Origin of the sequence: Microbacterium sp. LWH3-1.2 (assembly GCF_040675855.1) — a bacterium.
Lineage (GTDB): Bacteria > Actinomycetota > Actinomycetes > Actinomycetales > Microbacteriaceae > Microbacterium.
The window spans coordinates 3,504,884-3,728,190 of record NZ_JBEGIK010000001.1 but is presented as its reverse complement, the minus strand read 5'-3'; the positions used below and the strand labels follow the sequence as shown (position 1 = coordinate 3,728,190).

General features: G+C 70.6%; 213 protein-coding genes, 4 tRNA genes, 1 other RNA gene, 3 pseudogenes and 1 riboswitch (2 of these 222 running past the window's edge). Of the genes and pseudogenes, 131 read left to right on the top strand and 90 right to left on the bottom strand.

From position 1 onward, the window contains the following. The 3 genes in view from MRBLWH3_RS17445 to MRBLWH3_RS17435 are tightly spaced (at most 28 nt apart) and all read left to right on the top strand, a layout consistent with a single transcriptional unit that may run on beyond the window. A protein-coding gene (locus tag MRBLWH3_RS17445) for an FdhF/YdeP family oxidoreductase (protein ID WP_363434694.1) crosses the window boundary here: on the top strand, window positions 1-1,619 show its 3' portion. It extends 826 nt beyond the left edge of the window; only the last 1,619 of its 2,445 coding nucleotides appear in the window; the start codon falls outside the window, past its left edge; its stop codon occupies window positions 1,617-1,619. A gap of 28 nt (window positions 1,620-1,647) precedes the next feature. Next, on the top strand, window positions 1,648-2,127 hold the full coding sequence (locus MRBLWH3_RS17440; protein WP_363434691.1) for a MogA/MoaB family molybdenum cofactor biosynthesis protein: 480 nt from the start codon (window positions 1,648-1,650) through the stop codon (window positions 2,125-2,127). Then, window positions 2,127-2,567: a molybdenum cofactor biosynthesis protein MoaE gene (locus MRBLWH3_RS17435; RefSeq protein WP_363434689.1), complete on the top strand. Its 441-nt coding sequence runs from the start codon at window positions 2,127-2,129 to the stop codon at window positions 2,565-2,567. The genes MRBLWH3_RS17440 and MRBLWH3_RS17435 overlap by 1 nt, the downstream gene beginning before the upstream one ends. Before the next feature lie 114 nt (window positions 2,568-2,681). On the opposite strand, the gene MRBLWH3_RS17430 is transcribed toward MRBLWH3_RS17435, so the two are convergent. The 6 genes from MRBLWH3_RS17430 to MRBLWH3_RS17405 are packed head-to-tail and all read right to left on the bottom strand — an operon-like array spanning window position 2,682 to window position 6,675. Continuing rightward, a complete protein-coding gene (locus MRBLWH3_RS17430) occupies window positions 2,682-2,915 on the bottom strand; it encodes a MoaD/ThiS family protein (protein WP_341997460.1) in 234 nt (77 codons plus the stop codon). After that, window positions 2,915-3,184, bottom strand: a complete 270-nt coding sequence (locus MRBLWH3_RS17425) for a DUF6457 domain-containing protein (RefSeq protein WP_341997462.1) — start codon at window positions 3,182-3,184, stop codon at window positions 2,915-2,917. Before MRBLWH3_RS17425 ends, MRBLWH3_RS17430 begins: the two co-directional genes overlap by 1 nt. Further along, window positions 3,181-3,807, bottom strand: coding sequence for a molybdenum cofactor guanylyltransferase (mobA, locus tag MRBLWH3_RS17420; protein ID WP_363434686.1), 627 nt, complete (start codon window positions 3,805-3,807; stop codon window positions 3,181-3,183). Before mobA ends, MRBLWH3_RS17425 begins: the two co-directional genes overlap by 4 nt. Next, entirely contained in the window at window positions 3,804-4,295 is a 492-nt protein-coding gene (gene moaC, locus MRBLWH3_RS17415) for a cyclic pyranopterin monophosphate synthase MoaC (protein WP_363434683.1), read from the bottom strand. Before moaC ends, mobA begins: the two co-directional genes overlap by 4 nt. Further along, window positions 4,292-5,566 carry a gephyrin-like molybdotransferase Glp gene (gene glp / locus MRBLWH3_RS17410; RefSeq protein WP_363434680.1) on the bottom strand — a complete coding sequence of 425 codons (1,275 nt, stop codon included), beginning with the start codon at window positions 5,564-5,566 and terminating at the stop codon, window positions 4,292-4,294. The genes moaC and glp overlap by 4 nt, the downstream gene beginning before the upstream one ends. Then, window positions 5,533-6,675, bottom strand: a complete 1,143-nt coding sequence (locus tag MRBLWH3_RS17405; protein WP_363434677.1) for a ThiF family adenylyltransferase — start codon at window positions 6,673-6,675, stop codon at window positions 5,533-5,535. Before MRBLWH3_RS17405 ends, glp begins: the two co-directional genes overlap by 34 nt. A 321-nt stretch (window positions 6,676-6,996) precedes the next feature. Between MRBLWH3_RS17405 and MRBLWH3_RS17400 the strand changes: the two genes are divergently transcribed. From MRBLWH3_RS17400 to MRBLWH3_RS17375, 6 genes are all read left to right on the top strand, one after another. Then, complete coding sequence (locus tag MRBLWH3_RS17400; protein WP_363434675.1) at window positions 6,997-7,389, top strand: TOBE domain-containing protein; 393 nt, start codon at window positions 6,997-6,999, stop codon at window positions 7,387-7,389. A gap of 1 nt (window position 7,390) precedes the next feature. Next, the gene (modA, locus tag MRBLWH3_RS17395; protein ID WP_363434672.1) at window positions 7,391-8,194 is read left to right on the top strand and encodes a molybdate ABC transporter substrate-binding protein; all 804 of its coding nucleotides are present in this window, start codon (window positions 7,391-7,393) and stop codon (window positions 8,192-8,194) included. Next, window positions 8,194-9,021: an ABC transporter permease gene (locus tag MRBLWH3_RS17390; RefSeq protein WP_363434669.1), complete on the top strand. Its 828-nt coding sequence runs from the start codon at window positions 8,194-8,196 to the stop codon at window positions 9,019-9,021. The genes modA and MRBLWH3_RS17390 overlap by 1 nt, the downstream gene beginning before the upstream one ends. Next, on the top strand, window positions 9,018-10,106 hold the full coding sequence (locus MRBLWH3_RS17385; protein ID WP_363434666.1) for a sulfate/molybdate ABC transporter ATP-binding protein: 1,089 nt from the start codon (window positions 9,018-9,020) through the stop codon (window positions 10,104-10,106). Before MRBLWH3_RS17390 ends, MRBLWH3_RS17385 begins: the two co-directional genes overlap by 4 nt. Window positions 10,107-10,232: 126 nt before the next feature. Continuing rightward, window positions 10,233-10,841, top strand: a complete 609-nt coding sequence (locus MRBLWH3_RS17380) for a GNAT family N-acetyltransferase (RefSeq protein ID WP_414685413.1) — start codon at window positions 10,233-10,235, stop codon at window positions 10,839-10,841. 66 nt (window positions 10,842-10,907) lie between these two features. Further along, entirely contained in the window at window positions 10,908-12,461 is a 1,554-nt protein-coding gene (locus tag MRBLWH3_RS17375; protein WP_363434661.1) for an SDR family oxidoreductase, read from the top strand. Window positions 12,462-12,547: 86 nt separating this feature from the next. Here MRBLWH3_RS17375 and cydC read toward each other — a convergent pair whose 3' ends face one another. Both cydC and cydD read right to left on the bottom strand, forming a co-directional pair. Continuing rightward, the gene (gene cydC / locus MRBLWH3_RS17370; RefSeq protein WP_363434657.1) at window positions 12,548-14,296 is read right to left on the bottom strand and encodes a thiol reductant ABC exporter subunit CydC; all 1,749 of its coding nucleotides are present in this window, start codon (window positions 14,294-14,296) and stop codon (window positions 12,548-12,550) included. Beyond that, window positions 14,293-15,990, bottom strand: a complete 1,698-nt coding sequence (gene cydD / locus MRBLWH3_RS17365; protein WP_363434654.1) for a thiol reductant ABC exporter subunit CydD — start codon at window positions 15,988-15,990, stop codon at window positions 14,293-14,295. Before cydD ends, cydC begins: the two co-directional genes overlap by 4 nt. 159 nt (window positions 15,991-16,149) lie before the next feature. On the opposite strand from cydD, the gene MRBLWH3_RS17360 reads away from it, so the two are divergent. Beyond that, the gene (locus tag MRBLWH3_RS17360; RefSeq protein WP_363434651.1) at window positions 16,150-16,353 is read left to right on the top strand and encodes a hypothetical protein; all 204 of its coding nucleotides are present in this window, start codon (window positions 16,150-16,152) and stop codon (window positions 16,351-16,353) included. A gap of 42 nt (window positions 16,354-16,395) precedes the next feature. Here the strand turns inward: MRBLWH3_RS17360 and cydB are convergent, their stop codons facing one another. Both cydB and MRBLWH3_RS17350 read right to left on the bottom strand, forming a co-directional pair. Then, window positions 16,396-17,430, bottom strand: coding sequence for a cytochrome d ubiquinol oxidase subunit II (gene cydB, locus MRBLWH3_RS17355; protein ID WP_363434648.1), 1,035 nt, complete (start codon window positions 17,428-17,430; stop codon window positions 16,396-16,398). Between the two features lie 18 nt (window positions 17,431-17,448). Then, on the bottom strand, window positions 17,449-18,894 hold the full coding sequence (locus MRBLWH3_RS17350; RefSeq protein ID WP_363434645.1) for a cytochrome ubiquinol oxidase subunit I: 1,446 nt from the start codon (window positions 18,892-18,894) through the stop codon (window positions 17,449-17,451). Window positions 18,895-19,138: 244 nt separating this feature from the next. Between MRBLWH3_RS17350 and moaA the strand changes: the two genes are divergently transcribed. Then, window positions 19,139-20,221: a GTP 3',8-cyclase MoaA gene (gene moaA, locus MRBLWH3_RS17345; protein ID WP_414685412.1), complete on the top strand. Its 1,083-nt coding sequence runs from the start codon at window positions 19,139-19,141 to the stop codon at window positions 20,219-20,221. A 1-nt stretch (window position 20,222) separates the two neighbouring features. Continuing rightward, complete coding sequence (fdhD, locus tag MRBLWH3_RS17340; protein WP_363434639.1) at window positions 20,223-21,149, top strand: formate dehydrogenase accessory sulfurtransferase FdhD; 927 nt, start codon at window positions 20,223-20,225, stop codon at window positions 21,147-21,149. A 13-nt stretch (window positions 21,150-21,162) separates the two neighbouring features. Here fdhD and MRBLWH3_RS17335 read toward each other — a convergent pair whose 3' ends face one another. Both MRBLWH3_RS17335 and MRBLWH3_RS17330 read right to left on the bottom strand, forming a co-directional pair. Further along, a complete protein-coding gene (locus tag MRBLWH3_RS17335) occupies window positions 21,163-21,771 on the bottom strand; it encodes an ArsR family transcriptional regulator (RefSeq protein WP_363434636.1) in 609 nt (202 codons plus the stop codon). A gap of 59 nt (window positions 21,772-21,830) precedes the next feature. Then, window positions 21,831-22,202 (bottom strand): hypothetical protein, encoded by a 372-nt coding sequence (locus tag MRBLWH3_RS17330; protein WP_363434633.1) that lies wholly within the window; start codon window positions 22,200-22,202, stop codon window positions 21,831-21,833. Window positions 22,203-22,529: 327 nt separating this feature from the next. On the opposite strand from MRBLWH3_RS17330, the gene MRBLWH3_RS17325 reads away from it, so the two are divergent. The 3 genes from MRBLWH3_RS17325 to MRBLWH3_RS17315 all read left to right on the top strand — a co-directional run bounded on the left by MRBLWH3_RS17325 (window position 22,530) and on the right by MRBLWH3_RS17315 (window position 25,705). After that, window positions 22,530-23,945, top strand: coding sequence for an amidase (locus MRBLWH3_RS17325; RefSeq protein ID WP_363434630.1), 1,416 nt, complete (start codon window positions 22,530-22,532; stop codon window positions 23,943-23,945). A gap of 618 nt (window positions 23,946-24,563) precedes the next feature. Further along, window positions 24,564-25,307, top strand: a complete 744-nt coding sequence (locus tag MRBLWH3_RS17320) for a sulfurtransferase (RefSeq protein WP_363434627.1) — start codon at window positions 24,564-24,566, stop codon at window positions 25,305-25,307. Beyond that, window positions 25,304-25,705 carry a DUF3054 domain-containing protein gene (locus MRBLWH3_RS17315; RefSeq protein WP_363434624.1) on the top strand — a complete coding sequence of 134 codons (402 nt, stop codon included), beginning with the start codon at window positions 25,304-25,306 and terminating at the stop codon, window positions 25,703-25,705. Before MRBLWH3_RS17320 ends, MRBLWH3_RS17315 begins: the two co-directional genes overlap by 4 nt. 13 nt (window positions 25,706-25,718) lie before the next feature. Here the strand turns inward: MRBLWH3_RS17315 and MRBLWH3_RS17310 are convergent, their stop codons facing one another. The 6 genes from MRBLWH3_RS17310 to MRBLWH3_RS17285 form a co-directional block, all read right to left on the bottom strand. Continuing rightward, entirely contained in the window at window positions 25,719-26,018 is a 300-nt protein-coding gene (locus MRBLWH3_RS17310) for a hypothetical protein (protein ID WP_363434621.1), read from the bottom strand. Between the two features lie 50 nt (window positions 26,019-26,068). Continuing rightward, on the bottom strand, window positions 26,069-26,320 hold the full coding sequence (locus tag MRBLWH3_RS17305) for a hypothetical protein (RefSeq protein WP_363434619.1): 252 nt from the start codon (window positions 26,318-26,320) through the stop codon (window positions 26,069-26,071). 153 nt (window positions 26,321-26,473) lie between these two features. Next, entirely contained in the window at window positions 26,474-27,379 is a 906-nt protein-coding gene (locus MRBLWH3_RS17300) for an ABC transporter substrate-binding protein (protein WP_363434616.1), read from the bottom strand. 30 nt (window positions 27,380-27,409) lie between these two features. Continuing rightward, window positions 27,410-28,135, bottom strand: a complete 726-nt coding sequence (locus MRBLWH3_RS17295; RefSeq protein WP_363434613.1) for an ABC transporter permease — start codon at window positions 28,133-28,135, stop codon at window positions 27,410-27,412. Further along, complete coding sequence (locus MRBLWH3_RS17290) at window positions 28,132-28,806, bottom strand: ABC transporter permease (RefSeq protein ID WP_363434610.1); 675 nt, start codon at window positions 28,804-28,806, stop codon at window positions 28,132-28,134. Before MRBLWH3_RS17290 ends, MRBLWH3_RS17295 begins: the two co-directional genes overlap by 4 nt. Continuing rightward, a complete protein-coding gene (locus tag MRBLWH3_RS17285) occupies window positions 28,803-29,627 on the bottom strand; it encodes an ABC transporter ATP-binding protein (RefSeq protein WP_363434608.1) in 825 nt (274 codons plus the stop codon). The genes MRBLWH3_RS17290 and MRBLWH3_RS17285 overlap by 4 nt, the downstream gene beginning before the upstream one ends. A gap of 152 nt (window positions 29,628-29,779) precedes the next feature. On the opposite strand from MRBLWH3_RS17285, the gene MRBLWH3_RS17280 reads away from it, so the two are divergent. The 6 genes from MRBLWH3_RS17280 (at window position 29,780) to MRBLWH3_RS17255 (ending at window position 36,459) form a co-directional block, all read left to right on the top strand. Further along, on the top strand, window positions 29,780-31,198 hold the full coding sequence (locus tag MRBLWH3_RS17280) for a dihydrolipoyl dehydrogenase family protein (RefSeq protein WP_363434605.1): 1,419 nt from the start codon (window positions 29,780-29,782) through the stop codon (window positions 31,196-31,198). A gap of 293 nt (window positions 31,199-31,491) precedes the next feature. After that, window positions 31,492-32,052 (top strand): PadR family transcriptional regulator, encoded by a 561-nt coding sequence (locus MRBLWH3_RS17275; protein ID WP_363434602.1) that lies wholly within the window; start codon window positions 31,492-31,494, stop codon window positions 32,050-32,052. Between the two features lie 125 nt (window positions 32,053-32,177). Beyond that, the gene (locus tag MRBLWH3_RS17270; protein ID WP_363434599.1) at window positions 32,178-33,878 is read left to right on the top strand and encodes an ABC1 kinase family protein; all 1,701 of its coding nucleotides are present in this window, start codon (window positions 32,178-32,180) and stop codon (window positions 33,876-33,878) included. 119 nt (window positions 33,879-33,997) lie between these two features. After that, window positions 33,998-34,693: a DUF1345 domain-containing protein gene (locus MRBLWH3_RS17265; protein ID WP_363434596.1), complete on the top strand. Its 696-nt coding sequence runs from the start codon at window positions 33,998-34,000 to the stop codon at window positions 34,691-34,693. A gap of 57 nt (window positions 34,694-34,750) precedes the next feature. After that, entirely contained in the window at window positions 34,751-35,842 is a 1,092-nt protein-coding gene (gene gnd / locus MRBLWH3_RS17260; protein ID WP_363434594.1) for a phosphogluconate dehydrogenase (NAD(+)-dependent, decarboxylating), read from the top strand. Next, window positions 35,839-36,459, top strand: a complete 621-nt coding sequence (locus tag MRBLWH3_RS17255) for a GyrI-like domain-containing protein (RefSeq protein ID WP_363434591.1) — start codon at window positions 35,839-35,841, stop codon at window positions 36,457-36,459. The genes gnd and MRBLWH3_RS17255 overlap by 4 nt, the downstream gene beginning before the upstream one ends. A 72-nt stretch (window positions 36,460-36,531) precedes the next feature. On the opposite strand, the gene msrA is transcribed toward MRBLWH3_RS17255, so the two are convergent. From msrA to MRBLWH3_RS17240, 3 genes are all read right to left on the bottom strand, one after another. Next, window positions 36,532-37,086 (bottom strand): peptide-methionine (S)-S-oxide reductase MsrA, encoded by a 555-nt coding sequence (gene msrA, locus MRBLWH3_RS17250; protein WP_363434588.1) that lies wholly within the window; start codon window positions 37,084-37,086, stop codon window positions 36,532-36,534. Continuing rightward, window positions 37,083-37,550 carry a peptide-methionine (R)-S-oxide reductase MsrB gene (msrB, locus tag MRBLWH3_RS17245; protein WP_363434585.1) on the bottom strand — a complete coding sequence of 156 codons (468 nt, stop codon included), beginning with the start codon at window positions 37,548-37,550 and terminating at the stop codon, window positions 37,083-37,085. The genes msrA and msrB (MRBLWH3_RS17245) overlap by 4 nt, the downstream gene beginning before the upstream one ends. 235 nt (window positions 37,551-37,785) lie before the next feature. Then, window positions 37,786-39,288, bottom strand: a complete 1,503-nt coding sequence (locus MRBLWH3_RS17240; RefSeq protein ID WP_363434582.1) for a SulP family inorganic anion transporter — start codon at window positions 39,286-39,288, stop codon at window positions 37,786-37,788. A gap of 227 nt (window positions 39,289-39,515) precedes the next feature. On the opposite strand from MRBLWH3_RS17240, the gene MRBLWH3_RS17235 reads away from it, so the two are divergent. The 4 genes from MRBLWH3_RS17235 (at window position 39,516) to MRBLWH3_RS17220 (ending at window position 45,091) form a co-directional block, all read left to right on the top strand. Beyond that, a complete protein-coding gene (locus MRBLWH3_RS17235; RefSeq protein WP_363434579.1) occupies window positions 39,516-41,177 on the top strand; it encodes an alpha-amylase family protein in 1,662 nt (553 codons plus the stop codon). Between the two features lie 237 nt (window positions 41,178-41,414). Then, the gene (locus MRBLWH3_RS17230; RefSeq protein ID WP_363434576.1) at window positions 41,415-43,433 is read left to right on the top strand and encodes an acyltransferase family protein; all 2,019 of its coding nucleotides are present in this window, start codon (window positions 41,415-41,417) and stop codon (window positions 43,431-43,433) included. Window positions 43,434-43,501: 68 nt separating this feature from the next. Then, window positions 43,502-44,461, top strand: a complete 960-nt coding sequence (locus tag MRBLWH3_RS17225) for an NAD(P)-dependent alcohol dehydrogenase (protein ID WP_363434573.1) — start codon at window positions 43,502-43,504, stop codon at window positions 44,459-44,461. 285 nt (window positions 44,462-44,746) lie between these two features. Continuing rightward, window positions 44,747-45,091 (top strand): DUF2200 domain-containing protein, encoded by a 345-nt coding sequence (locus MRBLWH3_RS17220; RefSeq protein ID WP_363434570.1) that lies wholly within the window; start codon window positions 44,747-44,749, stop codon window positions 45,089-45,091. A 122-nt stretch (window positions 45,092-45,213) separates the two neighbouring features. Here MRBLWH3_RS17220 and MRBLWH3_RS17215 read toward each other — a convergent pair whose 3' ends face one another. Beyond that, window positions 45,214-46,191 carry a lytic transglycosylase domain-containing protein gene (locus MRBLWH3_RS17215; protein ID WP_363434567.1) on the bottom strand — a complete coding sequence of 326 codons (978 nt, stop codon included), beginning with the start codon at window positions 46,189-46,191 and terminating at the stop codon, window positions 45,214-45,216. Between the two features lie 248 nt (window positions 46,192-46,439). Between MRBLWH3_RS17215 and MRBLWH3_RS17210 the strand changes: the two genes are divergently transcribed. Both MRBLWH3_RS17210 and MRBLWH3_RS17205 read left to right on the top strand, forming a co-directional pair. After that, window positions 46,440-47,741, top strand: a complete 1,302-nt coding sequence (locus tag MRBLWH3_RS17210) for a M18 family aminopeptidase (protein ID WP_363434564.1) — start codon at window positions 46,440-46,442, stop codon at window positions 47,739-47,741. A gap of 109 nt (window positions 47,742-47,850) precedes the next feature. Beyond that, window positions 47,851-48,588 (top strand): NUDIX hydrolase, encoded by a 738-nt coding sequence (locus MRBLWH3_RS17205; protein WP_363434558.1) that lies wholly within the window; start codon window positions 47,851-47,853, stop codon window positions 48,586-48,588. Window positions 48,589-48,599: 11 nt separating this feature from the next. Here MRBLWH3_RS17205 and MRBLWH3_RS17200 read toward each other — a convergent pair whose 3' ends face one another. Beyond that, window positions 48,600-49,175 (bottom strand): DUF2510 domain-containing protein, encoded by a 576-nt coding sequence (locus tag MRBLWH3_RS17200; RefSeq protein WP_363434555.1) that lies wholly within the window; start codon window positions 49,173-49,175, stop codon window positions 48,600-48,602. A 73-nt stretch (window positions 49,176-49,248) separates the two neighbouring features. On the opposite strand from MRBLWH3_RS17200, the gene MRBLWH3_RS17195 reads away from it, so the two are divergent. Continuing rightward, window positions 49,249-49,650: a PPOX class F420-dependent oxidoreductase gene (locus MRBLWH3_RS17195; protein WP_363434552.1), complete on the top strand. Its 402-nt coding sequence runs from the start codon at window positions 49,249-49,251 to the stop codon at window positions 49,648-49,650. 68 nt (window positions 49,651-49,718) lie between these two features. Here MRBLWH3_RS17195 and MRBLWH3_RS17190 read toward each other — a convergent pair whose 3' ends face one another. Beyond that, complete coding sequence (locus MRBLWH3_RS17190) at window positions 49,719-50,594, bottom strand: SDR family oxidoreductase (protein ID WP_363434549.1); 876 nt, start codon at window positions 50,592-50,594, stop codon at window positions 49,719-49,721. 114 nt (window positions 50,595-50,708) lie between these two features. On the opposite strand from MRBLWH3_RS17190, the gene MRBLWH3_RS17185 reads away from it, so the two are divergent. The 4 genes from MRBLWH3_RS17185 (at window position 50,709) to MRBLWH3_RS17170 (ending at window position 53,335) form a co-directional block, all read left to right on the top strand. Further along, a complete protein-coding gene (locus tag MRBLWH3_RS17185) occupies window positions 50,709-51,068 on the top strand; it encodes a winged helix-turn-helix transcriptional regulator (protein ID WP_414685411.1) in 360 nt (119 codons plus the stop codon). A gap of 24 nt (window positions 51,069-51,092) precedes the next feature. Continuing rightward, window positions 51,093-51,464, top strand: a complete 372-nt coding sequence (locus MRBLWH3_RS17180; RefSeq protein ID WP_363434544.1) for a glycosyltransferase — start codon at window positions 51,093-51,095, stop codon at window positions 51,462-51,464. Between the two features lie 162 nt (window positions 51,465-51,626). Beyond that, complete coding sequence (locus MRBLWH3_RS17175; RefSeq protein WP_363434541.1) at window positions 51,627-52,250, top strand: dihydrofolate reductase family protein; 624 nt, start codon at window positions 51,627-51,629, stop codon at window positions 52,248-52,250. Continuing rightward, complete coding sequence (locus MRBLWH3_RS17170) at window positions 52,247-53,335, top strand: DNA glycosylase AlkZ-like family protein (protein WP_363434538.1); 1,089 nt, start codon at window positions 52,247-52,249, stop codon at window positions 53,333-53,335. Before MRBLWH3_RS17175 ends, MRBLWH3_RS17170 begins: the two co-directional genes overlap by 4 nt. 40 nt (window positions 53,336-53,375) lie before the next feature. Here MRBLWH3_RS17170 and MRBLWH3_RS17165 read toward each other — a convergent pair whose 3' ends face one another. Beyond that, the gene (locus tag MRBLWH3_RS17165; protein WP_363434536.1) at window positions 53,376-53,711 is read right to left on the bottom strand and encodes a cupin domain-containing protein; all 336 of its coding nucleotides are present in this window, start codon (window positions 53,709-53,711) and stop codon (window positions 53,376-53,378) included. Window positions 53,712-53,806: 95 nt separating this feature from the next. Next, complete coding sequence (locus tag MRBLWH3_RS17160; protein ID WP_363434533.1) at window positions 53,807-54,049, bottom strand: hypothetical protein; 243 nt, start codon at window positions 54,047-54,049, stop codon at window positions 53,807-53,809. A 118-nt stretch (window positions 54,050-54,167) separates the two neighbouring features. On the opposite strand from MRBLWH3_RS17160, the gene MRBLWH3_RS17155 reads away from it, so the two are divergent. Then, on the top strand, window positions 54,168-55,859 hold the full coding sequence (locus MRBLWH3_RS17155) for a Na+/H+ antiporter (RefSeq protein ID WP_363434530.1): 1,692 nt from the start codon (window positions 54,168-54,170) through the stop codon (window positions 55,857-55,859). Between the two features lie 15 nt (window positions 55,860-55,874). Here the strand turns inward: MRBLWH3_RS17155 and MRBLWH3_RS17150 are convergent, their stop codons facing one another. The 3 genes from MRBLWH3_RS17150 to MRBLWH3_RS17140 all read right to left on the bottom strand — a co-directional run bounded on the left by MRBLWH3_RS17150 (window position 55,875) and on the right by MRBLWH3_RS17140 (window position 58,024). Next, complete coding sequence (locus MRBLWH3_RS17150; protein ID WP_363434527.1) at window positions 55,875-56,486, bottom strand: TetR/AcrR family transcriptional regulator; 612 nt, start codon at window positions 56,484-56,486, stop codon at window positions 55,875-55,877. A 64-nt stretch (window positions 56,487-56,550) separates the two neighbouring features. Next, entirely contained in the window at window positions 56,551-56,907 is a 357-nt protein-coding gene (locus MRBLWH3_RS17145) for an SPW repeat domain-containing protein (RefSeq protein ID WP_363434524.1), read from the bottom strand. An 85-nt stretch (window positions 56,908-56,992) separates the two neighbouring features. Continuing rightward, entirely contained in the window at window positions 56,993-58,024 is a 1,032-nt protein-coding gene (locus tag MRBLWH3_RS17140) for an LLM class flavin-dependent oxidoreductase (RefSeq protein WP_363434521.1), read from the bottom strand. Window positions 58,025-58,188: 164 nt separating this feature from the next. Here MRBLWH3_RS17140 and MRBLWH3_RS17135 point away from each other — a divergent pair, with 164 nt between their 5' ends. Further along, window positions 58,189-58,680 carry a bifunctional nuclease family protein gene (locus tag MRBLWH3_RS17135; RefSeq protein WP_363434518.1) on the top strand — a complete coding sequence of 164 codons (492 nt, stop codon included), beginning with the start codon at window positions 58,189-58,191 and terminating at the stop codon, window positions 58,678-58,680. Window positions 58,681-58,814: 134 nt separating this feature from the next. Beyond that, window positions 58,815-60,209, top strand: coding sequence for an FAD-dependent oxidoreductase (locus MRBLWH3_RS17130; protein WP_363434515.1), 1,395 nt, complete (start codon window positions 58,815-58,817; stop codon window positions 60,207-60,209). A 28-nt stretch (window positions 60,210-60,237) separates the two neighbouring features. Here MRBLWH3_RS17130 and MRBLWH3_RS17125 read toward each other — a convergent pair whose 3' ends face one another. Further along, window positions 60,238-60,951 (bottom strand): MBL fold metallo-hydrolase, encoded by a 714-nt coding sequence (locus tag MRBLWH3_RS17125; protein WP_363434512.1) that lies wholly within the window; start codon window positions 60,949-60,951, stop codon window positions 60,238-60,240. A 99-nt stretch (window positions 60,952-61,050) separates the two neighbouring features. On the opposite strand from MRBLWH3_RS17125, the gene MRBLWH3_RS17120 reads away from it, so the two are divergent. From MRBLWH3_RS17120 to MRBLWH3_RS17110, 3 genes are all read left to right on the top strand, one after another. Further along, window positions 61,051-61,575: a TetR/AcrR family transcriptional regulator gene (locus tag MRBLWH3_RS17120; protein WP_363434509.1), complete on the top strand. Its 525-nt coding sequence runs from the start codon at window positions 61,051-61,053 to the stop codon at window positions 61,573-61,575. A 64-nt stretch (window positions 61,576-61,639) separates the two neighbouring features. Next, window positions 61,640-61,978, top strand: coding sequence for an ArsR/SmtB family transcription factor (locus tag MRBLWH3_RS17115; protein WP_363434506.1), 339 nt, complete (start codon window positions 61,640-61,642; stop codon window positions 61,976-61,978). Further along, a complete protein-coding gene (locus MRBLWH3_RS17110) occupies window positions 61,975-62,646 on the top strand; it encodes a cation diffusion facilitator family transporter (RefSeq protein WP_363434503.1) in 672 nt (223 codons plus the stop codon). The genes MRBLWH3_RS17115 and MRBLWH3_RS17110 overlap by 4 nt, the downstream gene beginning before the upstream one ends. A 56-nt stretch (window positions 62,647-62,702) precedes the next feature. Here MRBLWH3_RS17110 and MRBLWH3_RS17105 read toward each other — a convergent pair whose 3' ends face one another. Then, window positions 62,703-64,250: an HNH endonuclease signature motif containing protein gene (locus MRBLWH3_RS17105; protein WP_363434500.1), complete on the bottom strand. Its 1,548-nt coding sequence runs from the start codon at window positions 64,248-64,250 to the stop codon at window positions 62,703-62,705. A 335-nt stretch (window positions 64,251-64,585) separates the two neighbouring features. On the opposite strand from MRBLWH3_RS17105, the gene MRBLWH3_RS17100 reads away from it, so the two are divergent. Then, a complete protein-coding gene (locus tag MRBLWH3_RS17100) occupies window positions 64,586-65,161 on the top strand; it encodes a Dps family protein (RefSeq protein WP_363434497.1) in 576 nt (191 codons plus the stop codon). 89 nt (window positions 65,162-65,250) lie between these two features. Here MRBLWH3_RS17100 and MRBLWH3_RS17095 read toward each other — a convergent pair whose 3' ends face one another. Then, window positions 65,251-65,610, bottom strand: coding sequence for a PRC-barrel domain-containing protein (locus tag MRBLWH3_RS17095; RefSeq protein ID WP_363434494.1), 360 nt, complete (start codon window positions 65,608-65,610; stop codon window positions 65,251-65,253). A gap of 200 nt (window positions 65,611-65,810) precedes the next feature. Here MRBLWH3_RS17095 and dinB point away from each other — a divergent pair, with 200 nt between their 5' ends. Further along, a complete protein-coding gene (gene dinB, locus MRBLWH3_RS17090; protein WP_363434491.1) occupies window positions 65,811-67,007 on the top strand; it encodes a DNA polymerase IV in 1,197 nt (398 codons plus the stop codon). 34 nt (window positions 67,008-67,041) lie between these two features. Here dinB and MRBLWH3_RS17085 read toward each other — a convergent pair whose 3' ends face one another. From MRBLWH3_RS17085 to MRBLWH3_RS17075, 3 genes are read right to left on the bottom strand one after another with little or no spacing between them, the layout of a single operon-like run. Beyond that, window positions 67,042-67,815, bottom strand: coding sequence for a glycosyltransferase (locus tag MRBLWH3_RS17085; protein WP_363434489.1), 774 nt, complete (start codon window positions 67,813-67,815; stop codon window positions 67,042-67,044). Next, entirely contained in the window at window positions 67,812-69,164 is a 1,353-nt protein-coding gene (locus MRBLWH3_RS17080; protein ID WP_363434486.1) for a PIG-L family deacetylase, read from the bottom strand. The genes MRBLWH3_RS17085 and MRBLWH3_RS17080 overlap by 4 nt, the downstream gene beginning before the upstream one ends. Beyond that, window positions 69,161-70,210 carry an acyl-CoA dehydrogenase family protein gene (locus tag MRBLWH3_RS17075; protein WP_363434483.1) on the bottom strand — a complete coding sequence of 350 codons (1,050 nt, stop codon included), beginning with the start codon at window positions 70,208-70,210 and terminating at the stop codon, window positions 69,161-69,163. Before MRBLWH3_RS17075 ends, MRBLWH3_RS17080 begins: the two co-directional genes overlap by 4 nt. Before the next feature lie 223 nt (window positions 70,211-70,433). On the opposite strand from MRBLWH3_RS17075, the gene MRBLWH3_RS17070 reads away from it, so the two are divergent. The 3 genes from MRBLWH3_RS17070 to MRBLWH3_RS17060 are packed head-to-tail and all read left to right on the top strand — an operon-like array spanning window position 70,434 to window position 73,758. Continuing rightward, window positions 70,434-71,813, top strand: coding sequence for an ABC transporter substrate-binding protein (locus tag MRBLWH3_RS17070; protein WP_363434480.1), 1,380 nt, complete (start codon window positions 70,434-70,436; stop codon window positions 71,811-71,813). Further along, on the top strand, window positions 71,813-72,778 hold the full coding sequence (locus MRBLWH3_RS17065) for a carbohydrate ABC transporter permease (RefSeq protein ID WP_363434477.1): 966 nt from the start codon (window positions 71,813-71,815) through the stop codon (window positions 72,776-72,778). Before MRBLWH3_RS17070 ends, MRBLWH3_RS17065 begins: the two co-directional genes overlap by 1 nt. Continuing rightward, window positions 72,775-73,758 carry a carbohydrate ABC transporter permease gene (locus tag MRBLWH3_RS17060; RefSeq protein WP_363434474.1) on the top strand — a complete coding sequence of 328 codons (984 nt, stop codon included), beginning with the start codon at window positions 72,775-72,777 and terminating at the stop codon, window positions 73,756-73,758. The genes MRBLWH3_RS17065 and MRBLWH3_RS17060 overlap by 4 nt, the downstream gene beginning before the upstream one ends. Before the next feature lie 15 nt (window positions 73,759-73,773). Here the strand turns inward: MRBLWH3_RS17060 and MRBLWH3_RS17055 are convergent, their stop codons facing one another. From MRBLWH3_RS17055 to MRBLWH3_RS17030, 6 genes and pseudogenes are all read right to left on the bottom strand, one after another. Continuing rightward, window positions 73,774-74,118 carry an ATP-dependent DNA ligase gene (locus MRBLWH3_RS17055; RefSeq protein ID WP_363434471.1) on the bottom strand — a complete coding sequence of 115 codons (345 nt, stop codon included), beginning with the start codon at window positions 74,116-74,118 and terminating at the stop codon, window positions 73,774-73,776. A gap of 61 nt (window positions 74,119-74,179) precedes the next feature. Then, complete coding sequence (locus tag MRBLWH3_RS17050; protein WP_363434468.1) at window positions 74,180-75,064, bottom strand: ABC transporter permease subunit; 885 nt, start codon at window positions 75,062-75,064, stop codon at window positions 74,180-74,182. After that, window positions 75,061-75,714, bottom strand: a complete 654-nt coding sequence (locus tag MRBLWH3_RS17045; protein ID WP_363434465.1) for an ABC transporter ATP-binding protein — start codon at window positions 75,712-75,714, stop codon at window positions 75,061-75,063. The genes MRBLWH3_RS17050 and MRBLWH3_RS17045 overlap by 4 nt, the downstream gene beginning before the upstream one ends. A gap of 151 nt (window positions 75,715-75,865) precedes the next feature. Continuing rightward, window positions 75,866-76,744: pseudogene (locus MRBLWH3_RS17040) on the bottom strand (MFS transporter); the annotation flags it as partial. Between the two features lie 4 nt (window positions 76,745-76,748). Then, window positions 76,749-77,438: an aquaporin gene (locus MRBLWH3_RS17035; protein ID WP_363434463.1), complete on the bottom strand. Its 690-nt coding sequence runs from the start codon at window positions 77,436-77,438 to the stop codon at window positions 76,749-76,751. Beyond that, window positions 77,435-77,785: a metalloregulator ArsR/SmtB family transcription factor gene (locus MRBLWH3_RS17030; RefSeq protein WP_363434460.1), complete on the bottom strand. Its 351-nt coding sequence runs from the start codon at window positions 77,783-77,785 to the stop codon at window positions 77,435-77,437. The genes MRBLWH3_RS17035 and MRBLWH3_RS17030 overlap by 4 nt, the downstream gene beginning before the upstream one ends. Window positions 77,786-77,902: 117 nt before the next feature. Between MRBLWH3_RS17030 and MRBLWH3_RS17025 the strand changes: the two genes are divergently transcribed. The 4 genes and pseudogenes from MRBLWH3_RS17025 to MRBLWH3_RS17010 all read left to right on the top strand — a co-directional run. Beyond that, window positions 77,903-79,192, top strand: a complete 1,290-nt coding sequence (locus tag MRBLWH3_RS17025) for an FAD-dependent oxidoreductase (protein WP_363434457.1) — start codon at window positions 77,903-77,905, stop codon at window positions 79,190-79,192. A gap of 14 nt (window positions 79,193-79,206) precedes the next feature. Continuing rightward, complete coding sequence (locus MRBLWH3_RS17020; RefSeq protein WP_363435609.1) at window positions 79,207-79,701, top strand: GNAT family N-acetyltransferase; 495 nt, start codon at window positions 79,207-79,209, stop codon at window positions 79,699-79,701. A gap of 89 nt (window positions 79,702-79,790) precedes the next feature. After that, window positions 79,791-80,684, top strand: coding sequence for a metalloregulator ArsR/SmtB family transcription factor (locus MRBLWH3_RS17015; RefSeq protein WP_363434454.1), 894 nt, complete (start codon window positions 79,791-79,793; stop codon window positions 80,682-80,684). 45 nt (window positions 80,685-80,729) lie between these two features. Beyond that, window positions 80,730-81,134 (top strand): annotated as a pseudogene (locus tag MRBLWH3_RS17010) (arsenate reductase ArsC); the annotation flags it as partial. 400 nt (window positions 81,135-81,534) lie between these two features. Here the strand turns inward: MRBLWH3_RS17010 and MRBLWH3_RS17005 are convergent. The 7 genes from MRBLWH3_RS17005 to MRBLWH3_RS16975 form a co-directional block, all read right to left on the bottom strand. Next, window positions 81,535-81,619, bottom strand: a tRNA-Ser gene (locus MRBLWH3_RS17005). Window positions 81,620-81,660: 41 nt separating this feature from the next. After that, on the bottom strand, window positions 81,661-83,940 hold the full coding sequence (locus tag MRBLWH3_RS17000) for a transglutaminase TgpA family protein (protein ID WP_363434451.1): 2,280 nt from the start codon (window positions 83,938-83,940) through the stop codon (window positions 81,661-81,663). Continuing rightward, entirely contained in the window at window positions 83,927-85,186 is a 1,260-nt protein-coding gene (locus MRBLWH3_RS16995; RefSeq protein ID WP_363434448.1) for a DUF58 domain-containing protein, read from the bottom strand. Before MRBLWH3_RS16995 ends, MRBLWH3_RS17000 begins: the two co-directional genes overlap by 14 nt. A 7-nt stretch (window positions 85,187-85,193) precedes the next feature. After that, window positions 85,194-86,219, bottom strand: a complete 1,026-nt coding sequence (locus MRBLWH3_RS16990) for an AAA family ATPase (protein WP_414685385.1) — start codon at window positions 86,217-86,219, stop codon at window positions 85,194-85,196. Window positions 86,220-86,366: 147 nt separating this feature from the next. Beyond that, window positions 86,367-86,900 (bottom strand): hypothetical protein, encoded by a 534-nt coding sequence (locus MRBLWH3_RS16985; RefSeq protein ID WP_363434446.1) that lies wholly within the window; start codon window positions 86,898-86,900, stop codon window positions 86,367-86,369. A 3-nt stretch (window positions 86,901-86,903) separates the two neighbouring features. After that, window positions 86,904-88,991, bottom strand: coding sequence for a primary-amine oxidase (locus MRBLWH3_RS16980; RefSeq protein ID WP_363434444.1), 2,088 nt, complete (start codon window positions 88,989-88,991; stop codon window positions 86,904-86,906). 43 nt (window positions 88,992-89,034) lie between these two features. Beyond that, complete coding sequence (locus MRBLWH3_RS16975; RefSeq protein ID WP_363434441.1) at window positions 89,035-90,510, bottom strand: APC family permease; 1,476 nt, start codon at window positions 90,508-90,510, stop codon at window positions 89,035-89,037. A 210-nt stretch (window positions 90,511-90,720) separates the two neighbouring features. On the opposite strand from MRBLWH3_RS16975, the gene MRBLWH3_RS16970 reads away from it, so the two are divergent. The 3 genes from MRBLWH3_RS16970 (at window position 90,721) to ffs (ending at window position 93,040) form a co-directional block, all read left to right on the top strand. Beyond that, window positions 90,721-92,220: an APC family permease gene (locus MRBLWH3_RS16970; RefSeq protein WP_363434438.1), complete on the top strand. Its 1,500-nt coding sequence runs from the start codon at window positions 90,721-90,723 to the stop codon at window positions 92,218-92,220. Beyond that, a complete protein-coding gene (locus tag MRBLWH3_RS16965) occupies window positions 92,213-92,911 on the top strand; it encodes a helix-turn-helix domain-containing protein (RefSeq protein ID WP_363434435.1) in 699 nt (232 codons plus the stop codon). The genes MRBLWH3_RS16970 and MRBLWH3_RS16965 overlap by 8 nt, the downstream gene beginning before the upstream one ends. 32 nt (window positions 92,912-92,943) lie before the next feature. Then, window positions 92,944-93,040, top strand: an RNA gene (ffs, locus tag MRBLWH3_RS16960) — signal recognition particle sRNA small type. Here the strand turns inward: ffs and MRBLWH3_RS16955 are convergent. Next, complete coding sequence (locus MRBLWH3_RS16955) at window positions 93,035-93,706, bottom strand: NUDIX domain-containing protein (protein ID WP_363434432.1); 672 nt, start codon at window positions 93,704-93,706, stop codon at window positions 93,035-93,037. The two genes, ffs and MRBLWH3_RS16955, sit on opposite strands and share 6 nt — an antisense overlap. Before the next feature lie 110 nt (window positions 93,707-93,816). Between MRBLWH3_RS16955 and pta the strand changes: the two genes are divergently transcribed. From pta to MRBLWH3_RS16935, 4 genes are all read left to right on the top strand, one after another. Then, window positions 93,817-95,964: a phosphate acetyltransferase gene (gene pta / locus MRBLWH3_RS16950; protein WP_363434429.1), complete on the top strand. Its 2,148-nt coding sequence runs from the start codon at window positions 93,817-93,819 to the stop codon at window positions 95,962-95,964. A 31-nt stretch (window positions 95,965-95,995) separates the two neighbouring features. Further along, complete coding sequence (locus MRBLWH3_RS16945) at window positions 95,996-97,222, top strand: acetate/propionate family kinase (RefSeq protein WP_363434426.1); 1,227 nt, start codon at window positions 95,996-95,998, stop codon at window positions 97,220-97,222. Between the two features lie 95 nt (window positions 97,223-97,317). Continuing rightward, window positions 97,318-98,049 carry an HAD family hydrolase gene (locus MRBLWH3_RS16940; protein WP_363434423.1) on the top strand — a complete coding sequence of 244 codons (732 nt, stop codon included), beginning with the start codon at window positions 97,318-97,320 and terminating at the stop codon, window positions 98,047-98,049. After that, window positions 98,046-100,571 (top strand): glycoside hydrolase family 65 protein, encoded by a 2,526-nt coding sequence (locus MRBLWH3_RS16935; RefSeq protein ID WP_363434420.1) that lies wholly within the window; start codon window positions 98,046-98,048, stop codon window positions 100,569-100,571. The genes MRBLWH3_RS16940 and MRBLWH3_RS16935 overlap by 4 nt, the downstream gene beginning before the upstream one ends. Before the next feature lie 97 nt (window positions 100,572-100,668). Here the strand turns inward: MRBLWH3_RS16935 and thiD are convergent, their stop codons facing one another. The 3 genes from thiD to thiM form a co-directional block, all read right to left on the bottom strand. After that, window positions 100,669-102,117: a bifunctional hydroxymethylpyrimidine kinase/phosphomethylpyrimidine kinase gene (gene thiD / locus MRBLWH3_RS16930; RefSeq protein ID WP_363434417.1), complete on the bottom strand. Its 1,449-nt coding sequence runs from the start codon at window positions 102,115-102,117 to the stop codon at window positions 100,669-100,671. Further along, complete coding sequence (gene thiE / locus MRBLWH3_RS16925) at window positions 102,114-102,848, bottom strand: thiamine phosphate synthase (RefSeq protein WP_363434414.1); 735 nt, start codon at window positions 102,846-102,848, stop codon at window positions 102,114-102,116. Before thiE ends, thiD begins: the two co-directional genes overlap by 4 nt. Continuing rightward, complete coding sequence (gene thiM, locus MRBLWH3_RS16920) at window positions 102,845-103,663, bottom strand: hydroxyethylthiazole kinase (RefSeq protein ID WP_363434411.1); 819 nt, start codon at window positions 103,661-103,663, stop codon at window positions 102,845-102,847. The genes thiE and thiM overlap by 4 nt, the downstream gene beginning before the upstream one ends. Beyond that, window positions 103,654-103,748, bottom strand: a riboswitch (TPP riboswitch). Its footprint overlaps the gene before it by 10 nt. A gap of 132 nt (window positions 103,749-103,880) precedes the next feature. Between thiM and MRBLWH3_RS16915 the strand changes: the two genes are divergently transcribed. The 3 genes from MRBLWH3_RS16915 (at window position 103,881) to MRBLWH3_RS16905 (ending at window position 107,755) form a co-directional block, all read left to right on the top strand. Then, window positions 103,881-106,055: a DNA polymerase III subunit gamma and tau gene (locus MRBLWH3_RS16915; RefSeq protein ID WP_363434408.1), complete on the top strand. Its 2,175-nt coding sequence runs from the start codon at window positions 103,881-103,883 to the stop codon at window positions 106,053-106,055. A 3-nt stretch (window positions 106,056-106,058) separates the two neighbouring features. Beyond that, window positions 106,059-106,652: a recombination mediator RecR gene (gene recR / locus MRBLWH3_RS16910; protein WP_045300115.1), complete on the top strand. Its 594-nt coding sequence runs from the start codon at window positions 106,059-106,061 to the stop codon at window positions 106,650-106,652. A gap of 170 nt (window positions 106,653-106,822) precedes the next feature. Then, entirely contained in the window at window positions 106,823-107,755 is a 933-nt protein-coding gene (locus MRBLWH3_RS16905) for a DMT family transporter (protein ID WP_363434405.1), read from the top strand. A gap of 3 nt (window positions 107,756-107,758) precedes the next feature. Here the strand turns inward: MRBLWH3_RS16905 and MRBLWH3_RS16900 are convergent, their stop codons facing one another. Continuing rightward, window positions 107,759-108,247: a hypothetical protein gene (locus MRBLWH3_RS16900; protein WP_363434402.1), complete on the bottom strand. Its 489-nt coding sequence runs from the start codon at window positions 108,245-108,247 to the stop codon at window positions 107,759-107,761. Window positions 108,248-108,502: 255 nt separating this feature from the next. Here MRBLWH3_RS16900 and MRBLWH3_RS16895 point away from each other — a divergent pair, with 255 nt between their 5' ends. The 5 genes from MRBLWH3_RS16895 to MRBLWH3_RS16875 all read left to right on the top strand — a co-directional run bounded on the left by MRBLWH3_RS16895 (window position 108,503) and on the right by MRBLWH3_RS16875 (window position 115,498). Beyond that, the gene (locus tag MRBLWH3_RS16895; protein ID WP_363435603.1) at window positions 108,503-109,789 is read left to right on the top strand and encodes an aspartate kinase; all 1,287 of its coding nucleotides are present in this window, start codon (window positions 108,503-108,505) and stop codon (window positions 109,787-109,789) included. 178 nt (window positions 109,790-109,967) lie between these two features. Continuing rightward, on the top strand, window positions 109,968-111,038 hold the full coding sequence (locus tag MRBLWH3_RS16890) for an aspartate-semialdehyde dehydrogenase (protein WP_363434399.1): 1,071 nt from the start codon (window positions 109,968-109,970) through the stop codon (window positions 111,036-111,038). Window positions 111,039-111,201: 163 nt separating this feature from the next. Beyond that, entirely contained in the window at window positions 111,202-112,704 is a 1,503-nt protein-coding gene (locus MRBLWH3_RS16885) for a malate:quinone oxidoreductase (protein ID WP_363435600.1), read from the top strand. Between the two features lie 93 nt (window positions 112,705-112,797). After that, the gene (locus MRBLWH3_RS16880; protein WP_363434396.1) at window positions 112,798-114,825 is read left to right on the top strand and encodes a DUF2207 family protein; all 2,028 of its coding nucleotides are present in this window, start codon (window positions 112,798-112,800) and stop codon (window positions 114,823-114,825) included. A 25-nt stretch (window positions 114,826-114,850) separates the two neighbouring features. After that, window positions 114,851-115,498 (top strand): thymidine kinase, encoded by a 648-nt coding sequence (locus MRBLWH3_RS16875; protein ID WP_363434393.1) that lies wholly within the window; start codon window positions 114,851-114,853, stop codon window positions 115,496-115,498. Window positions 115,499-115,523: 25 nt separating this feature from the next. Here MRBLWH3_RS16875 and MRBLWH3_RS16870 read toward each other — a convergent pair whose 3' ends face one another. Beyond that, complete coding sequence (locus MRBLWH3_RS16870) at window positions 115,524-116,354, bottom strand: DUF1295 domain-containing protein (protein ID WP_363434390.1); 831 nt, start codon at window positions 116,352-116,354, stop codon at window positions 115,524-115,526. A 129-nt stretch (window positions 116,355-116,483) separates the two neighbouring features. Here MRBLWH3_RS16870 and MRBLWH3_RS16865 point away from each other — a divergent pair, with 129 nt between their 5' ends. Both MRBLWH3_RS16865 and MRBLWH3_RS16860 read left to right on the top strand, forming a co-directional pair. Further along, on the top strand, window positions 116,484-117,233 hold the full coding sequence (locus tag MRBLWH3_RS16865; RefSeq protein ID WP_363434387.1) for a FadR/GntR family transcriptional regulator: 750 nt from the start codon (window positions 116,484-116,486) through the stop codon (window positions 117,231-117,233). Window positions 117,234-117,251: 18 nt separating this feature from the next. Further along, window positions 117,252-118,637 (top strand): alpha-hydroxy acid oxidase, encoded by a 1,386-nt coding sequence (locus MRBLWH3_RS16860; protein WP_363434384.1) that lies wholly within the window; start codon window positions 117,252-117,254, stop codon window positions 118,635-118,637. A gap of 274 nt (window positions 118,638-118,911) precedes the next feature. Here the strand turns inward: MRBLWH3_RS16860 and MRBLWH3_RS16855 are convergent, their stop codons facing one another. From MRBLWH3_RS16855 to MRBLWH3_RS16830, 6 genes are all read right to left on the bottom strand, one after another. Beyond that, entirely contained in the window at window positions 118,912-119,691 is a 780-nt protein-coding gene (locus MRBLWH3_RS16855) for an HAD-IIB family hydrolase (RefSeq protein WP_363434381.1), read from the bottom strand. Window positions 119,692-119,745: 54 nt separating this feature from the next. Further along, a tRNA-Pro gene (locus MRBLWH3_RS16850) sits at window positions 119,746-119,819 on the bottom strand. Between the two features lie 18 nt (window positions 119,820-119,837). Next, window positions 119,838-121,415, bottom strand: a complete 1,578-nt coding sequence (locus MRBLWH3_RS16845; protein WP_363434378.1) for a hypothetical protein — start codon at window positions 121,413-121,415, stop codon at window positions 119,838-119,840. Then, on the bottom strand, window positions 121,412-121,666 hold the full coding sequence (locus MRBLWH3_RS16840) for a hypothetical protein (protein WP_363434375.1): 255 nt from the start codon (window positions 121,664-121,666) through the stop codon (window positions 121,412-121,414). Before MRBLWH3_RS16840 ends, MRBLWH3_RS16845 begins: the two co-directional genes overlap by 4 nt. 104 nt (window positions 121,667-121,770) lie before the next feature. Then, window positions 121,771-122,703, bottom strand: coding sequence for a metallophosphoesterase (locus MRBLWH3_RS16835; protein WP_363434373.1), 933 nt, complete (start codon window positions 122,701-122,703; stop codon window positions 121,771-121,773). Then, window positions 122,703-125,531: a transglycosylase domain-containing protein gene (locus MRBLWH3_RS16830; protein WP_363434370.1), complete on the bottom strand. Its 2,829-nt coding sequence runs from the start codon at window positions 125,529-125,531 to the stop codon at window positions 122,703-122,705. The genes MRBLWH3_RS16835 and MRBLWH3_RS16830 overlap by 1 nt, the downstream gene beginning before the upstream one ends. 109 nt (window positions 125,532-125,640) lie before the next feature. Between MRBLWH3_RS16830 and MRBLWH3_RS16825 the strand changes: the two genes are divergently transcribed. Next, the gene (locus MRBLWH3_RS16825) at window positions 125,641-125,856 is read left to right on the top strand and encodes a hypothetical protein (protein WP_341997691.1); all 216 of its coding nucleotides are present in this window, start codon (window positions 125,641-125,643) and stop codon (window positions 125,854-125,856) included. Between the two features lie 2 nt (window positions 125,857-125,858). Beyond that, window positions 125,859-126,326, top strand: coding sequence for a RidA family protein (locus MRBLWH3_RS16820; protein ID WP_363434367.1), 468 nt, complete (start codon window positions 125,859-125,861; stop codon window positions 126,324-126,326). A 122-nt stretch (window positions 126,327-126,448) separates the two neighbouring features. Here MRBLWH3_RS16820 and acs read toward each other — a convergent pair whose 3' ends face one another. Next, window positions 126,449-128,440 carry an acetate--CoA ligase gene (acs, locus tag MRBLWH3_RS16815; RefSeq protein WP_363434364.1) on the bottom strand — a complete coding sequence of 664 codons (1,992 nt, stop codon included), beginning with the start codon at window positions 128,438-128,440 and terminating at the stop codon, window positions 126,449-126,451. Window positions 128,441-128,855: 415 nt separating this feature from the next. Here acs and MRBLWH3_RS16810 point away from each other — a divergent pair, with 415 nt between their 5' ends. From MRBLWH3_RS16810 to MRBLWH3_RS16760, 11 genes are all read left to right on the top strand, one after another. After that, entirely contained in the window at window positions 128,856-130,082 is a 1,227-nt protein-coding gene (locus MRBLWH3_RS16810) for a TadA family conjugal transfer-associated ATPase (RefSeq protein ID WP_414685384.1), read from the top strand. A 128-nt stretch (window positions 130,083-130,210) separates the two neighbouring features. After that, a complete protein-coding gene (locus tag MRBLWH3_RS16805) occupies window positions 130,211-131,131 on the top strand; it encodes a type II secretion system F family protein (RefSeq protein ID WP_363434361.1) in 921 nt (306 codons plus the stop codon). Between the two features lie 88 nt (window positions 131,132-131,219). Further along, window positions 131,220-131,462 carry a DUF4244 domain-containing protein gene (locus MRBLWH3_RS16800; RefSeq protein WP_363434358.1) on the top strand — a complete coding sequence of 81 codons (243 nt, stop codon included), beginning with the start codon at window positions 131,220-131,222 and terminating at the stop codon, window positions 131,460-131,462. Further along, on the top strand, window positions 131,462-131,794 hold the full coding sequence (locus tag MRBLWH3_RS16795; protein ID WP_363434355.1) for a TadE family type IV pilus minor pilin: 333 nt from the start codon (window positions 131,462-131,464) through the stop codon (window positions 131,792-131,794). Before MRBLWH3_RS16800 ends, MRBLWH3_RS16795 begins: the two co-directional genes overlap by 1 nt. After that, complete coding sequence (locus MRBLWH3_RS16790) at window positions 131,784-132,155, top strand: helicase (RefSeq protein WP_363434352.1); 372 nt, start codon at window positions 131,784-131,786, stop codon at window positions 132,153-132,155. Before MRBLWH3_RS16795 ends, MRBLWH3_RS16790 begins: the two co-directional genes overlap by 11 nt. 67 nt (window positions 132,156-132,222) lie before the next feature. Next, the gene (gene topA / locus MRBLWH3_RS16785; RefSeq protein ID WP_363434349.1) at window positions 132,223-134,940 is read left to right on the top strand and encodes a type I DNA topoisomerase; all 2,718 of its coding nucleotides are present in this window, start codon (window positions 132,223-132,225) and stop codon (window positions 134,938-134,940) included. Further along, window positions 134,937-135,578 (top strand): dTMP kinase, encoded by a 642-nt coding sequence (gene tmk, locus MRBLWH3_RS16780; protein WP_363434346.1) that lies wholly within the window; start codon window positions 134,937-134,939, stop codon window positions 135,576-135,578. The genes topA and tmk overlap by 4 nt, the downstream gene beginning before the upstream one ends. A gap of 57 nt (window positions 135,579-135,635) precedes the next feature. After that, window positions 135,636-136,820, top strand: a complete 1,185-nt coding sequence (locus MRBLWH3_RS16775) for a DNA polymerase III subunit delta' (protein ID WP_363434343.1) — start codon at window positions 135,636-135,638, stop codon at window positions 136,818-136,820. Beyond that, the gene (locus MRBLWH3_RS16770) at window positions 136,817-138,376 is read left to right on the top strand and encodes an alpha/beta hydrolase (protein ID WP_363434340.1); all 1,560 of its coding nucleotides are present in this window, start codon (window positions 136,817-136,819) and stop codon (window positions 138,374-138,376) included. Before MRBLWH3_RS16775 ends, MRBLWH3_RS16770 begins: the two co-directional genes overlap by 4 nt. 295 nt (window positions 138,377-138,671) lie before the next feature. Then, window positions 138,672-138,744, top strand: a tRNA-Thr gene (locus MRBLWH3_RS16765). A gap of 58 nt (window positions 138,745-138,802) precedes the next feature. Continuing rightward, a complete protein-coding gene (locus MRBLWH3_RS16760; RefSeq protein WP_363434337.1) occupies window positions 138,803-139,198 on the top strand; it encodes a hypothetical protein in 396 nt (131 codons plus the stop codon). A gap of 30 nt (window positions 139,199-139,228) precedes the next feature. Here the strand turns inward: MRBLWH3_RS16760 and MRBLWH3_RS16755 are convergent, their stop codons facing one another. Then, window positions 139,229-140,185, bottom strand: coding sequence for an EamA family transporter (locus MRBLWH3_RS16755; RefSeq protein WP_363434334.1), 957 nt, complete (start codon window positions 140,183-140,185; stop codon window positions 139,229-139,231). A 94-nt stretch (window positions 140,186-140,279) separates the two neighbouring features. Here MRBLWH3_RS16755 and MRBLWH3_RS16750 point away from each other — a divergent pair, with 94 nt between their 5' ends. From MRBLWH3_RS16750 to MRBLWH3_RS16735, 4 genes are read left to right on the top strand one after another with little or no spacing between them, the layout of a single operon-like run. Next, a complete protein-coding gene (locus MRBLWH3_RS16750; protein ID WP_363434331.1) occupies window positions 140,280-142,652 on the top strand; it encodes an MMPL family transporter in 2,373 nt (790 codons plus the stop codon). Next, entirely contained in the window at window positions 142,649-143,239 is a 591-nt protein-coding gene (locus tag MRBLWH3_RS16745) for an isochorismatase family protein (RefSeq protein ID WP_363434328.1), read from the top strand. Before MRBLWH3_RS16750 ends, MRBLWH3_RS16745 begins: the two co-directional genes overlap by 4 nt. After that, a complete protein-coding gene (locus tag MRBLWH3_RS16740; RefSeq protein ID WP_363434325.1) occupies window positions 143,232-143,579 on the top strand; it encodes a DNA alkylation repair protein in 348 nt (115 codons plus the stop codon). Before MRBLWH3_RS16745 ends, MRBLWH3_RS16740 begins: the two co-directional genes overlap by 8 nt. After that, window positions 143,576-144,025 carry a GNAT family N-acetyltransferase gene (locus tag MRBLWH3_RS16735; RefSeq protein WP_363434322.1) on the top strand — a complete coding sequence of 150 codons (450 nt, stop codon included), beginning with the start codon at window positions 143,576-143,578 and terminating at the stop codon, window positions 144,023-144,025. Before MRBLWH3_RS16740 ends, MRBLWH3_RS16735 begins: the two co-directional genes overlap by 4 nt. An 816-nt stretch (window positions 144,026-144,841) precedes the next feature. Here the strand turns inward: MRBLWH3_RS16735 and MRBLWH3_RS16730 are convergent. Together MRBLWH3_RS16730 and MRBLWH3_RS16725 are read right to left on the bottom strand one after the other, a co-directional pair. Then, window positions 144,842-146,281 carry a protein kinase domain-containing protein gene (locus MRBLWH3_RS16730; RefSeq protein ID WP_363434319.1) on the bottom strand — a complete coding sequence of 480 codons (1,440 nt, stop codon included), beginning with the start codon at window positions 146,279-146,281 and terminating at the stop codon, window positions 144,842-144,844. 196 nt (window positions 146,282-146,477) lie between these two features. Further along, window positions 146,478-147,128: a fasciclin domain-containing protein gene (locus MRBLWH3_RS16725; RefSeq protein WP_363434316.1), complete on the bottom strand. Its 651-nt coding sequence runs from the start codon at window positions 147,126-147,128 to the stop codon at window positions 146,478-146,480. A 209-nt stretch (window positions 147,129-147,337) separates the two neighbouring features. Here MRBLWH3_RS16725 and MRBLWH3_RS16720 point away from each other — a divergent pair, with 209 nt between their 5' ends. The 7 genes from MRBLWH3_RS16720 (at window position 147,338) to MRBLWH3_RS16690 (ending at window position 153,420) form a co-directional block, all read left to right on the top strand. Continuing rightward, a complete protein-coding gene (locus tag MRBLWH3_RS16720) occupies window positions 147,338-149,059 on the top strand; it encodes a cytochrome c biogenesis protein CcdA (protein ID WP_363434313.1) in 1,722 nt (573 codons plus the stop codon). A gap of 33 nt (window positions 149,060-149,092) precedes the next feature. Beyond that, window positions 149,093-149,695: an ECF RNA polymerase sigma factor SigK gene (sigK, locus tag MRBLWH3_RS16715; protein ID WP_363434310.1), complete on the top strand. Its 603-nt coding sequence runs from the start codon at window positions 149,093-149,095 to the stop codon at window positions 149,693-149,695. Next, window positions 149,695-150,531 (top strand): anti-sigma factor, encoded by an 837-nt coding sequence (locus MRBLWH3_RS16710; RefSeq protein WP_363435594.1) that lies wholly within the window; start codon window positions 149,695-149,697, stop codon window positions 150,529-150,531. Before sigK ends, MRBLWH3_RS16710 begins: the two co-directional genes overlap by 1 nt. A gap of 116 nt (window positions 150,532-150,647) precedes the next feature. Continuing rightward, a complete protein-coding gene (locus tag MRBLWH3_RS16705; protein WP_045298308.1) occupies window positions 150,648-150,995 on the top strand; it encodes a helix-turn-helix transcriptional regulator in 348 nt (115 codons plus the stop codon). A 59-nt stretch (window positions 150,996-151,054) separates the two neighbouring features. Further along, complete coding sequence (locus MRBLWH3_RS16700) at window positions 151,055-151,462, top strand: VOC family protein (protein ID WP_341997744.1); 408 nt, start codon at window positions 151,055-151,057, stop codon at window positions 151,460-151,462. Between the two features lie 82 nt (window positions 151,463-151,544). After that, the gene (locus MRBLWH3_RS16695) at window positions 151,545-152,183 is read left to right on the top strand and encodes a DNA-directed RNA polymerase subunit beta (protein WP_363434307.1); all 639 of its coding nucleotides are present in this window, start codon (window positions 151,545-151,547) and stop codon (window positions 152,181-152,183) included. A 349-nt stretch (window positions 152,184-152,532) separates the two neighbouring features. Beyond that, window positions 152,533-153,420, top strand: a complete 888-nt coding sequence (locus tag MRBLWH3_RS16690; RefSeq protein WP_363434305.1) for an aminodeoxychorismate lyase — start codon at window positions 152,533-152,535, stop codon at window positions 153,418-153,420. Between the two features lie 65 nt (window positions 153,421-153,485). Here MRBLWH3_RS16690 and pstB read toward each other — a convergent pair whose 3' ends face one another. The 4 genes from pstB to pstS form a co-directional block, all read right to left on the bottom strand. Then, window positions 153,486-154,265: a phosphate ABC transporter ATP-binding protein PstB gene (gene pstB / locus MRBLWH3_RS16685; protein ID WP_363434302.1), complete on the bottom strand. Its 780-nt coding sequence runs from the start codon at window positions 154,263-154,265 to the stop codon at window positions 153,486-153,488. 31 nt (window positions 154,266-154,296) lie between these two features. After that, entirely contained in the window at window positions 154,297-155,406 is a 1,110-nt protein-coding gene (pstA, locus tag MRBLWH3_RS16680) for a phosphate ABC transporter permease PstA (protein WP_363434300.1), read from the bottom strand. A 1-nt stretch (window position 155,407) separates the two neighbouring features. Beyond that, window positions 155,408-156,352, bottom strand: a complete 945-nt coding sequence (gene pstC / locus MRBLWH3_RS16675) for a phosphate ABC transporter permease subunit PstC (protein ID WP_363434297.1) — start codon at window positions 156,350-156,352, stop codon at window positions 155,408-155,410. Window positions 156,353-156,425: 73 nt separating this feature from the next. Then, entirely contained in the window at window positions 156,426-157,535 is a 1,110-nt protein-coding gene (pstS, locus tag MRBLWH3_RS16670) for a phosphate ABC transporter substrate-binding protein PstS (protein WP_363434294.1), read from the bottom strand. A gap of 239 nt (window positions 157,536-157,774) precedes the next feature. On the opposite strand from pstS, the gene MRBLWH3_RS16665 reads away from it, so the two are divergent. From MRBLWH3_RS16665 to MRBLWH3_RS16655, 3 genes are read left to right on the top strand one after another with little or no spacing between them, the layout of a single operon-like run. After that, the gene (locus MRBLWH3_RS16665) at window positions 157,775-158,569 is read left to right on the top strand and encodes a hypothetical protein (protein ID WP_363434291.1); all 795 of its coding nucleotides are present in this window, start codon (window positions 157,775-157,777) and stop codon (window positions 158,567-158,569) included. Window positions 158,570-158,597: 28 nt separating this feature from the next. Beyond that, window positions 158,598-162,518: a Pls/PosA family non-ribosomal peptide synthetase gene (locus MRBLWH3_RS16660; protein WP_363434289.1), complete on the top strand. Its 3,921-nt coding sequence runs from the start codon at window positions 158,598-158,600 to the stop codon at window positions 162,516-162,518. Then, a complete protein-coding gene (locus MRBLWH3_RS16655; RefSeq protein WP_363434286.1) occupies window positions 162,515-163,849 on the top strand; it encodes a M1 family metallopeptidase in 1,335 nt (444 codons plus the stop codon). The genes MRBLWH3_RS16660 and MRBLWH3_RS16655 overlap by 4 nt, the downstream gene beginning before the upstream one ends. On the opposite strand, the gene MRBLWH3_RS16650 is transcribed toward MRBLWH3_RS16655, so the two are convergent. From MRBLWH3_RS16650 to MRBLWH3_RS16635, 4 genes are all read right to left on the bottom strand, one after another. Beyond that, on the bottom strand, window positions 163,824-164,366 hold the full coding sequence (locus tag MRBLWH3_RS16650; RefSeq protein ID WP_363434283.1) for a chemotaxis protein CheY: 543 nt from the start codon (window positions 164,364-164,366) through the stop codon (window positions 163,824-163,826). The genes MRBLWH3_RS16655 and MRBLWH3_RS16650 overlap by 26 nt on opposite strands. Then, window positions 164,366-165,304, bottom strand: coding sequence for an NUDIX hydrolase (locus tag MRBLWH3_RS16645; protein ID WP_363434280.1), 939 nt, complete (start codon window positions 165,302-165,304; stop codon window positions 164,366-164,368). Before MRBLWH3_RS16645 ends, MRBLWH3_RS16650 begins: the two co-directional genes overlap by 1 nt. Then, window positions 165,301-167,466: an RNA degradosome polyphosphate kinase gene (locus MRBLWH3_RS16640; protein WP_363434277.1), complete on the bottom strand. Its 2,166-nt coding sequence runs from the start codon at window positions 167,464-167,466 to the stop codon at window positions 165,301-165,303. Before MRBLWH3_RS16640 ends, MRBLWH3_RS16645 begins: the two co-directional genes overlap by 4 nt. 77 nt (window positions 167,467-167,543) lie before the next feature. Then, window positions 167,544-168,242, bottom strand: a complete 699-nt coding sequence (locus MRBLWH3_RS16635) for a response regulator transcription factor (protein WP_341997767.1) — start codon at window positions 168,240-168,242, stop codon at window positions 167,544-167,546. 142 nt (window positions 168,243-168,384) lie between these two features. On the opposite strand from MRBLWH3_RS16635, the gene MRBLWH3_RS16630 reads away from it, so the two are divergent. The 4 genes from MRBLWH3_RS16630 (at window position 168,385) to MRBLWH3_RS16615 (ending at window position 171,652) form a co-directional block, all read left to right on the top strand. Beyond that, complete coding sequence (locus MRBLWH3_RS16630; protein WP_414685410.1) at window positions 168,385-168,684, top strand: hypothetical protein; 300 nt, start codon at window positions 168,385-168,387, stop codon at window positions 168,682-168,684. A gap of 135 nt (window positions 168,685-168,819) precedes the next feature. Further along, window positions 168,820-169,422 carry an FABP family protein gene (locus MRBLWH3_RS16625; RefSeq protein ID WP_363434272.1) on the top strand — a complete coding sequence of 201 codons (603 nt, stop codon included), beginning with the start codon at window positions 168,820-168,822 and terminating at the stop codon, window positions 169,420-169,422. Beyond that, window positions 169,422-170,528, top strand: a complete 1,107-nt coding sequence (locus MRBLWH3_RS16620; RefSeq protein WP_363435591.1) for a YgfZ/GcvT domain-containing protein — start codon at window positions 169,422-169,424, stop codon at window positions 170,526-170,528. Before MRBLWH3_RS16625 ends, MRBLWH3_RS16620 begins: the two co-directional genes overlap by 1 nt. An 11-nt stretch (window positions 170,529-170,539) precedes the next feature. Then, window positions 170,540-171,652 (top strand): FUSC family protein, encoded by a 1,113-nt coding sequence (locus MRBLWH3_RS16615; RefSeq protein WP_363434269.1) that lies wholly within the window; start codon window positions 170,540-170,542, stop codon window positions 171,650-171,652. Between the two features lie 19 nt (window positions 171,653-171,671). On the opposite strand, the gene MRBLWH3_RS16610 is transcribed toward MRBLWH3_RS16615, so the two are convergent. Beyond that, on the bottom strand, window positions 171,672-172,490 hold the full coding sequence (locus MRBLWH3_RS16610) for a class I SAM-dependent methyltransferase (protein WP_363434266.1): 819 nt from the start codon (window positions 172,488-172,490) through the stop codon (window positions 171,672-171,674). 70 nt (window positions 172,491-172,560) lie between these two features. Between MRBLWH3_RS16610 and MRBLWH3_RS16605 the strand changes: the two genes are divergently transcribed. Further along, entirely contained in the window at window positions 172,561-173,310 is a 750-nt protein-coding gene (locus MRBLWH3_RS16605; RefSeq protein ID WP_363434263.1) for a phosphoglyceromutase, read from the top strand. A gap of 103 nt (window positions 173,311-173,413) precedes the next feature. On the opposite strand, the gene phoU is transcribed toward MRBLWH3_RS16605, so the two are convergent. Further along, entirely contained in the window at window positions 173,414-174,091 is a 678-nt protein-coding gene (gene phoU, locus MRBLWH3_RS16600; RefSeq protein ID WP_341997778.1) for a phosphate signaling complex protein PhoU, read from the bottom strand. A 164-nt stretch (window positions 174,092-174,255) separates the two neighbouring features. Between phoU and MRBLWH3_RS16595 the strand changes: the two genes are divergently transcribed. Beyond that, window positions 174,256-175,695, top strand: a complete 1,440-nt coding sequence (locus MRBLWH3_RS16595) for a sensor histidine kinase (RefSeq protein WP_363434260.1) — start codon at window positions 174,256-174,258, stop codon at window positions 175,693-175,695. After that, window positions 175,692-176,375, top strand: a complete 684-nt coding sequence (locus MRBLWH3_RS16590) for a response regulator transcription factor (RefSeq protein WP_363434257.1) — start codon at window positions 175,692-175,694, stop codon at window positions 176,373-176,375. The genes MRBLWH3_RS16595 and MRBLWH3_RS16590 overlap by 4 nt, the downstream gene beginning before the upstream one ends. Before the next feature lie 66 nt (window positions 176,376-176,441). Here MRBLWH3_RS16590 and MRBLWH3_RS16585 read toward each other — a convergent pair whose 3' ends face one another. After that, window positions 176,442-176,909 carry a DNA modification methylase gene (locus tag MRBLWH3_RS16585; protein WP_363434254.1) on the bottom strand — a complete coding sequence of 156 codons (468 nt, stop codon included), beginning with the start codon at window positions 176,907-176,909 and terminating at the stop codon, window positions 176,442-176,444. Between the two features lie 144 nt (window positions 176,910-177,053). Here MRBLWH3_RS16585 and MRBLWH3_RS16580 point away from each other — a divergent pair, with 144 nt between their 5' ends. Further along, entirely contained in the window at window positions 177,054-177,536 is a 483-nt protein-coding gene (locus MRBLWH3_RS16580; RefSeq protein WP_045298114.1) for a CarD family transcriptional regulator, read from the top strand. A 110-nt stretch (window positions 177,537-177,646) separates the two neighbouring features. Further along, window positions 177,647-178,849: a 2-C-methyl-D-erythritol 4-phosphate cytidylyltransferase gene (ispD, locus tag MRBLWH3_RS16575; protein WP_363434251.1), complete on the top strand. Its 1,203-nt coding sequence runs from the start codon at window positions 177,647-177,649 to the stop codon at window positions 178,847-178,849. 21 nt (window positions 178,850-178,870) lie between these two features. Here ispD and MRBLWH3_RS16570 read toward each other — a convergent pair whose 3' ends face one another. Next, window positions 178,871-179,338 carry a GNAT family N-acetyltransferase gene (locus tag MRBLWH3_RS16570; protein WP_363434248.1) on the bottom strand — a complete coding sequence of 156 codons (468 nt, stop codon included), beginning with the start codon at window positions 179,336-179,338 and terminating at the stop codon, window positions 178,871-178,873. Between the two features lie 59 nt (window positions 179,339-179,397). Continuing rightward, entirely contained in the window at window positions 179,398-180,327 is a 930-nt protein-coding gene (locus MRBLWH3_RS16565) for a DMT family transporter (protein WP_363434245.1), read from the bottom strand. 88 nt (window positions 180,328-180,415) lie between these two features. Between MRBLWH3_RS16565 and cysS the strand changes: the two genes are divergently transcribed. The 3 genes from cysS (at window position 180,416) to MRBLWH3_RS16550 (ending at window position 183,628) form a co-directional block, all read left to right on the top strand. Further along, entirely contained in the window at window positions 180,416-181,891 is a 1,476-nt protein-coding gene (gene cysS / locus MRBLWH3_RS16560) for a cysteine--tRNA ligase (protein WP_363434242.1), read from the top strand. Next, entirely contained in the window at window positions 181,891-182,883 is a 993-nt protein-coding gene (gene rlmB, locus MRBLWH3_RS16555) for a 23S rRNA (guanosine(2251)-2'-O)-methyltransferase RlmB (RefSeq protein ID WP_363434239.1), read from the top strand. Before cysS ends, rlmB begins: the two co-directional genes overlap by 1 nt. A 103-nt stretch (window positions 182,884-182,986) precedes the next feature. After that, a complete protein-coding gene (locus MRBLWH3_RS16550) occupies window positions 182,987-183,628 on the top strand; it encodes an NAD(P)-dependent oxidoreductase (protein WP_363434237.1) in 642 nt (213 codons plus the stop codon). A gap of 9 nt (window positions 183,629-183,637) precedes the next feature. On the opposite strand, the gene MRBLWH3_RS16545 is transcribed toward MRBLWH3_RS16550, so the two are convergent. Together MRBLWH3_RS16545 and MRBLWH3_RS16540 are read right to left on the bottom strand one after the other, a co-directional pair. After that, window positions 183,638-184,948 (bottom strand): DUF4032 domain-containing protein, encoded by a 1,311-nt coding sequence (locus MRBLWH3_RS16545; RefSeq protein WP_363434234.1) that lies wholly within the window; start codon window positions 184,946-184,948, stop codon window positions 183,638-183,640. Between the two features lie 76 nt (window positions 184,949-185,024). Then, entirely contained in the window at window positions 185,025-186,128 is a 1,104-nt protein-coding gene (locus MRBLWH3_RS16540; RefSeq protein WP_363434232.1) for an ABC transporter ATP-binding protein, read from the bottom strand. 224 nt (window positions 186,129-186,352) lie between these two features. Between MRBLWH3_RS16540 and MRBLWH3_RS16535 the strand changes: the two genes are divergently transcribed. The 10 genes and pseudogenes from MRBLWH3_RS16535 (at window position 186,353) to pucL (ending at window position 194,056) form a co-directional block, all read left to right on the top strand. Beyond that, window positions 186,353-187,294, top strand: coding sequence for a DsbA family protein (locus tag MRBLWH3_RS16535; protein ID WP_363434229.1), 942 nt, complete (start codon window positions 186,353-186,355; stop codon window positions 187,292-187,294). A gap of 38 nt (window positions 187,295-187,332) precedes the next feature. Beyond that, window positions 187,333-187,408: transfer RNA gene (locus tag MRBLWH3_RS16530), tRNA-Thr, on the top strand. 74 nt (window positions 187,409-187,482) lie between these two features. Continuing rightward, window positions 187,483-188,430, top strand: coding sequence for a DMT family transporter (locus MRBLWH3_RS16525; RefSeq protein WP_363434226.1), 948 nt, complete (start codon window positions 187,483-187,485; stop codon window positions 188,428-188,430). A gap of 132 nt (window positions 188,431-188,562) precedes the next feature. Then, window positions 188,563-189,843 (top strand): DUF6986 family protein, encoded by a 1,281-nt coding sequence (locus tag MRBLWH3_RS16520; protein ID WP_363435588.1) that lies wholly within the window; start codon window positions 188,563-188,565, stop codon window positions 189,841-189,843. Next, window positions 189,840-190,652: a bifunctional allantoicase/(S)-ureidoglycine aminohydrolase gene (locus MRBLWH3_RS16515; RefSeq protein ID WP_363434223.1), complete on the top strand. Its 813-nt coding sequence runs from the start codon at window positions 189,840-189,842 to the stop codon at window positions 190,650-190,652. The genes MRBLWH3_RS16520 and MRBLWH3_RS16515 overlap by 4 nt, the downstream gene beginning before the upstream one ends. A 112-nt stretch (window positions 190,653-190,764) precedes the next feature. Further along, window positions 190,765-191,205 (top strand): annotated as a pseudogene (locus tag MRBLWH3_RS16510) (amidohydrolase family protein); the annotation flags it as partial. 56 nt (window positions 191,206-191,261) lie between these two features. Then, complete coding sequence (locus MRBLWH3_RS16505; protein WP_363434220.1) at window positions 191,262-192,176, top strand: HpcH/HpaI aldolase/citrate lyase family protein; 915 nt, start codon at window positions 191,262-191,264, stop codon at window positions 192,174-192,176. Window positions 192,177-192,214: 38 nt separating this feature from the next. Then, entirely contained in the window at window positions 192,215-192,688 is a 474-nt protein-coding gene (gene bcp, locus MRBLWH3_RS16500) for a thioredoxin-dependent thiol peroxidase (protein WP_363434217.1), read from the top strand. A 140-nt stretch (window positions 192,689-192,828) separates the two neighbouring features. Next, window positions 192,829-193,155, top strand: a complete 327-nt coding sequence (uraH, locus tag MRBLWH3_RS16495) for a hydroxyisourate hydrolase (protein WP_363434214.1) — start codon at window positions 192,829-192,831, stop codon at window positions 193,153-193,155. Between the two features lies 1 nt (window position 193,156). Next, complete coding sequence (gene pucL / locus MRBLWH3_RS16490; protein ID WP_363434211.1) at window positions 193,157-194,056, top strand: factor-independent urate hydroxylase; 900 nt, start codon at window positions 193,157-193,159, stop codon at window positions 194,054-194,056. A gap of 21 nt (window positions 194,057-194,077) precedes the next feature. Here the strand turns inward: pucL and MRBLWH3_RS16485 are convergent, their stop codons facing one another. Together MRBLWH3_RS16485 and msrB (MRBLWH3_RS16480) are read right to left on the bottom strand one after the other, a co-directional pair. After that, a complete protein-coding gene (locus MRBLWH3_RS16485; protein WP_363434208.1) occupies window positions 194,078-194,620 on the bottom strand; it encodes a nitroreductase family protein in 543 nt (180 codons plus the stop codon). Continuing rightward, complete coding sequence (msrB, locus tag MRBLWH3_RS16480; RefSeq protein WP_363434205.1) at window positions 194,620-195,036, bottom strand: peptide-methionine (R)-S-oxide reductase MsrB; 417 nt, start codon at window positions 195,034-195,036, stop codon at window positions 194,620-194,622. Before msrB (MRBLWH3_RS16480) ends, MRBLWH3_RS16485 begins: the two co-directional genes overlap by 1 nt. A 90-nt stretch (window positions 195,037-195,126) precedes the next feature. On the opposite strand from msrB (MRBLWH3_RS16480), the gene MRBLWH3_RS16475 reads away from it, so the two are divergent. The 5 genes from MRBLWH3_RS16475 to groL all read left to right on the top strand — a co-directional run bounded on the left by MRBLWH3_RS16475 (window position 195,127) and on the right by groL (window position 199,185). Then, entirely contained in the window at window positions 195,127-196,149 is a 1,023-nt protein-coding gene (locus MRBLWH3_RS16475) for a DUF2332 domain-containing protein (RefSeq protein WP_363434202.1), read from the top strand. A 9-nt stretch (window positions 196,150-196,158) separates the two neighbouring features. Further along, the gene (locus MRBLWH3_RS16470) at window positions 196,159-196,407 is read left to right on the top strand and encodes a DUF3263 domain-containing protein (protein WP_363434199.1); all 249 of its coding nucleotides are present in this window, start codon (window positions 196,159-196,161) and stop codon (window positions 196,405-196,407) included. Between the two features lie 155 nt (window positions 196,408-196,562). Next, a complete protein-coding gene (locus tag MRBLWH3_RS16465; RefSeq protein WP_363434197.1) occupies window positions 196,563-197,045 on the top strand; it encodes a LytR C-terminal domain-containing protein in 483 nt (160 codons plus the stop codon). 130 nt (window positions 197,046-197,175) lie between these two features. Then, window positions 197,176-197,376: a cold-shock protein gene (locus MRBLWH3_RS16460; RefSeq protein ID WP_045298154.1), complete on the top strand. Its 201-nt coding sequence runs from the start codon at window positions 197,176-197,178 to the stop codon at window positions 197,374-197,376. A 189-nt stretch (window positions 197,377-197,565) separates the two neighbouring features. Beyond that, on the top strand, window positions 197,566-199,185 hold the full coding sequence (gene groL, locus MRBLWH3_RS16455) for a chaperonin GroEL (protein ID WP_363434194.1): 1,620 nt from the start codon (window positions 197,566-197,568) through the stop codon (window positions 199,183-199,185). 80 nt (window positions 199,186-199,265) lie between these two features. Here the strand turns inward: groL and MRBLWH3_RS16450 are convergent, their stop codons facing one another. From MRBLWH3_RS16450 to MRBLWH3_RS16435, 4 genes are all read right to left on the bottom strand, one after another. After that, window positions 199,266-199,553, bottom strand: a complete 288-nt coding sequence (locus tag MRBLWH3_RS16450; RefSeq protein WP_363434191.1) for a WXG100 family type VII secretion target — start codon at window positions 199,551-199,553, stop codon at window positions 199,266-199,268. Window positions 199,554-199,694: 141 nt separating this feature from the next. Then, on the bottom strand, window positions 199,695-201,326 hold the full coding sequence (locus MRBLWH3_RS16445) for a sensor histidine kinase (RefSeq protein WP_363435585.1): 1,632 nt from the start codon (window positions 201,324-201,326) through the stop codon (window positions 199,695-199,697). Window positions 201,327-201,474: 148 nt separating this feature from the next. Then, a complete protein-coding gene (locus tag MRBLWH3_RS16440) occupies window positions 201,475-202,167 on the bottom strand; it encodes a response regulator (protein ID WP_116196168.1) in 693 nt (230 codons plus the stop codon). 63 nt (window positions 202,168-202,230) lie between these two features. Further along, complete coding sequence (locus MRBLWH3_RS16435; protein WP_363434187.1) at window positions 202,231-202,920, bottom strand: helix-turn-helix transcriptional regulator; 690 nt, start codon at window positions 202,918-202,920, stop codon at window positions 202,231-202,233. Window positions 202,921-203,133: 213 nt separating this feature from the next. Here MRBLWH3_RS16435 and MRBLWH3_RS16430 point away from each other — a divergent pair, with 213 nt between their 5' ends. Genes MRBLWH3_RS16430 through MRBLWH3_RS16420 form a run of 3 tightly spaced genes read left to right on the top strand, consistent with a single transcriptional unit; the run spans window position 203,134 to window position 205,966 of the window. Further along, on the top strand, window positions 203,134-204,354 hold the full coding sequence (locus tag MRBLWH3_RS16430) for an NAD(P)/FAD-dependent oxidoreductase (RefSeq protein WP_363434184.1): 1,221 nt from the start codon (window positions 203,134-203,136) through the stop codon (window positions 204,352-204,354). After that, on the top strand, window positions 204,351-205,259 hold the full coding sequence (folP, locus tag MRBLWH3_RS16425) for a dihydropteroate synthase (RefSeq protein WP_414685383.1): 909 nt from the start codon (window positions 204,351-204,353) through the stop codon (window positions 205,257-205,259). The genes MRBLWH3_RS16430 and folP overlap by 4 nt, the downstream gene beginning before the upstream one ends. Continuing rightward, a complete protein-coding gene (locus MRBLWH3_RS16420) occupies window positions 205,259-205,966 on the top strand; it encodes a pyrimidine reductase family protein (RefSeq protein ID WP_363434181.1) in 708 nt (235 codons plus the stop codon). Before folP ends, MRBLWH3_RS16420 begins: the two co-directional genes overlap by 1 nt. 19 nt (window positions 205,967-205,985) lie before the next feature. Here MRBLWH3_RS16420 and MRBLWH3_RS16415 read toward each other — a convergent pair whose 3' ends face one another. Next, window positions 205,986-206,534 carry a TetR/AcrR family transcriptional regulator gene (locus MRBLWH3_RS16415; RefSeq protein WP_363434178.1) on the bottom strand — a complete coding sequence of 183 codons (549 nt, stop codon included), beginning with the start codon at window positions 206,532-206,534 and terminating at the stop codon, window positions 205,986-205,988. A 202-nt stretch (window positions 206,535-206,736) separates the two neighbouring features. Here MRBLWH3_RS16415 and MRBLWH3_RS16410 point away from each other — a divergent pair, with 202 nt between their 5' ends. Continuing rightward, the gene (locus tag MRBLWH3_RS16410; RefSeq protein WP_363434175.1) at window positions 206,737-208,524 is read left to right on the top strand and encodes a bifunctional metallophosphatase/5'-nucleotidase; all 1,788 of its coding nucleotides are present in this window, start codon (window positions 206,737-206,739) and stop codon (window positions 208,522-208,524) included. 54 nt (window positions 208,525-208,578) lie between these two features. Here the strand turns inward: MRBLWH3_RS16410 and MRBLWH3_RS16405 are convergent, their stop codons facing one another. The 3 genes from MRBLWH3_RS16405 to MRBLWH3_RS16395 are packed head-to-tail and all read right to left on the bottom strand — an operon-like array spanning window position 208,579 to window position 212,261. Continuing rightward, on the bottom strand, window positions 208,579-210,219 hold the full coding sequence (locus MRBLWH3_RS16405) for a DNA repair helicase XPB (protein ID WP_363434172.1): 1,641 nt from the start codon (window positions 210,217-210,219) through the stop codon (window positions 208,579-208,581). A 45-nt stretch (window positions 210,220-210,264) separates the two neighbouring features. After that, window positions 210,265-211,992: a helicase-associated domain-containing protein gene (locus tag MRBLWH3_RS16400; protein WP_363434169.1), complete on the bottom strand. Its 1,728-nt coding sequence runs from the start codon at window positions 211,990-211,992 to the stop codon at window positions 210,265-210,267. Window positions 211,993-211,997: 5 nt separating this feature from the next. Further along, a complete protein-coding gene (locus MRBLWH3_RS16395) occupies window positions 211,998-212,261 on the bottom strand; it encodes a multidrug ABC transporter ATPase (protein WP_363434167.1) in 264 nt (87 codons plus the stop codon). Window positions 212,262-212,455: 194 nt separating this feature from the next. Here MRBLWH3_RS16395 and MRBLWH3_RS16390 point away from each other — a divergent pair, with 194 nt between their 5' ends. Genes MRBLWH3_RS16390 through MRBLWH3_RS16380 form a run of 3 tightly spaced genes read left to right on the top strand, consistent with a single transcriptional unit; the run spans window position 212,456 to window position 213,923 of the window. Then, window positions 212,456-212,839, top strand: a complete 384-nt coding sequence (locus tag MRBLWH3_RS16390) for a cold-shock protein (protein ID WP_341997857.1) — start codon at window positions 212,456-212,458, stop codon at window positions 212,837-212,839. Continuing rightward, complete coding sequence (locus MRBLWH3_RS16385; protein ID WP_363434164.1) at window positions 212,823-213,605, top strand: DUF3027 domain-containing protein; 783 nt, start codon at window positions 212,823-212,825, stop codon at window positions 213,603-213,605. Before MRBLWH3_RS16390 ends, MRBLWH3_RS16385 begins: the two co-directional genes overlap by 17 nt. 12 nt (window positions 213,606-213,617) lie before the next feature. Further along, the gene (locus tag MRBLWH3_RS16380) at window positions 213,618-213,923 is read left to right on the top strand and encodes a hypothetical protein (protein ID WP_363434162.1); all 306 of its coding nucleotides are present in this window, start codon (window positions 213,618-213,620) and stop codon (window positions 213,921-213,923) included. On the opposite strand, the gene serC is transcribed toward MRBLWH3_RS16380, so the two are convergent. Continuing rightward, window positions 213,899-215,014, bottom strand: a complete 1,116-nt coding sequence (gene serC, locus MRBLWH3_RS16375) for a phosphoserine transaminase (RefSeq protein ID WP_363434159.1) — start codon at window positions 215,012-215,014, stop codon at window positions 213,899-213,901. The two genes, MRBLWH3_RS16380 and serC, sit on opposite strands and share 25 nt — an antisense overlap. Window positions 215,015-215,159: 145 nt before the next feature. Here serC and MRBLWH3_RS16370 point away from each other — a divergent pair, with 145 nt between their 5' ends. The 6 genes from MRBLWH3_RS16370 to MRBLWH3_RS16345 form a co-directional block, all read left to right on the top strand. After that, entirely contained in the window at window positions 215,160-215,861 is a 702-nt protein-coding gene (locus MRBLWH3_RS16370) for a metal-dependent transcriptional regulator (RefSeq protein WP_363434156.1), read from the top strand. Between the two features lie 312 nt (window positions 215,862-216,173). Further along, window positions 216,174-217,097, top strand: coding sequence for a M23 family metallopeptidase (locus MRBLWH3_RS16365; protein WP_363434153.1), 924 nt, complete (start codon window positions 216,174-216,176; stop codon window positions 217,095-217,097). Between the two features lie 363 nt (window positions 217,098-217,460). Next, window positions 217,461-217,958, top strand: coding sequence for an HNH endonuclease (locus MRBLWH3_RS16360; protein WP_220289569.1), 498 nt, complete (start codon window positions 217,461-217,463; stop codon window positions 217,956-217,958). Window positions 217,959-218,261: 303 nt separating this feature from the next. Next, window positions 218,262-219,095 (top strand): hypothetical protein, encoded by an 834-nt coding sequence (locus tag MRBLWH3_RS16355; protein WP_363434150.1) that lies wholly within the window; start codon window positions 218,262-218,264, stop codon window positions 219,093-219,095. Window position 219,096: 1 nt separating this feature from the next. Then, window positions 219,097-220,797, top strand: a complete 1,701-nt coding sequence (locus tag MRBLWH3_RS16350; protein ID WP_363434148.1) for a DNA polymerase Y family protein — start codon at window positions 219,097-219,099, stop codon at window positions 220,795-220,797. Window positions 220,798-220,809: 12 nt separating this feature from the next. Further along, a protein-coding gene (locus MRBLWH3_RS16345) for an error-prone DNA polymerase (RefSeq protein ID WP_363434145.1) crosses the window boundary here: on the top strand, window positions 220,810-223,307 show its 5' portion. The gene runs 919 nt beyond the window's last position; 2,498 of the gene's 3,417 nt are visible here — the first part of the coding sequence; the start codon lies at window positions 220,810-220,812; its stop codon lies beyond the right edge, outside the window.

Genomic DNA, 223,307 nt, shown 5'->3' with positions numbered 1-223,307 from the left:
CGTTCGGCGGCACGAAGCTCGCCGACGAGTTCGTGCAGATCCGACTCGGCGGCGACCAGGCGCTGTTCCAGGCGATCGGCAAGCACCTGCTCGAGGCCGAGGCGTCCGACGGCGGTGTGCTCGATCACGCCTTCATCGCGGAGCACACGAGCGGCTTCGATGCCTACCGTCAGGCGATGACGGATGCTGCGTGGCGCGACCTCGTCGCGGCCACGGGGTTGCCCGAGAAGGCGCTTCGCCGAGTGGGCGAGGCCGTGCGCACGTCGAAGGCCACCATCGTCTGCTGGGCGATGGGGCTGACTCAGCACAAGCACTCGGTGCCGACGCTGCGCGAGATCGTCAACGTGCTGCTGCTGCAGGGCAATATCGGTCGCGCGGGCGCGGGCGTGTGCCCGGTGCGCGGTCACTCGAACGTGCAGGGCGACCGCACCGTCGGGATCTACGAGAAGCCGTCGACGGCGTTCCTCGACGCGCTCGACGCGGAGTTCGGGTTCGCCGCGCCACGTGAGCACGGCTACGACACGGTGCAGGCCATCCGCGCCATGCGGGACGGCCAGGTGCGCTTCTTCATGAGCATGGGCGGCAACTTCGTGTCGGCCACGCCCGACACCGCTGTCGTCGAGACCGGGATGGCGCGGGTCGGGCTCACCGTCCACGTGTCCACGAAGCTCAACCGCTCCCACGTCGTCACCGGCCGCCGCGCGCTCATCCTGCCGACGCTCGGCCGCACCGACCGAGACCGGCGAGGCGGACGCGAGCAGCGCGTCACGGTCGAGGACTCGATGGGTGCCGTCCACTCCTCGCGTGGGCGCCTGGCCCCACCGTCCGAAGAACTGCTCAGCGAGGTCGCCATCGTCGCACGGTTGAGCGCGCTCGTGTTCGGAGCGGGAGGCGACTCGCCGGCGGATGCCCCCGCCAAGCACGCGGGCGACCACGAACTCGGCTACCCAGAGCGGACGCCCGCCGAAGAGGCCGACGGCGCGGATGCCCCGGGCATCACCCTCCGGGACTCTGTGGGAAAGGCGACCAACGTCCCCCAGGCGGACTGGGCGGCTCTCGAGGCCGACTACGCGCTCATCCGTTCGCACATCGAGCGGGTGGTGCCGGGCTTCGACGACTACGAGGAACGCATCGACAAGGGGCGCACGCTGCACCTGCCGAACGGCCCGCGCGATGCGCGCCGGTTCGCCACCGCCGACGGCAAGGCGCGGTTCACCGTGAACGCGCTCGAGTACCCGGTGATCCCGCGCGGTCGGCTGCTGCTGCAGACCTTGCGCTCCCACGACCAGTACAACACCACGATCTACGGCAAGGACGACCGGTACCGCGGCATCCACGGCGGCCGGCGCGTGGTGCTCGTGAACGCGAAGGACATCGTGTCGCTCGCCTTCGCGGAGAACGACGTCGTCGACCTCGTGTCGGAGTGGACGCGGCCAGACGGCACGATCGAGGAGCGCCGCGCAGAGGAGTTCCGCATCGTCGCGTACCGCACCCCGCGAGGCAACGCCGCCGCTTACTATCCCGAGACGAACGTGCTCGTGCCGCTCGACTCCGTGGCGGACGTCTCGGGCACCCCGACGTCGAAGTCGGTGATCGTGCGGCTCGAGCGCCGCGCGTGAGGGGGGCGTGCGCGCCTAGGCTGGACGCATGACCCGAGCCGCCGTCGTCACCGTGTCAGACCGCTCGGCCGGAGGTTCGCGGACGGACCAGAGCGGACCCATCGCCGTCGCCGCGCTCCGGGAGGCCGGCTTCGACTGCGCGGACGCGGTCGTCGTCCCCGACGGCGCCGACAGCGTGGAGCGCGCCCTCACCGCCGAGGTCGTCGCGGGGGTGAAGCTCATCGTCACGACCGGCGGGACGGGCGTCTCGCCGCGCGATCAGACCCCAGAAGGCACGGTGCGTGTCGTGACGCGCCAGATTCCCGGCATCTCCGAAGAGCTCCGCCGCCGCGGTGCCGCCGAGAAGCCGGCGGGCATGCTCACGCGTGGCGTCGCCGGCGTCGTCGACCCGCACGGGGTGCTCGTCGTGAATCTTCCGGGATCGCCCGGTGGCGTGGCGTCCGGCATGCCGGTGGTGGTGTCGGTCGCCCGCCACCTGCTCGACCAGCTCGGCGGGAGCGACCACTGATGGCCGTCTCGACCGACGCTGTGCGGGTCGCGGCGATCAGCGCGGAACCGCTCGATCTCGACGCGCATCTTCGTGCCGTGGACGACTCCCGCATGGGCGCGGTCACCACGTTCGTGGGGCGCGTGCGCGATCATGATCCGGATGCCGCGACCGCGGTCGTCGCCCTCGAGTACTCCGCCCACCCCGACGCCGAGGCGACCCTCGCGCGGCTCGCGGCGGCCGCCATCGGGTCGACGCGCGCCCTGGTCGCGGTCTCGCACCGCGTCGGCACGCTGCACGTCGGTGACGCGGCCGTCGTGATCGCGGTCGCCTCCGCGCACCGGGCGGAGGCCTTCGAGGTCTGCCGCACCCTCATCGAGACGATCAAGACCGACCTGCCCGTGTGGAAGCGTCAAGTCGAATCCGACGGCACCGCCACCTGGCTCGGGCTCGGCGGCTGAGCCACCGCAGGCACTCGAGGCGCACAACCGGGGGTCTGTCGCGGCACGCCGGGTCGCGGCATCCGTTCCCGATGTGTGGCCGAGGATCTCCGATCCTGTGCGCGGTCCGGGGGATCAGCCGCCCGCGAAAGGCGGCAGCACGTCGACGAGGTCTTCGGAGCCGAGCGGGGTGTCGTCGGCGACGCGCGAGCCGCCGACGAGCACCGCGCAGCGGGGGAGGATGCCGCCGAGCCCGGGGTAGGCGGCCGACACGGCCTCGCGCAGCGCGCCGAGCGTGGCTTCGGACCGGCGCTCGGTATCGAGGCCGGTGGCCTCCTGGGCGGCGGCGAAGTAGCGGACGACGGCCACTAGACGTCCCACTCTTTCGCCATCGCGGTGATGATGGCCGCCGCGGCGGCGGTGTCTTCGGGCGAGCCGCCGGCCCGCCCGGCGACGAGGCCGGCCGCGAACGCGCTGAACGGCGCGGCCGGGCGTGCGACCCCGAGCGCGACGTCGCGCGCGAGGTCGAGGATCAGCGCCACCGGAAGCTCTTCGGGCGCGAGGCCGAACCGCTCGCGCAGCGCGTCGGCCCACGCGTCCAGGGCCTCGGGCGGAAGGGTGCGGGACTGCTCGCTCATGACGGCTCCTCCGGTGCGTGCTCGGCCCTTCGTCGGGCCTCTTCCAGATCCTCCCACGTGTCGACGTCGCGGGTCAGGTCGTCGGGTGCGGTGACGACGGCGATCGCCAGATCGTCGAGCAGCGCACGGACGGGCGCGTCGCGACCGTCATCGGGAAGAGCGGATGCCGCGGCCCGCAGCGCATGCGTGCGATACGCGCCGATCAGCCACTGCGGCCGGCTCGACGCGTCGGCCAGGCAGACGCCGTCGGTATCGGAGGGCAGGAGCCGGATGTCGTCGACGAGCCGCTGTACGGCGGCGCCCACGCCGGGGAGGTCGCACGCGAGCAGAAGCGTCCACGTCGGGTCCTCCTCCTCCGCCCAGGAGGCGAGGGCGGCGACGACCGCCGCGGCCGGGCCCGTGAACGGCGGGTCTTCGCGCACCCACGCGACCGGCAGCGTCTCGTCGAGGACGGGTGCCACCACGGTGATCGGCCGGGCGGCAGCATCCGCCGCCGCCGACACCGCCGCCGTCAACAGCGTGCGTCCGCCGACGTCGAACAAGGGCTTCGCCGCGCCGTCGACGCGGGAGGCGCGGCCGCCGGCCAGCAGGATGGCGCCGAGGTCGCCCGGAGCCGGCGTCATGCCTCGCCCGGGCGGTGCCAGTCGCCGCTCTTGCCGCCCGTCTTCGTCACGATGCGCACGTTCTCGATCGAGGTGCCCTTGTCGAGGCCCTTCACCATGTCGACGACCGCGAGGGCGGCGACGGAGACCGCGGTGAGCGCCTCCATCTCGACGCCGGTGCGATCGGCGGTGCGCACGGTCGCCTCGATGCGCACGCCGTCGTCGTCGATCGCGAAGTCCACCGTGGCGCCGTGCACGCCGATGACGTGAGCGAGCGGCAGCAGGTCGGGCGTCCGCTTGGCGGCCTGAATGCCCGAGATACGGGCGACCGCGAGCACGTCCCCCTTCGGCACCGAGCCGTCGCGGAGCGCTGCGACGACGTCCGTCGCGCAGCGCACGAAGCCTCGCGCGGTGGCCGAGCGCACCGTCGGCTGCTTGAGGGTCACGTCGACCATGCGGGCATTGCCCGCCTCGTCGAGGTGCGTGAACGTGGGCTGGTCGGTGCTCATGAGATCAGCATGACATCGACGAGGTCGCCGGCTGAGACGGCGTCGGCCTCCGCCGGCACCACCGCGTACGCCTCGGCGCGGCCCAGGCCGCCGGCGAGGTGTGAGCCGCCGGAGGTCGCGGGGATCACCCGCCATGCTCGCGGGTCGGTGCGATCGATGGTGACGGGGAGGTACTGCCGCCGGCCGGGCGGAGTGCGCCAGCCGTCGCCCGCGGGCAGGGCGAGGACGGGGCGATCCAGCACGCGGCGACCCTGCATGCGCAGGAGCGCCGAGCGGACGAACACCTCGAACGACACCGCGGCGCTGACGGGGTTTCCGGGGAGGCCGAACAGCAGCGCGCCCGAGGGAAGGCGGCCGAAGCCCTGCGGCTTGCCCGGCTGCATCGCGATCTTCGAGAACGTCATCGTGCTCGCGAGGGTCGTCTTGACGACCTCGTACGCGCCCGCGCTGACCCCGCCGGAGAAGACGACGACGTCGGCGCACTGCGGCGATCGCGGGTCCGTGACCTCCGCCAGCACCGCGTCGAGGTCGCCGGGCTCGTCTGGAACGCTCGCGCGGCGCACGACCTCGGCGCCGGCGTCCGCGGCGAGGGCGGCGAGCAGCACACTGTTCGATTCGGGGATCTGGCCGCGGCGCAGCGGCGCCCCGGCCTCGACCAGTTCGCTGCCGGTCGAGATGACGGCCACCCGTGGCCGCCGCGAGACCACGACCTCGGCGACTCCGGATGCCGCCACCGCCGCAACCTGCAGGGCACCGAGCACGACGCCTGCGGGAAGCACCTCTGCGCCGGCATGCGCGTCCTCGCCGGCGCGGCGGATGTGCGCACCTGCGGCGCGCGGCGCGCGCAGGACCGAGATCGATCCGAGCGAGTCCGCGAGTCCGCCGGCCGTGTCCTCGAACGGCACGATGGCGTCCGCGTCGGACGGGACCGGCGACCCCGTCATGATGCGGGCGGCCTCACCGGGCGCGAGGGCCGGGTCGTCGGCGGTGCCGGCGGGCAGATCGGAAACGACCCGGAGGGTCACCGGGGCGTCGGCGGCCGCATCCGTGACATCCGCGAAGCGCACGGCGAAGCCGTCCATCGCGGAGTTGTCGAAGACCGGGATGTCCTCGGCTGCGCGCACGGGTTCGTTGAGAGTGCGGCCGTGCGCGTCGCTGAGCGGGACGCGCTCGCCGGGTAGGGGCACGGCGGCGGCGAGCACGTCGGCGAGGTGATCCTCGACGGTGCGCAGCCCGTTCACGCGTGGACCGCCGCGATGTCGCGGTTCCACGCGTCGATGCCTCCGGCGAGGACGGATGCCTCGACCCCGGCACCGCGCAGCGCCACGGCCGCGCGCTGCGCGCGCATGCCCACCTGGCACACGACGATCACCGCCGTCGCGCCGACGCCCGACGGGTCGGCGAGCACGTCGCCGAGCGGCAGGAGCACCGATCCGGGGATGACGCCCCGCTCGGTCTCGAAGGGCTCGCGCACGTCGAGCAGCGTCGTCCCGGCGTGCTGCGCGGCGAGAGCTTCGGCGGGGGAGAGCTGCGGGATCGCGGGCGCCGCTCGAAGCCGCGGTGCCGTGGGCGCCTCCGCGGACGCGGGAGTCGCCGCATCCGTCGCTCGATCCGTTGCCGGCCGCAGCGGCACCTCGTCGGTCCGTCCGCGGAGTGCATCGATCACCAGCACGCGTCCGAACAGCGGCTCGCCCACCCCGGTGACGAGCTTCACGGTCTCGGTCGCGAGAATCGACCCGACCTGCAGGCACAGCGCGCCGAGCACGCCCACCTGGGCGCACGACGGGGCTTCGCGTCCCGCGTCCGGCGGGTACAGATCCCCGAGCCGCACGGGCATCGCGCCCGCGGGGGGAGCCGACCAGAAGACGGTGGCCTGCGCGTGGAACTCCTGCACGACGCCCCACACCAATGGCACGCCGAGCCGCTCGCATGCGGACGCGACGGCCTCGCGGGTCTCGAACGTGTCGGTGCCGTCGACCACGACGTGTGCGCCGGAGAGGAGCTCCACTGCGTTGTCGAGTGTGAGCAGTGCCTGCACCGGCCGCACCACGGTCGTGGGAGAGAGGTCGGTGGCGATGCGCACGGCCGAGTCGACCTTCGCCGCGCCCACGTCGCTCACACGGTGCATGACCTGCCGCTGGAGATTGGATGCCTCGACCAGGTCGTCGTCGACCACCGTGATGGTGCCGACGCCCGCGGCGGCGAGCGCCAGCACGACGGGAGAACCGATGCCGCCCGCCCCGACGACGGCGACGTGGGCAGCGGCGAGCCGGCGCTGGGCGATCTCACCGAAGCCAGCGAGCACCCGGTGACGGGCGGTGCGCGTGCGTTCGGCGTCGGTCAGCTCCGCGACCGGCTCGACGAGCGGGGGAAATGCCATGCTTTCAGGCTAGCCGCGCGGGTCGGAGCCCGGGCCGCTCGTTCGGCAGCTCCGATCGATGCATCGGCGGGGAGCCGCCGTTCCCGTCGCCACGTTGTCAAGGCCCATGCCACGTCAAGGCCCATGCCTCGCCGTCTTCGGGAGGCCTATCGTTCCCGAAACGCGGGGAGCAGCACATGAGCGATCACCGCGCCGAGCCGACCCGCAACGACGAGCGCACGGCGCCAGCCGACGATGCAGGCGGAGTGATTCCCTGCCGCAACCCGCAATTGCGGTGAAATCGCTTGAGTGACGCCGCAGATGCGGTGATAGCGTGAGCCTATGGCCAGCTACAAGATCGCGGAAGCCGCGCGCCTGCTCGGCGTGAGCGACGACACCGTCAGGCGGTGGGTCGACGCCGGGACGCTGCCCACGACCGGGGCGTCGCCGATCGAGATCCCCGGCGACGCGCTCGCGGCGCACGCCGTCGAACTGGCGGCATCGCCGAATGATCCCGCCGACGCGCTCTCGAGCGCTCGCAACCGCTTCGTCGGGCTGGTCACCCGCGTGCAGGCCGACGGAGTGATGGCGCAGGTCGACATCCAGTCCGGCCCGCATCGCGTGGTCTCACTCATGTCGAGCGAGGCGGTGCGCGAGCTGGGTCTCCAGCCCGGGTCCCTCGCGGTCGCCGTGGTGAAGGCCACGAACGTCATCGTCGACACACCGAAGAGCTGACATGGCGCGCTCCGCGCTCCTGCGCGCCTCCGTCGTGCTGGCCGCCCTGGCGCTGCTGCTCACCGGCTGCGCGACCGGCACCGACCAGGATCCGCTCGCGACGTCGGCATCGACGCCGGCAGAGCCCGAGCTCACCGGCGACCTCACGGTCTACGCGGCGGCGTCGCTGAAGGCGGCCTTCGATGAGCTGGCGACGGAGTTCGAGGCGCGGCATCCGTCCGTCGATGTGCAGCCGATCACCTACGACGGCTCGTCGACCCTCGCGACGCAGATCATCGAGGGCGCCCCGGTCGACGTGTTCGCATCGGCCGACGAGAAGAACATGCAGAAGGTCGTGGACGAAGGGCTCGCCGCCGACCCTCAGGTGTTCGCCGGCAACACGCTCGTGCTGGTGGTGCCCGCCGGCAACCCGGGGGACGTCGAGAGTCTCGACGACCTCGCCACCGCCGACCTGACCGTCGTGCTGTGCGCCGCCGAGGTGCCGTGCGGCGCGGCGTCGGCGACGCTGCTGTCGAACGCCGGCGTGACGGCGAGCGTCGACAGCTACGAGCAGAACGTCACCGCGGTGCTCACGAAGGTGGCGGCCGGCGAGGCGGACGCGGGACTCGTGTACGTGACGGATGCGAAGACCACGGACGCCGTCGACGCGATCGAGATAGGGGGTGCCGAGGACGTCGTCAACCGCTACCCGATCGTGGCGCTCTCCGCCGCCGCGAGCCCCGGCGTCGCCGGCGCGTTCGTCGCGTTCGTGCTCGGCGGCGAAGGCCGGCACGTGCTCACCGACCTCGGCTTCGGGGCGCCATAATGCTCGCTGCGGCACACGCACCCGCGCGCGAGGAGCGCGCGGGGTTCGTGCCGCGCGTGCTCGCCGTGCCGGCGGTGATCGGGCTCGCCCTGCTGGTGCTGCCGCTCGGCGCCCTCGTGCTGCGGGTCGAATGGGCGACGCTGTGGAGCGATGTCACGTCGTCCGTGGCGCTGTCGGCCCTCGGGCTCTCGCTCGCGACCGGCGCGGTGGCGACCGTCGTGTGCGTCGTGCTCGGGGTGCCGCTGGCGCTTCTCATCGCGCGGAGCACCGTCCGCACGGCCGCCGTTCTCCGGGCCCTCGTGACGGTGCCGCTGGTGCTGCCGCCCATGGTCGGCGGCGTCGCCATGCTGTTCCTCTTCGGCCGCACCAGCTGGCTCGGCGGCATTCTCGCGGAGTGGGGCATCCGCATCCCGTTCACGACGACCGCAGTCGTGATGGCGCAGACCTTCGTCGCGCTGCCGTTCCTCGTGCTCGCGCTCGAGGGAGCGCTGCGGTCGACCGGATGGGGGTATGAGCAGGCGGCGGCGGGCTTGGGTGCGGGGCGCTGGACGATCCTCGCCCGCGTGACGCTCCCGCTCGCCGCCCCGGGACTGGTCGCCGGCATCGTGCTGTGCTTCGCCCGGGCGATCGGGGAGTTCGGGGCGACCGCGCTGTTCGCGGGCAACGCTCCGGGCGTGACGCAGACCATGCCGCTCGCGATCTACACCGCGTTCAACGGCGCCGGTGTGTCGCAGGGAACGGCGGTGGCACTGTCGCTGCTGCTCCTCGTGACCGCCGTCGGGGTGCTGCTCCTCGTGCGCGCCTGGCGGGCAGAGGCTCCGCGGTGAGCGCGGTCGCGCCGCACGCCGGGACGAACGCCGCGTCCCACGCGGCGGCCGGATTGGACGCCCGGGTGGTGGTGCGTCGCGGCGGGTTCGCTCTCGACGTCGCACTCCAGGCGGCGTCGGGAGCCGTCGTCGCTCTGATGGGGCCGAGCGGGGCCGGCAAGTCGACGCTGCTCGGGGTGCTCGCGGGGCTCACCGGGTTCGACGAAGGACATGTGCACCTCGGGGGTCGCGCGATCGACGCGTCTCCGGCGCGCCGCACGCCGCCCGCGTCGCGCGGCGTGGTGCTGCTCGGGCAGGACCCGCGGCTGTTCCCACATCTCAGCGCGATCGACAACGTCGCGTTCGGGCTCCGCGTCCACGGGGCGACGAAGGCCGCCGCCGCGGACGGCGCCGGTGACTGGCTTCGGCGCGTCGGCCTCGAAGGTCTCGGCGGGCGTCGTCCCGCACAGCTGTCGGGCGGCCAGCAGCAGCGCGTGGCGCTCGCGCGTGCCCTCGCGACGGCGCCCGCCGCCCTCCTCCTCGACGAGCCGCTCACGTCCCTCGACACCGAGACCGCCGGCGACGTGCGCGCGCTCCTGCATCAGCAGCTCGCGGCCACCGGCACGACCGCGGTCGTCGCGACCCACGACGCGGTCGACGCCGTCGCCCTCGCGAGCCGCTTGGTGGTGCTCGAGGGCGGCCGCGTCACGCAGTCCGGCCCTGTCCGTGAAGTGCTCGCCTCTCCGGCGACCCGCTTCGCCGCGGCGGTTGCGGGTCTCAACCGGGTGGAAGGGAGGACGGATGCTGCCGCCTGGCGTGCCGGGAACCTCGTGCTGCCCCGCCCGGCGGGGACGCGGCATCCGTCTTCCGCGGCCGTGTTCCGCCCGAGCGACGTCCGGGTCGCCGAGGGGCCGCCCCGCGGTGCGGGGGAGTGGATCGCGCGCATCGTGCGGCTCGAGCAGACCCCCGCGGGCGTGCGCGTGCGCACCGCCGACCCCGACGTCGCCGTGGACGTGGCCGCCGATCGCGCGGCGGGCCTCGGGCCCGGGGACCCGATCACGCTGCGCGTGGACCCGGCCGACGTGCGCTTCGTCGACGTGCCGTGAGCCTGCGCCGGGTGAGGCGCGTTTCGACCCCGCGCGCCAGAGCGCGCCCCGCTCGATGACAGGTGTGTCGGTTTCGCTCGGTGAGCGAGCGAGCCTTGACGGACACGGCCGTAGACTCGGCCGGTGATGCGAATCCGCCCCTTCCGGCCGGGTGACGAGCCCGCCCTCGCCGAGATCTGCCTCAAGACCGCGGATGCCGGCGCCGACGCCACCGGGTTGCTCGACGACGACGACCTCTGGGCCGAGATCTTCGTGCTCCCGTATGCGGCGCACCACCCCGAGTTCGCGTTCGTCGTCGAGGCCGACGACGAACGCGTCGTGGGCTACGTCGTCGGCGCGCCGGATTCCGCCGCGTTCGAGGACTGGTTCGCCACCGGGTGGTGGCCGCGGTTCTCCGAGCGCTGGCCCGAGCCGCAGGGCGACCCGCTGCCGGTGAGCGTCTCGCGCCAGGACGGCATCGTGCGCTACGCCTACGCGCGCCGAGGGGGTGCCCAGCCGTTCGGCGACGAATACCCCGCGCATCTGCACATCGACCTGCTGCCCGAGACCCAGGGTCAAGGGCTCGGCCGCCGTCTCATCGAGACCTTCGAGAACGCGCTGCGCGAGGCGGGCGTGCCGGGCCTGCACCTCGTCGCGTCGTCCGACAACACGGGAGCGATCGCGTTCTACCCGCGCGTCGGGTTCGAGCCGCTGCCGTCGCCGGAGGGCACGCAGGTCTTCGCCACGCGCCTGTGACGTACGCCTTCGGGCACGCGGCGTCAAGCCGTTGGGGCGGCCGGAGGTCTCCCGTAGTCTGCGGGCGTGGACGATGTCTCTGCGCCGACCGGCCGTGAGCCGGCGCTCATCGCCCGGCCGCGCGACGACGGCTCCGCGCGCCGGGCACTGGTCCTCGGGGCAACGGGCTACATCGGCGGTCGCCTGGTTCCCCGGCTCCTGAACGCCGGGTACGAAGTGCGCGTCCTGGCACGCGACGCGGCCCGGGCGGTCGCGTTCCCCTGGAGCGACAGCGTCGAGATCGTCCGCGGCGACGCCACGGATGCCGCATCCGTCGGCGAAGCGGCGCGTGATGTCGACGTCGTCTACTACCTCGTCCACTCGATGTCGGGCGGCACGTCGTTCGCCGACGCCGACCGTCGCGCGGCCCAGACGGTCGCGCGGGCGGCGGTGGAGGCATCCGTCGGTCGGATCGTGTACCTCGGGGGCCTGCACCCCGAGGGGGTGGCGCTGTCGCCGCATCTGCGCTCGCGCGTCGAGGTCGGCGAGACGTTCCTCGCGAGCGGGGTGCCCACCATCGTGCTGCAGGCGGGCGTCGTGATCGGATCCGGGTCCGCGTCGTTCGAGATGGTGCGTCACCTCACCGAGGTGCTGCCTTACATGCCGGCGCCGAAGTGGGTGCGCAACCGCATCCAGCCGATCGCCGTGCGCGACGTGCTGCACTACCTGCTGGGTGCCGCGCGGCTGCCCGCCGACGTGAACCGGGCTGTCGACATCGGCGGACCCGATGTGCTGCGGTACGGGCAGATGATGAATGGCTACGCCGTCGAAGCAGGCCTGAGGCAGCGACCCATCGCGGCGCTGCCGGTGCTCACGCCGCGGCTCGCCTCTCACTGGGTGAACCTCGTCACGCCGATTCCCCGCTCCATCGCCCGCCCGCTCGTCGAGTCGCTGCAGAACGAGTGCATCGTCAAGGACCTCGCGATCGACGACCTGATCCCGCCGCCCGACGGAGGCTTGACGCCCTACCGGACGGCGGTACGAATGGCGCTCGGTCGCGTCGAGGCAGACGCGATCGAGACGAGCTGGCAGGATGCCGAGGTGCTCGGCGCGCCGAGCGACCCGCTGCCCAACGATCCCGACTGGGCAGGTCGTGTCGTCTTCACCGACGTGCGCACGACCCACACCCCCGCCTCGCCATCGGCGCTGTGGGGTGTGATCGTGGGGATCGGCGGTGAGAACGGCTGGTACTCGTCGCCTCTGCTGTGGGCTGTGCGCGGCTGGATGGACCGCCTCGTCGGCGGCATCGGGCTGGCCCGCGGGCGGCGCAGCAAAGAACGGCTCGCCGTCGGCGACGCCCTCGACTTCTGGCGCGTCGAAGCTCTCGAACCGGGACGGATGCTGCGCCTCCGGGCCGAGATGAAGGTGCCGGGTCTCGCGTGGCTCGAGCTGCAGGCCTCGCCCGACGGCGATGGCGGCGGCTCACGCTACGATCAGCGCGCCGTGTTCTTCCCACGAGGGCTCGCGGGGCGCCTGTACTGGGTCGCGGTGGTGCCGTTCCACGGATTCATCTTCGCGGGGATGGCGCGCCGCATCACCGCGGCCGCCGAGGCCGTCGTGGCGGAGCCCGCGCCGGCGTGAGTACGGCGGGTCGGTCACCGAGGAGCGGCTCGCCCGAGACCAGCCGCTCGAGCACCGAACCCGGCGGGTGGTTGCGCGGGCGGTGATCATCGGGCCAGGCGGCCGTCTTCGATGCGCACGATGCGGTCGACGAGCCTGTCGGGCACGGCGACGTGCGAGATGAGCACCACGGCCTGGTCGTCGCGGACGGCGCCCAGCAGGTCGGCGAGGAGGCGATCGGATGCCTCGGGGTCGACGCCCGCGGTGGGCTCGTCGAGCACGAGCACCGGGAAGCCCCGCAGCAGCGCCCGCGCGAGCGCGATCCGCTGCGCCTGTCCGCCCGACACCAGGGCGCCGCGCTCGCCGACGCGCGCGCCGAGTCCGCCGCGCTCGCCCAGCCACGCGCCGAGGCCGACGCGGTCGAGGGCGGCCTCGAGCTCGGCATCCGTCGCGGTGTCGCGCGCGAAGAGCAGGTTCTGGCGGATGTCCTCGTCGAAGAGCATCGGATGCTGCTCGCACAAGCCCACCGTGAGCCGCACGTCGTCGGGGGAGAGGTCGTGCACCGAGCGGGGGCCGACGTCGTAGCCTCCCTCGGTCTCGAGGAACCGCACGAGCGCGTGCGCGAGGGTGCTCTTGCCCGCGCCGCTCGAGCCCATGACGAGCACCCGTTCGCCCGGCCGGATCGCGAGGTCGATGTCGCGCAGCGCGGGCTCGGCGGCGCCCGGCCACCGTACGCTCGCCCCCTGCAACCGGATGCCGCCGCCGAGAGCGGGAGCGTCACCCGTGGCCTCGACGGTCTCGGGGGCGAGTTCAGCGGGCGCGGTGGCGGGCAGCGAATCCGCGATGCGCTCCGCCGACGCCCGCACCAGGCGCCACGCCGACGCGGCCATCGGCACCGACGCGAACACCTCGAACACCGCCATCGGCACAAGCACGGCGACCGCGAGGGACGGACCGCTGAGCGAGCCGGATGCCGCGCCCGGCGCGGAGACCAGCACGGCGGCGATCGACGCGGCGCCGGCGAGGAGCGACACGAGGGCGGCGGTGCCGGCCTGCGCTCCGGACCGGCGGACGACGGCGCGCCGCAGGTCGGCGTCGGCGCCGGCGATGCGCTCCCGGCTCTGCGCCTCCGCGCCGAACGCGGTCAGCACGTCGAGGCTGCCGATGTGGTCGAGCACCGCGTCGGCGAGGCGGGCGCGCAGCGGGGCGATGGCCCGTTCTGCCCGGGCGCCCGACATCCATCCCCACAGCGTGGCGATCGCCGCCGCGACGATGAGGCACGCGAGCAGGGTCAGGGCAGCCGGCCACCACACGACCGCGAGCAGCACGACCGCGCCGAGGGCGACCAGTGCCGACGAGACCAGCGGCTGCACGACACGCAGCGGAAGATTCTGCAGTTCGTCGACGTCGTCGACGAGCGCCCCCAGCACTGAGCCCCGGCGCGTGCGCGCCAGGCCGTCGGGGGCCAGGGGGACGAGCCGGCGCACGAGGTCGGCGCGCGTCGATGCGAGCTGCCGCAAGGCGGCGTCGTGGCCGGTGAGCCGCTCGAGGTAGCGGAACGAAGCGCGCGAGATGGCGAAGAATCGCACGCCGACGACCGCGGCCGACAGGTACAGCACCGGCGGCTGCTCGCTCGCGCGCACGATGAGCCACGCGCTGACGGCGAGCAGCGCGACAGCCGAGGCTTCCGAGGCGAACCCGGCCGCGAGCGCCCACCAGAACCGCCGCGCCGGCGGCATCGCGCCGCGCAGCACCGCTCCCAACGTGGAGGGTTGCTCGCCTGTCAGGACGTGCTGCTCCGGGCGGCCGTTTGCGACAGGTGAGCGGGGGTGTTCGGGCTGGCTCGGGGCGGTCATGCGAGCACCTCGCTCGGCTCGAGGCGCACGACCTGGTCGGCGATGGCGCGCGCCGACGTACGGTGCGAGATCAGCAGCACCGTCGCGCCCTCGTCGGCGAGGAGACGGATGTTGCGCCATAGCCGGCCCTCTGTCCGGGGGTCGAGCGCCGAGCTGGGTTCGTCGAGCGCGATCACCGCGGCGTCCCCGCACAGGTGCCGGTAGAACGCGCGGGCGACCGCGACGCGCTGAGCCTGGCCGCCGGAGAGGCCGGCGCCCTGCACGCCGAGCTCCTGCGCAGGGTCGAGCCCATCGGCGCAGGCGAGCTCGAGCGCGCGCCGCACCGTCGCCGGATCGGGTGTCGGATCGCCGAGGGCGACGTTGTCGGCGATGCTGCCGGTGAGGAGCCCGGGGCGCTGGCCCGCCCACGCGAGCCACTCCGACGGTGCGAGGGCGCGCAGGTCGGCGCCGTCCCACGATGCCTCCCCGCCGAAGGCGGCTGCTCCCCGCAGAGCGGCGATGAGGCTGGATTTGCCGGCCCCGCTCGGCCCCTCGACGAGGGTGACCGTGCCCGGGCCCGCCGTCAGATCGACGGCTGGCAGCATCCGTTCTCCGCGGCGCACGCGGACGCGATCGAGGACGAGCACGGCGTGTGCGCCGGGTGCAGGCGTTCCGCCTTGCTCGCTCCTCGCTCGCTCGACGACCGGTTCCTCCGCCCGCGGGCTGGTCCGCGCGGCGTCGAGCACGTCGAACACGTCGTCGGTCGCCGCGACCCCCTCGGCCGCGGCGTGGAACTGGACGCCGACCTGGCGCAGCGGCAGGTATGCCTCTGGTGCCAGCAGCAGCACGAAGAGCCCGACGGCCAGTGTCAGCGTCCCGTCGATCAGCCGGAACCCGATCGAGACCGCCACGATCGCGACGGCGATCGAGGCGAGGAACTCGAGCGCGAACCCCGAAAGGAACGACACTCGCAGGACGCGCATCGTCTCGCGGCGGTACTCGCCGGTGACCCGTTCGATGGATGCCGCGGCCCGGTGCTGCCGGCCGAACACCTTGAGGGTCGACAGTCCCTGCACAGTGTCGGCGAATCGCGACGCCAAGCGCTGCAGCGTGCGCCACTGCCGCTGCTGCACCGACTGGGTCGCGAGGCCGATGAGCACCATGAAGATCGGGATGAGGGGGAGCGTGAGCAGCACGGTGAGCCCCGAGATCCAGTCCTGCCACCACATCACCGCGAGGATCAGCGGCGTCGCCACCACGGTCTGCACGAGCTGCGGCAGGTAGCGGCCGAAGTACGCCTCGAGGGCGTCGAGCCCGCGTCCCGCGGTCACGGCGAGCGCGGCCGAGTTGCGGGCGCCGAGCCATTCGGGCCCGAGCACGCCGATGGCCTCGACGAGCGTCGCGCGCAGCTGACCCTGCACGCGCGCGGCCGCGCGGGCGGCGACGGCTTCGCGCGTCCACAGCAGCACCGCACGCAGCGCGACCACGAGCGCGAGCGCGCCGAGAGTGGGCGCGAGGTCGGCCCACGGCATCCCGTCGATCGCTCCGGTGATCGCCCGCGTCAGCAGCCACGCGAACGCGACGATCACCGCGGTCTGCGCCGCCGCGATGGCGGCGATCGCGACGAAGAAACCGCGAGAGGCGCTCGCGTACCGCAGCAGCCGTGGGTCGACGGGTTTGCCGTTCACGCGAGGCGGGGCATCCGTCTCACTCATTCCACCTCGACCCTACCCATCCCTCGGTCTGTCGCTGTCCACGCGGCGGAAGACCCCGGCAGCGTCACCACCACGATCTACGGAGGCGACAGCGCGGGGTTCGAGGCCGCCAAGCCGATCAACATCATGCAGGCCGCTCCTTCGGGTACGTACGACGGCATGACCGCCGTGTTCACCGCGGGCTCGGAGGATCCGACCTACATCCAGGCCGCCAAGGACGTGTCGGCCGAGGCGCAGGCCGTCGGCATGACGGTCACGTACTACGAGGTGCCCGGCGCCGGTCACGTCGGTGACGCGCTGACCGGCGGACTGCAGGAGGGGTTCACCGTGATGTATCCGGTTCTGGGGCTGTCGGCGAAGTGATGAGACGGATGCTGCGGCCCGCAGCATCCGTCCACATCTCACTCAGTGCGCGGCCGTCGTCGCGGCCTGCTCGATGCGGGAGCGGGTGACGCGCTTGCGGAAGATCCAGTACGTCCAGCCCTGGTAGGCGAGCACGAGCGGCAGGAAGATCAGGGCAGCCCACGACATGATCGTCAGCGTGTAGTCGGTGCTCGACGCGTTCTCGATGGTGAGCGATCCGGCGGGGTCGCCGGTCGACGGCATGACGTAGGGGAACAACGCGAACCACACCGCGAGCACCGCCGTCACGATCGTGAAGGCGCCGAAGCCGAAGGCCCAGCCCTCGCGGCCGCGGGCGTTCGAGAGCCACGAGGCGATGAGGAGCACGGCCGCCACGGCCGACAGGACCGCCGTGACCATCGCGAACTCGCGGCCCTCGGAGAACGCCATGCCTACCGTCCACACGAGGAACGCCGCAGCGATCACGATCGTGAGGAGTCCGGCGCGACCGGCGAGTCGACGTGCGTCAGCGGCGACCTGGCCGTCCGTCTTCAGCGCCACGAAGTACACGCCGTGGGTGAAGAACAGCAGCAGCGTCGTCAGACCGCCGAGCAGGCCGTACGGGTTGAGCAGGGTCAGCAGCGAACCGGTGAACTCGTGGTCCGCGTCCAGCGGAACCCCCTGCACGATGTTCGCGACGGCGACGCCCCACAGGAGGGCCGGCACGGCGGAGCCGACGACGATCATCGTGTCGAACCCCTTCTTCCACCGCAGCGAGTCGCGCTGGTGGCGGTACTCGAACGAGACACCGCGCAGGATCAGTGCGAGCAGGATCAGCAGCAGCGCGAGGTAGAAGCCGCTGAAGAGCGTCGCGTACCACTCCGGGAACGCCGCGAACAGGCACGCGCCGGCGACGATCACCCAGGTCTCGTTGAGGTCCCACACGGGGCCGATGGTGTTGATGACCTGGCGGCGGCTGATGTCGTTCTTGCCGAGGAACGGCAACGACATGCCGACGCCGAAGTCGAACCCGTCGAGCACGAAGTAGCCGACGAAGAGGAATCCGACGATCCAGAACCAGAGGTAGGCGAGATCCATGATGTGCTCCTGCAGCCCTTAGTAGACCGTCGTCGGGGTGTCTTCGACCGCCTGGGTGCGTGCGTCGGGCGCCCCGGGCTCGGGAAGGGGTTCGGGACCCTTCTTGGCCGTCTTGAGGATGAGGCCGAACTCGACCACCGCAAGCGCCGCGTAGATCAGCGTGAACGCGGTCAGCGAGATGAGCACCGTCCATCCCGGCACTGAGGGCGAGACGCCGTCCTCGGTCAGCATGAGGCTGAACACGATCCACGGCTGGCGGCCCATCTCGGTGAAGACCCAGCCCACGAGGATGGCGAGCAGGGATGCGGGCCACGCCCAGATCGCGAGACGCCATGCCCAGGCGGGAACCTCGCGCTTGGCCTTCTTGCGTGTGAGCCAGAGGCCGACGACCGCGACGAGCGCGGCGACGCCGCCGAGACCGATCATCCAGCGGAACGCCCAGTAGGTGACCCACAGGATCGGGGCGAAGTTTCCGTCGACCTGGTCCGCGAACTGCGGGAACAGCTCGGTCGTGTAGAGGTTGTTGAGGTCGTTGATGCCCTCGACGCAGCCGTCGAACGAGTGCGTCGACAGCAGCGCCAGCAGGTAGGGCACGCGGATCGAGAACAGCTCGCTCGTTCCGTCGGGCGTGCCGAGCGTGAAGATCGAGAACGAGGCGTCCGCTCCGCAGGCGCTGTCGAACATCGCCTCGGCAGCCGCCATCTTCATCGGCTGCGTCGCGACCATGACGAGGCTGAGCTGGTCGCCCGAGATCGCGACACCTGCGAAAGCGGCGATCAGTCCCCACAGGCCGAACGTCAGCGACGAGCGCATCATCTCGACGTTCTGCTTGCGCAGCAGGTGCCAGGCGGAGATCGAGACGATCACCCCCGCGGTCATCATGAACGCCGCGAACAGGGTGTGGGGGAGCGCCGCGAGGGCGACGGGGTTCGTCAGCACCGCGAAGAAGTCGGTCATCTCGGCGCGCGAGCCATCCTCAGCCATCTTGAAGCCGACGGGGTTCTGCATGAACGCGTTCGCGGCGAGGATGAAGTACGCCGAGAACCACGCGCCGATCGTCGCGATCCAGATGCTCGCGAGGTGCAGCGCCTTGGGCAGCTTGTCCCAGCCGAAGATCCAGAGGCCGATGAACGTCGCCTCGAAGAAGAAGGCCATGAGGCCCTCGAAGGCGAGCGGCGCCCCGAACACGTCTCCCACGAACCGCGAATAGGACGACCAGTTCATGCCGAACTGGAACTCCTGCACGATGCCCGTCACGACGCCCATCGCGAAGTTGATCAGGAAGATCTTGCCGAAGAACCGGGTGAGATGGAGCCATTTCGCGTTGCCGGTGCGGAACCACGCGGTCTGGAAGATCGCGACCGTCAGCGCCATCCCGAGCGTGAGGGGGACGAAGAGGAAGTGGTACAGCGTCGTGAGGCCGAACTGCCAGCGCGCCAGCAGCAGAGGGTCCAGCAGATCCACGATGCGATTCTCCGATCGTTCCGGACTGGGTCTGATCACCGTAGCATGTGGTCAGACCACACGGGCGACATAGCCCCATCGGGCGCCCGGTGCACCCAGATTCCCAGGAATCCGGTGCTGAGGCGAGCCCTCCCGCCGTGAATAATGACGCGGCAACGGCGCCCGCCGTCCGCGGCGCGACTACCCTCGGAAACATGGCGAGCCGGGCACAGCGATCGGAGCCGGGCGCGTGAGTGCGATCCCGATGACGATCGGTCGGCGGGTGCCTGTTCCCGCGGCATCCGCTGATGTCGGCGTGCTCGCGGCGTCTGCGGCGGCCCGTGTGGGGGGTGCGCCGTTGGTGGACACGCATGGCCGGGTGCACCGCGACCTGCGGATCTCGCTGACGGACCGGTGCTCGCTGCGGTGCACGTACTGCATGCCGGAGCAGGGCAACGAGTGGCTCGCGAAGACGAGCATCCTCACGCTGGACGAGATCGCGCGCATCGCGATGGTGGCCGCGGCGGACGGGATCACGACGTTCCGGCTCACCGGTGGGGAGCCGCTGCTGCGGACCGACATCGTCGAGGTGGTGCGCCGGCTCGCGGCGATCACCGGGCCCGACGGCCGGCCGGTGGAGATCGCGATGACGACGAACGGGATCCGGCTGCCCGACCTGCTGCCCGGCCTGGTCGATGCCGGGCTTCACCGGCTGAACATCTCGATCGACACGCTGCGCCGCGACCGGTTCCAGGCGCTGACCCGCCGGGACCGGCTGGACGATGTGCGGGACGGGATCGCTGCGGCCGCCGCATCGGGGCTGCGGCCGTTGAAGCTCAACGCGGTGGCGATGCGTGAGGTGAACGACGACGAGCTCGTCGACCTGGTGGAGTTCGCGATCGGGCAGGGGGCGCAGATGAGGTTCATCGAGCAGATGCCGTTGGATGCCGGGCACACCTGGGACCGGTCGCGGATGGTGACGCAGGACGAGATCCTCACCGCGCTGTCGGCACGGTGGACGTTGACGCCGGTGCCTGGTCGGGGTGGGGCGCCCGCGGCGCGGTGGACCCTCGATGGTGGGCCGCATTCGGTGGGGGTGATCGCGTCGGTGACGGCGCCGTTCTGCGGCGACTGCGACCGGCTGCGGCTCACCGCGGACGGGCAGTTGCGCAACTGCCTGTTCTCGAGCACCGAGTACGACCTGCTGCCGATCCTGCGCGGCGGCGGGGACGATGGGCAGGTCGATGGGATGCTGCGGTCCTGTGTGCGCGGGAAGCTCCCGGGGCATGCGATCAACGACCCGTCGTTCCTGCAGCCGGCGCGCGGCATGAACGCGATCGGCGGCTGAGATGGGCCGCATCACCACCCGCACCCCCGTCACCCGCATCGTGCTGAACGACGGTGATGCCGTCGTCCGTCGCCGCGCCGACACCCTCGTGGTCGAGGAACCGCTCGAGATGCGGGTCGCGGGGGAGCCGCTGACCGTGACGATGCGCACCCCCGGGAACGACATCGAGCTCGCGGCGGGCTTCCTGGTGTCGGAAGGTGTGATGTCCGCGGCGGCCGATCTCCGCTCCGCGATCCACTGCGGCGGACCGGGCACGGGCTCGGTACCGCCGACGCCGCTGCTGACGATCGGCGTCGGCCCCATGCCGGCGGTCGTGGCGCCGGCGGCGTCGACGGAGAACACCTACAACGTGCTCGACATCGCGCTCGCTCCCGAGCTCGCGCCGCTCGTGACCGACATCGCCCGCAACTTCTACACCACGAGCTCGTGCGGCGTCTGCGGTACGGCGTCGATCGAGGCGATCGAGAAGCGGTCCCGCTACGACGTCGGCACGGATGCCGCCGCCGTGGACGCCGCACTTCTCACGCGTCTTCCCGACGAGCTGCGGGCGGGGCAGACGGTGTTCGACAAGACCGGCGGCCTCCACGCCGCGGCGCTGTTCGACGCCGCGTCCGGCGAACTCCTCGTGCTGCGCGAGGACGTCGGCCGGCACAACGCGGTCGACAAGGTGATCGGCTGGGCCGTGCTCGAAGACCTGCTGCCGCTCGGCGGAACCGTGCTGCAGGTCTCGGGGCGTGCGAGCTTCGAGCTCGTCCAGAAAGCGGTGATGGCCGGCATCCCGATCCTGTCCGCGGTCTCTGCGCCGTCGTCGCTGGCCGTCGAGCTGGCCGCGGCGTCCGGGCTCACCCTCGTCGGGTTCGTGCGCGGCTCGTCGATGAACGTCTACTCCCGCCCGGATCGGGTGCGGGTGGCCGCGCCGGTGCACTGACCGTCGCCGGGACTCAGCCGCGTGTGGCGCCGAGCTGCACGATGCACTGCGTCGGGTCGCACGACGCGGCGATGCCCTCGACGCGCAGCGGGCCGCCGGCCTGTGCGAGCACGCTGTCCATGAGACCGACATGGACGCTGCACAGCACGCCGCGGTGCTCGGCAGCGGGCACGTGCGGGCAGGGGGTCAGGTCGACCGTGAGGTCGCGCGCGTCGACGAAAGGATCGAAGCCGGCGTCGCCGAGGTCCTCCACGAGTGCGTCGAGCTGGTGCAGGGCGTCGGCGCCGAGGTCGGCGTCCGTGTCGGATCCGTACACGCGACGCAGAAGATCTCCGCGACGAGCCGCCTCCTCCGCCCGGCGGACGGCGACAGGGCTCGAGGCCTCGTCCGAGCCGGTGGCCGCGGAGTAGAGCACGCGCGGGCGGCCGCGGGTCGTGCGGTGCTCGGTCTCGGCGATCACGTAGCCGGCGTCGATGAGGCGCTGGACGTGCTCGCGTACGGTGTTGGCGTGCAGGCCGGTCGCCTCGACGAGCTCGGAGATCGCCCGCTGCGGGCGCTCCTGCAGGAGGTGCATGATCTCGACGCGGGAGTAGCTCGAGATCGCGCTGTACCCGGTCGTCATGGTCCCATTATCGCGGGGTGCCACGACGACCCGGTGCGCGCGGGCTCGCCCGTGTCGGATCAGAACAGCTGGCCGAAGACGAGGATCGCGATGAAGAACACCGCGACGATGCCGACGATGATCGCGAGCGTACGGCCGGAGAGCTTGGCGACGCCCCAGCCGACCAGCACGGGGATGGCGAAGAGGAACAGCGCCACGATCCACCAGAACGCGGAGTAGGCGCCGCTGGTCGCGTCCTCCAGGCGCCCGCCGAAGAGCGACTGCGTCGCCGGGTGGGTCGCGAAGCGGACCGCGATCGAGATCGGGACCGCCACGAACACGAAGACCACGAGTCCGATGAGCCAGCCCCACAGGGTGGCGCTTCCGCCGCCAGAGAGGACACCCCCGTGGAGCTCGGGTTCGGGCTTCTGCTGCTGCTTTCCTGATGCCATGGGCATGACTCTAGTGGCGCCCGGTGGCGCGGCATCGTGCGATTCGCACGATTCTCGCCCGACATGGCGCTGTCCGCCGGTGGGGACGGGCGGACAGCGTCGGGGCGCCAGGGAGAAACGCCACTGGGGGAGCGATCTCCGCGCTCACCATCCACGAGCGTCGCCCGTCAGGGGGGTGGAGCTTTCGGGACGGCGTTCGCGGGGTCTGAGATCAAGGTACGCCCGTGGGTCGCCTGCACAAGAGGTATTGCCTGTGGGTCTCCTGAGTGCTAGCCGCACGCGCCGCTCACCGGTGTGCGGGTCCTCCCGTGGTGGGATGGGAGCGACATGAGCCAGCCGCTGCTTCCCCCCGATTCCGTCGCCGCGATCGCCGCCGCGGTGCGGGCGCGGGAGGTGACGGCGCAGGAAGTCGTGGAGGAGCACCTCGCCCGCATCGCGCGGGTGGACCCCGGCGTCAACGCCCTCACGGTCGTGTTCTCCGACCGTGCGCGGACGGCCGCCGCGGAGGTGGATGCCGCGCTCGCGGCGGGGCGCGATCCGGGATCGCTCTCGGGCGTGCCGATCTCCGTGAAGGAGAACATCGACCTCGCCTGGTCGGCTAGCACCAACGGCTGGCGGGGACTGGCCGACGCCCAGCCCGCCCGGGACGCCACGATCGTCCGTCGTCTGCGAGATGCCGGCGCCGTGCCCGTCGCACGCGGCAACATGCCCGACTTCGGCATGCGGTGGGACACCGACAACGACCTGTTCGGCCGCACACGCAACCCGTGGAACCCGGGCCGCAGCGTCGGCGGATCCAGCGGTGGCGACGCGGTCGCGGTGACGACCGGGATGAGCGCCCTGGGCCTCGGCAACGACTTCGGCGGCTCGCTCCGCCTCCCCGCGTACGCGACGGGCGTCGTCGGCCTGCGCCCGTCGCAGGGGCGCGTGCCGCGCGCGGCGGTGCAGGGGCAGCCGGTGGCACTCACGCTGCAGCAGTTCTCGGTGAACGGCCCGATGGCGCGATACGTCGACGACGTCGCGCTCGCCCTCCGGGTCATCCAGGGATGGGATGCCGACGACCCGGTGTCCGTCGCCGCGCCCGCCGTGCGCCCCGACGAGCTGCCGCGGCGAGTCGGCGTCGTGCGCGACTTTGCGGGCCTGGCCGTGGATCCGGAGGTTGCGGGCGGAATCGACCGGGCCGCAGCATCCCTCATGCGTGCCGGCTGGGAGGTCGTCGATGTCGCGGCTCCGCTGCTCGAGGAGGCGGCCGTGCTGTGGCGGCGGTTGTCGTGCACCGACATGCTCATCTCGCTCGATCCGGCCGCCCTCGGCCAACCGCTCGGGCGCTCGGCCACCGCCTTCCTGCGCGACAGCACCGCGGCGGCGCGCCCTTACGCGTCGGCGCGCGAATATGCCGAGGCGTGGGCGCGGCGGGCGGTGATCGCGGCGGAGTGGCGGCGGCTGCTGGTCGACGTGCCCGTGATCCTCGGACCGGTGTCGATCTCGCGCATGCGGGAACCGGACTACGACCTCGGCGGGAAGGAGGCGGCGGACCGTGCGTGGCGCGACCTCTGGCTGACGGTGGTCGTCAACTTCCTCGGACTCCCCGCGCTGGCGCTGCCCACCGGCCTCGGCGGTGACGGCACGCCCACCGGCGTCCAGCTCATCGGTCCCGCCTTCGGCGAAGAGGTGCTGTTCGAGGCTGGACGTGCGGTCGAGGCCGCGGTCCCGCGTCTTCCCCCGATTCCGGCGCTCGTGTGAGGAACCCCTGACGCACGCACGCGCTCCGCTGGAGCGTACGGGGCGTCGACGGTGGCGCCGGGCCTGTTCGGCTACGAACGCGCCCGGTGCTCGGCCGCGATCTGACTCGGGCTCACCGTTACGGGGTCGGCGTCTCCGGCGGGCGCGGGAAGGGCGGTTCCTCCGGGTGCGGCGCGAGCGGTTCTTCAGGCCACGGGGCGGTCGGCTCGTCCGGCGGCGTCGGGATGCTGGGTCCCGGACCGGGGTCGGGACTGCCGGGCCCGGGGGAGCCGGGTGCCGGCGGCATCGCACCCGGCGGGGTCCGGCCCGGGAGCGGTTCGGGGACGGTGGGGTCGGTCATGACGTCTCCAGGGGAGGATCGAGGGGGCGCTGCGCGCGCCCCCGCAGGTGATCCCAGCCTGCGCCGCCTGGCCCGATGCCGCGAGGCCCTTGACCGGGAGGGCAGTGCGGGTCTACGCGTCAGCGACCGGGAACGAATCGCGCACGGGCGGCCCGGGGTGGGCATGAGCGCGACACTGAGACCCCGCGCGCCTGCGTGTCGTCGACGGGTCGCACCCGAGCACCATGTCGCGTGGGCCCTCGTACGCGGCGCCGTGGCGGGCTCCGTAGGCTGGAGGGGTGGCATCCGTTCTCAACATCTCGGCGTACCTGTTCACGCGTATCGACGACACCGGCGAGCTGCGGCCGCTGCTGCGCGAGCGCGCGGTCGCTGCGGGGCTGAAGGGCACGATCCTGCTCGCCGACGAGGGCATCAACCTCTTCCTCGCGGGAGACGCCGAAGCGGTGCGCGGCTTCGTCCACGAGTTGAGGGGCGATGAGCGATTCGCCGCGCTGAAGACCAAGGAGAGCTGGTCGCAAGCGCAGCCTTTCGGCAGGATGCTCGTCAAGGTCAAGCGCGAGATCATCCGCATGGACCACCCCACCATCCGTCCCGAGGGCAACCGCGCGCCCGCGGTCGCCCCTGCGACGCTCCGTCGCTGGCTGGACAGCGGCCATGACGACGACGGCCGCGAGGTCGTGCTGCTCGACACCCGCAATGCGTTCGAAGTCGACTGCGGCGCCTTCGACGGCGCGCTGGACTGGCGGATCGAACGGTTCACGCAGTTCCCGGATGCCGCGGCCGCCGCAGCGCCCGACCTCGCGGGCAAGACCGTCGTGAGCTACTGCACCGGCGGTATCCGGTGCGAGAAGGCCGCGATCTACTTGCGCGAGGTCGGCGTCGACGCATACCAGCTGGACGGCGGCGTCCTCGGCTACTTCGAGCACGTCGGCGGAGCCCACTGGAACGGCGACTGCTTCGTGTTCGACGAGCGGGAAGCGCTGACCCCCGGCCTGGCGCCGCGGTCGGGAGCACTCGCGTGAGCCGCTCCGAGCATGCCGCCGGCGCTCGTTCCCCCGGTCGCGCCGAGGTGCTGATCGCGCTCGCGGCAGACGTCGTGCTGGTGGTCGCGTTCGCCGCGATCGGTCGCGCGAGCCACGACTCCGACGTCTGGATCGGCCTGTGGCAGACCGCCTGGCCTTTCCTGGCGGCCCTCGGCATCGGCTGGCTCGTGACCCGCGGGTGGCGCGCGCCCGTCGCGCCGGTACGCACGGGGGTCGGAGTCTGGGCGATCACCGTCGGCGGTGGGATGCTGCTGCGCTGGGCAGCCGGTCAGGGCACCGCGATTCCGTTCATCGTCGTGGCGTCGCTGACGCTCCTGGTCGCACTGGTGGGGTGGCGCGTCATCGTCGCGGTCGTGAGGCGCGTGCGCCGACGCTGAAGTCGTCTCGGTCTCAGGGCGTCCTTCGGAGCCCCGTGTCTATGACGATCCGATTCCCCTCGATCAGACCGGGGCGGTCGCCCGGAAGCGGTGCGGGCGCCGGTGTGATCTGCTCGGCCTCCCACACCGCGCGGGCGTTCTCCGCGGTCGGGTAGAAGAACTCCTCGACACCCAGCAGACCGCCCGACGAGTGCGACGGCGTCTCACCTCGCTTGCGGCGACGGTGCGTGTCGAACGCGAACCACAGGAAGTACACCGGCAGTCCGACGACCACACAGGCGAATCCCCACACCATCGCGTCGCCGATCGTCATGACGCCCAGCGTACGTCGCGACGATGGCCGCAGCATCCGTCACTGCGCTGTCAACGGTGCGCGAACGCCTGCAAAGTCGCGTCGGCCGGGAGCTCGCTGAACCACACCTCGAATGGCACGGGTGTGCCATCGGCGGGGACGGTCTCGACGGAACTGGTGGCGGCCGCCACGATCACCCCGTCGGCAGCGCGGGCCGGCGCGGTGATGATGACGTACCGCTGGTCCTCCGCGAAGCGGCCGGTCACCGTGCCCGTCGCCGACGTCGCACCGCGGTCGCTCGACGATCGGGTGATGCCGTTCACGGTGAACGACCCGGTCTCGCCGGCAGGAGAGAGGGTCGCGTCCGGCGGGGACGGCGTACCGGGGCGCGCCGAGATCGGGCGCGCTCGACACAGCGCCTCCTCCGTGACCTGTGACGGGCGGCGAGGGAGGCGCTGTGGAGGGGCTTCGAGGGTTCAGCTCAGGCCGTTGTCCGCGAGCCACTCCTTCGCGATGTCCTCCGAGGAGCGCTGGTCGACCGTCGATTCGACGTTGAGGGCGATGAGGCCCTCCGGAGTCAGCGCGGCGCTCACCGCGTTGATCACGTCGGCGATCTCGTCGGCGATGTCGGCGTTCACGAGGGGGACGACGTTCGACGCCAGGAAGAGGCCCTCGGGGTCTTCGAGCGTGACCAGGTTCTTGGTCTTGATGAGTGGGTCGGCACTGTAGACGTCCGCCAGTTGGATGTTTCCGGCGACGAGCTCATCGACGGTGGTATCGGCGGTCGCGTTGAAGGTGACCGTCACGCCGTAGACGTCTTTGAGGCCCTTGGGGCCGTAGGGGCGCTCTTCGAGTTCGGGCGCGCCGCCCAGGATGAGTCCGTCGATGCTCGCGAGGTCGGCGATCGAGGTGAGATCGTGCTCCGCGGCGAAGTCGGCCGTGACGTTGTACGAGTCCTGGTCGGTCGCCGCGGATTGATCGAGGACGGTCAAGCCCTCGGGCACCGCCTCCTGCAGTGCGGCGTAGACATCGTCCGGGGTGGTGGCGGTGGCGCTCGGATCGAAGAACTGCAGCAGGTTCCCCGTGTACTCCGGGAAGAGATCGACGGTGCCGTCCTCGAGCGACGGGATGTAGGCGTCGCGCTGGCCGATGTTGAACTTGCGCTCGACGTCGAAGCCGGCGCCCTCGAGCGCCTGCGCGTAGATTTCGGCGATGATCTCGTTTGAGTAATACGACTGCGAGCCGATGACGATGGTCGACGGGGCGGCGGTGTCGCCGCTGTCGCCGCTGAGCGGGTCGCTCGAGGCGCACCCGGCGAGGGCGAAGGCTGCGACTGCAGTGCCCGCGAGGGCGACGGCGATGCGGGTTCGTGCTGTGGACATTCTCGGACCTCCGGTGGGATGGGTGAGGGATCAGCGGGAGAACTGCGGAGCGCGGGCGATTGCAGGCACGGCAGTACGGGAACGGGAGGGGCGCCCATCCGTGCGAGGCACGGCGAAGCGGCCGAGCAGGGCGAAGAGACCGTCGAGCACGAGGGCCAGCGCGACCACGATGATCGAGGCGCCGAGGATCTCGGCGAAATCGCGGAGATTGAGCCCCTGGATCATGTAGAAGCCGAGGCCGCCCAGCCCGACGTAGGCGGCGATGGTCACGGTGGCGACCACCTGCAGCGTGGCGGAGCGGAGTCCGCCGATGAGAAGCGACAGGCCGAGAGGCATCTCGATTCGGAACAGAATCTGCCACTCGGTCATTCCCATCGCTCGTCCGGCGTCGATGACCGCCCGATCGATCGACTCGACCCCGGCGTACGCACCGGCGAGGATCGACGGGATCGCCAGCACCACGAACACCGTCACCGCGGCCTCGGTCTTGAGGTTGACACCGAACAGCATCACGAGCAGCACGACGAGACCCAGCGCCGGAAGCGCGCGCGCCGCGCCCGACAGGAACACCGCGACCTCACGACCGCGGCCGGTGTGGCCGATCAGCCACCCCGCAGGGATCGCGATCACCGACGCGATCGCGACAGAGCCGAAGGTGAAGGCGAGGTGCTGCAGGATCGCCGCCGGCAACGGGAGATAGCCCGTCAGTCGTGCAGGCGAGAAGATCCAGGCGAAGGCCTCGGCGAGGAGGTTCATGCCGTCACCGCCCGAAGCCGCGCCGGCCGGGGCGTCGCTGTGCGCCGCGTCCAAGGCATGAGGACGCGCCCCGCGAGGATGAGAAGGGCGTCGACGATGACCGCGATGACCACGACGGCGACCACGCCGGCGAACACCTCGGCGATGATCCGGCGCTGCGAGCCGTTCGTGAAGAGGTAGCCCAGGTTCTGCACGCCGATCAGGGCGCCCACGGTGGCGAGCGAGATCGTCGACATCGCCGTCACCCGCAGCCCGGCCAGGACCACCGGGCCCGAGAGCGGGAAGTCCACGGTCCAGAATCGCCGCCACGGGCCGAATCCGACCGCGACCGCGGCGGAGCGGGTCGTCACATCGACCGACGCGAGGCCGTCGGTCACCGACCTGGTCATGATGGCGACCGCGTAGATCGTCAACGCGATGACGAGGTTCGCCTCGGAGAGCAGCGGCACGCCGAGCGCCGTGGTGATGAGCGGGAACATCGCGAACGAGGGGATCGTGTACAGCAGCCCGATGACGGTGAGCACGGTTCCGCGCAGCGGTGTGTACCGGAACGCGAGCCAACCCAACGGCACCGACAGCACGAAGCCTGCGACGATGGCGATCGCGCTCTGCCGCAGATGATCCAGCGTCAGCGCCCAGATCAGATCGAGGTTGTCCCAGACCCAGTTCACCGTTCGTCCTCCACGAGCACGCCCTGGGTGCGACCGGCGGCGTCCACGAGGACCGTGCCGCGATCGGTGTGCCTGGCGCGCAGCGCGCGCGTGCCCCGCTCGACCCCGATGAAGTCGGCCACGAAGTCGTTCGCGGGATTCTCGATGATCTCGCTCGGGCTGCCGATCTGGGCGATGCGGGCGCCCTTCTCGAGGATCACCACCTGGTCGCCCAGGAGGAACGCCTCGTCGATGTCATGGGTGACGAAGACGATCGTCTTGTCGAGTTCCTTCTGCAGCCGCAGCGTCTCGGTCTGCAGTTCGCGGCGCACGATGGGGTCGACCGCGCCGAACGGCTCGTCCATCAGCAGGATGTTGGGGTCCACGGCGAGGGCGCGGGCGACGCCGACGCGCTGCTGCTGGCCGCCGGAGAGCTGACTCGGGTAGCGCTTCGCGAGTCCGCGTTCGAGGCCTACGACCTCCATGAGTTCGAGTGCGCGGTCGCGCGCCTTGGCCTTGGGGACGCCGCTCAGCACGGGGACGGTCGCGATGTTGTCGACGACGGAGAAGTGTGGGAGCAGTCCGGCGTTCTGCAGCACATACCCGATACCCCGGCGCAGCGTCACCGGGTCGCGTTGCGAGATCGGCTCGTCGTCGATGGTGATGATCCCGCTGGTCGGGTCGACGAGCCGGTTGATCATGCGCAGCAGTGTCGTCTTGCCGCTTCCCGACGAGCCGACGAGCACCGTCGTCTTGTGCGCGGGCATGACGGCGCTGAAGTCCTCGACAGCGGCCGTGCCGTCGGGATAACGCTTCGAGACCCCACGGAATTCGATCGCCATGCTGCCCTTTCGGCCGGGGTTCCCAGATAACCACAGGCCGCCGACATGGCGGCCGGAGCTGGACAGGTGCCGTAACCTGCGCCATCCTTCCGTCTGCGCGCGCGGCGGGCAACCGCTTCGTCGTGTCATCGCCGCCCGCTACGTTAGGGCGCATGACTGCGCGGGAGTACGACCTCATCGTCATCGGCGGCGGCCCAGTGGGGGAGAACGTCGCAGACAGGGCCACCCAGGGGGGCCTGTCGGTCGTCGTGGTCGAGAGCGAGCTCGTCGGAGGCGAATGCTCGTACTGGGCATGCATCCCCTCGAAGGCGATGCTGCGCGCGGGCGCGGCCGTGGAGGCCGCTCGCCGGGTGAAGGGCGCCGCAGAGACGGTGACCGGGGCCGTCGACGTGGCCAGGACCCTGGTGCGCCGCGACGAGCTCGTGCACAACTGGGATGACACGTCGCAGGTCGAGTGGCTGCAGGGCGCGGGCATCGATCTGGTTCGCGGCCACGGACGCCTGACGGGCGAGCGCCAGGTCACCGTGACCGATGCCGACGGCACCGAGAAGGTGCTCGTGGCCCGCCACGCGGTCGTGGTGTCGACCGGCTCGGCAGCGCTCCTTCCCGACATCCCCGGCCTGCGCGAGGTCGAGCCGTGGACCAGTCGCGAGGCCACGGGCGTGCGTGACGTGCCCGCCTCCCTCGCCGTGCTCGGCGGTGGCACCGTCGGCAGCGAGATGGCGACGCTGTACACGACGTTCGGCTCCACCGTCACCCTCATCGCCCGTTCCGGCCTGCTGCGGGGCGTCGAGCCCTTCGCGGGCGAGACCGTCGAGAAGGCCTTGACAGGTGCCGGGGCCACTGTCCGCACCGGCGTAGAGGTCGAGCGGGTCTCGCGCGACGACGACGGCGAGGTGGTGCTGTCGCTGTCGGACGGGTCTCACGTGCGGGCCGCCCAGGTGCTGGTGGCGACGGGACGGGTGCCGCGGACCGAGGACCTCGGCCTGGAAACGGTCGGACTCGAGCCGGGTTCGTGGCTCGACGTCGACGACACGCTGCGCGTGCGCGGGGTGGAGTGGCTGTACGCCGTCGGCGACGTCAACCACCGCGCGCTGCTCACGCACCAGGGCAAGTACCAGGGCCGTGCCGCGGGCGATGTGATCGCGGCGCGGGCGACGGCGGCCGAGGTCGACGACGCCCCGTGGGGCAGGCACGTCGCGACAGCCGATCACTCGGCGGTGCCGCAGGTGATCTTCACCGATCCCGAGATCGCGGCGGTCGGGCACAGCGAGAAGTCGGCCCGCGAGGCGGGACTTCGCGTCCGTGTCATCGACTACGACCTGTACTGGATCGCTGGCGCGAGCGAGGTCGCCGACGACTATCAGGGTCAGGCGCGGGCGATCGTGGACGAGGAGCGCCGTGTGCTCGTCGGCGCGACGTTCGTCGGGCAGGACGTGGGCGAGATGCTCCACGCCGCCACGATCGCGATCGTCGGCGAGGTTCCGATCGAGCGGCTGTGGCACGCGGTGCCGTCGTATCCGACGATCAGCGAGGTGTGGCTGCGGTGGCTCGAGGAGTACGGCCGCTGATCCGAACCTCGCCGTTCCCGTGCACGCCTGCGTGCGACGGCACGGCGAACCCGCTGCACGCTGGATGGCGTCGACGTCCTGCCCCAGCCCGGACGCTTCTACGGCGGGTGGATCACTCCCGACATCGTCGGTCCGTTCAAGGGCGTGCCGGGCTCGCTCGGCTGGTGAGGGGACGGATGCTTCGGCCGCCGTCCCGCGGACTGCTCAGCGAACGCTCAGGCCCCAGCCCTTGTTCACCGATATATCGGTAGGTATCGTCAGGGTATCGGCACACACTCGTTCGGGAGGTCGCCATGAGCGGTTCATTCCAGGGATTCGGTTCGCGTCCGGGAGGGCAGGGCTCGGGACTTCCGAGCAGCTTCTGGGACGCGATGGAGCAGTTGAAGGACACCTTCGAGCGCAGCTTCTCGCCGCGCGTCGCCAAGGGGGATGTGCGGGCCGCGGTCCTCGCGATCCTGGCCGAGAAGCCCATGCACGGCTACCAGATCATCCAGGAGATCGAGGAGCGCAGCGACGGCGCCTGGAAGCCGAGCCCCGGCTCGGTGTACCCGACGCTGCAGCTGCTCGCTGACGAGGGGCTCGTCGCCGCCGAGGAGTCGAACGGCAAGAAGACGTACTCGCTCACCGAGGCGGGCCGGGAAGCGGCGGCGGCCGCCGAAGGTCAGTCGGCACCGTGGGAATCTGCCGGGTCGCGCGATTCCGGCCGTGCCACGGCGCTGCCGAAGGCCGGCGCGAAGCTCGCCCAGGCGGCCGCGACCGTCGGTCGCAGCGGAACGCCCGAGCAGGTGGCGAAAGCCGTCGAAGTGCTCGACGACGCGCGGCGTAAGCTCTACTCGATCCTGGCTCAGGACTGACGGCCTGCCCACCGGCAGAGGGCGTCGGTCCGGACCCACGGCGTCAGGGTGGGCGCGCACGATCCCGGGCGACCGGGACCGCGGGCACCCCGCAATCCACTGACCACCACCGCCGAGGAGCTTCGATGGCCGACGTCGGGAACGCGCGCGCCCGCTATCGCCGGATCCTGCGCTTCGCCGGCCGTTACATCGTCCAGGCATGGTGGTTCGAGCTCGTCCTGCCCCGGTTCGGCTTCGGCGCGCTCGCCGCCCGCGGCCGAACCCGGCGTCTGCAGAACATCGCGCGCAAGTTCCATGTGCTCGCCGTCCAGTACGGCGGGCTCATGATCAAGGTCGGCCAGTTCCTGTCGTCGCGGCTCGACGTGCTGCCGCCGGAGATCACCAAGGAACTGGAGGGTCTGCAGGACGAGGTCCCGCCGGTCGCCTTCCCGGCCATCCGCGACCTCGCCGAGTCCGAGCTGGGCGTACCCCTCGGCCGCGCGTTCGAGTGGGTCGACGAGACGCCCGTTGCCGCGGCGTCCCTCGGACAGGCGCATCGTGCGCGGCTGACACCCGCCGACGCCGCCGAGACCGGGTTCTCCGACGTCGTCGTCAAGGTGCAGCGACCGGGCATCGAGGAGATCGTCGACGTCGACCTGGCAGCGCTGCGCCGCGTGGCCGGCTGGCTCAGCAGCGTGCGGGTCGTACGCGACCACGTCGACCTGCCGGCGCTGGTGGAGGAGTTCGCCCACACCAGTCGCCAGGAGATCGACTACCTGCACGAGGCGCAGAATGCGGAGCGGTTCGCCGCGGACTGCGCGGGCGACCCTCGCGTCACTGTGCCGGAGATCGCCTGGGAGCGCACGACCCGTCGGGTGCTGACACTCGCCGACGTGAGCGCGATAAAGATCAACGACCTCGACGGTCTGCGCGCCGCGGGCATCGATGCCGCCCAGGTCGCCGTCGAGTTCGCGAACGTGATGTTCGACCAGCTGTTCCTCCGAGGGTTCTTCCACGCCGATCCGCACCCGGGGAACATCTTCGTGACGCCGGTCACCCGCGCCCCCGGCGACACCAGCCGCCCGTGGACCCTCACCTTCATCGACTTCGGGATGATGGGCGAGGTCCCAGACAAGCTGCGTCACGATCTGCAGAGGCTCATGATCGCGGTCGCCTCGCGCAACAGCGGACAGATGATCGACAGCATCCGTGCCGTCGGCGTGCTGCTGCCGTCGGCCGACACCGTCGAGCTCGAACGCGCGATGACGGCGCTGTTCGCGCGCTTCGGCGGCATGGGGTTCGCGGAGCTGCAGCAGGTCGACCCTCGCGAGTTCCGACAGTTCGCCAAGGAGTTCGGCGACGTGATGCGGTCGCTGCCGTTCCAGTTGCCCGAGAACTTCCTGCTGATCATCCGCGCGGTCTCGCTCACCAGCGGCATGTGCAGCTCGCTCGACCCCGCTTTCAACGTGTGGGACGCCGTCGAGCCGTACGCCGCCCGCCTGCTGCGCGACGAAAGGGGCAACGCCGCGAAGGCCGTCGCGCAGGAGGCCGCGTCGGTCGCGGGTGTGATGGCCCGGCTGCCTCGGCGCCTCGACGACATGGTGACCCGCATCGAGGACGGTCGCCTCGTCGCGGACGTGCCGAAGCTCGACCGCTGGCTGCGCCGCCTCGAGCGCCTCATCCGGCGCGTCGTGGCGGCGGTGCTGTTCGCCGCACTGCTCATCAGCGGGTCGGTGCTGCGGGCCGAAGACCTCACGGTCGGCAGCGTGCTCATGATCGGCTCGCTCGTGCCGCTGCTCTACGCCCTTCTCGCGGGGTTCTCGGGCCGGCGCGGGCCGCGCGGCTGAGCTCGCGTCCACAGCTGAGACTTCGCATGGCGGATGCCGCGCCCTCGCGCTTCAGGGCAGGTCCAGGTCTCCGAGGGCGGTGTCGACCTGCGCCGACGCCTGGCACCCGACCCGCTACGGTGGCACGCAGGAACCTGTCCTCGGGGGTGCGTGTGGTCTGGGCGGTGATCGTGCGGGTCGCTGATCTGCTGGTGCAGCTTGCGTTGATCTGGCTCGGCCTCCTCATCGTCCTGGTCGACAGCGAGGAAGGAACGCTCTACGCGCTCGCCGCGTGGTGCGCGCTCGGCGGGCTCTACTGGCTGGCATCCGTGATCGCCGTCGGAACGAGCGTGAAGCGATCCCGGATCGCGGCCCCGCGGTGGATCGAGAAGTACGACGTTCATCCGGTCGTCGCCGTGATCAGCGTGACCGCGACCTTCCTTGCGAGCATCGTCGGGATCATCGCCGCCACGGAGATCCTCGTGCTCCGCAACGACCCGGCCTGGGCGGGATGGGTGGAACCCGTCGGAGTGGTGGCGATGCTGCTGTCGTGGGCGCTCTACCACTGGGGGTTCGCCCGCATCTACGATCGCCGCCATCGGCTCGCGATCATCCCGCCGTTGATCTTTCCCGGCACGGATGACCCGCGACTGGCCGACTTCGTGTACTTCTCGTTCACCAACGCGACCGCGTTCTCGGTGTCGGACGTTCAGGTCGTGACGACACGGATGAGGTGGACCGTGGTGTGGCACACCACGACGAGCTTCTTCCTCAACGCGCTCATCATCGTCCTCGCGTTCAGCACGATCATCAATGCGGACCCGACGGCTCCCTAGACTTTCGATCACGGGCGCCCGCCCAGGCGCCCTCCACAGGCGAGCAGAGGAGCGGCGATGCAACTGGGAATGGTGGGCCTCGGCCGGATGGGTGGCAACATCGTCCGGCGCCTGATGCGGGACGGGCACGAGTGCGTCGCGTACGACGTCAGCACCGACGCCGTGTCCGCCATCGCGGATGAGGGCGCCGTCGGATCCGACAGCCTCGCCGATCTCGTCAGCAAGCTCGAGGCGCCGCGTGCGGTCTGGCTCATGATCCCAGCCGGACTGACAGGCAAAGTCGTCGACGAACTCGCCGGGCTGCTCGATGAGGGCGACATCATCATCGACGGCGGGAACTCGAACTACCGCGACGACGTGCGACGCGCGGCCGCATTGCGGGAGACCGGCATCCTCTACGTCGACGTCGGAACGAGCGGCGGCGTGTTCGGCCTCGAGCGCGGATACTGCCTCATGGTGGGCGGACCTGACGACGCGTTCGCACGCCTCGAGCCGATCCTGCGCACCATCGCGCCGGGCAGCGGCGAGGTCGAGCGCACGCCGGGCCGCGTGGGGGACTTCGCCCCCGAGGAGCTCGGCTATCTGCACTGCGGACCGTCCGGTGCGGGCCACTTCGTGAAGATGGTGCACAACGGCATCGAGTACGGCGTGATGGCGGCGCTCGCCGAGGGCCTCAACATTCTCGAGCACGCGGACGCCGGGGTTCAGGAGGCCGAGCACTCGGCCGAGGTCGCCCCGCTCGAGGAACCGGAGTTCTACCAGTTCACGATCGACACCCCGAAGGTGGCGGAGCTGTGGCGCCGCGGCTCGGTGATCTCGTCGTGGCTGCTCGATCTGACCGCGGCGGCGCTCCAGGGCAACCCGACGCTCGACGGTCTCGCCGGGCGCGTGTCGGATTCCGGCGAAGGTCGCTGGACGGTCAAGGCCGCCGTGGACACGGGTGTTCCCGCACCGGTGCTCGCGGCGTCGCTCTTCGAGCGTTTCGCGTCTCGCGACGAGGACCATTTCGCCAACCAGGTGCTCTCTGCGATGCGTCTGCAGTTCGGCGGACACCAGGAGCTGCCCGCGGGCGACGTGCTGGAAGCGGGCTCGCGCAAGTCCGAGTCGTCGAGCAGCGGCCTGTCGGAGACGGCCGCAGACGCGTCGTGAACAAGCTCGATCTGAAAAAATCGATCGGGGCGTACGCCGCACCGCGGGGGTCGTTCGAGATCGTCGAGGTGCCGCCGATGCGGTATCTCATGATCGATGGCCACGGCGACCCCAACACGTCGCAGGCGTACGGGCACGCCGTGGCCGCCGTGTTCAGCGTCGCCTACAAGCTCAAGTTCCTGAGCAAGGGCGAGCTCGGCCGTGACTACGTCGTGATGCCGCTCGAGGGCCTCTGGTGGTCCGACGACATGTCGGCGTTCACGTCGGAGCGTGACAAGTCACGGTGGAGCTGGACGATGATGAGCCTCGTCCCGGAGTGGCTCGATGCCAGACACTTCGAGCGCGCCCGGGACGCGGCGGCGGCGAAAGGCGGCCCTCCCGCCCTCGATCGACTGCGCCTCGCGGAGCTCGCCGAGGGCCGGTGCGTGCAGACCCTGCACGTCGGGTCGTACGACGACGAGGCGCCGGTGCTCGCCGAAATGCACGAGCGCTTCATTCCCGAGGCCGGTCTGCGCATGCGGGGCCTGCACCACGAGATCTACCTCGCCGATCCCCGCCGCTCGGCCCCCGAGAAGCTCCGCACGATCCTGCGTCAGCCCGTCGAAACGGCGGGGTAGTCCTCACGCCTCACGATCCGGACGACGGATGCCGCGACCCGGCCGGGTCGCGGCATCCGTTCTCGCCTGCTCCTACGCCGTCGCGTCGGCCCGCTTGGGGAGCACCCAGCCGGCCCGCGGGAAGTGGCACGTATAGCCGTTCGGGATGCGGATCAGGTAGTCCTGGTGCTCGGGCTCGGCCTCCCAGAACGGGCCCGCGGGCTCGATCGTGGTGACTGCCTCGCCTGGCCAGAGACCCGAAGCGTCGACGTCGGCGATGGTGTCGCGCGCGACCTCGGCCTGCTCAGGCGAGAGCGGGAAGATCGCCGAGCGGTAACTGGAGCCGATGTCGTTGCCCTGACGGTTCAGGGTCGACGGATCGTGGATCTGGAAGAAGAACGCCAGGATGTCGCGGTACGAGGTCTTCGTGGGGTCGAAGACGATCTCCACCGCCTCTGCGTGACCGGGGTGCTTGCGGTAGGTCGCGTGCGCGTTCTCGCCGCCGGTGTAGCCGACACGGGTGTCGAGCACCCCGGGCTGGCGGCGGATGAGGTCCTCCATGCCCCAGAAACAGCCGCCGGCGAGGACTGCCGTCTCGGTGCCGGGGGTGCGGGTGATCTCGCCGGTGTCGAAGGGACCGCTGGTCATGATGAGTGCTCCTGGTTCTCGGTGGTGAAGAGGTGGCGGTAGGCGCCGTAGCCCTCGTCCTCGAGCGACGAGGCGGGCACGAAGCGCAGTGCGGCCGAATTCATGCAGTATCTCAGGCCGCCGGCCCGGCGTGGGCCGTCGGGGAAGACGTGACCCAGATGGCTGTCGGCGCCCGACGAGCGCACCTCGGTGCGCGGCAGGAGCAGCTTCCAGTCCTTCTTGGTCGACACGGCGTCGGGCTCGATCGGCTGGGTGAAGCTCGGCCATCCGGTTCCGCTGTCGTACTTGTCGGTCGATGAGAAGAGCGGTTGGCCTGAGACGACGTCGACGTAGATGCCGGGCTCGTGGTTGTTCCAGTACGCGTTGCGGAAGGCCGGCTCGGTGCCGTCCTCCTGCGTGACGCGGTACTGGGTGTCGGTGAGGCGGCTCAGCGCCTCGGGGGTCTTGCGGTACTCGTTGCTCACGATTCCTCCAGTTGCGACGCAGCTGGCTGCGGCGTCATAGAGGAGAACGGATGTCTCGGCGCTTTTGGTCCCGCGAACCTGGGAACGGGCTCCGAGTTGCACGCCTGGTTGGGTTCCTCACCTCGCCCTCGCGCGGCGGCCGGAATCAGAGGACGGCGACGCGACTGCTGCTCTTCTCCGACACGCGTGCGGGGCAGGGGCTTGCGCCGGATGCCGAGCTGCCCCTCGGGCGCGATCAGGCCGAGCCGAGCTTCCCGCTGAGGCGGCCGTGGAAGCGGGCCGCAGCATCCGTCATGCCCTCGAGGGCGACCGTCGTGCCGCGCGCCTCGTACTTCGTGACGATCGCGTCGAGGGCGGCGACCGTCGAGGCGTCCCACACGTGCGTGCGGGAGAGGTCGATCACGACGTGCGGCGGGTCGGCGGAGTAGTCGAACTGCGTGGTCAGGTCGTTGCTCGACGCGAAGAAGAGCTCGCCGTCGACGCGGTAGCGGGCGGTCTCGCCATCGACCTCGCGGGTGACGGTCGTGAAGTGCGCGACGCGGCGCGCGAACAGCACCATCGCGGCCAGCACGCCCAGGACCACTCCGACGGCCAGGTTGTGGGTCCACACTGTGGCCACGACGGTGACGAGCATCACGAGGGTCTCGCTGAGCGGCATCCGCGTCAGTGTCGAAGGACGGACGCTGTGCCAGTCGAAGGTCATCACCGACACCGCGATCATGACGGCCACGAGAGCCGCCATCGGGATGAGGCCGACGATGTCGCCGAGGGCCACCACGAGGACCAGCACCCATACGCCGGCGAGGAATGTCGAGATGCGGGTGCGACCTCCCGAGGTCTTGACATTGATCATGGTCTGCCCGATCATCGCGCAGCCGCCCGTGCCGCCGAAGAAGGCGGACGCGACGTTCGCCACGCCGAGCCCCCATGCCTCGCGGGTCTTGCGCGAGTGGCTGTCGGTGACGTCGTCGACGAGCTTCGCGGTCATGAGCGACTCGAGCAGGCCGACGAGCGCGGCGGCGAAGGCGTAGGGCGCGACGATCTGGACCGTCTCCCACGTGAGGGGCACGTTCGGGAGGAGGAGCTCCGGAAGGCTTCGGGGCAGCTCCCCCTGATCTGCGACGTTCGGCACCGCCGCGAGCCCGAACACCACGACGACCACCGTCAACACCACGATCGCGATGAGCGGCGCCGGCACTGCGCGAGTGATCCGCGGCCAGACGAAGAGGATGCCGAGCCCCACCACGACGAGCACGTACACCGCCCAGGGGACGTCGACGAGCTGCGGCATCTGCGAGAGGAAGATGAGGATCGCGAGGGCGTTGACGAAGCCGACCATCACACTGCGCGGGATGAACCTCATGAGCTTCGCGACGCCGAGCACCGCGAGCAGCACCTGGATCACGCCGGCCAGCGCGATCGTGATGATGAGGTAGTCGGAGCCGTACTCGCGCGCGACCGGCGCGATGACGAGCGCGACCGCGCCCGCTGCGGCGGTGATCATCGCCGGGCGCCCACCGGTGAACGCGATGACGACCGCGAGCACGAACGATGAGAACAGCCCCACCCGCGGATCGACGCCCGCGACGACCGAGAAGGCGATCGCCTCGGGGATGAGGGCGAGCGCCACGACGAGTCCGGCGATGACCTCGCGGGTGAGCAGACGCGGCCGGCGAAGCGCCTGCCGCACGGTCGGCTCGCTGCGGTAGCGATCGGCGGATGGGGCGACGGTGGACACGGCGGCTCCTCGGAACGTGCGCTCACCGTTGCGCCCGTGGGAAATGGGAAGGGGACGGATGCTGCGACCCGCGCGGCCCTTCGACTCTAGCCGCGCGTACCCGACGACGCGGCCGATCTCAAGGGCCTCGCGAGGCGCCTCGCCGTTCGTGAGAATCGCGGAATGACCATGCGTGGCCGCCGTGCGGCCCGGCAGCCGGCATCCGTTCCCGATCCGAGGAGGGCACGATGAAGATCACCGACACGAGCGACCTGTGGTGGAAGAGCGCCATCGTCTACTGCCTCGACGTCGAGACGTACATGGACGCTGACGGCGACGGGACCGGCGACATGCAGGGCCTCGCCCAGCGCATCGACTACCTCGCGCAGCTGGGCGTGACGTGCCTGTGGCTGATGCCCTTCTACCCGACCCCCGACCGCGACGACGGGTACGACATCACGGACTTCTACGGGGTCGATCCGCGGCTCGGCAACCACGGCGAGCTCGTCGAGGTGATCCGCACCGCCAACGACCGCGGCATGCGGGTGATCGTGGACCTCGTCGTGAACCACACGTCCGACCGGCATCCGTGGTTCCTGAAGGCGAAGCGGAGCGTGAACTCGCCCTACCGGGACTACTACGTGTGGCGCGACGATCCTCCGCCGAAGGGGCAGAAGAACTCCGTGTTCCCGGGCGAGGCGAAGGGCGTCTGGACCCAGGACGAGGCGTCGGGGCAGTGGTACCAGCACAGCTTCTACGAGCACCAGCCCGACCTCAACATCGCGAACCCCGTCGTGCGCGACGAACTGGCGAGGGTGATCGGCTTCTGGCTGCAGCTGGGTGTGGCCGGTTTCCGTGTCGACGCGGTCCCCTTCTTGCTCGAGCTGCCGAAGGGCACCCAGATCCCCGATCCGCACGAGCTCCTGCGGGACTTCCGGCGCTTCCTGCAGCGCCGCTCGAGCGAGGCGATCCTGCTCGGCGAGGTGAACCTGCCGTACGACCAGCAGGTGCAGTACTTCGGGGGTGCGGAGGTGAACGAGCTGTCGATGCAGTTCGACTTCATCGGGATGCAGGCGTTCTACCTGGCTCTCGCCCGCAAGGATCCTGCGCCGCTCGTCGAGGCGCTGGCGTCACGGCCCGACCTTCCCGAGGACGTGCAGTGGGCGAACTTCCTGCGCAACCACGACGAGCTGACGCTCGACAAGTTGTCCGACGACGAACGGGAGGAGGTGTTCGAAGCCTTCGCGCCGGACGAGAAGCAGCGCGTCTACGGCCGTGGCATCACGCGCCGGCTGCCTCCGATGCTCGGCGACCCGCGGCGTATCCGCATGGCGTACAGCTTGATGTTCACCCTCCCGGGCACACCGGTGCTGTTCTACGGCGAGGAGATCGGGATGGGCGAGAACGCCGAGATCCCGGGGCGGAGCGCCGTGCGCACGCCGATGCAATGGACGGGCGAGAAGAACGGCGGCTTCTCGTCGGCGCCCCCGTCGCGGCTGATCGCGCAGCCGCCGGGCGACGGCTACGCGCCCGAGCACGTCAACGCCGCCGCCCAGATCAAGGACCGCGATTCGCTGCTGCACTTCTTCCGCGACCTGATGTCGCGCTACCGGATCTCGCCGGAGCTCGGGTGGGGAGCCTTCGAGGTGCTCGAGCAGCCGGTGCCGGCGATCCTCACGCACTCACTCAGCGCCGATGTCGGTCGGATGATCGCGATCCACAACTTCGCCGACGTGCCCGCGACGACGCGATTCATCGTGGATGGGGAGCCCGAAGGCACCTGCCTGGTCGACCTGCTGGGCTCGCACCGCATCGAGCTCGATGGACGGGGAGGCCTGGAGCTCGAGGTGCCGGCCTACGGCTACCGATGGCTGCGAGTGTCGCGGCCGGGCGACGGTCGGGTGTCGTAGCCCGCTCCTCGGCGCGAACGCGCCAGGTCGACGAAGGCAGAGGGGTCGCGGCACGAGCTCGAAGAGCGTCGTGAAGAGCGCCGAGGGCACCTCGAGCGTCGCCCACTGCGGGATCCCGCCGAGGATCAGTTTCGTCAGGATGCCAGCTCCGAGCTGCGTGAGCCGTATCGTGCAGCGTCCGCCGCGGTCCGTCAAGGGGGTGGCGACCGTTCACCTCGCCGACCTAGGGTCTGTCGAGTGGTGGACCGAGCAAGCGCCCAGCCCGACCACTCGGGTTTTCGCGCCGATGTGCAAGGACTGCGTGCGATCGCGGTCGCGTCGGTCCTGCTCTACCACGCGGGGCTGCCGTTCCTCCCGGGTGGCTACATCGGCGTCGACGTGTTCTTCGTCATCTCGGGCTTTCTCATCACGTCGCACCTGCTGGGGCAGCTCGAGCGCCATGGCCGGCTGAGGTTCGGAGAGTTCTACGCCCGACGGGCCCGCCGCATCCTGCCGGCATCGTTCGTCGTCCTGATCATCTCGGTCGCGGCGGCGCTCATCTGGTATCCGCCGCTGCTCATGAAGGACCTCTGGGCGGCGGCCGTCGCCACCGCGCTGTACGTGCCGAACTACTTCTTCGCTTCCGCGAACTCGGACTACCTGGCCGAGTCGTCGAATCCGTCGCTGTTCCAGCACTACTGGTCGCTGGGGGTCGAGGAGCAGTTCTATCTGCTCTGGCCGGCGCTGCTCGCACTGGTCTGGGCTCTGGTCCGCTCGCGACGGGCGCTGGTCGCCGTGCTCATCGCGGTGGTCGCTGCCTCGTTCGCACTCTGCGTGTGGCTTACGTTCGCCGCGCAGCCGTGGGCGTTCTTCTCGCTGCCCTCGCGCGCGTGGGAGCTCGGCGCGGGCGGGCTCGTCGCCGTGCTGCTGCAGCGGCGGCCCGCGATCGCAGGGGAGCGATGGGCGGCGCCCCTCGGGTGGGCGGGGATCGCTGCCGTGGCCGCATCCGTCCTCTTCTTCTCGTCCGAGACGCTCTTCCCGGGTGCGGCGGCGGCGCTGCCCGTGCTCGGCACGGCGGCGGTGATCGCGGCGGGTGAGACGTGGCGCGGACCGACACGGATGCTGTCGACCCGCGGCATGGTGTTCATCGGGACGATCTCGTACTCGTTGTATCTCATCCACTGGCCGGCGATCGTGCTGCCCGGCACCGCGCTTCCGGGGGAGCTGCCGCTGTGGACGACACTCGGCATCGCGGTCGCGTGCGTGCCGGTGGCGTGGCTGCTGTACCGGTTCGTCGAGGATCCGGTGCGCCGCGCGCCGCTGCTCACCAAGCGGCGTGCGCATGTCACGCTGGTCGGCGCGCTCGCCGGCTCGCTCGCGTGCCTGGGCCTCGCGAGCGCGGCGTACGCGGTGGTCGACACGCGTTCGCTGCACGCGGAGCGCGCGGCCTCGAGCACCGTCATCGTCGATGCCCCGCGCGGCACCGAGTTCGTGCCCGACAACCTCGCGCCTGCGCTGCGGGACGCCCGCGACAGCCTTCCCGAGCTCTACCAGGACGGCTGTATGCGGGGCAGCAGGGCCACGGATGCAGAGGGCTGCGTCTACGGGGATCCCGCGGCGCCCCGCATCGTGCTCCTGGGCGATTCGCACGCCGCGCAGTGGTTCCCCGCGCTCGAGGGCTTCGCCACGTCGGCCGGGTACTCGGTCGAGGTCCACACGAAGAGCTCCTGCCCGGCGGCCGACATCGAATCGCTGCGCCGGGGTGCGCCCTTCCCGCAGTGCCCCGAATGGCGCGATGCCGTGATCGACCGCATCAACGCTTCGCCTCCTGCCCTGGTGCTCCTGGCGACCTTCACCGACCCGGAGCTCGCGCCGGGCGTCGAGGACGACGCGAAGACATGGGCGGCGGCGTTCGGTCGTACGCTCGACGCGATCGACGCGCCCGTCGCGATGATGGCCGACACCCCCGATATGCGGGAGGACCCGGCACCGTGCCTGTCGGCGCACCTCTCCGACACCGGGGCGTGTGCCCAGCACCGGACGGTCGCGCTGGCCGGGCCGGCCCGCGAGGGCGAGGCGACGGCCACCGCCGAGCGCGGCGTCCCCCTCGTCGACCTCAACGAGTACTTGTGCGGCGTCGAGGCGTGTCCGCCCATCCTCGGCAACACGCTCGTGTACCGGGACTCGCATCACCTCACCGCGGAGATCAGCGCCGACCTGGCCGTCGTGCTCGGCCGGGCCTTGCAGCCGCTGCTGCCTCCAGGCGCGGGCGGTTGATCGGAACCTCACTCCGCCACGCCGAGAGGACGTTGCGCTCGTCGTCACGACCCCGGGACGATGTAGGCATGCGCGCGGTCGTGTACGAGCGGTACGGCTCGCCCGAGCAGCTCCAGGTGCGCGACGTCCCGCGGCCGGTGCCCGGGGCCGGCGAGGCGCTCGTCGAGGTCGTGGCGACGTCGGTGAACCTCTCGGACTGGGAAGGGCTGCACGGAAGTCCCGCCTACGCGCGCCTGGGCGGGCTGTTCCGGCCGCGGCGCCGGATCCTCGGATCCGACATCGCCGGCCGCATCGCGGCCGTCGGCGAAGGCGTGACGCGGTTCGCGATCGGCGACGAGGTGTTCGGCGACATCATGCCTCGCTACGGCGGGTTCGCCGAATTCGTCGCCGTGCCCGAGTCGGCGCTCGCCCGGAAGCCGGCGCAGCTGTCGTTCGCCGAGGCATCCGCTCTTCCCCAGGCAGCCGCGATCGCGACGCACGCCGTCGCGCTGGCGGAGCCGGGCTCACGGATGCTGCTCAACGGCGCCGGCGGAGGCTCGGGGAGTCTCGCGATGCAGCTCGCGACACAGAAGGGCGTGCACGTGACGGCGGTCGACAACGCCGGCAAGCTCGACTTCCTCCGCACGCTCGGCGCGGAGGCGGTCATCGACTACCGACGCGGGGACTTCGCCCGTGGCGGCCCGTACGACCTCATCGTAGATCTCGTCGCGCGCCGTTCCGTGTTCGCCTATGCGCGTGCGCTCGCGAAGGGCGGCCGGTGCGTGATGGTCGGTGGCACGGGACGGGCGCTGATACGGATGCTGACTGCCGGCGCGCTGCTCGGAGCCGTCACCGGCAGGCACTTGGGCGTGCTGTTCGTGCGCCAGGGCCCCTCGGCGTTCGTGCCGGTCGCGGAGCGGTGTGCGGCCGGGGAGGTGAGGGTGCACATCGACCGCGTGTTCCCGCTCGACCAGGTCCCCGAAGCGCTTGCGTGGCACGGCGAGGGCCGCGCGCTCGGCAAAGTCGTGGTTGCGGTGCGCGGGGAATGACCCCGTCGGACCCGAGCCGAAGCCGACGCGGCCCGACGCGATCGGCCGATATCAGTTCCGCGCGGCGCGTGTCAACAGGGAGACGGATCCGGGTGTCCCTGCTTAATCTGGCGGAGCAACATGCAGTTCAGCGCGTAGCGGTCGAGCTTCGGCGTTCGGGTCGCCGTCCCGTCTCCCGCGAACGCGCGATGGTCCCGGTGGGAGGGCAACCCACCGGGACCATCTTCTGCGCCGGGCGCACGGATGCCGTGGGCCGAGGCATCCGTCCGGTTCTAGCCTGTCGGCATGCACCGGATCTTCTCGATCAGCTTCGCCTCGGTCTACCCGCTGTACGTGACGAAGGTCGAGAAGAAGGGGCGCACGGCCGAGGAGCTCGACCAGGTCATCGAATGGCTCACGGGATTCGACGATGCCCGGCTGAAGCAGCACATCGACGAGCACACGACCTTCGAGGACTTCTTCGCGGACGCCGACCTCAACCCGAACGCCTCGCTCATCACGGGAGTCATCTGCGGCATGCGCGTCGAGGAGATCGAGGACCCGCTGATGCAGAGGATCCGTTACCTCGACAAGCTCGTCGACGAGCTCGCTCGTGGCAAGTCGATGGAGAAGATCCTCCGCACCGCCTGAGCCACGCGCTCTGGCAGCGCGGGTCAGCAGACGACGAAGAGGGCACGTCCACAGTCTGGACGTGCCCTCTTCGAGGCTGTCAGGCGAGCGCTATGGATCGCCTATGAGATTCGCGGCGGTGATCAGTACCAGCCGGTCGACTGCGAGTGGCTCCACGCGCCGCACGGGCTGCCGTAGCGGCCCGAGATGTAGCCGAGGCCCCAGGCGATCTGCGTCGCGGGGTTGGTCTGCCAGTCGGCGCCGGCGCTGCCCATCTTGCTGCCGGGGAGAGCCTGGGGGATGCCGTAGGCACCGCTGGACTTGTTGTAGGCCTGGTAGTTCCAGCCCGACTCCTTGTTCCACAGCGACACGAGGCAGCCGAACTGGTCGTCGCCCCACCCGTAGCCTCCGATCATCGAGCGTGCGGTCGCCTGCGCGTCGGCCGGGCTGGTGCCCCCCACGGCGCCGCCGGTGGCGAACACGGGTGCGCCCCCGCCGGACGAACGCGGCGTCGTCGACTTCTTGGCCGCGGCGGCCTCTTCGGCGGCCTTGGCGGCCGCGGCGGCCTCGGCCTCCTTGCGGGCCTTCTCCTCCGCCTCGCGCTGCGCCTTGAGGGCGATCGCGGCGTCGAGCTTGCCGCGCAGGCCGTGCGCCTGCTCGTTGACCGAGGCGGTGAGAGCGGTCACGGCATCCGTGACGTCCGTCGTGTACTGGGCCGGGAGCGACTGCGCACGCTTCAACTGCGCGATGGCGTCCTCGAGGTCGGTGGTGTCCACCGTCGTGTCGGGTGTGCCGACGTCGAGACCCGACGCGGCGATGTCGGACGACACGGTCGACGCCGCGGTCATCGCGGCGTCGGCATCGGCGACGGTCGTCTCGAACGCGCTCGGTGCCGCGGCGGTCTCGGCGGTGACGGAGACCGGGGAGTAGGACGCCAGCGCGAAGTTCGTCAGCGAACCGGATGCCTCGGCCTGCGATGCGGGGGTCGCCGTGCTGAACGCGGCGGTGGCCAGCACGCCGACGGCGAGCGTCGCCGCGACCAGCACCGGGCGGCGGCGGAGGCGGCGTTCGGCGCGGCGGAGAGTGCGGCGGGCGGGCGGAATCGACGTGGGGGAGCGCATATAAGACCGGGTTCCGTATCAGCGAAATGCGCCATCGGGCGGCGCGTCGTGACCGTTCGGGCGGGCACAAGTCCCCGAGTCTCCCGGGCGTTTCTGGACGATTCCGGTGCGTTACCTGAACGTTACATGTAAGCGGAAAGTTCGAAAAGGCCCGATCACGGGGTGGGATCCGGTGGGATGAGGACGCCTGGGAAGGTCCTCCGAACTACGATCGAAGCACTCGCCGCACGTCCAGAGGAGGCTCGACCGTGCCCTCGCCCACCGCTCCCGCCCGCCCCGCAGCCCTCGCGCACGCCGACGATCTCGACGCGTTCGTGGCGGCGTCGCCGTCGAGCTTCCACGCGGCCGCCGAGGTTGCGAGCCGCCTCGAGAACGCGGGATTCGTCCGTCTCGACGAGGCGGCCGGATGGCCGGCGCCGGCCGGGGGGAAGTATGTGGTGGTGCGCGACGGCGCGGCGATCGCATGGATCGTGCCGCCCGGCGCGACGGCGTCGACGGGCGTGCGGATCTTCGGCGCGCACAGCGACTCGCCCGGGTTCAAGCTCAAGCCCAAGCCGACGACCGGCAAGCTCGGCTGGCTGCAGGCCGGCGTCGAGATCTACGGCGGCCCGCTCCTGAACTCGTGGCTCGACCGCGAGCTCCGCCTGGCGGGCAGGCTGGTGCTCGACGACGGAACGAGCGTGCTCGCGGCGACCGGTCCGCTGCTGCGGCTCCCGCAGCTCGCGATCCATCTGGACCGCGAGGTCAACGACCACCTCGCGCTCGACAAGCAGTCGCAGACGCAGCCGGTGTGGGGTCTCGGCGAGGCGGAGTCCGCCGACATCCTCGGCGAGCTCGCACGCGAGGCGGGCGTGGACGCGGGCCGCATCCGCGGCTACGACATCGTGACCGCCGACGCGGCGCGGGGCGCGATCTTCGGGCGTGACGATGTGTTCTTCGCCTCCGGACGCCTCGACGACCTCGCGTCGGTGCACGCGGGCGTCGTCGCGCTCGAGCGCGCGGCCGAGGGCCACGAGGCCGACCACATCGCGATGCTCGCCGTCTTCGACCACGAGGAGGTCGGCTCGGGCACCCGGTCGGGTGCGGCCGGGCCTTTCCTCTCCGACGTGCTCGAACGGCTGTGGCTGTCGCTCGGCGCCGATCGCGAGCAGCAGCTGCGCGCGCTCGCCGCGTCCTGGTGCGTCTCGAGCGACGTCGGCCATTCCGTCCACCCCAACTACGCCGACAAGCACGACCCAGTCGTGCAGCCCGTGCTCGGCTCGGGCCCGATCCTCAAGATCAACGCCAACCAGCGGTATGCGACGGACGCCGCAGGCGCGTCGGCCTGGAACGGCTGGTGCGCCGTGGCCGGCGTCACGAGCCAGGAGTTCGTCTCGAACAACGCGGTGCCGTGCGGCTCGACGATCGGCCCGATCACGGCGACCCGTCTCGGCATCCGGACCGTGGACGTCGGCATCCCGATCCTCTCCATGCACTCGGCGCGCGAGCTCGCCGGCGTGAGCGACCTGTGGGACCTCGCCCGCGTCGCGGAGACCTACTTCCGCGGCTGACCCGTTCAGGGTTTGCCCGGGATGGAGGTCGCGTCACGGGGCGAGCGGCGGTCGACCACGTTCTGCGCCGCCGCGGCCGCATGTCGCCGATGCGGCGTAGCCTGAACGGATGCCGCACCCCACGACTCCGCCGACGGGCGATGTGCGTCGCGGGGAGGTGCTCGGTGCGCGCGCTCAACTCGCCGCGATGGCCGAGACCTCCGCGACGGGGACGGGCCCGCTGCTGGATCTGCCGTCGCCCGCCGATCCGCGTCCGGCCGCGGTGCTCATGCTCTTCGGGGTGCTCGACACGCTCCCCAGCGACCACGACGCGCAGTCCACGGCGGTGTCACGCGATCTCGACGTGCTGCTCCTCGCCCGTGCGACGACGCTGCGTGCGCATCCGGGTCAGGTCGCGTTCCCCGGCGGCCGGATCGATCCAGGCGATGACGGTCCCGTGGCGGCGGCACTGCGCGAGGCCCGCGAAGAGACCGGCCTCGATCCCGCCGGCGTCGAGGTGCTGGGCGAACTCGTCCGCATCCCGCTCGCGTTCTCGCAGCACGTGGTGACTCCCGTGCTCGCGTGGTGGCGGCATCCGTCACCCGTCCGCGTCGTCGACGAGGCGGAGTCGGCCGATGTGTTCCGAGCGCCTGTGGCCGACCTGCTGAACCCGGCGAACCGCGGGATCACCGTGATCCGTCGCGGCGCACAGGAGTGGCGCGGCCCCGGATTCCTCGTGCGGCATGCGACCGGCGAGCACCTGGTGTGGGGGTTCACCGGCATGGTGCTGGATGCGCTGTTCGACCGCCTCGGCTGGAGCGAGCCGTGGGACGAGGAGCGCGAGCTCCCGCTCGCGTTGCCGGACTGACGGGATGGGTGTCAGCGGTAGCGGTAGTGGTCCGCGCTGCTGTTGACCCACGCGATGAAGCGGCGGGCCTCCGCGTCGTGCGCGGGCAAGAACGGCGCCACCCACACCTGCGACCCCGCGATGACGAGGTGCGGTGCGGCCCGGTCGATCGCCCGGTTGATGCTGCGCGGGGTGATGGAACCGGCGGGTCCGAACATCCGCCGCTCCACGGCGGCCCTCGTGAACTCCGGGCGCCGCAGCAGCGCGTCGCCCGAGTCCGCTGATGCCGCCACCTCGCTCACCGGCTGGCTCAGGTCGCCGAAGTGGATCCACCGCCCGTCGATCACGACGCCCGCGAAGCCCTGCTCCTCGCCGCTGTACCGCACGTGGCTGGTCCAGCGCCGGCCGTCCCACCAGCGGGTGCGACCGCGCTGGTCGTCGTACCATCCCGCCTGTGCCGGCCCGGATGCGGCGGGGCCGGCATCCGTCCGCAACTCGGTGTCGCGCTCGCGCAGATCGATGTACTGGTCGGTCCAGTGCGTGCCGTCCCACCAGCGCTGTTTGCCCGAGCCGTCGTCGTACCACCCGGGTGCGGGCTGCGTCACCATGATCCGAGGGTAGTTCGTGACGCGGATTCCGGGGATCGGCCCGCGCCCGCCGACGCCACGGCAGACTGGTGCCATGCCTCACGTCGACGACATCGTCCCCGCTGACCGCCGCCATCTGCTCGAGCTCCCGGTGTACGCGCACCTCGGGACCATCCGCCCGAACGACACCGTCCAGGTCAACCCGATGTGGTTCGAGTTCGACGGCGAGCACGTCCGGTTCACGCACACGAACTACCGGCAGAAGTACCGCAACCTGCAGCACAACCCGTCGATGTCACTGTCGATCCTCGATCCCGACTCGCCTTTCCAGTACCTGGAGGTGGCGGGCAAGCTCGTCGACGTCGTCCCCGACCCCGAGGGCGCGTTCTACGTGCGGCTGCAGAACCGCTACGGCAACCCGAGCTCCACGCCGCCGCGCGACAAGGAGGACCGTGTGATCCTCGTCATGGCGATCGACCGCGCGACCCGGCAGTGATCGTCACCGGCGGATGAGAGGACGGATGCTGCGGCCGCAGCATCCGTCCTCGTCTTCTGCCCGCGCGGTCAGGCGTTGACGCGGGAAGCTTCCACAGCCGCGCGCAGGCCGTCGACCACGGGCGTCGTCGGCCGGCCGAGCAGGCGTGCGAGCGCGGCGTCGGCGTCGGCGAGCACGCCGCGAGCGATGCCGGCCTCCATCTCGGCGACGAAGCCGACGGTGCCCGTGTCCAGCCCCGCGTCGGTGAGCGCGGCCTCGAGCTGCTCGCGCGAGACCGGCACGAAGGCGACGTCGCGGTCGAGCACCTCGGCCGCGGCAGCGGCGAGGTCGGCGTACGACACGGCGGTGTCGCCCGAGAGCTCGTAGGTGCGGCCCAGGTGGCCGTCCTCGAGGAGCACGACGGCGGCGGCCTCGGCGTAGTCGGCGCGACTCGCGGCGGCGACCGTCGCATCGCCCACCGATGCGGCGATGGCGCCGGTCTGGGCGGCGCGCAGCACGTCGGGCGCGTAGTTCTCGATGTACCAGTTGTTGCGCAGCACGATCGCGGGAACACCGCTCGCGGCGAGGTGCTCCTCGGTCGCCTTGTGGTCGGGCGCGAGCACGAAGTCGACGGAGTCGGCGTGCGCGAGGCTGGTGTAGACGAGCTTCGCGACACCGGCCGCCTTCGCTGCGTCGATCACGTTCACGTGGCCCTCGTACCGCCGGCCGGGCTCGGAGCCCGAGATGAGCAGCACGGAATCGACTCCCTCGAGCGCGGCGGCGACGGCCTCGGGCGAGTCGTAGTCGAGCGGGACGACACGGATACCGCGCTCCACGAGATCCGCGACCTTCGAGGTCGTGCGCGCGCCGGCGACGATGTCTCCGGGGGCGACGCCGCGCTCGAGGAGGGCGTCGATGACGAGGTGGCCGAGCTGTCCGCCGGCGGCGGTCACGAGGATGGTCATGGTGGTCCTTTCGGTGGGGACGCGCTCGGGGCGCGCTCATCGGACGCCAACGTGCCGTGCGCCGCAATACATTCCAGTCGGTAGGTACCCACTTTGAGGTAAGGTACCCACGTGATGGTGAGTTTTGCGGAAATCCGGGCAGAGGTTCCCGGTGTCTTCGACGAGGCCTGCCCGACGCGGGTGGTCCTCGACCACGTCATGAGCAAGTGGGGTGTGCTGGTGCTGATGGCGCTCTCCGAAGGCACGATCCGGTGGGGCGAGTTGCGCCGCACCGTCGGGGGTATCAGCGAGAAGATGCTCGCGTCGACGCTGCGCACGCTCGAGAAGGACGGCTTCGTGGCGCGCACGGCCTACCCTGAGGTGCCGCCGCGCGTGGAATACTCCCTGACGCCGCTCGGCGACGAGCTGATGGAGCGCATGATGCCGCTCATGGCGTGGATCGGCGTCAACGCCGGCGAGATCGTCGACCGCTGAGACCGCCGCGGCGCGCAAGACGACGTGCTGCCGCCGAACGTCCACGCGACCGGGCTGCTGCCGGCGCACCTGCTGGGCGGACTCGTCGACGCTGCCGTCCTTCACGGCGGTCAGGGCACCGTGCAGACGGCGTGCGCGGCCGGGATCCCGTTCGTGGGCATGGGACTGCAGCCGGAACAGGTCTGGAACGTCGATCAATGCGTCCGCCAGGGCAACGCGCTCGCGTTGTCGCCGAAGCAGGCCGGCACGCTCGCACTGGCGGACGCCGTGCGCCGGCTGCTGACAGACGACGGGATGCGCACCGCGGCCGAGCGCGTGCGCGCCGCGTATGCGGACGAGGACGGGGCCGCAGCATCCGCTCACGTGATCCAGGCCCGCCTCGCAGGACAGGGGTGAGCGCGAGCTGGCACCGGGGTGGCCGCTGCGTGCGGGAGTGCGACCTCGACGTCAAGGGTGCTATCCGCGAGCGCCGCGCGCGCACGCGCGAGGGGGGCTGTCGTGCCGTCGGCGCCTCGGGCTAGCGTGGGACGTGACCGCACGCACCTATCGGAGGCTCGCATGTCCGTCGTCGCCACGATGTCGCTCTCGCTCGACGGGATCGGTGCCGGAATCAACCAGACGGAGGAGCGCCCGTTCGGCGAGGTGCCCGAGAACGCGCTGCACCGCTGGATGTTCGAGACGCCCGATGAGAACCGTGCCGAGATCGACGCGATCGTCGACGCCGGTGCGTTCATCATGGGACGCCACATGTTCGGTCCGGTGCGCGGCGAGTGGGACCGCGACTGGCGCGGGTGGTGGGGCCCCAACCCGCCGTACCACGCCCCGGTCTTCGTCCTCACCCACTACCCTCGGGAGCCCGTCGAGATGGAGGACGGCACCATCTTCCACTTCGTCACCGACGGCATCCACGCGGCCCTCGATCGGGCGCGCGAGGCGGCCGGCGAGCGCGACATCCATGTGGCCGGGGGCGTGTCGACCACGAACTCCTATCTGGCTGCGGGCCTGATCGACGAGCTGATGCTGCAGATCTCGCCCAGCATCATCGGCACCGGGCTGCGCCTGCTCGACGGCATCGGCCCGGTCCGGCTCGAGCAGATCTCGGGCCGGTCGGCGTCGCTCGTCACACACGTGCGGTATCGAGTGCTCCCCGGAGGCTTCGCCGAGTCCGCAGGATCGGCGTGACGGCGCACCGGCTCACGCGCGATCAGGCGCGGCGCATCGTGGTCCGCGCGCAGCTGCTCGATGCCGAGAGACCCGGCGACGTGGTCGAGGTGGCCGAGCAGCTCGGCTACATCAAGATCGACCCGACCGCGACGATCGCGCCGTGCGAGCACACCGTGCTGTGGTCGCGGATCGGCTGGTCGTACGAACCAGGGCAGCTGCGCAAGGTCGTGGAGGACGACCGCCTGCTCTTCGAGTTCGACGGCACGTTCCGCCCCATGAGCCTGCTACCGCTGATGCTGCCCGCGATGCGCCGGTGGCCGCAGCGCGAGAGCAGCCGCCAGTGGCTCGAGGCGAACGCCGGCTTCCGTGCGGATGTGCTCTCGCGACTGCGCGCCGAAGGGCCGTTGCTCGCGAGCGACATCCCCGACACCGCGCAGGTGAGCCGTGCACCCGACGGCTGGTCGGGGACGAACCAGGTGCCCCACATGCTGGACTTCCTGCTCCGCCAGGGAGAGGTGGCGGTGAGGGGCCGCGAAGGCCGCCACCGGGTGTGGGATCTCGCTGAGCGCGTGTACCCGCACGACTTGCCGGACTACGGCGACGACGAGGCGGCCGCGCTCCTGGCGGCACGGCGCCTCCAGTCCGCCGGTCTCACGAAGCCGCACTGGTATTGGAGCGGCGTCGCGAGGGACACCGGCGAAGCCGCCGTCGTCGAGGGCAGCACGACGAAGTACCGGGTCGACCCCGAGGCGCTCGCCGCGCTCGAAGAGGAGGACTCCGGAGGCCGGGTCGCCTTGCTGAATCCGTACGACAGCCTGCTCTTCGACCGGAAGCGCCTCGAAGAGCTCTTCGAGTTCACCTACGTGCTCGAGCAGTTCAAACCGAAGGCGCTGCGCCGGTACGGCTTCTTCGCGCATCCGATCCTGATGGGCGACCGGTTCATCGGGATGCTGGACGCCGAGGTCGACCGCGACCGCGAGGTGCTCAAGATCACTGCGCTCCACGAGTTCCTGCCGTTCGAGCCGGAAGAGTCCGAGATCGTCCGCGCCGAGATCTCCGAGCTCGCGGAGTGGCTCGGTGTCTCGGTCATGGGACTGCCCTGATCGGTCCCCGCGCACTGCGGGCTGACCGACCTCGACGGAGTCACGGCACGCGGTTCGACACCGTCAGCAGCACGACGGCGTCTTCGAGCGCCGCGAGGCTGTGGCGCTCGGGCGGGACCGTGAGGTGATCACCGGATGCCCCGTCCCAGGCGTCGTCGCCGGCGATGAGTCGCACACGCCCGCGGAGCACCTGCAGCGTGGCCTCGTGGGGGCTCTCGTGCTCAGCAAGCTCGTGTCCGGCGCGCAGCGCGATGACCGTCTCGCGCAGAGCGTGCTCATGACCGCCGCGGATGGTGCGCGCGGCGCGCCCGCTCGAAGCCTCGCGCGCCTTCGCCGTCAGGTCGTCGATCAGATCGGCCAGATCCGTGCTGTCCATCCGTGTCGCCTCCATCGCCTCGACAGGCCGGAGTCTACCCGCGCGGGCCGTCGTGGAGACAGGTCTCTCCCGTCCCGCACCGCATTCCGCCGAGATCAGCCCAGCCTCCTGTGCGTGCTGCACCATATAGGCGATCGCGCGGCGCACGGTCCTGCCGACGGTCGTCGCCCGGAGCGAGACCGGTCGTCGCCGGTCATGCGGCGCGCCTCGTCCTCCGCCTGCGCGTGGTCGAAGACGAAGGCACGCACGTCGGCCTGCTCCTGCCAGCGCGCCGTCGTCGGACCGTCCAGCGCCAGCCGTGGCAGGCCGGAGTTCAGGTCCCCGCGAGGCGTGCCCACCGGGCGCCGCGAGAAGCGACGCGGCAGGCCATCATCTGGTCGTCCGGTTCGATGGGATTCGCGGGAATCCCGACAGGTCGCCCGCGGTTGCACGATCATTGCGCTGAAGGGAGCCCACATGAACGGACTCGAGGTCACCGTCCTGCTCGGAATCACCGTCCTCACCGGCGCGATCCTGGCTCCGAGATTCCGGGTGGCGATGCCTCTGCTGCTCCTGGTGGCGGGGTTGGCGCTCGGCTTCATCCCCGAGGTGCGTGAGATCGTGCTGCCGCCCGAGACGGTGCTGCTCCTCTTCCTCCCGGTGCTGCTGTTCTGGGAGAGCATGACCACGTCGCTGCGCTCGATCCGCCGGGACTTCCGCGGCATCTTCCTCATGAGCACGGGGCTCGTCGTCGCGAGCGCCTTCGCAGTCGCCGGTGTCGCCTACGCGCTCGGCCTGCCCTGGGATGCCGCGCTGATCCTCGGCGCGGCCGTCGCGCCGACCGATGCCACGGCGGTGGCCGCCCTCGGCCGGATGCTGCCGCGGCGCAACTTCATGAATCTCAAGGCCGAGAGTCTGACGAACGACGGCACGGCGCTCGTCATCTACGGTGTGGCGGTCGGTGTCGCGGTCGGCGGACAGTACACGCCGCTCGACATCACCGGACTGGTGCTGTTGTCCTACGTCGGCGGAGCCGCCGCGGGTGTCGTCGTGGCGGGTGCCGCCTATCTGGTGATGAGGCGCCTGCCGAACACGCTGAACCTCAACATCGCGCTTCTGCTCGTGCCGTTCACGGCGTTCCTCGTGGCAGAGCTGATCCACGCATCCGGCGTGCTCGCAGTGGTGGTCGCCGGGCTCATCGTCGCGTACATCAATCCGCGCATCAGCACGGCTGCCTCTCGCCGCCAGGCCGCGTGGACGTGGCCGCTGGGATCCTTCCTCCTCAACGGCTCGCTCTTCGTCCTGATCGGGTTCGAGGTGCAGGCGGTCGCCCACGAGATCCCCGGCCGCGAGATCGGCGGGCTCGCCGTCATGACCGTGGCGGTGTGGCTGGTGCTGCTCGTCGCCCGCTTCGTCTTCCAGACGACATCGGTCATGATCATCCGCCTGCTCGATCGCCGGCCCTCGCAGCGCCTTCGCCGCACGACCTATCGCGCGCGGATCGTGAGCGCCGTCGCGGGATTCCGCGGTGCGGTGTCGCTCGCGATCGCACTGTCGGTGCCGCTGACCACGAGCGCGGGGGAAGTGCTGCCGGGCCGTGACGAGATCATCTTCGTCACCGCGGGCGTCATCGTGCTCACCCTCCTCGTGCAGGGGCCGCTCCTGCCCGCTGTCGTGCGATGGGCGCGCCTGCCCGATGACTCCGCGCTGCAGCACGAGCTGGAGCTCGCCGAACGCGCCATCACCGGCGCCGCGCTCACCGCGGTCAAGGAGCTCGCCCGCGACCACGGCATCAGCGAGGAGATCCGCGATCGCCTGACGCGTGACTACTACGAGTACCTCGAGCGCAACAACGAGCGGGCGCAGGCCCGCGAGCAGGCCGAGGTCGACCGTCAGATCGCCGACCTCGACAGGAGGATCGAGGGCACGGACGCGGTCGCCGCGGCCGCAACGGCCACAGCGCTCCTGGAGGTGCCTGCCCCGCTGCCCTCGCCCCGCGAGCGAGACGCGGAGTACTCGCGACTTCGCATCGCGGTGCTCGACCGCAAGCGCGAGGTGCTCTATCGCCTGAGGCGAGAGGGCGCGGTGGACGACGCGGTCGTCACCCAGATCCAGACGCGTCTGGACGTCGAAGAGCTGCGCATCACGGGCATCGAAGTGCTCGACTGAGCCCGCAGCGAGCGGTCAGGCGGCCGGTTCGCGCAAGCCCGCCGATATCAGGTCGGCGAGGGCAGGCAGGTCCGGCGTTTCGGTGGGGTCCACCACGACGTCGGCGCCCCCGGCAGCGGTCTCGTCGCCGCCGGCGAGTTCGAGCAGGCTCGGCGTGGTGATGATCGCGACCCATGCGGCGGCGGCCGTGCGCACCCGGCGCGCCGCGATCGGGTGGAGGATGCTCGCGCCGAGCACGCGTTCGACGATCGCCTGCAGCTGAGCGCGGTAGGTCTGCAGCTTCTCGCGGACCTCCGGGTGCGTGCGGTGCTCCCGCCACACGATGACGCCGCGCACCGCCGACTCCGCCTGCAACTCCCGCAGCCGGCCGGTCACGTTCAGCAGCGTGCGTGCGGGGTCGCCGCGCGCGATCAGCCCTGACGTGTCGATGGGGTCGAGGTCCAGACGCTCACCGACCAGCGCACGCAGCAGATCGGTCTTGGTGGGGAAGTAGTAGAAGAGCAGACCCTTCGGCACGCCGGCGACGTCCGCGATCGCCGTCGTCGGAGTGGCGTCGAAGCCGCGCTCCGCGAACAGGCGCTCGGCGGCGTCGAGGATGAGCCTGCGGCTTTCGCGATCGCGGGTCATGTCGGGTCCTGGGGAAAGCGGCGGGGGCGTCGGTGGTGACCGGCGCCCCCGTCTCGGTTCGCACTCAGTGCGGGAGGGTCTGGTCGTGCATGTGCATGGCGGGTCTCACGGCGAGCGCAGCGACGATCACCGCGACCGCTCCGCCGATCCAGCTGACCCAGGCGACGCCGGCCTGCATGTCCGCATAGCCGCCAAGCCACGGAGCGACGAACAGCAGCGCTCCCAGTGCGAGCTGGACGTACTCCATCGCCACCATCCCCGGCATCGCGAGGTTCGCGACGCCCGCGGCGATGAGCAGGACACCGACGATCAGCATCCACGGCATCGAAGCGCCCATCTGCGGCAAGGCGAACGCGCACACCGCGGCGACGAGGCCCACGCCGACTGCGACCCAGTCCTCCCAGCGAGTCCACTTCTTCATTCGGATCTCCTCCTTCCGAGACCTGATGGCTCCCGATCGGGGGTCGATTCGAACAGTACGCCTGACTGACCGGCCGGTCAAGAAGTCAGGAGCGCGCAGCCTGCCAGCCGAGCTGCGGCGCGACGTACTTCGCGAACGACTCGACCACCCGCAGGTTGAACTCGACGCCGAGCTGGCTCGGGATGGTGAGCATGAGGGTATCTGCCGAGGCGATCGCCGCATCCTCTCGGAGCTGCTCGACGAGCTCGTCGGGTTCCGCCGCGTAGGTCTTCCCGAACGTCGAGCGCATGCCGTCGATCACACCGATCTGGTCGCCGTCCTGGCGTCCGCCGAAGTACATCCGCTCCTCGGCGGTCGTGATCGGGAAGATGGAGCGACTCACCGATACGCGGGGCTCGCCGGCGTGCCCCGCCTCGCGCCATGCGGCGCGGAACGATTCGATCTGCTCCGCCTGCAGCAGGTCGAAGGGTGTGCCGTCCGCCTCGGTGAGCAGCGTCGACGACATCAGGTTCACGCCCGTGCGGCCCGCCCACTCGGCGGAGTCGCGGTTGCCCGCGCCCCACCAGACGCGCGAACGCAGCCCGGGCGAGTGCGGTTCGATGCGCTGCAAGCCTCTGGCTCCGGTGCCGAACGCAGACGAAGCATCCCGTTCCGCCAGTCCTTCGCCGTCGACCGCCCGCAGGAAGAGGTCGAAGTGCTCGCGCGCGATATCGGCGCCGCGGGGGTCCTCCGAGCCGGTGTAGCCGAACGCCTCGTAGCCGCGAACCACAGTCTCGGGCGAGCCCCGCGAGACACCGAGGGCGAGCCTGCCGCCGGAGATCAGATCGACGGAGGCTGCTTCCTCAGCGAGATGGAGAGGGTTCTCGTAGCGCATGTCGATGACGCCGGTGCCGACCTCGATGTTCTCGGTGCGCGCGGCGATCGCCGCGAGCAGCGGCAGGGGGGAGGACTGCTGGCGTGCGAAGTGGTGCACGCGGAAGTACGCGCCATCGACGCCCAGTTCATCCATGCCCTGGGCGAGGTCGATCGCCTGCAGCATCGAGTCGCCCGCACTGAGCTGTCGCCCGCCGCCGAGCGGGCCGTAGTGTCCGAACGAGAGGGTTCCGAATCGCTGCATGTCGTCTGCAACCGTACGCGCGGGGCATCCATTCCGGTGAATGAAAACAGTCGTGCGGCGAACGCGAGGCGCGCGCAACCCCCTGTCCTGGGTGCGTGCGCGGTGCCTACGATGGCCCGAGAGAAGACGGCGCCGACGGATGCCGCGAGCCGAGGGGGTGCGCAATGGTCCAGGTCCGCGTGGCCGGTGTGGCTCTTGACGCGTCGGGGCAGCACGTGCTGCTGCTGAAGCCCGTCGATCAGATCCCCGGCGACGGGCTCGTGCTCCCGATCTGGATCGGCCAGCTCGAGGCCACGTCGATCCTGGTCGCCGTCGAGAACGCCGAGGTGCCGCGGCCGCTCGCGCACGATCTCATGGGGCTTATCCTCACCGCGCTGGACGCGGCGGCGACGAAGGTGGAGGTGACGCGCATCGAGGACGGCACGTTCTACGCAGAGATCACGCTGTCCACGGCGCTCGGCGAGCGCGTCGTCGATGCCCGTCCGTCCGATGCCGTCGCGCTCGCGTCGCGGGTGGGCGCGCCGATCTGGGTCGCCGACGCGGTCCTCGCCGAGGCGGGTGTTCCCGACGTGCTCACCGAGACGGATGCCGCAGAGCGGCTCGACGAGTTCAAGCGATTCCTCGACGACGTCGAACCGGAGGACTTCGAGAGCTGAGGGCGGGTTCGCGCCGCCGTGTATCTGCGGGGGTACTTCGCGCTCTTTCGTGGGGTGGCCGCCGTGTGTGGGCGACCGCGCGGACGGAGTCGGTCGTGAGGTTCCGTCGCACTCGTTCACCGAAAGGCAGCCCCATGTCCCTCAACGACCTCGCCATCGACGTGCCCCACGCGGCCGCGGCCGCCGCGGCGGCCGAGCTGCGCTCGGCGCTGGGCGACCGCGCGCTGCTGCGTGGCGACGCCGGATACGACGCCGCCAGGACCCCGTGGAACCTCGCCGTGGCGCAGCATCCGTTCGCCGTCGTGATCCCGGAGTCCGCGGACGACGTGGTCGAAGTCGTTCGTGCCGCCACGCTCTCGGGCCTGCGCATCGCGCCGCAGTCGACCGGTCACGGTGCGGGCGCGCTCAGCGACACCGACCTCGCGCACACCGTGCTGGTGTCGCTGCGGGAACTGCGGGGCGTGACGGTCGACGCCGAGGCGCGGACGGCGCGCGTGCTCGGCGGCTCGCTCTGGAACGACGTGCTCGAAGCGGCGGCGCCGCACGGTCTCACCGCCCTGCACGGCAGCGCCGGCGACGTGTCGGTCGTCGGGTATTCGCTCAGCGGCGGGCTCTCGTTCTACGCCCGAGCGCACGGTCTGGCCGTCAACGCGGTGCGCGCTGTCGAGGTCGTGACGGCCGAGGGCGTGCTCGTGCGCGCGACGGCCGACGAGAACCCCGAGCTCTTCTGGGCGCTGCGAGGCGGGTCGGGCTCGTTCGGCGTCGTCGTCGCGATCGAGATCGACCTGCTCCCGCTCGCCGAGGTCTTCGCCGGCATGCTGCTGTGGGATGCGTCGCGCGCCTCCGAGATCTCGCACGCATGGGCGCGATGGACGCGGTCCGCCCCTGAGACGGCCACCACGACGCTGCGCATCCTCCACATCCCGCCGATGCCCGAACTGCCGCCGTTCCTGTCGGGCCGCTCGGTGGTCGTGATCGATGGCGCGATCGAAGACACGGATGCCGCGGCAGCCGCTCTGCTCGAGCCGCTGCGTGCGCTCGAGCCCGAGGTCGACACGTTCGCCCGGATTCCCGCGCCCGCGCTCGTCGGCGTGCACATGGACCCGCCCGAGCCGTCGCCGTCGGCGACGTGGCACGCGGTGCTGGGGGAGCTGCCGGCACGCGCCGTGGACGCCTTCGTCGAGGCGGCGCAGACGCCCGGGATCTTCGTGCAGGAGCTGCGTCACCTCGGCGGGGCCGTGAACCGGCGCCCGGAGGGCGGCGGTGCGATCGCGTCGCTGGACGGCGAGTACCTCGTGCACTCGATCGCGATGGTGATGACGCCCGACGCCGCACCGGCCGCGACGGCCGCGGTGCGTGCGGGGGTCGCGGCCATGATGAAGTGGCGCGTCGACGCGCTCGCGCTGACGTTCGTCGACGCGCCCGGTGCCGATCGCTCGGTGGCGTTCGGGTCGGCGTGGGCCCGGTTGCGTCAGCTGAAGCTCGCGTACGACCCGGCCAACCTCTTCGCGGCGGCGCGGCCGGTCTGAGTCCACCGGTTGCCCGGGCAGGTGGGGTTCAGGCCGCACCCGCCCGGACAGCGGCCGCGACCTCGGCGGGCGAGCCCTTCCAGGGCGCGCCGTGACCGGGGAGCACCCACGAGGCATTCACGCCGGCGAGGCGTTCGAGCGAGTCCAGGGCTTCGGCGGGGTCATCGGTGAAGGGTGCCGGCTGCATGCCCTCGCGGCCGGTGAGCACGTGGCGCGTCGTGAGCGCGTCGCCCACGAACACGGCGTCGGCGACCGGGATGTGCACCGCGATGCTGCCGGGCGAGTGGCCGGGCATGCCCACGATCACGGGTGAGCCGGGCAGATCGAGCACATCGCCGTCGTGCACCTCCACGACCTCCGAGACGTAGGTCATGGGCATCGCCCGCTTGCGCAGGGCGTAGGTGAAGAACCCGAGCGTCGGCGCGAGCTTCATCGGCCCGGTCGACACCTTCGGCTTCTCTCCGGTCCGGGCGCGCTCGGCATCGGCCTCGTGCACGTAGACGGGCACGCCGTGCTCGCGGCGCAGGTGCTCGGCGAAGCCGATGTGGTCGCTGTCGCCGTGGGTGAGCACGACACCCTTGACGGCGGCGGGGGTGAGGCCCAGCGTCTCGAGTTCGCGCACGAGGTCCTTCCAGTGACCCGGGAGTCCCGCGTCCACGACGGTGACGCCGTCGTCTGTGACGACGAGGTAGGCGGCGACGATGTCGTTGCCGATGCGGTGCAGGTGCGGTGCGAGCTTCATGGGGGATCCTTCGCGAGAGCCGTCGGTGTCTCCGAACTTGGCATGGCTACGATACGTAGCTATGATGGCTACTGTCAATAGCCATCGAGGAGACGCCACATGCCGACACCGGAACGCACGTCGTACGCCGAGATCGTCGCCGCAGGGCGCGACATCCTCGAAGAGTCCGGGCCGACAGGCCTCACGATGCAGAGCGTCGCGCAGCGTGTGGGGGTGCGCGCGCCGTCGCTCTACAAGCGCGTGCGTGATCGCGACGCCCTCATCGGGGCCGTGGCCGCCGCAACCGTGGGTGACCTGACAGAGCGGCTCGAGGCATCCGATCGCTCTCTGGAAGATCTCGCCCGCGCGTACCGGGCGCTCGCGCACGAGCGCCCGGAGGGGTTCCGCCTGATGTTCGCGGCCGCCGCCCCGCAGGAGCTGCTCGACCGCGCGGGGATGACCATCGTGGACAGTGCCGCCGCGATCGCCGGCCAGGAGCACGCCCTCGATGCGGCGCGTCTCGTGACGGCGTGGGCGACCGGGTTCATCCACATGGAGCTCGCCGGAGCCTTCCGGCTCGGCGGCGACGTCGACGGCGCATTCGAGTACGGACTCGCGGCGCTGCGCCGCGGACTCGGGGCCTGAGTCGGGACTCGCGCGACGAGAGCGCCCGTCGATTCAGTACAGTAATCTCTGTACTATTGCGGGGATGACCTCGGCGAACGCCACTGTCTCCCACACCGCCGCCCTCGCCCGGCTCGGCTTCGCGCTCGCGGATCCCACGCGCAGCGCCGTCCTCCTGGCGCTGCGCAGCGGTCCCGCCTACCCGTCCGATCTCGCGGACGCCGTCGGGGTGTCGCGTCAGGTGATGTCGAACCAGCTCGCATGCCTGCGCGGCTGCGGTCTGGTGGAGGCGACTCCCGAGGGACGACGCTCGTCGTACCGGCTCGCCGATCCTCACCTCGCGCCCGCGCTCGACGAGCTGCTGCAGGTCGTGCTGTCGGTCGATCCCGCCTGCTGCACCGGTGAGACCTGCGGGTGCGTATGAGCGCCGGCGTCCTTGCCCACGAGCGGCGGCACCTCCTCGAGCGCCGCATCCGCTGGATCGTCGCGGCGACGATCGCCTACAACCTGGTCGAGGCGATCGTCGCGATCACCGCCGGCGCGATCGCGTCGTCGGGCGCGCTCATCGCGTTCGGACTGGATTCGACCATCGAGGTCCTGTCGGCGGCCGCGGTCGCGTGGCAGTTCACTCGACGCGACCCGGGGCGTTGGGAGCGGCCGACGCTGCGGGTGATCGCGGGGGCGTTCTTCGCGCTGGCCGCGTACGTGACGGCGACGTCGGTGCTGACGCTGGTCGCGCAGGTCGAGGTCGAGCACAGCCCGGCCGGAATCGCGATCACCGCGCTGAGCGTCGTCATCATGCCCTTCCTGTCGCTCGCCGAACGTCGCGCCGGGCGGGAGCTCGGGTCGGCGACGGCGGTCGCCGATTCGAAGCAGACTCTCATCTGCACCTTCCTGTCGGCTGCGGTGCTCGCGGGTCTGGTGCTCAACAGCCTGCTCGGCTGGTGGTGGGCCGACGCCGTGGCGGGGCTCGTGATCGCGGTCTTCGCCGTGCGCGAGGGGAGGGAAGCCTGGCGGGGTGATGCCTGTGCGACGTCGGTCGGCATGCTGCTCGAGGACGACGACGGCGATCGCGACGCGCACGCTCACTAGGCAGTGCGATCGCCTCGCGCATCCGTCCCCGGTCGCTTCTCCTGGGCGCGTCCGGGTCAGATGCGGGCGGCGATGTGGTCGCGTCTGCGCGTCGTCGACTTCGTGACCGGTCGCCACTTCACCTGCGCGTCCCACCAGTACGGGCCCTTGACATACGGGCTGCCATCGACCATGCGGATCTGCCAGCCGCCGGTGTCGAGGGTGCGGTGATGCCACCAGCACAGCAAGACGCCGTTGTCGGTGTGAGTAGGTCCACCCCTCGAGTGCTCTTCGACGTGGTGGATCTCACACCATTCCGGTCGGACGTGACAGCCGGGGATGATGCATTCGCCGTCGCGGAGGGTTATCGCCTTGCGCTGGTGGTGGTTGAAGACGCGGTCGAGGATCTCTATCGACACGATGCGGCCGTTCTCGGTGAGCACCACCCGCTGCACGGCGCCGGTGCACGCGATGTGCCGGGCAGCGGCGAGCGGGATCGGGTCGTCCTGGCCAGGCAGGTACGCGCAGCCGCGGCCGGTCGCGAGGTCTTCCTCGCGTACGTGCACAACCAGCGTCGGTGCCGCGCCGCCCAGCGTGGGTAGCGCGCCGGACGCGGCAGCGACGCCGAGGATCATCGCGAGCGCGTCGTGCCGCTGCTGTGGAAGGCTGCGCTGGTCGGCTGCCGCCTCTACCGGCTCCTCATCGGCGAACTCGCGACGGACCTGGTCACGCACCCGCTCCTCACCCGCGAACTCGCCACCTTCGGACCCCTCCGCACCTTCGCCCTCGGAACGGTCGAGACCAACATCGCCAACCGCGTCGGCGTCACGATCGATACCAGTGAAGCAGGGCCCCTTCGGCATCGATACGCCGTCGACCTTGGGATTGAGGACGCTGTCAAATCCGAGTTGCAGCTGTTCCGCGACCTCGGGAAGGAGCCGACCGCCGATCGGCACCAGTCCGTCCTCACCGCGCCGACCGAGCGTGATACCGCGCCGCCGCATCGCCTTCGCCTCGGCGGGTTCCGCGCCGTCCTGGTCGAGGTACGCCGCCCACACTTGTGCGAGCGCCCGCAGCTCGTCCGCCGACGCTGGAGGCGCAGCATCCGCTCCCTCACCGCGCGCGGCGGCCGCGAGTTCATCGTCGGCGGCGAGCAGGTCGGCCCGGCCCACGCTGCTGCGGAACGCGCCGACCACGGCGACCACCCCGTCGACGCCGACCTGCCCGGCCGCCAACACCCGGCGCAGTTGCGGGTACTCCGCCGGCAGCGCCTCCCCCGTCGACAGCGACGTGCGCCGCCCCGTCGCTCGGGCCGCCTTCACGATCTCGGCCGCGGTGCGCCCCGACACCCGGGTCGCCCGCTCCACCAGTTCGCCCACCTTGCGGCAGCCGTACCGCGTGGTGATCTGATCCGGACGCGGAACCGCGTCATCGCGGTCGACGATCTCAGCCACCGCCGCGGTCATCGCCGCCTCAGCCAGCCGATGCAGCCGCCCCGCCGCCGCCAGCGCGGCCAGCACGCCGGCATCGGTCTCGGCGGCGAGACAGCCTTCGGCGAAGGCCGCCGCGACCACCTCTGCGAGCGCATCACCGAGCCCGGTGAGGGCGTCGGAGAGGTTCGTCATGGCTCCATTCTGACGAGGGGTTCCGACATTGAACCCCCAGATCAAGCCTCGTTTTCAGCCCTGTGGAGAACCCGCCGATACCGTCCGAGGGCGCGGGCTGTGGAGGAGGCGGCGCAGGTGTCGCGCACCCCGTCTACCGTGGCTCCAGCCAGTCAGCTTCCGGTGGACCGAGATGTTCCGCCAGGCGCCGAGGAGCGCTCCGACCGCGATCGGTGAGCGCGTCGCGCCCGAAGCGTCCACGTGAGCGCCGGCGCGGAACTTGAGGCCGGTAGCACGACTGTCGAGCACGCACAATCCCTGCTTGTTCGACCGGTTCGGTCCGTACGGTCGGCATCATGGCCACCACGACGAAGAACTCAACGACGAAGAACTCGACCCCATCCTCCACGCGTAACAAGCGGCGGCCCGCTCGCGGCGCCCAGCTCACCAAGGAGCAGAACGCCGAGAGCGGTTTCGCCGCGTCCGCCACGCTCAGCGACAACCTCCAGAAGGTGCTCGTCGACCTCATCGAGCTCGCCTCGCAGGGCAAGCAGGCCCACTGGAACGTCGTGGGGAAGAACTTCCGCGACACGCACCGCCAGCTCGACGAGATCATCGAGTCGGCACGGGAGTTCAGCGATGCTGTCGCCGAACGCATGCGCGCGTTGCATGCCCTTCCCGATGGTCGCAGCGACACCGTCGCCGAGACCACCAGCCTCCCCGAGTTCCCGCAGGGCGAGATCGCCACGACCGACGTGATCGACCTCATCACGGAACGGCTCGAGAACACGGTCGGCACCTGTCGCGACGTGCACGACGCGGTCGACGAAGAGGATCCCACCAGTGCGGATCTGCTGCACCAGATCATCGAGAAGCTCGAACAATACGCATGGATGGTCAGCGCCGAGAACCGGGTCCCGAGCCGGGGATAGTCGGGCCACGCGAAACGGGGTGCAGCCGCAAGGCTGCACCCCGTTTCCATCAGTCGGCGAGGATGACGACCATCCGGCCGCCGATCCGGTCAGCGGTAGAAGTCGCCGTAGTAGGTGTCCAGCTGGCTGCGGTACGCGTCGTCCTGACCCGTCGTGGACTGGTCCCACTCCGGAGAGTTCTTGATCTGGTCCTTCGTCAGATCGACGTAGACCTTCTCTTCTTCGTCGTCGACACGTTCGACCGTCCCGGCCGGAAGAATCACCTTCCGCCCGAAGATCCACGGCCCGGTGTCCACGACGAGCCGGCTGCTGCCGGCGTCGTTGCTCGCCTCGTCGATCTTTCCGATGCGGCCATCCTTGGCCTCCACGTGATACCCCACCAGGTCGCGGGAACCGGCCCCGCGATCGACCGACTGGCGGTAGTCCCAGGCGTCCCAACTCGAGGACATGAGTGCTCCTTGTCGTCATGCGAGGGATGGATTCGGAGATCGACCGGGGTGGTCGCTCCGATGTCCACGCTAAGAAACGGTCCGAAGATCAGGGACCCCCTAGCCAATCCGGCTCGAGAGGCGTAATGGGAACGGAGGGGGTCGCCGATGTCGTCGGTCGGTGCGACGATCGTCAGAACAGATGTTCGATGGGAGGTGGTATGCGCGACGAGGCGACCGTGCTCCATGCGGATCTCGACGCCTTCTATGCGTCGGTCGAGCAGCGCGACGCGCCCGCGTTGCGTGGCCGGCCCGTCGTCGTCGGCGGCGGCGTGGTGCTGGCGGCGAGCTACGAGGCGAAGGCTCGAGGAGTGCGCACCGCGATGGGAGGCCGTCAGGCGCGCGACCTGTGCCCCGATGCCGTGATCGTGCCGCCCCGCATGGAGGCCTACTCCGCGGCGAGCAAAGCCGTCTTCGCGATCTTCCGCGATACGACGCCGCTCGTCGAGGGGCTCTCCATCGATGAGGCATTCCTCGAGGTCGGCGGCCTGCGACGCATCGCGGGTACGCCTGAGCAGGTCGCGGTGAGACTGCGGGAGCGGGTTCGTGCGGAGGTCGGGCTGCCCATCTCGGTCGGGATCGCCCGCACCAAGTTCCTCGCCAAAGTCGCCAGCGCCGTCAGCAAACCCGACGGGCTGCTGCTGGTCGAGCCCGGACGCGAAGAGGAGTTCCTGCTCCCGCTGCCGGTGGAACGGCTGTGGGGGGTGGGCGCCGTCACTGCTGAGAAGCTCCACGGTCTCGGCATCCACACCGTCGGGCAGCTGGCCGAGCTCGAGGCTGCGACAGCCGAGAGACTGCTCGGCAGGGCGGCCGGAGCGCACCTGCATGCGCTGGCTCGGCTGCGCGATCCGCGCCCGGTCGATACCACGCGGCGCCGCGGGTCCATCGGCTCGCAGCGTGCGCTCGGGAACCGGCCACGCACGCCCGAGGAGCTTGAAGTCATCCTCACGCAGATCGTCGATCGGCTCGCGCGTCGCCTGCGCGACGGCGACCGCGTCTGTCGAACCGTCGTGCTGCGCCTCCGGTACGGCGACTACGCGAAGGCCACGCGCTCCCGCTCGTTCCGCTCACCCACCGATCGCACTGCGCTGATCCTCGCGGTCGCGCACGGGTTGCTGGCCGTCGCGCAGCCCGAGATCGCAGAACGCGGCATCACCCTCATCGGCGTCTCGCTGTCGCAGCTCGGCCGCGTCGACAGTGTCCCGCCAGAGCTCCCGATCGATTGGGACGACGGCGTGCGCCTGGACACGGTGCTCGATGCCGTGCGCGATCGTTTCGGCGCAGCATCCGTCTCCCGCGCGACGCAGCTCGGCCGCGACCCCGGCTGGTCGACGCCGCTTCTGCCGGAGCACGAGTGACGACGGGGCGCCGACACGGCGGACAGCCTCTGCATCACGCGACTTCGGACGGGTCGTGCTCCCACTGGTGGACGCCGTGCTGCAGGGGTGGTGGGTCGTGGCGTCGCCGCGCGAGCGGAACGAGGTCTTCCCGCAGGTAGCGGGAGTAGCCGCCCGGGGCGCGACCGATCGGGCGTCCGCTGGTCCGCACCCACGCGGCATCGGTCGCGAGGAGGCGCCCGCCCCGGGAGCGGATCTCGTCGACGAGCCAGACATCCTCGTGCACGGCGGCATCGGCGAAGCCTCCGGCATCGAGGAGTGCGCTCGCGCGGATGCCGAGATTCGCCCCGTGCACGTGTCCGTTCGCGACACCCGGCGTGTGGGTCGCCCACCACGCCTCGACCTGCTCCGCGTCGAGGTCGCGGAAATCCGGGCGCACGGTGCCGACCACGACATCTGCTCCCTGCTGGGCGAGATCCAGCTGATGGATCAGCCAGTTCGGCGGTACGACCGAGTCGGCATCGGTGTGCGCGGTCCAGATCGCGCGCGCCGGGGCGTCGCCGAGCCCTTCGAGCGCCGCGCGTACCCCGGCCGCCCTGGCGGTGCCGACGCTGTGCGCGTCGACGCTGATGACCTCGACGCCCGCAGCCTCCGCGACGCTCGCCGAGCCGTCGGTGCAGGCATCGAGCACAACCCACACTCCGATGCGTGGTACGACCGAGCGCGCCGCGTCCACGGCCCGAGCGATCGAGTCCAGGCAGGCGCCGAGCAGCTGTTCCTCGTCGTGCGCCGGCACGATCACGGCGACGGCCCGCGTGCGTCTATTCATATAGGACGCTCTCCGCCGGCGGACCGCTCGAACACCTCGAGTACGAAGTCGCGTTCGAGATGGTGCAGCGTCTTCGTCCACGAGGGGTCGTCGCCGAGGGCGGCGTGGACCTCGTCTGCGGTGAGCGGCGCATCCGACATCGGGTGCCGCCAATGACACGCGACCAGGACACCATCGTGAGTAAGGGATGCTGCGATCCGCGCCCGTGCGGCGGCCAGGTCGTCCGCAGACCAGTAGTAGCCGAGTTCGGACAGCACAACGAGGTCGAAGCAACCGCTCGGCCACTGCGCGGGCAGGTTCCGGTGCTCGAAAGCCAGACCGATGGTTCCGTCGGCTCGATCTTGGGCACGGGCCAGCGCAGTGGGCGAGGCGTCGACGCCGAGCACCCCATCGGCACGCCGGGCGAGTTCGATCGTCAAGACGCCGGTCGCGCAGCCGAGTTCGAGCACACGTGAGAAGCGCTGACGGGGGAGCGCGGCCAAGAGGACGGAGCGCTTCCGCTCCTCGTACCAGCTCGTCTCGAAACCCCAGGGATCTGCGTGCGTGCGGAAGTAGCCGTCGAACGTCGCCGGGTCCGCGGACGCGGCGGCCGGCGAGGGCTCCGTGTCGATGAACAGCTCGTAAGGGCGAGCGAAATGCGCCCGCATGTCGTCGTGCAGGATCGCTTCGTCGCCCGGCGCATCTGACATCGGCGCGACCTGCGACACGTGTCGCGCCAGCGCCGCGGACTTGGCGTCGGCGACACCCTTCGCGAGCGGCAGCGTGCGCCATCGAGCGGGCTCGACGAGAGCGTCGACGGCCTCGGGATCGCCCCAGTGCCACAGCCAGATCGGGTACGCGATCACGTGCACCCCCGGTCCGCGGAGCGTGAGGGCGGTCTCGCCCGCAACCCGATGATCGCGATGGCCATCGCCCCACCACGGGACCGCCAGCAGGACGCCGTGCGGCAGCGGTCCGAGTTCGCCCAGCAGCGCATCGCGCAGTGCCGCCGTCGACTCGCGAAGGCCTCCGTCCGGAAGGCCGAGAAACCTGAGCCGCGCACCGGGGGCGAGTTCGCGCAGCGCCGCGACGACTTCGAATCGCCGTCGTACGCCGAGATCCGCGGCCGCCAAGGAGCGCGGATGAGACGCCTCACCGTCCGTGGCTACGATCACCGATACGTCCGTTCCGGTCGCCGCTGCGGTCGCGATGAGTCCGCCCGCGCCGAGCGTCTCGTCGTCGGGGTGCGCGGCGAGCACGATGAGGCGCGACGCGCGGTCGTGCAGAGGCGTCGCTCTGGACCGCAGCCGGGCCGCCGTCCACTCGGCCTCCGAGGTACCGGGGTCGCGGTGATCGAAGGCGACGCTCACGGCAGGAGCCTCCGGCCGAGGCGGGCGAGGTCCCGTTCGCCGTGGTGCTGTCGCGCGTAGATCCGGAGATCCGCCACACGCCGCGCGTGATCCTCATCGGTGGTCAGCGGGCCGGGACCGAGCGCATGATCGGCGAGGTTGAGGACCTGCTCGACGGCGCCTGCGACGACGGCCCTCGCCCGGGCGGCGAGCGTGCCGGTTTCCTCGTCGCCCAAGCCGGTGTCGATCGCCTCGGCCGCCTCGGCCAGGACTGCCCGCGCCGCCCAGAGCGCAGCATCCGTGCTCCCGGCGGAGAACTCGGCGAGTTGGTCCGCGCCGTCACGACCGGCTGAGGCGACCAGCGCCTCGTGCACGGGAACAGCTCCACCCCACCACGCCGCCGCAACGCCGATACCGCCCCACGCGAACCCGGGGCGTGACAGGTACCACCCCGGCTCGCCGACCGGCACCGCGCGGACGGCGTCGAAGTCGACAGGCGCGCTGATCACCTGGCTGAGCCCTCGCGCGACCCACGGGCCCGATCGTGCGGACACTCCCACGACACGGAGGGGCACAGCGAACAGACCGCGCGCATCGGGAGACACCCAGGCCGTCACGAGTGCGTGGCTCAACGACGCCGCGAGCGAGCACCACGGCTTGGTCCCGTTCAGCAGCCAGCCGTCGGCTCCATGCGCAGAGGCCTCGAGTCGCGCGCCGGGCCCCTCTGCCGCGAAGACGCCCCACGATGCGTCACCACTGGCACCCACCTCGTCCAGCGCCGTATCGACGTCCACCCCGTCGCGGCGCGCCTGGCACAGGATCGCGAGTGCGTCGAGCTGTGGTTCGAGGATCCGGGCGGCGCCGACGTCGAGTCTCGCGGTCTCGGCGAGGAGCTCCCACAGCTGTGCTGTCCGGCCACTCCCCGGCAACGGTGCGTCCCGTCCGACGCGAACCGCCCACTCGATCGTCGCAGGCACGTCGGTGCCCAGGCCATCGATCGCCTCCACCGCTGCGGCGGGCGCGGCGGAGGGTCGCCAGGGGTTCAGGGCGAGCGCGGCGGGTGACATGACGCCGACGCTACGGACTCCGCCCTTGCCGCTCGCCGGGATTGCGTCAGGGTGTACCGCCGTGATAGCCCCGTGATCCTGCCGGGAATCGGCGGGAGTCCTTCGCGCGACACCCGCCCGCGAATACGCTCCCACCGACGGTTCGTCAATCCCCTCGGTGCTCGGTCGCTCGCATCCTTACCGTCCCTCCACCGCCCACTTCTCACGGGCGGAGGAGGTGATCATGCGTGTGACACGATGGACGGCCGCCGGAGTCATCGCTCTGCTGGCGATCGGGGCCACGGGATGCGCCGTCGGAACCGGCGGCGCCGGTGATGACGACGCGGACTACGACTCCGACGCAGCCCTCAGCGGCTCGCTGTCGGTGATGGGCTTCTCCGGTGTCGACGAAGTGGCGACCAGCCGCGTCGACTATGCGGAGGGGCAGCTGGGCGATGTCGAGGTCAAGCTCGCCGAGGGCGACCTCGACCTGCAGCAATTCCTCTCGGCGGTCGCGTCAGGAGAACCGCCCGACGTCGTCTACGCGAGCAGGGACCAGATCGGCTCGCTCGCCGCGCGGGGAGCCGTGGTTCCCCTCGACCGCTGCATCGACGGCGAGGGCATTCCGACGGACGACTTCGTGCCGCCCGCGCTCGACCAGGTGACCCTCGACGGCGTCGTCTACGGCATCCCCGAGTTCAACACCGTCCAGCTGACTATGGCGAACGAGGAGCTGCTCTCGGCGGCCGGGCTGACGATCGACGATGTCAACGGCTCGGACTGGGATGCCATGAGCGCGGCTAACGAAGCCCTCACGGTGAACGATGGCGGCAACCTCGACGTCATCGGCTACGACAGCAAGCTTCCCGAGTTCCTGCCACTGTGGGCGAAGGCCAACGGCGCGGACGTCATCACGCCCGACGGGAAGAAGGCTCAGCTCGACGACCCGCACGTGGTCGAAGCGCTCGAGTGGGCAGCATCCATCTATGAAGACCAGGGTGGGTTCAGCGCGGTGAAGGCGTACCGCGACTCCGCGGACTTCTTCGGCGAGGGCAACCAGTTCGCAACGGGTGTTCTCGGCGCGATGCCGATGGAGCAGTGGTACGTCAACGTGCTCAACGACGTCTCGCCCGACGCCCCGATGGCATTCGACACGGTGCACGACCGCAAGGGCGACACGATCGCGTACTCGACCGGCTCGGCGTGGGCGATCCCCAGCGGCAGCGCCAATCCCGAGGCCGCCTGCCGGTTCGCCCGCGCCATGACGTCGGTCGACGCCTGGCAGGCCGCGGCCGAGGCACGGATCGAAGTTCGGAAGTCGGAAGACAAGCCCTTCACCGGCATCCTCACGGCCAACGCGAAGGCCGATCAGATGATCCGCGACCTGACGACCTCGGGCGGCGAGCCCTGGGACACCGCCGTGTCGAAGATGTACGAGGCGAACGACAGCACTTTCTCGATGCCCGCCAATCCTGCGGACGCCGAGTTCAAGGCCGCGATGTTCGATGCGGTGAACGCCGTGCTGGATGGCAAGGCGTCCGCCGCGGATGCCCTGGCCGACGCGCAGAAAGAGGCGCAGTCCGCCCTCGATGACGCGTGGTCCGAGCTGGGAAACGGTGACTGATGACCGCGCCGCCCGTCGCGGACGTTCCCGTGGCGCCGCCTGTGGACCGCGAGCGCGGTCGCAGGCGGGCCCGGCGGCGCAACCTGGGCTCCGCACTGCTGTTCCTCAGCCCCTGGCTCGTCGGGTTCGCGGTGTTCACGGCATGGCCGCTGATCTACAGCGTGTACCTCTCGCTCACCGATTACGACGTCATCAACGACCCGAACTTCGTCGGTGCCGAGAATTACGTCGCGCTGTTCAACGACCCGAAGATCGCGCTGGCGCTCGGCAACACCCTGTTCTTCACGATCGTCCAGGTGCCGCTGTACGTTCTGGTCTCGCTCCTGCTCGCTCTGCTGCTCAATCGCGCGGGCCGAAGCGCCGGCTTCTTCCGTACCGTGTTCTTCCTGCCGAAGATGACCCCGCCGGTCGCCGTCGGCATCCTGTTCCTGCTGCTCTTCAACGGCCAGAACGGGCTCTTCAACACGGTGCTGGGATGGTTCGGAATCGACGGACCTTCATGGACGACGGATGCTGCGTGGGTGAAGCCGGGACTCATCATCATGAGTCTGTGGACGGTCGGCGCCTCGGTCATCATCCTGTTGGCCGCGCTCCAGGCCGTCCCGGACGAGCTCTACGACTCCGCGAAGCTCGACGGCGCCGGCTTCTGGCGGCAGTCGTTCTCGATCACGGTGCCGATGATCAGCCCTGCGCTCTTCTTCATCGTGGTGGTCAACACGATCGCGGGCCTGCAGACCTTCGATGAGGCGTATACCGCGTTCTTCGGCGCCGGCAACACGACGTACAGCAACGATGCGGCGCTGTTCTACGTCATCTACCTGTTCCAGCAGGCCTTCGAGTTCCTCCACATGGGGTACGCCTCCGCCATGGCCTGGGTTCTGTTCGCGCTCATCATGGCGGTCACCGCCGTCCAGATCCTGGTCTCGCGTCGGGTCGTGTACTACGAGGGGGATGATCGCCCATGAGCAGGGTGCTCCCTCCGGGCCTGCCGCACGACGAGGAGCTCGATGCGCAGCATCCCACCGGTTCCCTCGCGCCGTTCCCGGTCGCTGACGCCGGGAACCAGGCACCTCGTGGGCCGAGGGCGCGGACCCCGGCTGCCGGACGAGCGCGCCGGCGGCACCTGATCCGCCGCTCGCTGATCATCGCGGCCCTCAGCCTGCTCGCGGTCGTCTTCGCGTACCCGTTCGTGTGGCTGGTCAGCGCGTCGTTCAAGCCCCGCGGGGAGGTGTTCGACAACCGGCTGATCCCGGAGACCTTCACGTGGGACAACTACGTGCACGTGTGGCAGGCGGCGCCTCTCGCGCTGTGGCTGTGGAACACGCTGCTGGTCACGGTGCTCGCCGCCACAACCGTGACGCTGTCGAGCGCGATGGTCGCTTGGGGGTTCGCCTACTTCCGATTCCGGGGAAGGGGTGCGCTGTTCGGCGTCGTGCTCGCGACCATGATGCTGCCCGGCGCGGTCACGATGATCCCGACGTTCCTCATCTGGAACACCCTCGGGTTCGTCGGCACCCTGGTGCCACTCTGGGCGCAGAACCTGTTCGGCAGCGCCTTCTATGTCTTCCTGCTCCGCCAGTTCATGCTGGGGCTGCCGCGGGAATTCTTCGAAGCGGCCCGCGTCGACGGCGCCTCGAACTGGGACCTGTTCTGGCGCATCGCCCTGCCCCTCAGCAAGCCCGCGCTCGCCGTGACCTTCGTGTTCGAGGTGCAGGCCGTGTGGACGGACCTCATGCGCGCCCTCATCTACCTACGGGACTCCTCGGACTACACCCTGCCGCGCGGGCTCAAGTCCCTTGTCGACGCCTTCGGCTTCGGGGGTGAATGGCATTGGGAGCTCATCGTGACGGCGAGCGTCATCGCGACGGTTCCCATGATCATCGTGTTCTTCGTCGCGCAACGGCAGATCATCCACGGCATCAGCGCGGGAGGGGTGAAGGGCTGAGACCGTCGGGGCGGGCTATACGTCGGCGGTCACGAGTTCGCTGATGTCGTGCGACTCGGTGGGTTCACCCGGTTCAGGGACGAGGTAGAGACCTGCCGGCGAATTGGCGGCGGCGACGAGGGCCTCCAGCCACGCGTGGTTGAGACGGGGCGGACGGGACCCGTAGTACTTGAAGACCAGGCTGGCCTCGGGATGGACCCACACCGAGGTTCGCCCGTTGCCGATGCTGGCGTCATCCTTCCAGGTGAAGTGGAACCCTTCCCTTCGCCGCAGCTTGGTGGTGATGACCAGCTGCAGGTGAGCCAGTGCGCGGTCTTCGAAGTCGACCTTGACGGCGTTCTCGTAGATCAGCTTTCCCATCGAGGACACCCCCATTCGACTGCGCCGTCGCTTCTTCCTGCACACGCTACGCGGATAACCGTTAGGCGCAAGGGTCCGAAGTGCGTCGTCGGCCGAGCTGGTCTTGCGTCGCCCTCCTGAGCCTTCGTGGGGCTCGTCCGAGGGCCAGGGCCAACGTGGCGAGCGCGATGAGGACCGCTGATCCTCCCCAGAGCAGCGCGAGTCCGGCCCAGTCGAACCCGGTTGCCAGCGGCGCGTTTCCGTAGGCCCATTCGATCGGAGAGAGTGTGCGCAGCCAGTCGAGGTCTTCACTGTTGTTGGCGACCGCTTGCAGGATGTAGCCGACGACAGCCCACGCGGCGCCCGCTCCAATGGCCAGCGTTCGACGGCCGGTTGCGGCGCCGACGGCGAAGGCCGCTGTCCCGGCGAGCAGACCGAGTCCGACCCACGCTAGTGACACGGCGAGCAGGTTCGCGGCATTCAGCTCGAGACCTGCGGGGTCGTTCACGAGCCACACGACGACGTAGCCGGCGGCGCCCACGGTGATGAGCTTCACGACGAGTGCCGCCGCACTCTCGAGGCAATAGCGGACGCGGCCGACATCGTGCGCGAGGGTGAGCTCGAGTTGCCCGGACTCTTCCGCGCCTGCTGTGGGTGCGGCGCCCCACGAAATCCCGGCGATCGTGATGAGTGCGAACCCGAGCAGCCCGAAGAACGTCGACTGCGCGTACCCGGCTCCGGTTGTGATGCTCTCGTAGCCGAGCGTGCGGACCAGTTCCGGCGGGAGCGAGTCGATCATCCCGGCGAGTTCAGGGCTCTGCATCGAGGGGAACAGTGGGAGGTAGATCAGAATGACTCCCGCGATTCCCGTTGACCAACCCGCCACGCCGCGCCAGCCATCGAGAATCTGTCGCCGCAGCACAGGCAGCGTTGGGCCGGAAGCGGACGCAGATGCGACGGCGGTCATGATGCCTTCCCCTTCTGCTCGTAGAGGCTGAGGACCGATTCCTCCAGGTCGGGCTCCTCCACGGTGAGGTCGCGGATCGTCCCGGCGGTCAGGGCGCGGATGAGCGGGTCGATGGCACCGAGGGCGGTCGCGGCGACTCTGATCAGTTCGCTGCCGGGGGCTTGTGTGACATCGACCTCGTCGACGTCGGTGACAGCGAGCAGCGATGCGCGCAACGCATCGGGAGGAGTGGCTGTGACGGTCGCCCGGATCCGCCGCACGCTGGCGATCCGCAGCGCCGCGACGGACCCCTCCGCGACGACGTGTCCGTGTGCGAGGACGGCGACGTCGTCGGCCGCTTGCTGAACCTCGCTGAGCACGTGGGAGCTGAGCATCACGGTCTGCCCGTCATTGCGGGCTTCGGTGAGCATGGCGAGAAACTCCCGTTGCACCAAGGGGTCGAGCCCGCTGGTGGGCTCGTCGAGCACGAGCAGATCGGGCCGGTGCATGAACGCTTGAACGAGGCCGACCTTCTGCTTATTGCCTTTGGAGAGGGTTCCGACGGGGCGCGTGAGGTCCAGTCCCAGTCGTTCGGCGAGCTCGTCGACCATTCCGGGTGCGACGGGCCCGCTGATGTCCGCGAGGTGGCGCAGCAGTGCCCGGCCCTTCACCCGGCCATCGAGCCGGAGCTCGCCGGGGACGTATCCGATGCGGCGTCGGAGGGCCGCACCACCGCTGCGCGGGCTCTGCCCGAGCGAGGGTAAGCGAGCCGCGGACGGCGCCCGCAACCACGCCGGCGATGCAGATCCCCGCCGAGCTCCCGGCGACAGCGAACATTACGAGGACGATGGCACCCAGCGCTCCGACAAGGGTGGGTGGGATCCACGGAGCGCGGGTTCGAGGAATGGCCAGGTAGAGCAGGCGCCCGACCACCTGCCCGGCGCCGATCAGGCCGAGTACCCACGCCGCGGCCTGCAGGTCGAGGCCCTTCTCGACCGACGCCGGGACGGCAGACAGTGTCACGGCGTAGAGCGAGAACGACATCAGCGCGAACGAGCTGGCGAGAATCCACAAGCGGCGGGAGTGGAGGATGCGCCCGCACTCGTCATCGCCGTCGGCGACCCTGTCGGGGTGCGGCCAGCAGCGTTCCACCGTGCGCGCGTAGGTGGGTACCGCGGCCGCTGCGAAGATCATGGCGAGGACGACGAACGCTCCTCGCCATCCGACCTGGAGGACAAGCCAGCCGGTGAGAGGCGCGAAGATCGTCGACGCGAGTCCGCCGGCGAGGGTGACGAGCGCGAGTGGTGCGTACCTGTTCGATCGGTAACGGTGCGTGATGACGGTGAACGCGGCCTGGTCGAGCACGGCCGATTGGGCTGTGCCGCACACGATCCATGTTGCGGCGAAGACCCAGAGGGTCGGGGATGCTGCGGCGGCGAGCAGTGCGATCGTTCCGACGACGGCGCCGGTCACCATGACGCGTCGCGGATGTCGGTCCAGCCAGCGCCCGACGGGGATGGCGGAGAGAGGGGCGGTGAGCAGTCCGGCGGTGATGGCGAGGAAGATCGCCTGCTCGTCCCACCCGGTCTCGTCGGCGATCGCGGGCGCCGCGACGAGGACGGCGTAGTAGAGCACGCCCCACGCGACGACCTGCGCGGCCGCCAGGGCGGTGAGGTACGCGCCGGATCGGAGACGCGTCATGGGCTCAGTCTCGCGCGGTGGCAGGCTCCGGCGCGGCGACGGGGAACAGCACCCGGATGGCGGCGAAGCCGAGCGCTGCGCCCACCAGTTGTGCGCCGATGAACGGCAGTGCGGAGGTGGGGGCGATGCCGGCGAACGTGTCGGTGAACATGCGGCCGATGGTGATCGCCGGGTTGGCGAAGCTCGTCGACGAGGTGAAGAAGTAGGCGGCGCCGATGTAGGCACCCACCGCGGGGGCGGCCGAGTTGGAGCGGCCGGTACGGACCAGCGCGAAGATGAGCAAGATGAGCCCGGCGGTGGCGACTACCTCGGACAGCAGGTGCGGCCAGTCCGACCGGTCGGTGGTGCTCCAGGCCACGGCCGGTGCGGCGAACATGACGTTCGCCAGCACCGCCCCGGCAATGCAGCCGAGTACCTGGGCGGGCAGGTAGACGGCGGCGGTGAACCAGCTGCGGCGGTGCAGGGTGATGTCCACGAGGGTGACGACCGGGTTGAAATGGGAGCCGGAGACGGTGGCGAAGACGAGGATCAGCACGGCGAGTCCGAGGGCGGTGGCGATCGCGTTCTCGAACAGCTGCAGCCCGATGTCGGTCGGCGAGAGGCGTTGCGCGGCGATGCCGGAGCCGACCACGACTGCGGCGAGTCCGGCGCTGCCGAGGAGCTCGCCGGCGGCAGCGCGTGGGAGGGAGCTCACGAGGCGACGAGGAGCTGCGAGACGCGGTCGAGCGCGCCGGGGACCAGCTTGAAGTACGCCCATGTGCCCCGCTTGCTGCGGGTGAGGAATCCGGCATTGGTGAGGATCTTCAGGTGGTGCGACACGGTGGGCTGACTCAGCCCGACCGGTTCGATCAGGTCGCACACACACGCTTCGGTGTCTTCTGAGGCCGCCACGATGGACAGTAACCGCAGCCGCGTGGGATCGGCCAGCGCCTTCATCGTCCCGGCCAGATGCTCCGCCTCTTTAGCGGTGAGCGGCTCGCGTACCAGCGGTGTGCAGCACGCGCCGGCGGTGACGTCGGTGAGGTCGAGCATCGTGGCCATACATCGACGATAGTGGATATTGACATATGTCGATACGGCGTTGCACAATCATGCATCGAAGTTCATCGATATTCGCTGGAGGCTGTTGTGACTCTGCTCGACCTGACACCGCGAACCGTGACCGCGGACCGTGTGTCGACTCTTCCCGTCGTGATCATCGGCGCCGGCCCGATCGGGCTGGCGGCCGCGGCCAACCTGGTCGAGCGCGACATCGACTTCGTCATCTTCGAAGCCGGGGACGAGGTCGCCGCGAGCGTACGGGCGTGGGGCCACACCCGACTCTTCTCGCCGTGGAAGCACCTCGTCCACCCGTCGTCCAGCCGCCTGCTCGGCGAGCACGGGTGGGAGACCCCCACCCCGGAGCTGGCGCCCACGGGTGCCGAGCTGGTGGAGCAGTACGTCGCCCCGCTGGCCGCACTGCCGGAGATCGCATCCCACCTGCGGCTCGGCGTCGAGGTCGTCGCGGTCACCCGTGAGGGGATGGACCGCACCCGCACCCGGGCGCGGGCGGCGACCCCGTTCGCGGTGCGCATCCGGAGCGCGAACGGGGACGTCGAGGATGTCGCCGCTCGGGCGGTGATCGACGCGTCCGGGACATACCGCTCGCCCAACTCGCTGTCCTCGAACGGGCTCGAGCTCTTGGGTATGAGCGACATCGCCGATGCGGTGACACCAGCGCTGCCGGACATCCTCGGCCGCGACCGCGCGCGCTTCGCCGGCCGCCACACCACCGTCGTGGGTGCCGGACACTCCGCAGCGAACACCCTCCTCGGCCTGGCGGAGCTGGCGCGTCAGGAGCCGGGAACGACCGTGACCTGGCTGATCCGCAACGCCCAAGCCGTCCGGGTCTCCTCGTCCCCGGATGACGAACTCGCCGATCGCGCACGACTCGGCAGCCGCGTCGACCAGGCCGTCGCGGACGGTCGGATCACGGTGCTCGATGGTTTCGAGATCATCCGCGCCCGACGCGCAGGGGAGAGGGTGGAGCTTGTCGGGCAGCGCCGCGGCGAGGTCGTGGTGCACACCACCGATGTCGTCGTGAACGCCACCGGGTTCCGCCCGAACCTCGACATGCTGCGCGAGATTCGCCTCGAGCTGGACGAGATCGTCGAGGCGCCCAAGCGACTCGCCCCGCTCATCGATCCGAACGTGCACTCCTGCGGCACGGTCGAGCCCCACGGGTTCCGCGAGCTCACCCACCCCGAGCAGGGATTCTTCATCGTCGGCATGAAGTCCTACGGGCGCGCGCCGACGTTCCTGCTCGCCACCGGATACGAGCAGGTCCGCTCCGTCGCCGCATGGCTCGCCGGCGATACCGCCTCGGCATCGAACGTCGAGCTGGTGCTCCCTGCGACCGGAGTGTGCTCCACGAACCTCGGCGACGGCGCGTCAAGCTGCTGCTCGTGATCACAGTGCGCGAGATGACGGCCGGCGATTGGCCGGCGGTCGCGGCGATCTACACGCAGGGGATCGAGGACGGGGAGGCGACCTTCGAGGTCGCCACGCCATCCTGGGAGGCCTTCGACGCCGGGAAGCTCCGTGACCACCGCTTCGTCGCCGTGGACGCCCACGGTGTCCTTCTGGGATGGGTCGCCGCGTCACCGGTCTCCTCGCGACCCGCGTACCGAGGGGTCGTCGAGCATTCCGTGTACATCAACCGAGCGGCACGCGGTCGCGGCGTGGGGCGCGTGCTGCTCGACGCCTTCATCGCGGCGTCCGAGCAAGCCGGGATCTGGACGATTCAGTCGAGCATCTTCCCCGAGAACGCCGCCAGCCTCCGGCTCCACGAATCTGCGGGGTTCCGGACGGTAGGTCGACGGGAACGCATCGCCCGGTCGGGGACGGGACCTCACGCCGGGATGTGGCGCGACACACTGCTCATCGAGCGCCGCAGTGCGGTCGTCGACGGCGGCTGAGCGGTGGATGAGTCGACCACACGGCACGTCAACGGGACAATCCATGCCGGCCGCTTCAAGTCGATCGAGGAAGTCGGGAGGATAGACTCATGTCTATGGATTCTGCGGTCGCTCCCGCACTGACGACGCTCGCCGACCCCACCCGCGCGCGCATCCTGCGCCTGATCCTCGACGCTCCGGACGGGCGCCAGCTCGTGGGCAGGCTCGCCGACCAGCTCGGCTTTCGCCAGCCGACCGTCAGCCACCATATGCGTGCGCTCCTTGACGCCGGCGTGGTGATCCGCGAGCCCGAAGGCAGGCGCGTCTGGTACTCCATCAACCCGGATCAGAGCGAACTGGTGACCACCGTTCTCGGCGGTGTCGCGACGGACGAACCGGAACCGGACCTGGGCCGAGTGGTCGCCGATCTTCAGGGCCGCTTCCGTGGCGTCGTCGGCCCCGAGACCGTGGAGCGGTATGTGCGGGAGAGTCACGCGCTGCTGGCCGCGCGTCAGTCGACGCCCCTGCTCGCATCACGCTCGGCGGCCTTCGCCGCCCAGCGCCTCACCGATCTGCTCCGGGTCGACGAGAGCAGCCGCGCGGTGCCCGAGGTCCTGTTCGTCTGCGTGCAGAACGCCGGCCGCTCGCAGATGGCCGCCGGCATCCTGCGGCAGCTGGCCGGCGATCGCATCGTCGTCCGCACCGCCGGCTCCGAACCCGCCGCCGATGTGCGGACCTCCATCGTGAACGCGCTCGACGAGATCGGCGTGCCCATGTCCGGCGAGTTCCCGAAGCCCCTCACCGACGAAGCGGTTCGCGCCGCCGACTATGTCATCACGATGGGCTGCGGCGATGCGTGCCCGATCCACCCCGGTCGCCGCTACCTGGATTGGGACATCGAAGATCCGGCCGGCAAGTCGCTCGCCGCCGTCCGGCGCATCCGCGACGACATCGACGGTCGCGTCCGAGATCTGCTCGCCGGCATGCAACTCGCCGTGGTGTAAATCAATAGATATTGGTCTATGCTTCTCGTGAGAGAAGGAGACTTCATGAGCGACCGCAAGCCCACTGTCCTGTTCGTCTGCGTGCACAACGCCGGGCGTTCGCAGATGGCCGCCGGCTATCTCCGGGCACTCGGCGGCGAGGATGTCGAGGTGCTTTCGGCGGGATCCGCTCCCCAAGACTCGATCAACCCCGTCGCCGTGGTGGCGATGGCGGAAGAGGGCATCGATATTGCCGGGAACACACCCAAGGTCCTGACCGTCGATGCTGTGCGTGAGTCGGATGTCGTCATCACCATGGGCTGCGGCGACGCCTGCCCGATCTTCCCCGGCAAGCGCTACGAGGACTGGGAACTGGACGACCCGGCCGGTCGGGGGATCGACGCCGTCCGGCCGATCCGCGACGAGATCCGCCGTCGCATCGAAGTGCTTCTGGCAGAGATCCTTCCCGCCCGTGGGGCGGCGTCGCCGGCGGCCAGCCCCGCCGACGAGGTCAACCCCGTCATCGCGGAGTCGCTTCACGAACTCGGCGTCGACACCGCCGCCGCCGAGCCGCGGCTGGTCACCGCAGCCGACTCGCCGCGGACGACGTCGTGGTGACCATGAAGCCGGGCCCGCCCCTTCCCGGCCCCGTTGCCGGTCGGCTCGTCGAGTAGCGGTTCCCCGACCCGGAGACGTGGGACCTCGACGGCGTGCGCGGGCTGCGCGACGCGATCGCCGGGGCTTACGCGAGACCTTGCGGGAGAGCTCGACCCGCAGCCGGTTCGAGGCCGGACCGCCAACCCGCCGAACCCACAAGAAAAGTCCTGAGCCGCGACTTGTTCGTAAACGATGTCGCGACTCAGGACAGGCGCGGAGGATGGGGGATTCGAACCCCCGAGGGCTTGCACCCAACACGCTTTCCAAGCGTGCGCCATAGGCCACTAGGCGAATCCTCCGGGAGGCCCCGGAGGGCCGCCGACCATCCTACCCTGCTCGGCTACCTTGCCCGAACCGGGGCGGTGCCGGCGTACACGCTGCCGGGCCGGATCACGAGCGAACGCGGCGCGATCAGCGCGAGGATCCGGCGCGAGGGCGGCACCGATGCCAGCAGTGAGACGCGGACGGATGCTGCGGCATCGGCCGCCGCGTCTCCCATCCAGTACGAGCGGGCACCGGCGCGGGAATAGCTGGCGCGCTCGATCGCGAGCAGGACGGTGTTCATCTCGGATGCCGCGACCCCGTGTTCGGCGACGAGCCTGCCGGCGAACGCGCGCGGCGTCTCGCTGGCGGGCACCGGGATGCCGGCGTCGATCGCGGCCTCCTGGACGGACTGCCAGGCGGCGGCCGCGTCGCCGCTTCGCGCAGCGGCATCCTGTTGCCGGCGGCGCAGCTCGCGGATGAGGAAGGGGAGTGCGAGCAGCACCAGCACCGCCGCCACCACGCCGAGGATCGGGAGCGGGTCGAGGGCGTCCCGGGCGGATCCGTCTGACGCGCTCTGGCGCTGCTCCTCGAGGTCGATCTGGGCCTGATCGCCGCGTGGCGTCGGTGTGGGGTTCGACTGCGGAGTCGTCGAATCGTTCTCGGCGGTCTGGCCGGGCAGCGTCAGCTCCGACGAGAACGTGGTCGGAACGCCGAGACCCGAGGTCGGCTCGAACGGGATCCAGCCGATCCCGTCGAAGAACACCTCGGGCCAGGCGTGGAGTTGCGAGCTCGACACGGAGAAGACGGGCTGTCCGTCGACGGTGTCGGTGGTGGGAGTGCCGGGCAGATATCCGACGACGATGCGCGACGGCATGTGGAGCGTCCGTGCCATCAGCGCGAACGCCGACGCGAAGTGGATGCAGTAGCCCTCGCGGACGTCCAGGAACCGCGCCACCGCCTCCGCCCCGCTGCCGTCGAAGTCATCCTCGACGGGCGCCTCGAGCGAGTAGCGGAAATCGGTGCCGCGGAACCAGCGCTGCAGCGCCGTCAGCCGGTCGTAATCGGTGGTGGCGTCGGCGGTCACCTGCACGGCGAGCTCGCCGATGATCGGCGGGATGTCCTCGGGCAGCTGCGTCGTCTCATCGCGCACCTGCGAGCCCACCGACACCGCCGCGCGTACCCGCTCGAGCGACGGCCGAGGGACGTTGTACACCACCTCGTACGACTGACCCTGGGTCGAGCCGCCGCTTGTGGCGACCGTGTGGTTGTAGGGGACTGCGCCCCATACACCCCCGCCGAGACCGGTGATGCCGACTGCCGGGTACGGTACCGGCGCCCACCGGGAATCGAGGTTCACGACGTCGACCTTCGCCGTGTACTCGCCGATGCGGATGTCGTCGTCGGAGTCCACCACCCCGAACGCGCGCTCGCTCTGCAGCGACACGGTCTGCGACCGGTCGGGCTCCCAGAGCCCGCCGTCGAAGCGCGAGAGCGTCGTCGCGCGCAGGTACGGGACCGAGGGCGCGTCCGTGCGGACGCGGAGCACCTCGGTCTCCCGCGGCCGGCGCAGGTCGTCGCCGAGCTGCAGGGTCGCATCGATCCCCGGCCCGGGTCCGAGGCCCGACCCGGCCCGCGCTCCGGGCTGCGGCAGCACGGGGGTCGCGACGACGGCCACGACGATCGCGATCGCGCCGATGCCGAGCGCTGTCGCGGGTACGCCGGCGGTTCGCTCCGCCTCGCGCTCCATCGGCTTCTCCCGCGAGCGGGTCTCCGAGCGCAGCAGGAAGAGGATCGTCACCGCGAGGAACACGAACCCGATGACGTCGACCTCGCTCGGCGCTGCGATCGCCGGGATGAGCGACACCGCGACGATGCCGACGGAGGCGAGCAGCGGCATCCGTGCAGTCACGACGACGTGGTCGACGATGATCGTGAGAAGCCCCATCGACCCCACCACGACGAACGCCAGCGACAGTGTGGGCTCGAGCGGCGCCGCACCGATGGTGATCTCCTCCATTGCGGCCTCGACCAGGAGGGGCACGGCGCGGAAGGTGTCGAGCGTCGGGATCACCCAGAGCAGGGCGGTGTCGCGCAGGAAGACCAGGGTCATGAACACGACCCACACCGCGACCTCGATGAGGGTCACCGCGACGGCCGGGAGTCGGTAGAGGCGGGCGGCGTAGCCGGCGGCGAGCACCATCGCCGACAGGGCGGGCGCGGCGACCAGCCACCATCCCGGCTCGACGACCCGCACGACCGGCAGCAGTGCCGCCAGCAGCGCCGCCAGAATCGCGAACGTCAGCAGCCGCTCGCCGCCGCGGGCGCGTTCCTCGCGTGCGGTCTCAGCCGAAGACATGGTGCACCCCCCGACCGATCGCGTTCGCCCAGGCGAGACTCAGATCGCGGTCCGGGCCCACAGCCGCCACGTGCCAGCCGTGGTCGGCGGCGATATCGAGCGCGTCGGCGATCGGCGCCGCCGACAGCAGGAGCGGGAGCGTGCTGTGGTGCGAGACCGGGCCGATCGCCACCGCGTCGGCCGGGTCGAGCCGCCCGACGATGAGCACGATCGGACCCGTCGAGGCCGCCGCGAACAGCCGCGACAGCCGCGGGAGGGCGTCGTCGCGGTGCGCGGTGATCGTCGCGAACTGCACGAGCATCGCGTCGACCTCGGTCATGTCGCCGCCGTCGATGCGGTCGACCAGCACCGTTCCCTCGGTGTCGAGCACCTCGACGGCGTACCCGTCGTGAACGAGCCGCGCGACCGCCGAGACGCACGCTGAGACTCCGGCCTCGAAGCCGAGGTCGGCGCCCGGCGCGCGCAACGCTTCGGGCGACCAGCGCAAGGCGGCACGGTCGAGGACGACCGTGGCCTCGGGCGTGGACTCCTGCTCCTCCTGGCGCACCATGAGCTCGTCGCGGTGCGCGGTCGCGCGCCAGTGGATGCGCCGCATCGAGTCGCCTGGCGCGTACGGCCGCGCGACGAGGTTGTCGGCGCCCTGGCCGAGCTGGTCGGTCGTGGTGTGCAGCATGCCGCCCGTGGCGCCCGCGTAGTCCACGAGCGGCGGCAGATCCACCACCGCCGGTGCGACGGTGACCGGTGTGCGCTGGCTGAACACGACCGTCCGCCGGGCGAGCCCGAACGGGTCGGACGAGCGCACGGTGAGCGGCCCGAGCGCGTGGACCCCGCGCCGCACGCCGGTGATCGTGTACACGAGGTCGATGCTGCGCGCGCCGCCGCGCTCGTCGCCGCGCAACCCCGAGCCGAGCGCGGGGAACGCCCCTTCGGCCTTGCCGCGCAGCCCCTTGGGCAGCGCGTCGCGCCAGGTTCCCGGGGCCGTGGGCAGCGCCGTGCGCACCTCGACGCGCACCGACACGCGCGCCTCTCGCCCGACCGAGACGACGTCCGGGACGAGCGCCCGGGTGACAGCATCCGAGCGGCGCCCGACGTAGAGGGACGCGATGCTGGCGACGACCACCGCCAGCAGCAGGATGCCGAAGTACATCAACTCGACGATGCTCGCCTCGTTTGCCACGATGAAGCACGCGATCGCGAGGACCAGCGCCCCGGTTCCCCGGACGGTCAGTGGCCACACGCTTCTCATGATCTGCTCACTGACGTGCGGCGATCGGCACCCGCACACTCGCGGCGATGCGCTCGAGGATCGTCGTGATCGCGTCGGACGCACTCGATGCCCGGGCCCCTCCCGCGGCGCGGGTCGGGATGAGCCGGTGTGCGAACACCGGCGAGAGGAGTGCCGTGATGTCGTCGGGGATCACGAACGCGCGACCGTCGAGCGCGGCCCAGACCTTGGCCGCGCGCACCAGCTGCAGTGTGGCGCGCGGGCTCGCGCCGAGGCGCAAGTCACCGTGCGTGCGGGTCGCCTGGGCAAGAGCCACGGCGTAGTCCTCGATCGCCGCGGCGACGTGCACCGCCCGCGCCCACGCGACGAGCCCACTGACCTCGTCCGCCGAGACGACGGGCGCGAGCTGGTCCAGCGGGTTCACCGTGTCTCGCTGACGCAGCATGAGGGCCTCCGACCGCGGATCGGGATAGCCCATCGAGATGCGCATCATGAATCGGTCCCGCTGCGCCTCGGGAAGGGCATACGTGCCCTCCATCTCGAGCGGGTTCTGCGTCGCGACGACGAGGAACGGCTCGGGCACGAAGTGCGTGCGCCCGTCGACGGTGACCTGGCGCTCCTCCATCGCCTCGAGAAGGGCGGACTGCGTCTTGGGGGAGGAGCGGTTGATCTCGTCCGCGATGACGATGTTCGCGAAGATCGCGCCCGGCTTGAACTCGAACTCGCGCTCGACGGGGTTGAAAACGCTCACGCCGGTGACGTCGCCGGGGAGGAGATCAGGAGTGAACTGGATGCGGCGGACCGTGGCATCCACGGAGGTCGCCAGTGCCCGCGCGAGCATGGTCTTGCCCACGCCGGGAACATCCTCGATGAGGAGGTGCCCCTCGGCGAGGAAGCACACCAGGGCGCTGCGCACCGCGTCCGGCTTGCCGTCGATGACGCTGCCCACCGCGTTCAGGATCGCGTCCGTGACGCGGGCGAAACCCTCGGCGCTCGTGGTGCCGAGCGCACCGGAGCCTTCCGACGCAGCATCCGTCATCGCGGTATCGACCATCGCCGGCTCCTGTTCCGCCCTCGAACGAGCGGGTCGCGGGTGGGTGCGGGCTCCCTCGCCCACGCGACTGATCCTAACCGCGCAGATATCGATTCGGTATCGATGGTGCTGGGAGAACACTGGGATGCCGCGACCCACCGTCCGCGGCTACACCGACACCCCCGCCGCCATGAGCAGCACCGAGATGCCCATGCAGATCAGCTGCGCGCGGTCCAGTCGCCGATGAGCCCGGAGAACGAGGAGCGCCGACAGTGCGGCGTACGCGACAGCACCGCCGAGCAGGAGCACGGCGAGGAGCGACCCGCCGCTGGCACCCCCGTGGGCGTGCGCCGTCGCGGCGGTCGTCGCGGGGGGCGGGGGGACCATGCCGACCTGCAATGCGGCCATCGCGACGAGCCCCAGCCCGGTGTGGACCGTCATCGGGCCTGGCGGGGACGCGGCGCGACCGCCGATCCCCCGGCGCGGGCGCTGCCAGACGGCAAGGGCCATCGCCGAGCCGAGGAGCACCGCCGCCCAGTACACCGGTGCCACCAGTCCGATGAGCGCCGCGTCCAGCATCGCGATCAGCATGAGCGCCGACGCGACGGCGTCGGGCCACCGCGCCCGGCCGCGGTCGGCTGCCACACAGCAGGCGCCGATCGCGGCCGGGGCGATGGCCCAGGCGTGGAGCAGTTCGGTCACGGATCAACCGTGGTGGTGGTGCGCGCCGTGCGCGTGACCGTGCGCGTCGGAGTCATGCCCGTGCGTGCTCGAATCGTGCGCGTGCGCGCCAGCCGTCGGTCCGTAGCCGCCGGTCGCGCCGTGCACGTGCCCGGTGCCTGCCGAGCAGTGCGCGGACTCGGGGGCAGGCACGTTGAGCGTGGGGTTGCGCTCGAAGAAGTTGTACGGCTTCAGCGTGAACTTGGCGTAGTCCATGGGCATGACCGGCCAGTCCTCGTTGCGGGGGAAGTGCGTGAGTCCGAACGTGTGCCACAGCACGACGTCCTCGCCGATCAGCGGCTCGTCGCCGGCGATGAAGGCGGGGATGCCGCCGCCGCCCGGATGCTGGTTCACGAAGTCGCCCGCCGCATAGCGCTCGGCGGGGTCGTACTTGGTGACGAAGAGGTTCTTCGTGGCGAACGCGGCGCGCGAGGCGATCGAGGACTCGTCGTCGGCGAGAAGCACGGGGGTCTCGGTCGGGAACAGCACATACGAGGTCGGCTGGCCCGTCGACGTGGTCTTGTCGGTCGAGGCGATCTGCCACATCCGGTTGCGGGCGCCGTCGGCGAGCCGGCCCGACTCCTTCTCCGACGCGATCGGCGTGACGCTCTTCGTGAAGGCGTTGCCGGCGGGGTTCGCGGGCGAGATCGGCACGCGCACCGCGTCGATCTCGTTGACAACGTTCGCGATGCCGTCGACGGTCATGTCGAGCCGTGCCGAGAACAGGTGCTGGTGGTATGGCGCACCGAGTCCTGGGGCGACTTCCGATGCGAAGGCGTACGGCGATCCGTCCTCGTTCAGACCCGGGTAGGCGGACGTGAAGAGGATGCCCGTGAGCTTCGCCTCGCACTCGATCGTGCCGTCGAGGTAGAGGTACCAGAAGAACCCGTAGTCGTAGTTGCCGACGGTGGTGAAGAACGAGATCACGAGCCGCCGCGACCGGCGCACCTCGGACGCACCGGTGAAGAGGTCGGTGTGCTTCCACAGCGACCCGAAGTCCTCCTCGTGCATGCACACGCCGTTGCGCACGGTGCGAGGCGTCCCGAGTTCATCCGCGAGGATCGCGTCGAGGTAGGTGATGTCGCCGACGCAGTCGCAGCCGAGCTCGAGCTCGTTCGTGTAGCGGCCGAAGAGGTACTCGCCGGTGTCGAAGTAGTTCTGCCAGAACCGGTTCGGCTGCGGGTCGGCGTAGGGCACCACCATCTCGCTGATCGATCCGCGGTACATCACCGGGCGCCCGGCGAACGAGAGCTGACGCAGGATGAGGCCCTCGCGCGTGTCGAAGCCGATGCGGAAGTCCCACTCGCCCCACGTCACGTGCTCGTCGTCGACGCGGAAGCTCGGCCCCTCGGGCTGGGTGATCACGATGGGCGCAAGTCCCTCGAGCGGCGCACCCTGCAGCTCGGGGTCGTCGTAGTTGCCGCTCGTCTGCGGGATGTCGAACCCGGGGTTGTCGACGATCTTGATCACCGTCCGCGCGGCGACGTCGATGTAGGCGGTCAGGCCGTCGACGGGGTGCGCCCACGGGTGATCCGCGGCGTGGAACTGCTGGAACGCGAACGTGCGCAGGATGCGGCGCCCGGCCTCGTCCTCGTACCCGTAGTTGCCGGCCGACAGCGGCACGAGCACGACATCGTCGGGCGCGAGACCGCGAGCGGCGAGGGCGGCGACCCACTCCTCACTCTCGTTCGCGATGACGCCGACCTCCTCGAACTCGGCGTCGAGGATCGGCAGCTGACCGGCGGTGCCGTCGAGCTCGACGCTCGACAGCACCGCGCCGGTGGCGAGCGACACGACCAGGTCCAGCGACAGTGCGGTCTTCATGTCGAGCAGCTGCACGCGCGCCCGGCGCTCCGGCAGGGCGCCGGTGCCGGCCTCCCACGCGAGCACCTCGGGCTTGGGTGCCTCCTCGAGCCCGACGTACGCGAAACGCGTGGCGTCGGTCGTGCTCTCGAGCCCGAGGACGATCGCGCGCACGGCCTGGATCTCGGCGGGCGTGAGCGAGGCGAGCGGATGCTGCGGCGCCGGCGGTGCGGCGAAGCCCGAAGCGGCGGCGACGTCGGTGATGGTCATGGTTCTCCTTTGTTGCGGGTGTTGCGGGATGGATCGGCGGCCGTCAGCCGGCGATCGAGTCGGTGAGCTTCGCGTAGGCGGCGGGGCGCCGGTTCTTGATCCACGCAGCCTGCGCGTAGCCGATGGCCGGGACGACCACCACGAGGCCCAGGAGGAACCAGCTGACGGTGCCGAACACGGGGTTGCCGTCCGCGTCGACGTCGCCGACCATGATCGGGAAGTAGGCGACGATGAGCGCCGCCGACAGCACGAGCCCGATGAATCCGAGGGCGGGCGCGATCACCGTGTTCCAGACGCGGCCGTCCTTCTTCGTCTTGACGAAGTAGACGATCACGGCCACCGACGTCACCGCCATCAGGATCGCGATGGCGAGTGTTGCGACGCCGGCGAACCACGTGAACACCTGCAGGACGGGGTCGAGGCCGAGCACCGCGAACGCCGCGATCAAGACGACGGCGGTGGCCGTCTGCACGAGCGACGACACGTGCGGCGAGAGGTGCTTGGCGTGCACCGCGCCGAGCGTGTCGGGCAGCACGCCGGCGTTCGCCATCGAGTGCTGGTAGCGGGTGACGACGTTGTGGAACGACAGCACGCACGCGAACATCGCGGTGATGAGGAGGATGTTGACCGCGACCTCGCCGAACGGGCCGAGGTAGCGGGCCATCGTCGCGATGATGAATGTGCCGGGATCCTCGGCGATCTTGTCGATGACGCCGCTCGGACCCCACGCCATCACGAGTCCCCACGAAGCGAGCGTGTAGAAGACGCCGATGCCGATGACCGCGGCGTAGGTGGCGCGCGGGATCGTGCGGTTCGGATCCTTCGCCTCGTCGCGGAAGATCGCAGTCGCCTCGAAGCCGATGAAGGCGGCGATCGCGAACATGAGCCCGACACCGGGGGAGCCGCTCGAGATGTTGGCCGGCTCGAACGGCGCGAGGCTGAGCCCCTCGGCACCGCCCGTCGCGACGACCACGACCACCATCGCGAGCACGATCCCGACCTCGGCGACGAGGAGCACGCCGAGCACCTTGCTCGACAGGTCGATGTGGCGGTAGCCGAGCACGCCGACGACGGCGATGGTCGCCAGCGACATGAGCCACCACGGCAGGGCGGGACCCCCGAGGGACTGCAGCGTGACCGACAGGATGTAGCCGATGTAGCCGTACACCGACACCTGGATGGTGGTGTACGTGAGCATCGCGATCCATGCGCTGGCGAGGCCGGTCGATCGGCCGAGGCCGTAGCCGACGTAGGTGAAGAAGGCGCCGGGCCTGGGCACATGGCGGGTCATCGTCGCCAGGCCCACCGAGAACAGCAGCAGGATGACGGCGCTGATCGCGTACAGCGCAGGGAAGCCGATCCCGTTGCCCAGCAGCATGCCCAGCGGCGCGGCGCCGCCGATCACGGTGAGCGGGGATGCGGCGGCGACCACCATGAAGACGATGGCGGTGACTCCGAGCGAGCCGGTGAGCGTCCGCTTGGCGGACGCCTCGACCCCCTTCGATTCGAGCTGGGTCATGGCGGGACCTCCGGACGGATGGGGAAACGGGATGCTGCGAGCCTGGCTCCGGCGGATTGCACGGCCGCTTCACCCCTGTGAAACCTCGCGCACGCCGAGTGAGATCGGCGGGCGGCCGTGTCTCATTCGGGCGATACACGGGCGAAACACGGGGGAAGCGGCGCGGCAACCGCGCGCGCGTATCGTCTGGCTCGCACCACCGGAGGCGACATGACCGCACTCGAGCGCGCGATCGCGCGACCCGACCCCGTCCACGACTTCGGAGCGCGTTCGCCGCTCGACGGACTCGACCGCCGCAGCGTCGGGTTCTTCGACGTGCTCGCGCAGTCCGTGGCGGCGGTCGCGCCCGCCGCCGCGGCGACCACCGTCGTGCTGCTCGTGGCAGGCATCTCGCCGTCGGCGACCGTGCTGTCCATCCTCCTGGCGGCGGTGCTCAGCCTTCTGGTCGCCCGGACGATCTCTCAGTTCGCACGCCGGCTCGCCGCCGCCGGCTCGACCTACACCTACACGGCGCGCGGCCTCGGCTCGGGCGCCGGCCTCGCATCCGGTGCCGCGATCCTCGTCGGTTACGGCGCCATCGCGATGTTCGCGCTCCTCGGCGGCGCGTACTACGTCACGTTCCTGCTCGAGTCCGTGTGGCCTGCGGCGGGTGGCCCCGGCACCCTCGCCGGCGTCCTGGCCGCCGAGTCCGCGTTCGTGGCCGTCGTGCTGGTGCGCGGCATCCGCATCTCGTCGCGCATCGCGCTCCTCGTCGAGGTGCTCTCGGTCGCGCTGATCGCGGTGCTGCTGGTGGTGCTGCTGGTCCGGATCGGTCCGATCGACCCGTGGCGGGTGCTCGGCGTCGGGGACGCCAACCCGGCGGCGCTCGCCGCCGGGTCGGTCATCGCCCTCACCGCGTTCGTCGGGTTCGAGAGCGCCTCGACGCTCGGTGTCGAGGCACGGGCGCCGCTGCGCAACGTCCCGCGCGCGATCGTGTGGACGGTGGTGCTGTCGGGCGGCCTCTACGTGCTGGCGGCAGTGACACAGGTCGCGGGATTCGATGCGCTCGGGGCGCCGCTCGGCGAGAGCGCCTCGCCGATCAACGAGCTCGCGGCGGCGTACGGGCTGGGCGGCTGGGGGGTCGTCGCCGACATCGGCATCGCGGCTTCCTTCATCGCGTGCGCCATCGGGTCGACGACCGCCCTGACACGGGTGCTGTTCACGATGGGCCGTGACGGGGTGCTGCCGGCTCCGGCCGGTCGCGCCCATCCGCGCTTCGGGACGCCGATCGGGGCGGTCGCACTGGCGTTCCCCGTCATCGCGGGAGTGCCGTTCCTGCTCCTCGTCTCAGGGCTCGACATCCGCGACGCGATGCACGTCACGATCGCCGTGGGCGGCGCCGGCTACATCGTCGCGTACACCCTGGTGTGCGTGGCGGCACCGGTCTTCCTCCGCCGCATCGGCGAGCAGACTCTCGGGTCGACCGTCGCGGCGACGGTGTCGGCGGTCGTCCTCACCGGCGCCCTGGTCACATTCTTCGCGGTCGACGCCGCAGCGGGGGGCGTCGCGGTGTGGGTCGCGGCGGGGATCGCCGTGATCTCGGCGATCGCCGTGCTCGGTCGGCTTCGTCGCGGCCCGTCGTCTCTCGCCGGCATCGGCTCGTACGACGAACCTGTCGCGTCGCAGGTGCTGGGCGGCGTCGCCCGCGGGGGGCGAACCGGCGGTGGGTGAGCTGCCGGCGTCGGGTCCGACGCTGACGGCGCGCCAGCCGAAGGCGGTGCACAGCGCGCTGACGGTGCTCGAGGCGGTGGCGCACCTCGGTGCAGGCGCCACCGCGCGCGAGATCTCACTCGAGCTCGGCCTCCCGCGTGCGACCGCCTATCGCCTGCTCAACCTCCTCGTGCAGGACGAGTACCTCGTCCGCACCCCCGACCTCGCGGGGTTCGCCCTGGGGGCGAAGGTGGTGCAGCTGGCCGCCGTGGCGGCGGGACCCGCGCGCCTGACGTCGGCGGCTCGCGGCGTCGTGGCCGAGGCCCGCACGGCCCTGCGCGGCGGCGTGCACGTGGTGCTGTTCGTGGACGGCCGTGTCTCTATGGTCGACGCCGACCCCGACTTCCCCTTCTCGGACGAGGTGCGTCTCGCCCGCGAGCCCGAGCGGTTCGCGCTCGGACGCCTGCTGCGGATCGAGCAGGGGAGAGGGGAGGACGCGGCGCGGCAGGACCTCGCCGATCTCGGCGCGACCCGCCAGCTCGGCGAGCTTGTTCCGGGGTACGGCTGCGTCGCGGTGCCGATCCGCGACGCCACGGGGAGCCTGGCGGGTGCGGTGGGATTCTCCGGTCCCCGCCACCGTGCCGACGACCCGTCTCAGGTGCTGTCGGTGCTGCAGCCTCTGGCCGTGCGCCTGGGGCCGCTGGTGGTGTGACGTCGGGCCGCCGCCGGACGGGTTAGACTTGAGCCAGCTCTCCGCGAGGCGGCATCCAGGCCAACTCCCCCAGGACGGAAACGTAGCAAGGGTAACCAGGCTCTGCCGGGTTCGCGGAGAGTCTTAATCTTTCCGGGCGAAGGGGCCCTCCAGCACCGACCACTGCAGCAGCATGATGGTCTTCGCGTCCTGGATCCGTCCGTCGCGGACCATCGCGAGCGCGTCGTCGATGACGAGCTCCACCAGTTCGATGTGCTCGCCCTCCTCCGCCAGGCCCCCACGCTCGCCGATCCCCGCCGCGCCGTCGTAAGCCGCGGCGAAGAAGTGCAGCCGCTCGGTGACCGAGCCGGGGCTCATGTACACGTCCCACACGTGCTGGAGCTCGCCGATGTCCACGCCGGTCTCCTCGACCGCTTCGCGCCGGATCGCGGTGGACGGGTCGTCCTCGTCGAGGAGTCCGGCGGCGGTCTCGATCAGCATCCCGTCGGGGTGGTCGTTGATGTAGACCGGGTACCGGAACTGGCGCGTGAGCAGCACCGTGCGCCGCGCCCGGTCGTACAGCAGCACCGTCGCGCCGTTGCCGCGGTCGTACGTCTCGCGCTGCTGCGTCTCCCATCCGCCCGACGGCCCTCGGTATTCCAGCGTCGTGCGCCGCAGCACGTGCCACGCCGAGGCGAGCACCTCGACATCGGTCACCCGCACGTCCGGGTTGCGGTCCAGATCGCGTCCCGTCCGGTCGAGGCCGGTGCGGCCGCGGTGATCGGGGACGTCGATTCCAGGGCGGGGTTCGTGCATGCCGTCGAGGGTATCCGCGGCGGCCGCGCATCCGCCCAGGGGACTGCATGCTGCTCTTGATCCGGTGGCACGCCTGGCCGCAGCATCCGTGTCGCCCATAGGCTGGACGCGTGGCGCAGAGCATCTACATCACGTCGGCAGAGGGTCATTCGGGGAAGTCCACGGTCGCGCTCGGTGTGCTCGACGCGCTGAGTCACGCGACCGCGCGGGTGGGCGTGTTCCGGGCGATCGCGCGGTCCACCGTGGAGCGCGACTACGTGCTCGAGATGCTGCTCGACCACGACGGCGTCGACCTGCCGTACGACGACTGCATCGGCGTCACGTACGACGACGTCAGGCACGATCCGGATGCTGCGCTCGCGACGATCGTCGAGCGTTACAAGGCCGTCGAGGCCCAGTGCGACGCCGTCGTCATCGTCGGCAGCGACTACACCGACGTGGGCAGTCCCGCGGAGCTCGCCTACAACGCCCGTATCGCCGCGAACCTCGGCGCCCCCGTGCTGCTCGTGCTCGGAGGCCGCTCGGCGCAGAACCAGACCCAGCCCGAGCAGCTCGGCTCGTCTGTCGCGCGCACCCCCGCCGAGATGGGGCAGATCGCCGACCTCGCGCTCGCCGAGCTCGCCCACGGTCGTGCGAAGCTGTTCGCGGTCGTCGCGAACCGCGCCGACGCGGAGCGCTCCGACGAGACGCTCGAAGCCATCCGCCGCTCGATCCGCGTGCACCTCGACGGCGCCGCTGCGGCCACGCCGGTTCCCGTCTGGGCGATCCCCGAGGACCGGTACCTCGTCGCACCCTCGATCCGCGGCATCATGCGCTCCGTCGACGGGGAGATGCTCGCCGGCGATCCGGGTCGGCTCACGCGCGAAGCGCTGGCGGTCGTGGTCGCGGGCATGTCGATGGTGAACGTGCTGCCGCGCCTGCTCGAGGGTGCGGTCGTCATCATCCCGGCCGACCGCTCCGAGGTGCTGTTGGCGACGCTGCTCGCGAACGCGTCGGGCACGTTCCCCTCGATCTCGGGCATCGTGCTCAATGGCGGCTTCGAGCTGCCCGAGACGGTGACGCGCCTCATCGACGGCCTGGGCTCGAGCGTGCCCATCATCACGACGGAGCTCGGCACCTACGAGACGGCGGTGCGCATCATGGGCACCCGCGGGCGCCTCGCCGCCGACTCGCAGCGCCGCTACGACACGGCTCTCGCCCTCTTCGAGCAGAGCGTCGACACCGACGAGCTGCTCGTCGCGTTCGGCCTCGCCCGCGCGACGGTGGTAACGCCGCTCATGTTCGAGTTCCAGCTCATCGAGCGGGCGCGCGCGCAGCGCAAGCGCATCGTGCTGCCCGAGGGTGACGACGACCGCGTGCTGCGGGCCGCCGCGACGGTGCTCAAGCGCGGCATCGCCGACCTCGTGATCCTCGGCGAGCCCTTCGAGGTGCGGGCGCGGGCGATCGAGCTGGGAATCGACATCCAGTCCGCCGAGGTGCTGTCGCCGCTGGACGCCGTGCACGTGCACAGGTTCGCGGAGGAGTACGCGCGCCTGCGCACCCACAAGGGCGTCACGGTCCGGCAGGCGGCCGACACCGTGACGGATGTCTCGTACTTCGGCACGATGATGGTGCACCTCGGCCTCGCCGACGGCATGGTGTCCGGCGCCGCGCACACGACGGCGCACACGATCCGGCCCGCGTTCGAGATCATCAAGACCAAGCCGGGCGTCTCGGTCGTTTCGAGCGTGTTCCTCATGGCGCTCGCCGACCGGGTGCTGGTCTACGGGGACTGCGCCGTCATCCCGGACCCCACGAGCGAGCAGCTCGCCGACATCGCGATCTCGTCGGCGGCGACCGCGGCGCAGTTCGGCATCGATCCGCGGGTGGCGATGCTGTCGTACTCGACGGGGGAGTCCGGAACGGGTGCCGACGTGGAGAAGGTGAGGGATGCGACCGCCCTCGTCCGCTCGCGGGCCCCGGAGCTGCTCGTGGAAGGGCCGATCCAGTACGACGCGGCGGCCGATGCCGCGGTCGCCGCCGCCAAGATGCCCGGGTCCGCGGTCGCCGGACGCGCGACGGTGTTCGTCTTCCCCGACCTCAACACGGGCAACAACACCTATAAGGCGGTGCAGCGATCCGCGGGCGCCGTCGCGATCGGACCGGTGCTGCAGGGCCTCAACAAGCCCATCAACGACCTCTCTCGCGGCGCCCTCGTCGACGACATCGTCAACACGATCGCCATCACCGCGATCCAGGCGCAGGAGGCCGGTCGCTGAGACGGCGACCGGAACAAGAAGGGAACGCGCGATGACCCCGGTGCTCGTCATCAACAGCGGCTCATCGTCGTTCAAGTACCAGCTCCTCGACATGGACACCGAGCGCACGCTCGCGTCAGGCCTCGTCGAACGCATCGGCGACCCGATCGGCGTCGCCCGCCACACCGTGTACCCGACTCCGACGGACGGGCCCTCGCCGGCGTTCCTCGACGCCACGCGCACGCGGGAGCTCCCCATCCCCGACCACACTGCGGGCTTCGCCGTGATGCTCGAGGCATTCGCGTCCGACGGCCCGTCGCTCGACGAGACGCCGCCCGTCGCCGTCGGGCACCGGGTCGTGCACGGCGGCGCGCGCTTCTTCGAGCCCACCCTGATCACGCCGCTCGTCGAGATCAACATCGACGAGCTGTCAGTGCTCGCTCCCCTGCACAACCCGGCGAATCTCGCCGGGATCGTCGCCGCCCGCAGGGCGTTCCCCGACGTGCCGCACGTGGCCGTGTTCGACACCGCGTTCCATCAGACGCTGGGGCCCGCGGCCTACACCTACGCGATCGACGTCGAAGTCGCAGCATCCCATCGCATCCGCCGGTACGGCTTCCACGGCACGTCGCACAAGTTCGTGAGCGAGGCCGCGGCCGCCTTCCTCGGGCGCCCGCTCGCCGAGCTCAGGCAGATCGTGTTCCACCTCGGCAACGGGGCCTCGGTCACCGCGATCGACGGTGGCCGCTCGATCGACACCTCGATGGGGTTCACCCCTCTCGAGGGGCTCGTGATGGGCACGCGCTCGGGCGACATCGACCCGGCGGTCCTGTTCCAGCTCGAGCGGCGCGCCGGCATGTCGGTCGACGACCTGGACGACCTGCTCAACAAGCGCAGCGGACTGCTGGGGCTCGCGGGCTCCAACGATCTGCGCGACATCCGTGCCGCCATCGAACGCGGCGAGGAGAAGGCGATCCTGGCGTTCGAGGTGTACGTGCATCGGCTGCGCGCCTACGCCGGCGCCTACCTCGCGCAGCTCGGCGGCGCGGACGTCATCTCGTTCACGGCCGGGGTGGGCGAGAACGCACCCCTCGTGCGTGCCGGAGCGCTCGAGACGCTCGGCTTCGCAGGCGTCGAGCTCGATCCGGTGCGCAACGAAAGCCCCGAACGGGGCATCCGGGTCATCTCGACGGATGCCTCGAAGGTGACCGTGCTCGTCGTGCCGACCGACGAGGAGCTCGAGATCGCGCGTCAAACCCTGAGTGTCGCCCGCGCGTAAGCGTCACGGGGTGTCGACCGGACACTCGCGCCCATTACGCTTGCTGGACGGCGCGCTGCAGTGCCGAAGCATCCGTACCCGCATCCGGAGGTTCTGTGGCTGACGACGCCCTGCCCGATCTGACCGCCTACGAGGCCGTGCTGTTCGATCTGGACGGCGTCCTGACGCCCACCGCCGAAGTGCACATGCACGCATGGCAGACGATGTTCGAGGAGCTCTTCGCGGCATGGGACATCACCCCGCCGTACACCGAGCGCGACTACTTCGATCACCTCGACGGGAAGAAGCGCTACGACGGCGTGGCGAGCCTGCTGCGCTCCCGCGACGTGGAGGTGCCATGGGGCCACCCGTCCGACCCGGTGACGGCCGACACGGTGTGCGGGATCGGGAACCGCAAGAACGCCGTCTTCGAGCGTGTGCTGCGCGCCGACGGCATCGCCGCGTATCCGGGTTCCCTGCGTCTGCTCGACATGCTGGCCGCCGCCGGCACGCCCGTCGCGGTGGTGTCGAGCTCCAAGAACGCGGAGGAGGTGCTCGCGGCAGCCGGCATCCGTGATCGCTTCGCCGTCGTGATGGACGGCGTGATCGCCGAACGCGACCACCTCGCTTCGAAGCCCGCACCGGACGTGTTCGTCGAGGCGGCGCGGATGCTGGGGGTCGAGCCGTCGCGCAGCGTCGCGGTGGAGGACGCCATCAGCGGCGTGCAGTCCGCGGCCGCCGGCGGCTTCGCACTGGTGGTGGGCGTCGACCGCGGCGCCGGCGAGGACGACCTCGTCGCTGCGGGCGCCGACGTCGTGGTGAAGGATCTGGAGGAGTTCGCACGATGATCGATCGCGACCGGTTCCCCGTCGACCCGTGGCGCCTCGTCGAGACGTCGTTCCAGCTCGACGACACCGGCGTCACCGAGACGCTGTTCGCCGTGGGAAACGGCTACCTGGGCCTGCGCGGCAACCAGCCCGAGGGACGCCACGCACACGAGCACGGCACGTTCATCAACGGGTTCCATGAGACGTTCCCGATCCGTCACGCCGAGCAGGCCTACGGTTTCGCCGAGGTCGGCCAGACGATCATCAACGCCCCCGACGCCAAGGTCATGCGGGTCTACGTCGACGACGAGCCGCTGTCGCTCGACGTCGCCGACGTCCGCGAATACGAGCGGACGCTCGACATGCGCGACGGCGTGCAGCGCCGGCACATCCTGTGGGTCACACCGTCGGGCAAGGAGGTGCGGATCGACTACGAGCGGCTGGTGTCGTTCGAGGAGAAGCACCTCGCCGTCATGACGGTGGATGTCACCGTGCTCAACGCCGACGCGCCCGTCACCGTGAGCTGCCAGATCCTCAACCGCCAGGACGGCGAAGACGTCTACGGCGGCACGCCCACGGCTCCGCGCATGGCCGGCTTCGACCCGCGCAAGACGGAGAAGCTGCACGAGCGCGTGCTGCAGCCGCAGGAGTACTGGCAGGACAAGCTGCGCGCCGCCCTGTCGTACCGCGTCACCGACTCGGGCATGACGATCGCCGTCGTCGCCGACCACCTGGTCGAGACGGCGAACGAGTACACCTCGCGCACGCTGATCGAGCCCGACATCGCGAAGAACGTGTTCCGGGTGAACGCGAAGGCCGGCGTGCCGACCCGCGTCACGAAGCTCGTGAGCTATCACACGTCGCGCGGCGTACCCGCGCGGGAGCTCGTCGACCGCTGCCGCCGAACGCTCGACCGTGCGCTCGGCGAGAGCGTGGACGCGATCCGCGCGCAGCAGCGCGCGTGGCTCGACGCGTTCTGGGAGCGCTCGGACGTGCGCATCGGCGGCCACGACGACCTCCAGCAGGCGACGCGCTGGTGCCTGTTCCAGCTCGCGCAGGCGTCGGCGCGCGCCGATGGCCAGGGCGTGCCCGCGAAGGGCATGACCGGCTCGGGGTACTCCGGACACTACTTCTGGGACACCGAGATCTACGTGCTCCCGTTCCTCGCGTACACGACGCCGCTGTGGGCGCGCAATGCGCTGCGCATGCGGTACCTGATGCTGCCCGCCGCCCGGCGCCGGGCCTTCCAGCTCAACGAGGCCGGCGCGCTCTTCCCGTGGCGGACGATCAACGGCGAAGAGGCATCCGCGTACTACGCCGCCGGCACCGCGCAGTATCACATCAACGCCGACGTCAGCTACGCCCTCGCGAAGTATGTGCGTGCGACGGGCGATGACGAGTTCCTCTTCCGCGAGGGCGTCGACATCGCCGTCGAGACGGCGCGCCTGTGGGCGACGCTGGGCTTCTGGCGCTCGAGCGACGGCGTGGTCGACGGCGAGGGCGACACGTTCCACATCCACGGCGTCACGGGGCCCGACGAGTACACCACCGTCGTCAACGACAACCTCTTCACGAACGTCATGGCGCGGTTCAACCTCCGCTTCGCCGCCCGCACGATCCGGGAGATGGCCGAGGCCGACGGCGAGGTCTACCGCCAGATGGTCGACCGCCTCGCCCTGGAGCCGGGCGAGCCCGAGGCGTGGGAGCGGTCCGCCGAGGCCATGCACATCCCGTTCAGCCCGAGCCTGGGCATCCATCCGCAGGATCACGTGTTCCTCGAGCGCGAGATCTGGGACCTCGAGAACACTCCGCCCGACAAGCGACCCCTTCTGCTGCATTTCCACCCGCTGGTGATCTACCGGTACCAGGTTCTCAAGCAGGCTGACGTCGTGCTCGCGCTGTTCCTGCAGGGCAACCACTTCTCCGACGAGGACAAGCTCGCCGACTTCGAGTACTACGACCCGCTGACCACGGGCGACTCGACGCTGTCGGCGGTCGTGCAGTCGATCCTCGCCGCCGAGGTCGGCTACCAGGACCTCGCGCTCGAGTACTTCCGGCAGTCGATCTTCGTCGACCTCGGTGACCTGCACCACAACGCCGCCGACGGTGTGCATGTGGCGTCGGCCGGTGGCGTGTGGACCGCGCTGGTCTCCGGTTTCGGCGGCATGCGCGACCACTTCGGCGAGCTGTCATTCGACCCGCGGCTTCCCGCCTCGTGGCCATCCCTCGAGTTCGTGCTGCACTGGCACGGCACGCGCCTGGTCGTCACGGTCACCCGTGGCGAACTTCGCGTGCGGGCCACGGAGGGCGACCCCGTCGGCTTCAGCGTGCGGGGCGTGGGCTACGTGGTCGGTGCGGGCGAAGAGGTGGTGGCACCGCTCGCCGGGCAGGGGCCGGTCATCCCGGGCCGGCCGTCGCTGCGCGAGCTCGGCGACGCGCGCCGCGAGGACGGCTCACTGCTGTCGGCGTCGGTGCCCACCGTCACCTCGACGATCCCGATCATCGTGGGAGCCGCCGACGTCGAGCACGGCGCCGACGTCTAGCCGCTTCGCCAGGACAGGCGATCCGGCGGACGCAGGACGATACGAGCGGGAATCGTCCTGTGGCCGCCGGATCTCCTGATCTCGCCGGCGCCGCGCGTCACCCGTCGACGAGGGCGGGGCGCGCCGGGGCCTCGAAGAACTCGAGCTCGTGCGCCATCGACCGGGCGAACGCGGCGTTCATGCGGGCCCTCTCGCGGGGCCCGGCCTCGCGCGCCGCCGCGTCGGCGATCTCGATGGCACGTGCGGTCGCCTCCGCGAACGCGGGATCGCCGTACAGCGCGAGCCAATCGTCGTACGGATGCCCGTCGTGCCTGCGCGCGGCGAGCCGTGTGCCGAGGTCGGTATACAGCCAGAAGCACGGCAGCAGTGCGGCGACCAACTCGCCGTACGACGCCCCCGACGCGTGCAGATGGTTCGTGTAGGCGAGCATCTGCGGTTCGGGAACGGATGCTGCGGACTCGACGTGGGTCTCGTGGAGCCGGCGCTCCTCGACGATGGCGGACTCGGCCGAGCGCGCCCAGAAGACCTGCTCCTGCGCTGTCGGGGCAAGCGTGCTCGCCCGCGCCAGCACGCGGGAGTACTCGCCCAGGTAGAGGGCATCCTGCGCCAGATAGCGCAGGAACACCTCTCGCGGCAGCGAGCCGTCGCCGAGGCCGCCCACGAACCGGCCGGCGTCGACCTGCGCTCGGACGTCGGCCGAGGCATCCCATGCCCGCTGCGACCAGGAGCCGGCCGCACCCTGCGCGCGGCGCAGCTCGTGGAAGTGGTCGACCGGGCCGTTGCCGGTGCCGACGTGCAGCGCGTCCGCGTGAACGAGGGCGCCCGTCAGCCACTCCTTGGCGCGCTTCAGCGCGTCGGGCCACGACGCACCCGCCGCCCGCAGCGTCGCCATCGCCGACGACAGCGAACAGCCGGTGCCGTGGGTGTGGCGTGTGTCGACGCGTCGGCCGGCGAGCTCGTGCACCCCGTCGGGACCCACGATGGCGTCGGGGCAGGCGGCCCCTGCGAGGTGCCCGCCCTTCAGCAGCACGGTGGTGCCGCTGGCCTGGACGAGAGCGCGGGCGTCGTCGACCGCGTGCTCCCATGTCGTCGCCGCGGGGCGCCCGGTGAGCACCGCCAGCTCGGCGAGGTTCGGGGTGACGAGATCGGCCTCCGCGCACAGCGCGCGCAGTTCGTCCTCGGCGGCCGGATCCAGCAGCCGGTCGCCGCTGGTGGCGACCATGACCGGATCGAGCACGACCACCGGAGGGCGCACCCGCGCCAGCCACTCCCGGACCGTGCCGATGATCTCGGCGGACTGCAGCATCCCGATCTTGACGGCGTCGATCCGGACATCGTCCGACACGGCGTCCAGTTGCGCTCCGAGGAACGCGACGGGCGGCACGTGGACGTCGCGGACGCCGCGCGTGTTCTGCGCGACGAGAGCGGTGACGACGGCCATGCCATAGCCGCCGAGCGCCCCGATCGACTTGAGGTCGGCCTGCACGCCTGCGCCGCCAGTCGGATCGGTGCCGGCGATGCTGAGCACCCGGGGGATCGCTGTCACCGCGCCGCCTCCAGCCTCGCGTCCGGGGTGCGTCCCCTGGACGAGCCCGAGGGGTCGGTCGGCGCGTCGGCCAGCGGGTCGTGGCACGCGTCTCGAAGTGCCCGCGTCATCGCGCCGGGGTCGTCGGCGGCGCAGATCGCCGACACCACCGCGATGCCGGCCGCCCCGGCCCAGCGCAGCGCCGGCACATCGTCCACCGTCACGCCCCCGATCGCGATGCACGGCAGAGGGGCGGTCGCGGCGAGCGCGGCGAATCCGTCTATCCCCAGCACCGGAGGGTGATCCGGCTTGGTGGAGGTCGGGCGGATCACGCCCACGCCGAGATAGTCGATCGTCCGCGGGGGGAGTGCGGATGCCGCGGCAAGATGCGCCACGGTGTTCGCCGTCCACCCGATCACGGCATGCGTGCCGAGCAGTCGCCGCGCGGTCTCCGGCGGCAGATCGCTCTGACCGAGGTGCACGCCGTCGATGCGCGCCCCGGCATCGCGGGCAGCGAGGGCGACGTCGACGCGGTCGTCGATGACCAGCAGGCTGCGCCCGTCGACGACCCCCGACAGCACGACGGCCTGCCGCAGCAGCTCGCGGGCGGTGACGGACTTCGCCCGCAGCTGCACGACGTCCGCGCCCGCACCCGCGGCGGCATCGACGATGTCGCAGAGCCGGTCGAAGGGCACCCGCTCGTCGGTGACCAGGTGCAGGTCCCCGCGGCGCATCGCAACGACGCCGCTCATCGGAGGGCGAGGGTGTCGGCGACGCGCGCGTCGAGCTCGGCCGAGTCGGCCGCGAGGGCGTCCAGCGCGTCGAGGAAGGCCACGGCGAACGACCCCGGCCCCTCCGCACGAGCGGCCGCGCGTTCCGACGCGACCGCATAGAGGACGGATGCCGCCACCGCCGCCTCGAACGGCGCGCACACGCCGACGAGCGCGGCCATCACCGCGCCCAGTGAGCAGCCGCCGCCGGTGACGCGGGTGAGGAGCGCGTCCCCGCCGTGGATACGGACGACATGCTCGCCGTCGGTGACGAGATCGACCGGACCCGACACGGCGACCACGCCGCCGGTGCGCAGCGCGAGCGATCGTGCGGCGCCGGCAGCAGCATCCGTTCCATCCGTCGCGTCGACTCCGCGACCGCCGCCGCCCTCGCCGGCGAGGGCGAGGATCTCCGAGGCGTTGCCGCGGACGATGGCGGGACGGTGCTCGAGCAGTTCGGCGACGACGGCCGTGCGCACAGGGAGAACGCCGACGGCGACGGGATCGAGCACCCAGCTCGAGGTGGCGCGGACCGCCTCGCGAGCGGCATCGCGCTGCTCGGCGGTGGGCGTGCCGAGGTTCACCAGCACTCCGTCGGCGATCCCCGCGAAGAGCCCGGCCTCGCCCGGGATGTCGCACATCGCGGGCGAGGCGCCCACCGCGAGCAGGGCGTTCGCCGTGTAGTTCGTCACCACCGCGTTCGTGATGCACTGCACCAGGGGTGACGCCTCCCGCAGCGCCGTCAGCGCGGTGGCGGGGGAGAAGGGGGACAGGTGTGCTTCGGTGCGCGCGTTCATCGCGACATCCCTTCGCTCGCATGATCGAGATCAGGTTCGACGGGTGTGCTCTCAGCCCGCCGTGCGGGCACCCCGTGTCACTGCGGAGCAATCTAGCAGGCGATCTCGACGGGGCATCGCCGTGTGTCGACGTCGCCCGCGGGCGCGGTGGAGCCGAAGCCGCGATGCGATGCGATGCGCCCGCCGAAGTGTCGGCCCCACGCCGTAGGCTGGGGGAGTGACCACTGCCCTGTACCGCCGCTACCGGCCCGAGTCGTTCGGCGAGATGATCGGGCAGTCGCAGGTCACCGAGCCGCTCATGACGGCATTGCGCGGCGATCGCGTCGGTCATGCGTACCTGTTCTCGGGTCCCCGAGGGTGCGGAAAGACCACGTCGGCGCGTATTCTCGCGCGCTGCCTCAACTGCGCGCAGGGTCCGACCGACACACCGTGCGGCACGTGCGACAGCTGTGTCGAGCTCGGTCGCGGTGGCGGCGGCTCGCTCGACGTCGTCGAGATCGACGCCGCGAGTCACAACGGCGTCGACGACGCCCGCGATCTGCGCGAGCGCGCGGTGTTCGCGCCTGCCCGCGACCGCTTCAAGATCTTCATCCTCGACGAGGCGCACATGGTCACGCCGCAGGGCTTCAACGCCCTGCTGAAGCTCGTGGAAGAGCCGCCCGACCACGTGAAGTTCATCTTCGCCACGACCGAGCCCGAGAAGGTCATCGGCACCATCCGCTCGCGCACGCACCACTACCCGTTCCGCCTCGTGCCACCGGCGGCGATGCTCGAGTACGTCGAGCAGCTGTGCGGGCAGGAGGGTGTCGACGTCGAGCAGGGCGTACTGCCCCTGGTCGTGCGCGCCGGCGGCGGCTCTCCGCGAGACACGCTGTCGCTGCTCGACCAGCTCATCGCCGGTTCGGAAGACGCGAAGGTCACCTACGCCCGCGCCGTCGCGCTCCTCGGCTACACGCACGCCGAGCTGCTCGACGAGGTGATCGACGCCTTCGCCGCGTCCGACGCGTCGGCCGCCTTCGCCGCGGTCGACCGCGTGGTGCAGACCGGACAAGACCCCCGCCGCTTCGTCGACGACCTGCTCGAGCGCCTGCGCGACCTCATCGTCGTGTCGGCGACCGGCCAGGGCGCCTCTGCCGTGCTGCGCGGCGTCTCCGCGGACGACCTCGCGCGCATGCGGCGTCAGGCCGACGCGTTCGGCCCGGCACGGCTGTCGCACATCGCCGACCTCGTCATCGCGACCCTCGACGACATGACCGGCGCCACCTCGCCGCGGCTGCAACTCGAGCTGATGGTCGCGCGGGTGCTCGCACGCGGCGCAGGCGCCGCGCCCGCTGCGGCGCCGGTCGTCCCCCCTGCGTCGGTCGCTGTGCCGGCCGCTCCGGTCGCGCCGTCTGCCGCGGCTCCGACCGCCGCGGCTCCGACCGCCGCGGCTCCGACCGCGCCGACCGCCGAGCCGGCGCCCATGGCTGCACCTCCCGTACCCGCCGGACCGGTCACCCTCGACCGCCTGCAGCAGTCCTGGCCGCAGGTGCTCGCGCAACTCGAGAACGTGAGTCGCTCGTCCTGGATGCTCGCGTCGGGCGCCCGCACCGTGGCGCTCGACGACGACGTGCTCACGCTGGCGTTCTCGAGCCAGAGCGACGTGGCGAAGTTCAAGCAGCTCGCTGCCGGCAAGGGGCCCAGCGAAGACCTGCGCCAGGCGATCCTGGCCGTGCTCGGCATCCGCGTGAAGTACATCGCCCGTCACGACCCCGCCGGCGGATCCGGGCCCGCCCCGATGGCGCCGGCGGCATCCGACCCCGGCCGCGAGGCTCCGCGCCAGGCGGCAGAGGCACCGACGACGCGCTCCACCGATGACGTGCCGAGCGGGTCGCGGAACGCGCAGGCCGCGCCACCGCGTGCGTCAGCATCGGCCGCGCCACGGGCGGCGGCTCCTGCCGCCGTGCCCCGGGCGACGGCTTCGGCGCCGGCATCCGTCGCGCCCGTGACGGACTGGGCTGTCGCGGCCATCCCCTCCGACGACGACGCCCCGCCGCCTGACCCGGGCCCCGCTGCCTTCCCCGCTGAGATGCCCGCGCAGTTCGCGGTCGACGACGAGCCCGAAGATGCCGAGGCCGCGACTGCACGGGTCGCGACGCTCGCGCCGCCGCGCGAGGGCCAGGTCCTGCCGCGCACGGAGATCGCTCCGCCGTCCGAGCGCGACGATGACGATGACGACACGGACGCTGTCTCTGATCTTCCGGTGCCTCCGACGGTCGCGCCGCCGCTGACGCCGGTGGTGACGACGCGCAACGGTGGCGTGCAGCGCTACGGCGAGGCGGTGGTGCGCCAGGTGCTCGGCGCCACGTTCGTCCGCGAGGAGCCCTACGAGCCGCCCACGAGGTTCAGCTAGCCCATGTACGACGGCATCGTCCAAGACCTCATCGACGAATTCGGCCGCCTTCCCGGGATCGGGCCGAAATCGGCCCAGCGCATCGCGTTCCACATCCTGCAGACGCCGAACTTCGACGTGTCGCACCTCGCCGAGCTGCTCAGCGAGGTGCGCGAGCGGGTGCGCTTCTGCGAGGTGTGCGGCAACGTCTCCGAGCAGGAACGCTGCTCCATCTGCCGCGATCCCCGTCGCAACCAGACTCTGATCTGCGTCGTGGAGGACGCGAAGGATGTGGCGGCGATCGAGCGCACTCGCGAGTTCCGCGGGCTGTACCACGTGCTCGGCGGCGCGATCAGCCCGATCGCCGGCATCGGCCCCGACGACCTGCGGATCACACAGCTCATGCAGCGACTCGCTGACGGCACCGTGCAGGAGGTCATCCTCGCCACCAACCCGAACCTCGAAGGCGAGGCGACGGCGACCTACCTGAGCCGCCTGCTCCACACCCTCGAGATCACGGTCACCCGCCTCGCCTCCGGCCTCCCTGTCGGCGGCGACCTGGAGTACGCCGACGAGGTCACGCTCGGCCGCGCCTTCGAGGGCCGCCGCTCCGTCTGAGCCGCTCGCCGCAGGCTCGGTGCGACGATCCGCCCAGGATGTCGGAAGTCCGTCGTAGATTGGCGGTCGGCCGTCTCGCGTTCTGCGCCGGCGACCACGGAACGTAGTCGAGGACGACCTCGGGCGGCGTCGCACCGACCCCGCCACACCACCGTTGGGAGACACTTCGCATGAGCTCCTCGCAGCGATTCGACACGAAGGCGTGGCTGCTGTTCGGCGCGATGGCGCTGCTGTGGGGCGTCCCGTACCTGTTCATCAGCGTGGCCGTCGAGTCGTATTCGCCGGCGGCGGTGGTGGCCGGTCGCACGCTCCTCGGCGCACTGCTTCTGCTCCCGTTCGCGTGGCGTCAGAAGGCACTGCGCCCCGCGTTCGCGAAGATCGGCTGGGTGCTGCTGTTCGGCGCCATCGAGATGGCAGGGCCTTTCCTGCTGCTCGGCCATGCCGAACAGACGTTGCCCTCCGGGCTCACGGGACTCCTCGTGGCGACCGTGCCGCTGTTCGCGGCGCTGATCGCGTTCGGAGGCGGCGACAGGTCTGTGCTCACCCCGGCGCGGGCGATCGGACTCTTCGTCGGCTTCGCGGGCGTGTTCGTGATCGTCGCCGGTCCCGGACTCACTGTCGGGGGCGGCGGCAGTCTGCTCGCCGTCGGTGAAGTCCTTCTGGTCGCCCTCCTCTACGCGATCGCCCCGTTCGTCATCGCGACCAAGCTGCGCGATGTGCCCTCACTGGGTTCGATCACGCTCGCCCTCTTCGCCGTCGGCATCTTCTACACGCCGATCGCCTTCCTGACCCAGCACCAGGTGCCCACGGTCGAGGGCACGGTGTCGCTCGTCGCGCTCGCGGTGCTCTGCACGGCGCTCGCGTTCATCGCGTTCTTCGCGTTGATCGCCCGCGTGGGTCCGGTGCGGGCCCCGCTGTTCACGTACGTCAACCCCGTGGTCGCGATCGTGCTGGGCACCATCATCCTGGGCGAGCCGCTGACGCCGGGCCTGCTGATCGGCTTCCCGCTGGTGATCCTCGGCTGCTGGCTCGCCGCTACCGGCGGCCCGGTGCGCGCACGCACGCGCGAGTCGACCGACCTGCCACCGATCGCGTCGAGCTGAGCGTCAGCGCAGCACCTCGACCAGGACGATCCACGACACCAGCAGCGCGGCGACGATCGCGACGATCGACCCGGCGGCGAACCACACGAGGCCGACGGGCTGGCCCGCCGCCAGCAGGGCGCCGCCGATGAGGTAGGCGAGCGGCGCGAAGAATCCCACCGCCGACTTGAGCCAGCGCAGGCGGTTGGCGGGGAGCCGGTTCTCGAAGATCCTGCGGGTCGCCTGCGCCTGGAACACTCCCGCGCCGACCGCGATGACGACCATCGCGACTCCGTACGGGACGGGGCCGACAGCCGGGATGAGCCCGATCGCGGAGCCGATGAGGGCGAGCACCAGCCCCGAGATACCCGCGGCGAGACGGGCTGTGAGCGACGCCTCTTTGATGATGTCGCCGATGTTGACGCTCGCGGCGACGATCACGAGACCCGCGAGCGCCGCCGTCGCCCCGACCATGGCCACATTGAAGTCCGACCACGTCTCGATCTGCTCCATGCTCGGATGCTACTGGCGCTGCACCGCGGCGCACAGAATCGGAACCCTTTCGCCGCCACGCCGGTCGGCGCGCTGCGCGGGCGGCTTGTCGGCGCCGACCTCCGATCCTGTGCAGCGCCCGCTGCCGCTCGGGCGTCGCGACACATGGCTGGGCGCGCATGAGCGCGTCCGTAAGATGGACCCTTGGGCGACAGGAAACCGCGGTCTGCGGCATCCGTTCTCGCCCGTCCTCAGACAAAACGCGTGGAGTTCGATGTGGCGCTGATCGTCCAGAAGTACGGCGGATCGTCGGTCGCTGATGCCGTGAGCATCAAGCGCGTCGCGAAGCGCATCGTCGACACGCGCCGCGCCGGTCACGATGTCGTCGTCGCCGTCAGTGCGATGGGCGACACGACCGACGAGCTGCTCGACCTCGCGGGTCAGGTCGCGCCGATTCCGGCGCCCCGCGAGCTCGACATGCTGCTGTCGAGCGGTGAGCGCATCTCGATGGCGCTGCTGGCGATGGCGATCCACTCGATGGGCTTCGAGGCGCGCTCGTTCACCGGCAGCCAGGCCGGCATGATCACGACCGCCGACCACGGTTCGGCGCGCATCGTCGACGTCACGCCGATCCGCCTGCGCGAGGCGCTCGACGAGGGCGCGATCGTCATCGTCGCCGGCTTCCAGGGGTTCAACCGCGACACCCGCGACATCACCACGCTCGGCCGCGGCGGCTCCGACACGACGGCCGTCGCCCTCGCCGCCGCGCTCGAGGCCGACGTGTGCGAGATCTACAGCGACGTCGACGGCATCTTCACCGCCGACCCACGCGTCGTGCCGAAGGCGAAGAAACTGGGCGTCGTCTCCGCGGAGGAGATGCTCGAGCTCGCTGCCAACGGCGCCAAGGTGCTGTACATCCGCGCCGTCGAATACGCACGCCGTCACGGCGTGCTCATCCACGCCCGCTCCACGTTCAGCTCGGGCGTGGGGACCTATGTGCTCGGCCCCGGGATGAACGTTCCCGAGGGCGAAAAGGGAGAAGAGATGGAAGAGCCCATCGTCGCCGGCGTCGCCACCGACCTCGGCCAGGCCAAGATCACCGTGATCGGCGTCCCCGACGTGCCCGGCAAGGCCGCCGAGATCTTCAAAGTCATCGCGAAGTCCGGCGCCAACGTCGACATGATCGTGCAGAACGTGTCGGCGGCGGCCACCGGCCGCACCGACATCTCGTTCACGCTTCCCAAGACCGACGCCGCCACCGCCCTGAAGGCGCTCGCCGGCGACCAGTCCGAGATCGGGTTCGAGAACCTGGTCCACGACGACCAGATCGGAAAGCTCTCGGTCGTGGGCGCCGGCATGCGCACGCATTCGGGCGTCTCGGCGACCCTCTTCGAGGCGCTGAGCGTCGCGGGCATCAACATCGAGATGATCTCGACGTCCGAGATCCGGATCTCGGTCGTGGTGCGCGGCGACGACCTCGCCGAGGCCGCCCGCGTCGTGCACACCGCCTACGGCCTGGACGGCGACATCGAGGCGACCGTCTACGCCGGCACCGGCCGCTGAAGAGATCCGTTCGCGCCCCCGTCCCGCGCGAACGGCAGGAATCGCACGCACACTGTCCGCTCGGAGGGGTAACACCGCGGTCCGCGCCCGGCCGCGGCCGGTAGAATCGCCCAAACCCCGCGCGATCGACGACGCCCGCGCGTCCGCTCCACGCTTGTGCCCACGCTGAGGAACCACCATGACCCGCATCTCCGATTCAGGACTCTCCGTCGCCGTCGTCGGCGCCACCGGCCAGGTCGGGACGGTCATGCGCGAGATTCTCGCCGAGCGGGACTTCCCGATCCGCGAGCTGCGCCTCTTCGCGACGGCCCGCTCAGCCGGCACCGCCGTCGAGTTCCGCGGCGAGACGGTGATCATCGAGGATGTCGCGACCGCCGACCCGTCCGGCATCGACGTCGCACTCTTCTCGGCCGGCGCCACCGGCAGTCGCGCCCACGCTCCCCGCTTCGCCGAGGCAGGGGCGATCGTCATCGACAACTCCAGCGCGTGGCGCATGGACCCTGAGGTGCCGCTCGTCGTCAGTGAGGTCAACCCGCACGCGATCGCGAACCCGCCCAAGGGCATCATCGCGAACCCCAACTGCACGACGATGGCCGCGATGCCGGTTCTCAAGCCGCTCGACGCCGAGGCCGGCCTCGAGCGCCTCATCGTCTCGACGTACCAGGCGGTGTCGGGTTCAGGTCTCGCCGGCGCCCAGGAGCTCCTCGGTCAGGTCGAGGGTGTCCTCGCGCAGGGCAACACGCTCGACCTCGTGCACAACGGTGCAGCGGTCGATTTCCCGCAGCCCGAGAAGTACGTCGCGCCGATCGCGTTCGACGTGATCCCGCTGGCCGGCAACCTGGTCGACGACGGCCTCAACGAGACCGACGAGGAGAAGAAGCTCCGCAACGAGAGCCGCAAGATCCTCGAGCTGCCCGACCTCCGGGTCGCGGGCACGTGCGTGCGCGTGCCGGTCTTCACCGGCCACTCGCTGTCGATCCACGCGGAGTTCTCGCGCGACATCACGCCCGATCGTGCGTACGAGATCCTCGCTTCCGCACCCGGCGTCGTCGTCGAAGAGGTCCCGACGCCGCTGCAGGCGGCCGGCAACGACCCGAGCTACGTCGGCCGCATCCGCGCCGACCAGTCCGCCCCCGAGGGCAAGGGCCTCGTGCTGTTCATCTCCAACGACAACCTGCGCAAGGGCGCGGCGCTCAACGCCGTGCAGATCGCCGAGGTCGTCGCCGCGAACCTGGGCGTCACCGCCTGACGCGCACACATCGAAGGCGGACGGATGCTGCGGCCCCGCAGCATCCGTCCGCTTTACGTTTCGGCAAGAACCGCCGGACTTTCGCGGTCGGAACCCGCCTCCGGTCGGGGGTGGTTTCGGGCGGAACTAGAATCGTCTGGTGACCGAGAAGCCCTCCGACTCCCTGCCCAGCCCTGACGACAGCGATCTCCCCACGGGAACGGTCGACGTCCTGCTGATCGGCGGCGGGATCATGAGCGCGACGCTGGGTACCCTTCTGCAGCAGGTGCAACCCGACCTCAAGATCGCCGTGTTCGAGCGGCTGAGCGACGTCGCGCTGGAGAGCTCGAACCCCTGGAACAACGCGGGGACCGGCCACGCCGCCCTGTGCGAGCTCAACTACATGCCCGACAGCAAGGACGGCGGCCCGCTGGACCCCTCGAAGGCGATCTCGATCAACGAGCAGTTCCAGCAGAGCCGCCAGCTCTGGTCGTCGCTCGTCGAGGCCGGAGTGCTGGACGCCCCGTCGACCTTCATCAACTCGACCCCGCACATGACATTCGTCCGCGGCGAGAAGGACGTCGCGTACCTCAAGAAGCGCTACGAGGCGTTGAAGAACGAGCCGCTGTTCGCCGGCATCGAGTACAGCGAGGACTCCCGCGTCATCAATCAGTGGGCGCCGCTGCTCATGCAGAAGCGCCGCAAGGGCGAGCCCTTCGCCGCGACGCGGGTCCCTGCGGGCACCGACGTCGACTTCGGCGCTCTTACGCGTCAGCTCTTCGACCGTCTCGCCGACAACGGCGCCGATGTGCGCACCAACACCGAGGTGCGCAAGCTGAAGCGCTTGGCCGACGGCACCTGGAGCGTGAAGTACCGTCGCACGATCGGCCGCACCCCGGGTGAGATCCGCGCGAAGTTCGTGTTCGTGGGCGCGGGCGGCTGGGCGCTCAAGCTGCTGCAGCGCTCGGGCATCCCCGAGATCTCGGGCTACGGCGTCTTCCCGATCGGCGGGCAGTTCCTCAAGACGTCGAACCCCGCCGTCGTGGCGCAGCACAAGGCCAAGGTGTACTCGCAGGCCTCGGTCGGTGCGCCGCCGATGTCGGTGCCCCACCTCGACACCCGCGTCGTCGACGGCGAGGCGTCGCTGCTGTTCGGCCCTTTCGCGACGTTCAGTCCGAAGTTCCTCAAGACCGGCTCGTGGTTCGACATCGTGGGCCAGGTGCGCCCCGGCAACATCGGCCCGATGCTCAAGGTCGCGTGGGACAACCCCAGTCTCATCACGTACCTCGTCGGCGAGCTGCTGAAGAACCACAAGAAGAAGGTCGACAGCCTCCGTGTCTTCATGCCCACTGCGAAGGACGAGGACTGGGAGATCATCCAGGCCGGCCAGCGCGCGCAGGTCATGAAGAAGGACCCAGAGAAGGGTGGTGTGCTGCAGTTCGGCACCGAGGTGGTCACCGGCGCCGATGGCACGATCGCCGGCCTGCTCGGCGCCTCGCCGGGCGCCTCGACCGCGGCCTCGATCATGCTCGGACTGCTGAAGACCTGCTTCCCCGAACGCATCGAGGCGTGGGAACCGCGCCTGCGCGAGCTCATCCCGAGCTACGGCGACACGCTCAACGCGCGTCCCGAGGTCGCCCGCGAGTCGCTGGACGAGACGGCCGAGGCCCTCGCGCTCACGGCCTGATCCGCGGCGCGGGGCGGTGCCGTGACCTCCCCGCACAACGGCAGGGCGCGCCGATCCGGCGAGCACACCCCGCTCGCCCCCTAAGGTGGGGGCATGTCGGTGTCACGACGCGGATGGCGTCGCTGGGGGATCGCCGCGGGAGCGCTCGTCGCACTCGTCGTCGCGGGCGCGATCACGCTGGGCGTCGCCGGCGCAGCCGCAACGCCCGCCGCCATCGCGGCGCGGGAGAGCGAACGCCCAGGGGTGCTGGGCGCGTTGGCGCCGGCATCCGTCGACGACTTCACGTTCGACTCGTTCCAGGCCGACTACTGGCTCGTCCGCGGCACCGGCGATCGCACCCGGCTGCTCACGACCGAGACCATCGTCGCGCGCTTCCCGGACTTCGACCAGAACAAGGGGATGGTGCGGTCGCTGCCCGTCGTCGACAGCGGCATCGACCTCGGCACGGTCGTCTACACAGTGACGGGCGCGGACGGCGCGACGATCCCCTGGTGGACCGAGCGCGACGGCGACTGGATCTACGTACTCACCGGCGACGACTCGTACGTGCGCGGCGCGCAGACCTACGTCATCACATATGAGATGAGCGACGTCGTGCTGCGCTACGAAGACACCGCGGCCGACGAGTTCTACTGGGACACCGTCGGCACCGACCACGCGCAGCCGTTCGACGTGGTCACCGCCGACGTGCATGTGGCGACGGATGCTGCCGCCGGCCTGATCGACGGGCGCGCGTTCTGCTACACCGGCCCCGCCGGATCCACCGAGCAGTGCACGATCGAGCGGGCTACCGAACCGGAATCGCTGCCGGACGCCGTCCAGGCGTGGGCGCAGGCCGTCGGTTCGTCGGCGACGAGCGCGGTGGCCTTCACCGCCGGCGATGAAGGCCTCGGCCCGTACGAGAATGTCACGGTGGCGCTCGGCTTCGAGCAGGGCACGTTCGCAGCGCCCAGCCCGCCCCCGCCGCCGCCCTACCCGTGGTGGCTGTGGATCCTCCCGGCCCTCGCCTTGCTCTCCGGCATCGGGGGGCTCGTCTTCGTGCTCGTGGTGAAGGCAGTCGCGCGCCGCAACCCCGACCGGTCGCCGCTGATCGTGCAGTACACGCCTCCCGACGACGAGTCGCTGACGCTGTCGGCCGGTGTGCTGGACGTTCCGGAACGGGCACTGGCCGCGCACGTGGTCGACCTGGCAGTGAAGGACGCCGTCGAGATCCGGGCGATCGGCGACCGCCAGGACGCCGACGACTTCGAGGTCATCCTGCGCGAGACGACCGGGCTCGACAGCGACGAGCGGCGAATCGTCGACACGCTGTTCGGGCGCAACGCCGAACCCGGCGCGGACGTCGACCTCGGCGCGTTCGCACGCAAGCCGCCGTCCCGCGCCGTCACCTACGTGCGGCGGATCGACGAGTTCACCGTGCAGCGCGGCTATCGGAGCAAGCTTCCGGCGTGGATCACCGCGCTGCGCGGCTTCATTCTCTTCGCAGGGCTGCCGCTGGCGATGCTCCTCATCTTCTTCGCCGACGTCGTCTACATCGTGCTCGAGCCGCTCGGGTCGCTCGGCAACCTGATCTACTTCGCGGCGGTCGGCAGCGCCTTCTTCGCCTTCATCGGGCTGCCGTTCTTCTCCCTCCCCAAGTCGGTGCTCACCGTGGCAGGGGGGACGCACAAGACCTATCTCGACGGCATACGCGAGTACCTGCAGCTTGCGGAGGAAGACCGTCTGCGCGCGGCGCAGTCGCCGCAGACCGCCGATCTCGTGTCGGCGGGTCGCCGCCCCTACGGCGACGCGTCGGGCGCTCCTGGCGCGTCGGTCGTGAATCTCTACGAACGGCTGCTGCCGTACGCCGTGCTGTTCGGCATGGAGCGGGACTGGGTGGACGTCATCCGCGCAGCGGGGGCGGCCGAGGCGACTGCGCGAGTCGCCTTGTTCGATGCCGTGAACTCGCGGTCGCTGTCCGACGCGTCATCGTCGATCGGGCGGCTCGCGGCCACACCGGTGTCGCGTCCCGGCTCGTCGTCGAGTTCGTCCTCGAGCTCGAGCTGGTCGTCATCGGGCGGATCGTCGGGTGGCGGGTTCTCCGGGGGTGGGGGCGGCGGCGGAGGCTTCGGCGGGCGCTGATCCGCCCACCGACTACGCTCGATCCGTGGCCAAGCTCTACTTCCGCTACGGGGCGATGAACTCCGGCAAGTCGACATCGCTCCTGCAGGCCGCGTACAACTACGAGGAGCGCGGGCAGCACGTGATCCTCGCCAAACCCGCCATCGACACCAAGGGCGCCGACCAGATCGACAGCCGCCTCGGCGTGAAGCGCACCGTCGACTTCCTGGTGCGACCCGACGACGACATCCGCGCATTGTTCGCGCAGCACCGCGCCCGGGTGAAGGCCGAGGCGGCAGACACGCTCGTCCCCGAAGCCGACGAGCACGAAGTCGACATCGCGTGCCTGCTCATCGACGAGGCCCAGTTCCTGACCCGCGCGCAGGTCGACGATCTGCTCCGCATCGTCGTGTTCGACGGGGTGCCGGTGCTGGCATACGGCATCCGTACGGACTTCCAGACCCAGGCCTTCCCGGGCTCGGCCCGGTTGCTCGAGCTCGCCCACAGCCTCGAGGAGCTGAAGACCATCTGCCGGTGCGGACGCAAGGCGCTCTTCAACGCCCGTCTCGTCGGCGGTCGCTTCGTGTTCGACGGCGATCAGGTCGCGATCGACGAGCTCACGGCCGATCGGGTCACGTACGAGTCGCTGTGCGCCGAGGACTACCTGCGCGCGTCGGGCGGTCGTCTGGAGTGACGCCACCGACGGGGCGGCCCGGGGTTCAGGCCGTCTCGGGCGCGCGTCCGCGTCGCCGGGGGAGCGGGATCAGCATCGACGTCGCGCGCTGGTACTCCCGGTAGGCCGGGTACTTCGACGCCGAGATCGACTCCGTGAACACCGTGGAACCGATGAAGAGGACCGTCAGCAAAGCCGCGCCCGCGATCGTCCAGTTGAGCCAGCTGCCGCCGGCGGCGACGAGCGCCGCCGCGCCGAGCGCGTAGAACGCCCACCACTGGGCCTGCTCGAAGAAGAAGTTCGGGTGCCGACTGTACGCGAACAGTCCCGTGGTGACGAAGCCGGGTTCGAGCGCGCCGCCCGCCGCCTTCTTGGCCTGGTGGAACGCCCACTGCTGCTGATCCGCGACGGTCTCGCCGACCAGGAACGCGGCGAACAGCATTGCGAAAGCGGCATCCCATCCGGTGAAGGGCACGGGATGCTGCCACGCGATGTAGGCGGGAAGGGAGATGAGCACGAGCAGCGCGCTCTGGAAGAGCACGATGAAGAAGACGTTGAAGAGCTGGAACTGCCAAAGCGTCATACGGCCGCGCAGGATCGCCCAGCGATAGTCCTCCATGCCGGTGTAGCCGCCCTTGCGGGCGAAGTTGAACGTCAGTCGTGCGCCCCAGGCCGTGACGAGGAGCGCCATCACGATGAGCCGCGTCGCGTCGACCCCGGCGACGAGAGCCGCGAGGGCGAAGATCCACACGTAGATCACGGGCACGATCGACCACAGCCGGTCGATCCAGGACGTCTCTTTCGTGACGAGCGACGTGATCCAGCAGAACGTGGCGGCGACGCCCGCGACGATGAGGACGAGGAGGAGGGGGTCCATGGGGTCAGCGTAGTGCTCCGCCCGGACACGCGTCGTCATGCGGGTTGTCTGTGGTCCGACCACACGCTATCGTGGTCGGACCCCCTTCGAAGACGGAGGACGCCGGATCCGACATCGACGAGGAGATCCGTGGCCGACACCCCGACTCCGCCCGCGCTCGCGCCCGCACGCGCGTGGCGCGTCGTGCTCGAGAAGATCGAGACCGACCTGCTCAACGGCATCCTCAAGCCCGGTGACCGGCTCGCCCCCGAGCGGGAGCTCGCCGCGACGCTCGGCGTGGGGCGTTCCAGCGTGCGCGAAGCCTTGCGCGTGCTCGAGGTGATGGGGCTCATCCGCACCGGCACCGGGTCGGGGCCGACCTCCGGCGCCATCATCATCGCGACGCCCGAAGGCGGCATGTCGGCGCTGCTGCGACTGCAGGTCGCCGCGCAGGGCTTCCCGTTCGACGACGTCGTCGCCACGCGCCTCGTGCTCGAGTCGGCCGTCGTCGACGCCCTCGCCGCAGCGCCTTCTCGTTCGACCGCCCGGGCGCGGGAGCTGCTCGACGCGATGGATGCCGACGACCTCACCACTCCCGAGTTCCTCGCCCTCGACGCCCAGCTGCACCTCGCCCTCGCCGAGGCATCGGGCAACGTCGTGATCGCGGCGATGATGGCCGGCCTGCGAACGGCGATCGAGTCGTACGTGCAGGCGGGCGCGGCGGGTCTCGCGGAATGGGACGCAGCGGCAGACCGTCTGCGCCACGAGCACCACGCGATCCTCGACGCCGTCGACGCGGGTGACCCGACGCTCGCCCGCACCCTCGTCCACGACCACATCGTCGGCTACTACGCAGCGGCGGGTCTCGCCCACTCGACCGCCGCACGCACCCAGATCTGACCCATCGGAGAGGTATTCATGGTCACCCGCCAGTTCCCCAACCCCAAGGAGCTCCTCGAGCTCATGCAGTTCAAGAAGCCCGAGCTCGACGGCAAGAAGCGCCGCCTGGAGTCCGCGCTCACGATCCACGACCTTCGCGACATCGCGAAGCGCCGCACGCCGAAGGCCGCCTTCGACTACACCGACGGCGCGGCCGAGGGCGAACTGTCGCTCTCTCGCGCACGCCAGGCGTTCGAAGACATCGAGTTCCACCCCGATGTGCTGCGCCCCGCTGAGAACGTCGACATGTCGACGGAGATCCTCGGTGGCCCGTCCGCCATGCCCTTCGGCATCGCTCCGACCGGCTTCACGCGGCTCATGCAGACGGAGGGCGAGGTCGCCGGCGCCGCAGCTGCCGGTGCCGCCGGCATCCCGTTCACGCTCTCGACGCTCGGCACGACGTCCATCGAGGGCGTGAAGGCGGCCAACCCGAACGGACGCAACTGGTTCCAGCTGTACATCATGCGGGACCGCGAGATCTCGTACGGCCTGGCCCGCCGCGCCGCCGAGGCCGGCTTCGACACGCTGCAGTTCACGGTCGACACGCCGGTCGCGGGCGCGCGCCTGCGCGACAAGCGCAACGGCTTCTCGATCCCGCCGCAGCTCACGCTCGGCACCATCGTCAACGCCATTCCGCGTCCGTGGTGGTGGTACGACTTCCTCACCACTCCGAAGCTCGAGTTCGCGTCGCTGTCGACGACGGGCGGCACTGTGGGGGAGTTGCTCAATTCGGCGATGGATCCGACGATCAGCTACGACGACCTCGCGATCATCCGCGAGATCTGGCCGGGCAAGATCGTGGTCAAGGGCGTGCAGAACGTCGCCGACTCGAAGCGGCTCATCGATGCGGGCGTCGACGGCATCATCCTGTCGAACCACGGCGGCCGTCAGCTCGATCGCGCCCCGATCCCGTTCCGCCTCCTGCCTGAGGTCGTGCGCGAGGTCGGCAAGGACGCCACGGTCATGGTCGACACCGGCATCATGAACGGTGCGGACATCGTCGCGTCGATCGCCCTCGGAGCCAGGTTCACGCTCATCGGCCGCGCGTACCTCTACGGCCTGATGGCGGGCGGACGCCAGGGCGTCGACCGCACCATCGCCATCCTGCGCAGCGAGATCGAGCGCACGATGAAGCTCCTGGGCGTGTCCTCCATCGCCGAGCTCGAGCCGCGACACGTCACGCAGCTCCAGCGCCTGGTCCCCGTGGCGGTGCCGGCACCCACCGCCGAGGCGGCCGCGTCGACCGCGCGCCCTCGCGCCGCTCGTGCCACGACGGCGTCGAGCGCAGCGAAGGCGGATGCTGCAGCATCCCGTCCTGCGAAGGCTCCGGCTGCGAAGAGCACCGCTCCGCGCGCCAAGGCCTGATCCGGCCTCCCTCGGGTTTGGGGCGTGCGGCGACCGCTTGGGGCGGATGCCGTGCGCCCCAAACGTTCGCCGTGCGCCCCAAACCCGGGGAACGGTGGCTCGCCGGGGCTCGCGCGCAGCGGCGTGACGAACGTCGCCCGCTCTTCTGTCACAGTGTGCCGTTCACTGCTGCAGATCGCGACAGGCGAGCAGTCTCGTCGGTCCGAAGACTCTGCTCACCCGTCACGAAGCGTCGGGGGCGCCGGCAGATCGTGACGGGCGAGCGGATGCTGCGTCAGACGCGGACGGGAAGCGTGGGGATGAGCTGCTCGAGGTAGACGACCGTCTCTTCCCAGCCGTCGACGGCCTGGCAGCGCACGCCCATCGCGAGGACGGGGTAGTCGTTGCCGTCGGGATCGAGACGGTCGCCGACGAACAGCATGTCGTCGAGGGAGATGCCGGTCTGCTCGGCGAGCTGCCGCATGCCGTACGCCTTGTCGATGCCCCGCTCGGTGATGTCGACCGAGGTCGAGCCGCCCGAGCGCACCTCGAGATCGGGCAGCAGCGCCGCAACCGCGGCGCGCAGGCTGTTCTTCCTCTCGCCGGTGGGGTCCCAGGCGGTCTTGGCCGACACGGGAGCCTTCTGGCCGAGTGCCGAGAAGGTGATCTGCGAACCCCGGTCCTCGAGAATGTCGCCCCACGTCTCGGACTCCCAGAGCCCGAGACGGCGTGCTTCGCCCTCGACGGCGGCGAGGGCGCGGGACTTCTGGTCGTCCGTGAGCGAGCGCTTGTAGACCGTGACGACCTCGTCCGCCGTGAGCCGGTAATACTGCGTGCCGCACGTGGGCAGCAGGTGCAGACGCGCGAGGGCGTCGGCGGAGGCATCGGGAAGGCGGTCGACGACCTGCGCAGTGAACTGCTGGAGCTGGCCGCCGGAGATGATCGCCACCTCGACGCGCTCGGCGAGAGCGATCAGCAGTTCTCCGATGCGCGGGTCGATCTCGCTCTTCGAGGGTGCGAGCGTGTCGTCGAGATCGAACGCGACGAGAAGGGGCGGGGTGGTGCTGTCGACCATGGTGTCCGTCCTTTCATGCGAAAGGCCCCGCCCTACGGCGGAGCCTCTCTGCTGTCGGGGTGACAGGATTTGAACCTGCGGCCTCTTCGTCCCGAACGAAGCGCGCTACCAAGCTGCGCCACACCCCGTTTTGCAACCCTCCGAGTCTAACCGATCCGAGAGGGTGCTCCTAACCACCGGCGTCTCGAGCTGACGATCGCGATGCCCAGGCTGAGGAGTGCGATTGCGATGGCGGTAGGCGAGCGCAGAGTGGCAGCATCCGTTCCCGTTGCGGCCAGCTCCGCGGGGCGTCGCCCGTTCGGAGTCGGCGGCGCTTCGGCGGCCGCGGTGGGCGTGGGCGTGGGCGTGGGCGTCGGCGCCGGTGGAGGTGGGACGACCACGGCGACCTGCGAAGGCTCGCCGAACCGCTCGGTCCAGGCGAAGTCGGGGCCGGTGTGGGCGGCGACGGACGGGAGCTGGTCGGCGGCGGACACGCTCCAGACGGCGGTGTAGTACCCCGGAGCGATCATCTCCCACAACGACGTGACGGTGTACGGCGCAGTCGGGCCGGTCGCGGGTTCGGTGGTGACCTCGAGCGTGCCGACGATGGCCGCGTCGCCCGGGACGGCTGCACCGGCGACGGGCTCGGCGTCGGTGCGGTACACGACGGCGCTCGCGGTGACCGGCAGGAAGGAACCGTCGTCGGCGCGCGGCCACGAGCCCTCCGCCGCAGTGAAGGTGACCTCGTCGACGTACTTTCCGCCGCGCGCGTCCCGCGCCGCGACTTGCGTCGAGATGGCCGGAGAGAACGGGGGGACGCGCGGGGCGGAGTCCGCTCCCGACACGTCGAACTGCACGCGCCCCGCGGGGCCCGCGGTCTCCTGGCCGCCGGGGGTGGTGAAGTGCCGGACGGCGGCAGCGAGGCCGGCGTCGAAATGGCCTGTTCCGCTCACGGTGTAGGGGCGCCCCTCGGCGGGCGGTGCCGTGCGGATGCCATACGTCGAGCCGGATGTCGCATTCTCGAGCGTCGGCGAACCGGAATCCGCGAAAACCGCGTCGGTGAGGGTGACGGTGCCGGTTGCTGCGCTGGATGTGTCGACCCGGACGGTTCCGGAGCGATGGTCCGCAGCATCCGTGGTGAACACCAGTCTTCCATCGGCGGTCGCAGGACCCAGCGCCGCCCGTGTGGCTTCGTCGTAGTAGGCGACCGCCCGCTCCTGGACGGCGCGGTCATGCTGCGGCGAGAGCGCAGACATCGTCCAGTGGATCGCCCCGGCGAGCGAGTCGCCGCGATAGCCGAAGGCATGCAGTGTCTCGTCGCGGTTCGCGATGGCCTTCACGGCCCACGCGACCGCGGCCGCCTGAACCGGGTCGTCCGTCTGTCCGTATGTCGTCACGAGGAGGTTGATCCCGACGAGCTGCTGGGGTGAGAGGCCGGCGGCCGATCCGCTGATTCCGTGATCGGTGGTCTGCCCGGTCGGGGCAGGGGCGCCCGGTGTGATGCAGTAGGTGTGCACACCTCCGACGAGCATCGAGCCGTGCCACCCGTACGCGGAGATCGGCGCCCAGGTGCCGAACCCGGTACCGCGTTCGGCGGCGTCGGCGCGGGATGGGGAGCCGATGCTCACCCCGAGGACGGTCAGAAAGATCATGACGAGGAGCAGGTACGCGGGCAGGGGCAGTGCGCGCCCGCGGAACACGGGCCGAGTCTGATTCCGGGACGAGTCGGCCAGGGGCATGCTCACTCCGCTTCCTCGACGAGAGGCATGAACGGGGCGTGCCGGCCGAAGCCGCGAGAGGGATGCGTGTCGCCGAGATCCGCATCGTCGTTCGCTGGGGCGCCGAACGATGCACAGACGCCCATGATCGCGAGAGCGATCAGGAGCGCGAGCAGCCTCAGACGGGTGGGAAGGCCCACCTCGTGGACGGCCATCGTGGCGACGAGCGTGTTTCGGCACGGGGTGTCGGCGGGTCGTGGGTGACGCGAAGCAGCCATGCATCGAGGATCGTCGCCCCGCGCCGGCAGTGGCGGCCGAAGCGGACGAACTGTGGACGACCTCTCGCCGAGGGCGATTGGGGAGGAACCCGAGCGGGCCGGCGCTATGCCCGCGGAATCAGCGTGAGGAGCGACGCCTCGGGACGGCAGGCGAAGCGCACCGGCGCGTAGATCGAGTGGCCGATGCCCGCGCTGACATTGAGCGGCACCGCGCGGCCGTCCTGCTTCCACGCACTGAGCCCCCGCGCCTGACGCAGCGGGATGTCGCAGTTGGCGACGAGCGCGCCGAAACCGGGGATGCGGACCTGGCCGCCATGCGTGTGGCCGCCGAAGATCACGTCGGCACCGAGGTCGACGAAGTCGTCGAGCACACGACGGTAGGGCGCGTGGGTGACGCCGATCGACAGGTCGGCGGACTCCTCGGCGCGAAGCGCCGCCAGCGGCTCGGGGAGCGCCTCGAGGCGGTCCCAGTGACGATGGGCGTCGCTCACGCCGAACGCGGCGATGCGCAAGCCCGCGGCATCCAACGACCCGACCTTGTTGTTGAGGTCGAGCCAGCCGAGTTCTCGAGTGAGGTAGTCGTCCAGCGCTTCGGTGTCGAGTGGTTCCGCGGTGTGCTTCGCCTTCGACGGTCCCGTGAAGTACCGGAACGGGTTTCGAGGCGACGGCGCGGCGTGGTCGTTGGAGCCGTGCACGAAGACGCCGGGGACGCCACGCAGCGGATCGAACGCGCGGCGGAGTCCGCGAAGGCCATCGAAGTGGCCCATGTTGTCTCCGGTGTTGACGACGAGGTCGGGCTGGAGCTCGGCGAGCGCGGCGATCCAGTCCTGCTTGCGGTGCTGCCAGGGCGCCATGTGCGCGTCGGAGAGGTGGAGGACGCGGATCGGCGATGCGCCGGTGGGGAGCACAGGAACCTCATGGAAGCGGACCGTGAAGAGGTAGCGCTCGATGCCGACACCCCAGATCGCGGCGCCCGCGCCGACCGCCCCCACCGTGCCGAGCACAGTGAGGGCGGTGCGCGTTGCTGAGGAAGGCACTAGCCGTCGCCGTCGCCGTCGCCGTTGCCGGGACCCCGGCCCCCGGCTCCGCCGCAGATCACGGCGGAGTAATCGACGGTGATCGAGGAGTTGCGGTTTACGACCGAGCCGGCAGCCGGGTTCGTCGCGCCGGCCTTGGTCTGCGCGCCGAGGCTGGCATCGACGGAGCAGTTGCCGTCGCCGACGTTGCCGAAGCCGGCGCTGCGCAGCGCCTTCTTCGCATCGTCGAGCGTCCGTCCCGACACGTCGGGCACGGTGACACCCTCGCCGTTACTGGGGTTGATCGTGACGGTGCTGCCGCCCGCGACCTTGCCCGCTCCGGGGTTCTGAGCCGCAACGACGCCCGCGGGCTGGTCGGAATCGACCGGTCCGCCGACCTCGACGGTGAAGCCCGCGTCGGTCAGGAGCTTCGTCGCTTCGTCGACCGACTTGCCGACGACGTTGGGCAGATCGGTGAGCTGTACCTTCGTCAGCTCATTGTCGGGAGCAGCGAACTTCCCACCGGGATAGATGTCGTTAGCGACGCCTTGGATGGCTCGTGTGATCGGGAAGCGGATCTGGTTCAGACGGTTCCCGTTGTACGACGTCTTGGTGATGTCACCGCCACCCTGAACGTTGCCGACCCACGTCGCCGTTGCCACGCGTGTGCTGGACTCCACCATCCACGTCGTGATCTCTTCGTGCGTACCCGTCTTGCCGATCAGGGGCGTGCCGTCGCCAGGGTTGCCGCCGGTGCCGGTGCCGCCCGAGTTCATCACGCCCTGCAGCGCGTACGCCGCAGTCGCCGCGACGTTGGGGGCGATGACCTGGGTGCACGTGCGTGCGGGTTTGGCCAGCTCGTTGCCCTCGGAGTCGGTCACGCGGTCGATGGCCTGGGGCTGGCAGTAGATGCCGTTGTTGGCGACGGTCGCGTAGGCCTCGGCCATCGCCATGGGCGAGACGAAGTTCGTGCCGATGATGGAGTTCAGGTTGGTCATCTCGACCTCGTTCCCGTTCCCCTGGGTCACGCCCATTCGCGTGGCGACGTTCTTGATGTCGCAGAGATCGAGCTTCTCCGCCATGGCGAAGAATCCGGTGTTGAGGGAGTCCTTCGTGAAGCGCATGGGCGTGCCCATGTAGCCCCTGTTGTTGCCGAAGTTCTTGATGAGGGTGTTCGACCCGTTGACCCAGTCACCCGAGCATGAGTTCTTCATCCTCTTGAAGACGTGCAGCGTACCGTTCAGCGTCTCGTTGACCGAATGCCCCTTCTCGAGCCAGTCGATGAGCGTGAACAGCTTGAACGTCGAACCAGCAGGGAACCCGCCGGACGTGCCGAATTTCGCGTCACCGGCGAAGACCAGCGATGCGTAGTTCGGGTCGCTCGAGAGCGAGGCATCCTCGCTGAACTTCGTGTTCTGCGCGATCGCGAGAACGCGCCCCGTCGTCGCTTCGATACTCACGGAGGTTGCCCCGAAGCGGCCGGGAGAGGGAGTGGTGCTGCCGATCGGCATGTCGATCGCCGTGGGGGCGTACTTCGTCATCGCGTCCTGCGCCGTCGTCTGCACGCGGGTGTCGAGCGTGGTGTAGACGTTCAGCCCGCCGCGCTGCAGCAGCGCCCGGCGCTCGTCCTGCGTCGCTCCGAACGCTTCGTCGTTCAGGATCACGTCCTTCACGTACTGACAGAAGTACGCGGCGCCGCCGGCCGCCTGGCAGCCCGTGGTCGGCTCGACGATGGTCGGCGTGATGGGCCAGACCGCGGCCTCGACGTACTGCTCGCGCGTGATCTTGCCGTCGTCGAGCATCCGGCTCAGCACGTAGAGCTGGCGCACCTTCGTCGAGGTGTAGCCGTCGGCGGCAGCCAGCTTCTGCTCTTCGGTGATCTCCCCGCTCGCCACGAGCGCGTCGAGGGCGCCGAGCTTGGCGCCCTCGTCGATGACTCCATCCGGCGCCTTGTTGAAGGTCGCGCCGTCGGAGCCGAAGATCGAGCCGCCCGGCTTGTCGATGCGGTAGTTGTTCGGGTTCTGCACCATGCCGGCGAGCGTCGCCGCCTGCGCGACCGTGAGGCTCGCCGCGTTGGTGTTGAAGTAGTGGCGTGCCGCGGCCTCGATGCCGTACGTGATGCCACCGAAGTTGGCGATGTTCATGTACCCGAGCAGTATGTCGTTCTTCGAGTATTTCTGCTCGAGCGAGATGGCGTAGCGCATCTCCTGCAGCTTGCGGGTATATCCCTCCGAGCCCTCGGCCGTCGTGGCGTCGACCCAGCATTGGCGCAGTGCCGCGTCGCGGCTCATCTTCTCGATCGGCAGGCCGGTTGCCTCGTCCTTGACGATCTCTCCCGCCTCGTCGGTCTCGTACACCGTCGTGGCGTTCTGCTCGCATTTCTGGATCAGCACGTTCTTCACGTACTGCTGGCTGATAGACGAGCCACCCTGCGTCTCGCCGCCGCCCTGCGCGTTGGACAGGAGGGCGCGCGTCGTTCCGATGAGGTCGATGCCGCCGTGCTGGTAATAACGCGGGTCCTCGGAGGAGAGGAGTGCGTCGTACATGACCGGGTTGATCTGGTCGAAGTTGACCGGGGTCCGGTCCTGCTCGAGGAACTTGGTCAGCAGTGTCTGCTCGCCCGTCTCGGGGTTGGTGGCGTAGAAGTTGCTCGGGAGCATGAGCTTGTCGATCTCGAGGACGCTCGGGAGATTGTCGAACATCGTGATCGCGCGCTCTGCCGCGGTGCTCGTGATCGCGACCGCGGGGGTGACGGTCGCCGCAATGAGGACACCGGCTGCGGCACTGAGGCCGACGAGCCCGGCGAGTCCGCCGAGCACACCGGTGGCCGTGCGTTTGGTATCAGGCATAGGGTTGATCGTAAGGGAGATACCTGGGCGATCCATCAAGGGCGCTCGGTCGACCGGGGTGTTTCCCAGCCTTCACCAGCCGTCCTTTCCGCACACTCGAGGAGTCGCGATGACGACGTGGGAGTACCTCACCACGCCCCTTCTGATCCACAACACCGCAGCGATCCTCAACAACTGGGGCAAGCAGGGCTGGGAGCTCGTGCAAGTGGTGCAGGGCCCCGAGGGCGGACTGGTCGCCTACTTCAAGCGCCCCTCCGGCGGCGGTCAGCAGAACGTGGGACTGGATGCCGCGGCCCAGGCCGCGAAGCAGTTCGAGGAGGCGTGACCATGAGCGTGAGCGCCCGTCTCGCCGAGCTCGGCATCGACCTTCCCGACGTCGTTCCTCCCGTGGCCGCGTACGTCCCTGCGAAGGCGCACGGCGACCTCGTCTACACCGCCGGCCAGCTGCCGATGGTCGCCGGCGCGCTGCCGGCGACCGGCAAGGTCGGCGAGGGCCACGGACTCGTGCCCGCCTCGGACGCCAAGTCCTACGCGCGCCAGAGCGCCCTCAACGCCATCGCGGCCGCGGCAGCCGCCGTGGGCGGAGTCGACCGCCTCACCGGCGTCCTCAAGGTCACCGGGTTCGTGGCATCCGTTCCCGAGTTCACCGGCCAGCCCGGTGTCATCAACGGCGCGAGCGAACTGCTCGGCGAGGTCTTCGGCGACGCCGGCAAGCACGCCCGCTCGGCCGTCGGCGTGCCGGTGCTGCCGCTCGACGCCCCCGTCGAAGTCGAGGTCGTCTTCTCGTACGCGTGATCGTCCTCGCCGCTCGTCGAGCGAGCGAAGCGAGTCGAAACGCCCCGGACTTTGCGCAAGGTCCGGGGCGTTTCGACTTCGGGCGCGAGAGCGCCCTTCGCTCACTGAGCGGGAGGCTCTCGCTACCTGACCTGCGCGGAGATCACCGACATGACGGCGGTGTCGGCGAGGGTCGTGGTGTCGCCGACCTCGCGGCCCTCGGCGACGTCGCGGAGCAGGCGGCGCATGATCTTGCCGGACCGGGTCTTGGGCAGCTCGCCCACGATGTAGACGTCGCGGGGACGCGCGATCGGGCCGATCTGCTCGCCGACCCACAGCCGCAGGTTCTGCGCGAGGCCGTCGGGGGAGTGCGCATGGAGGTATGACTGCTTGATGATGACGAAGGCCACGACGGCCTGGCCGGTGGTCTCGTCGGAGGCGCCCACGACGGCCGCCTCGGCGACGGCCTCGTTGCCCACCAGGGCCGACTCGATCTCGGTGGTCGACAGGCGGTGGCCGGAGACGTTCATGACGTCGTCGACCCGGCCCAGCAGCCACACATCCCCGTCGTCGTCCAGGCGCGCGCCGTCGCCGGCGAAGTAGTAGCCCTGCTTCTGGAACTTCTCCCAGTAGGTCTCGACGAAGCGCTCCGGGTCGCCCCAGATGCCGCGCAGCATGGACGGCCACGGCTCGGTGATGACCAGGAGTCCGCCGTTGCCGTTGCCGACGTGGGTGCCGTCCTCGTCGACGACGTCGATCGAGATGCCGGGCAGCGGCACCTGTGCCGACCCGGGCTTGGTCTCGGTGACACCGGGTAGGGCGGACACCATGATCGAGCCGGTCTCGGTCTGCCACCACGTGTCGACGATCGGCGCGGTCTTGCCGCCGATGATCTTTCGGTACCACATCCATGCCTCGGGGTTGATGGGTTCGCCCACCGAGCCGAGCAGGCGCAGCGACGAGAGATCGAACTGCTTCGGGATCGCCCGGCCGAGCTTCATGAACGAGCGGATCGCGGTCGGCGCCGTGTAGAGCACGGTCACCCCGTACTTCTGCACGATCTCCCACCAGCGGCCAGGGTGCGGGGTGTCGGGCGTGCCCTCGTAGAGCACCTGCGTCGCGCCGTTCGCGAGCGGGCCGTACGTGACGTAGCTGTGTCCGGTGATCCAGCCGATGTCGGCGGTGCACCAGTACACGTCGGTCTCGGGGTGCAGGTCGTGCACGACCTTGTTCGTGAACGCCGACTGGGTCAGGTAGCCGCCCGACGTGTGCAGGATGCCCTTGGGCTTGCCGGTGGTGCCCGACGTATAGAGGATGAACAGCGGGTTCTCGGCGGGGAAGGCCCGCGCCTCGTGCTCGGCGGACGCCGCGGGCACGACGTCGTGCCACCAGAGGTCGCGACCCTCGGCCCAGTCGACGTCGTTGCCGCCGCGCTTGACGACGAGCACGTGCTCGACGGTCTCCTGCACACCCGTGCCGCGGTCGCCCAGGGCGAGGTCGACGGCGGGCTTGAGCGGCGAGACCTTGCCCTTGCGGTAGCCGCCGTCGGCGGTGATGACGAGCTTCGCGCCGGCGTCGTCGATGCGGGCGCGCAGGCTGTCGGCAGAGAAGCCGCCGAACACGACGGAGTGGACGGCGCCGATGCGCGCGACGGCGAGCATCGAGGCGACCGCCTCGGGGATCATCGGCAGGTAGATCGCGACACGGTCGCCCTGGCCGACGCCGAGGCCCTCGAGCACGTTTGCGAGCCGCTTCACCTCGTCGGTGAGCTCGGCGTAGGTGACGCGGCGCTCGTCGCCCGGCTCGCCCTCCCACAGCAGCGCGACGCGGTCGCCGTTGCCGGCCTCGAGGTGGCGATCGAGGCAGTTGTACGCGACGTTGAGCTCGCCGTCGGCGAACCACCGAGCGAACGGCGGGTTCGACCAGTCGAGCACCTCGGTGAACGGCTTGTGCCAGTGCAGGTCGCGCGCCTGGTCGGCCCAGAAGCCGAGGCGGTCGGCCATCGCGTCCTCATACAGCTCCGCCGTCGCGATCGCGTTGGCGGCGAAGTCATCGGTGGGCGCGAACCGCCGGTCCTCGTTGAGCAGGTGGTCGATCTGGCTGCTGGCTTGCGTGAGAGGGGTCTGTTCGCTCATGAGAGCGCGCTCCTTTGCGGGCTTGGTCGAGGCCGAGGGGTGACGGCGAGTCTGCCAGGAAATGTACCCACCGCCGCCCGAAGCGACTACCCCCGATAGTAGGGGGCGCCGCATACATCGATCCCGACCGATATATCAGTGAGAATCCTCTCCTTTTCGTTTTGCCGGGACCCGTGCCTCGCCTATGCTGACCGTTGGCCGAACATCGATTCTGGCATTGCGGCACCCGACGTCACCCCCCGAATTCGGGGCCGCGCTTGGCGGCATCCCATTCCCCCCATGGGATGCCGCCTCTCATTTCTGGGAGCGGCTGCGCGCCGGTGCCGGCTCCTCCCCAGTGGTGCTCACCCCTCAGATCTCCACAGATGACCGGATTCACCGCGGGCAGGGGCGAGGGGCTCCGTACCGTCGGAGCATGTCCGCACCGTTCGTCGTCCGTCGCCGCTCCGGGACCTCGGTCACCCCCGGTGCGAAGGAACGGACGGATGCTGCGCCCCGGCCGGCGTCGGCTGCCCCGGCGTTCGCTCCGGCGGCTGCTGCGCCGCCCGCCGCGGCGGGCGCGTGGGTGCCTCATCGGGGCGGTGCCGGTGCAGCGACTCGGGTGGCGAAGTCGGCGTCGCCCCCCGGGCTCGGTGAAGCAGCGAAACCCGCACTGAGCCCGGCTCGCCCGAACACAGTGGCATTCGCCCACAGTTCGGCGCAGCGGCCTCCCGTCCTCGAGCCCTTCGCGGCATATCTCGACGACCCGGAGGTCACCGACCTGTTCGTCAACGGCGCGGCGGGGCTGTTCGTCGATCGCGGAGCCGGGGTCGTGCAGGCGCGGGAATGGCGGGCGACCGAAGATGAGGTGCGCGATCTGGCCGTGGCGCTCATCGGCCTCGGTGGGCGGCACATCGACGACGCCGCTCCGTGCGTGGACGTGCGCCTCGACGGCGGCATCCGCGTTCACGCCGTGCTGCCGCCGATCGCCCCGGAGGGCACGGTCCTGTCGATCCGCGTGCCGCGCCTCGGCGCTGCAACGCTCGATGACCTGCAGCGCACGGGGATGTTCGACGAGGACGTGCGCCGACGGCTGGTCGACGCGATTGCGGGACGCGCGAACCTCCTGGTATCGGGGGCCGCCGGCGCGGGGAAGACCACACTGCTCGCGGCGCTTCTCGCGGAGGCACCCGCCCACGAGCGCATCGTCACGATCGAGGATGTCGCCGAGCTGCGCATCGCGCATCCGCATCACGTCCGCCTCGAGGCGCGTCAACCCAACATCGAAGGATCCGGCGGCGTCGGGCTTGCGCGGCTGGTGCGTGAGGCGCTGCGTATGCGGCCGGACCGGCTCGTGGTGGGGGAGTGCCGTGGCGACGAAGTCCGGGAGCTGCTCTCGGCACTGAATACCGGCCACGACGGCGGAGCCGGCACCGTGCACGCGAACGGACTCCACGACGTGCCCGCCCGGCTCGAGGCGCTCGGTGCACCCGCCGGACTCGACGATCGCGCACTCGCCCGCCAGGCGGCCAGTGCGATCGGGCTCGTCGTTCACGTGGAGCGGAGCGCGGACGGCTCCCGCAGCATCGCCGGAGTCGGTCGCCCGTTCATCGATGACGACGGGCGTCTCGCCATCGAGGAGGAGCGATGGGACTCTCGCTGACGCAGCGCGCGCCGGAGGCCCGGGCGCTGTGGCGACGCCCGCCTTCGTCGCGACTCCCGGCAACCTCCCGATTTCGGACGCCGTCCCGGTTTCGGGCGTCGTCCCGAAGCCCGGCGTCATCAGCCGACGTGGCGGAGACTGTCCTGAGGCTGGCGGTGCTGCTGCAGGCGGGAGTGGCGCCTGCCCGCGCGTGGGAGCATCTCGCTCGCGCCGGCGACCCGGCGGCTCTGAACGTCGCATCGGCGATCGGACGAGGGGTGCCGCTGCCCGAGGCGATCGCCACCGCGGGGTCCGGCGCGTGGCGCGAGGTCGGCGTCGCCTCTCAGGTCGCGCTGGTCGTGGGTGCACCGCTCGCCGAGTGCCTGCGTGGACTGGCCGCGGCGCTGCGCGACGGGCAGGAGGCGGCCGACGACGTGCGGGTGGCCCTCGCCGAGCCCGCGGGAACGGCTCGACTCATGAGCTGGCTCCCGCTCGTTGCGGTGGGACTGGGCGCTGCACTCGGGTTCGATACGTTCGGCACCCTGTTCGCGAATCCGCTCGGGGTGGCCTGTCTCGCCGGCGGCGCCGTGCTGATCCTCGCTGCTCGCCGCTGGACGACGCGGCTCGTGCGCGCAGCCGCGACGTCCGAGGGCGCGCCCGGCCTCGATGCGGAGCTGATCGCGATCGCCCTGAGCGGCGGGGTCTCCATCGATCGGGCGCGGGCGGTCGTACGGGAGGCGCGCCGACGAGGAAACCCGGGCGGGAGCTCCGTTTCGGAGGACCGCTCCGCGCATGAAACAGCCCACGTGGAGGAGGATTCCGGCAGATCGGACGATGTGGATGCCGTGCTGGCGCTGTCGCGGACGGCCGGCGTGCCCGCCGTCGAGCTGCTGCGCGCTTCGGCCGCCCACGCCCGGCATCGTGCGCGCGTCGAAGCCCGTCTGCGTGCTGCGCGGCTCTCGTCTCGGCTGCTCATTCCGCTGGGCGTGTGCACGCTGCCGGCCTTCCTCCTTCTCGGAGTCGCGCCCATGCTGCTCAGCGTCATGTCGACGATGTCGGTCTCGCTGTGACGGACCGGCTCGCGAGCCGCGCCGACCCGCGACTGGCCGTCGCCCCAGACCGTGCCCGAACCACGAATCCATCGAACGGAGAACCCCCATGTCCCTGTCCCGAGCCGACCGAGTCGTGCCCCCTCTCACACGCCGCCGTGCCGAACGCCTGTTCGCACCGCCCGAGGCCGAACGCACGTGGGCCGACGAGACCGGAGCCGCGACGGCCGAGTACGCCATCGCGACGATGGCAGCCGTCGCCTTCGCCGGACTGCTGGTCGTGATCATGCGGTCCGACGAGGTGCGCACAATCCTCACCGACCTCGTACGACGCGCGCTCACGGTGGCGTGATGCGCCCGCGGCTGGGCGACGACCGCGGCGCGGTCGTCGCCGAGTTCGCGGTCGCCCTCCCGGCGGTCGTCCTCGTGCTGGTCCTCGGTGTGGGCGCGCTCGCCGGGGCGTCCCGGCAGGTGCGGCTTCAAGACGCGGTGGCGGATGCCGCGCGCCTGAGCGCTCGCGGCGAATCCGACCAGCGCGTCCGCGATGCCGTCGCGGCGACGGTGGGCGAGGCATCCGTCGAGATCACCCCTCGAGGTGATCTCGTGTGCGTGTCGGCAACCGCGTCCGCGCTGTTCGGGGTGCGTGTCACGGCCGCCGGGTGCGCATTGGCAGGTGGCCTGTGATCCTGCCGCGTGCCTTCGCCCCGCCGGCGAGCGGACGCTGCTGATGGCGGGGACGATGGCGGCCGTCGGGATCATCTCCGCCGCAGCGCTGCTCGCGGTGGGGCTCGCCGGCGCCGGCGCGGCCGCGGCCGCGAGCCAGCGATTGGCCTCGGCGGCGGACGCCGGGGCGCTCGCCGCGGCGGACGCGGCATCGGGGGCGATTCCCGGTGTCCCGTGCGATCGGGCGGCCGAGGTCGCGGGCACGTTCGGCGCCGTCGTCGAGGCGTGCGAGCTCGACGAGCTGATCGCGACGGTCACCGTCTCGATGCGCCTCGGACCGGTCGCCGCACGGGCATCGGCTCGGGCAGGTCCGCCGCCCTGATCCCGTCTCACAGCGCCCGCACCGGGAACTGGCGTGTATGGTTTGCGTCGAAGAAAGGACGCCCCCGTTGGCAGAAGGCAAGAAGCTCGTCATCGTCGAGTCACCGACGAAGATGAAGTCGATCCAGGGGTACCTCGGCGATGGCTACGAGGTGCTCAGCTCGGTCGGGCACATCCGCGACCTGGCGGACAAGCGCGACATCCCGGCCGACAAGAAGCAGGCCTATGGGAAGTACTCCATCGACATCGACAACGGCTTCGATCCCTACTACGTCGAGAGCGAGCGCGGGAAGAAGACGGTCGCCGAGCTCAAGCGCGCGCTGAAGGGGGCGGACGAGCTCCTGCTCGCCACCGATGAAGACCGCGAGGGTGAAGCCATCGCGTGGCACCTCCTGCAGACGCTCAAGCCCAAGGTCCCCGTCAAGCGCATGGTGTTCCACGAGATCACCAAGGATGCGATCCAGGCCGCCGTCGGCAACACGCGCGAGCTCGACCTCGCGCTCGTCGACGCGCAGGAGACCCGCCGCATCCTCGACCGGCTGTACGGCTGGGACGTCAGCCCGGTGCTCTGGTACAAGGTGCAGCAGGGAACGTCGGCCGGCCGCGTGCAGTCGGCGGCGACGCGGCTCGTGGTCGACCGCGAGCGCGAGCGCATGGCGTTCGTGTCGGCCTCGTACTGGGACATCGAGGCGCTCGCCGCGCCGAACCGCCCGCAGGGGAGGGACGAGTCGTTCTCGACCCGCCTCGCACGCGTCGACGGTGCGGTGCTCGCCCGCGGCACCGACTTCGACGATCGCGGTGAGCTGAAGAAGGCCGTGCTGGTCCTCGACGAGGCCCAGGTGCGCGAACTCGCCGCCGCCATCGAGGCCGCGGCCGAGGCATCCGTCACCGCCCTCGAGTCGAAGCCGGGAACCCGCAGCCCCAAGCCCCCGTTCACGACCTCGACCCTCCAGCAGGAGGCCGGTCGCAAGCTCTCGATGAGCGCCAAGCACGCCATGGGCGTCGCGCAGCGTCTCTATGAGAAGGGGTACATCACTTATATGCGCACCGACTCGACCGCGCTGTCGACGCAGGCCGTGCGGGCCGCGCGCGAGCAGGCCGTCGCGATGTACGGCGACAAGTCGGTGCCGCCGAACCCGCGGAGCTACCGCAACAACAGCAAGAACGCGCAGGAGGCGCACGAGGCCATCCGGCCGTCGGGTGAGACGTTCCGCACGCCGTCGGAGGTGTCGGGGCAGCTCGACCGCGACGAGCTGCGCCTGTACGACCTCATCTGGAAGCGCACGATGGCCAGCCAGATGTCCGACGCGAAGTACGAGACCACAACCGTGACCCTCGAGGTCTCGGCGGCCGGTCGTCGCGCCGAGTTCACGGCATCCGGAACCGTCTACACGTTCAAAGGATTCCTGGAGGCGTACGAGGAAGGCCGCGACGAGAAGCGCGGCGACAGCGACAAGGCCGACGACCAGTCGCTCCCCGCGATGGCCGTCGGCGACGTGCTGCGCCTGCGCGACGTCGAGCCGAAGGGCCACGCGACGAGCCCCAAGCCGCGATACACCGAGGCGAGCCTCGTCAAGGCGCTCGAGGAGAAGGGCATCGGCCGCCCCTCGACGTTCGCGAGCATCATCGACGTCATCCTCAACCGCGGCTATGTGACCAAGCGGGGCCAGGCGCTCATCCCGAGCTGGCTCGCGTTCAGCGTGGTGCGCCTGCTGGAACAGCACTTCGCCGACCTCGTCGACTACGACTTCACGGCGGCACTCGAGGACGACCTCGACGCGATCGCCCGCGGCGAGCAGAAGCGTCAGGACTGGCTGCAGGAGTTCTACTTCGGCTCCACTGACCACGTGGGCCTCCGCAACATCGTGGACAACCTCGGCGAGATCGACGCTCGCGCCCTCAACTCGACACCGATCGGGGACCTCGCGACGCTGCGGTTCGGCAAGTACGGCCCGTATCTCGAGGTGCCCGACAAGGAGAAGCCGGACGCTGAGCCCCGGCGCGTCAACATCCCCGAGGACCTCGCGCCCGACGAGCTGACTCCGGCGCGTGCGAAGGAGCTCATCGACGCCCCGGTCGCGGGCGACCGCGTGTTGGGCGAGAACCCCGCCAACGGCAAGCTCGTCGTGGTGAAGGACGGCCGCTTCGGTCCCTACGTGCAGGAGGCCGACCCGCCCGCCGAGGAGAACGTGGACGAGGAGACCGGCGAGGTCGTCCCGGTCGAGCCGGAACCCGCGCCGAAGAAGCGCGGCGCGAAGAAGGAGGCCGCGCCGAAGCCGCGCACAGCGTCGCTCTTCAAGTCGATGTCGGTCGACACGATCGACCTGGACACCGCGCTGAAGCTGCTCGACCTGCCGCGCACGGTCGGCATCGACCCTGAGACGGAAGCCCCGATCACCGCTCAGAACGGCCGGTACGGCCCGTACCTGAAGAAGGGCACCGACTCCCGTACGTTGCAGAACGAGCAGCAGATCTTCGACATCACGCTCGAAGAGGCGCTGGCGGTGTACGCGCAGCCGAAGTACGGCGCACGGGGCGCTTCATCTGCGCTCAAGGAGTTCGAAGCCGACCCCACGAGCGGCAAGCCGATCAAGCTGAAGGACGGCCGCTTCGGCCCGTACGTCACCGACGGCGAGACCAACGCGACGATCCCGCGCGGCGAGGACGCGATGGAGGTCACGTTCGAGCGCGCGGTACAGCTGCTCGCCGACAAACGCGCGAAAGGCCCGGCCAAGCGCCCGGCGCGCCGCACGACGACGACGCGCAAGCCCGCGGCGAAGAAGTGACAGGCCCCGGCGACACCGCGAGGGGGCTGTTCGTCACGTTCGAGGGCGGCGACGGTGTCGGCAAGACGACGCAGGCTGCGCTCCTCGACGCCTGGCTGACGGATGCCGGACGCACCGTCGTGCGCACGCGCGAGCCCGGCGGCACCGAAGTCGGCGTGCTCATCCGCGACATCGTCCTGCATCATCGCGGCGAGGTCGCCCCGCGGGCCGAGGCCCTCCTGTACGCCGCCGACCGGGCGCACCACGTCGAGACGCTCGTTCGCCCCGCCCTGGCGCGCGGCGAGGTCGTGATCCAGGATCGCTACCTCGACTCTTCCGTCGCGTATCAGGGCGCCGGGCGCGTCCTCGGGCGCGACGAGGTGCGCGAACTGTCGCTGTGGGCGACGGGGGGACTCCTCCCCGATGTGACGGTGCTCCTCGACCTCGACCCCGCATCGGCCCGCGAGCGTCTCGACGCCGACGACAAGCCGTTCGACCGTCTCGAGGCCGAGAAGGAGCACTTCCACGCCCGGGTGCGGGAGGAGTTCCTGGCGCTCGCCGCCGCCGAGCCCGGGCGCTTCCTCGTCCTCGACGCGGCGTTGCCGCCCGCCGATCTCGCCGCGGCCGTGCGGGCGCGTGTGGAGCGGCTGCTCGCATGAAGCGAACGCTCGGCGTACGCACAGCGGGTGTCCGGCGCCACGGTTAGGCTGGTCGGCATGGAGCCGGTCGCCGCTGTCGCTGGGGCGTCTCCCGTGACGGACGACAAGGCATTCCCCTGGGGCGACGTGTGGGGACAGCCCGACGCCGTGGCCGCGCTCACGCAAGCAGCATCCGATCCCGCGTCGATGACCCATGCGTGGCTCATCACCGGCCCTCCCGGCTCCGGTCGGTCCACGCTCGCCCACGCCTTCGCGGCAGCTCTCATCGCCGAGCCCGGTGACGAGCGCACGATGCACCAGGTGCTCGCCGGCACCCACCCCGACCTGACGGCGCTGCGCACCGAGGGCGTCATCATCTCCATCAAGGACGCCCGCGCCCTCGTCGAGCGGTCGTATTTCGCGCCGTCGCTCGGGCGCTACCGCGTCATCGTCATGGAAGACGCCGACCGCATGGCCGAGCGCACGTCGAACGTGCTGCTGAAGGCGCTCGAAGAGCCGCCCGAGCGCACCGTCTGGGTGCTGTGCGCGCCGAGTGAGGCCGACCTCCTGCCGACGATCCGTTCTCGCGTGCGCACGCTGCGCCTTCGCGAGCCCGACGTCGCCGACGTCGCCGAGCTCATCGTGCGGCGAAGCGGCGTCGATCCGGCGATCGCCGAGCAGTCCGCTCGCCACGCGCAGCGCCACATCGGCATGGCGCAGCGGCTCGCGACGGATGCTGCGGCCCGCGCACGTCGCGACGCCACGCTGCGCGGCGTGCTCGCGGTACGCGGCGTGGGCGACGCGGTGGAGGTCGCCGGCGCGATCGTCGCCGCCGCCACCGACGACGCGAAGGCGCTCACCGCGGAGCGCGACGAAGCGGAGCGCGCCGGTCTCCTGCGCACGCTCGGCATCGCCGAGGGCGGCGCGATCCCGCCCGCCGTGCGCTCGCAGCTCTCGGCCCTCGAGGACGAGCAGAAGCGTCGCGCCACGCGCAGCCTGCGCGACGGCATCGACCGCGTGCTCACCGACCTCGAGTCGATGTTCCGCGACGTGCTGCTGCTGCAGTTCGGCCGCGACACCGACCTCATCAATCGCGAGCTCGAGCCCGACCTGCGCGCCCTCGCGGCCGCGTGGACGCCCGAGCGCACGCTGACGGTCGTCGACCGCATCGGCGTCACGCGCGAGAACCTCGAATTGAACGCCGCGCCCGCTCTGGCGCTCGAGAGCATGCTCGTCACCGTCGCGAGCGGAAGGATCCCGTGAACCCGACCCGCCCCCGCCGACGGAGTCGCGCGGCAGCCGTCGTCGCAGGCCTCGTCGCCGCATCCGTCATCCTCAGCGGCTGCCTGTCGGCGATGATCCCGGACGCGTCGCCCCGGCCGTCCTCGAGCAAGGCGGCGGATACGGACGGCGTCGCCGAGAACCTGCTGCCGTACTACGAGCAGAAGCTCGACTGGTCGGGCTGCAACGAGACCTTCGACTGCACGACGGTGACGGCGCCGCTGGACTGGGCCGACCCGACGAAGGGCGACATCGAGCTGTCCGTCATCCGCAGCCGCGCCGAGGGCACCGACGATCCCCTCGGATCTCTGCTGACCAACCCGGGCGGTCCGGGCGCGAGCGGTGTGGCGCTGATCCGAGACTCGGTCTCGTTCGCGGTGAGCGAGCCGGTGCGTCAACAGTTCGATGTCATCGGCTTCGATCCGCGCGGTGTCGGTGAGTCGACCTCGGTGACGTGCTACGACGCGGCCGACATGGACGCCTACCTCTACGACATTCCCGCGAACGCTCGGGGAACCGATGCGTGGACGGACGAGCTCCTCGAACGACACAGGGAGTTCGGCGAAGCCTGCGGCGAGAACAGCGACGGCATCCTTCCGTACATCACGACAGAGAACGCCGCCCGCGACATGGACCTGTTGCGTGCGGTGCTCGGCGACACCGAGCTGAACTACCTCGGCTACTCGTACGGCACGTTCCTCGGCGCGACCTACGCGAAACTGTTCCCCCAGAAGGTGGGACGACTCGTGCTCGACGGTGCGATCGACCCGTCCGTCTCCGGGCTGGATGTCGGGATCACCCAGGGCGTCGGCTTCGAGTCGGCACTGCGCGCGTACATGGCTGACTGCCTGACCGACGACGAGTGCCCCTTCCGCGGCACTGTCGATGAGGCGATGGCCGACCTGGGTGCACTTCTGGCCAGCGTCGACCGCGACCCCATCCCGAACGCGGACGGCCGCACGCTGGGCGCGGACTCTCTGATGACCGCCATCGTCGCCGCCCTCTACTCGCAGGACAGCTGGAGCTACCTCACGACGGCGCTCGCCGACGTCCTGCAGGGCAACGCCGAGATCGCCTTCCAGCTCGCCGACTTCTACAACAACCGCCAGGACGGCATCTACCTCGACAACCAGACCGAGGCGTTCCGCGCCTACAACTGCATGGACTACCCGGTCGATGCGACCGAACAGGAGCAGGCAGACGCGACGGCTCTCCTCGAGGCGGAGGCCCCGACCGTGGCCCCCTACTGGCAGGGCCCCGATCCGTGCGAGGTCTGGCCCCACCCGCCCACCGGCGTGCGCGCGCGCATCACCGCCGACGGCGCAGCGCCCATCGTCGTCGTGGGTACGACGAACGACCCGGCCACACCGTACGAGTGGTCGGTGTCGCTGGCCGAGCAGCTCTCCTCCGGCGTGCTGGTGACGCGGGTCGGCGAGGGTCACACCGGTTACAACAAGGGCAACGCGTGCGTCGACTCCGCCGTCGAGACCTATCTGCTCGACGGCACGCCCCCGCAGGACGGCCTCCGCTGCGAGTGACCCGCGACATGAGGAGAGCGGATGCCTCGGCCCGTGGGAGCTCTTCGACGCGCGCAGGTCTCGGCCCGCGGACGACGCGCGACCTCGAGCGGGTACGCGATGTTCTTCGCGATCGTCGGGGAGTCGACGAGGCCGAAACGGCTGGAAGATCATGCCGATGTCGCCGAGCAGTTCGCGCTAGCGCAGGTGCGTGATGTCGCGGCCGTCGATCTCGACGGGGCCTCGGCCGCCGTGGTTCGCGAGCACCGCCGTGACCCTGTAAGATCGTTGCTTGTGCGTCGCGCAAGCGAGGCCGGCCACCTTAGCTCAGTCGGCAGAGCGAATCACTCGTAATGATTAGGTCAAGGGTTCGATTCCCTTAGGTGGCTCAGAACCGGAACGGCCGCGGACAGCGGCCGTTTTCCGTATCCGAAGGACGGTGATGCGGTGTCTCAGGCGATCGACGCCCTCGCCGAGATCTTCTCGTGGATCGGATTCGGTGTGGGGGCCCTCCTCGCGGGGATCGCGCTCATCATGTACCTCTTCGACGGCACCTGGCTGCCGGTGCGCGCGGTCGTCGAGAGCGGCCCGAACGGCCGGCTCGTCCGCTGGTTCGACGAGGACGGCGGCGTCGGCGAAGCGCACCTCACCCACGAGCAGGATCACCACATCGGCGACGCGGACATGGCCGACATCTTCGTGCGCCGCGGATCGCGGAATCGGATGCGGCTGACCCAGGGCTCCCCGGCGGTGCGCGCCGTCGCCCGCCTGGCGATCGGGATGCTCGCGCTCGGCGTGGTGGCGCTCGTCACGTCGCTCGTGATGCTGTTCGTGCGCGGCTGATCCGCTGACTCGCTGGCGGGGCCTTCGGCTTTATGCGAGGGCCAGCATGCCGCCGGCGACCAGGGCGAGGCCGAGGCCCACCCACTGCACCGCCGCGACCCGCTCCCGCAGCACGATCGCCGCGAGCAGGATCGTGCCGGCGGGGTAGAGCGCGGTGAGCGCCGACACCACGGCCAGGTCGCCCGTCCGCAGCGCGAAGAGGGCGAGGGCGTTGGCGGCGGCATCCGCGATCCCGCACGCGATCGCCAGCCACCAGGCCTGACGAGTCGTCGCGATGACGCGCCCGACCCCCGTCGTGGCATGCTCGAGGTCGGCGTGCCCGCTGGGTGCGGCGCCGAGCGGGAGTCCTGCGACTTCGAGCACCGACCGCGCGCGATCGCCGCGCCGGAGGGCCGCGAAGGCCAGCACGCCCACGATGGCGAGCGTCACGACACCGCTGGTCGCGCGGCTCGTCACCAGCGGCACGAGGCCGCTGGCGGCGGAGGTCCGATCGAGCACGATGAGGAACGCGCCGATCGCAAGGCCCGCCCCGACGGCCATCGCGAGGCCTTGGGTGCTCGGCCGGACGATCCTCTCGCCGGGGATGAAGCCCACGAGCACGACAGCGACGAGCGCCACACCGAGTCCTGCGTAGCCGATCGGCGCCAGCGCATCGTTGTTCACAAGCAGCCCCCAGAGCATCGGTGCGATGGCCGACACGACGGCGGTCAGCGGCGACAGGATGCTCATCGGGCCGATCGCAAGGCACGCGTACAGCAACGCGATCGCGACCACGCTGAAGATGCCGCCGAGCACGCCCCACGCCACGTCGGACGCCGACCAGACGCCGCCGAAAAGCGGCTGAGTGACGAGCAGGGCACCGAGTCCCGAGACCGCGGCGACGGCCGTCACCACGATCGAGCGCAGGCGCCGGGCCGCGAGGCCGCCCAGGAAGTCCGCAGAGCCGTACACGATGGCGCCCACGAGGGCGATGGCGGCGGAGAGCATCGCGACCCAGCATAGGAGCGCCCAGAGAGACCTCGATCGCCAGGAATGAGCCCGAGTGGTCGCACGGCCCCAACTCGCTAGATAAGCTAGCGATATGACCTGGCCCCCTCATGCGAACCGTCGCCCTTCGGGATGGCTCCGGATCGGCATCCCCGCACTCCTCGTCCTCATCTGGCTCGCGGCCGGATCGATCGGCGGACCGTGCTTCGGCAAGGTCGACGAAGTGTCGAGCAATGACCGCTCCTCGTTCCTGCCGGAGAGCGCGGATGCGACGCAGGTGAACGAGAGGCTCGCGGAGTTCCTCGGCGGTGACAGCATCCCCGCGCTCGTCGTGGTCACAGGCGACGGCGAGCTCTCCGACGACGAGCTCGCCGATGTGCAGAACCTCGCCGACGACATCGTCGGCGTCGACGGCGTGCAGTCGGACGCGTCTCCGCCGATCCTGTCGGACGACGGCGAGGCCGTGCAGATCTTCGTGCCCATCGACGCGTCAGGCGAGGTGGGGCCGACCGTGGAGGAGATCCGCTCGCTCGTCGCCGAGGACCTCCCGTCCGATCTCGAGGGCTGGGTCACCGGCCCCGCCGGCTTCACCGCCGATCTCGTCGATGGCTTCCTCGGGATCGACGGGCTCCTCCTCGGCGTCGCGCTGCTCGCTGTGTTCCTGATCCTCGTGATCGTCTACCGCTCGCCGCTTCTGCCCGTCCTCGTGCTGCTGACGTCGATGTTCGCGCTGTGCGCCGCGCTTCTGACCGTGTGGTGGCTCGCGTATGCGGGGATCGTCGTGCTGAACGGCCAGGTGCAGGGCATCCTCTTCATCCTCGTGATCGGCGCGGCGACCGATTACGCCCTGTTGTACGTCGCCCGCTTCCGCGAATCCCTCGCGACGGGGATGAACAGATGGGATGCTGCGCTCTCGGCGTGGAGCGGAGCGTTCGAGCCGATCCTGGCCTCGGGCGGCACGGTGACCGCGGGCCTGATGTGCCTGCTGCTCTCGGACCTCGCGACCAACCGCGCCCTCGGTCCGATCGCCTCCATCGGGATCGTGTTCTCGATGCTGTCGGCCCTGACCTTCCTGCCGGCGCTCCTCGCGCTGTGCGGACGCGCGGCCTTCTGGCCCTTCATCCCGAAGGCGCCGATCGCGTTGTTCCCCGACGACCGCACTCAGCCGGTCAAGGGCCTCTGGCCACGGCAGGCCCGCTTCGTCGCGCGTCACGCGCGGATCGTGTGGATCGCCTGCACGATCGTGCTGCTCGCCGGTGCCGTGGGAATCACGCAGCTCGAGGCCGACGGCGTGCCGACGAGCGACCTCGTGCTCGGCTCCTCTGAAGCACGCGACGGCCAGGAGGTGCTCGCCGAGCATTTCCCGGCCGGCTCCGGATCGCCCGTGTATGTGATCGTGCCCGAGGAGGACATCGCCGACACGGTCGCCGTGCTCGACGAATCCGAAGGAGTGGAATCGGTTTCGGTCGCCTCCGAGGACTCTCCCACGGGGCAGGCGCGGGTCGGGATGGAGAACGGGGAGCCGGTGTTCACCGCGGTCGGGCCGCCCGGGACTCCGGCGCCCGAGCCGACGGTCGCCGAGGGCGACGTGCTCGTGATCGGGACGCTGACGGATGCTGCCGACTCCGTCGCCGCGGAAGACACCGTGCGCGAGCTCCGTGCCGACCTCGACGAGACGCTCGGTGCCGGAACCGTGCTCGTCGGTGGCGAGACCGCGACCGACATCGACACCAACGACACGTCGACGCGCGACCGCACGGTGATCATCCCCGTGATCCTCGCGGTGATCCTCGTGATCCTGATGCTGCTGCTGCGCTCGCTTCTGGCCCCGGTTCTGCTCATCGGCACGGTGATCCTGTCGTTCGCGACGGCGCTCGGGGTGAGCGCGCTCGTGTTCGACGAGGTGTTCGGCTTCCCCGGCGCGGATCCGGCGGTGCCCCTCTACGGCTTCGTGTTCCTCGTGGCGCTCGGCGTCGACTACAACATCTTCCTGATGTCGCGCGTGCGCGAGGAGTCGCTCGTCCATGGGACGAGGCCCGGCATCCTTCGCGGACTCGTCGCCACGGGCGGGGTGATCACGTCGGCTGGACTCGTGCTCGCGGCGACCTTCGCGGCGCTCGGCGTCATCCCGATCCTGTTCCTCGCGCAGATCGCGTTCATCGTCGCCTTCGGCGTGCTGCTCGACACGTTCATCGTGCGGTCTCTCCTGGTGCCGGCGCTCTCGTACGACATCGGCAAGGCGATCTGGTGGCCGTCGAAGCTCTGGCGGAAGGACATCGGTGCCGTGTCGGCGGTCAGCGACTCCGCTTCGTTCGAAGCACCCGGCCCGGATACGTGGCGCCCTGCCGAGCCAGGGGGAGCCGCGGCTCACGACGCACCGGTGCCGGCCGAGACCGACCCCCAGCTCGTCGCCGGCGACGGGCACCCTCTCACCCGCGAGGAGTACAGGCGTACCCTCGAACCATGAGCAAGGCGCTGTTCATCGTCGACGTCCAGAACGACTTCACCGAGGGCGGAGCGCTCGGCGTCGAGGGCGGCGACGCCGTCGCCCACCGCATCTCCGAGTTCCTCGTGACCCACGCCGAGGAGTACACCGTCATCGTGGCCTCGCGCGACTGGCACCACGGCGAGGGCGACAACGGCGGGCATTTCCACCCGGAGCCGGACTTCATCGACACCTGGCCGGTGCACTGCGTGAGCGGTACCGAGGGGGCGGAGTACGACCCCGGATTCGACACATCGGCGGTGACCCACCACGTCAAGAAGGGGCAGGGGAGGCCCGCCTACTCGCTGTTCGAGGGAACCACGGACGACGGCGTGACCGTGGCGCACCTGCTCGAGGAGCACGGGGTCGTGGATGTCGACATCGCCGGCATCGCGACCGATTACTGCGTCCGGGCGTCGGGCCTGGACGCGATCGAGCACGGCCGACACGTCCGCATCCTCACCGACCTGATCGCCGGCGTCGCGGCCGAATCCAGCGATGCGGCCCTGGCAGAGCTCGCGCACGCCGGAGCCGAGCTGCGGCCCTCGGGGCTCGAGGGCGGTGACTGAGCCCCGCGGGGCACCGACCGTCGAGGGCGTCCGCACACTCGAGAGCGCAGCATCCGTCGACGAAGCGGTCAAGATCCGGCGCCGCATGACCCACCAGCGCACCGAGGTGATCGGCGTGCGCACGGGCACCGTATTCGACATCGCGAAGGCAAACGAACGGATGCTGCTCAGCGAGGTCGACCGGCTGCTCGACTCGGACGCGTACGAGATGCGGATGGTGGCGGTGTCGATCCTCGACTTCCCAGGCCCGGACGAGGGGCGTCGACCGCGCCGCGCTGTACGAGCTGTGGATGCGGCGGCTCGACCGCATCGACACGTGGGACTACCCTCGGGCTCGTGACCGAGATCCGACCCCTCGCCCCTGCCGACCGCGACGCCTGGCTTGCGCTCTGGCACGGCTACGTCGAGTTCTACGAGTCCGAGGTCCCGGACGAGCAGACCGGACTCACGTGGAACCGCCTCCTCGACCCGCAGGTCCCGATCCACGGGGCGGTCGCGGTCGACGACACCGGCCGCGCGGTCGGCTTCGTGCACTGGCTGACGCACGCCGCCACGTGGTCCGCGACGCCCTATGTCTACCTCGAGGACCTCTTCGTGGCTCCCGGCGCCCGAGGCACCGGCGCGGGGCGCGCCCTCATCGCCCATGTGAGCGGCTGGGCGCGCGAGCACGACGCAGCGAAGGTGTACTGGCTCACGCAGGAGACGAACGCCACCGCGCGGGCGCTGTACGACCGGGTAGCGAACCACACCGGGTTCGTGCACTACGAGATCGGCCTCGGCTCGTGACCAACCGCGGCCGCCGCCGAGCGGAGCCTCGGCGGTCTCGTTCCACCTCGTGAAGACCGCCCCACAGCCGGCAGAGCATCGGAAGTCGCACCGTCCACACCGATCCGGGGGTGATGTCTCGGACCCTGGCGAAAGGTCAGCGGCGTGCACCAGAGGGCGCGGCGGGCCCTTTCCGGGTGTTGGCGCGGCCATCGGCCGAGGCGAGCGGTGTGGTGCCCCCACAGGGACTCGAACCCTGGACCCACGGATTAACCTGCTGCACTGGGCTTTCCCCAGCCACCGTCGCCGGCTTGCAGTCTGGACTATATCTTCACCTTCGGCCGGACCGGTCAGGTGCGCCGCGTGTAGTCTCTGAGGTTCCCTTGCGGTTACCTGCTGATTACCCAATCCCTCGGATTGTCACTGCCGTCTCCGGCGAGTACCTCGGGCTCTCAGGGCGTCCCAGCATATAGCGGCGGTCATCCGACGCATTTCTGCGCCGGCGCTCCATTTAATTGTCTTGAAGTCCGTTGCTCTAACCAACTGAGCTATAGGGGCGTGTCCAACCCTAGCAATCCCCGAGAGCAGCTCGGAGCGTCGGTGCCGAACTCCAGGATCATCTCCATCGAGGCTCGACGATCCTCGCGAGGAGGCCGAACGCCATGCTCACACGATGCGGGACGCGGGTTTCGGCTCACACGACTCGGCGAGTCAGATCGAAAGTCGGTTCCTGCCGACGGCCCGCAGGAGAGATCGCTGACGCGATCGTGACGCTCGAGCGCGGTGGGACGAACTGGCGTGCCGAAGCGATGCGCCGGCGACGGGCGAGTAGGCGGTTCAGCGGTTGCCGTTGCCCTTGCCGCTGTTGCCGCTGTTGCCGCCGGGGCCGTTGCCGTTGCCGTTGTTGTTGCCAGGGCCGCTGTTCTCGCTCCCGCCCGTGCCGGTGTCAGCCGGCGGCGCGTCGTCCGAAGGGGCCCGCTCGGCGGGGACCGTCACCGCCGGCGCCTCCTCGGCCGGCGCCTCGTCCGACGGTGCCGGCGAATCCTGCTCCTCCACCACCAGTGGTGTCGGCGCAGGGTCCGGTTCCGCGGCCGAGACGTTGGAGAGCCACAGTGTCGCGAGAGCAAGCCCGACGGCGAGGAACGCCGCCACGACGAGCCCGATCATCAGCGCACGACGGGAGGGGCGAACCCGCTCGTCCGGTTCCCACGGCGCAAAGGGAGCCTCGGGGTCCGTCGACGCAGAGGCTCCCTCAGCGAGGGTGGCCCTACGGGCATCGCGGCGGAGGGCTGCGCGCTCGCCCTGTGGGACCGGCGTCGGCAGGGCCGGGGAGAAGACCTGGGTGGGCGCGGTGACCGGCGTCGCGACCGGCGTCGCCACCGGAGCCGTCGAGGGGTCGGCCTTCTCGCGCGCGATAGTGTTCTCCATCGCTGCCAGGCGCGACGCCGCCGTCACCACCTCGAGCGCGGTCGGCCGGTCGTCGGGGCGGATCGCCGTCATGCCGCGCAGGAGGCCCTGCCAGGACGGATGCAGCGACTCGGGGATCTCGGGCGGAGACGCCAGCCGTGCCATGACGGTTCCGATGCCCTCGGCCTCGCCGAACGGCCGCTCGCCCGTAAGCGCCTCGATCAGGAGGAGACCGAAGGCGTAGACGTCCGCCGGCGGTGCCGGGGCGACGCCGCGCGCCTGCTCGGGCGCAACGTACGCCATGGTGCCGACGATGACACCCGGCGTCGTCACGCGGGCGCGGGCGGAGTCCATGAGGTACGCGATGCCGAAGTCCGCCAGCTTCGCGCGCCACTCCCAGCCGGGCCGAGGCGAGGACCACAGCAGGACGTTCGAGGGCTTGATGTCACGGTGGACGACCCCGTGGTCGTGCGCGACGTGCAGCCCTTCGGCGATGTCGATCGCGATCGACGCGACGACTCGCGGGTCGACCGGCCCGCGCGCGATCAGGTCGCGCAGGGTGATGCCGTCGACGTGCTCCATCACCAGGTAGCTGACCTCATCCGTGCCGACCCGGGCATCGAACACCGTGACCAGAGAGTGATGACTGAGAGACGCGAGAAGTGTCGTCTCCGACAGCGCGCGTTCGACGGAGCCGATGCCGTCCGTCGGCTCACGGAACACCTTCACGGCGACCGACCGCTGCAGGTGGGTGTCGTCAGCGCGGTACACGCGTGCCATGCCGCCCTCGCCGATGCGTTCGCGCAGCAGGTATCGCTCATCGAGGAGCTCGCCGGTGGAGAGCTCTCCCGACGCGAGCAGGTCAGTCACGTGTCCTCCCGCCCGATGCTCGCACCCCTCCGGCACCGCACCGGGCCCGCATCAACCGTACGGAATGCGCCCCTCGCGAACCGAGGGGTTGACGAGGCTTCGCCGACGTGCAACGCACACGACGAGGCCGCCGGCGCCACCTCGCAGGCGCCGCGGCCTCGCCGCACCCCGGATGCCGGCATGCTGCCGGCGCCGGTCACTGAGCCGGAGGCATCAGGACCGCGTCGATGAGGTACACGGTGGCGTTGGCGGTCTGCACGCCGCCGCAGATGACGTTGGCGTCGTTGACCATCCACGTGTCGCCTTCACCGGTGACCTCGAGGTCGGCGCCCTGCACCGTGGTGTGCGTGCCCGCGATGTCAGCGGGCTCGACCTGGCCGGGCACCACATGGTAAGTGAGGATCGACGTCAGCGTGGCGGTATCCGTCTTCAGCGACTCGATCGTCGCGGGGTCGAGCTTCGCGAAGGCGTCGTCCACCGGTGCGAACACCGTGAACTCGTCGCCGTTGAGGGTGTCGACGAGGTCCACCTCGGGGTTGAGCTGACCGCTGACGGCTGCGGTGAGCGTCGTCAGCATCGGATTGTTGGATGCTGCGACCGCAACGGGGTCGCCCGACATTCCCTCGATCGAGCCATCGCCGTCGGGCACGGCCTCGGCGTACGCGGCGCAGCCCGGGCCGACGAGGTTCGCAGCCGGGTCGGCGGTCATGGCGTCCTCGGTGGCTTCCATCGACGGCGTCGAGGGCTCGGCGCCCGATCCGCCCATCGAGCACGCGGACAGCGCGAAGGTTGCGGCCACGGCGAGAGCCAGCCCGGCCGGGAGCCGCTTCCTGGTGATGCGTGACATGTCTTCCTCCTTCATGCGGTCGGACGACCGCGGTCTGGTGAGCCCCGGTGCGGGGAGCGTGCCGCAGGAGCGGCTACACGGACTGTTCGGAAAGGGCCCGAGATCGGATTGGAGATGCCTGCACGGAACCTCCGCGGAGGTACCGGCATCCGTCGCACCCAATCCGAACCGGCGCCCGGCGCGAACTACACACGACACGAGGGGGATCCATGGAGCTCGTCATCATCGGTCTGCTCGGTGGGCTCGTCACCGGGATCTCGCCGTGCATCCTGCCGGTGCTGCCGGTCATCTTCCTCACCGGCGGCGCGCAGTCCGCCCGCCTCGACGGGGACGGCCCCCCGGTCTCGCGCGGGCGCCCGTTTCTGGTGATCGCGGGACTGATCACGAGTTTCACGCTCGTGACGCTGCTCGGCTCGCTGCTGCTCGGCGCACTGGGCCTGCCCCAGGATGTGCTGCGGTGGGCGGGGATCGCGGTACTCGTGCTCATCGGCATCGGATTGCTCGTGCCGCGCTTCGAGCAGCTGCTCGAGAAGCCGTTCCAGAAGCTGGCGCGGCGCACGGAGGTGCAGAACCGGGGGAGCGGGTACGGCGTCGGGCTCGCACTCGGCACGGTGTTCGTGCCGTGCGCCGGCCCGGTTCTGGCCGCGATCATCGTCGCCGGCTCCACCGGGCGCATCGACGCCGGCACCATCGTGCTCACCGTCTCGTTCGCGATCGGAGTCGCGGTTCCGCTGCTGTTCTTCGCCCTCGCCGGGCGAGGTCTCATCGAGCGCATCCGTGCGTTCCGCACCCGTGAGCGCGGCCTGCGCATCGCCGCCGGCGTCGCCATGCTCGCGCTCGCGGTAGGTCTCGTGTTCAACGTGCCGCAGCTGCTGCAGCGGCTTGTGCCCGACTACACGGCCGGCATCCAGCGCGATCTCACCGACAACCCCGGTGCGCGCCGGGCTCTGGACCTCGGTGGTCTCGTCACCGACGAGAATGAGGAGCTCGATGAGTGCACGAACGGTGCCCCTGTGCTCGAATCCTGCGGAACTGCGCCCCGCATCCGCGGCATCGAGTCGTGGCTCAACGTGCCGGATGGTCAGGCGATCGACCTCGCCGATCTGCGCGGCGAGGTGGTGCTCATCGACTTCTGGGCCTACTCGTGCATCAACTGCCAACGGAGCATTCCGCACGTGGTCGCCTGGGACCAGGCCTACCGCGACGCAGGGCTGCGGGTGATCGGCATCCACTCGCCTGAGTACGCCTTCGAGAAGGATGCCGGCAACGTCGCGGCCGGCGCCCGCGACTTCGGGATCATGTATCCGATCGCGCTCGACAACTCGCTCTCGACGTGGACGAACTACCGCAACCGCTACTGGCCGGCCCACTACCTGATCGACGCCGAGGGCACCGTGCGCCACATCGCCTTCGGCGAGGGCAATTACGCGGCGACCGAGAAGCTCATCCGCGAACTCCTGACGGACGCCCGACCCGGAACCGCGCTCCCCGATCCGACCGATGTCGCCGACGACACTCCGGAGGAGGGAACGCACACGCGCGAGACGTTCCTCGGCGCGGCGAAGGACGTGAACTACGGCGGCGACGGCGCCTATCGAGCGGGCGAAGGCGACTACTCGCTGCCTGCCTCGCAGCGCGGCGACTCGTTCGCGCTCGAGGGCACATGGCGGATCGAGACGCAGTACGCCACGCCCTCGGTTGCCGGCGGTGGCAGCATCCGTCTGCGGTTCCATGCCGCCCAGGTGCGCATGGTGCTGGCGGGTGCGGGCGAGGTGCGCGTGCGCCTCGACGACGGCGAGGAGCAGATCGTGGCCGTCTCCGGCACACCCCGCTCGTACGCAGTCGCGGACGGCACCGGTGACGGAGACGTCCACGTCCTCGACGTCGCGGTCTCGCCGGGCGTGGAAGTGTACTCGTTCACGTTCGGGTGAGGCGACGGGAGATCGGTCGGAGGTGCGTAAGGCATGCTGGTGGACATGGTGATCGACGGGATCGACGTGCCGGAGGACGGCACCGAGCCCGTCGACCACATCGGAGAGCTGCTGCAGCGTGTGGCCGGCGGCGATCAGACCGCGTTCGCCCGCGTCTACGACATGCTCTCGCCCCGGGTCTTCGGGCTCATCCTCCGCGTGCTCGTCGACCGCGCGCAGAGCGAGGAGGTGCTGCAGGAGGTCTTCCTCGAGGTCTGGCAATCCGCCGCGCGGTTCGCTCCGAACAGAGGTCAGGGAAGATCGTGGGTGCTCACGATCGCGCACCGCCGGGCCGTCGACCGCGTGAGGTCGTCGCAGGCGTCGAGCGATCGGGACGCCCGCGCCGGGTTCCGCGACCTCGACGTCGCCCACGACGGGGTCTCGGAGCAGGTCGAGCTGCGCATCGAGGGACAGAAGGTGGCAGCGGCGCTGTCTGGGCTTCCCGACGCCCAGCGGGAGGCGCTGACCCTCGCGTACTACGGGGGTTACAGTCAGAGCGAGATCGCCGCCCTGGTGGGAGCGCCGCTGGGGACGATCAAGACGAGGATGCGGGACGGCCTTTCGCGCCTGCGGGCCGAGATGGGGGTGAACGCGTGATGGACGAGCAGGAGTTCGCCGAGCTCGCCGCCGGTGCTGCCCTGAACGCGCTCTCGCCCGCCGACCGCGCGACCTTCGACGCGGCCCGCCGGGAGCACCCCGAATGGGAGCACTGGATCGAGACGGATGCCGCCACCGCCGCGGCGCTCGCCGACACCGTCTCCGATGCCCTGCCTCCGCTGACGCTCCGCTCCACACTGCTCTCGCGCGTTGCGACGACCCCGCAGCTGCCGGCGATGGACGCCGCAGTGGCCGCCACCGCCGAGCCTGTCGACCGCTGGACGCCCGCCCCTCCGCCGCCTGCTCCCGAGCCATCCGGTGACCGGCCGGCGGCCGAGCCGCCGCCGCCGACGGCGGTGATCCAGGCGGTGTCCCGGCGCCGGTGGACCCGCGGCATCCTGACGCTCGCCGCCTCGATGGTGCTGCTCGTCGCACTCGGCCTCGGGGCCGTGCAGATCAACGAGTACATGAACCGCCCGGCGGAGGTCGTCGCACTGCAGCAGATCGAGGACGCCCCCGACGCGCAGTCGGCGACGGCCGAGGTCACCGAGGGCGGCACAGCGACGGCGCACTGGTCGGAGTCGATCGGCAAGGTCGTGGTGGTCTCGCAGGGACTGCCGCAGATCGCGGACGACGAGAGCTTCGAGCTCTGGTTCGTGCGCGACGGCGCGGCCGTGCCCGCTGGGGTGTTCGAGGCGCCCGACGGGACGACCACGGCGCTGCTCGAGGGAGCCATGGAGCCCGGCGACGTGATCGCGGTCACGGTCGAGCCCCAGGGCGGCTCGCCCACGGGCGAGCCGTCGTCCGACCCGATCGTGGAGATCCCGACCGCCTGACGCCGACGCGGCGCCGCCGATCCGGGTAGCGTGAGGCCGTGGCATCCGTCCCCCAAAGAACACAGACGGCACAGACGACCCAGACGCTCGCGCACCTGCGCCGCGCGCGCGACCTCATGGACCGCGACTACGCGCAGCCGCTCGACGTGCCCACGATGGCGACGAAGGCCCTCATGTCGCCCGCGCACTTCTCGCGAGAGTTCAAGGCCGCGTACGGCGAGACGCCGTACGCGTATCTGATGACCCGCCGCATCGAGCGCGCCATGGCGTTGCTGCGGGAGGGCATGTCGGTGACGGATGCCTGCACCGCGGTCGGCGCGACCTCCCTGGGGTCGTTCAGCTCGACGTTCACGGAGATCGTCGGCGAGACCCCCAGCTCGTACCGTTCGCGCCCACACGACGCTGCCGAGGCGATGCCGCTGTGCGTCGCGAAGATCCTCACGCGCCCGACGCGCTACGCCTGATCCGCAACCGAGCAGGATCGGAGAAGCGCGCGGGTCGCGGCCGTCGTAGCGTGGCAGCCATGACGAACATCGCCCTGGCGTACAGCCCCATCACCGTCGACGACGTCGACGCCGCCATCCCCTTCTACCGCGACGGACTCGGCCTCGAGGTCGTGAACGACGTCGCGTACGACGGACACCGCTGGGTGAGCTTCGGCTTCCCCGGCCAGCCCGGCCTCTCGCTCGTCGTGTCGGACCCGACCGCGGGCCGCTCGCCGGAGGACGGAGACGCGCTGCAGCGCCTGGTGGTCAAGGGATCCGGCCCCGGACCCTATGTCTTCACCACCTCCGATCTCGACGCCACGTTCGAGAAGCTGCGCGAGTTCGGCGCCGAGGTGCTCCAGGAGCCCAAGGAGCAGGGCTGGGGTCCGCGCGACGCCGCCTTCCGTGACCCGGCGGGCAACCACATCCGCATCAACCAGGTCTGACACGGGCGCGATCGTGTGCCTGCCGTGGGTCGCCGCCATGCAGCGCGAGCCCGTGCTCGTGGCGGCGAGTAGCCTGGTTGGAATGAGCGACTCGTCCAGGGAGTTCCACAAGCCCGTGCGCCGACCAACCGAGCTCTTCGACCGGGTCTTCCCTGCGGAGGACCCGGCCGAGGTCTCTCGCGTCGCGCACACGACTGCGCACGCCCTGCTCGCCCGCGTGCGGGCCGACCCCGACGGCACCGTCGTGGACCGGCTCGTGACCTTCACCGACGAGCACGGCATCGACGACCTCGCAGAGCTGTGGTCGCGGTCTCCCGCGAAGACGCTTCCGGGCGCCCTGTGGCGGCTGTACCTGGTGCAGCTCATGATCCACGACGACCCGCGCACGGCCGCGCTGCTCTACGAGCGCGGGCGGGCCGAACTCGCCTCCGCCGACGACGCGGTGGCCGGTGCGCCGTCGCCGGCCGGGCCGGAGGAGCTCGTCACGCTGGTCGACACCATCCTGCGGGGGCTCTTCGAGGGCGACTTCGCCGTGGCTCTCGACCGTGCGGCTGCGTTCTGCCGCGTGCAGGCATCCGGTGCGACGCATGTCGCCGACGACTACGAGGCGACCGAGCCCGAGCGTGCGTCGGCGTTCACGACTCGCGCCCTGCGCCTCTCGGACTACGCCGCCGACCTCACGGCGTGCGCGGCGCTCTGGCGCCGCGACGCCCTCACCTGACATACCTCGCGGCCCGAGCCCTCCGACCCCAGCGGCGATTTCGGCGACTCGCCAGAATGCGCGGCGATCGCTCGGTTCTCTGGCGACTCGCCAAAATGTGGTTTCGCCCCGGGCGCGCAGTTTCCGAGGAGCGCAGTTTCTGGCGACTCGCCAGAATGCGCGGCGATCGCTCGGTTCTCTGGCGACTCGCCAAAACCCGTCCGGGCATGAAAGTGCCGGGCCGCAGAACGCCTCTCGGCGCGGTGCCGCTCGAAGCGGCAAATTTTGGAGCCCGGGGTTACTGCGGCCCGGCCGATCCAGTGTAACCGAGTCCGGGGGTGTGGCATTCCCGAACGCTTAGGCTCGGGTCATGGCCTTGCGTTTCGCGCTCGTGATCGATCCCGCGGCATCCGATGATCCCGGTCCGATCTTCTCCGACTCGTTCCGCGTGATCGACCCGTCCGCACCGGCGCTGAGCGTCGGCGAGCTGAGCACGCAGCGAGGCGACGGCATCTTCGAATCGATCGGCGTCGTCGACGGGCACGCGCAGGAGACCGAGGCCCACCTCGAGCGACTCGCCCACTCGGCGCGGATCTGCGATCTCCCCGCCCCGAACCTCGAGCAATGGCGCCAGGCCGTCGCGATCGCCGCCCAGCATTCGCCGAGCGAGGGCGAGGGAGTGATCAAGCTCATTCTGAGCCGAGGCGTCGAGCACGGCCCTGCGCCCACCGCATGGGTGACGGCGACGGCTGCCCCGGACAACTCGACCGCACGCGAGCGTGGCGTCCGGGTCGTCACCCTCGACCGCGGCTACGGCATCGACACCCCGCCGCGCGCACCGTGGCTGCTTCTGGGGGCCAAGACCCTGTCGTACGCCGTCAACATGGCCGCGATCCGTGAGGCGAAAGGTCGCGGCGCCGACGACGCGATCTTCGTCACCTCCGATGGCTTCGTGCTCGAGGCCCCGACGGCATCGCTCATCCTCCGCATCGGCGGGCGGTTCGTCACGCCGGCGCCCAACGGCGGCATCCTCCACGGCACGACGCAGCTGAGCCTGTTCGCCCACCTCGAAGAGCACGGGCACGAGACCGGCTACGAGGTCGTCCCGACGAGCGCGCTGGGGGAAGCGGATGCCGCGTGGCTGGTGTCCAGCGTGCGGCTCGCCGCTCCGATCACGGCGATCGACGGCGCCGAGGTTCCTGTGGATGCCGAGCTCACAGCATCCTTCAACCGGTATCTGCTGAGCCCTCGCGACTGAGGCGACAGGAACGACGAAGCCCCTCGGCGCGAGGCGAGGGGCTCCGGGTCACCGCGCGTGCAGGATCAACCGAAGCGGCCGGAGACGTAGTCCTCGGTGGCCTGGACGGAGGGCGTCGTGAAGATGGTCTTCGTCTCGTTGTACTCGATCAGCTTGCCCGGCTTGCCGGTGCCGGCGATGTTGAAGAACGCCGTCTTGTCGCTCACGCGCGACGCCTGCTGCATGTTGTGCGTGACGATGACGACCGTGTAGTCGTTCTTCAGCTCGCCGATCAGCTCCTCGATGGCGTACGTCGAGATCGGGTCGAGGGCCGAGCAAGGCTCGTCCATGAGGATGACCTCGGGCGACACGGCGATGGCGCGGGCGATGCACAGACGCTGCTGCTGACCGCCCGACAGGCCCGAGCCCGGCTTGTCGAGGCGGTCCTTGACCTCATTCCAGAGGTTGGCGCCCTTCAGCGACTTCTCGACGAGCGCGTCGGAGTCCGACTTCGACATCTTCTTGTTGTTGAGCTTCACGCCGGCAAGCACGTTCTCCTTGATCGACATCGTCGGGAACGGGTTGGGGCGCTGGAAGACCATGCCGACCTGACGGCGCACCAGCACCGGGTCGACGTTGGCGCCGTAGAGATCGTCGCCGTCCAGCAGCACCTCGCCCTCGACGCGCGCGCCGGGGATCACCTCGTGCATGCGGTTGAGGGTGCGCAGGAACGTCGACTTGCCGCAGCCCGAGGGGCCGATGAAGGCGGTGACGCTTCGCGGCTCGATGTCGAGCGAGACGCCCTCGACGGCCAGGAAGTCGCCGTAGTAGACGTTGAGGTCGTTGACTTCGATGCTCTTGGACATGGTTCCTGTCAATTCTTTCGGGGGAGGCCGCTCAGCGGCCGAGCTTCGGCGAGAAGACCTTCGCGACGATGCGCGCGATCAGGTTGAGGAGCATCACGATGACGATGAGGACGAGGGCCGCCGCCCAAGCGCGGTTGTGGTAAGCCTCGACCGGGATGCCCGCGTTCATGTACTGCGTATAGACGAAGACGGGGAGCGTCATCATGCGGCCCTCGAAGAGGTTGTAGTTCATGGAGGTTGCGACGCCGGCTGTCAGCAGCAGTGGCGCGGTCTCGCCGATCACGCGCGAGATCGAGAGCATGACCCCGGTGGTGATGCCGGCTACCGATGTGGGCAGCACGACCTTCGCGATCGTGCGCCATTTCGGCACGCCGAGCGCATACGACGCCTCCCGCAGCTCGTTCGGCACGAGTCGCAGCATCTCTTCGGTGGAGCGCACGACGACCGGGATCATCAGCACCGACAGCGCGATCGATCCCATGATGCCCATGCGGATCCCCGGACCGAAGAACAGCGCGAAGACGGCGTAGGCGAACAGACCCGCGACGATCGACGGGATGCCGGTCATGACGTCCACGAGGAAGGTGATGCCGCGCGCGAGCCGGTTGCCGGCGCCGTACTCGATCAGGTAGATCGCGGTGAAGATGCCGATCGGGATCGAGATGATCGCGGCGGCAAGCGTGATGAGGAGGGTGCCGACGATCGCGTGGAGCGCACCGCCGCCCTCGCCGACGACGTTGCGCATCGAGGAGGTGAAGAACTCGGCGGACAAGCCCGCGACGCCGTTGACGACGACGGTGAAAGCGACGGAGACGAGCGGGACCATCGCGATCAGGAACGCGATCGTCACCAGACCGGTCACGAGGCGGTCGACGCCCTTGCGGCGGCCCTCGACGATGGAGGACGCGGTCGTGATGAGCACGAGATACGCCAGCCCCGCCACGACGGCCCAGCCGGCGAGGCTGAAGGCTTCGCCCGAGCCCATCGCGAGCACGCCGAACAGCAGGGCGCTCACGGCGAGGCTGCCGACGAGGATGGCCCAGGGCGCCCACGCGGGCAGGTGTCCGCTGGTGAGCCGGCGCGTCTCGCGCACCGGAGCCGCCGTCTGGGGAGGCTGAGGGGGAGCGGTCGTCACGGTCATGTCAGTTCGCTCCCGAGAATTCCTTGCGGCGGCTGACGATCCATCGGGCGATGGCGTTGACCGCGAAGGTGACGATGAAGAGGATGAGGCCGGTCGCGATCAGCACGTTGATGTTGGTGCCGTACGCCTCGGGGAACGTCAGCGCGATGTTCGCGGGAATCGTGCTCGGGTTCTCCGACGTGAAGAGCTGAAAGGTGACGACGCCCGTGGCGGACAGCACCATGGCAACCGCCATCGTCTCGCCGAGCGCACGGCCGAGCCCCAGCATGGATGCGGAGACGATGCCGCTACGACCGAAGGGGAAGACCGCCATGCGGATCATCTCCCATCGGGTGGCTCCGAGTGCGAGAGCGGCCTCCTCGTGGAGGACCGGGGTCTGCAGGAAGATCTCGCGGCAGATCGCGGTGATGATGGGGACGATCATCACCGCCAGCACGATCGCGGCGGTGAAGATGGTGCGGCCGGTGCTGGAGACCGTGCCGCCGAAGAGGGGGAACCAGCCCATGTTGGCGTTGAGCCACGCGTAGACGGGTTGGACGGCGGGCGCCAGCACGATGATGCCCCACAGGCCGAAGACGACGGACGGCACCGCAGCCAGCAGGTCGACGATGTAGCCGAGACTCTGCGCGAGGCGGCGCGGCGCGTAGTGCGAGATGAAGAGGGCGACCGACACCGCGAGCGGCACCGCCATCAGGAGCGCAAGGAACGACGCCCAGACGGTGCCGAAAGCGAGCGGCCAGACGTACTCCCAGAAGTTCCCGCTGAGCAGGCTGGCGTCTTCGCTGGTGGCGGTGAGGCCCGGGATCGACTGGACGATGAGGAAGATCGCGACGGCGGCGAGCGTGACGAGGATCATCACGCCGGCGCCGAGCGCGGTTCCCGAGAACCAGCGGTCGCCTGGCCGCTGCGTGACCTTGCCCCTCTCGGGGGCGGTCGTCGTGGTCATGGTGTCCTTCTGAATTCGGGTCTCGGGGTGATTCCCGGCCCGGTCGTGCGACGACCGGGCCGGGAATCGGGTCCTACTCGACGACGATCAGGTCGATCGCGGCGTTGACCTGCTCGCGGAGCGCGTCGGAGATCGGCGCGTTGCCGGCCGCGGCGGCGGCCGCGTCCTGGCCCTCGGCGCTGGCCACGTACTGGAGGTAGCCCTTGACGATCGGCGCGACGGCCGTGTCGGCGTACTCCTGGCACGCGATCATGTAGCTCACGAGGACGATCGGGTACACGCCCGCGGCGTCCGAGGTGCGGTCGAGCTCGATCGCGAGGTCGCCCTCGCCACGGCCCTCCTCGAACGGCGACTCGTCGACGATCGCGGCGGCGGCCTCGGGCGAGTACTCGACGAACTCGTCACCGACCTGGATGGCAGCGGTCGACAGGCCCTCCTCTGCGGCGCGCGACGCGTCGGCGTAGCCGATGGTGCCGTTGCCGCCCGCGACGGCCGAGACGACACCCGAGGTGCCCTGGGCGGCCTCGCCGCTGGAGAGCGGCCACACGCCGTCGGGCTCGTTGGTCCAGACGTCGCCGGCAGCCTGGAAGAGGTAGTCGGTGAAGTTCTCGGTGGTACCCGAGTCGTCGGCGCGGTGCACGGGCGTCACGGCCAGGTCAGGGAGTGTCGCGTCGGGGTTGAGCGCGGCGATCGCCGGGTCGTTCCAGTTCGTGATGGTGCCGGCGAACAGGCCCGCGGCGGTCGCGGCGTCCAGGTTGAGCGAGTCCACGCCCTCGACGTTGAAGATGATCGCGATCGGCGAGATGTAGGTGGGGAGCTCGATGATGCCCGAGCCGTCGACGCACGCGTCGAACGGGCCGGCCTCGATCTCCTCCACCTTGAACGCGCGGTCGGAGCCCGCGAACGGGAAGGCGCCCGCCTGGAAGGACTCGCGGCCCGCGCCCGAGCCGGACGGGTCGTAGTTGATGGTGACGTCGGGGTTCGCCGTCTGGAAGCCGGAGGTCCAGGCCTGAACCGCGACCTCCTGCGCCGACGAGCCGCCGCCCGCGATCTCGCCGGACAGGGTCGACTCGGGCGCGTCGGTGGTGTCGCCGGCGGGGGTCTCGTTCGAGGCGCAGCCGGCGAGAGCGAGAGCCGCGACTGCGGCGACAGCGCCCACCTGGGCGATGCGAGAGATCTTCACTGTGTGAATCCTTCACGTGTCAGGGAAACAGGCCGAAACGGCCTTCGGGTTCGAACCCGGTGCGGGGTTCGCTCTGAAACGTAGGCTCGGACTCTTAAGAGTCTGGGCTGTGCGGGTGAACGGAAGGTGAACGGGATGCCGACATCCATGCATCGGCATTGACACGCGGACCGGCGCGGCCCTGGAATTCCGCCTCGCGGAACGCCGGCCGTTCACTCCGGCCCGCTAAGGTGCCTGGCATGAGCAAGACCACGAAGGCCCAGCGCAAGGCGCTCGACGCGATCGATGACGCGCAGTCGGCGGCGAAGAAGGCCCGACGCGTCGCGAAGACCCTGCCGGGCAAGAGCGCCAAGAAGCTGCGCGAGGTCGCGGCCGAGACCGTCGACGACGTCGACGTCTCGAAGAAGGCCGTCCGCAAGAACCCGCGCAAGGTCGTGGAGAAGGCGCATCGCGCCGAAGAGCGGGTGCGCAAGGCGACGCGCGTCGCCGTCGCGAAGGCGGAGAAGAAGGCGCGTCTGCGCGCGCAGGCCGAGCGCGCCGCCGCCGAGGCCGCGAAGGCCGCTGCAGAGGCGAAGGCGCGTGCCGCCGAGGCGAAGGCGCTGAAGAAGGCGGTCGCCAAGGCCGAGCGGGCCGCCGCCCAGGCCGAGCAGGAGGCACTCGATGCCGATCGCGTGCTCGAGGCCGAGCTCACCTCCGGGGAGCCGGAGACGGATGCTGCCGCCGGCGTCGTCGATGAGACTCCGGCAACCGAGGCACCCGCCGTAGAGGAAGCTCCCGCCGTAGAAGAGGCGTCGGCAGCAGAAGGGGCCCCCGCCGCTCCGGCGCCCAAGGCCCGCGCACCCCGCACCACGACGCCGGCCCGCGCGCCGCGTGCGAAGAAGCCTGCGAGCATGCCGAGGGCTGCTGCCGCAGCATCCGTTTCCTCCGATCTGCACACGCTGACCGTCGCGCAGCTGCGCGAGCGCGCGCGTGCCGGCGGCCGGACCGGCTACTCGCGGCTCACCAAGGCCGAGCTGATCACCCTGCTGTCCTGACGTGATCTCGATCGATTCGCCTCCGGCCGTGCCGGCACCGCTGGATCGCATCGACGCGGCACCGGCGCCGCGCACGCTGCTCGACATCCTCCGCGCGACCGTGGAGCGTACACCCGAGGCATCTGCTCTCGACGACGGTTCGGGAGCGCTCAGCTATCGCGAGCTCATGGCGCGCGTCGCACGCACCGCCGCCCTGCTGCACGAGGCGGGCGTCCGCCGCGGCGACCGTGTCGGGGTGCGGATGCCCTCGGGGTCGAAGGAGCTGTACATCTCGATCCTCGGGATCATCGCCGCGGGCGCGGCGTACGTCCCGGTCGACGCCGACGACTCCGACGAGCGGGCACGGCTCGTGTTCGGCGAGGCGCACGTGCGCGGTGTGATCGGCGAGGGCGGGGCGTACGTCCCCGCGGCCGCCCCGGACGGCCAGGAGCCCGCCGCGCTGTTCGGCGGCGCGGCGCCGCACCCGAGCACGCACGCGATCGTCACGGTGCCGCCGCCGACGATCGACGACGACGCGTGGATCATCTTCACCTCGGGGTCGACGGGGGTGCCCAAGGGTGTGGCGGTCTCGCATCGCTCCGCCGCCGCCTTCGTCGACGCCGAGGCGCGCCTTTTCCTGCAAGGCGCGCCGCTCGGCCCGGGCGACCGCGTGCTGGCGGGTCTCTCCGTCGCCTTCGATGCCTCGTGCGAGGAGATGTGGCTCGCGTGGCGGCACGGGGCGTGTCTCGTGCCCGCGCCGCGCTCGCTGGTGCGATCGGGCGAGGACCTGGCGCCGTGGCTCATCCGCCAGGCGATCACCGTCGTCTCGACCGTGCCGACGCTCGCCGCCATGTGGCCTGCTGACGCGATCGAGAACGTGCGCCTGCTCATCTTCGGCGGCGAGGCGTGCCCGCCCGAACTCGTCGCGCGACTCGTCGCCGACGGCCGCGAGGTCTGGAACACGTACGGCCCCACCGAGGCCACCGTCGTCGCCTGCGCGGCGCTCCTCGACGGCGAAGGGCCGGTGCGCATAGGCCTCCCGCTCGACGGCTGGGCGCTGGCCGTCGTCGACGGCGACGACCGGCAGGTCGAGCCCGGCGGTCTGGGCGAGCTCATCATCGGTGGCGTGGGCCTGGCCCGCTACCTCGATCCGGTCAAGGACCTCGAGAAGTACGCCTCGATGCCGACCCTCGGCTGGGAGCGCGCCTACCGATCCGGCGACCTCGTCCGCTACGAGCCGGAAGGACTCCTCTTCCAGGGCCGTGCCGACGACCAGGTCAAGGTCGGTGGGCGTCGCATCGAGCTCGGCGAGGTCGAGAACGCGTTGCAGGAGCTTCCAGGGGTAACCGCCGCGAGCGCCGCCGTCCGCATGAGCGATGCCGGTGTGCCCGTCCTCGTGGGCTACCTCGTCGTCGACGGCGAACTCGACCGCGCGGCCGCTCGCGCCCATCTCGCCGAGCGGCTGGCCGCCGGCGTCATGCCTCTTCTCGCCGTCGTGCCCGACCTGCCGGTGCGCACCTCGGGCAAGGTCGATCGCGCCGCGCTGCCGTGGCCGCTGCCCGACCTCGACATCCCGCGGGCCGGCCTGAGCCCCGACGAGGAGTGGCTCGCCGACCAGTGGCAGGCGGTGCTGGGAATCCCGGTCCCCGACCGCAAGGCCGACTTCTTCGACCTCGGCGGCGGCTCGCTCGCCGCGGCCCAGCTCGTCTCGCGCATCCGCACCCGCGTGCCCGAGTTCTCGGTCGCCGACATCTACGACGTGCCGCGCCTCGGCGCGATGGCGAAGGCGCTGCAGCCGTTCCTGTCGCGCGAAGAGGCGGGGGACTTCCGGATGCCGGAGCCCACGCCCCGCGCCACGCAGTGGGTGCAGTCGCTCCTCGGCGCGCCGCTGTTCATCCTCTCCGGCGTCCGGTGGCTCCTGTATCTGCTGACCGCCGGGGCGATCCTGAACCAGTTCCCGGGATTCGAGGCGCTGCCCTCGGCGCCCTGGTGGCTGCTCATCGTCGGTCTCGTGCTCTTCGCGACGCCGTTCGGCCGCATGGCCATCGCCGCGGCGTCCGCTCGACTGCTCCTGGCGGGACTGCGTCCCGGCGACTACCCGCGCGGCGGCTCGGTGCACCTGAGGCTCTGGCTCGCCGAGCAGATCTCCGATCAGGTCGACGCCGTCGGTCTCGCCGGCGCGCCGTGGGTCTCGTACTACGCGCGCGCCCTCGGCGCCCGCATCGGCACGGATGTCGACATGCACACCCTTCCGCCGATCACCGGGATGCTGAGGGTCGGCGATCGCGCGTCGATCGAGCCCGAGGTCGACCTCAGCGGCTTCTGGATCGACGGCGACCTCGTGCGGATCGGCGAGGTGCGCATCGGCGCCGACGCGACCGTCGGCACGCGCAGCACTCTCGCGCCCGGCACGCGGATCGGCCAGCGGGCCGAGATCGCGCCCGGCTCGGCGGTCTTCGGCCGCGTGCGGGCGAATCAGTCGTGGGCGGGCTCGCCCGCCGTGCGCGTCGGCGGCACGACCGAGGGGTGGCCGGCCGAGCGCCCGCGCGCCGCACGCCGGTGGCTGTGGGCGTACGCCACCTCGGCCGTGGCCCTCGGTCTCCTCCCCATCGTGAGCTTCGCGGCCGGAGGAGTGGTGCTCGCGATCGGCATGCGCGGCACCCCCGACCTCGCGAGCGCCCTCGGCGCGGCGCTCGTCTGGCTCGTGCCCGCGGTGCTCGTGACCGGCCTCGTCTACGCCGGCGCCGTGGTGCTGGGCGTCCGTCTCGCCGCCATCGGGCTCCACGAGGGCACCCACGCCGTGCGCAGTCGCGTCGGGTGGCAGGCGTGGACCACGGAGCGCCTGCTCGACTCCGCCCGCACGGTCCTGTTCCCGCTCTACTCGAGCCTGTTCACCCCGGTGTGGCTGCGCCTGCTCGGGGCGCGAGTCGGACACGACGTCGAGGCATCCACCGTCCTCCTCATCCCGGCGATGACGCGCATCGAAGACGGCGCGTTCCTCGCGGACGACACGATGGTCGCGTCCTACGAGATGCGGGGCGGATGGCTGCGGCTCGGCGAGGTGCGCATCGGCAAGCGCGCGTTCCTCGGCAACTCCGGCATGGCGTCGCCTGGGCACACCGTGCCGAAGGACGGTCTCGTCGCGGTGCTCTCGGCCGCGCCGGTCAAGGCGAAGGCGGGCTCGTCGTGGCTCGGCTCGCCGGCCACGCGCCTGCGCCGGCAGCCGAACGAGAGCGACGCGAGCCGCACCTACAACCCGCCGGCGTCTCTGCGCGTGGCACGGTCGCTGTGGGAGATCTGCCGCTTCATCCCCGTGGTCGTCACCTGCGGCCTCGGGCTGCTCGTGCTGTTCGCGCTCGCCGCGCTCGTCGACACGGTGGGCCCCTGGATCACGCTTCTCCTGTCGGGTTTCGTGCTCCTCACGGCTGGCGCGGTCGCCGCGGGCATCTCGACCGCCGCGAAGTGGCTGTTCGTCGGCACGATCCGGGCGGGTGAGCAGCCGCTGTGGTCGAGCTTCGTGTGGCGTACCGAGGTGTCGGACACCTTCACCGAGATGCTCGCGGCCCCGTGGTTCGCGCGAGCGGCCGCCGGCACGCCGGCGCTCGCGGTGTGGCTCAGGAGCCTCGGCGCCCGCATCGGGCGCGGCGTGTGGTGCGAGAGCTACTGGCTGCCCGAGCCCGACCTCGTGACGCTCGGCGAGGCATCCACGGTGAACCGGGGGTGTGTCGTGCAGACGCACCTGTTCCATGATCGAATCATGAGCATGGACACCGTCGAACTCGAAACCGGTGCGACGCTCGGGCCGCACAGCGTGATCCTCCCGGCCGCCTCCATCGGCGCCCACGCCACCGTCGGCCCCGCCTCCCTCGTGATGCGCGGCGAGAGCGTGCCCGTCGGCTCCCGCTGGAGCGGCAACCCGATCGGGCCGTGGCGCGCGGTCACCGTCCGGGCGTATCAGTCGACGTCGTGATCGGGCCCGATCCGTACACGCCGCGCAGCGGCGACGCCTCGTTCGACGTCGTCTCGTACGACCTCGATCTGCGCTACCGCGTCCCCACGAACCGGCTCGAGGGGACGGCGCTCGTCAACGCCGTCGCGACCCAGCGGACCCGCTCGGTGCGCCTCGACCTGATCGGCCTGCGCGCGTCGCGGGTGCGCGTGGACGGCGACCCGCGGACGAAGTTCGCACAGGATGCTGCGGGCCTGCGTGTCACGCCGCCCCAGGCGCTCGAGGTGGGCGAGGAGTTCTCCATCGAGGTGCGCTACGCGGGGGCGCCGCGGCCCCGTCGCTCACGGTGGGGCACGATCGGGTGGGAGGAGCTCGAGGACGGGGCGCTCGTCGCCTCGCAGCCGGTGGGCGCGCCGACGTGGTTCCCGTGCAACGACCGCCCTGATGACAGGGCCCGGTACCGCATCACGGTCACGACGGACGCCGAGTACACGGTCGCGGCGACAGGGGTGCCCCGGCCGCCGGTGCGCAGCGGCGCGCTCACGCGCTGGGAGTTCGCGTCGGAGGTGCCGACGGCGACGTACCTCGCCGCCGTGCACATCGGCGCGTACCGCGAGAGCGCGATCGGACCCTTGCGGTTGATGGCACCCGCGCCGCTCGTGACCGCTGCGCGGCGATGGTTCTCGGACGCGCCGCGCATCGTGGACTGCTTCGAGGAGGCATTCGGCCCGTACCCGCAGGAAGGCTGCACGGTCGTCGTCACCGCCGACCCGCTGGAGATCCCCCTGGAGGCGCAGGGACTCGTGGTGTTCGGTGCGAACCACTTCGAGCCCGAGGCGGCGCGCCTGGTTCCGCACGAGATCGCCCACCAGTGGTTCGGCAACAGCGTAGGCGTCGAGCGGTGGCGGGACATCTGGCTGAACGAGGGGTTCGCCTGCTATGCGGAGTGGCTGTGGTCGGAGGCCTCCGGCGGGGCCGACATCGCGACGCTCGCCGACGAGCACCACGCGCGCCTGCGGGCGCTGCCCCAGGACCTCGTGATCTCCGATCCCGGTCCCGCGCTCATGTTCGACGACCGCGTCTACAAACGCGGCGCCCTGACGCTCGAGGCCCTGCGCCGCACGGTCGGCGCCGAGGTGTTCGCCGACCTGCTCCACACGTGGGTGCGTGAGCATCGGCACGCGCTGGCCACCACCGATGCCTTCCGCGACTGCGTCGCGCGGGTCGCGGGTGCGGCGGCGGCGGATCTGCTCGGGGATTGGCTCGACACCGCGGCGCTCCCGCCACTGCCCGCCAGGCTGCCGGCACCCGCGGTCAGGCGGTGGGTCAGGCTGCCGGGCTCTCGGGACTGAGCACCGCGACGCTCACGAGGATGCCGGGCGGCCCGAGCGCATCCCACCCGATATAGACCCGGCCATCGGGAACGGCCGCCGTCCAGCCGTCCGCCGTCGCCGAGACCACCACCGTCGCGGGCTCGACGCGCAATCCGCGGCCGTCAGCCTTCACCGCCGCCTCGACGCGGACCCAGTCGCGGACGGTGGCCACGCCGTCTCCGAGCACGCCCGCCATGCTGGCCGCGTCGCGGCGCGCGTCGTGCTCGGGCTCCGCGTCGAGGCCGAGGGCCGCCGCGTCCCGCGTGCCCGCCACAGCCGCGATCGCGTACCCGCCGGCGTACGTGACGCTCGCGATGAAAGGGGCCCGGGAGACGACCACCGGACCGTGCGGTCCGCCGCAGCGGGGGCACGCATTGCTCAGCTCGGCGCCGGCGGGCAGCATCCCCGTCAGCAGCCGCCACGCGTGCTCGCGTCGGGGCGAGTGGGGCGGCACCTCGACCCACGCGACGTCGACGATCGACCTCGCGGGCGTCATCACACCTTCGGCTCGTGCGTCTCGATCGTGACGATTCCCGAGCCCGGGTTCTCGACAGACAGGTGCACGACCGAGAACGCGGCGGGCTCCAGGGCCGAGGCGCTGCCGAGGTACGAGCCCCGCAGCGTGCCGGTCGCGAGGGCGAGTTCGCTCAGGATGTCGGGGAGCACAGGCCCGTGGGTGCACAGTACAGCGGGCTTGCGCGAGCGCACCCGCTCGCCGATCACTGCGCGCGCATCGGACTTGCCGTCCTCCCACGCGTCCTGGCTGATCAGCTTGGTCGTGTCGATCTCGCGGCCGATCGCGGCCGACAGCGGTGCGACGGTCTTGACGCAGCGCACCGCGGGGCTCGACACGATCCGCCGGACGCCGAAGGCCAGGAGAGGTCCGACGATGGAGGCCGCCTGCCGGCGGCCGCGCGTGGCGAGCGGCCGCGCGGCATCCTTCCCCTGCCATTCCTCGCGGGCGACCGCCTTGGCGTGCCGGAGGGCGACGATCGGGAAGGTTCTCAACACGCCCTCGTCGATGAGCCGGTGGAAGTGCTCCATGATCTCGGCGTCGACTGGGTAGCTGAGCCGCTTCAGCGCCTTCTTAGGCGAGACCCATTCGATCGCCGCGATCTCCTTGTTCGGCACGAACGCAGACGCGCGGATCGCGGCATCCGTCGCCTCCGCGGCCCAGTAATGCACGATCTTGGTGCGCTTGCTGGGCAGCCGGTACCTCGATACCCCGACGGGTACGCCGAGGGAGACACGGATGCCGGTCTCTTCGTGGATCTCGCGCACCGCCGTCTCGGCGAGCATCTCGCCGGGGTCGACCTTGCCCTTGGGAAGCGTGACGTCGCGGTACTTCGTGCGGTGGATCAGGAGCACGCGCAGCTTGCCGTCGACGACACGCCAGACGACGCCCCCGGCCGCGTAGACGGCCGTCTCGGTCATCGCACCGCCCGCGCCCGCCGGCGCCGCTGCACGTTGGTCATCGTCCGGTCCTGGAGGTCGACGAGCGGCTTGTCCTCGTCGTCCCGGCTGCGCCTCGTCCATTCGCCGTCGGGCTGCAGGTGCCACGAGCTCGTCGAGTCGCTCATCGAGAGCGTGAAGAGGTCGTTGACCTCCTTGACGTGGGCCGGGGTCGAGACCCTCACGAGCGCCTCGACGCGGCGGTCGAGGTTGCGGTGCATCATGTCGGCGCTGCCGATGTACACGATCGGGTCGCCGTCGTTGTGGAACGCGAAGATGCGCGAGTGCTCGAGGTAGCGCCCGAGGACCGAGCGGACCGTGATGTTCTCGCTCATGCCCTCGACTCCGGGCTTCAGCGAGCAGATCCCCCGCACGCACACCTCGACCGTCACTCCGGCCTGGCTGGCGCGGTAGAGCGCGTCGATGATCTGCTCGTCGACGATCGAGTTGACCTTGATGCGCACACTCGCCGGCTTGCCGGCCAGGGCGTTGCGCCGCTCTTTGTCGATGAGTCGCAGCAGTCCCTTGCGCAGATGCAGGGGCGCGACGAGGATCCGCTTGAACTTCTTCTCGATCGCATAGCCGCTCAACTCGTTGAACAGGCGGGTGAGGTCACGGCCGACCTGGTCGTCGGCCGTGAACAGGCCGAAGTCCTCGTAGATGCGGCTCGTCTTGGGGTTGTAGTTACCCGTGCCGACGTGGCTGTAGCTGCGCAGCACGCCGTTCTCCTCGCGGATCACGAGGGCGAGCTTGCAGTGGGTCTTCAAGCCCACCAGGCCGTATACGACGTGCACGCCCGCCTTCTCGAGCTTGCGCGCCCAGAGGATGTTGTTGGCCTCGTCGAAACGGGCCTTGATCTCGACGAGTGCCAGCACCTGCTTGCCGGCCTCGGCCGCGTCGATCAGCGCCTCGACGATAGGGCTGTCACCTGATGTGCGGTACAGGGTCTGCTTGATCGCGAGGACGTGCGGGTCCTTCGCAGCCTGCTCGAGGAACGCCTGCACGCTCGTCGCGAACGACTCGTACGGGTGGTGCACGAGCACGTCGCCCTTGCGGATCGCCGCGAAGATGTCGGGCCGCTCGTTGTTGTCGCCGGGCTGGAACGCCAGCGCGGTTGTCGGCAGGTGCGGCTTGTAGTGCAGATCCGGCCGGTCGATGCGGGCCAGATCGAACAGACCCCGCAGGTCGAGCGGGCCGGGGAGGCGATAGACCTCCTGCGCGGTGATGTCGAGCTCCTTGATGAGGAGGTCGAGCGTCACGTCGTCCATGTCGTCGGTGATCTCGAGGCGGATCGGCGGACCGAACCGGCGACGCAGCAGCTCGGCCTCGAGCGCCTGGATCAGGTTCTCGGTCTCGTCCTCCTCGATCGCGACGTCCTCGTTCCGCGTGAGGCGGAACGCGTGGTGGTCGAGCACCTCCATGCCGGGGAAGAGGTCGTCGAGGTGGTTCGAGATGAGGTCCTCGAGGGGCAGGTAGCGCACGGTGCCGTCGACGGGAGGCAGCTCGACGAAGCGGGGCAGCATCGGCGGCACCTTGAGGCGTGCGAACTCCTGACGCCCGGTGCGGGCGCTGCGGATGCGGATCGCGAGGTTGAGCGACAGCCCCGAGATGTACGGGAAAGGGTGGGCCGGGTCGACGGCGAGCGGCATGAGGACCGGGAAGACCTGCGCCTGGAAGTAGTCGTAGAGCGCCTCGCGCTCGGCCTGGTCGAGCGACTCGTACGAGACGACCTGGATGCCGGCCTCCGCCATCGCGGGCTTCACGAGCGAGGTCCACGCCTCGGCGTGGCGCAGCTGCAGATTGTGCGCCTCCGCCGAGATGTCGGCGAGCACGTCTGCAGGGGAACGGCCCACGTTGGTGGGAAGGGCGAGGCCGGTCACGATGCGGCGCTTGAGGCCGGCGACGCGCACCATGAAGAACTCGTCGAGGTTGCTCGCGAAGATCGCGAGGAAGTTCGCACGTTCGAGCGTCGGGAGGTTCGGGTCCTCGGCGAGCTCCAGCACACGCTGGTTGAACGCGAGCCAGCTCAGTTCGCGATCGAGATAGCGGTGGTCGGGAAGCTGCGAGTCGAAGACCTCCGAGAGGTCGAAGTCGTCGTCGTCCGCGTCGCCCAGGCCGGCGTCGAGCACCTCGGGTTCGATCATCCCCTCATCATTGCAGGGTGACGTGACGAGAGTGTGAACGATCTGTCGCGCAGGTGAACGGCGGCGCTCCGCCCGGGTCAGGCGTCGGTGCGTTCGCGTGAGGCGGGCTCGGGCTCGTCTTCGTACACGTTGAAGCGGTACCCGACGTTGCGCACGGTGCCGATGAGCTGCTCCATGTCGCCCAGCTTGGCGCGCAGGCGCCGTACGTGCACGTCGACCGTGCGGGTGCCGCCGAAGTAGTCGTAGCCCCACACCTCGCTCAGCAGCTGCTCCCGGGTGAAGACGCGCGAGGGGTGCGTGGCGAAGAAGTGGAGGAGCTGGAACTCCTTGTACGTGAGGTCGAGCGGACGCCCGTGCACCTTGGCCGAGTACGACGACTCGTCGATCGTGATGCCCGAGGTCTGGATGCGCGTCGACACCTGCTCGGCCGACTGGCGCCCGACGGCCAGGCGGATGCGGGCGTCGACCTCGGCCGGGCCGGCGGTGAAGAGGATGACGTCGTCGACGCCCCAGTCGGGCGAGACCGCCGTCAGACCACCCTCGGTCACGATCAGCAGCAACGGCGCGTCGAGCCCGGTGGTGTTGAGGATCTTGCACAACGACTTCGCGCCGACGAGGTCGACGCGCGCGTCGACGAAGATGATGTCGGCGCTGGGGGCGTTGACGAGTTGGGCGGGCTCGGCGGGGATCAGGCGCACGCGGTGGCTCAGCAGTTCGAGCGAGGGCAGGACGGGGCCGCCTCCGTGCGTGGAACTGAGAACCAGGAGCTGTGCCAATGGATCGCCTTCCCGGCGCAGGGGGGTGCGCCGCGAACCCCAGTGTAGGGCGTGGGGGAGGGCCTTTCCGTGCGCATTTCGTCTGCCGACACGCCCTGGACCCGTGTCGCGACCGGTGCGCCGCGCGGACCTATGCGCGATGATGGGACGCGTGGCCGTGCCTGAACTCGCCCCCCGCCGTACCATCGGCGGCATCGTCGCCGTCTGGGTGCTCGCGGCGCTGATCGCCATCGCGGTCGGTGTCTTCGCGACGCCAGACTGGCGCGCCGCGTGGCTGGGCGTCGGATTGGGCGGATGCCTCATCGCCGCGTTCGCGGTCCAGCTCTGGTCTGGCCGGTCCCAGGGGTTCACCGAGCGCGTGGCGGCGAGTGTTCTGGGGGCCGCGCTCGTGATGGGCGTCATCAGCCTGGGGTTCGGTCTGGCGGCCCTCGTTCCCGGCTAGACTTCCCCGTATGGATACCGTCGCGCTCGAACTGTTCTTCGTGGGCCTGCTCGGTCTGGCGTCTCTGGCGATCGTCTTCGTCTCCGCGGTGGTCGTCAAGAACCTCTACCGCGGCCAGCGCTGACGGGCTCGGTCGTGCTCGAGATCCCGACCGACCTTCCCGCGGAGCTCGTCCCGCTGTCGTGGCTCATCGGAGTGTGGGAGGGCACCGGCGTCATCGACTACGGCGACCACACGTACACCGGCGAGTTCACGCACCGCGTCAGCTTCAGCCATGACGGCGGCGACTACCTGAACTATTCGGCCGACGCCTGGCTGCACGACGCGGAGGATCCCGAGAAGCGGTCCCGCCTGGTGGCCGAGCTCGGGTACTGGCGTCTCGCCCTCACCGCTACCGACGCCGATGCGGGCCCCGGTCTTCTTCCGGCGCTCACTGCTCCGGTCGCCCGCACGGCCGACGACATCGAGCGGCTGCGCAACGGCGACGGAGGCTTCGATCTCGAGGCTGCCCTCGTGCACGCCGACGGCGTGAGCGAGCTCTATCTCGGTCAGATCAAGGGCCCCCGCATCGACATCGCCACCGACGCGGTGGTGCGTCCTGCCGGGGCTAAGGCCTATGCGGCAGCGACCCGCATGTACGGGCTGGTCGACGGCCACCTGCTGTGGGCGTGGGACATCGCCGCACTCGGCTTCGAGCTCGGCGCCCACGCCTCGGCACGGCTCGCCCGGGCGGAATGATGACGAGCCCGTTCGCCGCTGTTCCGGGGGCCGTCGTCGACGACGCCGGCCTGCAGCACGTCGGAAGCCCTCTCGTCGAGCAGCGCCGGCTCGCCGCGGGCGCGGCTCTCGCCCCCCGCGCCGACCGCGTCGTCATCGCCGTCCCCGGTGAGGACCGCCTGTCCTGGCTCGACTCGCTGTCGTCGCAGGCGCTGACCCGGCTCGCGCCCGGCGTCGGCACGGAGCTGCTGATCCTCGACCCGCAAGGACATGTCGAGCACGCGGCATCCGTCGTCGACGACGGTGAGACCACCTGGCTCATCGCCGATCGCGCCGACGCCGAGGGGCTGTACGACTGGCTCCGCAAGATGCGGTTCCGCCTGCGCGTCGACCCGCGCGTCGCCGACGACGAGTACGCGGTGATCGGCGGCACGGCCGCCGCGCTCGAGCGCATCTCGCCCGCGACGCCGGGCGGGGTGCCCCTGGTGTGGCGCGACCCATGGCCTTCGGTCGCGCCCGGCGGCCACGCGTACGCGCCGGTGGACCCGCACCCGGGTGCCGATCGCGATTGGGCCGAGGCGATCGTCACGCGCGACGAGGAGCAGAGGATCGCGGATGCGGCGGCCCGCGGTGAGCTCGAACTCGCCGGTCTCGCGGCTGCCGACGCGCTGCGCGTCGCCGCGTGGCGTCCGCGGTGGACCACCGATGTCGACGAGCGAGCGCTGCCCCACGAGCTGGACTGGCTGCGCACCGCAGTGCACCTCGACAAAGGCTGCTACCGCGGGCAGGAGACCATCGCGAAGGTCCACAACCTCGGTCACCCGCCGCGTCGCCTCGTCTCGCTGCAGCTGGACGGCTCGGGCAGCGTGCTCCCCGCACACGGCGCGGCAGTACACCTCGGCGACACTGAGGTGGGCATCGTGACCTCGGCGGCGCTGCACTACGAAGAGGGCCCGATCGCGCTCGCGGTCGTCCGCCGCACCACGCCGGTCGACGCCGCGCTGACGGTCGACACCACCGACGGCCCAGTCGCAGCGGCCCAGGAGATGGTCGTGCCGCCGGATGCCGGGGCCACGGCGAACGTGCCGCGGATCACCCGGCTGTCGCGCCGCGCGGCCGCCCAGTAGGAGAGCCGGCGGTGACCGGCGACGGCGAGACCGCCGGGATCACGCAGGTCGTCCCCACGGGCTGGCGCGCCCGGCTGGACCTGCGCCCGCAGCTGTCGCGCGTCCGGGGATCGGCGCTCGCGATCGTGCAGATCACGGTGGCGGCGACCGCCGCGTGGGCGTTCGCGCACTACGTGCTCGGGCATGCTGCGCCGCTGCTCGCGGCGACCGTGACGATCACCAGCCTCGGCCTCGTGCGCGACGCGCGCCCGCGGCGCGTGCTGGAGACCGTCGTCGGGATGCTGGTCGGCATCCTCGTCGCGGAGGGCTTCGTCGTGGTCGTCGGACCCGGCTGGTGGCAGCTCGCTCTCGCCCTCGGCGTGACGCTACTGGTCGCCCGGTTCCTCTCGCCGTACCCGCCGTTCGCGATCATGGCGGGCGTCCAGGCATGCATCGTGATGTCCTTGCCGGCGGCAGAGCCGTTCTCCCGGCTCATCGACGGCGCGGTGGGCGGTGTCGCCGCCCTCGCGGTGACCGCGCTCATCCCGCGCAATCCCCGACGGGAGGAGGCCCGCGACGGGCACGCGGTCTTCGCAGCGGCGGACGCCGCGGCGCGCACGATCGTACAGGCGCTGCGCCGGGGCGACGCGATCCGCGCCGCCCGCGGCCTCGAGAAAGCGCGGGCGATCGCCCCGCGCATCGACGAGTGGCGCGCCTCGCTGGACTCCGGGCTCGCCGTCGCCCGCTTCTCGCCGTGGCTGCGCCCGCAGCGTGCCGAGCTTCGTCGGCACCATGCGGTGCTGCAGGCGATGGACTTCGCCACCCGCAACCTCCGCGTGGTCGCCCGCCGCGCGGTGTACCTGTGCGACGACGGCCAGCGCCGACCGGTGCCGGCGGACGTGCTGGCCGAGCTCATGCGCGCCGCCGGGCTGCTGGGCGAAAGCCTCGACGACATCTCGCTGCAGCCGGCGGCCCGCGAGGCGGTGCGTGCGGTCGCCGTGCGCCTCGACCCGGAGCAGATCCTCCCGGACGGTTCGCAGGGCGAGCAGAACCTGATCACGGCCATGCGGCCGTTCGCGGTCGACCTCCTCACCGCGACCGGCATGTCCTCCGCCGAGGCGCGCGCCGTGCTGCCTCGCGTGTGACGAACGGAGCAGGGCACGCTCAGCTCGGGGCCACGGCATCCCACGGCACGGTGACCTCGCCGAGACGCCACCGCGACCGTTCGAGGATCGGCCAGCCACCGTCGGTCAAGGCCGACAGCGCCGTGCGCCAGCGATGCACGGGACCGAAGGGCGACACGCTCGCCGCGCGCTCCCACTCGGTGTCGAGGGCGGCGAGGAACGCGTGCACACGTTCCCCGGGGACGTTGCGGTGGATCAGCGCCTTGGGGAGCCGCTCCGCGGCGATGGACGGATGCTGCAGCCCCGCCAGTCGCAGCGACACGGTCAGCGTCCGCGGCGCAGCATCGGGGCCGATCGCCGCCCATGTCGCGACGCGCCCGATCTCGTCGCACGTGCCCTCGACGAGGAGGCCGTCCGGTGCGAGACGCCCGCACATCGTCGCCCACGCCGCCGCGACCTCCGACTCGTCGTACTGCCGCAGCACGTTGAACGCCCGCACGACCGCCGGCCGGCGTCCGCCCGGCACGGGCACCTCGAAGCCGCCGCGCGCGAACGAGACGCGGGCCTCGGGTGCGAAGGAGGTGCCGCCCGCGCGCACGAGCTCGAGCTGGACGAGCGCCCGCGCGACCCGCGCGGGATCGATCTCGAGGCCGAGCACTTCGACGTCCGGCCGTGCACGGACCAGCCGCGAGTACAGCTCGAGGGCCGTGACGCCGCTCGCGCCGTAGCCGAGGTCGATGACGAGTGGATCCGCCGCTCGTCGGAGGGCTGGGTGTCGCGCGATCCACCGGTCCACGCGCCGCAGCCGGTTGGTGCCGGTGGTCCCGCGCGTGATCTGCCCGACCGGTCCCCGCGCCATGCCTCCATGATGCCAGCCGTGCCCGTCACAGCATCCGGACGCGGCCCCCGGCGCGGATATCATGGGGCGCATGACCGCGCCCTACACGCTGATCCTCCTCCGACACGGCCAGAGCGAGTGGAACAAGACCAACCAGTTCACGGGCTGGGTCGACGTCCGCCTCACCGACCAGGGCAAGGCCGAAGCCCAGCGCGGCGGCGAGCTGCTCGCCGAGTCCGGCATCCTCCCCGATGTGCTGCACACCTCCGTGCTCAGCCGCGCCATCCAGACCGCCGACATCGCACTGGATGCGGCCGATCGCCTCTGGATCCCCGTCAAGCGCTCGTGGCGCCTCAACGAGCGCCACTACGGCGCCCTGCAGGGCAAGGACAAGGCACAGACGCTCGCAGAGTTCGGCGACGAGCAGTTCATGCTGTGGCGCCGCTCGTTCGACGTCCCGCCGCCACCGCTTCCGGCGGACGACCAGTACAGCCAGGTCGGCGACCCGCGCTACGCGGGCATCGACGGCGCCGTTCCCGACACCGAGTCGCTCAAGATCGTCATCGACCGCATGCTGCCGTACTGGCACAGCGACATCGTCCCCGACCTGAAGGCCGGCAAGACCGTGCTCGTGACGGCGCACGGCAACTCGCTGCGTGGCCTCGTGAAGCACCTCGACGGCATCAGCGACGCCGATATCTCGGAGCTCAACATCCCCACCGGGATCCCGCTGGTGTACCGCCTCGATGAGAACCTCGAGCCCGTCGCCCCCGGCGAGTACCTCGACCCGGAGGCCGCCGCCGCCGGTGCCGCCGCGGTCGCGAACCAGGGCAAGGCCTGACGTCACGAGCGCCGGAAGAGCGGATGCCTCCCCACGAGGCATCCGCTCTTCCTTTTCTTCGCCTTCGCAGCGGCAGGCCCCAGCTGCGGCCGCGTGACGGGCTCTACAGAGACGGAGCGACGTCGATCGAGTCGGTGCTCGACGTCCAGTCCCCGGTGGAGAGGTAGGCGACCTTCTTCGCGACCGACACCGCATGGTCGCCGAAGCGCTCGTGGTAGCGGCTCGCGAGCGTGGCGTCGACGGTGGCGGACGGGTCGCCCTGCCAGCTGTCGCTGAGCACCTTCTCGAACACCGAGACGTGCAGCTCGTCGAGCTTGTCGTCGGCGTTGCGGATCTCGTCGATGAGGTCGCCGTCCTGCGTGCGCAGCAGCTCGGTGAGTTGGCGAGCGGCTTCGACGTCGAGTTCGCCCATCTTGAGGAACGTGGACTTGAGGCCCTTGGGGATGGCCCGCTCGGGAAAGCGCATGCGTGTGAGCTGGGCGATGTGCTCGGCGATGTCGCCCATGCGCTCGAGCGACGCGCTCATGCGCAGCGCACTGACGACGATGCGCAGGTCGCGGGCGACCGGCTGCTGACGGGCGAGGATCTCGATGGCGAGCTCGTCGAGCTCGACGGCCTTCTCGTCGATGACCGCGTCGGCCTCGATGACCTCTTCCGCCAGTGCCACGTCACTCGTGCCGAACGCGCGCGTCGCCTTGTCGATGGCGACCGTGACGAGCTCGGCGATCTCGACGAGACGCCCCTGCACGTCCTCGAGAGACTGGTGGAAGACTTCGCGCATTCCGACGCACCTTTCATGGATGGCGGAGCTTTCGCCCGCGCCCGGTCGATTGTCGTCAGGGAAGGTTAACGGATGGTGCTCCCACGGTGAACAGTACGGGGCGTGGACGCCCGCAGCGGGGTCAGCGTCCGTTCTCGCGTGCGGCGTGCACCTACGCTTGAGGCATGGACACGACGCAGCTCGCGCTGCTCGCCCTCCTCGCGGGGATCATCATCGGCGGTTCGATCTCCGTCGTCGTCGTCGCGTCGATGCGGGCGCGCGACCGCGCACACGCGCAGACGTCGGTCGAGATCCCCGATGGGGTACGCGGCGTGCTTCACGGGATGGACGATCCGGCAGTCGTGGTCGACGCATCGTTCACGGTCCTCGCGGCGTCCTCGGCGGCGGCGGCGTTCGATCTGCTCGAGGGCGGTGCGCTGCCGACCGACGAGCTGCGCACCCTCGCACGCCGCGTGCGTACCGGCGACGCGGCGGTCGCCGAGACGAACGCGACCGAGACGATGCGGTTGCGCCGCGGTGCTCCGCCGGCCGAGCCTCGTCTCGTGGCGGTGCGCGCATCGCGCATCTCGCCCAGGCTCACCCTCCTCGTGCTGCGCGACATCTCCGAGCGCGAGCGCGTGGAGGAGATGCGGCGCGACTTCGTGGCGAACACGAGCCACGAGCTGAAGACCCCCGTCGGTGCGGTGAGCCTGCTGGCGGAGGCGATCGAGTCGGCGGCCGACGACCCGCCTCAGGTGCGCATCTTCGCGACGCGGCTGCAGGGCGAGGCGAACCGGCTCGCGCTGCTGACCTCGCGCATCATGAACCTTTCGCGGCTGCAGGCCGCTGACGAGCTTCCGCAGCAGGACGTCTCGATCGACGAGGTCGTGGCATCGGCCCTCGACGCGCATGCGATCCAGGCCGACTCCGCCGGTGTCGAGGTGGTGCGCGGCGGTGCACGCGGCCTCTACGTGCACGGCGACGCGCAGGTGCTGAGCGAAGCCGTCGGCAACCTCATCGCGAACGCCATCGCGTACTCGCCGCGAGGCTCCAGCGTAGGCGTCGGCATCAAGGCAGCGGACCGGATCGTCGAGATCGCCGTGACCGATCGCGGCATCGGCATCGCCGAGGGAGAGCAGGACCGGGTCTTCGAGCGCTTCTACCGATCCGACCCCGCACGCGCACGCCGCACCGGCGGCAGCGGTCTGGGCCTGTCGATCGTCAAGCACGCGGTGCAGCGGCACGGCGGCGAGGTGCGTCTCTGGTCGCGCCCGGGCCGCGGATCCACCTTCACGATCCGCCTGCCGCAGATCGACGCACCCGCGCTCGAGCCGGCACCCAAGCGTGGGCGCAAGAAGAAGCGGCCCGCAGCGGCCGAAGGCGGCACGGTCGAGGCGCCCGCCGCTCGGGTCGAGGCGCCCGCCGCTCCGGCGCCCCCGGCCGACGCCGATCGGGCGGCGAAGCGCCGGCCCGCGGGTGCGACCAGGCCCGCCGCCGTCGAACCCGCCGCTGCCGAGTCCGCCACTGCCGAGTCCGCCACTGCCGAGTCCGCCGCAGCCCAGTCGTCCGTCGGTCCCGCCGGCGGCAAGAACCCCGCTTCCGTCGCGAATGGAGACCCCGCATGACCCGCGTCCTGATCGTCGAGGACGAGCCAGACCTCGCCGACCCGCTCGCCTATCTCCTTCGCCGTGAGGGCTACGAGGTCGAGATCGCCGAGGACGGCCCGACCGCGCTGACCGCGTTCCGCGAGCGCGGCGCCGACATCGTGCTGCTCGACCTGATGCTGCCCGGAATGCCGGGCACCGAGGTGTGCCGCCAGATCCGGATCAGCTCCGCGGTGCCGATCATCATGCTCACCGCCAAGGATTCCGAGGTCGACATCGTGGTGGGCCTCGAGCTCGGCGCCGACGACTACGTCACCAAGCCGTACTCCGCACGCGAGCTGCTCGCGCGCATGCGTGCGGTGATGAGGCGGTTCTCGCAGATCGACGCCGACCTCGAGGATCGCGTGCTGGACGGCGGTCGCGTCGTGCTCGATATCGACCGCCACACCGTCGCAGTCGAGGGCGGCGAGATCAACATGCCGCTCAAGGAATTCGAGCTGCTCGAGGTTCTCATGCGCAACGCCGGACGCGTGCTGACGCGCGGCCAGCTCATCGACCGGGTGTGGGGGAGCGACTACTTCGGCGACACGAAGACGCTCGACGTCCACATCAAGCGCATCCGCTCCCGCATCGAGAAGAACCCGGGCTCGCCGGAGATGCTGGTCACCGTGCGCGGGCTCGGCTACCGCTTCGAGGGCTGACGCACCGCGAAGACACGAAGAGGGTGCCCCTCGCGGGGCACCCTCTTCGTGTCTTCGCGACCGCGCTCACGGAGCGAGCGGCGCGAGGTAGTCGAGAGTGCCGTCCAGCACAGGCACGGAGACGATCGCGCCTTCGGAGTCGCCGGACTGGAAGAAGGTGGTGACGTCGGTGCCGGGGAGGGCGTCGAGGTCTTCGACGAGCAGCGGTTCGTCCTCGTCGGAGCCGAGGCTCACCGTCGTGTTGGCCGGCACGCGCACGGTGAGCGTGGGGCCGCCCTCGCCGAACTCGACGTTGAGGGTGTGCGAGTCCTCAGTCTGGTTGACCAGCGCGGCCACGAAGTTGCCCTCCGAGCCGTCCTCGTTCGCGACGATCTGCGCGTTGCGCACCTCGACGGGGCCGGCATCGTGGACGTTCGTGCCCTCCGCCGCCGAATAGGTGATCGTGGTCGCCTGCGGCGAGATCATGCTGCACCCGGTCGTCGTGAGGACGAGTGCGCCCCCGATGGCCAGCGACGCGATGAGGCGGCGGTTCACGGATCCTCCATATGACGGATGACGGTTCTCCAGCATTCTAGGGGCTCGTGATCGACCGCGCGGAGCACCGCCCGGCCCGGGGACGGAGAACCTTAGCGTATTTCGCCTGTGGTATCCTGGAGGTTGCCGAAAGGACATAACTCCATGCTTTTTGAGGTTGGCGAGACGGTCGTCTACCCCCATCACGGGGCGGCAACGATCATCGAGGTCAAAGACCGGATCATCAAGGGCGAGACGAAGAAGTACCTGAAGCTGAACGTCACGCAGGGTGATCTCATCATCGAAGTCCCCGCAGAGAACGTCGACCTGGTCGGCGTCCGAGACGTCATCGGCAAGGAGGGCCTCGACAAGGTCTTCGAGGTTCTGCGCGCTCCCTTCACCGAGGAGCCGACCAACTGGTCGCGCCGCTACAAGGCGAACCTCGAGAAGCTCGCCTCCGGTGACGTCATCAAGGTCAGCGAGGTCGTGCGCGACCTGTGGCGCCGCGATCAGGACCGCGGCCTGTCGGCCGGGGAGAAGCGCATGCTCGCCAAAGCGAAGCAGATTCTGATCTCCGAGCTCGCTCTGGCCGAGAAGACCGACGAAGAGAAGGCCAGCGTTCTTCTCGACGAGGTCCTCGCGAGCTGAGACTCCTGGGAACGGCGCCCCCTGCGGGGGCGCCGTTCTGCTGTGTGCGCCCGGTTCTGCAGAGGCCGTCCCCGCACGGCGCCGGCCGTCGATCGCGATAGCGTGAACGGGTGAGCATCACTCCCGTGCCGCGCGTCGGCGTCATCGTCGTGGCCGCCGGATCAGGCACCCGTCTGGGCGCCGGAGCGCCGAAGGCGTTCGTCGGCATCGACGGGAGCAGCATCCTGCGGCATGCGCTCGAGGGAGTGTTCGCCGCTCCGCTCGCGCAGGTCGTGGTCGTCGCCCCCGCCGGACGCGAGGGCGACGCGATCAGCGAGGCGCTGGCCACCGCGGGGGACCGACGAGACCTCGTATCGGTCGTCGCGGGCGGGGAGACCCGGCAGGCCTCCGTCGCCGCGGGGCTCGCGGCGCTCTGGGCGGACGTCGAGGTCGTGCTGGTGCACGACGCGGCGCGCGCCCTCACCCCCGCAGAGGTCTTCGAGCGCGTGATCGGCGCGATCGACGGGGGTGCGGCGGGCGCCATCCCGGTGCTCCCCGTGATCGACACGATCAAGCGTGTCGCGGGCGACGAGATCGTCGCCGCGGTCGACCGTGCGGAACTCGCTGCCGCGCAGACGCCCCAGGGCTTCCGGCGAGACGTGCTCGACGAGGCATACGACGCCGCCCTCGCGGACTTCACCGACGACGCCGCACTGGTGGCCGAGGCCGGGCATGCGGTCGCCGCCGTGCCGGGGCATCCGCTCGCCTTCAAGATCACCACCGCCACGGACCTCGAACGCGCCCGCCACCTGATCGCCGAGCCCGCACCGCACGTCGCCGCCCACCTCGGCCGTGCGCCGGCGCTCCCGCGGGTCGGCGTCGGCACCGACGTTCACGCGTTCGGCGGTGAGGGCACGCTGTGGCTGGCGGGGCTCGAGTGGCCCGGCGAGGCGCCGCTGTCAGGACACTCCGACGGGGATGCCGTCGCCCATGCGATCGTCGACGCACTTCTCGCCGCCGCGGGGCTCGGCGACATCGGCACGCACTTCGGCACGGATCATACCGAGTACGCCGGGGCGCACGCCGACGCGTTCCTCACGCGCACGGTCGCGCTCCTCGGGGAAGCGGGCTGGCGCGTCGGCAATGTCTCGGTGCAGGTACAGGCCAATCGCCCGCGCCTGTCCGCACGCCGCATCGAGGCCGAACGCGCCCTGTCGGACGCACTCGGCGGTGCACCGGTGTCGGTGTCGGCGACGACCACCGACGGCCTCGGGTTCACCGGGCAGGGCGAAGGCGTTTCGGCATTCGCCGTCGCCCTCGTCGTGCCGGCCTGAGAAGCACCGGAGCGGCGGGCGTCAGAGTGCGCGGGTCATGAACACCGAGAACGGGTCGAGCACGTAGTCTCCGAACGGACCGCAGACGACGAAGCCCTCGCTCTCGTACAGGCGCTGCGCGGGGACGAAGTCCTCGGTGGCGCCCGTCTCGAGCCACAGGCTCGACATCCCGCGCTGCCGCGCGTGCTCCATGATGTGGCGCAGCAGCGCGCGGCCGATGCCGGCGCCCCGGAACCGGTCGTCCGCGCGCATCGACTTGATCTCGCCTCGGTCGGGGTCGAGTGCCTTCAGGGCGCCGACGCCCGCGAGCTCTCCGTCGACCCACGCGGTCCAGACCGAGAGGGACGGGTCCCGCAGCCCATCGATGTCGAGCGCGTGCACGCTCTCGGGGGGAGAGCTGTCGTGCATCGCCGCGAGGTGCAGGGCGATGAGGCGGCGGGTGGCTTCGCCGGTGAGGTCGTCGGTGCGGATCTCGATGGTGCGCTGCATGTCGCGCCCAGTGTGCCACGAGCCGGTTTCGGCCGTGTTTCCGGCCGTGGGGCCGGGCTTCACGCCTCGACGGCGTAGGGAGCGGCGTCGCGTGGCGCGCGGGATCCCCACGCAAGGAGTGCCAGCCCCGCGGCGAGGACCACGAGTCCGACGACGGCGAGCGCCGACAGGCGCTCGCCGAGCACCACGATACCGAGCACGCTCGCGGTCAGCGGCTCGCCGAGGGTGAGCGTCGCGGCGGTGGCCGCCGTGAGCCCGCTGAGTCCCCACGTGAACAGCACGTAGGCGATCGAGATGGTGGCCAGGCCCAGCCAGAGCGCCATCACCACGCCGGGTGTCGTGCCGAGCCACGCCAGGTCGACGAAGGGGAGCGCGAACGCGCAGATCGCCGCGGAGCTCGCGCCCATGGCTCCGACGACGGTGAAGGGATCCCAGCCGTCGTCGAGGAGACGCCGCTGCGCGTTGGCGATGACGGCGAACGACGCACCCGCGCCCACCGATCCGGCGAGGCCCAGGGGATCCGTCCCGCCGCCCGTGCCCGCCGCGCCGCCGAAGCCGAGCAGCACGACGCCGATCGTCGCGAGGGCGGTCGCGCCCATCCACGCGAGTGTCGGCATCCGTCGCGTCAGCGCCCATTCCAGCAGGCCCGCGAGGATCGGTGCGGAGCCGAGGGCGACGACCGTGCCGACCGCGACGCCGTTGCGCGACGTGCCGAGGAAGAACAGCGGCTGGTACAGCGCGAGACACGCGCCCGTGAGCACCATGAGCAGGGCGGGACGCGGGCCCCACCGCGGACGCACCGTACCGGTGGGGAGCCGCGCCCGGTGGCGCGCGGCAAGCGAGAACGCGATGATGGCGAGCCCGGTGCCGCCGATCACCATGCGCATCACGCCGATCGAGAGGGGAGTGGTGCCCTCGGGCCCGAGCGCCTGCGAGGTTCCGGTCGTGCCGAACAGCAGCGCGGCGGCGAGGACGGCGAGCACATGCACCTTACTGTTCTATCCCGATTCGGCGCCGGGGCCTGTGCGCCCCGGGTCTCTCAGGGGTCGCCACGGCGCCCGCCGGTAGGCTGGTGCGGTGACGGTTCAGCTGTACGACACCAAGGCGCAGACCCTGCGCGATTTCGTGCCCCTCGACCCCGGAAACGTCACGATCTACGTGTGCGGCCCGACAGTCCAGTCCGGCCCCCACATCGGGCACCTGCGGGGCGCGCTCAGCTTCGACATCCTCCGACGCTGGCTCACGCATCGGTACGGCCGCGTCACCTTCGTGCGCAACGTCACCGACATCGACGACAAGGTGCTCGCGAACGCGACCGACGGCGAGCCGTGGTGGGCGCTCGCATACCGCATGGAGCTCGAGTTCACCCGCGCCTACACCGCGATCGGCATTCTCCCGCCGACGTACGAGCCGCGCGCGACGGCGTCGATCCCGCAGATGCAGGAGCTCATCCAGCGGCTCATCGAGGCGGGTCACGCATATGCCGCGCCGGAGGGAACGGATGCCGCGGGCGACGTCTACTTCGATGTCCGGTCCTGGGCGGACTACGGGTCGCTCACGAACCAGTCGATCGACGCGATGGAGCCGGCCGCCGACGCCGACCCGCGCGGCAAGCGTGACCCTCGCGACTTCGCGCTCTGGAAGGGCGCCAAGCCCGACGAGCCGGCATCCGCCACGTGGACCTCGCCGTGGGGCGCCGGGCGCCCCGGCTGGCACATCGAGTGCTCTGCGATGGCGCGGCGCTACCTCGGTGCCGACTTCGACATCCACGGCGGCGGGCTCGACCTGCGCTTCCCCCATCACGAGAACGAGCTCGCGCAGTCCACGGCGGCCGGCGACGGCTTCGCGCGGTACTGGGTGCACAACGGCCTCGTGACGGTCGGCGCGCAGAAGATGTCGAAGTCGCTGTTCAACTTCGTCCTCGCCGAGGACCTGCTCCGCGAGCGCGACGCCCTCGTGGTGCGCTACGCGCTCGCCGCGGCGCACTACCGGTCCAGTCTCGACATCACCACGTCGACGTTCGACGAGGCCGAAGCGGCGCTCGAGCGCATCCGCACCTTCCTCGAGCGCGCGATCCGCATGTTGCGCGGAGCCGAGGATGTGAGGGTGGATGCCACGGTCCCGGCCGCGTTCGCCGCGGCACTGGACGACGACCTCGGCGTGCCCCAGGCGCTCGCGGTGCTGCACGAGACCGTACGCGACGGCAACACCGCGCTCGACGCAGGCGACCGTGCCGGTGGGCTCCGCGCATTCGCGGACGTCGCCGTGATGGCGGGCGTGCTCGGCATCGACCCTCTGGATCCGCACTGGCGGTCGACGGACGCCTCGGCCGAGGCATCCGCTCTCGATGTACTGGTGCAGACCATGATCGCCCAGCGCGCCGACGCGCGCGCGGCCAAGGACTGGGCGGCCGCCGACCGCATCCGCGACGCGATCGCGGCGGCCGGCATCGCCCTCGAAGACGGTCCCGACGGGACGCACTGGAGTGTGGCCGATGCTCCTCGTCCGGTGGAGAGCAACCGACGGGCCGCGGCCCGCACGAAGGAGAACTGATGGCAAAGCCAGGACGCCCCGGCGCCAGCAAGAGCAGCAAGAAGGGCCCCACCAAGGGCACCGGCGGCAAGAACAAGCGGTCCCTCGAGGGGCGCGGGCCGACGCCCAAGGCGGAGGACCGCGCGTGGCACCCGGCCGGCAAGCGCAAGGCCGCCGCCGAGCGGTACGCGGCGGCCGGCGGCAAGGGCAAGCCCGGGCAGCCCGCGCCCCGCAGCTCCCGCCCCGCGAAGAAGGACGACGACACCGAGACGGTCACCGGCCGCAATTCGGTGCTCGAGGCGCTGCGCGCCAAGATCCCCGCGACCGCGTTCTACATCGCGCAGCGGGTCGAGATGGATGACCGGGTCAAGGAGATGCTGGCGATCGCCACGCACCGTGACATCCCGGTGCTCGAGGTGACGCGTCCCGAGCTCGACCGCATGGCCGGCTTCGACGGAGTGCACCAGGGCGTCGCGCTCAAGGTGCCGCCGTACGAGTACGGCCACCCGCAGGACCTGCTCGAGCAGGTGATCGAGTCGGGTCAGACCCCGCTGTTCGTCGCGCTCGACGGCATCACCGACCCGCGCAACCTGGGTGCGATCCTCCGCTCGACCGCGGCCTTCGGCGGGCAGGCCGTCATCGTGCCGCAGCGCCGCTCGGCCAGCGTCAACTCGGCCGCGTGGAAGACGAGTGCGGGCGCGGCGGCACGCGTGCCCGTCGCCCTCGCCTCGAACCTCACGGCGATGCTCAAGGACTTCAAGAAGCAGGGCGTGTTCGTCCTCGGCCTGGACGGCGGCGGCGACGTCTCCCTTCCGGAGCTTCAACTGGCCGACCGCCCCGTCGTGATCGTCGTCGGCTCCGAGGGCAAGGGCCTCTCGCGCCTGGTGACGGAGACGTGCGACCAGATCGTGTCGATCCCGATCTCGTCGGCCACGGAGTCGCTCAACGCCGGGATCGCGGCATCCGTCGCCCTGTACCAGGTGTCGACCCTCCGAGGCGCCCGTCCCGCCTGAGTCCCCGCCCGACGGGCGCGGGACGAACTCCGCCCGCATCGCACGATCCCTTCTGCAGAGCCGGCACGAGCCGGCGAAACCACACGTCGAAAGGCACCAGCGCATGGCACGCATCGCCGTCATCGGAGGCTCGGGGTACGCCGGCCGTCACATCGTCGCGGAGGCGGTGAGTCGGGGGCACAACGTGCTGTCGATCGCTCGCCGCATCCCCGCCGAGCGTCACGCAGGGGCGATGTACATCGAAGGCTCGCTGACCGACGTCCCCGACCTGCTCTCGCAGATCGTGGGCGTCGACGTCGTCGTCTCGGCGGTCGCACCGCGTGGCGAGATGCAGGGCCTCGTGCGCCCGAACATCGCTGCGCTCGCCTCCCTCCTTCCGGAGGGCGTTCGCCTGGGCGTGATCGGCGGCGCCGGCGGCAGCCTCGTCACCGAGGGCGGCGAGCGGGTCGTCGACCTTCCCTCCTTCTCCGAGGACTACAAGGCGGAGGCGCTCGAGGCGATCGGCGTCCTGGACGACCTCAAGCAGGCGCCGGAGTCGCTGGACTGGTTCTACATCCACCCGGCCGGCGGCTTCGGAGCGTACAACCCGGGGGAGCGGACCGGCGAGTACCGCACCGGGGGCGACGTGATCGTCACCGACGCCGAGGGCGAGTCGTACATCTCGGGCGAGGACCTCGCGGTGGCGATCGTCGACGAGATCGAGAACCCGCAGCACCCCCGCAAGAGGTTCACCGTCGGCTACTGACGAGCGAGGTCAGACCAGGTCGCGCCAGTCGATGTCGTCCTCGTCGTCATCGTCGATCACGGGGTTGGACGACGTGATGATCGAGAGCGACACGGTCTCGGTCGGCGGTCCCATCAGGGTCGCCTCGTCGCGGCGGTGGCGCAGCACGTTGTCGATGTAGCTCGTCAGCGCCTCGGCGAGGGGCACCGACTTGCCCTTGGCCTGCGACAGGTACCAGCGGTGCTCGAGCAGCTGGTGGAACACCTCAGCCGGCTCGAGCTTCGAGCGCAGGTCCCACGGGATCGCCTTGACGACCGGCTCGAACACCCGGGTGAGCCACTCGTGCGCGACCATCTCCTCGTCGTCGCCCAGGCGCGAGATGCGCACGCGGAACTCGTCGAGGTCGTTGAGCAGGCGCCGCGCCTGGTTCTCCTCGACGTCGAGGCCCGTGAGGCGCAGCAGGCGTCGCTGGTGGTGGCCGGCGTCGACGACCTTCGGCTGGATCGACACGCGCGTGCCGTCGGAGGTGGCCTGGATCGACATCTCCCCGATGTCGAACCCGAGGTCGTTCAGCCGCTGCACGCGCTCGGTGAGCCGATACGCCTCGTCGGCGCGGAACGTCTCCTCGTCGGTGAGCGCTGCCCACAGCGAGTGGTACGACGACACGATGCCGTCGGCGATCGCGATGGCGTCGACGCCGCCCTCGAGGCGTCCGCCGGCTTCGAGGTCCATGATCTCGCCGGCGATGTTGGTGCGGGCCACGTCGAGGTCGTGCGCACGCTGGCCCGGCGTCAGGCCGCTCTCGTGCAGCTCGCCGGTCTCGGCGTCGACGAGGTAGGCGGCGAAGGCGCCCGCATCCCGACGGAACAGCGTGTTCGACAGCGACACGTCACCCCAGAAGAACCCGACGTTGTGGAGGCGCACGAGCAGCAGCGCGAGCGCGTCCACGAGGCGCGTGGCGGTGTCGGGGCGCAGCACCTGCGTGAACAGCGCGCGGTAGGGGAGCGAGAACTTCAGGTGCGCGGTGACCAGAGCTGCCGGGAGAGGTTCGCCCGCAGCATCCGTTCGGCCGGCGATCACCGCGACGCGCTCCACGCACGGCACATCCAGGCGGGCGAGGTTGCCGAGCATGTCGTACTCGCGCTGCGCCATCGCCTGCGTGGTCTCCTTGATGGCGACCACCCGGCCCGAGAGGTTTGCGAATCGCACCAGATGACGAGAGATGCCCTTCGGCAGGAACACGATGTGGCTCGAGGGCCACTCGCCCAGCGGCGTCGACCACGGCAGCGTCAGCAGTCCCGGATCGACGCTCGAGGCGGTGATGCTCAGGGCGTCAGGCACGATCCCCTCCAGGAGAAAACGAGCGACGGCGCGGGGGGAACAGTCTCCCACCCGCGCCGTCGCGAACGAATCAGCGTTACGCCGCGGCGATGGCCTTGTCGGTGAGGCGCTCGCCCGACTCGATGTCGAACACGTGGACGTGTCCGGGGACCGGGGCCAGCGTGACCTTGTCGCCCGCGAGCGGGTGACGGCGGCCGTCGACGCGCGCGACGATGTCGGTGCGCTTGCCGGCGACATCGGCGTGACCGTAGAGGTAGCCGTCGGCGCCGAGCTCCTCCACGAGGTCGACGGTGACCGTGAGGCCCTTGCCGTCCTCGGGAGCGACCTGGATGTCTTCGGGGCGCACGCCGATGGTGACCTCGCTGCCGTGCGCCTTGCCGAGCGTGTCGGCCTCGACGCCCACGACCTTGTCGCCGAAGTTGACACCGCCCTCGGCGATGTGCGCCGGGAACAGGTTCATGGCCGGCGAGCCGATGAAGCCGGCGACGAACACGTTGTTCGGCTTCTCGTACAGGTCGCGCGGGGTGCCGACCTGCTGGAGCAGGCCGTCCTTGAGGACCGCGATGCGGTCGCCCATGGTGAGGGCCTCGGTCTGGTCGTGGGTGACGTAGACGGTGGTGACGCCGAGACGGCGCTGCAGCGACGCGATCTGCGTGCGGGTCTGCACGCGGAGCTTGGCGTCGAGGTTCGACAGCGGCTCGTCCATGAGGAACACCTGCGGCTGACGGACGATCGCGCGGCCCATCGCGACGCGCTGACGCTGACCACCGGAGAGGGCCTTCGGCTTGCGGGTGAGGTACTGCTCGAGGTCGAGGAGCTTGGCGGCCTCGAGGACGCGCGCGGCGCGCTCCTCCTTGCCGACGCCGGCGATCTTGAGCGCGAAGCCCATGTTCTCGGCGACCGTCATGTGCGGGTACAGCGCGTAGTTCTGGAAGACCATCGCGATGTCGCGGTCCTTCGGGGGGACGTCGGTGACGTCGCGGTCGCCGATGAGGATGCGGCCCGCGTTGACCTCTTCGAGGCCTGCCAGCATGCGCAGCGACGTGGACTTTCCACAACCAGACGGGCCGACGAGAACGAGGAACTCCCCGTCACCGACCTCGAGGTTGAGCTTGTCCACGGCGGGGCGAGTGCCCCCGGGGTACAGACGAGTTGCGTTGTCAAACGTGACGGACGCCATGTTCTCTTCTCCTTCACCGGCAGGTACGTGCCGGACGATCCGTAGTGAGGAATGAGCGGGGGCTTACCCGCACGCCCGCCATCGGGCGCAAGGAACAGTATGACACGGCGCGCGCGGAGCTTGCGTCTGGGCATTTCCCAGGGTGGCTGACTAGCATCGTGGACGGCCGCTTTCCCGTCTGGCCCCGCCGGATCACCGGCCCACTTTCCGCCCCGAGAGGTTCCATGTCGAGCGACGAGTCACAGAACTCCGCGCCCAGCGAGCGCCGCGACGCCGTGCGTGAGAAGGCGCAGCAGGTGAAGGCGCGCCAGTCCCGAGCGCGCCTGATCCGGCGCACGTCGCTCGTCGCCGTCGCGATCGCGTTTGTGGCGGTCATCGCCGTCGTGGTGACCTGGACAGTCTCGTCGAGCGCCTCGAAGCCGACCATGAGTCCCGCGAAGGGCGTCGACGGCGGGTTCGTCGTGACCGACGTCGCCGGAGCAGGAGTCGCGGCCGACCCCGGCGCCGGCGGCCTCGTCGAGGGCGAGGCGTCGACGACTCCCGAGACCGAGCCGACTCCCACCGCGACCCCGACCCAGGCGCCGGCGGTCGACATCCGGGTCTATGTGGACTACCTCTCGACGGGTTCGCGCGATTTCCAGCTCGCGAACATGAAGCAGCTCTCGGAGTGGGTCGACGACGGCGCAGCGACGCTGACGTACTACCCGGTGGCCATGCTCACGGCGAAGTCGAACGGCACGAAGTACTCGCTGCGTGCCGCCGGTGCCGCCGCCTGCGTCGCGCAGCACGCGCCGGACTACTTCTTCGCCTTCAACGACGCGCTCCTGCGCCAGCAGCCGGAGGTCGACTCCGACGGTCTCACCGACGCTCAGCTTGCGGACGTGGCGCAGGCGACGGGGCTCGACGGCCCGAAGGTCGTCCGCGCGTGCATCGAGGAGCAGTCGTACGCGTCGTGGGCGAAGTCAGCGACCGAGCAGGCGCTCAAGGAGCTCCCCGGCACCGACGGCGCCGCCCTCACCGGCACGCCGATGGTGCTGGTGAACGGCACGCAGTACGTCGGCGAGCTGGGCGACCCCAAGGAGTTCGCGCAGTTCGTGCTGACGATCGCGAGCGACGCATACTACAAGGCGACGCCGACCCCCACGCCGACTCCGACGGCCCCGTGACCGGATGCTCGCGCGGGCGCCGCTAGACTGGGCGCTCTGCCGACTTGGCGCAATTGGTAGCGCACCGTACTTGTAATACGGGGGTTACGGGTTCAAGTCCCGTAGTCGGCTCCAGGTTCCCGGGACTCGCCGCCACCGGTCCGCGCCACGCGATCGGCTCCAGCCCTCGGGCAGGAGGGATGGATCGGGTGACCCCACGCCGCCTGCCCGTCTGGATCGGTCTCGGCGGCGCCGCACTCATCGGCGTCCTCACGGCCGTGCAGGCGCGCATCAACGGTGAGCTCGGCGTCCGCATCGGCGACGGGTTCGCCGCGGCCGTGATCTCGTTCGGCTCGGGACTGGTCGTCCTCGTCGTGCTCTCGGCGGCGCTGCCACAGGGGCGCCGTGGATTCGGCGCACTGGTCTCGGGGCTGCGCACGCGCAGCATCCCGATCTGGATGCTGTGCGGCGGCGTCGCCGGCGCGCTCTCCGTCGCCACCCAGTCGCTCGCGGTCGGAATCATCGGCGTCGCATTGTTCACGGTGGGCGTCGTCGCCGGCCAGGCGGTGAGCGGCCTGCTGCTGGATCGTGCCGGGATCGGTCCGGCGGGGATCGTCGCGGTGACCCCTGCGCGCCTCGTCGGCGGTGCGCTCGCGGTGCTCGCCGCGGGGGTGTCGCTCGCCGGAGGCGTCCATGCCCCGCCCGTTCTCCTCGTGCTGCCGTTCCTCGTCGGCGCGGGCATCGCGTGGCAGTCGGCGGTCAACGGCCGGCTGCGTCAGCGCGTCGGCACGCCGCTGACGGCGACCTTCGTGAACTTCATCGGCGGTACGGCGGTGCTCGGCGTCGCCGAACTCATCCACACCGCGATCGCCGGGCCGGCGACCTCCCTTCCCTCCGACCCCTGGCTGTACCTCGGCGGCGTGATCGGGGTGACGTACATCTTCCTGGCGGCGGCGCTCGTGCCCTACACCGGCGTCCTCCTCCTCGGCCTCGGCACGGTCGTGGGCCAGGTCGTCACCTCGGTGCTGATCGACGCGATCTGGCCGACCGACGCCGCGCCGACGCTCGGCGCCTCCCTCCTCATGTCGGCGCTCGCGATCCTGTCGGTGGTCGTGGCGGCCATGCCGTGGGGATGGATCCCGCGCCGCGGCCGCTGACGCCGGACCCCGCGATTTCGCACCCCGCGTCGCGCTGCGGGGTGGCATGCTGAGACCGTGCCGAAGGGGTCGCAGCCGCACCGCACCCTCCCGTCGCGCGCCGACCACGGCGCCCGACCGGAAGAGCGTGCGGTGACGGGACCGGCGCTGACGCCGGACGACCTCGCGGGCATCGACCGCCTCCTGGCACCCACCGACCGGCTCCTCGCCGACGGCTATCCGGGCGACGACGGCGCCCGGCAGCCCGTGCACACGGTCTACGTGCCCGCCGACCGGTACTCCCCGGCCCTCGCGCGCGAGTGGGGCGCTGCGGCGCTCGCAGCTGTCGCCGTCCAGGGCGGTATGGACGCTGTCGTCCTGGACCTGGGCGTGCCCGAAGAGTTCGCCGGCGATGTCTCGGCCCTCGTCGCGGGGAAGCTCGCGTCCGAGCCGATCGAGGACCTCCGCCTCGACCTGGAGGACGGCTATGGCGACCGCGGCGACGAGACGGAGGACGCCGACGTGCGCCGCGCGGCGGGAATGCTTCTGGAGGCCCTCGCGAGCAGCGAGGCGCCCGCCTTCTTCGGGATTCGCATCAAGGGGCCCGAGCGTGCGACGCGAGGACGCGGCATCCGCTCTCTCGATCTGTTCCTGGCGACGCTGCTGCGAGCGGGCGACCTGCCCGACGGCCTCCGGCTCACCCTCCCGAAGGTGACCGCGGTCGCGCAGGTCGAGGCGATGGCGCGGCTCTGCGACCGCCTCGAGCAGCATCACGGGCTCCCGGCCGGGCGGCTGCGGTTCGAGATGCAGGTCGAGACGCCGCAGATCGTGCTGGGCGCCGACGGGACCTCCCCCCTGGCGAGGGCGATCCACGCGGCCGGCGGACGGGTGAGCGGGCTCCACTACGGCACCTACGACTACAGCGCGGCGTTGGGCATCGCCCCGGGATATCAGTCGCTGGACCACCCGGCGGCCGACCACGCCAAGAACGTCATGCAGGTGGCCGCGGCGCAGACCGGCGTGCGGCTGTCCGACGGCTCGACGAATATCCTCCCGGTCGGCGATGCCGACGCCGTGCGCGCGGCATGGCGCCTCAGCGCCCGGCTCACGCGGCGGTCGCTGGAGCGCGGCTTCTTCCAGGGGTGGGACCTGCATCCGGCGCAGCTCGTGCCCCGCTTCGTCACCAACGCCCGGTTCTACCGGGAGGGGTTCGCCGATGCCGCCATGCGGGTGCGCGCCTACGTCGGCCGAGCCGGGGGCGGCGCGGTGCTCGACGAGCCCGCGACCGCCCGTGCGCTCTCGGCGTTCCTGGTCCGCGGTGCCGCCTGCGGTGCCATCACCGCGGCCGAGCTGACGGATGCCGCGGGCCTCGACCTCGCGGCCCTCGTCGCGCTCGCGCATCCGACGCCGGTCACGACCGAGGATCACGCATGAGCTACTACACGCCGCGAGGCGGACTGCCGCCGCAGACCGCACTCCTCACGGACCGGGCCGTCGTGAAGCAGGCGTACACGTTCATCCCGAAGGGAGTGCTGCGCGACATCGTGACGAGCAACCTGCCCGGCTTCACGAACACGCGGTCCTGGATTCTCGCGCGCCCGGTCGCGGGGTCGGCGACGACCTTCGCACAGCTGATCGTCGAGATCGCCCCGGGCGGGGGAGCCGAGGCGCCCGAGCTCGAGAAAAGCGTCGAGGGTGTCGTCTTCGTCACGGCGGGCGTGCTCGCGCTCACCCTCGAGGGCGAGCGGCACGCGCTCGAGGCGGGTGGGTACGCGTTCCTCGCGCCGGGTGCGCACTGGTCGCTCGCCAACGAACGCGGTGAGCCGACGACGTTCCACTGGATCCGCAAGGCCTACGAACGGGTCGACGGCATACCGGTGCCCACGTCGTTCGTCACGCGCGAGCAGGACGTCGAACCGCACGCCATGTCCGACACCGACGGCGCATGGGCGACCACCCGCTTCGTCGATCCCGACGACCTCGCCCACGACATGCACGTCAACATCCTCACGTTCCAGCCCGGGGGGTCGATCCCGTTCGCCGAGACCCACGTCATGGAGCACGGCCTCTACGTCTTGCAAGGCAAGGCGGTGTACCGGCTCAACGACGACTGGGTCGAGTGCGAGGCCGGAGACTACATGCTGCTCCGGGCCTTCTGCCCGCAGGCCTGCTACGCCGGCGGCCCCGAGCCGTTCCGGTACCTGCTCTACAAGGACGTCAACCGTCAGGTCCGTCTCACCTGACGCCGGTGACCACATGAGCGAGCGATCCCACGGCACGGCCTCGTCGTGCGCGGCGGGCGGGTGCTGACCGGGGGCGGTCTCCGGCCGCGCGACGTCGGCATCACCGATGCGGCTCCTCGACGGCACGATCGAGAGCGTCGTCAGCGACCATTCGCCCGCCGCGCTCGACCTCAAGAGCTGGACCACGGCGACTTCGGCGCCGCGTGGGGAGGGGTTTCGTCTCTCCAGCTGGGGCTGCCCGTCGTCCGGACCGATGCCAGGCGACGAGGCATCTCGCTCGAGAAGGTGGTGGAATGGATGTCGGCGCGTCCGGCGGCCCTGGCGGGTCTCGCCCGCAAGGGCAGGATTGCGCTCGGCTTCGACGCCGACCTTGTCGGTGTTCGCACCCGAGGCAGGGTTCGTCGTCGACGTCGCCCGCCTGCACCACAAGAATCCCCTCTCGCCGTACGACGGCCGCGTCCTGACGGGCGTCGTCCGCGAGACCTTCCTGCGGGCTGAACGGGTCGACTTCGCCGAGCCCCGCGGTCGCCTGCTGCGCCGCGACGCGGCCTGACGCCGACACCGGCCGCCCCCGGCCGGGTAGACGTGACGATACGGAAGAAGAGTGAGATGACGGTAGATCCCTATGGCAGCGGCGCAGAGGTCCTCGACACGGAGGACGACCTGCGGTCGCTGATCCCGTCGCGCCCCGCGCGCCACCGCGCGGTGGACCCGTCCATCGCGCGTTCGTGGCTTCTCGTGCCGGGAACCCGCCCTGAGTCGTTCGACGACATGGCGGCGTCGCGTGCCGACGCCGTCGTGCTCGACATCGAGGACGCGGTCGACCCCAGCAACAAGCCGCGGGCGCGCCAGGACGTCGCGGAGTGGCTCCGCGGCGGCGGCCGCGCGTGGGTCCGCGTCAACGACGCGCTGAGCCCGTTCTGGGCCGACGACCTCGCCGCCCTGGCCGGTATCGCCTCGCTCGAGGGCATCATGCTCGCGAAGACCGAATCACCCGACCAGGTCACGAGCTCGTTCGACCGCCTCGGCGGGAACGTGCCGGTCGTCGCGCTCGTCGAGTCGGCGCTGGGCATGGAGGACGCCGCCCACATCGCCCGCGCCCGCGGTGCGTTCCGCCTCGCGTTCGGCAGCGGCGACTTCCGTCGCGACACCGGCATGAGCGCGGACGCCGAGGCGATGGCCTACCCGCGTGCCCGACTCGTCGTCGCCAGTCGCGTGGGCAACCTGCCCGGACCGATCGACGGCCCGACCGTGGGCAACAGCATGCCGACACTGCGTGACCACTCCGCGATCACGGTGTCGATGGGCATGACCGGAAAGCTGTGCCTCGCCGCCGAGCAGGCGCCCGTCATCAACGAGGTCATCTGCCCCACGCCGAGCGAGGTTCTGTGGGCGCTCGACTTCCTGGCAGATTTCGAGGGTCGCGGGCGCGTTGTCCGTGACGGCAGCGACTTGCCACGGCTCGGCCGGGCGCAGAAGATCGAGAAGCTGGCTCTCGCGTTCGGCGTTCACCCGACCTCGTGACCGGCGCCTCACGAGGAGCCATCGAAGGGACGCACGACATGGCGGACGAGACACGGCTGAACAAGGGCGACGCGAACCCCGGCTTCGCGCTTCCCGACTCCACCGGGGCGGTCGTGCGGCCCGAGGATTTCGCCGGCCGCCGCCTCGTCGTCTACTTCTACCCGGCCGCGTTCACGCCCGGCTGCACGACCGAGGCCTGCGACTTCCGGGACAACCTCGCGTCGCTGCAGGCGGCGGGGGTCGCCGTGGTCGGCATCTCACCCGACCCGGTCGAGCGCCTTGCAGAATGGGCCGAGGCCGAGCAGCTGCGATTCCCGCTCCTCTCGGACGAGGACCATGCCGTCGCCGAAGCCTGGGGCGCGTGGGGCACGAAGGCGGTGAACGGCGAGGAGCGCGTGGGCCTCATCCGTTCGACCTTCGTGCTGGATCCCGACGGCACGGTGCAGTCCGCCGAGTATCGGGTGGATCCCCGCGGCCACGTCGATCGCCTCCGCGCCCAGCTCGCCGCCTGAGTCCGCCGGCGCGTGCAGCGCCGACGAGATCCTCGATGCGCTGAACGCCCGTCTGGCCCACACTGGGGAGCAGGAGATCCCGGTCGTGCGGAGCAGCTGCGCCGGATCGCCCTCCTCCGACGGGAAGGGAACATCGGTTCATGAGCCAGATCACGACGCACGTGCTGGATGCTGCGCTCGGAGGCCCTGCGCGTGGCGTCGGCGTGGTGCTCGCCACGGCGGCCGGCGTCGAGGTGGCGTCCGGTGTCACCGACGAGGCGGGCCGGATCGCCGATCTCGGCCCCGAGCGGCTCGACGCCGGAACGTTCCGGCTCACGTTCGCGACCGGCGAGTACTTCGCCGCCACGGGACGGGACACGTTCTACCCGGTGGTGTCGATCGTTTTCGCGGTCGCCGACGGCGGGGAGCACCACCACGTGCCGCTGCTGCTCAGTCCGTTCTCGTACTCCACCTACCGGGGCAACTGACATGACCGAGCCCGGCATCGTGCTCGGCGCGAACCAGTACGGCAAGGCCGAGGTGCGGCTCGTCCGGATCGACCGGGACGGTTCGAGGCACAGGGTCACCGACCTCGACGTGACCTCGCAGCTGCGCGGGGATTTCACGGCGGCCCACACCGAGGGCGACAACGCCCGCATCGTCGCGACCGACACCCAGAAGAACACGGTGTTCGCCTTCGCGCGCGACGGGGTCGGCACGCCGGAGGACTTCCTGCTACGGCTGGGGCGGCATTTCACCGGCGAGTTCGCGTGGGTCACGGGCGGACGCTGGGAGGCCGACCAGTACACCTGGAACCGCATCCCCGTCGACGGCGAAGGGCACGACCACTCTTTCGTCCGCGGCGGAACCGAGATCCGCACGGCCGTGGTCACGTTCTTCGGAGCCGAGGCCACCGTCATCTCGGGGCTGCGCGACCTGGCGGTTCTCAAGTCCGCGGGCTCCGAGTTCCACGGATTCGTCCGCGACCGCTACACGACGCTCGCCGAGACGGACGACCGCATCCTCGCGACCTCGGTCACCGCACGATGGCGCTACCGCAGACTCGATGTCGACTTCGACGAGGCGTTCGCCGACGTGCGGCGGCTGATGCTCGTGGCGTTCGCCGAGACCCACTCGCTGGCCCTGCAGCAGACCCTGTACGAGATGGGCCGGCGCGTGCTCGAGGAGCGCACCGAGATCGACGAGATCCGGTTCTCGATGCCCAACCTGCACCATTTCGCGGTGGACCTCACGCCGTTCGGACTCGACAACCCCAATGAGGTCTTCTACGCCGCCGATCGCCCGTACGGTCTGATCGAGGCCACGGTGCTGCGCGAGGGCGTCGCCGGGGACCACCCCGCGTGGAACGGGATCTCCGGCTTCTGCTGAGGCCGGGTCGCGGCCGGCGTGTCAGCCCTTCGGCATGCGGCCGACGAAGCGCGTCGCGTCGACCCCCTTACGGCGCGTCGGACGCGAGCGCTTCGGCTTGCCGCCGACGTAGAGCCAGCCGAGGAGCTCCTCGTTCTTCTTGAGGCCGTGAGCCTTTGCGACGGCCTTGGATCGCGTGTAGTCGCCGGTGCGCCAGAAGACGCCCCAGCCGGCCTCGTCGAGCACCAGACTCAGCACGTGCGCGACGCCGGAGGCGACGGCCTCCTGCTCCCACCGCGGCACCTTGTGCGTCTTGCTGTAGCTCGCCACCACCGCGACGAGCAGCGGCGCGCGCATCGGCTTCGACGACGTGCCCTTTTCGCCCTCGGCCTTGTTGATAGCCCTGCCCAGACGCTGGCGATCCGCGCCGCGCAGCTCGATGAGCCGCCACGGGTGCAGCGACTTGTGGTCGGCGACCCGACCTGCGGCGGCGACGAAGTCGAGGAGCTCCTCGTGCGTCGGCGCCTCGTCGGTGACCTTCGACCACGACCGTCGTGCCAGCGCGGCGTCGAGCGCGCCGGACATCACCCCGCTCCCGCCTCGTCGCCCGGCGTGAACTGCAGCGAGATCGAGTTCATGCAGTAGCGGTCGCCGGTCGGCGTGCCGAAGCCATCGGGGAACACGTGGCCGAGGTGCGAGCCGCAGTTCGCGCACCGCACCTCGGTGCGCACCATGCCGTGGCTGTTGTCTTCGATGAGCTCGACCGCCTCCGGGCGGATCGATTCGTAGAAGCTCGGCCAGCCGCAGTGCGAGTCGAACTTCGTGCCGCTCTGGAACAGCTCGGCGCCGCACGCCGCACAGGTGTACAGGCCGGCACGGCTCTCGTCGAGCAGCTCGCCGGTCCAGGGCCGCTCGGTGCCCGCCTGTCGCAGGACGGCGTACTGGTCGGGCGTCAGGTCTTCGCGCCACTGGGCGTCGCTCTTGTCGACGGCGTAGGTCATCGTTCCTCCTCGTCCGCAGCGTGCGGCACCCTCCATTCAACCTCAGCGGCACGCGCGGTGGGGCGCCCGGCCATGCGCGAGGATGGCGGGGTGGCGGATGGGACCGATGGCGACGAGACCGACGCGGTCGTCGAGCGGTACGCCCGCTTCGCGCGCGACGAGGCGCCCGATCGCTCCGCGCTCTACGCCGAGTGGGCGGACGGGGTCGCGGCCGATGCGCTGCTCGCCGCGCTGCTCGCGCGCATCCCGGCGACGCGCCGGCAGCCGCCCCTCGTGTTCGCGGTCACCCGCATGCTCGGCGCACCCGAGGACGCGTTCCCGGCGTGGGCAGAGTGGCTGCGCGAGCATGCCGACGAGGTCGTGGCCGCAGCATCCGTCCGTCGCCTCCAGACCAACGAGCCGCAGAGGTGCGCGGCTCTGCTCCCCGCCCTCGCCACGATCGACGGGCCGATCGCGCTGCTCGAGCTCGGGGCGAGCGCCGGGCTGTGTCTGTACCCCGACCGCTATTCGTACCGCTACCGGGAGAGCGGCCGCGTCGTAGCGCTCGACCCTGACGACGGCACCTCGACGGTGGTGCTGGACTGCGAGGTCACCGGCGGGCCGAAGCTGCGGCTGCCCCACGTGGTGTGGCGCGGCGGAATCGACCTCGAGCCGCTGGATGCCGCGGACGCGGCCGACCGCAGATTCCTCACGAGCCTCGTGTGGCCGGGCGAGACCGGGCGCGCAGAGCGGATCTCGGCCGCCCTCGACATCGCGTCGGCGGATCCGCCGACGCTGCTGGCCGGCGACGCGTCCGACCCGGACGTGCTGCGCGCCGCCGCCGCGCGCGCGCCGGCCGGTGCGACCCTCGTCGTCACGACGCCGGGCGTGCTGCCGCACATCCCGCACGCGGGCCGTGAACGCCTTCTCGACACCCTGCTCACCGTCGACGCGGTGTGGATCACCATCGACCCGCCGGCGCTGCACGAGCGGTGGCATCCGCCCGTCGACGCAGCGTCGTGGGGTGGTTTCGTGCTCGGACGCGACGGCGCGGCGCTCGCCGCGGTGGACCCGCTCGGCTCGTTCGTGCATTGGCGCGCGTGGCGCACTCCAGGAACGGATGCCGCGGGCTAGCGTGGAGGGGTGCCTCTGACCGACCGCGACCGCGCCATCCTCGATTTCGAGGCCGAGTGGCGCCGGCACGCGGGGGCCAAGGAGGAGGCGATCCGCTCCGACCTCGGGCTGTCGCCGGCGCGGTACTACCAGCTGCTCGGCCGTCTCATCGACACGACCGACGCGCAGGAGCACGACCCCATGCTCGTGAAGCGGCTGCGCCGGCTGCGCGAGGCGCGTCTGCACCAGGGCGCGGGGCGCGCCGCCGACGCGCGCTGACCTGCCGCTCCACGCCACGCGGGTCCGCCCGCGCGGGACGCTCAGGCTTCGACCGGTAGCATCGACGGGTGCCGACCACCAGCTTTCCCCGGGATCGTTTCGACGATGTGCCGGAGACGGACCGCGTCGGCGCCCACCGGGCCGAGAATCCGCGCATGCGTGGATGGGTCGTGCTGCTGTGGGCGGCGCTGGCGACGGTCGTGCTCATCGTCGTCGGCATCTTCGGCACCCTGCTGGCGTCCGGCCGCATCGAGCTGGTCCCCACGCCCACCCCGACCGTCGAGCCGGTCCCCGAGGTGACTCCGGTGATCGACGTGAACTACGACGTCATGATCCTCAACGCGACCCCCGAGCAGGGACTCGCGACGCAGATGAAGGACGTCGTCGTGGGTGCGGGCTGGACGGACGACAAGGTCACGGCGGGCGAGGCGGGCTCGCAGGACTTCCCGACGACCACGGTCTTCTATGTCGATCCCGCCGATCAGGCTGCTGCCGCGGGCCTGGCAGGAGTCATCGGCGGCGCGGAGATCGAGCAGAGCGAGGCGTACCCGGCGACCACGGAGGGCGTGCCCCAGCTCACGGTCGTGATCGGCCTCGACCGCACGGCGGCGGGGCAGACGCCGGCTCCTACGCCCTGACCCCCCTCTGGCGTGTTTCGCGCCGGTAAACACTTGTGTGCCTGCATGTCAACAAGTGACGAAACGGCCGGATGCCGCGATTTCGCCTGCATACGATGAAGCCCTGCACCGCCGGCAACAGGAGATACGCATGACCCAGGGCACCGTGAAATGGTTCAACGCCGAGAAGGGATTCGGCTTCATCACCGTCGCCGATGGCCAGGACGTCTTCGTCCATTACTCGAACATCGACATGTCGGGCTTCCGCGTGCTGGAGGAGGGGCAGACCGTGGAGTTCACGGTCGGCTCCGGCCAGAAAGGGCCCCAGGCCGAGTCCGTGCGCGTCGTCTGAACGTCCGGCTCAGCGCCCTGCGCTGAACCGACACCGGAGACGGGATGCCGAAAGGCGTCCCGTCTCTTGGTGTTTCCGCATCCGTCTCGGCGGCTTGCACTCGATAGGGTCGAGTGCCAGAATGATTTAGCACTCACGTTTGTTGAGTGCTAATACCCAAAGCCAACGTTCCGGAGGGACGACACACACATGGCAAAGATCATCGCTTTCGACGAGGAGGCCCGTCGCGGCCTCGAGCGCGGCCTGAACATCCTGGCCGACGCCGTCAAGGTGACGCTCGGCCCGCGCGGTCGCAACGTCGTGCTCGAGAAGAAGTGGGGCGCCCCCACGATCACGAACGACGGTGTCTCCATCGCCAAGGAGATCGAGCTGGACGACCCGTACGAGAAGATCGGTGCGGAGCTCGTCAAGGAGGTCGCCAAGAAGACCGACGACGTCGCCGGTGACGGCACCACCACCGCTACGGTTCTCGCCCAGGCGCTCGTGCGCGAGGGTCTGCGCAACGTCGCGGCCGGCGCCGACCCCATCTCGCTCAAGAAGGGCATCGAGAAGGCTGTCGCGGCCATCACCGCCGAGCTGCTCGAGTCCGCCAAGGAGGTCGAGTCCAAGGACCAGATCGCCGCCACGGCGTCGATCTCGGCTGCTGACCCGGAGATCGGCCAGCTCATCGCCGAGGCCATCGACAAGGTCGGCAAGGAGGGCGTCGTCACCGTCGAGGAGTCGCAGACCTTCGGCACCGAGCTCGAGCTCACCGAGGGCATGCGCTTCGACAAGGGCTACATCAACCCCTACTTCGTCACGGACCCGGAGCGCCAGGAGGCCGTCTTCGAGGACCCGTACATCCTCATCGCGAACCAGAAGATCTCGAACATCAAGGACCTTCTGCCCGTCGTCGACAAGGTGATCCAGGACGGCAAGGAGCTCGTCATCATCGCCGAGGATGTCGAGGGCGAGGCTCTCGCGACGCTCGTGCTCAACAAGATCCGCGGCATCTTCAAGTCGGTCGCCGTCAAGGCCCCCGGCTTCGGCGACCGTCGCAAGGCGCAGCTGCAGGACATCGCGATCCTCACCGGCGGCCAGGTCATCACCGAGGAGGTCGGTCTCAAGCTCGAGAACGCCACCCTCGACCTGCTCGGCCGTGCGCGCAAGGTCATCGTCACCAAGGACGAGACCACGATCGTCGAGGGTGCCGGCGAGGCGTCGCAGATCGAGGGTCGCGTGACCCAGATCCGCCGCGAGATCGACAACACCGACAGCGACTACGACCGCGAGAAGCTCCAGGAGCGCCTCGCCAAGCTCGCCGGCGGCGTCGCCGTCATCAAGGCGGGCGCGGCCACCGAGGTCGAGCTCAAGGAGCGCAAGCACCGCATCGAGGACGCCGTCCGCAACGCGAAGGCCGCCGTCGAAGAGGGCATCGTCGCCGGTGGTGGCGTCGCCCTCATCCAGTCGGGCAAGAAGGCGCTTGACAGCCTCCAGCTGACGGGTGACGAGGCGACCGGTGCGAACATCGTGCGCGTCGCGATCGAGGCTCCGCTCAAGCAGATCGCCCTCAACGCCGGCCTCGAGCCGGGCGTCGTGGCGAACAAGGTCTCGGAGCTCCCGCTCGGCCACGGCCTCAACGCCGCGACCGGCGAGTACGGCGACCTTTTCGCGCAGGGCATCATCGACCCCGCCAAGGTGACCCGTTCGGCGCTGCAGAACGCCGCGTCGATCGCCGGCCTCTTCCTCACGACCGAGGCCGTCGTCGCCGACAAGCCCGAGAAGGCCGCCGCTCCCGTCGGCGACCCGACCGGTGGCATGGACTTCTGATCCAGAACTCCACGACCGCGTAACGCGTTCCACAGAACGGCCCCTCCTTGCGGAGGGGCCGTTCTGCCGTCCCGGGGGAGTCAGCGGAACAGGCTCGTGGTGGCGACCTCCGTGTCGGCGTACTGGCGGCCGGCCGCCGCGAGCGAGGCGTTGATGTTCGCCAGGGATTCCTCGACCTGACGCTGCGTCGCGCGCCACTGCTCGACCACGCCCGCGAAAGCGGCCGATGCCGAGCCGGTCCACGACGACTGCAGCTGTGTGAGCTGCGTGAGCATCGCGTTCGACTCGGCCTGCAGCCGGTCGATCGTGCCGCGCACCGTGGCGGTGGAGGTGAGGATGGTGTCGCTGTCGACGGTGAAGACGGCCATTCGGGGCTCCTGATCAGACGTGCGGCGGCCGGATGCCGAAACCCGCGGTGAAGCCACGCTAGGCGTCCGACGGGGCGGGGTCGTGGCATCCGTCGTCCGTTGTGCATGATGCGGGGCGAGCGGCGGCTGGGGAGGAAGCGCTCACTCCGCCAGGTCGGTGAGCCGCGCCATCGGCCGGGTCTCCAGGTCGAGGTGCTCGGCGGAGTCGCGGGCGTCGGCGAGCGGGAACGCCACACGGAAGGTCGCACCGCCGCCCGGCGTGTCGACGACGCCGACGGATCCGTGCAGCGCCTCGACGATCGAGGCCACGATCGACAGGCCCAGTCCCGACCCGCCGGTGTCGCGCGTGCGCGACGTGTCGGCCCGCCAGAAGCGCTGGAAGATCTTGTCCTTGATCTGGTCGGGGACGCCTTCCCCGTGGTCGATCACCTCGATCCATCCCGAGCGATCGCGCACATCGACGCCGACGCGCAGTTCGACGGGGGAGTCCTCCGACGAATAGCGCCGCGCGTTGCCGAGCAGGTTCGTGACGACCTGGCGGATGCGGTTCTCGTCGCCGAGCACGACCGGCGGGAGGCTGTCTGCGGAAGGCTGCGGCTCCGCGTCGGGAAGGATCGGCGGGAGCACGGCGCTCGCGGCCCCCGCCGCGGACACGGGTTTCGGTCGGCGGCGCAGCAGCGACAGCGTCGCACCGGCTCGGGACCTCGCCGACGGCGCGCCCCCGCGGCGCTTCGTCTCGGGCGGCTCTGATGCTACTTCTTCGGGCTCCGGCGCGGGCTCGTCGTTCGTGGTGTCGATGACGGCGACCGCGCGCATCGGCGAGGCGGCGCGCACATCGAGGGCCGCGTCCCGCGCGATGGGACGCAGGTCGACGGGCCCGATGACGACATCGCGGCGCTCGTCGAGCCGGGCGAGCGCGAGCAGGTCCTCGACGAGGACGCCCATGCGGATCGCCTCCTTCTCGATGCGCTCCATGGACTGCGCCACGTCCTCGTCGCCGCGGATCGCGCCCATGCGGTACAGCTCGGCGTACCCGCGCACGGTCACGAGGGGCGTGCGCAGCTCGTGGCTCGCGTCGCCGACGAACCGGCGCATCTGGCGCACGGTCGAATCGCGCTGCGAGAGGGCCGCGTCGACGCGGTCGAGCATCGCGTTGATGGCGGTCTTGAGGCGGCCGACCTCTGTCGTCGTCGGCTCGATGTCGGTCATGCGCAGGCTGAAGTCGCCGGCCGCGATGGCGTCGGCGGTGGACTCGACCTGCCCGAGGCTGCGGAACGTCAGCGTGACGAGGAAGCGGGTCGCCACCGCGCCGGCGATGAGCACCACGAGCGCGAGGATCGAATAGATGCCGATGTACTGCGCGATCGTGCGGTTGACCGGGGCCAGCGGCACGGCCACCATCTGGGGGTAGAGGATGCCGGTGTCTTCGGACTGCTGGTTCGACACCGTGGCGAGGAACTCCGCCTCGCCGTCCTCCGACAGGAGCTGCTGGATCTGCAGCTCCTCCGTCACCGCCCGCTCGGGGGTCAGCGTGGTGGGCACGTCGGGGGAGGGGCCGCCCCGACCACCGACGAGTGCGAGGAGGTTGTCCTCCTTCTGGGTGGGCTCGTAGACGGCGACGAAGTAGTCGGCCCCGGCGGTGCCCTCCTTCTCCTCCACCTCGAGGCGTCCGTCGACGGACGAGAACTCGAGCAACGGTGCGGCGGCCTCCTGGCGTCCGAGTGCGATGAGCTGGGTCTCGACGCCGTCGATCAGCGAGTTGCGCAGAAACAGCGCGGTGCCGACGCCGGCGGCGATGAGCCCGATCCCGAGGAGCGCGACGGTGACCCCGGTGACCTTCGCGCGCAGACTCGTGCCGCGCCACCACCGGGTGATCGCGTCGGGCTTGTGCGCCAGATCGTCCCCCTCGTTCGCTCCCGCGTTATGCCGTCTTGCCGGCCTTCAGCATGTAGCCGAAGCCGCGCTTGGTCTGGATGAGCGGCTCGGACGAGTGCGGGTCGATCTTGCGACGCAGGTAGGAGATGTAGCTCTCGACGATGCCGGCGTCGCCGTTGAAGTCGTACTCCCACACGTGGTCGAGGATCTGAGCCTTCGACAGCACGCGGTTGGGGTTGAGCATGAGGTAGCGCAGGAGCTTGAACTCGGTGGGGCTGAGGTCGATGGACGCGTCGCCCACCTGCACGTCGTGGGTGTCCTGGTCCATCGTGATCTCGCCGGCACGGATCATCGACTCCTCGTCGGCCTGCATCGTGCGGCGCAGGATCGCCTGGATGCGGGCGACGATCTCGTCGAGGCTGAAGGGCTTGGTGACGTAGTCGTCGCCGCCGGCGTTGAGTCCGGTGATCTTGTCTTCGGTCTCGTCCTTCGCGGTGAGGAACAGGATGGGGGCGGTATAGCCGGCGCCGCGGAGGCGCTTGGTGACACTGAAGCCGTTCATGTCGGGCAGCATCACGTCGAGGATGATGAGGTCCGGCTCCTCCTCGAGCACCGCCGAGATCGTCTGGGCGCCGTTGGAGACGGCGCGCACCTGGAATCCGGCGAATCGCAGGCTCGTGATCAGCAGGTCGCGAATGTTCGGTTCGTCGTCCACGACGAGGATGCGCGGTGCGGTCATGCGCCCATTATGTCGGCGGAATCGATGCGGTGCCTGGATATCGGGCGACTCTGCCGGAATCCGTCAACCGCCGCTCTGGCGGATCTCGACGCAGCAGCCGCCCGCCGCGGGCGCGAGAACGGGCGTCCGCGCGTCGTCGGTCGCGGTCGCGAGCCCCTTCACGAGCTCCAGGTTCGCTCCGCAGATGAGGGCGGTGTGCCGGGTGGCGAGGGTGTGGAAGGGGCAGTTCTCGAGCACGAGATCCACGGATGCCGCGTCCCCTGCGCTGTCCGGGGCGACCGCGTGCTTCGCGCGGGGCGCGTAGCCGCACAGCGTGAGGGCCTCCTCGAGATCGGCGCATCGGGCGCCGATCGCTGCGCCCGCGGTGAAGGCCTCGGTGTCGAGTGCGTCTCGCACCGGCACCCCGCGCTCGTCGGCCTTCTCCGCCGCGGCGGCGAGCAATTCGCCCGCCAGTTCGTAGTGCCGCTCCGGGATGGTGGCGGCGAGCTCGGCGTCGGCTGCTCGGTAGAGCTTCGCCGGGCGGCCGGCGCCGGGCCCTGTGCGACCCGAACGCCGCTCGTACGAGACCGTCAGGAGTCCGGCATCCGCCAATCGATCGAGGTTCACCGCTGCCGTGCTCCGCGGCATTCCGAGCGCGTCCGCGGCCTCGGCGCGGCCGATCGGCCGCTCGGCCGCGAGGCGGTACAGCTCGCGGCGCTGCGGGTCGGCGAGTGCCGCGACCGCCTCGGCGCGGTTGGGGGTGAGGGTGCTCACGGCGTGAGTCTACCTCTAAAAGCAGGAACCTTGACAAAAGAATCTGAGAGTTCTAGCGTCGGGCCCAGGCGAGCCGATCGTGCTCAGGACGAAGGGGTGCGGATGATGTCGCCCACGGCATTCCGCGGCGCGCTCGCCGCCGACCTCGCTGTGCAGGCGCGGTTCCTCGCAACGCGTCCGATCTGACGTACACCATCGACGAGAGGAGTCGCCATGAGCCACATGCTGATCATCGGGGGAAGCCTCGCCGGCGGAACAGCCGCCGAGGCGCTGCGAGACGAGGGGTTCGAGGGCGACATCACCGTCGTCGCCGCCGAGGCGCATCCGCCCTACCAGCGGCCTCCGCTGTCGAAGGGGTACCTCGCGGGTGATGAGGGGCTGGACGCCGTCATCCTGCATCCCACCGAGTGGTACGACGAGCACGATATCCGACTCCTCACTGGAGTGGCGGTCACCTCGCTCGAGCCCGCCGCGCACGCGGTGGAGCTGGACGACGGCGAGCGCGTGACGTACGACGCGGTGCTGCTCGCCACGGGCGCCACGCCGCGGATGGTCCCGCTGCCCGGACACGATCTGGCCGGAGTCATGACACTGCGGTGTCTCGACGACTCGGACGAGCTCGCGGCGCAGCTGCGCGAAGGCGGCAAAAGGCTCGTCGTGATCGGCGCGGGCTGGATCGGCATGGAGGTCGCCGCCACGGCCCGCGGCTTCGGCAACGAGGTCGCGATCCTCGAGCGTGACGCCGTGCCGCTCGCGATGGCGCTCGGCGCCGAGATGGGAGAGGTGTTCCGGAGTCTCCATCTCGAGCACGGCGTCGACCTCCGCACGTCGGTCGGCGTGGATCGGATCGTCGGCGACGGCCGCGCCGAGGGTGTCGTCGTCGACGGCGAGACGCTTCCCGCCGACCTGGTGCTCGTGGGCGTCGGGGCCGCGCCGAACTCGGCTCTCGCCGAGGAGGCGGGGCTCGACATCCTGGGCGGGATCCTCACCGACGCGGCGTTGCGCACCAGCGCGCCCGGCGTGTACGCGGCGGGCGACGTCGCGAACGCCTACCACCCGGTGCTGCAGCAGCACCTGCGAAGCGAGCACTGGGCGAACGCGCTGAATGGGGGAAAGGTCGTGGCGAAGTCGATGCTCGGGCAGCCGGCATCCTTCGACGAGATCCCGTACTTCTACACCGACCAGTACGACCTCGGCATGGAGCTGTCGGGCTACGCACCTTTGATGACGGATGCCGAGATCGTGGTGCGCGGCGATCTCGACGCCCGCGAGTTCATCGCGTTCTGGGTCGACGACGGCCGTATCGTCGCGGGCATGAACGTCAACGTGTGGGACGTGAACGACAAGGTGCAGGACCTCATCCGCTCCGGAGTCCGAATCGACCCGGACCGGCTCCGCGACTCCGACGCGCCCCTGGAGGATCTCCTGCCGTGACGCTCGCTCCCGGCAATGCCTCGGCCCTGGCCGCACCGGTGCTCGACCTGCCAGGAGGTGCGCTCGACCTGTCGCGGCACATCGCGGTGATGGCGATCGTGAACCGTACACCCGACTCGTTCTACGACCGGGGTTCGACGTTCGCGCTCGACGCGGCGGTCGCCGCAGGGTTCGCCGCGGCAGAGGCCGGTGCCGAGATCGTCGACGTCGGTGGCGTGAAGTTCGCGCCCGGGCCGGCGGTGCCGGTCGCCGAGGAGATCGCCCGCGTCGTGCCGGTCGTCCGGGAGCTTGCACCGGTCGCGCGTGTGAGTGTCGACACGTTCCACCCCGAGGTCGCACGGGCGGCGATCGAGGCGGGCGCTGCGATCATCAACGACACGACGGGCCTGCACGATCCGGCGATGGCCGATGTGGTCGCGCAGGGCGGCGCCGGGGTGGTCATCGCCCACAGTCTCGCAGCGCCGCGGACGCAGCATCCGCTCCCGTCCTATGACGACGTGATCGGCGACATCGCCGAGTTCCTGGTCGCGCGGCGCGAGCGGGCGCGCGAGCACGGCGTCCCCGACTCGCGCATCGTGCTCGACCCTGGGCACGACCTGAACAAGAACACGCGGCAGACCCTCGAGCTCACCCGGCGGCTGGGCGAACTCGCCGGGCTCGGCGCACCGCTGCTGGTGGCGCTGTCGAACAAGGACTTCGTGGGCGAGACGCTCGATCGCGAGAAGGGCGACCGCCTGCCCGGCTCGCTCGCGGCCGCGGTGTTCTGCGCGCTGAACGGCGCGCGCATCGTGCGCGCGCACAACGTGCGCGAGACGGTCGACGCGATGCGCATGGTGGAGGCGATCCTCGGCTGGCGCGATCCGGCGTACGAGCTGCACAACACCCGGCCCGAGGGGAACGACTGATGCCCACGCGCTCCGAGCTCTTCGATGCGTACGCGCTGCACGGGCGCGACGGAACACGCGTGCGCATGAACTTCGTCTCCAGTGCCGACGGCGCGGTCACGCTCGACGACCGCAGCGGTGCGCTCGGTGGCGAGACCGACCGTGCACTCATGCAGGTGCTGCGGACGATGGCCGACGTCGTGCTGGTCGGGGCCGGAACCGTACGCGCCGAGGGTTATGGCGGACTGAAAGTCGATCAGGCCGATGCCGGGTGGCGCCGTGCGCGGGGCCTCGACGACCAGCCCGCGCTCGCCGTGGTGAGTGGTGGGCTGCATCTCGACCCGGCCGACTCGGTCTTCGCCGACGCGGTGCGCAAGCCCGTGATCGTGACGACGGATGCTGCCGCCGCGGCCGACGGCGGGCGCTTCGAATCAGTGGCAACGGTGCTGGCGTGCGGCGATCCAAAGGTCGAACTCGCCGCGATGCTGGACGCGTTCGCGCGGCGGGGCTGGACGCAGGTGCTGTGCGAGGGTGGCCCGCACCTCTTCGGCGCACTGCTGGAGGCGGACCTCGTCGACGAGGTGTGCGTCACACTGGCGCCCCGGTTCGTCGGGGGAGACGCCGGGCGCATCGTGCAGGGCGCAGCCGAGTCGGACCGCCGGTTCGAACTCGCGGGTGTCGTGACCGACCACGAAGGCTTCGTGTTCCTCCGCTACGTCGCGTCGTGACGCGGGCCGGTGCGATCGGTCAGTCGAGGCACGCGCGAACAGCGCGCTCGACGATCGGCCGGATCTCGGCATCCGGATCCACGGTGACCCGGTGCAGGGCGAGCCCGTCGCCCGCGGCCATGAGAGCACGCGCCGCCTCATCGGGAGAGCGGGCGCCGATCCGCCCCAGCAGGGCGATCGTCCACTCGACGAAGAGCCGGCGCTGGGTGAGGAGCGGGGCGAGCAGCTCGGGATCACCCGCGCCCTCGAGGAACAGTGCGTAGCGCGCTCTCGTACGTGAAGCGCGTGGCCCGGTCTGAAAAGCGATCATGGTGCTGAGCGCCTCGATGAACTGTTCGGGCGTCTCGACCGGGGGCGCGGCTGCGGCGGCGAACTCGGCCCGCTCGGCTTCCGCGAGCCATGCGACCACCCCCGCGACGAGCGCATCGCGGGTCCGGAACCAGTTCGATGCCGACCCCTTCGGCAGGCCGGCGCGTTCGTCGACCCGAGCGTGCGTCAGCGCGCGGATGCCCTGCTCGCCCACGAGCGCGAGCGCAGCGTCGAGCGCGCGATCGCGGGTGGATGCCATGCATCGACAGTAGGTGAAGAGTGGATACTGCAGAAGTAGTAGCGCTCTTGGTCGCCTGCATCGTTCCGGTTTCGTGACGTTGACCGATCCCCGCTGTCGCATCCGCAGGGCCTGTATTAGGTTTCTCGTGATCGCGCCCACGAGGACGCGTGCATCTCGGCGGGCAGAGCCGTCCGCCAGAAAACGGGAGGGTTCTGTGCACATGCGCAAGACATCGACGGCACGACTGGCGGGAGGAGCGGTCATCGCCGCCACCGCGCTCGCGGTCGCCATGATCGGGCCGGGAGCCGCATCGGCTGCACCGCCGACCGGGCCCAACAACGGCGGCAACACGCCGAACGGCCCGACGATGGACATCCAGCTGCTGTCGTTCAACGACTTCCACGGCAACCTGCAGCCCCCGAGCGGCTCGGGCGGCAACATCACGCTTCCCAGCGGCGAGATTCAACCCGCCGGCGGCGTCGAGTACCTCGCGACCCACCTCGCCCAGGCTCGCGAGGATCATCCCTACTCCCTCACCGTTGCGGCGGGCGACTTGATCGGTGCGACGCCGCTGCTGTCGGGCGCGTTCCACGATGAGCCGTCGATCCTCGCCATGAACGCGCTCAAGCTCGATGTCTCGGCCGTCGGCAACCACGAATTCGACGAGGGCTATCTGGAGCTGCAGCGCATGGCGAACGGGGGCTGCATCGAAGACGGCGACGGTGCGCTCAACCAGAACTCCTGCCCGGACGGCGAGGTCTTCCCCGGCGCCAACTTCGACTACCTCGCGGCCAACGTCGTCTACGAGGGCACGAACGACACGATCCTCCCCGCCTACTCGATCGAGAAGATCAAGGGCGCGAAGATCGGCTTCATCGGCATGACGCTCGAGGGCACTCCCGACATCGTCACCGCGGCCGGCGTCGAGGGCCTGCAGTTCAAGGACGAGGTGGAGACCGCCAACGCGCTCGTGCCGGTGCTGAAGGCCCAGGGAGTCAACGCGATCGTCGTGCTGCTCCACGAGGGCGGCACGCCCGTCGGCTCGGGGGTGTACAACGCCGCCTGCGGCAATGGCGCGCGGCTCGATGAGGGAAGCCCCATCATCCCGATCGCGCAGAACCTCGATCCCGCGATCGACATGATCGTCTCGGGGCACACGCACGCGCCGTATGTGTGCAACATCCCCGATCCGAATGGTCAGCCGCGCATGGTGACCTCGGCGTCGTCGTTCGGCCGTCTCTATACCGAGACGAACCTCACGTATGATCGGCGCACCTCCGACATCGTGCGCACGACCGTCACGAGCGCCAACATGGTCGTGACGCGCGATGTGCCGAAGGACCCGACGGAGACCGCGCTCATCGAGAAGTACACGACCCTCGTCGCTCCGATCGCCAACGAGGTCATCGGTTCGGTGTCCGGTACGATCACGCGCACGCAGAACTCAGCTGGGGAATCGCCGCTGGGCGATCTGATCGCCGACGCGCAACTGGCTGATCCGAGTGTGGTGGGGCCGTACGCCCAGCCGCAGCTGGCGCTGATGAATCCGGGCGGCATCCGCGCAGACCTCGTGCCGAACGCGGCCGGCGAAGTCACCTACGGCGCGGCGTTCACCGTTCAGCCTTTCAACAACTACCTGGTCTCGCTCGACCTCACGGGCGCGCAGATCAGGGATCTTCTGGAAGCGCAGTGGAGCGGAGCGAACACGCCGGCGGCGAGGAAGGTGCTGCAGGTCAGCGACGGCTTCTCGTACACCTACTCGGGCAGCACGGCCACGACGTTCACGCTCGGCACGGTCATGCTGAACGGCCAGCCCCTGGTCGACGACGCGGTGTACCGCGTCGTGACGAACAACTTCCTCGCCGGCGGCGGGGACGGGTTCGGCACGTTCAGGGACGCGCAGAACGTGTACTACGGCGGGCTCGACATCGACGCGTTCGCCGCGTACCTGGGCGCCAACAGCCCCTACACGCCCGGGCCGTTGGACCGGATCACCCTGGTGCCGTAACCGCGCACACGCGGAAGGCCCGGCGCTTCGGCGCCGGGCCTTCTCGGTGGCGGGTCAGGCCGCGAGCGAGTGCGCGTCGAGGATCGTGTACGCGTAGCCCTGTTCGGCGAGGAACCGCTGGCGGTTCTGCGCGAAGTCCTGGTCGACGGTGTCGCGGGCGATGAGCGTGTAGAAGCTCGCGGTGTGGTTGGACTGCTTCGGCCGCAGCAGGCGTCCGAGGCGCTGGGCCTCCTCCTGGCGCGAGCCGAACGACCCCGACACCTGGATGGCGACGGATGCCTCGGGCAGGTCGATCGAGAAGTTCGCGACCTTCGACACCACGAGCACCGAGATCTCGCCGACCCGGAACGCCTGGTACAGCTCCTCGCGCTCGTCGATCGGCGTCTGCCCGGTGATCTTGGGGGCGTTCAGCGCCTCGGCGAGCACGTCGATCTGGTCGAGGTACTGGCCGATGATGAGGATTCGCTCGCCCTCGTGGCGCGCCACCAGGTCGCGCACGACGCCGATCTTCGCCGGCGCGGTCGCGGCCAGGCGGTAGCGCTCGTCGTCGGCCGCGGCGGCGTACTCGAGGCGGTCGCCGGCGGGCAAGTCCACCCGCACTTCGTAGCAGACGGCGGGGGAGATGAAGCCCTGGGCCTCGATCTCCTTCCACGGCGCGTCGAACCGCTTGGGTCCGATGAGGCTGAACACGTCGCCCTCGCGACCGTCCTCGCGCACGAGGGTCGCAGTGAGGCCCAGGCGGCGGCGCGCCTGGAGGTCGGCGGTCAGCTTGAAGACGGGCGCGGGGAGGAGGTGGACCTCGTCGTACACGATGAGGCCCCAGTCGAGGGCGTCGAGGAGAGCCAGGTGCGCGTACTCTCCCTTCCGCTTCGCAGTGAGGATCTGGTACGTCGCGATCGTGACCGGCTTGATCTCCTTGGTCTGGCCCGAGTACTCGCCGATCTCCTCGGCCGTGAGCGACGTGCGCTTGAGCAGCTCGTCGCGCCACTGGCGGGCGCTGACGGTGTTGGTCACCAGGATCAGCGTCGTGGTCTTCGTGTCGGCCATCGCGGCGGCGCCGACGAGCGTCTTGCCCGCGCCACAGGGGAGCACGACGACGCCTGACCCGCCCTGAGTGAAGATGTCGACGGCCTGTCGCTGGTACGGCCGCAGGTGCCAGCCGTCCTCGGCGAGGTCGATCGGGTGCGGCGTCCCCGGCGTGTAGCCGGCGAGGTCCTCGGCGGGCCAGCCGATCTTCAGCAGCTCCTGCTTGATCTGGCCGCGCGCCCACGCGTCGATGACGAACGAGTCGGGGGAGGGACGCCCGATCAGCAGCGGCTGGATGCGCTTGTTCTTCGACACCTCCGCCAGGACCGGAGCATCCGTCGACCGCAGGATCAGCTCGCCGTCGTCGTTCCGCTCGATGACGAGGCGACCGTAACGGCCCACCGTCTCGGCGATGTCGATCGACACCGACGGCGGCACGGGAAAGCGCGACCACCGTTCGAGGGTCGCCAGCATGTCTTCGGCGTCGTGGCCGGCGGCGCGCGCGTTCCACAGCCCGAGCCGCGTGATCCGGTACGTGTGGATGTGCTCAGGGGCGCGCTCGAGCTCGGCGAAGATCGCGAGCTCGTGCCGCGCGCTCTCGGCATCGGGGTGCGCGACCTCGAGGAGCACGGTGCGGTCGCTCTGGACGATGAGGGGGCCGTCAGCCATAACGGATCAGTCTACCGGCGCAGGCGGAGGACGGATGCTGCGGCCTCAGCCCCCGCGGACGCTCACGATGCTCGACACGGGCAGCGTGCGCTCGATGTCGGCGGCGCGGTCGCGTCCGCGCAGGCGCCCGCCGCCGAGACCGGCGGCCTCGAGGGTGAACGACCGCTCGGAGCCGTCGGGCATGCGCACGACCACCACGATCTCGGCGCGAGCGCGCACGGCCTGCTCCAGTTCGCGTTCGAGCCAGCCGGACTCGCCGTCCGTGCCGTGTCCGCCGCGGAGAGTTCCGATGAGGCGGGCGTAGGCGTGCTGCGGCGAGGCGGCCGGCTCGGACGCGGTCGCGGCGGTCCGGCGGTGGATCGACTCGGGCACGCCGCGGGCGTCGACGGCGATGACCGGGTAGCGCGCGTCGGCGAGGGTCCAGTACACCGCGTCGCGGGCGACGCGCGACGAGAGCGCGTCGTCGCCCTCGAGCACGAGCAGACCCAGCGGCCGCAGCGCCTGGTCGACCGTGATCGCGTCGAGGAGGCCGGCGTCGGGGCTCTCGACGCGGGTGCGGCCGGTGGCCTCGTCGGCGCGCACCCGCACCAGGCCGTGCCGGGCCGCCGTGCTCTCGATGAGGTAGGCGAGGGGCTGCGGGATGCCGGTGAGCGACAGGCCCGCGAGGAAGTCGCGGATCGACCCGGCCGTCTCGCCCTCGGTCATGCCGGCGCCGATCGACTCCGCCGTGAAGCGATAGGTCGATGCCTGGGCGCGCGATTCCCGCACCGCGATGGAGCGCAGGCGCAGGTCGAGGGCGGGCGCGAGCGGGCCGGGGGCGATCGCCGTGAGATCGGCCTGCAGGTAGACCCGATCGATCTCGGCGGGCAGGTACGGCGCCATGGTGGCGGCATCCGCACGCCCTCCGGCCCGGAGCGCCGTCGTCCACGGGAACTCGGCAGGGGAGCGGTCGGGGGCGAACAGCCCCCAGCGCACCCCGATGCGGTGCAGTCGTTCCGCACGCGCGGGCCACTCGGGGTCGAGGGGGTAGATGCCCAGCCACGCATCCGGCGAGAGGAAGCCGTGCGACGACGTGCGCAGCCCGCGAGGAAGGCTCGCGCGAAGACCGGCGGCGATCGCCTCCCACCGATCCGCGGTCGGGGCCTTCAGCCACCTCTCGCCGGCCGCGGTGACGGTCCACTCGCGCTCATGCGCGGTCGCAAGGCGGGCGGCGGACGCCGAGGCGAGCAGATCCTCGAGGTCGTCGGCGAACTCGAGGGCTCCCGCGTCCATCAGACGTCGGCGGTCCACCGCGCTCACAGGTCCCGCGCCGGTGCGGACGAGCGGCGTGTGCGAGCACAGGAGCAGAACGTCGGCGAGCGAACCCGCGGTGGTGAACGCGCGCTCCGCAGCGGCGGCGGCCGTGCGGGCATCGGCGGGAACCGGCTCGGTGGTCGCCGGCGTAGCGGCGAACGCGTCCGGCGCGGCGGCGGCGGCAGCGGCCACCCGCTCCGCGACGGCCGCGTACGGCGTGCCGTCCGCGTCGGTGAGAGCGAGCCGCGCGGGTTCGCCATCGGCGCCGGCACTGTGCGCGACGAGGGCGAGGAGGTCGTCGCGGTCGAGGTGCGTCAGGGCCCGGTCGATGGACGCGGGATCGAGCAGGCCTTCGGCGGCATCGAAGAAGTCGTGCCAGCCCGCCTGCGGCGACACACCGCGCGCCGCGAGCGTCATGGCGAGCGCGGCATCGCCGAGCTCGGCGAGCCGCGTCGCCAGGGCGCGCGCGTCGGAGACCAACCTGGTCAGCCCCCTCGGTTCGCCCGGGCCCTCCGCACGAAGCTCATGATGAGGACTGCGAGCAGCATCGCGAACGCGACGATGGGGGCGATGTACACGAGTACGCCGATGAGCGGCCAGATGCCGGTGCTCATGTCGGCACCGGACGCGGAGGCGATCATGATCGCGAAGAAGCTCACGATCGAGAGCACGAGCAGGCCCAGTGACATGAAGGCCAGGATGCGGTCGATGCGGCGGACGGGAACGTCGCCGGAAGGGTTCGTGCTCATCCGCACCAGCCTACTCGCTGGTGCCCGCGCCGCGGTCAGCACGCGCGACCGTGATGGTTGATGACGGATGCTGCGCCATGGGGTCGCGGCGGACGCCGTGCCGTTAGGCTGGGAGGCGGGGTTGGAAGACCCCGGTTTCGTCATGCTCTGTTTCGTCCGCGACGCGTCGCGGACGCCGATCCAGCGAGGTTTCCATGCCCACCGGCAAGGTCAGGTTCTACGACGAGGAGAAGGGGTTCGGCTTCATCTCCTCCGAAGACGGTCAGGACGTCTTCCTGCACGCCACTGCCCTTCCGCCCGGCACGCCCGCGCCCAAGGCGGGGACTCGCCTCGAGTACGGCATCGCCGATGGCAAGCGCGGCCCGCAGGCCCTTTCGGTGCGCGTGCTCGAGGCCCCGGTGAGCCTGGCGAAGCGCGCCCGCAAGCCCGCCGACGACATGGCGATCATCATCGAGGACCTCGTGAAGCTCCTGGACGGCATCGGCGGAGACCTCCGTCACGGTCGCTACCCGAGCGGTGCGCACGCCAAGAAGGTCGCCGCGGTCCTGCGCAAGGTCGCCGATGAACTCGACGCCTGACCCGACCGAGAGCGTCGTCGACGTCGTCGGCGTCGTCGAGGCATCTGAGACCGCTGAGGTCGTCGAGGTCGTGGAGGTCGTCGCGCCGGCCGATCCCGACGCCCAGCTCCTGGCGGCGCATGATCTGGCGCTCGCCGCGCTCCGCGAGATCACGCCCGAGGTCACGATCGGCGACCCCGCGGGCTACCGCGTCGAGGCCGACGGCGTCGTCTCGCTGCGGTTCGCGAATCGCCTCGCGGGCTACCCGGGCTGGTTCTGGACCGTCAGTCTCGCGCGCGTCGACGACGCCGAGCCCACCGTGCTCGAGGTCGAGCTCCTTCCCGGCGACGGCGCGCTGCTCGCCCCCGACTGGGTGCCGTGGGCCGTGCGACTTGCGGACTACCACGCCGCGCAGGCCGCCCTGGCGGAGGCCGCGCACGCCGACGAGGACGAGGACGAGGACCAGGAGGAGCTCGAGGACGACGATGACCTCGACCCGTCGGACTTCGACGAGGACGGCTCGCCCATCCTCCACGCCGGTGACGTCGACGGCGTCGACATCGACGAGCTCGCCGACGCCGAGGTCGAGGACGACTCGGACGAGGACGACTCGGACGACTCCGACTCCGACGAGGATTTCGACGACGACGACTCAGACGACGGGGATGAGGACGACTACTCCGACGAGGACGACTTCGACGACGACGACGACGAGGGCGAGGGCGAGGACGAGGAGGATTCCGATGAGGATTACTCCGACGAGGACCCCGACCCCGAAGACGTCTGACCTCCTCCAGACATGACGAAAGGGTGGATCCCGCCGCCCACGGCTCGGTGGGATCCACCCTTTCGCGTTCCCTCAGCGTCGCTCGACCGCGGGTTCGGCCGGCACCGCCGTGAGAACCGCCGCGTCGGCGATATGGAAGCGTGCGCTGCGCAGCACGTCGTCGCGCGAAGGCGGACCCGCGGGCAGCTCGAACCCGCCGGCTTCGACACCTCGGAATTCGCGATCGAGGCGCTGGTGTCTCCGGTGCTGTCACCGGCCCCGTCGCCGCTCGCGGACGGGGCCCACGAGGCGGCTCAGCCCAGTCGCTCGACCGTGTAGTCGATGCAGCGGATGAGCTGACGCACGTCTTCGGGGTCGATCGACACGAACGTCGCGATGCGCAGCTGGTTGCGCCCGAGCTTGCGGTACGGCTCGGTGTCGACGATGCCGTTGGCGCGGAGGCTCTTCGCCACGGCCGCAGCATCCACCGACTCGTCGAAGTCGATCGTGACGACGACGGGAGAGCGGTCGCCGGCGTCGGCGACGAACGGCGTCGCGAAGGCGGATGCCTCGGCCCAGTCGTAGAGCGCCTGCGACGACTCGTGCGTGCGGGCGTCGGCCCACTGCAGGCCGCCCGAGGACAGGATCCAGTCGAGCTGCTTGTCGAGAAGGAACAGCGTCGCCAGCGCCGGGGTGTTGAGGGTCTGGTTGAGACGCGAGTTGTCGAGCGCGTTCTTGAGGCTCAGGAACTCGGGGATGTAGCGACCCGATGCCGCGATGCGCTCGATGCGTTCGATCGCGGCCGGTGACACGAGCGCGAACCACAGTCCGCCGTCAGATCCGAGGTTCTTCTGCGGCGCGAAATAGTAGACGTCTGCCTCGTGGACCGAGAAGTCGATGCCGCCCGCCGCGCTGGTCGCGTCGATGACGGTCAGTGCGCCGTCGTCGCCGTGCACACGCACGACCGGGGTTGCGACGCCGGTCGAGGTCTCGTTGTGGGGCCAGGCGTACACGTCGACGCCCTCGACGACCTCGGCGACGGTGCGGGTGCCCGGTTCGGCCTTGCGCACGTCGGGGGCATCGAGCCACGGGGTCTTCGCCGCGGCGGCGAACTTGCCGCCGAACTCGCCGAAGACGAGGTTCTGGCTGCGCTTCTCGATCAGGCCGAAGGCTGCGGCATCCCAGAACGCCGTCGATCCGCCGTTGCCGAGGATGACCTCGTACCCGTGCGGCAGACGGAACAGCTGTGCCAGCTCAGCGCGCACCTGGCCGACGAGGTCCTTGACCGGGGCCTGGCGGTGCGAGGTGCCCAGGAGCGCCGATCCTGGGCCCGCGAGCGCCTCGAGGTGCGCGGACGCGATCTTCGACGGGCCGCAGCCGAACCGTCCGTCGGTGGGCAGGATCTCACGGGGCAGAAGAACGTGTGCCATGCGTCGATTCTAGAGACGCGCGCACCCCCGCCCCGCCCCCGTGACACGTCGTGACGCCGTGGGGCCCCGGCCGCCGACCCGGCCTCGGCGTCCAGCGCAGAGGATAGGCTTTCCTCAGCCCCTTGAGACCGCTGAGGACACCGCGATGACCGACCTGATCGACACCACTGAGATGTACCTGCGCACGATCCTCGAGCTCGAGGAGGAGAACATCGTGCCGCTGCGGGCGCGCATCTCGGAGCGCCTGGGCCACTCGGGCCCGACGGTGTCGCAGACGATCGGGCGAATGGAGCGCGACGGACTCGTCGTCGTCTCCGAGGACCGTACCCTCGAGCTCACCGACGCCGGCCGGCAGAAGGCCGTCGACGTCATGCGCAAGCACCGGCTCGCCGAGCGTCTGCTGTCGGACGTCATCGGCCTGGACTGGGCCTACGTCCACGAAGAGGCCTGCCGCTGGGAGCACGTCATGAGCGAGCAGGTCGAGCGCCGCCTCGTCGAACTGCTCGGTCACCCGACCGAGTCGCCGTACGGCAATCCGATCCCCGGGCTCGATCAGCTCGGCGACGCGCCGACGAACGGCTTCGAACAGGGTGTCGTGGGCCTGGTGCGCCGGCTCAACGATGCGGGTGAGCCGATCACCGGCACCGTGCGCCGGCTCGCCGAGCCCGCGCAGGTCGACCCCGAACTGCTGCAGCAGCTGAAGGGCGCCGGCGTCGTCCCCGGCGCCGTCGGCGATTATCGCTACAACGAGGGCTACGTGCTCGTTCAGATGCAGGGCAGCGACGAGGGCCTCGAGCTGCCGGTCGAGATCGCGTCGCACATCTTCCTCGTCGACGACGTCCGCTGAGGCGGGCGCGTCCCCCTGAAGGGCGAAGCTCACCGCGGTGTGTCTGCTCCTGGCGCCGCGTGAGGGCACCGGATGCCGCATTCCGTAAGCCCTCGTGACGCACTGTGCGGAGATTGCCAGGCGCGGAGCGTGACATAAACGTGACCTTCGGGTAGCCTCGAAAAGTCCACCAGGCCAGAAGCCCGCCGACAGGACCCCGCGTGGATTGCCTCACCGGCTCGTCGTCCACATGTGGTGAAGCCCGCACATCGTGCCCCGACATCGAGTGCCGACGAGCCAGGCGCCCCGGCGCAGAGGCGCCGGAGGACCAGTTTGGCTGAAGAGATCGAGTCGCACGCAAACGTACCCGAGCGTGCCGCGGCGGACCAGAACCGTCGTGCGCGCAATCGGAAGACCCCCGTGCGACGCTTCGGCGCCGCCGCGCCCGCGAAGGCGACGGCAGCACGGGCGGGAACCCGTCCCTCCGCATCGGCGTCCTCGTCGAAGAAGGGCCGGGTGGTGAAGCCGTTGCGCAGCCTCGTGGTGCTGACGATGGTGGGCGGTCTCGTCGCCACGGTCGCGATCCCCGCGTTCGCCGCGGGTGCCACCGCTGTGGTGGAGGATTCCAAGACGATCCAGCAGATGGCCGTCGACGATGCGCAGACGTTCGTCGCGGCATCAGACGCGAATGCCAGCGAGTTGTCGCGCGAGAGCTACGCGGCCACCACCGCGGAAGAGATCGAGAAGAAGAAGGCCGAAGAGGCCGCCGCCGAGCGTGCCCGACAGGTGGCGGCGGCTGCCGCCTCGGCGGCGAAGTCGCGCTCCACGGTTCCGACGAACATCGCCCTCACGTCGCCGGGCACCGGCGAGGTGCGCTGGCCCCTCCTCAACTTCACCAAGGGCCGCGGCCTGTGGGATTCGGGGTATCACCAGGGCGTCGACCTCTTGACGTCGTGCGGCACGCCGATCTACGCGACGGCCGCCGGCGTCGTCAAGGTCTCGCAGGAGAGCTACGGCGGCTACGGCGTGGCGGTCTCGATCGATCACGTCATCGGCGGTCAGCAGGTCAATTCGCTCTACGGCCACATGACGTACGGCAGCCGTCAGGTCTCGGTCGGCCAGTCCGTCTCGGCCGGCCAGCTCATCGGCCTCGTCGGCAGCACCGGCAGTTCGACCGCGTGCCACCTGCACTTCGAAGTCCACATCAACGGCTCGGTCGTCGACCCGTGGGCGTGGCTGCAGGCCAACGCCGGCTGACACACAGACCTCTGCAATCACAGAAGCGAACGGATGCCCCGGCCGGGGCATCCGTTCGCTTTCTCGTTACCCGACACGCCATCAGCCGTTCAGTCTCGCCGCGCCCCGGGCGTGTCGCGGTGGGTTACCCTGGGATTCGACGCTGAGAGAGCGGAGGGAGCCGATGGGCTGCACACCACGCATCCGAACCATGGATGCGCTTGGACGCCTCGTCCTTCGGCATTGCACGAGCGGATGCCGCGGCATTGCCGTGGCGCCAGGGCGCTGTCTGTAGACAGCGCCTTTTTTCATGCCCCTGCGCCCTTGATCGTCGCGCAAGTCGAATAACCGAGAAGCCGTCCCGGCCATTCGAGAGGATGATCAATGCGCACTCTGGTGCTGAACGCGGGCTACGAGCCGCTCGCCGTCGTGTCGTTCAAGCGGGCGCTCGTGCTCGTGATGAACGAGAAGGCCACCGTGGTGGAACACACCGAGACCGATCCGGTGTGGGGCACCCGACGATCGTACGAACGCCCGGCCGTGATCATCCTGACCCGCTACGTGCGGGTGCCGGGCGGTCGTCACGTGCCGGTCACCCGGCGGGGCGTGCTGCGTCGTGACAACCATCACTGCGCCTACTGCGGCAAGGCGGCGTCGACGATCGACCATGTGCTGCCGCGCTCGCGCGGTGGCGCCGACTCGTGGGAGAACCTCGTCGCCTGCTGCCTGCGCTGCAACAACATCAAGAGCGATCGCACCCCGCAGGAGATGCACTGGGAGCTGCGCTTCACGCCGCACCCGCCGCGCGGCGCGCAGTGGACCGTCCGCGGCACCGAGCGCACCGACCCGCGGTGGGAGCCGTATCTCGCCCTCGCGGCGTGATCGCACGCGCGTCAGGAGAGAGCGAAACCCGAGACTTCAGGGTGAGCCGCGCCGCGGCATGAAGGCAGGCCCGGTGCGTGGAGCACGCGCGCCAGCGAGTGAGGATCGGCTCGAGGGCTGCGGCATCCGTCGTCCCGATCGCGTTGAGGATGCGGCGCTCGTTGACGAGGCGCGCGGCCATGGCGCGGTCGAGAAGCACGATCTCGCCGGCGGCGGAGAAACATCGAACATAATTGTCGGAACCCGGCGTTACCCTGATCTCCTGCGATTGAAATACTAGAACATCTGTTCTAGCCTGTGGGAATGAGGGCGATCGTGCAGCTCACGGCACAGCATGTGCACGAGGCCGTCGGCCAGGCGCCGACGGGCACGCAGCCTGCCGCCCTCGGTGCGGTGGACTCGTCGTCTGCGGGCGGGACGTCTGCGGGTTCGTCGTCTGCGGGAACCGTCGCGCAGCTGCGGGCGCAGGTCGAGCGGGTGCAGGGCAGGCGGCTCGATGCGCCGGTGCTGCCGGTGCATCCCGCGATCGCCTCGCTGCTTCCCGGGGGCGGTCTGCGCCCGGGCTCCGCCTACTCCCTGCCGCGCTCGACGTCGGTGCTGCTGGCGCTGCTTGCCCAGCCGTCGCAGGCCGGGTCGTGGTGCGGGGTGATCGGCATGCCGCGGCTCGGCGCCGAGGCGGCCGAGGGCCTCGGGGTCGATCTGTCGCGGCTCGTACTCATCCCCGATCCGGGTGCGCGCTGGCTCGCGGTGACCTCGACCGTCGCCGAGGTGCTGCCGGTGGTCGCGGTGCGCCCGTCGGGGCGGGCAGCCGACGGTGAGATCTCCCGCCTGGCGGCACGGCTGCGCGATCGCGGCGCGGTGCTGCTCGTTCAAGGACCCTGGCCGCAGGCCGAGGCCGTGATCGAGGTGGGCGAGCCGACGTGGGAGGGCGTCGGCCGCGGGCACGGCTACCTCTCCGGTCGCGAGGTGACGCTCACCTCGTCCAGTCGGCGATGGCCGCGTTCGCGACGGGCTCGCGTGATGCTTCCGGATGCTGCGGGGCACGTCTCCGCCGCGCCCGAGCGCATGCGCACCGTCGAAGCGATGCCTGCGGAATCCGCGGAGTCCTTCCCGCATCTGATCAGGGCGGTGGGGTGACATGTCGCCGGGCACGCCGGTGCGGAGCCTCGTGCTGTGGTTCCCCGACTGGCCGGTCACGGCTCTCGAGCGGGAGGCGGGCGCGCCCGCGGCGGAATCGGAGGACGCGGTCGGAGAGCGGCCGGGCACTCGGACGCACGCGCCGCGGGAGAAGTCCGAGGCGAAGCCCCCGGTCGCCGTCGTGGAGCGCAACCTCGTGGTGGCGTGCTCGGCGTCCGCGCGTGCGGAGGGGGTGCGCCGCGGGCAACGCCGGCGCGACGCCCAGGCGCGGTGCCCGGGGCTGACGCTGGTGAACGCGGACGCTGCGCGTGATCACCGCGCGTTCGCCCCGATCGTGTCACTGATCGAAGAGAAGGCGCCCGGCGTGCAGCTGGTGCGCCCGGGACTGTGCGCGCTGCGCGCCCGAGGGCCGGCGCGGTACTACGGCGGCGAGATCGAGGCCGCCCGCATGCTGATCGGCGCCCTGCGCGACGCAGGGCTCGACGGGGTGCGGGTGGGCATCGCCGACGGTCCGTTCACCGCGGAGCAGGCGGCGCGCGCCGGCACGAGCGCCGCCGATCCGGTGTTCGCCGTGCCCGCGGGCGGTGCGGCCGGCTTCCTCGCACCACTGTCGGTCTCGGTGCTCGATGCCTCGGCGATGCTCGGCACCGGCGCGAAGGAGGCGACGGGCCTTGTGGGCTTGCTCGCCCGGCTGGGCGTGCAGACCCTCGGCGGGTTCGCCGAGATGCAGACCGATCGCGTGCGTGAGCGGTTCGGCGAGTGGGGCGTCCGGCTCCACGCGCTCGCCGCGGGGTGCGACTCGCGACCGGTGCAGCCGCGCACCCCGCCGCCGGAGCTGCAGCGCGAGGTCGCGTTCGAGCCGCCCCTCGAGATCGCCGACCAGGTGGCGTTCGCCATGCGCGTCACCGCCGACGACTTCGTCTCGGGTCTCGGTGCGGTGGATCTCGTCTGCACCGAGCTGCGGGTCGAACTCGTGGGCGACCGCGGGGAGCGCAGCGAGAGGGTGTGGCTGCATCCGGGCTCGTTCGACGCCGCGGCGGTCGTCGACCGGGTGCGGTGGCAGCTCGCGGAGGACGTCGGCGCCGGCGATGCGGCCGGGCGCGGGCTGCGCAGCGGGGTGACGCTCGTGCGGATCTCGCCGGAGGCGGTGGATGCGGCATCCCATCACGCTCCTGCGCTGTTCGGCGGCGGACCTGAGGAGCGGGTGCACCACGCGCTGTCGCGTGTGCAGGCGATGCTGGGGCACCGCGGCGTACTGACCCCCGCGATCGGCGGCGGGCGGTGGCTGGCCGAGCGCCAGGTGCTCGTGCCCTGGGGTGAGAAGGACGAACGCGACAGGACGGCCACCGGAGCCGGGGGCCTCGCGGCGCAGCGCGCGCGCCCGTGGCCGGGGAGCCTGCCCGACCCGCTGCCGACGACGGTGTTCGCCGATCCGGTGCCGGTCGACGTGCGTGCGCTCGGCGGCGAGTTGGTCGACGTCGACGAGCGGGGCAACGTGTCCGCCGTGCCCGCGCTCTTCATCGAGAGCGGTCGCCGGCGCGCGATCGAGGCGTGGGCGGGGCCGTGGCCGGTGGTGGAGCGCGGATGGGATGCGGCGCGCTCGCGCCGTGCGCATCGGTTCCAGGTCGTCGACGCCGACGGGTCCGCGTGGCTGCTGGTGTGCGACGGCGACGCCTGGACGGCGGAGGCGACCTATGACTAGGGGGCCGGGCTGATGGGCTTCAACAACCCGGGGGTGCCGTGGTCCGAGATGGAGCGTGTGCTGAGCGGTCGTCGCCGGCCCGACGCGCCGCCGGTCGGCGCGGACGGGGGCGACAGTCCCGCATGGTCGCATAAGCGGGGGCCGTACGTCACCCCCGAGATCGAGCGCCCGGCCGATGCGATCCCGTACGCCGAGCTGCACGCGCACTCGTCGTACTCGTTCCTCGACGGGGCCTCCTCGCCCGAGGAGCTCGCCGAGGAGGCGGAGCGCCTGGGGCTGCATGCCCTCGCGGTGACCGATCACGACGGGTTCTACGGCATCGTCCGGTTCGCCGAAGCCGCCGAGGCGCTCCAGCTCAAGACGGTGTTCGGTGCCGAGCTGTCGCTCGAGCTGCCGAAGCCGCAGAACGGGGAGGCTGATCCGGTCGGCGCGCATCTGCTGGTGCTCGCGCGGGGTGAGGATGGATACCACCGGCTGGCGGGCGCGATCACCCACGCGCAGCTGCAGGGCGCTGAGAAGGGCCGACCGGTCTACGACCTCGACGAACTCGCCGCGCAGGCGGCGGGGGAGTGGGCGGTGCTCACCGGATGCCGAAAGGGCGCCGTGCGCCGCGCGCTCGCCGAGAGCCCCGCTGCGGCGGCCGGGGAACTCGACCGTCTCGTGACCCTGTTCGGGAGAGACAACGTGCACGTCGAGCTCATCGACCACGGCAATCCGCTCGACACCCGCGACAACGACGTGCTCGTCGGGCTCGCGCGGGAGCGCGGCCTTCCGCTCCTGGCGACCAACAACGTGCACTACGCCGTGCCCAAGCGGCAGCTGCTCGCCGCGGCGGTCGCCGCCGTGCGCGCGAATCGCGGTCTCGACGAGCTCGACGGCTGGCTGCCGGTGCATGCCGGTGCGCATCTGCGGTCGGGCGCCGAGATGGCGGAGCGCTTCGTGCGGTTCCCGGATGCCGTCGCCCGGACTGTGACGCTCGCCGACGAACTCGCCTTCCCGCTGCGCAAGGCGAAGCCGGCGCTCCCGAAGCAGAAGGTGCCAGAGGGGCACACGCCCATGTCGTGGCTGCGGCACCTCGTGTGGGAGGCGGTGCCGCGCAAGTACCCCGACCTGACGGAGGAGAACCGGGCGCGTATCGAGAAGGAGCTCGGAGTCATCGAGATGAAGGATTTCCCGGGCTACTTCCTGATAGTCCACGGCATCGTGCAGTTCGCGCGGAGCCAGGGCATCCTCTGTCAGGGGCGCGGCTCCGCCGCCAACAGCGCCATCTGCTACCTGCTCGACATCACCGCCGTCGACGCGATCGGGTACGACCTGCCGTTCGAACGGTTCCTGTCGAGTCTGCGCGAGGAGGAGCCTGACATCGACGTCGACTTCGACTCCGATCGCCGCGAAGAGGTCATCCAGTGGGTGTACCGCGAGTACGGGCGCGATCGTGCGGCACAGGTCGCGAACGTCATCCAGTACCGACCCAAGAACGCCGTGCGCGACATGGCGAAGGCGCTGGGGCATTCGCCTGGCCAGCAGGACGCCTGGTCGAAGCAGATCGAAGGCTGGGGAGCGCTCCTCGAGACGGGAGCCGGGCACGACATCCCCGATCAGGTGCTGGAGTTCGCCTCCGAGCTGCTCAAGGCGCCGCGGCACCTCGGCATCCATTCCGGCGGCATGGTGCTCACCGACCGCCCGGTGGGCGAGGTCGTGCCGATCGAGCACGCCCGCATGGAGAACCGCACGGTGATCCAGTGGGACAAGGACGATGCCGCCTGGATGGGGCTCGTGAAGTTCGACCTGCTGGGCCTCGGGATGCTGGCGGCCCTGCAGTACTGCTTCGACATGATCCGTGCTTCGACCGGGGAGGACTGGGAGCTGTCGACCCTCCCGAAGGAGGAGAAGGCGGTCTACGACATGCTGTGCCGCGCCGACTCGATCGGGGTGTTCCAGGTCGAGTCGCGTGCGCAGATAGGCCTTCTGCCGCGCCTGCAGCCGCGCCGGTTCTACGACCTCGTGATCGAGATCGCGCTCATCCGCCCCGGCCCCATCCAGGGCGGTGCCGTGCACCCGTTCGTCAAGCGCAAGCTCGGGCAGGAGGGTGTGACCTACCCGCACCCCAAGCTGGTGCCGGTGCTGGAGCGAACGCTCGGAATCCCGGTGTTCCAGGAGCAGCTCATGCAGATGGGCATGGCCGTCGGCGGGCTCACCGGAGAGGACGCCGACCTGCTGCGGCGCGCCATGGGGTCCAAGCGGGGGATCGAGCGCATCGACTCGCTGAAGAAGAAGCTGTACGCCGGCATGGCCGAGAACGACCTCGTGGGCGAGGAGGCCGACGCGATCTACGCCAAGATCCAGGCATTCGCGAACTTCGGCTTCGCCGAGTCGCACTCGCTGTCGTTCGCGCTGCTGGTCTACGCCAGTTCGTGGATCAAGCTGCACTATCCGGCGGCGTTCCTCGCCGGCCTGCTGCGGGCGCAGCCGATGGGCTTCTACTCGCCCGCGACGCTCGTGGGCGACGC

Excerpts from the sequence above, each read along its gene's own strand:
- MRBLWH3_RS17440 (WP_363434691.1), top strand. The coding sequence starts at position 1,648 with ATGACCCGAGCCGCCGTCGTCACCGTGTCAGACCGCTCGGCCGGAGGT.
- MRBLWH3_RS17435 (WP_363434689.1), top strand. The coding sequence starts at position 2,127 with ATGGCCGTCTCGACCGACGCTGTGCGGGTCGCGGCGATCAGCGCGGAA.
- MRBLWH3_RS17425 (WP_341997462.1), bottom strand. The coding sequence starts at position 3,184 with ATGAGCGAGCAGTCCCGCACCCTTCCGCCCGAGGCCCTGGACGCGTGG.
- mobA (WP_363434686.1), bottom strand. The coding sequence starts at position 3,807 with ATGACGCCGGCTCCGGGCGACCTCGGCGCCATCCTGCTGGCCGGCGGC.
- moaC (WP_363434683.1), bottom strand. The coding sequence starts at position 4,295 with ATGAGCACCGACCAGCCCACGTTCACGCACCTCGACGAGGCGGGCAAT.
- MRBLWH3_RS17405 (WP_363434677.1), bottom strand. The coding sequence starts at position 6,675 with ATGGCATTTCCCCCGCTCGTCGAGCCGGTCGCGGAGCTGACCGACGCC.
- MRBLWH3_RS17400 (WP_363434675.1), top strand. The coding sequence starts at position 6,997 with ATGGCCAGCTACAAGATCGCGGAAGCCGCGCGCCTGCTCGGCGTGAGC.
- modA (WP_363434672.1), top strand. The coding sequence starts at position 7,391 with ATGGCGCGCTCCGCGCTCCTGCGCGCCTCCGTCGTGCTGGCCGCCCTG.
- MRBLWH3_RS17390 (WP_363434669.1), top strand. The coding sequence starts at position 8,194 with ATGCTCGCTGCGGCACACGCACCCGCGCGCGAGGAGCGCGCGGGGTTC.
- MRBLWH3_RS17380 (WP_414685413.1), top strand. The coding sequence starts at position 10,233 with ATGCGAATCCGCCCCTTCCGGCCGGGTGACGAGCCCGCCCTCGCCGAG.
- cydC (WP_363434657.1), bottom strand. The coding sequence starts at position 14,296 with ATGACCGCCCCGAGCCAGCCCGAACACCCCCGCTCACCTGTCGCAAAC.
- cydD (WP_363434654.1), bottom strand. The coding sequence starts at position 15,990 with ATGAGTGAGACGGATGCCCCGCCTCGCGTGAACGGCAAACCCGTCGAC.
- MRBLWH3_RS17360 (WP_363434651.1), top strand. The coding sequence starts at position 16,150 with ATGACCGCCGTGTTCACCGCGGGCTCGGAGGATCCGACCTACATCCAG.
- cydB (WP_363434648.1), bottom strand. The coding sequence starts at position 17,430 with ATGGATCTCGCCTACCTCTGGTTCTGGATCGTCGGATTCCTCTTCGTC.
- moaA (WP_414685412.1), top strand. The coding sequence starts at position 19,139 with ATGACGATCGGTCGGCGGGTGCCTGTTCCCGCGGCATCCGCTGATGTC.
- fdhD (WP_363434639.1), top strand. The coding sequence starts at position 20,223 with ATGGGCCGCATCACCACCCGCACCCCCGTCACCCGCATCGTGCTGAAC.
- MRBLWH3_RS17335 (WP_363434636.1), bottom strand. The coding sequence starts at position 21,771 with ATGACGACCGGGTACAGCGCGATCTCGAGCTACTCCCGCGTCGAGATC.
- MRBLWH3_RS17330 (WP_363434633.1), bottom strand. The coding sequence starts at position 22,202 with ATGGCATCAGGAAAGCAGCAGCAGAAGCCCGAACCCGAGCTCCACGGG.
- MRBLWH3_RS17325 (WP_363434630.1), top strand. The coding sequence starts at position 22,530 with ATGAGCCAGCCGCTGCTTCCCCCCGATTCCGTCGCCGCGATCGCCGCC.
- MRBLWH3_RS17310 (WP_363434621.1), bottom strand. The coding sequence starts at position 26,018 with ATGACGATCGGCGACGCGATGGTGTGGGGATTCGCCTGTGTGGTCGTC.
- MRBLWH3_RS17300 (WP_363434616.1), bottom strand. The coding sequence starts at position 27,379 with ATGTCCACAGCACGAACCCGCATCGCCGTCGCCCTCGCGGGCACTGCA.
- MRBLWH3_RS17295 (WP_363434613.1), bottom strand. The coding sequence starts at position 28,135 with ATGAACCTCCTCGCCGAGGCCTTCGCCTGGATCTTCTCGCCTGCACGA.
- MRBLWH3_RS17285 (WP_363434608.1), bottom strand. The coding sequence starts at position 29,627 with ATGGCGATCGAATTCCGTGGGGTCTCGAAGCGTTATCCCGACGGCACG.
- MRBLWH3_RS17280 (WP_363434605.1), top strand. The coding sequence starts at position 29,780 with ATGACTGCGCGGGAGTACGACCTCATCGTCATCGGCGGCGGCCCAGTG.
- MRBLWH3_RS17275 (WP_363434602.1), top strand. The coding sequence starts at position 31,492 with ATGAGCGGTTCATTCCAGGGATTCGGTTCGCGTCCGGGAGGGCAGGGC.
- MRBLWH3_RS17270 (WP_363434599.1), top strand. The coding sequence starts at position 32,178 with ATGGCCGACGTCGGGAACGCGCGCGCCCGCTATCGCCGGATCCTGCGC.
- gnd (WP_363434594.1), top strand. The coding sequence starts at position 34,751 with ATGCAACTGGGAATGGTGGGCCTCGGCCGGATGGGTGGCAACATCGTC.
- msrA (WP_363434588.1), bottom strand. The coding sequence starts at position 37,086 with ATGACCAGCGGTCCCTTCGACACCGGCGAGATCACCCGCACCCCCGGC.
- MRBLWH3_RS17235 (WP_363434579.1), top strand. The coding sequence starts at position 39,516 with ATGAAGATCACCGACACGAGCGACCTGTGGTGGAAGAGCGCCATCGTC.
- MRBLWH3_RS17225 (WP_363434573.1), top strand. The coding sequence starts at position 43,502 with ATGCGCGCGGTCGTGTACGAGCGGTACGGCTCGCCCGAGCAGCTCCAG.
- MRBLWH3_RS17220 (WP_363434570.1), top strand. The coding sequence starts at position 44,747 with ATGCACCGGATCTTCTCGATCAGCTTCGCCTCGGTCTACCCGCTGTAC.
- MRBLWH3_RS17215 (WP_363434567.1), bottom strand. The coding sequence starts at position 46,191 with ATGCGCTCCCCCACGTCGATTCCGCCCGCCCGCCGCACTCTCCGCCGC.
- MRBLWH3_RS17205 (WP_363434558.1), top strand. The coding sequence starts at position 47,851 with ATGCCGCACCCCACGACTCCGCCGACGGGCGATGTGCGTCGCGGGGAG.
- MRBLWH3_RS17200 (WP_363434555.1), bottom strand. The coding sequence starts at position 49,175 with ATGGTGACGCAGCCCGCACCCGGGTGGTACGACGACGGCTCGGGCAAA.
- MRBLWH3_RS17195 (WP_363434552.1), top strand. The coding sequence starts at position 49,249 with ATGCCTCACGTCGACGACATCGTCCCCGCTGACCGCCGCCATCTGCTC.
- MRBLWH3_RS17190 (WP_363434549.1), bottom strand. The coding sequence starts at position 50,594 with ATGACCATCCTCGTGACCGCCGCCGGCGGACAGCTCGGCCACCTCGTC.
- MRBLWH3_RS17185 (WP_414685411.1), top strand. The coding sequence starts at position 50,709 with ATGGTGAGTTTTGCGGAAATCCGGGCAGAGGTTCCCGGTGTCTTCGAC.
- MRBLWH3_RS17175 (WP_363434541.1), top strand. The coding sequence starts at position 51,627 with ATGTCCGTCGTCGCCACGATGTCGCTCTCGCTCGACGGGATCGGTGCC.
- MRBLWH3_RS17165 (WP_363434536.1), bottom strand. The coding sequence starts at position 53,711 with ATGGACAGCACGGATCTGGCCGATCTGATCGACGACCTGACGGCGAAG.
- MRBLWH3_RS17155 (WP_363434530.1), top strand. The coding sequence starts at position 54,168 with ATGAACGGACTCGAGGTCACCGTCCTGCTCGGAATCACCGTCCTCACC.
- MRBLWH3_RS17150 (WP_363434527.1), bottom strand. The coding sequence starts at position 56,486 with ATGACCCGCGATCGCGAAAGCCGCAGGCTCATCCTCGACGCCGCCGAG.
- MRBLWH3_RS17145 (WP_363434524.1), bottom strand. The coding sequence starts at position 56,907 with ATGAAGAAGTGGACTCGCTGGGAGGACTGGGTCGCAGTCGGCGTGGGC.
- MRBLWH3_RS17140 (WP_363434521.1), bottom strand. The coding sequence starts at position 58,024 with ATGCAGCGATTCGGAACCCTCTCGTTCGGACACTACGGCCCGCTCGGC.
- MRBLWH3_RS17135 (WP_363434518.1), top strand. The coding sequence starts at position 58,189 with ATGGTCCAGGTCCGCGTGGCCGGTGTGGCTCTTGACGCGTCGGGGCAG.
- MRBLWH3_RS17130 (WP_363434515.1), top strand. The coding sequence starts at position 58,815 with ATGTCCCTCAACGACCTCGCCATCGACGTGCCCCACGCGGCCGCGGCC.
- MRBLWH3_RS17125 (WP_363434512.1), bottom strand. The coding sequence starts at position 60,951 with ATGAAGCTCGCACCGCACCTGCACCGCATCGGCAACGACATCGTCGCC.
- MRBLWH3_RS17120 (WP_363434509.1), top strand. The coding sequence starts at position 61,051 with ATGCCGACACCGGAACGCACGTCGTACGCCGAGATCGTCGCCGCAGGG.
- MRBLWH3_RS17115 (WP_363434506.1), top strand. The coding sequence starts at position 61,640 with ATGACCTCGGCGAACGCCACTGTCTCCCACACCGCCGCCCTCGCCCGG.
- MRBLWH3_RS17110 (WP_363434503.1), top strand. The coding sequence starts at position 61,975 with ATGAGCGCCGGCGTCCTTGCCCACGAGCGGCGGCACCTCCTCGAGCGC.
- MRBLWH3_RS17105 (WP_363434500.1), bottom strand. The coding sequence starts at position 64,250 with ATGACGAACCTCTCCGACGCCCTCACCGGGCTCGGTGATGCGCTCGCA.
- MRBLWH3_RS17100 (WP_363434497.1), top strand. The coding sequence starts at position 64,586 with ATGGCCACCACGACGAAGAACTCAACGACGAAGAACTCGACCCCATCC.
- MRBLWH3_RS17095 (WP_363434494.1), bottom strand. The coding sequence starts at position 65,610 with ATGTCCTCGAGTTGGGACGCCTGGGACTACCGCCAGTCGGTCGATCGC.
- dinB (WP_363434491.1), top strand. The coding sequence starts at position 65,811 with ATGCGCGACGAGGCGACCGTGCTCCATGCGGATCTCGACGCCTTCTAT.
- MRBLWH3_RS17085 (WP_363434489.1), bottom strand. The coding sequence starts at position 67,815 with ATGAATAGACGCACGCGGGCCGTCGCCGTGATCGTGCCGGCGCACGAC.
- MRBLWH3_RS17075 (WP_363434483.1), bottom strand. The coding sequence starts at position 70,210 with ATGTCACCCGCCGCGCTCGCCCTGAACCCCTGGCGACCCTCCGCCGCG.
- MRBLWH3_RS17070 (WP_363434480.1), top strand. The coding sequence starts at position 70,434 with ATGCGTGTGACACGATGGACGGCCGCCGGAGTCATCGCTCTGCTGGCG.
- MRBLWH3_RS17065 (WP_363434477.1), top strand. The coding sequence starts at position 71,813 with ATGACCGCGCCGCCCGTCGCGGACGTTCCCGTGGCGCCGCCTGTGGAC.
- MRBLWH3_RS17060 (WP_363434474.1), top strand. The coding sequence starts at position 72,775 with ATGAGCAGGGTGCTCCCTCCGGGCCTGCCGCACGACGAGGAGCTCGAT.
- MRBLWH3_RS17055 (WP_363434471.1), bottom strand. The coding sequence starts at position 74,118 with ATGGGAAAGCTGATCTACGAGAACGCCGTCAAGGTCGACTTCGAAGAC.
- MRBLWH3_RS17050 (WP_363434468.1), bottom strand. The coding sequence starts at position 75,064 with ATGACCGCCGTCGCATCTGCGTCCGCTTCCGGCCCAACGCTGCCTGTG.
- MRBLWH3_RS17030 (WP_363434460.1), bottom strand. The coding sequence starts at position 77,785 with ATGGCCACGATGCTCGACCTCACCGACGTCACCGCCGGCGCGTGCTGC.
- MRBLWH3_RS17020 (WP_363435609.1), top strand. The coding sequence starts at position 79,207 with ATGACGGCCGGCGATTGGCCGGCGGTCGCGGCGATCTACACGCAGGGG.
- MRBLWH3_RS17015 (WP_363434454.1), top strand. The coding sequence starts at position 79,791 with ATGTCTATGGATTCTGCGGTCGCTCCCGCACTGACGACGCTCGCCGAC.
- MRBLWH3_RS17000 (WP_363434451.1), bottom strand. The coding sequence starts at position 83,940 with ATGTCTTCGGCTGAGACCGCACGCGAGGAACGCGCCCGCGGCGGCGAG.
- MRBLWH3_RS16995 (WP_363434448.1), bottom strand. The coding sequence starts at position 85,186 with ATGAGAAGCGTGTGGCCACTGACCGTCCGGGGAACCGGGGCGCTGGTC.
- MRBLWH3_RS16990 (WP_414685385.1), bottom strand. The coding sequence starts at position 86,219 with ATGGTCGATACCGCGATGACGGATGCTGCGTCGGAAGGCTCCGGTGCG.
- MRBLWH3_RS16980 (WP_363434444.1), bottom strand. The coding sequence starts at position 88,991 with ATGACCATCACCGACGTCGCCGCCGCTTCGGGCTTCGCCGCACCGCCG.
- MRBLWH3_RS16975 (WP_363434441.1), bottom strand. The coding sequence starts at position 90,510 with ATGACCCAGCTCGAATCGAAGGGGGTCGAGGCGTCCGCCAAGCGGACG.
- MRBLWH3_RS16970 (WP_363434438.1), top strand. The coding sequence starts at position 90,721 with ATGACCGCACTCGAGCGCGCGATCGCGCGACCCGACCCCGTCCACGAC.
- MRBLWH3_RS16955 (WP_363434432.1), bottom strand. The coding sequence starts at position 93,706 with ATGCACGAACCCCGCCCTGGAATCGACGTCCCCGATCACCGCGGCCGC.
- MRBLWH3_RS16945 (WP_363434426.1), top strand. The coding sequence starts at position 95,996 with ATGACCCCGGTGCTCGTCATCAACAGCGGCTCATCGTCGTTCAAGTAC.
- MRBLWH3_RS16935 (WP_363434420.1), top strand. The coding sequence starts at position 98,046 with ATGATCGATCGCGACCGGTTCCCCGTCGACCCGTGGCGCCTCGTCGAG.
- thiE (WP_363434414.1), bottom strand. The coding sequence starts at position 102,848 with ATGAGCGGCGTCGTTGCGATGCGCCGCGGGGACCTGCACCTGGTCACC.
- thiM (WP_363434411.1), bottom strand. The coding sequence starts at position 103,663 with ATGAACGCGCGCACCGAAGCACACCTGTCCCCCTTCTCCCCCGCCACC.
- recR (WP_045300115.1), top strand. The coding sequence starts at position 106,059 with ATGTACGACGGCATCGTCCAAGACCTCATCGACGAATTCGGCCGCCTT.
- MRBLWH3_RS16905 (WP_363434405.1), top strand. The coding sequence starts at position 106,823 with ATGAGCTCCTCGCAGCGATTCGACACGAAGGCGTGGCTGCTGTTCGGC.
- MRBLWH3_RS16900 (WP_363434402.1), bottom strand. The coding sequence starts at position 108,247 with ATGGAGCAGATCGAGACGTGGTCGGACTTCAATGTGGCCATGGTCGGG.
- MRBLWH3_RS16890 (WP_363434399.1), top strand. The coding sequence starts at position 109,968 with ATGACCCGCATCTCCGATTCAGGACTCTCCGTCGCCGTCGTCGGCGCC.
- MRBLWH3_RS16880 (WP_363434396.1), top strand. The coding sequence starts at position 112,798 with ATGTCGGTGTCACGACGCGGATGGCGTCGCTGGGGGATCGCCGCGGGA.
- MRBLWH3_RS16870 (WP_363434390.1), bottom strand. The coding sequence starts at position 116,354 with ATGGACCCCCTCCTCCTCGTCCTCATCGTCGCGGGCGTCGCCGCCACG.
- MRBLWH3_RS16860 (WP_363434384.1), top strand. The coding sequence starts at position 117,252 with ATGGTCACCCGCCAGTTCCCCAACCCCAAGGAGCTCCTCGAGCTCATG.
- MRBLWH3_RS16855 (WP_363434381.1), bottom strand. The coding sequence starts at position 119,691 with ATGGTCGACAGCACCACCCCGCCCCTTCTCGTCGCGTTCGATCTCGAC.
- MRBLWH3_RS16840 (WP_363434375.1), bottom strand. The coding sequence starts at position 121,666 with ATGGCTGCTTCGCGTCACCCACGACCCGCCGACACCCCGTGCCGAAAC.
- MRBLWH3_RS16830 (WP_363434370.1), bottom strand. The coding sequence starts at position 125,531 with ATGCCTGATACCAAACGCACGGCCACCGGTGTGCTCGGCGGACTCGCC.
- MRBLWH3_RS16825 (WP_341997691.1), top strand. The coding sequence starts at position 125,641 with ATGACGACGTGGGAGTACCTCACCACGCCCCTTCTGATCCACAACACC.
- MRBLWH3_RS16820 (WP_363434367.1), top strand. The coding sequence starts at position 125,859 with ATGAGCGTGAGCGCCCGTCTCGCCGAGCTCGGCATCGACCTTCCCGAC.
- acs (WP_363434364.1), bottom strand. The coding sequence starts at position 128,440 with ATGAGCGAACAGACCCCTCTCACGCAAGCCAGCAGCCAGATCGACCAC.
- MRBLWH3_RS16810 (WP_414685384.1), top strand. The coding sequence starts at position 128,856 with ATGTCCGCACCGTTCGTCGTCCGTCGCCGCTCCGGGACCTCGGTCACC.
- MRBLWH3_RS16800 (WP_363434358.1), top strand. The coding sequence starts at position 131,220 with ATGTCCCTGTCCCGAGCCGACCGAGTCGTGCCCCCTCTCACACGCCGC.
- MRBLWH3_RS16795 (WP_363434355.1), top strand. The coding sequence starts at position 131,462 with ATGCGCCCGCGGCTGGGCGACGACCGCGGCGCGGTCGTCGCCGAGTTC.
- MRBLWH3_RS16775 (WP_363434343.1), top strand. The coding sequence starts at position 135,636 with ATGGAGCCGGTCGCCGCTGTCGCTGGGGCGTCTCCCGTGACGGACGAC.
- MRBLWH3_RS16755 (WP_363434334.1), bottom strand. The coding sequence starts at position 140,185 with ATGCTCTCCGCCGCCATCGCCCTCGTGGGCGCCATCGTGTACGGCTCT.
- MRBLWH3_RS16750 (WP_363434331.1), top strand. The coding sequence starts at position 140,280 with ATGACCTGGCCCCCTCATGCGAACCGTCGCCCTTCGGGATGGCTCCGG.
- MRBLWH3_RS16745 (WP_363434328.1), top strand. The coding sequence starts at position 142,649 with ATGAGCAAGGCGCTGTTCATCGTCGACGTCCAGAACGACTTCACCGAG.
- MRBLWH3_RS16725 (WP_363434316.1), bottom strand. The coding sequence starts at position 147,128 with ATGTCACGCATCACCAGGAAGCGGCTCCCGGCCGGGCTGGCTCTCGCC.
- MRBLWH3_RS16720 (WP_363434313.1), top strand. The coding sequence starts at position 147,338 with ATGGAGCTCGTCATCATCGGTCTGCTCGGTGGGCTCGTCACCGGGATC.
- sigK (WP_363434310.1), top strand. The coding sequence starts at position 149,093 with ATGCTGGTGGACATGGTGATCGACGGGATCGACGTGCCGGAGGACGGC.
- MRBLWH3_RS16710 (WP_363435594.1), top strand. The coding sequence starts at position 149,695 with ATGGACGAGCAGGAGTTCGCCGAGCTCGCCGCCGGTGCTGCCCTGAAC.
- MRBLWH3_RS16705 (WP_045298308.1), top strand. The coding sequence starts at position 150,648 with ATGGACCGCGACTACGCGCAGCCGCTCGACGTGCCCACGATGGCGACG.
- MRBLWH3_RS16700 (WP_341997744.1), top strand. The coding sequence starts at position 151,055 with ATGACGAACATCGCCCTGGCGTACAGCCCCATCACCGTCGACGACGTC.
- MRBLWH3_RS16695 (WP_363434307.1), top strand. The coding sequence starts at position 151,545 with ATGAGCGACTCGTCCAGGGAGTTCCACAAGCCCGTGCGCCGACCAACC.
- MRBLWH3_RS16690 (WP_363434305.1), top strand. The coding sequence starts at position 152,533 with ATGGCCTTGCGTTTCGCGCTCGTGATCGATCCCGCGGCATCCGATGAT.
- pstB (WP_363434302.1), bottom strand. The coding sequence starts at position 154,265 with ATGTCCAAGAGCATCGAAGTCAACGACCTCAACGTCTACTACGGCGAC.
- pstA (WP_363434300.1), bottom strand. The coding sequence starts at position 155,406 with ATGACCGTGACGACCGCTCCCCCTCAGCCTCCCCAGACGGCGGCTCCG.
- pstC (WP_363434297.1), bottom strand. The coding sequence starts at position 156,352 with ATGACCACGACGACCGCCCCCGAGAGGGGCAAGGTCACGCAGCGGCCA.
- MRBLWH3_RS16665 (WP_363434291.1), top strand. The coding sequence starts at position 157,775 with ATGAGCAAGACCACGAAGGCCCAGCGCAAGGCGCTCGACGCGATCGAT.
- MRBLWH3_RS16650 (WP_363434283.1), bottom strand. The coding sequence starts at position 164,366 with ATGACGCCCGCGAGGTCGATCGTCGACGTCGCGTGGGTCGAGGTGCCG.
- MRBLWH3_RS16645 (WP_363434280.1), bottom strand. The coding sequence starts at position 165,304 with ATGACCGAGACGGCCGTCTACGCGGCCGGGGGCGTCGTCTGGCGTGTC.
- MRBLWH3_RS16640 (WP_363434277.1), bottom strand. The coding sequence starts at position 167,466 with ATGATCGAACCCGAGGTGCTCGACGCCGGCCTGGGCGACGCGGACGAC.
- MRBLWH3_RS16630 (WP_414685410.1), top strand. The coding sequence starts at position 168,385 with ATGGGACGCGTGGCCGTGCCTGAACTCGCCCCCCGCCGTACCATCGGC.
- MRBLWH3_RS16620 (WP_363435591.1), top strand. The coding sequence starts at position 169,422 with ATGACGAGCCCGTTCGCCGCTGTTCCGGGGGCCGTCGTCGACGACGCC.
- MRBLWH3_RS16610 (WP_363434266.1), bottom strand. The coding sequence starts at position 172,490 with ATGGCGCGGGGACCGGTCGGGCAGATCACGCGCGGGACCACCGGCACC.
- MRBLWH3_RS16605 (WP_363434263.1), top strand. The coding sequence starts at position 172,561 with ATGACCGCGCCCTACACGCTGATCCTCCTCCGACACGGCCAGAGCGAG.
- phoU (WP_341997778.1), bottom strand. The coding sequence starts at position 174,091 with ATGCGCGAAGTCTTCCACCAGTCTCTCGAGGACGTGCAGGGGCGTCTC.
- MRBLWH3_RS16595 (WP_363434260.1), top strand. The coding sequence starts at position 174,256 with ATGGACACGACGCAGCTCGCGCTGCTCGCCCTCCTCGCGGGGATCATC.
- MRBLWH3_RS16590 (WP_363434257.1), top strand. The coding sequence starts at position 175,692 with ATGACCCGCGTCCTGATCGTCGAGGACGAGCCAGACCTCGCCGACCCG.
- MRBLWH3_RS16580 (WP_045298114.1), top strand. The coding sequence starts at position 177,054 with ATGCTTTTTGAGGTTGGCGAGACGGTCGTCTACCCCCATCACGGGGCG.
- MRBLWH3_RS16570 (WP_363434248.1), bottom strand. The coding sequence starts at position 179,338 with ATGCAGCGCACCATCGAGATCCGCACCGACGACCTCACCGGCGAAGCC.
- rlmB (WP_363434239.1), top strand. The coding sequence starts at position 181,891 with ATGGCAAAGCCAGGACGCCCCGGCGCCAGCAAGAGCAGCAAGAAGGGC.
- MRBLWH3_RS16550 (WP_363434237.1), top strand. The coding sequence starts at position 182,987 with ATGGCACGCATCGCCGTCATCGGAGGCTCGGGGTACGCCGGCCGTCAC.
- MRBLWH3_RS16540 (WP_363434232.1), bottom strand. The coding sequence starts at position 186,128 with ATGGCGTCCGTCACGTTTGACAACGCAACTCGTCTGTACCCCGGGGGC.
- MRBLWH3_RS16535 (WP_363434229.1), top strand. The coding sequence starts at position 186,353 with ATGTCGAGCGACGAGTCACAGAACTCCGCGCCCAGCGAGCGCCGCGAC.
- MRBLWH3_RS16515 (WP_363434223.1), top strand. The coding sequence starts at position 189,840 with ATGAGCTACTACACGCCGCGAGGCGGACTGCCGCCGCAGACCGCACTC.
- MRBLWH3_RS16505 (WP_363434220.1), top strand. The coding sequence starts at position 191,262 with ATGACGGTAGATCCCTATGGCAGCGGCGCAGAGGTCCTCGACACGGAG.
- bcp (WP_363434217.1), top strand. The coding sequence starts at position 192,215 with ATGGCGGACGAGACACGGCTGAACAAGGGCGACGCGAACCCCGGCTTC.
- uraH (WP_363434214.1), top strand. The coding sequence starts at position 192,829 with ATGAGCCAGATCACGACGCACGTGCTGGATGCTGCGCTCGGAGGCCCT.
- pucL (WP_363434211.1), top strand. The coding sequence starts at position 193,157 with ATGACCGAGCCCGGCATCGTGCTCGGCGCGAACCAGTACGGCAAGGCC.
- MRBLWH3_RS16485 (WP_363434208.1), bottom strand. The coding sequence starts at position 194,620 with ATGTCCGGCGCGCTCGACGCCGCGCTGGCACGACGGTCGTGGTCGAAG.
- msrB (WP_363434205.1), bottom strand. The coding sequence starts at position 195,036 with ATGACCTACGCCGTCGACAAGAGCGACGCCCAGTGGCGCGAAGACCTG.
- MRBLWH3_RS16465 (WP_363434197.1), top strand. The coding sequence starts at position 196,563 with ATGCGTGGATGGGTCGTGCTGCTGTGGGCGGCGCTGGCGACGGTCGTG.
- MRBLWH3_RS16460 (WP_045298154.1), top strand. The coding sequence starts at position 197,176 with ATGACCCAGGGCACCGTGAAATGGTTCAACGCCGAGAAGGGATTCGGC.
- groL (WP_363434194.1), top strand. The coding sequence starts at position 197,566 with ATGGCAAAGATCATCGCTTTCGACGAGGAGGCCCGTCGCGGCCTCGAG.
- MRBLWH3_RS16450 (WP_363434191.1), bottom strand. The coding sequence starts at position 199,553 with ATGGCCGTCTTCACCGTCGACAGCGACACCATCCTCACCTCCACCGCC.
- MRBLWH3_RS16440 (WP_116196168.1), bottom strand. The coding sequence starts at position 202,167 with ATGACCGCACCGCGCATCCTCGTCGTGGACGACGAACCGAACATTCGC.
- MRBLWH3_RS16430 (WP_363434184.1), top strand. The coding sequence starts at position 203,134 with ATGAGCCACATGCTGATCATCGGGGGAAGCCTCGCCGGCGGAACAGCC.
- MRBLWH3_RS16420 (WP_363434181.1), top strand. The coding sequence starts at position 205,259 with ATGCCCACGCGCTCCGAGCTCTTCGATGCGTACGCGCTGCACGGGCGC.
- MRBLWH3_RS16415 (WP_363434178.1), bottom strand. The coding sequence starts at position 206,534 with ATGGCATCCACCCGCGATCGCGCGCTCGACGCTGCGCTCGCGCTCGTG.
- MRBLWH3_RS16410 (WP_363434175.1), top strand. The coding sequence starts at position 206,737 with ATGCGCAAGACATCGACGGCACGACTGGCGGGAGGAGCGGTCATCGCC.
- MRBLWH3_RS16405 (WP_363434172.1), bottom strand. The coding sequence starts at position 210,219 with ATGGCTGACGGCCCCCTCATCGTCCAGAGCGACCGCACCGTGCTCCTC.
- MRBLWH3_RS16395 (WP_363434167.1), bottom strand. The coding sequence starts at position 212,261 with ATGAGCACGAACCCTTCCGGCGACGTTCCCGTCCGCCGCATCGACCGC.
- MRBLWH3_RS16390 (WP_341997857.1), top strand. The coding sequence starts at position 212,456 with ATGCCCACCGGCAAGGTCAGGTTCTACGACGAGGAGAAGGGGTTCGGC.
- MRBLWH3_RS16385 (WP_363434164.1), top strand. The coding sequence starts at position 212,823 with ATGAACTCGACGCCTGACCCGACCGAGAGCGTCGTCGACGTCGTCGGC.
- MRBLWH3_RS16380 (WP_363434162.1), top strand. The coding sequence starts at position 213,618 with ATGACGAAAGGGTGGATCCCGCCGCCCACGGCTCGGTGGGATCCACCC.
- serC (WP_363434159.1), bottom strand. The coding sequence starts at position 215,014 with ATGGCACACGTTCTTCTGCCCCGTGAGATCCTGCCCACCGACGGACGG.
- MRBLWH3_RS16370 (WP_363434156.1), top strand. The coding sequence starts at position 215,160 with ATGACCGACCTGATCGACACCACTGAGATGTACCTGCGCACGATCCTC.
- MRBLWH3_RS16360 (WP_220289569.1), top strand. The coding sequence starts at position 217,461 with ATGCGCACTCTGGTGCTGAACGCGGGCTACGAGCCGCTCGCCGTCGTG.
- MRBLWH3_RS16355 (WP_363434150.1), top strand. The coding sequence starts at position 218,262 with ATGAGGGCGATCGTGCAGCTCACGGCACAGCATGTGCACGAGGCCGTC.
- MRBLWH3_RS16350 (WP_363434148.1), top strand. The coding sequence starts at position 219,097 with ATGTCGCCGGGCACGCCGGTGCGGAGCCTCGTGCTGTGGTTCCCCGAC.